Annotated in this window: 218 protein-coding genes, 2 tRNA genes, 1 other RNA gene and 8 pseudogenes (2 of these 229 cut by a window edge); 146 read left to right on the top strand and 83 right to left on the bottom strand. The window is 69.6% G+C overall.

The genetic code is table 11. From position 1 onward, the window contains the following. The 6 genes from AX769_RS16225 to AX769_RS24150 all read left to right on the top strand — a co-directional run. Positions 1 to 900 carry the 3' portion of an NtaA/DmoA family FMN-dependent monooxygenase gene (locus AX769_RS16225; RefSeq protein ID WP_066281427.1) on the top strand. It extends 474 nt beyond the left edge of the window, so the window shows 900 of its 1,374 coding nt (coding positions 475-1,374); the start codon falls outside the window, past its left edge; it ends in the stop codon at positions 898 to 900. After that, positions 897 to 1,133: a hypothetical protein gene (locus tag AX769_RS16220; protein ID WP_066281425.1), complete on the top strand. Its 237-nt coding sequence runs from the start codon at positions 897 to 899 to the stop codon at positions 1,131 to 1,133. The genes AX769_RS16225 and AX769_RS16220 overlap by 4 nt, the downstream gene beginning before the upstream one ends. Further along, the gene (locus AX769_RS25390) at positions 1,130 to 1,576 is read left to right on the top strand and encodes an LLM class flavin-dependent oxidoreductase (protein WP_239451825.1); all 447 of its coding nucleotides are present in this window, start codon (positions 1,130 to 1,132) and stop codon (positions 1,574 to 1,576) included. The genes AX769_RS16220 and AX769_RS25390 overlap by 4 nt, the downstream gene beginning before the upstream one ends. Continuing rightward, on the top strand, positions 1,573 to 2,316 hold the full coding sequence (locus AX769_RS25385) for an LLM class flavin-dependent oxidoreductase (RefSeq protein ID WP_239451824.1): 744 nt from the start codon (positions 1,573 to 1,575) through the stop codon (positions 2,314 to 2,316). Before AX769_RS25390 ends, AX769_RS25385 begins: the two co-directional genes overlap by 4 nt. Before the next feature lie 146 nt (positions 2,317 to 2,462). Beyond that, complete coding sequence (locus AX769_RS16210; RefSeq protein WP_066281422.1) at positions 2,463 to 3,059, top strand: hypothetical protein; 597 nt, start codon at positions 2,463 to 2,465, stop codon at positions 3,057 to 3,059. Continuing rightward, the gene (locus tag AX769_RS24150; RefSeq protein ID WP_157887677.1) at positions 3,032 to 3,175 is read left to right on the top strand and encodes a hypothetical protein; all 144 of its coding nucleotides are present in this window, start codon (positions 3,032 to 3,034) and stop codon (positions 3,173 to 3,175) included. Before AX769_RS16210 ends, AX769_RS24150 begins: the two co-directional genes overlap by 28 nt. Positions 3,176 to 3,273: 98 nt before the next feature. Here AX769_RS24150 and AX769_RS16205 read toward each other — a convergent pair whose 3' ends face one another. The 4 genes from AX769_RS16205 to AX769_RS16195 all read right to left on the bottom strand — a co-directional run bounded on the left by AX769_RS16205 (position 3,274) and on the right by AX769_RS16195 (position 6,844). Then, positions 3,274 to 4,773 carry a reverse transcriptase family protein gene (locus AX769_RS16205; RefSeq protein ID WP_157887676.1) on the bottom strand — a complete coding sequence of 500 codons (1,500 nt, stop codon included), beginning with the start codon at positions 4,771 to 4,773 and terminating at the stop codon, positions 3,274 to 3,276. A gap of 80 nt (positions 4,774 to 4,853) precedes the next feature. Then, complete coding sequence (locus AX769_RS24145; protein WP_157887675.1) at positions 4,854 to 4,994, bottom strand: hypothetical protein; 141 nt, start codon at positions 4,992 to 4,994, stop codon at positions 4,854 to 4,856. Between the two features lie 423 nt (positions 4,995 to 5,417). Next, positions 5,418 to 6,353 (bottom strand): cysteine synthase A, encoded by a 936-nt coding sequence (gene cysK / locus AX769_RS16200; protein WP_066281419.1) that lies wholly within the window; start codon positions 6,351 to 6,353, stop codon positions 5,418 to 5,420. After that, positions 6,353 to 6,844 (bottom strand): carbonic anhydrase, encoded by a 492-nt coding sequence (locus tag AX769_RS16195; RefSeq protein ID WP_066283862.1) that lies wholly within the window; start codon positions 6,842 to 6,844, stop codon positions 6,353 to 6,355. The genes cysK and AX769_RS16195 overlap by 1 nt, the downstream gene beginning before the upstream one ends. 140 nt (positions 6,845 to 6,984) lie before the next feature. Here AX769_RS16195 and AX769_RS16190 point away from each other — a divergent pair, with 140 nt between their 5' ends. Beyond that, entirely contained in the window at positions 6,985 to 7,434 is a 450-nt protein-coding gene (locus tag AX769_RS16190) for a thioredoxin family protein (protein WP_066281417.1), read from the top strand. After that, entirely contained in the window at positions 7,431 to 7,964 is a 534-nt protein-coding gene (locus AX769_RS16185; protein ID WP_066281415.1) for a DUF4395 domain-containing protein, read from the top strand. Before AX769_RS16190 ends, AX769_RS16185 begins: the two co-directional genes overlap by 4 nt. Positions 7,965 to 8,008: 44 nt before the next feature. Here the strand turns inward: AX769_RS16185 and AX769_RS16180 are convergent. Further along, positions 8,009 to 8,083 (bottom strand) — tRNA-Met (locus AX769_RS16180). 100 nt (positions 8,084 to 8,183) lie between these two features. Between AX769_RS16180 and AX769_RS16175 the strand changes: the two genes are divergently transcribed. From AX769_RS16175 to AX769_RS16160, 4 genes are all read left to right on the top strand, one after another. Further along, on the top strand, positions 8,184 to 9,329 hold the full coding sequence (locus AX769_RS16175) for an LLM class flavin-dependent oxidoreductase (protein ID WP_066283861.1): 1,146 nt from the start codon (positions 8,184 to 8,186) through the stop codon (positions 9,327 to 9,329). After that, positions 9,326 to 10,729, top strand: a complete 1,404-nt coding sequence (locus tag AX769_RS16170) for an NtaA/DmoA family FMN-dependent monooxygenase (RefSeq protein ID WP_066281410.1) — start codon at positions 9,326 to 9,328, stop codon at positions 10,727 to 10,729. Before AX769_RS16175 ends, AX769_RS16170 begins: the two co-directional genes overlap by 4 nt. Further along, complete coding sequence (locus AX769_RS16165; RefSeq protein ID WP_082764099.1) at positions 10,722 to 12,740, top strand: FAD/NAD(P)-binding domain-containing protein; 2,019 nt, start codon at positions 10,722 to 10,724, stop codon at positions 12,738 to 12,740. Before AX769_RS16170 ends, AX769_RS16165 begins: the two co-directional genes overlap by 8 nt. 128 nt (positions 12,741 to 12,868) lie before the next feature. After that, entirely contained in the window at positions 12,869 to 14,044 is a 1,176-nt protein-coding gene (locus AX769_RS16160; RefSeq protein ID WP_066281405.1) for an ABC transporter substrate-binding protein, read from the top strand. A 143-nt stretch (positions 14,045 to 14,187) separates the two neighbouring features. Here AX769_RS16160 and AX769_RS25755 read toward each other — a convergent pair whose 3' ends face one another. After that, positions 14,188 to 14,313 (bottom strand): hypothetical protein, encoded by a 126-nt coding sequence (locus AX769_RS25755; protein ID WP_255359403.1) that lies wholly within the window; start codon positions 14,311 to 14,313, stop codon positions 14,188 to 14,190. On the opposite strand from AX769_RS25755, the gene AX769_RS25750 reads away from it, so the two are divergent. From AX769_RS25750 to AX769_RS16130, 7 genes are read left to right on the top strand one after another with little or no spacing between them, the layout of a single operon-like run. Then, positions 14,303 to 14,425, top strand: a complete 123-nt coding sequence (locus AX769_RS25750) for a hypothetical protein (RefSeq protein ID WP_255359402.1) — start codon at positions 14,303 to 14,305, stop codon at positions 14,423 to 14,425. The genes AX769_RS25755 and AX769_RS25750 overlap by 11 nt on opposite strands. An 11-nt stretch (positions 14,426 to 14,436) precedes the next feature. Next, positions 14,437 to 15,468, top strand: a complete 1,032-nt coding sequence (locus AX769_RS16155; RefSeq protein ID WP_066281400.1) for an ABC transporter permease — start codon at positions 14,437 to 14,439, stop codon at positions 15,466 to 15,468. After that, positions 15,468 to 16,358: an ABC transporter permease gene (locus AX769_RS16150; protein WP_066281399.1), complete on the top strand. Its 891-nt coding sequence runs from the start codon at positions 15,468 to 15,470 to the stop codon at positions 16,356 to 16,358. Before AX769_RS16155 ends, AX769_RS16150 begins: the two co-directional genes overlap by 1 nt. Next, positions 16,355 to 17,953 (top strand): ABC transporter ATP-binding protein, encoded by a 1,599-nt coding sequence (locus AX769_RS16145; RefSeq protein WP_066281397.1) that lies wholly within the window; start codon positions 16,355 to 16,357, stop codon positions 17,951 to 17,953. The genes AX769_RS16150 and AX769_RS16145 overlap by 4 nt, the downstream gene beginning before the upstream one ends. 23 nt (positions 17,954 to 17,976) lie before the next feature. Beyond that, on the top strand, positions 17,977 to 19,299 hold the full coding sequence (locus tag AX769_RS16140; RefSeq protein WP_066281395.1) for an NtaA/DmoA family FMN-dependent monooxygenase: 1,323 nt from the start codon (positions 17,977 to 17,979) through the stop codon (positions 19,297 to 19,299). Next, positions 19,296 to 20,366: an LLM class flavin-dependent oxidoreductase gene (locus AX769_RS16135; RefSeq protein ID WP_066281392.1), complete on the top strand. Its 1,071-nt coding sequence runs from the start codon at positions 19,296 to 19,298 to the stop codon at positions 20,364 to 20,366. The genes AX769_RS16140 and AX769_RS16135 overlap by 4 nt, the downstream gene beginning before the upstream one ends. After that, entirely contained in the window at positions 20,363 to 21,679 is a 1,317-nt protein-coding gene (locus AX769_RS16130; protein WP_066281389.1) for an LLM class flavin-dependent oxidoreductase, read from the top strand. The genes AX769_RS16135 and AX769_RS16130 overlap by 4 nt, the downstream gene beginning before the upstream one ends. 235 nt (positions 21,680 to 21,914) lie before the next feature. On the opposite strand, the gene AX769_RS16120 is transcribed toward AX769_RS16130, so the two are convergent. Beyond that, entirely contained in the window at positions 21,915 to 22,325 is a 411-nt protein-coding gene (locus AX769_RS16120) for a hypothetical protein (protein WP_066281385.1), read from the bottom strand. 76 nt (positions 22,326 to 22,401) lie between these two features. Between AX769_RS16120 and AX769_RS16115 the strand changes: the two genes are divergently transcribed. Further along, a complete protein-coding gene (locus AX769_RS16115; RefSeq protein ID WP_066281383.1) occupies positions 22,402 to 22,911 on the top strand; it encodes a DUF6611 family protein in 510 nt (169 codons plus the stop codon). Positions 22,912 to 23,065: 154 nt separating this feature from the next. On the opposite strand, the gene AX769_RS16110 is transcribed toward AX769_RS16115, so the two are convergent. Beyond that, positions 23,066 to 23,599 (bottom strand): alpha/beta fold hydrolase, encoded by a 534-nt coding sequence (locus tag AX769_RS16110; protein ID WP_066281381.1) that lies wholly within the window; start codon positions 23,597 to 23,599, stop codon positions 23,066 to 23,068. Between the two features lie 270 nt (positions 23,600 to 23,869). Further along, the gene (locus AX769_RS16105; protein ID WP_066281376.1) at positions 23,870 to 24,451 is read right to left on the bottom strand and encodes an acetate uptake transporter family protein; all 582 of its coding nucleotides are present in this window, start codon (positions 24,449 to 24,451) and stop codon (positions 23,870 to 23,872) included. 153 nt (positions 24,452 to 24,604) lie between these two features. On the opposite strand from AX769_RS16105, the gene AX769_RS16100 reads away from it, so the two are divergent. Next, entirely contained in the window at positions 24,605 to 24,973 is a 369-nt protein-coding gene (locus tag AX769_RS16100; RefSeq protein WP_066281374.1) for a DNA translocase FtsK, read from the top strand. 113 nt (positions 24,974 to 25,086) lie between these two features. Continuing rightward, a complete protein-coding gene (locus AX769_RS16095) occupies positions 25,087 to 26,295 on the top strand; it encodes a MalY/PatB family protein (RefSeq protein ID WP_239451823.1) in 1,209 nt (402 codons plus the stop codon). 157 nt (positions 26,296 to 26,452) lie between these two features. On the opposite strand, the gene AX769_RS24140 is transcribed toward AX769_RS16095, so the two are convergent. The 4 genes and pseudogenes from AX769_RS24140 to AX769_RS25375 form a co-directional block, all read right to left on the bottom strand. Further along, positions 26,453 to 26,620 carry a hypothetical protein gene (locus AX769_RS24140; protein WP_157887674.1) on the bottom strand — a complete coding sequence of 56 codons (168 nt, stop codon included), beginning with the start codon at positions 26,618 to 26,620 and terminating at the stop codon, positions 26,453 to 26,455. Continuing rightward, positions 26,617 to 26,898, bottom strand: a complete 282-nt coding sequence (locus AX769_RS24135; RefSeq protein ID WP_157887673.1) for a hypothetical protein — start codon at positions 26,896 to 26,898, stop codon at positions 26,617 to 26,619. Before AX769_RS24135 ends, AX769_RS24140 begins: the two co-directional genes overlap by 4 nt. A 194-nt stretch (positions 26,899 to 27,092) precedes the next feature. Further along, the gene (locus AX769_RS25380; protein ID WP_239452085.1) at positions 27,093 to 27,560 is read right to left on the bottom strand and encodes a hypothetical protein; all 468 of its coding nucleotides are present in this window, start codon (positions 27,558 to 27,560) and stop codon (positions 27,093 to 27,095) included. Between the two features lie 212 nt (positions 27,561 to 27,772). Then, positions 27,773 to 28,060 (bottom strand): annotated as a pseudogene (locus tag AX769_RS25375) (SDR family NAD(P)-dependent oxidoreductase); the annotation flags it as partial. 64 nt (positions 28,061 to 28,124) lie between these two features. Here AX769_RS25375 and AX769_RS16085 point away from each other — a divergent pair. Further along, positions 28,125 to 28,667 (top strand): TetR/AcrR family transcriptional regulator, encoded by a 543-nt coding sequence (locus tag AX769_RS16085; RefSeq protein WP_066281366.1) that lies wholly within the window; start codon positions 28,125 to 28,127, stop codon positions 28,665 to 28,667. Between the two features lie 102 nt (positions 28,668 to 28,769). Here AX769_RS16085 and AX769_RS16080 read toward each other — a convergent pair whose 3' ends face one another. After that, positions 28,770 to 29,519, bottom strand: a complete 750-nt coding sequence (locus tag AX769_RS16080; protein WP_066281363.1) for a YqjF family protein — start codon at positions 29,517 to 29,519, stop codon at positions 28,770 to 28,772. A gap of 69 nt (positions 29,520 to 29,588) precedes the next feature. Between AX769_RS16080 and AX769_RS16075 the strand changes: the two genes are divergently transcribed. Further along, positions 29,589 to 31,064 carry a cytosine permease gene (locus tag AX769_RS16075; protein WP_066281360.1) on the top strand — a complete coding sequence of 492 codons (1,476 nt, stop codon included), beginning with the start codon at positions 29,589 to 29,591 and terminating at the stop codon, positions 31,062 to 31,064. Positions 31,065 to 31,132: 68 nt separating this feature from the next. Here AX769_RS16075 and AX769_RS16070 read toward each other — a convergent pair whose 3' ends face one another. The 9 genes from AX769_RS16070 to AX769_RS16030 all read right to left on the bottom strand — a co-directional run bounded on the left by AX769_RS16070 (position 31,133) and on the right by AX769_RS16030 (position 41,888). Next, on the bottom strand, positions 31,133 to 31,897 hold the full coding sequence (locus AX769_RS16070; protein ID WP_066281357.1) for an SDR family NAD(P)-dependent oxidoreductase: 765 nt from the start codon (positions 31,895 to 31,897) through the stop codon (positions 31,133 to 31,135). A 237-nt stretch (positions 31,898 to 32,134) separates the two neighbouring features. Continuing rightward, positions 32,135 to 33,007, bottom strand: coding sequence for a hypothetical protein (locus AX769_RS16065; RefSeq protein WP_066281355.1), 873 nt, complete (start codon positions 33,005 to 33,007; stop codon positions 32,135 to 32,137). Between the two features lie 37 nt (positions 33,008 to 33,044). After that, positions 33,045 to 35,246, bottom strand: a complete 2,202-nt coding sequence (locus AX769_RS16060; RefSeq protein ID WP_066281352.1) for a phosphocholine-specific phospholipase C — start codon at positions 35,244 to 35,246, stop codon at positions 33,045 to 33,047. 63 nt (positions 35,247 to 35,309) lie between these two features. Further along, positions 35,310 to 37,427 carry a hypothetical protein gene (locus tag AX769_RS16055; protein WP_066281350.1) on the bottom strand — a complete coding sequence of 706 codons (2,118 nt, stop codon included), beginning with the start codon at positions 37,425 to 37,427 and terminating at the stop codon, positions 35,310 to 35,312. Positions 37,428 to 37,649: 222 nt separating this feature from the next. Continuing rightward, the gene (locus tag AX769_RS16050) at positions 37,650 to 38,417 is read right to left on the bottom strand and encodes a PIG-L deacetylase family protein (protein WP_082763864.1); all 768 of its coding nucleotides are present in this window, start codon (positions 38,415 to 38,417) and stop codon (positions 37,650 to 37,652) included. Then, positions 38,411 to 39,445, bottom strand: coding sequence for an acyl-CoA dehydrogenase family protein (locus tag AX769_RS16045; RefSeq protein ID WP_157887672.1), 1,035 nt, complete (start codon positions 39,443 to 39,445; stop codon positions 38,411 to 38,413). The genes AX769_RS16050 and AX769_RS16045 overlap by 7 nt, the downstream gene beginning before the upstream one ends. After that, complete coding sequence (locus tag AX769_RS16040; protein WP_239451822.1) at positions 39,442 to 40,164, bottom strand: glycosyltransferase family 2 protein; 723 nt, start codon at positions 40,162 to 40,164, stop codon at positions 39,442 to 39,444. Before AX769_RS16040 ends, AX769_RS16045 begins: the two co-directional genes overlap by 4 nt. Beyond that, positions 40,161 to 40,769, bottom strand: coding sequence for a class I SAM-dependent methyltransferase (locus AX769_RS16035; protein ID WP_066281342.1), 609 nt, complete (start codon positions 40,767 to 40,769; stop codon positions 40,161 to 40,163). The genes AX769_RS16040 and AX769_RS16035 overlap by 4 nt, the downstream gene beginning before the upstream one ends. Positions 40,770 to 40,871: 102 nt before the next feature. Then, a complete protein-coding gene (locus AX769_RS16030; protein ID WP_066281340.1) occupies positions 40,872 to 41,888 on the bottom strand; it encodes an aldo/keto reductase in 1,017 nt (338 codons plus the stop codon). 297 nt (positions 41,889 to 42,185) lie between these two features. On the opposite strand from AX769_RS16030, the gene AX769_RS16025 reads away from it, so the two are divergent. The 6 genes from AX769_RS16025 (at position 42,186) to AX769_RS16000 (ending at position 46,685) form a co-directional block, all read left to right on the top strand. Next, the gene (locus tag AX769_RS16025; RefSeq protein WP_066281338.1) at positions 42,186 to 42,626 is read left to right on the top strand and encodes a hypothetical protein; all 441 of its coding nucleotides are present in this window, start codon (positions 42,186 to 42,188) and stop codon (positions 42,624 to 42,626) included. 105 nt (positions 42,627 to 42,731) lie between these two features. Further along, on the top strand, positions 42,732 to 43,487 hold the full coding sequence (locus tag AX769_RS16020; RefSeq protein WP_066281335.1) for an SDR family NAD(P)-dependent oxidoreductase: 756 nt from the start codon (positions 42,732 to 42,734) through the stop codon (positions 43,485 to 43,487). A gap of 9 nt (positions 43,488 to 43,496) precedes the next feature. Further along, a complete protein-coding gene (locus tag AX769_RS16015) occupies positions 43,497 to 44,066 on the top strand; it encodes a MarR family winged helix-turn-helix transcriptional regulator (RefSeq protein ID WP_239451821.1) in 570 nt (189 codons plus the stop codon). Continuing rightward, complete coding sequence (locus AX769_RS16010) at positions 44,063 to 45,250, top strand: alcohol dehydrogenase catalytic domain-containing protein (RefSeq protein WP_066281332.1); 1,188 nt, start codon at positions 44,063 to 44,065, stop codon at positions 45,248 to 45,250. Before AX769_RS16015 ends, AX769_RS16010 begins: the two co-directional genes overlap by 4 nt. After that, positions 45,247 to 46,248 carry an SDR family oxidoreductase gene (locus AX769_RS16005; RefSeq protein WP_066281330.1) on the top strand — a complete coding sequence of 334 codons (1,002 nt, stop codon included), beginning with the start codon at positions 45,247 to 45,249 and terminating at the stop codon, positions 46,246 to 46,248. Before AX769_RS16010 ends, AX769_RS16005 begins: the two co-directional genes overlap by 4 nt. Next, entirely contained in the window at positions 46,245 to 46,685 is a 441-nt protein-coding gene (locus AX769_RS16000; protein WP_066281327.1) for an SRPBCC family protein, read from the top strand. Before AX769_RS16005 ends, AX769_RS16000 begins: the two co-directional genes overlap by 4 nt. 120 nt (positions 46,686 to 46,805) lie before the next feature. Here AX769_RS16000 and AX769_RS15995 read toward each other — a convergent pair whose 3' ends face one another. Continuing rightward, positions 46,806 to 47,258, bottom strand: a complete 453-nt coding sequence (locus tag AX769_RS15995) for a hypothetical protein (RefSeq protein ID WP_066281324.1) — start codon at positions 47,256 to 47,258, stop codon at positions 46,806 to 46,808. Positions 47,259 to 47,563: 305 nt separating this feature from the next. On the opposite strand from AX769_RS15995, the gene AX769_RS15990 reads away from it, so the two are divergent. Then, positions 47,564 to 47,965, top strand: a complete 402-nt coding sequence (locus AX769_RS15990; RefSeq protein ID WP_239451820.1) for an ATP-dependent DNA ligase — start codon at positions 47,564 to 47,566, stop codon at positions 47,963 to 47,965. Positions 47,966 to 47,984: 19 nt separating this feature from the next. On the opposite strand, the gene AX769_RS15985 is transcribed toward AX769_RS15990, so the two are convergent. The 5 genes from AX769_RS15985 to AX769_RS15965 form a co-directional block, all read right to left on the bottom strand. Further along, positions 47,985 to 50,459 carry a phosphoketolase gene (locus tag AX769_RS15985; protein ID WP_066281321.1) on the bottom strand — a complete coding sequence of 825 codons (2,475 nt, stop codon included), beginning with the start codon at positions 50,457 to 50,459 and terminating at the stop codon, positions 47,985 to 47,987. Between the two features lie 35 nt (positions 50,460 to 50,494). Continuing rightward, positions 50,495 to 51,400: an SDR family oxidoreductase gene (locus AX769_RS15980; RefSeq protein WP_066281319.1), complete on the bottom strand. Its 906-nt coding sequence runs from the start codon at positions 51,398 to 51,400 to the stop codon at positions 50,495 to 50,497. A gap of 241 nt (positions 51,401 to 51,641) precedes the next feature. Further along, the gene (locus AX769_RS15975) at positions 51,642 to 52,100 is read right to left on the bottom strand and encodes a VOC family protein (RefSeq protein ID WP_066281315.1); all 459 of its coding nucleotides are present in this window, start codon (positions 52,098 to 52,100) and stop codon (positions 51,642 to 51,644) included. A gap of 105 nt (positions 52,101 to 52,205) precedes the next feature. Next, entirely contained in the window at positions 52,206 to 53,579 is a 1,374-nt protein-coding gene (locus AX769_RS15970; protein WP_157887671.1) for an NtaA/DmoA family FMN-dependent monooxygenase, read from the bottom strand. A gap of 532 nt (positions 53,580 to 54,111) precedes the next feature. Then, complete coding sequence (locus AX769_RS15965; RefSeq protein ID WP_066281312.1) at positions 54,112 to 55,533, bottom strand: FAD-binding oxidoreductase; 1,422 nt, start codon at positions 55,531 to 55,533, stop codon at positions 54,112 to 54,114. Between the two features lie 188 nt (positions 55,534 to 55,721). Here AX769_RS15965 and AX769_RS15960 point away from each other — a divergent pair, with 188 nt between their 5' ends. Genes AX769_RS15960 through AX769_RS15945 form a run of 4 tightly spaced genes read left to right on the top strand, consistent with a single transcriptional unit; the run spans position 55,722 to position 59,801 of the window. Beyond that, positions 55,722 to 56,801 carry an ABC transporter ATP-binding protein gene (locus tag AX769_RS15960; protein ID WP_239451819.1) on the top strand — a complete coding sequence of 360 codons (1,080 nt, stop codon included), beginning with the start codon at positions 55,722 to 55,724 and terminating at the stop codon, positions 56,799 to 56,801. Continuing rightward, positions 56,798 to 57,997: a spermidine/putrescine ABC transporter substrate-binding protein gene (locus AX769_RS15955; RefSeq protein ID WP_066281306.1), complete on the top strand. Its 1,200-nt coding sequence runs from the start codon at positions 56,798 to 56,800 to the stop codon at positions 57,995 to 57,997. The genes AX769_RS15960 and AX769_RS15955 overlap by 4 nt, the downstream gene beginning before the upstream one ends. After that, positions 57,994 to 58,935: an ABC transporter permease gene (locus AX769_RS15950; RefSeq protein ID WP_082763863.1), complete on the top strand. Its 942-nt coding sequence runs from the start codon at positions 57,994 to 57,996 to the stop codon at positions 58,933 to 58,935. Before AX769_RS15955 ends, AX769_RS15950 begins: the two co-directional genes overlap by 4 nt. 8 nt (positions 58,936 to 58,943) lie before the next feature. Beyond that, positions 58,944 to 59,801 (top strand): ABC transporter permease, encoded by an 858-nt coding sequence (locus tag AX769_RS15945; RefSeq protein ID WP_157887670.1) that lies wholly within the window; start codon positions 58,944 to 58,946, stop codon positions 59,799 to 59,801. Between the two features lie 87 nt (positions 59,802 to 59,888). On the opposite strand, the gene AX769_RS15940 is transcribed toward AX769_RS15945, so the two are convergent. Further along, a complete protein-coding gene (locus AX769_RS15940; RefSeq protein ID WP_066281302.1) occupies positions 59,889 to 60,650 on the bottom strand; it encodes an SDR family oxidoreductase in 762 nt (253 codons plus the stop codon). Continuing rightward, positions 60,647 to 62,338 (bottom strand): alpha-glucosidase, encoded by a 1,692-nt coding sequence (locus tag AX769_RS15935; protein WP_066281300.1) that lies wholly within the window; start codon positions 62,336 to 62,338, stop codon positions 60,647 to 60,649. The genes AX769_RS15940 and AX769_RS15935 overlap by 4 nt, the downstream gene beginning before the upstream one ends. Before the next feature lie 56 nt (positions 62,339 to 62,394). Between AX769_RS15935 and AX769_RS15930 the strand changes: the two genes are divergently transcribed. The 6 genes from AX769_RS15930 to AX769_RS15905 all read left to right on the top strand — a co-directional run bounded on the left by AX769_RS15930 (position 62,395) and on the right by AX769_RS15905 (position 70,238). Continuing rightward, positions 62,395 to 63,534, top strand: a complete 1,140-nt coding sequence (locus tag AX769_RS15930) for a LacI family DNA-binding transcriptional regulator (RefSeq protein WP_066281298.1) — start codon at positions 62,395 to 62,397, stop codon at positions 63,532 to 63,534. 199 nt (positions 63,535 to 63,733) lie between these two features. Next, positions 63,734 to 65,395 carry an ABC transporter substrate-binding protein gene (locus AX769_RS15925; protein WP_066281296.1) on the top strand — a complete coding sequence of 554 codons (1,662 nt, stop codon included), beginning with the start codon at positions 63,734 to 63,736 and terminating at the stop codon, positions 65,393 to 65,395. Beyond that, positions 65,395 to 66,372, top strand: a complete 978-nt coding sequence (locus AX769_RS15920) for an ABC transporter permease (protein ID WP_066281290.1) — start codon at positions 65,395 to 65,397, stop codon at positions 66,370 to 66,372. The genes AX769_RS15925 and AX769_RS15920 overlap by 1 nt, the downstream gene beginning before the upstream one ends. Positions 66,373 to 66,380: 8 nt before the next feature. Beyond that, the gene (locus AX769_RS15915; protein ID WP_066281288.1) at positions 66,381 to 67,316 is read left to right on the top strand and encodes an ABC transporter permease; all 936 of its coding nucleotides are present in this window, start codon (positions 66,381 to 66,383) and stop codon (positions 67,314 to 67,316) included. After that, a complete protein-coding gene (locus AX769_RS15910) occupies positions 67,313 to 69,019 on the top strand; it encodes an ABC transporter ATP-binding protein (RefSeq protein WP_066281285.1) in 1,707 nt (568 codons plus the stop codon). Before AX769_RS15915 ends, AX769_RS15910 begins: the two co-directional genes overlap by 4 nt. 25 nt (positions 69,020 to 69,044) lie before the next feature. Further along, complete coding sequence (locus AX769_RS15905) at positions 69,045 to 70,238, top strand: glycoside hydrolase family 1 protein (RefSeq protein ID WP_066281281.1); 1,194 nt, start codon at positions 69,045 to 69,047, stop codon at positions 70,236 to 70,238. Here AX769_RS15905 and AX769_RS15900 read toward each other — a convergent pair. From AX769_RS15900 to AX769_RS15880, 5 genes are all read right to left on the bottom strand, one after another. After that, entirely contained in the window at positions 70,235 to 70,708 is a 474-nt protein-coding gene (locus AX769_RS15900; RefSeq protein WP_066281278.1) for an Lrp/AsnC family transcriptional regulator, read from the bottom strand. The genes AX769_RS15905 and AX769_RS15900 overlap by 4 nt on opposite strands. Positions 70,709 to 70,943: 235 nt before the next feature. Continuing rightward, the gene (locus AX769_RS15895) at positions 70,944 to 71,456 is read right to left on the bottom strand and encodes a GNAT family N-acetyltransferase (RefSeq protein ID WP_066281276.1); all 513 of its coding nucleotides are present in this window, start codon (positions 71,454 to 71,456) and stop codon (positions 70,944 to 70,946) included. Beyond that, positions 71,453 to 72,013, bottom strand: a complete 561-nt coding sequence (locus AX769_RS15890) for a GNAT family N-acetyltransferase (protein ID WP_066281273.1) — start codon at positions 72,011 to 72,013, stop codon at positions 71,453 to 71,455. Before AX769_RS15890 ends, AX769_RS15895 begins: the two co-directional genes overlap by 4 nt. Continuing rightward, a complete protein-coding gene (locus AX769_RS15885; RefSeq protein ID WP_066281271.1) occupies positions 71,982 to 72,569 on the bottom strand; it encodes a hypothetical protein in 588 nt (195 codons plus the stop codon). Before AX769_RS15885 ends, AX769_RS15890 begins: the two co-directional genes overlap by 32 nt. A 27-nt stretch (positions 72,570 to 72,596) precedes the next feature. Next, positions 72,597 to 73,193, bottom strand: a complete 597-nt coding sequence (locus AX769_RS15880; protein ID WP_066283844.1) for a TetR family transcriptional regulator — start codon at positions 73,191 to 73,193, stop codon at positions 72,597 to 72,599. Positions 73,194 to 73,299: 106 nt separating this feature from the next. On the opposite strand from AX769_RS15880, the gene AX769_RS15875 reads away from it, so the two are divergent. Next, positions 73,300 to 74,196: an SDR family oxidoreductase gene (locus AX769_RS15875; protein WP_066283835.1), complete on the top strand. Its 897-nt coding sequence runs from the start codon at positions 73,300 to 73,302 to the stop codon at positions 74,194 to 74,196. 189 nt (positions 74,197 to 74,385) lie between these two features. Next, positions 74,386 to 74,856, top strand: coding sequence for a hypothetical protein (locus tag AX769_RS15870; RefSeq protein WP_066281264.1), 471 nt, complete (start codon positions 74,386 to 74,388; stop codon positions 74,854 to 74,856). 11 nt (positions 74,857 to 74,867) lie between these two features. On the opposite strand, the gene AX769_RS15865 is transcribed toward AX769_RS15870, so the two are convergent. From AX769_RS15865 to AX769_RS15850, 5 genes are all read right to left on the bottom strand, one after another. Further along, complete coding sequence (locus tag AX769_RS15865) at positions 74,868 to 75,233, bottom strand: VOC family protein (protein WP_066281261.1); 366 nt, start codon at positions 75,231 to 75,233, stop codon at positions 74,868 to 74,870. 394 nt (positions 75,234 to 75,627) lie between these two features. After that, positions 75,628 to 76,185 (bottom strand): glycerate kinase, encoded by a 558-nt coding sequence (locus AX769_RS26080; RefSeq protein WP_369824038.1) that lies wholly within the window; start codon positions 76,183 to 76,185, stop codon positions 75,628 to 75,630. Next, on the bottom strand, positions 76,182 to 76,757 hold the full coding sequence (locus AX769_RS26075; RefSeq protein ID WP_369824037.1) for a glycerate kinase: 576 nt from the start codon (positions 76,755 to 76,757) through the stop codon (positions 76,182 to 76,184). The genes AX769_RS26080 and AX769_RS26075 overlap by 4 nt, the downstream gene beginning before the upstream one ends. Before the next feature lie 26 nt (positions 76,758 to 76,783). Further along, a complete protein-coding gene (locus tag AX769_RS15855) occupies positions 76,784 to 77,467 on the bottom strand; it encodes a DedA family protein (RefSeq protein WP_239451818.1) in 684 nt (227 codons plus the stop codon). Between the two features lie 124 nt (positions 77,468 to 77,591). Then, entirely contained in the window at positions 77,592 to 78,434 is an 843-nt protein-coding gene (locus AX769_RS15850) for an aldo/keto reductase (protein ID WP_066281259.1), read from the bottom strand. Positions 78,435 to 78,513: 79 nt separating this feature from the next. On the opposite strand from AX769_RS15850, the gene AX769_RS24130 reads away from it, so the two are divergent. Then, entirely contained in the window at positions 78,514 to 79,644 is a 1,131-nt protein-coding gene (locus tag AX769_RS24130; RefSeq protein WP_066281258.1) for a glycoside hydrolase family 16 protein, read from the top strand. Between the two features lie 81 nt (positions 79,645 to 79,725). Here AX769_RS24130 and AX769_RS15840 read toward each other — a convergent pair whose 3' ends face one another. Then, entirely contained in the window at positions 79,726 to 80,679 is a 954-nt protein-coding gene (locus tag AX769_RS15840) for an EamA family transporter (RefSeq protein WP_066281253.1), read from the bottom strand. A 38-nt stretch (positions 80,680 to 80,717) separates the two neighbouring features. Here AX769_RS15840 and AX769_RS24125 point away from each other — a divergent pair, with 38 nt between their 5' ends. Beyond that, the gene (locus AX769_RS24125) at positions 80,718 to 80,870 is read left to right on the top strand and encodes a hypothetical protein (RefSeq protein ID WP_157887669.1); all 153 of its coding nucleotides are present in this window, start codon (positions 80,718 to 80,720) and stop codon (positions 80,868 to 80,870) included. Positions 80,871 to 81,031: 161 nt separating this feature from the next. Next, positions 81,032 to 81,679 (top strand): hypothetical protein, encoded by a 648-nt coding sequence (locus AX769_RS15835; RefSeq protein WP_157887668.1) that lies wholly within the window; start codon positions 81,032 to 81,034, stop codon positions 81,677 to 81,679. A gap of 34 nt (positions 81,680 to 81,713) precedes the next feature. Here the strand turns inward: AX769_RS15835 and AX769_RS15830 are convergent, their stop codons facing one another. The 3 genes from AX769_RS15830 to AX769_RS15820 all read right to left on the bottom strand — a co-directional run bounded on the left by AX769_RS15830 (position 81,714) and on the right by AX769_RS15820 (position 83,443). After that, positions 81,714 to 82,622, bottom strand: coding sequence for an NADP-dependent oxidoreductase (locus tag AX769_RS15830; RefSeq protein WP_066281248.1), 909 nt, complete (start codon positions 82,620 to 82,622; stop codon positions 81,714 to 81,716). A gap of 70 nt (positions 82,623 to 82,692) precedes the next feature. Beyond that, positions 82,693 to 82,911, bottom strand: coding sequence for a hypothetical protein (locus tag AX769_RS15825; RefSeq protein WP_066283833.1), 219 nt, complete (start codon positions 82,909 to 82,911; stop codon positions 82,693 to 82,695). Between the two features lie 169 nt (positions 82,912 to 83,080). After that, positions 83,081 to 83,443 (bottom strand): hypothetical protein, encoded by a 363-nt coding sequence (locus tag AX769_RS15820; protein WP_066281246.1) that lies wholly within the window; start codon positions 83,441 to 83,443, stop codon positions 83,081 to 83,083. Between the two features lie 101 nt (positions 83,444 to 83,544). Between AX769_RS15820 and AX769_RS15815 the strand changes: the two genes are divergently transcribed. Next, a complete protein-coding gene (locus AX769_RS15815; protein WP_066281244.1) occupies positions 83,545 to 84,009 on the top strand; it encodes a GNAT family N-acetyltransferase in 465 nt (154 codons plus the stop codon). A gap of 22 nt (positions 84,010 to 84,031) precedes the next feature. Here the strand turns inward: AX769_RS15815 and AX769_RS15810 are convergent, their stop codons facing one another. Further along, positions 84,032 to 85,183, bottom strand: a complete 1,152-nt coding sequence (locus AX769_RS15810) for an epoxide hydrolase family protein (protein ID WP_066281241.1) — start codon at positions 85,181 to 85,183, stop codon at positions 84,032 to 84,034. A 64-nt stretch (positions 85,184 to 85,247) separates the two neighbouring features. Between AX769_RS15810 and AX769_RS15805 the strand changes: the two genes are divergently transcribed. From AX769_RS15805 to bla, 3 genes are all read left to right on the top strand, one after another. Next, a complete protein-coding gene (locus tag AX769_RS15805; RefSeq protein ID WP_066281239.1) occupies positions 85,248 to 86,153 on the top strand; it encodes a LysR family transcriptional regulator in 906 nt (301 codons plus the stop codon). Further along, complete coding sequence (locus AX769_RS15800) at positions 86,147 to 87,052, top strand: serine hydrolase (protein WP_239451817.1); 906 nt, start codon at positions 86,147 to 86,149, stop codon at positions 87,050 to 87,052. Before AX769_RS15805 ends, AX769_RS15800 begins: the two co-directional genes overlap by 7 nt. 79 nt (positions 87,053 to 87,131) lie before the next feature. Next, complete coding sequence (bla, locus tag AX769_RS15795) at positions 87,132 to 88,079, top strand: class A beta-lactamase (RefSeq protein WP_066281234.1); 948 nt, start codon at positions 87,132 to 87,134, stop codon at positions 88,077 to 88,079. A 71-nt stretch (positions 88,080 to 88,150) separates the two neighbouring features. Here bla and AX769_RS15790 read toward each other — a convergent pair whose 3' ends face one another. Continuing rightward, positions 88,151 to 90,148: an MDR family MFS transporter gene (locus AX769_RS15790; protein ID WP_066281232.1), complete on the bottom strand. Its 1,998-nt coding sequence runs from the start codon at positions 90,146 to 90,148 to the stop codon at positions 88,151 to 88,153. A 184-nt stretch (positions 90,149 to 90,332) separates the two neighbouring features. On the opposite strand from AX769_RS15790, the gene AX769_RS15785 reads away from it, so the two are divergent. Genes AX769_RS15785 through AX769_RS15775 form a run of 3 tightly spaced genes read left to right on the top strand, consistent with a single transcriptional unit; the run spans position 90,333 to position 92,115 of the window. Beyond that, a complete protein-coding gene (locus AX769_RS15785) occupies positions 90,333 to 90,659 on the top strand; it encodes a YbjQ family protein (protein ID WP_066281230.1) in 327 nt (108 codons plus the stop codon). A 2-nt stretch (positions 90,660 to 90,661) separates the two neighbouring features. Beyond that, complete coding sequence (locus AX769_RS15780; RefSeq protein ID WP_369824036.1) at positions 90,662 to 91,486, top strand: methyltransferase domain-containing protein; 825 nt, start codon at positions 90,662 to 90,664, stop codon at positions 91,484 to 91,486. Between the two features lie 2 nt (positions 91,487 to 91,488). After that, positions 91,489 to 92,115 (top strand): TMEM175 family protein, encoded by a 627-nt coding sequence (locus tag AX769_RS15775; protein WP_066281221.1) that lies wholly within the window; start codon positions 91,489 to 91,491, stop codon positions 92,113 to 92,115. Here AX769_RS15775 and AX769_RS15770 read toward each other — a convergent pair. Beyond that, the gene (locus AX769_RS15770) at positions 92,102 to 93,307 is read right to left on the bottom strand and encodes an MFS transporter (protein WP_066281218.1); all 1,206 of its coding nucleotides are present in this window, start codon (positions 93,305 to 93,307) and stop codon (positions 92,102 to 92,104) included. The two genes, AX769_RS15775 and AX769_RS15770, sit on opposite strands and share 14 nt — an antisense overlap. Before the next feature lie 77 nt (positions 93,308 to 93,384). Between AX769_RS15770 and nadE the strand changes: the two genes are divergently transcribed. Next, positions 93,385 to 94,206: an ammonia-dependent NAD(+) synthetase gene (nadE, locus tag AX769_RS15765; RefSeq protein WP_066281217.1), complete on the top strand. Its 822-nt coding sequence runs from the start codon at positions 93,385 to 93,387 to the stop codon at positions 94,204 to 94,206. A 133-nt stretch (positions 94,207 to 94,339) separates the two neighbouring features. Here nadE and AX769_RS15760 read toward each other — a convergent pair whose 3' ends face one another. Further along, positions 94,340 to 94,834 carry a glutathione peroxidase gene (locus AX769_RS15760; RefSeq protein ID WP_066281214.1) on the bottom strand — a complete coding sequence of 165 codons (495 nt, stop codon included), beginning with the start codon at positions 94,832 to 94,834 and terminating at the stop codon, positions 94,340 to 94,342. Between the two features lie 34 nt (positions 94,835 to 94,868). Here AX769_RS15760 and AX769_RS15755 point away from each other — a divergent pair, with 34 nt between their 5' ends. Continuing rightward, entirely contained in the window at positions 94,869 to 95,387 is a 519-nt protein-coding gene (locus AX769_RS15755) for a gamma carbonic anhydrase family protein (protein WP_066281213.1), read from the top strand. On the opposite strand, the gene AX769_RS15750 is transcribed toward AX769_RS15755, so the two are convergent. Beyond that, positions 95,384 to 96,946 carry an amino acid permease gene (locus tag AX769_RS15750; RefSeq protein WP_066281212.1) on the bottom strand — a complete coding sequence of 521 codons (1,563 nt, stop codon included), beginning with the start codon at positions 96,944 to 96,946 and terminating at the stop codon, positions 95,384 to 95,386. The two genes, AX769_RS15755 and AX769_RS15750, sit on opposite strands and share 4 nt — an antisense overlap. A gap of 123 nt (positions 96,947 to 97,069) precedes the next feature. On the opposite strand from AX769_RS15750, the gene AX769_RS15745 reads away from it, so the two are divergent. Next, the gene (locus tag AX769_RS15745) at positions 97,070 to 97,333 is read left to right on the top strand and encodes a hypothetical protein (protein ID WP_066281211.1); all 264 of its coding nucleotides are present in this window, start codon (positions 97,070 to 97,072) and stop codon (positions 97,331 to 97,333) included. A gap of 183 nt (positions 97,334 to 97,516) precedes the next feature. On the opposite strand, the gene AX769_RS15740 is transcribed toward AX769_RS15745, so the two are convergent. From AX769_RS15740 to AX769_RS15725, 4 genes are all read right to left on the bottom strand, one after another. After that, on the bottom strand, positions 97,517 to 97,699 hold the full coding sequence (locus AX769_RS15740) for a hypothetical protein (RefSeq protein WP_066281210.1): 183 nt from the start codon (positions 97,697 to 97,699) through the stop codon (positions 97,517 to 97,519). A gap of 347 nt (positions 97,700 to 98,046) precedes the next feature. Then, positions 98,047 to 98,406, bottom strand: coding sequence for a hypothetical protein (locus tag AX769_RS15735; protein ID WP_157887667.1), 360 nt, complete (start codon positions 98,404 to 98,406; stop codon positions 98,047 to 98,049). Between the two features lie 154 nt (positions 98,407 to 98,560). Further along, complete coding sequence (locus AX769_RS15730; RefSeq protein WP_239451816.1) at positions 98,561 to 99,445, bottom strand: sugar phosphate isomerase/epimerase; 885 nt, start codon at positions 99,443 to 99,445, stop codon at positions 98,561 to 98,563. 26 nt (positions 99,446 to 99,471) lie between these two features. Further along, a complete protein-coding gene (locus AX769_RS15725) occupies positions 99,472 to 100,440 on the bottom strand; it encodes a magnesium transporter CorA family protein (RefSeq protein ID WP_066281202.1) in 969 nt (322 codons plus the stop codon). Between the two features lie 70 nt (positions 100,441 to 100,510). On the opposite strand from AX769_RS15725, the gene AX769_RS15720 reads away from it, so the two are divergent. The 19 genes and pseudogenes from AX769_RS15720 to AX769_RS15635 all read left to right on the top strand — a co-directional run bounded on the left by AX769_RS15720 (position 100,511) and on the right by AX769_RS15635 (position 118,243). After that, complete coding sequence (locus AX769_RS15720; protein ID WP_239451815.1) at positions 100,511 to 101,365, top strand: fructosamine kinase family protein; 855 nt, start codon at positions 100,511 to 100,513, stop codon at positions 101,363 to 101,365. Then, entirely contained in the window at positions 101,358 to 102,872 is a 1,515-nt protein-coding gene (locus AX769_RS15715) for a trehalose-6-phosphate synthase (RefSeq protein ID WP_066281200.1), read from the top strand. The genes AX769_RS15720 and AX769_RS15715 overlap by 8 nt, the downstream gene beginning before the upstream one ends. Next, entirely contained in the window at positions 102,869 to 103,666 is a 798-nt protein-coding gene (gene otsB, locus AX769_RS15710) for a trehalose-phosphatase (protein WP_066281198.1), read from the top strand. The genes AX769_RS15715 and otsB overlap by 4 nt, the downstream gene beginning before the upstream one ends. Before the next feature lie 100 nt (positions 103,667 to 103,766). Next, on the top strand, positions 103,767 to 104,048 hold the full coding sequence (locus AX769_RS15705) for a type II toxin-antitoxin system RelE/ParE family toxin (RefSeq protein WP_066281196.1): 282 nt from the start codon (positions 103,767 to 103,769) through the stop codon (positions 104,046 to 104,048). 70 nt (positions 104,049 to 104,118) lie between these two features. After that, positions 104,119 to 104,415: a HigA family addiction module antitoxin gene (locus AX769_RS15700; protein WP_066281195.1), complete on the top strand. Its 297-nt coding sequence runs from the start codon at positions 104,119 to 104,121 to the stop codon at positions 104,413 to 104,415. 65 nt (positions 104,416 to 104,480) lie between these two features. Then, positions 104,481 to 105,254 carry a hypothetical protein gene (locus AX769_RS15695; RefSeq protein WP_066281191.1) on the top strand — a complete coding sequence of 258 codons (774 nt, stop codon included), beginning with the start codon at positions 104,481 to 104,483 and terminating at the stop codon, positions 105,252 to 105,254. A 10-nt stretch (positions 105,255 to 105,264) separates the two neighbouring features. Beyond that, on the top strand, positions 105,265 to 106,977 hold the full coding sequence (gene ilvD, locus AX769_RS15690) for a dihydroxy-acid dehydratase (protein ID WP_066281188.1): 1,713 nt from the start codon (positions 105,265 to 105,267) through the stop codon (positions 106,975 to 106,977). 43 nt (positions 106,978 to 107,020) lie between these two features. Continuing rightward, positions 107,021 to 108,883: an acetolactate synthase large subunit gene (locus AX769_RS15685; RefSeq protein ID WP_082763860.1), complete on the top strand. Its 1,863-nt coding sequence runs from the start codon at positions 107,021 to 107,023 to the stop codon at positions 108,881 to 108,883. Next, on the top strand, positions 108,880 to 109,386 hold the full coding sequence (gene ilvN / locus AX769_RS15680) for an acetolactate synthase small subunit (protein ID WP_066281184.1): 507 nt from the start codon (positions 108,880 to 108,882) through the stop codon (positions 109,384 to 109,386). Before AX769_RS15685 ends, ilvN begins: the two co-directional genes overlap by 4 nt. Before the next feature lie 40 nt (positions 109,387 to 109,426). Then, entirely contained in the window at positions 109,427 to 110,452 is a 1,026-nt protein-coding gene (gene ilvC / locus AX769_RS15675; protein ID WP_066281180.1) for a ketol-acid reductoisomerase, read from the top strand. Between the two features lie 563 nt (positions 110,453 to 111,015). Continuing rightward, positions 111,016 to 112,278: a mannitol-1-phosphate 5-dehydrogenase gene (locus tag AX769_RS15665; RefSeq protein ID WP_082763859.1), complete on the top strand. Its 1,263-nt coding sequence runs from the start codon at positions 111,016 to 111,018 to the stop codon at positions 112,276 to 112,278. Next, positions 112,275 to 112,757: a hypothetical protein gene (locus AX769_RS15660; RefSeq protein WP_066281175.1), complete on the top strand. Its 483-nt coding sequence runs from the start codon at positions 112,275 to 112,277 to the stop codon at positions 112,755 to 112,757. The genes AX769_RS15665 and AX769_RS15660 overlap by 4 nt, the downstream gene beginning before the upstream one ends. Then, positions 112,754 to 113,176 carry a hypothetical protein gene (locus tag AX769_RS15655; RefSeq protein ID WP_066281169.1) on the top strand — a complete coding sequence of 141 codons (423 nt, stop codon included), beginning with the start codon at positions 112,754 to 112,756 and terminating at the stop codon, positions 113,174 to 113,176. The genes AX769_RS15660 and AX769_RS15655 overlap by 4 nt, the downstream gene beginning before the upstream one ends. A 225-nt stretch (positions 113,177 to 113,401) precedes the next feature. After that, entirely contained in the window at positions 113,402 to 113,896 is a 495-nt protein-coding gene (locus tag AX769_RS25370) for a hypothetical protein (protein ID WP_369824035.1), read from the top strand. Next, positions 113,815 to 114,181: pseudogene (locus AX769_RS25365) on the top strand (NAD(P)-dependent oxidoreductase); the annotation flags it as partial. The gene AX769_RS25370 and the pseudogene AX769_RS25365, both read left to right, overlap by 82 nt. A gap of 39 nt (positions 114,182 to 114,220) precedes the next feature. Next, positions 114,221 to 114,988, top strand: coding sequence for a hypothetical protein (locus AX769_RS25360; protein ID WP_239452054.1), 768 nt, complete (start codon positions 114,221 to 114,223; stop codon positions 114,986 to 114,988). 100 nt (positions 114,989 to 115,088) lie between these two features. After that, positions 115,089 to 116,177, top strand: a complete 1,089-nt coding sequence (locus AX769_RS24120; protein ID WP_066281162.1) for a 3-isopropylmalate dehydrogenase — start codon at positions 115,089 to 115,091, stop codon at positions 116,175 to 116,177. A gap of 9 nt (positions 116,178 to 116,186) precedes the next feature. Further along, a complete protein-coding gene (locus tag AX769_RS24115) occupies positions 116,187 to 117,293 on the top strand; it encodes a branched-chain amino acid aminotransferase (protein ID WP_066281159.1) in 1,107 nt (368 codons plus the stop codon). Continuing rightward, positions 117,290 to 118,243 (top strand): septum formation family protein, encoded by a 954-nt coding sequence (locus AX769_RS15635; protein ID WP_066281157.1) that lies wholly within the window; start codon positions 117,290 to 117,292, stop codon positions 118,241 to 118,243. The genes AX769_RS24115 and AX769_RS15635 overlap by 4 nt, the downstream gene beginning before the upstream one ends. Before the next feature lie 7 nt (positions 118,244 to 118,250). Here AX769_RS15635 and AX769_RS15630 read toward each other — a convergent pair whose 3' ends face one another. Continuing rightward, on the bottom strand, positions 118,251 to 118,892 hold the full coding sequence (locus AX769_RS15630) for an MBL fold metallo-hydrolase (protein ID WP_066281156.1): 642 nt from the start codon (positions 118,890 to 118,892) through the stop codon (positions 118,251 to 118,253). 111 nt (positions 118,893 to 119,003) lie between these two features. Between AX769_RS15630 and AX769_RS15625 the strand changes: the two genes are divergently transcribed. Next, positions 119,004 to 119,076, top strand: a tRNA-Glu gene (locus AX769_RS15625). A gap of 234 nt (positions 119,077 to 119,310) precedes the next feature. Here AX769_RS15625 and AX769_RS15620 read toward each other — a convergent pair. From AX769_RS15620 to AX769_RS15595, 6 genes and pseudogenes are all read right to left on the bottom strand, one after another. Then, on the bottom strand, positions 119,311 to 119,763 hold the full coding sequence (locus tag AX769_RS15620) for a hypothetical protein (protein WP_066281154.1): 453 nt from the start codon (positions 119,761 to 119,763) through the stop codon (positions 119,311 to 119,313). 63 nt (positions 119,764 to 119,826) lie between these two features. Continuing rightward, positions 119,827 to 122,387 (bottom strand): annotated as a pseudogene (locus AX769_RS15615) (polynucleotide kinase-phosphatase). Between the two features lie 2 nt (positions 122,388 to 122,389). Beyond that, complete coding sequence (locus AX769_RS15610) at positions 122,390 to 123,787, bottom strand: 3' terminal RNA ribose 2'-O-methyltransferase Hen1 (protein ID WP_066281152.1); 1,398 nt, start codon at positions 123,785 to 123,787, stop codon at positions 122,390 to 122,392. Positions 123,788 to 123,817: 30 nt separating this feature from the next. Continuing rightward, positions 123,818 to 124,522 (bottom strand): TMEM175 family protein, encoded by a 705-nt coding sequence (locus tag AX769_RS15605; RefSeq protein ID WP_066281151.1) that lies wholly within the window; start codon positions 124,520 to 124,522, stop codon positions 123,818 to 123,820. A gap of 34 nt (positions 124,523 to 124,556) precedes the next feature. After that, entirely contained in the window at positions 124,557 to 126,173 is a 1,617-nt protein-coding gene (locus tag AX769_RS15600) for a PQQ-binding-like beta-propeller repeat protein (protein WP_066281149.1), read from the bottom strand. A gap of 92 nt (positions 126,174 to 126,265) precedes the next feature. Then, positions 126,266 to 127,699, bottom strand: coding sequence for a PQQ-binding-like beta-propeller repeat protein (locus AX769_RS15595; RefSeq protein ID WP_066281147.1), 1,434 nt, complete (start codon positions 127,697 to 127,699; stop codon positions 126,266 to 126,268). Between the two features lie 136 nt (positions 127,700 to 127,835). Here AX769_RS15595 and leuC point away from each other — a divergent pair, with 136 nt between their 5' ends. From leuC to AX769_RS15560, 7 genes and pseudogenes are all read left to right on the top strand, one after another. Continuing rightward, positions 127,836 to 129,314, top strand: a complete 1,479-nt coding sequence (leuC, locus tag AX769_RS15590) for a 3-isopropylmalate dehydratase large subunit (protein WP_157887666.1) — start codon at positions 127,836 to 127,838, stop codon at positions 129,312 to 129,314. Continuing rightward, positions 129,307 to 129,947 (top strand): annotated as a pseudogene (gene leuD / locus AX769_RS15585) (3-isopropylmalate dehydratase small subunit). The gene leuC and the pseudogene leuD overlap by 8 nt, the downstream one beginning before the upstream one ends. Then, complete coding sequence (gene murA / locus AX769_RS15580) at positions 129,947 to 131,314, top strand: UDP-N-acetylglucosamine 1-carboxyvinyltransferase (protein WP_066281144.1); 1,368 nt, start codon at positions 129,947 to 129,949, stop codon at positions 131,312 to 131,314. The pseudogene leuD and the gene murA overlap by 1 nt, the downstream one beginning before the upstream one ends. Next, positions 131,311 to 132,084 (top strand): 1-acyl-sn-glycerol-3-phosphate acyltransferase, encoded by a 774-nt coding sequence (locus AX769_RS15575; protein WP_239451814.1) that lies wholly within the window; start codon positions 131,311 to 131,313, stop codon positions 132,082 to 132,084. The genes murA and AX769_RS15575 overlap by 4 nt, the downstream gene beginning before the upstream one ends. A gap of 121 nt (positions 132,085 to 132,205) precedes the next feature. Then, positions 132,206 to 133,189, top strand: coding sequence for an NAD(P)H-dependent glycerol-3-phosphate dehydrogenase (locus AX769_RS15570; protein WP_204249390.1), 984 nt, complete (start codon positions 132,206 to 132,208; stop codon positions 133,187 to 133,189). 40 nt (positions 133,190 to 133,229) lie between these two features. Beyond that, positions 133,230 to 134,339, top strand: coding sequence for a D-alanine--D-alanine ligase family protein (locus tag AX769_RS15565; protein ID WP_066281142.1), 1,110 nt, complete (start codon positions 133,230 to 133,232; stop codon positions 134,337 to 134,339). Between the two features lie 233 nt (positions 134,340 to 134,572). Next, complete coding sequence (locus AX769_RS15560) at positions 134,573 to 135,529, top strand: type IV toxin-antitoxin system AbiEi family antitoxin domain-containing protein (RefSeq protein WP_066281139.1); 957 nt, start codon at positions 134,573 to 134,575, stop codon at positions 135,527 to 135,529. 244 nt (positions 135,530 to 135,773) lie between these two features. Here AX769_RS15560 and AX769_RS15555 read toward each other — a convergent pair whose 3' ends face one another. Both AX769_RS15555 and AX769_RS15550 read right to left on the bottom strand, forming a co-directional pair. Next, entirely contained in the window at positions 135,774 to 135,977 is a 204-nt protein-coding gene (locus tag AX769_RS15555) for a hypothetical protein (protein ID WP_066281137.1), read from the bottom strand. Further along, entirely contained in the window at positions 135,974 to 136,252 is a 279-nt protein-coding gene (locus AX769_RS15550; RefSeq protein WP_066281134.1) for a DUF3515 family protein, read from the bottom strand. Before AX769_RS15550 ends, AX769_RS15555 begins: the two co-directional genes overlap by 4 nt. Positions 136,253 to 136,342: 90 nt before the next feature. Here AX769_RS15550 and thiL point away from each other — a divergent pair. Next, positions 136,343 to 137,316, top strand: a pseudogene (gene thiL, locus AX769_RS23170) (thiamine-phosphate kinase). Here thiL and AX769_RS26070 read toward each other — a convergent pair. Both AX769_RS26070 and AX769_RS26065 read right to left on the bottom strand, forming a co-directional pair. After that, on the bottom strand, positions 137,286 to 137,642 hold the full coding sequence (locus tag AX769_RS26070) for an RsmD family RNA methyltransferase (protein WP_369824034.1): 357 nt from the start codon (positions 137,640 to 137,642) through the stop codon (positions 137,286 to 137,288). The pseudogene thiL and the gene AX769_RS26070 overlap by 31 nt on opposite strands. A gap of 32 nt (positions 137,643 to 137,674) precedes the next feature. Further along, positions 137,675 to 137,839, bottom strand: a pseudogene (locus AX769_RS26065) (RsmD family RNA methyltransferase); the annotation flags it as partial. 150 nt (positions 137,840 to 137,989) lie between these two features. Here AX769_RS26065 and AX769_RS15535 point away from each other — a divergent pair. The 13 genes and pseudogenes from AX769_RS15535 to AX769_RS15475 all read left to right on the top strand — a co-directional run bounded on the left by AX769_RS15535 (position 137,990) and on the right by AX769_RS15475 (position 154,229). After that, positions 137,990 to 140,232 (top strand): annotated as a pseudogene (locus tag AX769_RS15535) (ATP-dependent DNA helicase RecG). Positions 140,233 to 140,345: 113 nt separating this feature from the next. Beyond that, a complete protein-coding gene (gene coaD / locus AX769_RS15530; protein ID WP_066281129.1) occupies positions 140,346 to 140,888 on the top strand; it encodes a pantetheine-phosphate adenylyltransferase in 543 nt (180 codons plus the stop codon). A 74-nt stretch (positions 140,889 to 140,962) separates the two neighbouring features. Then, positions 140,963 to 141,919, top strand: coding sequence for a MoxR family ATPase (locus tag AX769_RS15525; RefSeq protein ID WP_082764094.1), 957 nt, complete (start codon positions 140,963 to 140,965; stop codon positions 141,917 to 141,919). A gap of 228 nt (positions 141,920 to 142,147) precedes the next feature. Continuing rightward, on the top strand, positions 142,148 to 143,185 hold the full coding sequence (locus AX769_RS15520) for a DUF58 domain-containing protein (RefSeq protein ID WP_066281124.1): 1,038 nt from the start codon (positions 142,148 to 142,150) through the stop codon (positions 143,183 to 143,185). Further along, a complete protein-coding gene (locus AX769_RS25745) occupies positions 143,178 to 143,798 on the top strand; it encodes a transglutaminaseTgpA domain-containing protein (protein ID WP_066281121.1) in 621 nt (206 codons plus the stop codon). The genes AX769_RS15520 and AX769_RS25745 overlap by 8 nt, the downstream gene beginning before the upstream one ends. Beyond that, a complete protein-coding gene (locus tag AX769_RS25740; protein ID WP_082763857.1) occupies positions 143,738 to 145,447 on the top strand; it encodes a DUF3488 and transglutaminase-like domain-containing protein in 1,710 nt (569 codons plus the stop codon). Before AX769_RS25745 ends, AX769_RS25740 begins: the two co-directional genes overlap by 61 nt. Before the next feature lie 73 nt (positions 145,448 to 145,520). Continuing rightward, positions 145,521 to 146,057 carry a DUF177 domain-containing protein gene (locus AX769_RS15505; RefSeq protein WP_369824033.1) on the top strand — a complete coding sequence of 179 codons (537 nt, stop codon included), beginning with the start codon at positions 145,521 to 145,523 and terminating at the stop codon, positions 146,055 to 146,057. Positions 146,058 to 146,126: 69 nt separating this feature from the next. Continuing rightward, positions 146,127 to 146,330 carry a 50S ribosomal protein L32 gene (gene rpmF, locus AX769_RS15500; protein WP_066281115.1) on the top strand — a complete coding sequence of 68 codons (204 nt, stop codon included), beginning with the start codon at positions 146,127 to 146,129 and terminating at the stop codon, positions 146,328 to 146,330. Between the two features lie 84 nt (positions 146,331 to 146,414). After that, positions 146,415 to 147,158: a ribonuclease III gene (rnc, locus tag AX769_RS15495; protein ID WP_082763856.1), complete on the top strand. Its 744-nt coding sequence runs from the start codon at positions 146,415 to 146,417 to the stop codon at positions 147,156 to 147,158. A gap of 11 nt (positions 147,159 to 147,169) precedes the next feature. Then, positions 147,170 to 148,159, top strand: coding sequence for a bifunctional DNA-formamidopyrimidine glycosylase/DNA-(apurinic or apyrimidinic site) lyase (gene mutM, locus AX769_RS15490; protein ID WP_066281110.1), 990 nt, complete (start codon positions 147,170 to 147,172; stop codon positions 148,157 to 148,159). 709 nt (positions 148,160 to 148,868) lie between these two features. Further along, positions 148,869 to 149,261, top strand: a complete 393-nt coding sequence (locus AX769_RS15485) for a hypothetical protein (RefSeq protein WP_066281107.1) — start codon at positions 148,869 to 148,871, stop codon at positions 149,259 to 149,261. A gap of 95 nt (positions 149,262 to 149,356) precedes the next feature. Continuing rightward, entirely contained in the window at positions 149,357 to 152,875 is a 3,519-nt protein-coding gene (gene smc / locus AX769_RS15480; RefSeq protein WP_066281103.1) for a chromosome segregation protein SMC, read from the top strand. A 70-nt stretch (positions 152,876 to 152,945) separates the two neighbouring features. Continuing rightward, positions 152,946 to 154,229, top strand: coding sequence for a PrsW family intramembrane metalloprotease (locus AX769_RS15475; RefSeq protein WP_157887665.1), 1,284 nt, complete (start codon positions 152,946 to 152,948; stop codon positions 154,227 to 154,229). A gap of 96 nt (positions 154,230 to 154,325) precedes the next feature. Here the strand turns inward: AX769_RS15475 and AX769_RS15470 are convergent, their stop codons facing one another. Both AX769_RS15470 and AX769_RS15465 read right to left on the bottom strand, forming a co-directional pair. Beyond that, entirely contained in the window at positions 154,326 to 154,946 is a 621-nt protein-coding gene (locus AX769_RS15470) for a histidine phosphatase family protein (RefSeq protein WP_066281097.1), read from the bottom strand. A gap of 126 nt (positions 154,947 to 155,072) precedes the next feature. After that, on the bottom strand, positions 155,073 to 156,065 hold the full coding sequence (locus AX769_RS15465) for a TerC family protein (protein ID WP_066281095.1): 993 nt from the start codon (positions 156,063 to 156,065) through the stop codon (positions 155,073 to 155,075). Positions 156,066 to 156,286: 221 nt separating this feature from the next. Here AX769_RS15465 and ftsY point away from each other — a divergent pair, with 221 nt between their 5' ends. From ftsY to AX769_RS15440, 5 genes are all read left to right on the top strand, one after another. Further along, on the top strand, positions 156,287 to 157,156 hold the full coding sequence (ftsY, locus tag AX769_RS15460; RefSeq protein ID WP_066281093.1) for a signal recognition particle-docking protein FtsY: 870 nt from the start codon (positions 156,287 to 156,289) through the stop codon (positions 157,154 to 157,156). 31 nt (positions 157,157 to 157,187) lie between these two features. Continuing rightward, entirely contained in the window at positions 157,188 to 158,753 is a 1,566-nt protein-coding gene (gene ffh, locus AX769_RS15455; protein WP_066281089.1) for a signal recognition particle protein, read from the top strand. A gap of 8 nt (positions 158,754 to 158,761) precedes the next feature. After that, positions 158,762 to 159,775 (top strand): alpha-hydroxy acid oxidase, encoded by a 1,014-nt coding sequence (locus tag AX769_RS15450; protein ID WP_066281086.1) that lies wholly within the window; start codon positions 158,762 to 158,764, stop codon positions 159,773 to 159,775. 135 nt (positions 159,776 to 159,910) lie between these two features. Next, a complete protein-coding gene (locus AX769_RS15445; RefSeq protein ID WP_066281084.1) occupies positions 159,911 to 160,630 on the top strand; it encodes an SDR family oxidoreductase in 720 nt (239 codons plus the stop codon). A gap of 14 nt (positions 160,631 to 160,644) precedes the next feature. Continuing rightward, a complete protein-coding gene (locus AX769_RS15440) occupies positions 160,645 to 161,550 on the top strand; it encodes a LysR family transcriptional regulator (RefSeq protein WP_066281082.1) in 906 nt (301 codons plus the stop codon). 4 nt (positions 161,551 to 161,554) lie between these two features. Here AX769_RS15440 and AX769_RS15435 read toward each other — a convergent pair whose 3' ends face one another. Further along, positions 161,555 to 162,712 (bottom strand): glutamate--cysteine ligase, encoded by a 1,158-nt coding sequence (locus tag AX769_RS15435; RefSeq protein WP_369824032.1) that lies wholly within the window; start codon positions 162,710 to 162,712, stop codon positions 161,555 to 161,557. A 236-nt stretch (positions 162,713 to 162,948) separates the two neighbouring features. On the opposite strand from AX769_RS15435, the gene aroA (AX769_RS15430) reads away from it, so the two are divergent. From aroA (AX769_RS15430) to trmD, 10 genes are all read left to right on the top strand, one after another. Beyond that, entirely contained in the window at positions 162,949 to 166,080 is a 3,132-nt protein-coding gene (gene aroA / locus AX769_RS15430; RefSeq protein WP_066281076.1) for a 3-phosphoshikimate 1-carboxyvinyltransferase, read from the top strand. Continuing rightward, entirely contained in the window at positions 166,077 to 167,279 is a 1,203-nt protein-coding gene (locus tag AX769_RS15425) for an acyl-CoA dehydrogenase family protein (RefSeq protein WP_066281075.1), read from the top strand. Before aroA (AX769_RS15430) ends, AX769_RS15425 begins: the two co-directional genes overlap by 4 nt. A 34-nt stretch (positions 167,280 to 167,313) precedes the next feature. Next, positions 167,314 to 168,174, top strand: a complete 861-nt coding sequence (locus AX769_RS15420) for an SDR family oxidoreductase (RefSeq protein ID WP_157887664.1) — start codon at positions 167,314 to 167,316, stop codon at positions 168,172 to 168,174. After that, positions 168,158 to 168,595, top strand: coding sequence for a hypothetical protein (locus AX769_RS25735; RefSeq protein ID WP_204249223.1), 438 nt, complete (start codon positions 168,158 to 168,160; stop codon positions 168,593 to 168,595). Before AX769_RS15420 ends, AX769_RS25735 begins: the two co-directional genes overlap by 17 nt. Further along, positions 168,592 to 170,253: an FAD-dependent oxidoreductase gene (locus tag AX769_RS25730; protein ID WP_204249222.1), complete on the top strand. Its 1,662-nt coding sequence runs from the start codon at positions 168,592 to 168,594 to the stop codon at positions 170,251 to 170,253. The genes AX769_RS25735 and AX769_RS25730 overlap by 4 nt, the downstream gene beginning before the upstream one ends. A 556-nt stretch (positions 170,254 to 170,809) precedes the next feature. After that, the gene (locus AX769_RS15410; RefSeq protein ID WP_066281072.1) at positions 170,810 to 171,199 is read left to right on the top strand and encodes a helix-turn-helix transcriptional regulator; all 390 of its coding nucleotides are present in this window, start codon (positions 170,810 to 170,812) and stop codon (positions 171,197 to 171,199) included. A 130-nt stretch (positions 171,200 to 171,329) separates the two neighbouring features. Beyond that, positions 171,330 to 171,761 (top strand): 30S ribosomal protein S16, encoded by a 432-nt coding sequence (rpsP, locus tag AX769_RS15405; RefSeq protein WP_066281071.1) that lies wholly within the window; start codon positions 171,330 to 171,332, stop codon positions 171,759 to 171,761. A gap of 3 nt (positions 171,762 to 171,764) precedes the next feature. After that, a complete protein-coding gene (locus tag AX769_RS15400) occupies positions 171,765 to 172,001 on the top strand; it encodes an RNA-binding protein (protein WP_066281069.1) in 237 nt (78 codons plus the stop codon). Positions 172,002 to 172,020: 19 nt separating this feature from the next. After that, the gene (gene rimM, locus AX769_RS15395) at positions 172,021 to 172,626 is read left to right on the top strand and encodes a ribosome maturation factor RimM (protein WP_066283809.1); all 606 of its coding nucleotides are present in this window, start codon (positions 172,021 to 172,023) and stop codon (positions 172,624 to 172,626) included. Positions 172,627 to 172,635: 9 nt separating this feature from the next. After that, complete coding sequence (trmD, locus tag AX769_RS15390) at positions 172,636 to 173,361, top strand: tRNA (guanosine(37)-N1)-methyltransferase TrmD (protein ID WP_066281067.1); 726 nt, start codon at positions 172,636 to 172,638, stop codon at positions 173,359 to 173,361. A 6-nt stretch (positions 173,362 to 173,367) separates the two neighbouring features. Here the strand turns inward: trmD and map are convergent, their stop codons facing one another. After that, entirely contained in the window at positions 173,368 to 174,138 is a 771-nt protein-coding gene (gene map, locus AX769_RS15385; RefSeq protein WP_066281064.1) for a type I methionyl aminopeptidase, read from the bottom strand. A 200-nt stretch (positions 174,139 to 174,338) separates the two neighbouring features. On the opposite strand from map, the gene rplS reads away from it, so the two are divergent. The 9 genes from rplS (at position 174,339) to AX769_RS15340 (ending at position 181,686) form a co-directional block, all read left to right on the top strand. Further along, the gene (gene rplS, locus AX769_RS15380; protein WP_055958791.1) at positions 174,339 to 174,689 is read left to right on the top strand and encodes a 50S ribosomal protein L19; all 351 of its coding nucleotides are present in this window, start codon (positions 174,339 to 174,341) and stop codon (positions 174,687 to 174,689) included. A 144-nt stretch (positions 174,690 to 174,833) separates the two neighbouring features. Beyond that, the gene (gene lepB, locus AX769_RS15375; protein ID WP_066283806.1) at positions 174,834 to 175,583 is read left to right on the top strand and encodes a signal peptidase I; all 750 of its coding nucleotides are present in this window, start codon (positions 174,834 to 174,836) and stop codon (positions 175,581 to 175,583) included. Positions 175,584 to 175,601: 18 nt separating this feature from the next. Beyond that, positions 175,602 to 176,237 carry a ribonuclease HII gene (locus tag AX769_RS15370; protein ID WP_066283803.1) on the top strand — a complete coding sequence of 212 codons (636 nt, stop codon included), beginning with the start codon at positions 175,602 to 175,604 and terminating at the stop codon, positions 176,235 to 176,237. A gap of 17 nt (positions 176,238 to 176,254) precedes the next feature. Further along, complete coding sequence (locus AX769_RS15365; protein WP_066281062.1) at positions 176,255 to 176,578, top strand: DUF2469 family protein; 324 nt, start codon at positions 176,255 to 176,257, stop codon at positions 176,576 to 176,578. A 127-nt stretch (positions 176,579 to 176,705) separates the two neighbouring features. Next, on the top strand, positions 176,706 to 177,071 hold the full coding sequence (locus AX769_RS15360) for a YraN family protein (protein WP_066281060.1): 366 nt from the start codon (positions 176,706 to 176,708) through the stop codon (positions 177,069 to 177,071). Then, positions 177,068 to 178,603, top strand: a complete 1,536-nt coding sequence (locus tag AX769_RS15355; protein WP_066281057.1) for a YifB family Mg chelatase-like AAA ATPase — start codon at positions 177,068 to 177,070, stop codon at positions 178,601 to 178,603. Before AX769_RS15360 ends, AX769_RS15355 begins: the two co-directional genes overlap by 4 nt. Further along, positions 178,600 to 179,829, top strand: coding sequence for a DNA-processing protein DprA (gene dprA, locus AX769_RS15350; RefSeq protein ID WP_239451812.1), 1,230 nt, complete (start codon positions 178,600 to 178,602; stop codon positions 179,827 to 179,829). The genes AX769_RS15355 and dprA overlap by 4 nt, the downstream gene beginning before the upstream one ends. A 9-nt stretch (positions 179,830 to 179,838) precedes the next feature. Continuing rightward, positions 179,839 to 180,753 carry a metallophosphoesterase gene (locus tag AX769_RS15345; RefSeq protein ID WP_066281055.1) on the top strand — a complete coding sequence of 305 codons (915 nt, stop codon included), beginning with the start codon at positions 179,839 to 179,841 and terminating at the stop codon, positions 180,751 to 180,753. Between the two features lie 12 nt (positions 180,754 to 180,765). After that, on the top strand, positions 180,766 to 181,686 hold the full coding sequence (locus tag AX769_RS15340; RefSeq protein WP_066281053.1) for a tyrosine recombinase XerC: 921 nt from the start codon (positions 180,766 to 180,768) through the stop codon (positions 181,684 to 181,686). Between the two features lie 43 nt (positions 181,687 to 181,729). On the opposite strand, the gene AX769_RS24110 is transcribed toward AX769_RS15340, so the two are convergent. Further along, on the bottom strand, positions 181,730 to 182,299 hold the full coding sequence (locus AX769_RS24110; RefSeq protein ID WP_157887663.1) for a M23 family metallopeptidase: 570 nt from the start codon (positions 182,297 to 182,299) through the stop codon (positions 181,730 to 181,732). Between the two features lie 175 nt (positions 182,300 to 182,474). Between AX769_RS24110 and AX769_RS15330 the strand changes: the two genes are divergently transcribed. The 10 genes from AX769_RS15330 to AX769_RS15285 all read left to right on the top strand — a co-directional run bounded on the left by AX769_RS15330 (position 182,475) and on the right by AX769_RS15285 (position 191,084). Then, a complete protein-coding gene (locus AX769_RS15330; RefSeq protein ID WP_066281050.1) occupies positions 182,475 to 183,920 on the top strand; it encodes a sugar porter family MFS transporter in 1,446 nt (481 codons plus the stop codon). 270 nt (positions 183,921 to 184,190) lie between these two features. Next, entirely contained in the window at positions 184,191 to 185,186 is a 996-nt protein-coding gene (rpsB, locus tag AX769_RS15325; RefSeq protein ID WP_066281048.1) for a 30S ribosomal protein S2, read from the top strand. A 48-nt stretch (positions 185,187 to 185,234) separates the two neighbouring features. Further along, positions 185,235 to 186,068, top strand: coding sequence for a translation elongation factor Ts (gene tsf, locus AX769_RS15320; protein ID WP_066281046.1), 834 nt, complete (start codon positions 185,235 to 185,237; stop codon positions 186,066 to 186,068). Positions 186,069 to 186,167: 99 nt separating this feature from the next. After that, on the top strand, positions 186,168 to 186,887 hold the full coding sequence (pyrH, locus tag AX769_RS15315; protein WP_066281043.1) for a UMP kinase: 720 nt from the start codon (positions 186,168 to 186,170) through the stop codon (positions 186,885 to 186,887). Between the two features lie 106 nt (positions 186,888 to 186,993). Beyond that, a complete protein-coding gene (frr, locus tag AX769_RS15310; RefSeq protein ID WP_066283794.1) occupies positions 186,994 to 187,509 on the top strand; it encodes a ribosome recycling factor in 516 nt (171 codons plus the stop codon). A gap of 8 nt (positions 187,510 to 187,517) precedes the next feature. Next, positions 187,518 to 188,492: a phosphatidate cytidylyltransferase gene (locus tag AX769_RS15305; protein WP_082763853.1), complete on the top strand. Its 975-nt coding sequence runs from the start codon at positions 187,518 to 187,520 to the stop codon at positions 188,490 to 188,492. 67 nt (positions 188,493 to 188,559) lie between these two features. Continuing rightward, on the top strand, positions 188,560 to 189,108 hold the full coding sequence (locus AX769_RS15300; protein ID WP_066281039.1) for a DivIVA domain-containing protein: 549 nt from the start codon (positions 188,560 to 188,562) through the stop codon (positions 189,106 to 189,108). A gap of 222 nt (positions 189,109 to 189,330) precedes the next feature. Beyond that, a complete protein-coding gene (locus AX769_RS25335) occupies positions 189,331 to 190,011 on the top strand; it encodes a lytic transglycosylase domain-containing protein (protein ID WP_239451811.1) in 681 nt (226 codons plus the stop codon). 54 nt (positions 190,012 to 190,065) lie between these two features. After that, on the top strand, positions 190,066 to 190,362 hold the full coding sequence (locus AX769_RS15290) for a hypothetical protein (protein WP_066283788.1): 297 nt from the start codon (positions 190,066 to 190,068) through the stop codon (positions 190,360 to 190,362). Continuing rightward, the gene (locus AX769_RS15285) at positions 190,359 to 191,084 is read left to right on the top strand and encodes an alpha/beta hydrolase (RefSeq protein WP_066281036.1); all 726 of its coding nucleotides are present in this window, start codon (positions 190,359 to 190,361) and stop codon (positions 191,082 to 191,084) included. Before AX769_RS15290 ends, AX769_RS15285 begins: the two co-directional genes overlap by 4 nt. A gap of 49 nt (positions 191,085 to 191,133) precedes the next feature. On the opposite strand, the gene AX769_RS15280 is transcribed toward AX769_RS15285, so the two are convergent. Then, positions 191,134 to 192,192, bottom strand: coding sequence for an AI-2E family transporter (locus AX769_RS15280; protein WP_066281033.1), 1,059 nt, complete (start codon positions 192,190 to 192,192; stop codon positions 191,134 to 191,136). Then, complete coding sequence (locus tag AX769_RS15275; RefSeq protein WP_066281025.1) at positions 192,189 to 193,940, bottom strand: hypothetical protein; 1,752 nt, start codon at positions 193,938 to 193,940, stop codon at positions 192,189 to 192,191. The genes AX769_RS15280 and AX769_RS15275 overlap by 4 nt, the downstream gene beginning before the upstream one ends. Before the next feature lie 194 nt (positions 193,941 to 194,134). On the opposite strand from AX769_RS15275, the gene AX769_RS15270 reads away from it, so the two are divergent. From AX769_RS15270 to AX769_RS15260, 3 genes are all read left to right on the top strand, one after another. Further along, entirely contained in the window at positions 194,135 to 195,916 is a 1,782-nt protein-coding gene (locus AX769_RS15270; protein WP_066281019.1) for a hypothetical protein, read from the top strand. Next, the gene (locus AX769_RS15265) at positions 195,913 to 196,881 is read left to right on the top strand and encodes a tetratricopeptide repeat protein (RefSeq protein ID WP_066281016.1); all 969 of its coding nucleotides are present in this window, start codon (positions 195,913 to 195,915) and stop codon (positions 196,879 to 196,881) included. Before AX769_RS15270 ends, AX769_RS15265 begins: the two co-directional genes overlap by 4 nt. A gap of 241 nt (positions 196,882 to 197,122) precedes the next feature. Further along, positions 197,123 to 199,306: an MMPL family transporter gene (locus tag AX769_RS15260; RefSeq protein ID WP_082763852.1), complete on the top strand. Its 2,184-nt coding sequence runs from the start codon at positions 197,123 to 197,125 to the stop codon at positions 199,304 to 199,306. Here the strand turns inward: AX769_RS15260 and glgB are convergent. The 4 genes from glgB to glgX form a co-directional block, all read right to left on the bottom strand. After that, entirely contained in the window at positions 199,290 to 201,470 is a 2,181-nt protein-coding gene (gene glgB / locus AX769_RS15255; RefSeq protein ID WP_082763851.1) for a 1,4-alpha-glucan branching protein GlgB, read from the bottom strand. The genes AX769_RS15260 and glgB overlap by 17 nt on opposite strands. 12 nt (positions 201,471 to 201,482) lie before the next feature. Beyond that, the gene (locus AX769_RS15250; protein WP_157887661.1) at positions 201,483 to 203,615 is read right to left on the bottom strand and encodes an alpha-1,4-glucan--maltose-1-phosphate maltosyltransferase; all 2,133 of its coding nucleotides are present in this window, start codon (positions 203,613 to 203,615) and stop codon (positions 201,483 to 201,485) included. Between the two features lie 322 nt (positions 203,616 to 203,937). After that, positions 203,938 to 204,174: a DUF3072 domain-containing protein gene (locus AX769_RS15245; RefSeq protein WP_066281012.1), complete on the bottom strand. Its 237-nt coding sequence runs from the start codon at positions 204,172 to 204,174 to the stop codon at positions 203,938 to 203,940. Between the two features lie 112 nt (positions 204,175 to 204,286). Continuing rightward, positions 204,287 to 206,353 carry a glycogen debranching protein GlgX gene (gene glgX / locus AX769_RS15240; protein ID WP_066281005.1) on the bottom strand — a complete coding sequence of 689 codons (2,067 nt, stop codon included), beginning with the start codon at positions 206,351 to 206,353 and terminating at the stop codon, positions 204,287 to 204,289. Between the two features lie 80 nt (positions 206,354 to 206,433). Between glgX and AX769_RS15235 the strand changes: the two genes are divergently transcribed. The 7 genes from AX769_RS15235 to ssrA all read left to right on the top strand — a co-directional run bounded on the left by AX769_RS15235 (position 206,434) and on the right by ssrA (position 212,243). Then, the gene (locus tag AX769_RS15235; protein ID WP_066281002.1) at positions 206,434 to 207,612 is read left to right on the top strand and encodes a cysteine desulfurase family protein; all 1,179 of its coding nucleotides are present in this window, start codon (positions 206,434 to 206,436) and stop codon (positions 207,610 to 207,612) included. After that, a complete protein-coding gene (locus AX769_RS15230) occupies positions 207,581 to 208,162 on the top strand; it encodes a hypothetical protein (RefSeq protein WP_066280998.1) in 582 nt (193 codons plus the stop codon). Before AX769_RS15235 ends, AX769_RS15230 begins: the two co-directional genes overlap by 32 nt. 97 nt (positions 208,163 to 208,259) lie before the next feature. Continuing rightward, positions 208,260 to 209,369: a peptide chain release factor 2 gene (prfB, locus tag AX769_RS15225; RefSeq protein ID WP_066280995.1), complete on the top strand. Its 1,110-nt coding sequence runs from the start codon at positions 208,260 to 208,262 to the stop codon at positions 209,367 to 209,369. 111 nt (positions 209,370 to 209,480) lie between these two features. Further along, positions 209,481 to 210,305, top strand: coding sequence for a cell division ATP-binding protein FtsE (ftsE, locus tag AX769_RS15220; RefSeq protein ID WP_082763850.1), 825 nt, complete (start codon positions 209,481 to 209,483; stop codon positions 210,303 to 210,305). Further along, complete coding sequence (gene ftsX / locus AX769_RS15215) at positions 210,302 to 211,216, top strand: permease-like cell division protein FtsX (protein WP_066280992.1); 915 nt, start codon at positions 210,302 to 210,304, stop codon at positions 211,214 to 211,216. The genes ftsE and ftsX overlap by 4 nt, the downstream gene beginning before the upstream one ends. 71 nt (positions 211,217 to 211,287) lie before the next feature. Continuing rightward, positions 211,288 to 211,779, top strand: a complete 492-nt coding sequence (gene smpB, locus AX769_RS15210; protein ID WP_066280988.1) for an SsrA-binding protein SmpB — start codon at positions 211,288 to 211,290, stop codon at positions 211,777 to 211,779. Positions 211,780 to 211,866: 87 nt separating this feature from the next. After that, positions 211,867 to 212,243, top strand: a transfer-messenger RNA (tmRNA) gene (gene ssrA / locus AX769_RS15205). 78 nt (positions 212,244 to 212,321) lie between these two features. Here the strand turns inward: ssrA and AX769_RS15200 are convergent. Genes AX769_RS15200 through AX769_RS15190 form a run of 3 tightly spaced genes read right to left on the bottom strand, consistent with a single transcriptional unit; the run spans position 212,322 to position 214,806 of the window. After that, positions 212,322 to 213,071, bottom strand: coding sequence for an ABC transporter permease (locus AX769_RS15200; RefSeq protein ID WP_066280986.1), 750 nt, complete (start codon positions 213,069 to 213,071; stop codon positions 212,322 to 212,324). Then, on the bottom strand, positions 213,068 to 214,126 hold the full coding sequence (locus AX769_RS15195) for a sensor histidine kinase KdpD (RefSeq protein WP_066280983.1): 1,059 nt from the start codon (positions 214,124 to 214,126) through the stop codon (positions 213,068 to 213,070). The genes AX769_RS15200 and AX769_RS15195 overlap by 4 nt, the downstream gene beginning before the upstream one ends. Then, positions 214,126 to 214,806: a response regulator transcription factor gene (locus AX769_RS15190; protein ID WP_066280981.1), complete on the bottom strand. Its 681-nt coding sequence runs from the start codon at positions 214,804 to 214,806 to the stop codon at positions 214,126 to 214,128. The genes AX769_RS15195 and AX769_RS15190 overlap by 1 nt, the downstream gene beginning before the upstream one ends. Positions 214,807 to 214,965: 159 nt before the next feature. Here AX769_RS15190 and AX769_RS15185 point away from each other — a divergent pair, with 159 nt between their 5' ends. Beyond that, a complete protein-coding gene (locus tag AX769_RS15185; protein WP_204249221.1) occupies positions 214,966 to 216,210 on the top strand; it encodes a permease in 1,245 nt (414 codons plus the stop codon). A gap of 113 nt (positions 216,211 to 216,323) precedes the next feature. On the opposite strand, the pseudogene AX769_RS15180 reads toward AX769_RS15185, so the two are convergent. The 3 genes and pseudogenes from AX769_RS15180 to aroA (AX769_RS15170) form a co-directional block, all read right to left on the bottom strand. Then, positions 216,324 to 217,171, bottom strand: a pseudogene (locus tag AX769_RS15180) (inositol monophosphatase family protein). Positions 217,172 to 217,287: 116 nt separating this feature from the next. Next, entirely contained in the window at positions 217,288 to 218,391 is a 1,104-nt protein-coding gene (gene rsgA, locus AX769_RS15175; RefSeq protein WP_066280979.1) for a ribosome small subunit-dependent GTPase A, read from the bottom strand. Positions 218,392 to 218,423: 32 nt separating this feature from the next. Beyond that, positions 218,424 to 219,857: a 3-phosphoshikimate 1-carboxyvinyltransferase gene (gene aroA, locus AX769_RS15170; protein WP_066280977.1), complete on the bottom strand. Its 1,434-nt coding sequence runs from the start codon at positions 219,855 to 219,857 to the stop codon at positions 218,424 to 218,426. Between the two features lie 96 nt (positions 219,858 to 219,953). Between aroA (AX769_RS15170) and AX769_RS15165 the strand changes: the two genes are divergently transcribed. The 3 genes from AX769_RS15165 to AX769_RS15155 are packed head-to-tail and all read left to right on the top strand — an operon-like array spanning position 219,954 to position 221,333. Further along, positions 219,954 to 220,619 (top strand): sigma-70 family RNA polymerase sigma factor, encoded by a 666-nt coding sequence (locus tag AX769_RS15165; protein ID WP_157887660.1) that lies wholly within the window; start codon positions 219,954 to 219,956, stop codon positions 220,617 to 220,619. Further along, complete coding sequence (locus AX769_RS15160; protein WP_066280974.1) at positions 220,616 to 220,861, top strand: anti-sigma factor; 246 nt, start codon at positions 220,616 to 220,618, stop codon at positions 220,859 to 220,861. The genes AX769_RS15165 and AX769_RS15160 overlap by 4 nt, the downstream gene beginning before the upstream one ends. Positions 220,862 to 220,892: 31 nt before the next feature. Beyond that, a complete protein-coding gene (locus tag AX769_RS15155) occupies positions 220,893 to 221,333 on the top strand; it encodes a GNAT family N-acetyltransferase (protein WP_066280971.1) in 441 nt (146 codons plus the stop codon). A 295-nt stretch (positions 221,334 to 221,628) separates the two neighbouring features. Here the strand turns inward: AX769_RS15155 and AX769_RS15150 are convergent, their stop codons facing one another. Continuing rightward, positions 221,629 to 225,405 carry a multifunctional oxoglutarate decarboxylase/oxoglutarate dehydrogenase thiamine pyrophosphate-binding subunit/dihydrolipoyllysine-residue succinyltransferase subunit gene (locus AX769_RS15150; protein ID WP_066280969.1) on the bottom strand — a complete coding sequence of 1,259 codons (3,777 nt, stop codon included), beginning with the start codon at positions 225,403 to 225,405 and terminating at the stop codon, positions 221,629 to 221,631. 145 nt (positions 225,406 to 225,550) lie between these two features. Between AX769_RS15150 and AX769_RS15145 the strand changes: the two genes are divergently transcribed. Continuing rightward, positions 225,551 to 226,025, top strand: the beginning of a protein-coding gene (locus tag AX769_RS15145) for a GuaB1 family IMP dehydrogenase-related protein (RefSeq protein ID WP_066280967.1). It continues 965 nt past the right edge of the window; only the first 475 of its 1,440 coding nucleotides appear in the window; its start codon is at positions 225,551 to 225,553; its stop codon lies beyond the right edge, outside the window.

Here is a 226,025-nt window from a genome sequence, read left to right as displayed (position 1 = left end):
ACCGCCAAAGAGCTCTGGAACAGCTGGGCCGACGTCGCCGTCGTGGCGGATAAGGCGACCGGGCGCTTCCTCGACCCCGAAGCGATCGCGCGGGTCGAGCACCACGGCGGCCAGTTCGACATCGAGGGGTACTTCTCGGTGCCGGTGAGCCCACAGCGCCACCCGGTCGTCGTGCAGGCCGGCGACTCGGTCGACGGGCGCGACTTCGCCGCCCAGCACGCCGAGGTGATCTTCTCGCGGCACTCCGAGTTCGGCGAGGCGAAGGCCTTCTACGACGACGTCAAGGGTCGGCTCGCCGCGCACGGCCGTGACGAGGAGTCGCTGCGGATCCTGCCCGGCGCCACCTTCGTCATCGGCGACAGCACCGCGGACGCCCAGGAGAAGGCGCGCGCGACGTCCCTGGCGCAGGTGAGCCCGCAGACCGCGATCGCCTTCGTCGAGCAGATCTGGGGGCGCGACCTGTCGGGCTACGACGCCGACGGGCCGTTGCCCGACATCGAGCCGTCCGTCGACGCCGAGATCACCCGGGGGCGAGTTCGCCACGAGAACCCGCTCGCTGTCGCGAAGGTGTGGCGCGAGAAGGCCGATGCCGAGCACCTCAGCATCCGCGACCTCGTCATCGCCCTGTCGGGGCGGCACAGCTTCGTCGGCACCGCCTCCGACATCGCGAGCGAAATCGACCACTACGTGCAGGATCGCGCGACCGACGGCTTCGTCATCGTCGGGGCGACCAACCCCCGCGGCCTCGACGAGTTCGTGGCGAAGGTCATCCCCGAGCTGCAGGATCGCGGGAGCTACCGCACTGCCTACGACGACGGCGCGACCCTGCGCGAGAACCTCGGGCTGCCGGCAGTCGTGCCCGGCGCGACTTCGCTGGCGCGGGAGGCGGTGAACCAGTGACCTCCGCTCGGCCGAACCTCCGGAGCATCGCGCTGCTGACGCCCGGCACCTTCGACGACGACCACCCCGTGGCGGGGCTCGAAGACACCCTCGACCTGTTCGAGCTGGGCGAGCGGCTCGGCTTCGACGGCGCCTGGATCCGGCAGAGGCACCTCGAGCAGATCGTGTCTGATCTCGCCGAGAAGGCCGACTCGGCCCTCGGCTGGCAGGGTGCGACGCCGGTGGCCGCGTGAGCCCGGGCGCCGCCGAGACGACGCCCCGCGGCGTGACCCCCGGTGCCTCGCCGAGGGTGCCGCTCGCGGTGCTCGATCTGGTGCCGATCGTGTCGGGCGACGACTCGCGAGCGGCGCTCCGCCACACCGTCGATCTCGCCCAGCACGTCGAAGACGCCGGCTACGCCCGCTACTGGCTCGCCGAGCATCACCTGAACCCCGGTATCGCCGGCTCGGCGCCGCACACCCTGCTGGCCGCCCTCGGTGCCGCGACCGACCTGATCCGGCTCGGCACCGCGGCCACGATCCTCGGCAACTACGAGCCGATCCAGGTGGCGGAGGCCTTCGGCACCCTAGCCGGGCTCTTCGGGCCGCGGTTCGACCTGGGGCTCGGGCGGTCGGGAATCCCTCGCCCGGTCGAGCCGTCGCTCGTGCCGGCGGGCGCCCCGAGCGTGCTTCGGTGACGGCGCCTGAGGCCGCCCGCGTCGTCGACGGCCTCGTCGTGCCGCCGAGACGCGCCCTGCGGTTCGACCGCGAGCGGTTCCGGGTGCAGTTCGAGCTGCTCGGCCGCACGCCGGGCGACGCCGACGACTTCGAGAAGCAGGTGAACGACATCCTGTCGTTCTTCGCCGGCAGCTACCTCGACCCGCAGGGCGAGGACCTTCCCGTGCATCCCGCCGAAGGCAGCGGTGCGGCCGTGTGGCTGCACGGCTCGACGGCGGGCGAGAGCGCCAGGATCGCGGGCGCGCTCGGCCTGCCCTACGGGGCGAACTACCACGTGTCGCCGTCGGGAGTGCTCGACTCGGTGGCGGCGTACCGCGAGCACTTCGTGCCGGGCATCCTGCCGACGCCGCACGTGATCGTCTCGGTCGACGCCCTCGTCGCCGAGACCGACGCCGACGCCGAGCACCTCGGGCTCGGCTACGGGCAGTGGGTGCACTCGATCCGGGCGGGCGCCGGGGCGATCCCGTATCCGACGCCGACCGAGGCCCTGTCGAACCCTCTCGACGCCGAAGCCCTCGAGGTGGTGCAGGATCGCCTCGACACCCGCTTCGTGGGCAGGCCCGCCACGGTGGTCGCCCGGCTCGAGACCCTGCAGCGCGTCACCGGCGCCGACGAGCTGCTCGTCACCACCATCACGCACGACCACGACGCGCGGGTGCGGTCGTACGAACTGCTCGCCGACGCCTGGCTGCGCACCTGACGCGTGCGCCGGACGGCGGGTGGCTGGCAGCGAGCGCAAGTCGAGCCGAGTCGTCGCGTCATGAAGCGTCTCGAATCGTCACACTTCGAGCCCCGCGGTCGCAGGGGGTGACGATGGAGCAGCACGCACAGAGACAGGGGAACCCGATGAGTGGCTTCAGCGCAGGATCGTTTCCGGACAGCGTCCGAGAGCCGAGGGGTGAGGTTCGGGGCAACGTCGTCGTGCTCGGGGGCCTCGGCGAGCAGGCGTCCGACTTCGACCTGCTGACCGATCAGCTGCTGCTGACCGGCTTCAGAGTCACGATCTTCGACGATGTGTCGGTCGACACCGAATCGAGCCAGCTCGGCGTGCTGCGGGTGCTCGAAGACCGCGGCCTCACGGGGCCACTCGTGCTCATCGGCTCCGACCTCGGGTCGGCTCTCGTGGCTGGGCTCGTCGCCCGCGGGGAGGCTCACGTCGCCGCCGCCGTGCTGGGCAACCTGGTCACTCCGGCCTCGCGGCCCTCGACCGTGACGGTGGCCGACTTCACCGCGTTCGAGGAGGCCTTCCCCGGCCAGGCGCCGCGGCAGACCCGGCTGCCCGTCGGCATCCGGCTGCCCGCCCCCACGACATCCTGGTGCCGACCCTGGTCTTCCATGGCGACTCCGATGACGTCACCGGCGTCGCCGACGCGGTCTCATGGGCTTCGCAGCTGCCCTTCGGGTCGCTGCGTCTGGTGCCCGAGGGCGACCACCATGTGCTGACCGGCCCCGAGCGCCGCACCATCGCCGCGTCGATCGTGCTGTTCGTCGAACGGCAGCGGGCCGGGCGGCCCACCCTCGTCGACGGCTTCGCGTCGACCGACGTGCGCACCACCTGAGCGCGGCCGCGCGGCTCCGGGCCGGCGCGACCGAAAGCGACAACTGCGAGGCGAATTCGCGGTGCACTTGTCGCTCTCGGGAGTGTCCGCCGCCCCGATCAGGCCCAGGCGATCTGCTCGAACAGAGAGCGGAGGCGCGCACCGCGCTCGGGGTTGCACTGCTCGAACCAGCCGACGCGGCCCGCGAGGTGGGCGCGGAAGTCGGGGCGGCCGCCACGGTTCTGCCGGGCGGGGCCGTCGCGCAGGCAGTTGTGCAGAGTCGCCTTCAGCAGGTCGTACTCGCGCCGCCCTGCGCTCGTCCGCTCGTTGACGACGACGCCCGTCACGCTCTGCCGGACACCCTGGCGCCGCACCCGGGTCTTCTGCGGGTTGAGCGCGTAGCCCTGGTCGGCGACGATGCGGTCGACGCCGCGGGCGAAGGCGTCGGCGCGTGAGGCGAGGCTCGCGCCGCCGCTGAAGGTGAGGTCGTCTGCGTAGCGCGAGTACACGGATCCTGCGCTCTTCGCCCACCCCGCGAGCCGGGCGTCGAGATGGCGCAGCACGAGGTTGCCGAGAGCGGCCGACGTCGGGGCACCCTGGGGGAGGTGCGCTGCCGACAGCCTCTGCCGCAGGGCGAATCGCTCGTCGGGCGAGCCTCCGGGCGGCATGGCCGACAGGATGCCGACGGGCACCCGATGCGTGCAGACACCGGTGAGCAGATGCGCGAGCGGCTCGGCGAACCCCGCGTCGCGGAAGACGCCGTAGACGCTGCCCGCCCGGACGGACGGGAAGAACGAGGTGAGGTCGGCGCTGATCACGACGTCCTGACCGACGTGGAGGGCGGCGCCCGTGACGGCGCTTCGACCCGTGACGAAGCCGTGGGCCGCGTCGTGCACCGGCAGAGCCGTGAGCAGGTCGTCGAGGATCGTGCGCTGAGTCGTCTTCAGCCGGTGCAGCGGCTTCTCGAGCAGGCGAGGGGTTCGACCGGGCCGGGCCAGCCACTCGTAGCGGTAGTGGTGCAGCGGGCCTTCGGCGGCGGTGCGGTTCCAGCCGCGGGTGTCGGCGAGCCAGAGCAGCCGCCCGACGGTCAGGTCGAGCTCGCGGGCCAGGGCCGGCACGGTGTCGACCAGCAGTCGGCTGGCTGTCTCGTGGTCGGCGCGGGCCTCGACGGGGCCGACGGACCGCGAGACCACCCGCACAGGATTCGTGGCCGCTCGCGCCTCGAACAGATCGACGACGCGCGGGGAGCGCAGGATCACGGCGGCGAGCTGCCGCGGGGCATCGCGCGGCGGCCGCGGGTAGGCCTCCAGCGCCGTGACGACCGTCACGCGCACGAACGGCCGCACCACCCCCACCGTCGCGAAGCCGGCCTCGTCGAGAGCCGGGATCGTCCACTCGGGGGCGGCGAGGAAGGCATCGGCGAGGGCCTGCGCGACTACCGCGAGTGGGGTGTGGCCACGGTTTCGGGGGGACCCGTCGATGCGTCCGTGAGGTCGAGCGCGCGAAGCGCGCCGAGCCTCTCGGGGCGTGTGCTGCTGGTCGTTCTGCGTCCCCCGGGGTGACCCCGGAGAGGACGGCGCTCGTCGAGCGTCGTCCGCCTCCCCCCGAAACCGTGCCACGGCCCCACTGTAGGGCGGTGCGAGCCGCAGGTCACCCCTCCCGTCGGATCAGGCGACGAACGCCTTGAGCTGTTCGGCCATCAACGGTAGAGCTGCTCGCCGGGTGTGCTGAGCGCGGCCTTCAGCTCGCGGGTCGAGTCGTCGGCCGGCACCTCGAGGGCTCCCGTCGCGACGCCGTCGTAGGCCGCGGCGACGACGCTCTCGGCGCTGACCTTCGGCACGTCGACAGGCGCACCGTGCCGAAGAAGGTCGTCTCGAAGATGCGGCGCACCTCGTCGTCCGGGCCCCCTCGCGCGAGGTGGCCCGTCGTGCGAGTGGCTGGCACCTGCGTGGTCGGACGGGCCACCTCGCGGCGCGGCCGCTCGCCCGCCGCCGTGAGATCGTACTTCGGCCGGTCGACCACCGGCGCGGCGGGCCGAAGTGCGATTTCGCGAAAGCAGCGTCGGCCGTCTGGCGGCGTGTCGACCAGGAGGCCGCTCAACTACGTAGTTGAGCACCACAAAAGCAAGAGCAACTCTCGCCAAGGCTCGCTCACCCCGAGGCACCGAGGCCGGGGCGAGCCGGTACCGGGGCCGCTACCGGGGTCGGCGCGGTACTGGTGCCAGGGCCGGTACCGGCCGGGCGACTCGGCACCGGGCCAGGGCTCAGTCGACGAGGTCCTCGTACAGCACGGTCGAGAGGTACCGCTCGCCATAGCTGGCCACGATCACGACGATCGTCTTGCCGGCGTTTTCGGGCCGGGCCGCGAGCTGCAGGGCGGCGTGCACCGTCGCACCCGACGAGATGCCCGCCAGGATGCCCTCTTCGTTGGCGAGTCGCCGGGCGACCGAGACGGAAGTGGCGATGTCGACGTCGATGATCTCGTCGTACACCTCGCGGTCGAGCACGTCGGGCACGAAGTTCGCGCCGATGCCCTGGATCTTGTGCGGCCCGGGCGACCCGCCGTTGAGAATGGGCGACTCGGCGGGCTCGACGCCGACGATCTGCACCGCCGGCTTCTTCTCTTTCAGGTAGCGGCCGGTGCCGGTGATCGTGCCGCCGGTGCCGATGCCCGAGACGAAGATGTCGACGGCCCCGTCGGTGTCGTTCCAGACCTCGGGACCGGTCGTCCTGTAGTGGATGGCCGGGTTGGCCTCGTTCTCGAACTGCAGCGCAGCGACGGCGCCGGGCGTGGACGCGACGATCTCGGCCGCCTTGTCGACGGCGCCCTTCATGCCGGCGGGCCCGGGCGTGAGCACGAGCTCAGCGCCGTACGCCCGAAGCAGCTGGCGGCGCTCCTTGCTCATGGTCTCGGGCATGGTGAGGATCACCTTGTAGCCACGGGCTGCTCCGACCAGCGCCAGGGCGATGCCGGTGTTGCCCGACGTGCCCTCGACGATGGTGCCGCCCGGCTTCAGCACCCCCGCGGCCTCGGCCGCGTCGACGATGGCGACGCCGAGGCGATCCTTGACGCTGGCGGAGGGGTTGTAGAACTCGAGCTTCGCGAGCACCGTGGCCCCGAGCCCGTCGGCCACCCGGTTGAGCCGCACGAGCGGAGTGTTGCCGAAGACCTCGGTGATGTCGTTGTGAATGCGTGCCATCAGGCTGTCACCTCGTTGAGTCTGCCTGTCGCCACGTCGAAGACGAATCCGCGCACGTGGTCTTTCAGGGGGATGAAGGGATTGGACTGGATCCGATGCAGTGATTGAACCACGTCGGCCTCGGCATCCGAAAACGCCTCGGCGGCCCAGGCTGGCCGAATGCCGGTGTCATCCTGAATCGACTGCTTGAACGCGTCGTCGGTGAACGTGACCATGCCGCAGTCGGTGTGGTGGATCAAGATGATCTCTTCGGTGCCGAGCAGGCGCTGGCTGATCGCGAGCGACCGGATCTCGTCTTCGGTGATGACCCCGCCCGCGTTGCGGATGACATGGGCTTCGCCCTCTTTCAGGCCCAGGAGGCGATAGACGTCGAGCCGTGCGTCCATGCACGCGACCACCGCGACGTGCTTCGACGGCGGCAGGGGCAGAGGCCCCGAGAACTCCGCCGCGTAGGCCTCGTTGTTCGTCAGCAGCTCGTCGGTGACGCTCATCTGGTGCTCCTCGGGTCGGGTGGGGATGGTGGCGACAGCCTGGACCCCCGACCCTGCGATAGCCAGAGGCAGGCCTTCGGGGTCGTAATGATCGGACACATCCGCGCGGGCAAGAGCGCCGACGCTAGCGTTGCTGCACCATGAATCCGCTCGTCGTCGTCGGTCTCCTCGTCGCACTGCTGGTGGTCGCGACCGCAGCAGGTCTCGTCTGGCGCGCCACGACGGGCCGCGCGCGACAGGCCGCAGGATCCGAGTCGGTCACCGTGTCCGACCTCGCACCCGGCGAGCACGGCGGCACGGTCGCGACGCTCCTGCAGTTCTCGACGGAGTTCTGCTCGCCCTGCGTCGCCACCGGGGTCCAGCTCGAGCGCCTCGCCGCTGCCCTCCCGGGCGTGCGGCACATCGACGTCGACATCACTCACCGGCCGGACGTCGCGAGCCGCTTCGGCATCCTGCAGTCTCCGACCACCCTGCTGCTCGACGGAGGCGGCACGATCCGCGCCCGAGTCGGCGGCGCCCCGCGCATCCCCGAGCTGCGCGCCACCCTCGACGACCTCGTGGCCGCCGCCCCGACAGGAGAACACTCGTGACCCAGCTCGCCCCCTCGAAACAGGCCCTCGTCGCCGCCCCCGGCGAGAAGGGCATCGACCCGCGCGGCCCCCGCTTCGGCGCCGGCATCACGGCGGTGCTGGTGCTCGTGGCTCTCGCCGTCGGGCTGCTCGACGGCTTCTCGCTGCCGTCGACCGTCGGTGGCCGCGTCGCGCGCCCCGAGTTCATCATCGTGGCTGTCGTGACGGCGCTCTTCGCCTGGGGTGCGTTCGCCGGCGTGCAGCGGCACCCCTACGGCCGGTTCTTCGCCGCCGTGATCCGCCCGCGTCTCGGCGCACCCACGCACCTCGAGAGCCCGAAGCCGCCGACGTTCGCGCAGACCATCGGCTTCGTCATCACGGTCGTGGCCCTGCTGCTGCAGGTCGTCGGCGTGCCCGGCGGCCTCCTCGCCCTGACGGCCCTCGCCTTCGTCGCGGCCTTCCTCAACTCGGTCTTCGACTACTGCTTCGGCTGCCAGGTCTACGTCCTGCTCGTGCGCGCCGGCCTCACCGGCCGCCGCACCCCCGCCTAGTCGTCGCGCACGGGGACGCAGTCGCGCCACCGCAGTGGAGCGAGACGCGGCGGCAGGATTCGAACCTGCGGCTTGACGGGCTATGAGACCGTTTCCTTCGACCGCTTGGATACGCCGCGATGACTCCACGGTAGGTCTCTCGCCGACCGGAGGCGCGAGTGTGACGACTTTTGTCACGGGGCCCAGCGGGATGACGGCAACGTGCCTACTGTGCTGAAGATGAGCACCTCTAATGACCAACGGGGCTTCGCGATCTTCGTCGACATCGACGAGGCGGGCGCGCACCCGGCGGCGTGGCGCGCGAGCAGCGCACGGCCCGCCGAGCTCGTCTCGGCCCGCTGGGTCGCGACCAGCATCCGCGCCGCCGAGCGAGCCGGCTTCACCGCCGCCACCTTCGACGACCACCCGCTGCCCGCCCGCGACGTCGACGGCCCCACGGCCCGCCTCGACGCCGGCATCCGCGCCGCGTTCAGCGCGCCGTCGACCAGTGCCATCGGCCTCGTGCCGGTGGTGCACGCGCTCTACAACGAGCCCTTCCACGTGGCGACCCAGCTCGCCAGCCTCGACACCGCGTCGCACGGGCGAGCCGGCTGGATCGTCGCGGGCGACCCGGACGCGGCCATCGCCGCCCGCCACGGCCGCGAAGCGCTGGCCGGTGGCTCCGCCGACGTCGACGCCGAGCTCATCGACGTCGTCGAGGCGGTACGCCGCGTCTGGGACACCTGGGAGGACGACGCGGTGATCCGCGACACAGCCACGGGCCGTTACTTCGACCGCGACCGCGTGCACTACGCCGACTTCGAGGGGCGCTCGTTCGCCCTCAAGGGCCCGGCCCTCCTGCCCCGCTCGCCCCAGGGCCAGGTGATCGTCGTCGGCGAGGCCGGGACGCGCGCCGAGGTCGACGTCGCCCTGCTCGACAGCGCTTCCACCACGTCCGCCGCGGTGCGCGAGGCGGCCGCTGCCGCCCGGGCACAGCACGGCCCCGACGTGCGCCTGCTGCTGCAGCTCGAGGTCGCTCTCGACCGCGCCGGCCGCACCGCCACCGCCCGGCTCGCCGAGCTTGACGCGTGGGCGCCGTGGGCACGCACCCGCCACGCCCGCTACGTCGGCGACGCGGCCGGCCTCGGCCACCTGCTGACCGAGCTGGCAGACGTGGTCGACGGCGTCAGGATCCTGCCGGCCGTGCTCGACATCGACCTCGACGAACTCGGGCGTGCGGTGCTGCCGGGCCTGCGCGCGTCGGGCGTCTTCCGTTCGCCGGAGGTCGGCGCGACCCTGCGGCAGACCCTCGGCCTGCCCCGCCCGGCCAACCGCTTCGCCCGGCCGAGCGAACCCGCCCGCACCTCGACAGGAGCAGCACGATGAGCATCCAGTTCGGAATCTTCTTCCAGGGGGTCAACTACTCGACCGTGTGGAACGCGCCGGAGAGCGGGTCGCAGACGGAGTTCGAGAGCTTCCGCCGTGTGATCCAGACGGCCGAGCGCGGGCTCTTCACCGCCTTCTTCCTCGGCGAGGGCCTGCGCCTGCGTGAGCACCTCGGTCACCTGCACGACCTCGACGTCGCCGGGCGCCCCGACGGGCTGACACAGCTGGCGGCGCTGGCGGCGATCACCGAGCACATCGGACTGGTCGCGACCCAGAACACCACCTACAACGATCCCGTCGACCTCGCGCACCGCCTGCAGAGCCTCGACGTGATCTCCGGAGGTCGCGCGGCGTGGAACGTCGTCACCACCGACAACGCGTGGACGGGGGCGAACTTCCGTCGCGGAGGCTACCTCGACCACGCCGACCGCTACCGGCAGGCCGGCGACGCCATCGACATCGCGCGGAAGGTCTGGGATGCCCGCGCTCTCGCCGGGCCGACCGCCGAGATCGCGCCGGATCGTCGCGCCGACCGCTGGGGCGCCGCACCCGCGCCCTTCCACCACGAACTGCGCCACTACGACGTCGACGCCGCCGGGTCGCTGCCGGGCAGCCCGCAGCAGCACCCGATCCTCTTCCAGGCGGGCGACTCGCCCGACGGGCGCGACTTCGCGGCGAAGTACGCCGAGGTGGTCTTCTCGGCGCACGGCACTTTCGACGATGCGAAGGAGTTCGCTGCCGACATCCGGGCCCGCACCGTCGCCGCGGGCCGCCCGGCCGACGACCTCAAGATCTTCCCCGGCCAGGAGTTCATCGTCGCCGACACCCTCGGCGAGGTCGACGACAAGGTGCGCTGGGTGCGCGAGCACCAGATCACCCCGCAGACGGCCGTCGCCTTCGTCGAGGCGCTGTGGGGCACCGACCTCTCCGATCACGATCCTGACGGCCCTCTGCCCACGTTCGACCCGGTGCAGCACGAGACCGGAGAGACCCGGGGCGCCGGCTTCCGGGCGCAGAAGGCACTCGACACGGCGAACCAGTGGCGGGCGCTGAGCGAGTCGAAGCGCCTGTCGATCCGTGAGCTCGTCATCGAGATCGGTACCAGGCGTGGCTTCGCGGGCACGGCCGACAGCATCGCCGACGAGCTCGTGCCGTTCTCGCGCGAGCACGTCGTCGACGGCTTCAACATCACGCCGTGGCTGGTGCCGTCGGGCCTCGACGACATCGTCGACAAGCTCGTGCCGGCGCTGCAGGAGCGCGGCGTCTACTGGACCGAGTACCCCGCCGACACGCTGCGCGAGAACCTGGGTCTCCGCCCGCCGTTGACCCGACGCGGCGACGTGCCCGCAACCGGTGGCGCCGACGTCACCGCTCGCGTCGAGACGCCGGCGCGTGTCTGACGCGCAGACCGTGGTCGTGATCGGCGCCGGCCCGCGCGGCGTCGGCTGGCTCGAGCGCTTCGTCGAGAACCACCGGCGAGACGGCGGGCCACCGGTCGACGTGCACCTCGTCGATCCGTTCCCGCCGGGGCCCGGCCGGCTGTGGCGGCACGACCAATCGCCGCGGCTCATGCTCAACTCGCTCGCCGAAGACGTCACCATGTTCACCGACGAGACCAGCGTGATCGAGGGGCCTGTCGTGCCGGGGCCGTCGCTCGCCGAGTGGGCCGACGACATCCGGGGCGGCAGGATCACCGACGTGGTGGCGACCGACCCGGAGCTCGCCGACGAGCTGGCCCGCTTCGGCCACCGCTCCTTCCCGACCCGGCGGCTGCAGAGCCTCTACCTCGACTGGTTCCACCGCCGCACGGTGTCGCGCCTGCCGGACGGCGTGACGGTGACGTCGCACCGGGCGCGCGCGACGACAGTCGACGATCTACCGGACGGTCGGCAGCGCGTCGAGCTCGACACGGGCGACGTGACAGCGGCCGACGTGGCCGCGGCCGACGTGACAGCGGACGACGAGACCGCGCCCGACGAGATCGTCGCCGATGCCGTCGTCTACGCTCTCGGCCACTCGGGCAGCGAGCCCGACCGTGAGCAGGGCGCGCTGGTCGACTTCGCCCGCCGCAAGGGTGTCTTCTACCTGCCGCCGTCTTTCACGGCCGACGCCGACCTCAGCGCCGTCGGGCCCGGCGAGACGGTCATCGTGCGCGGGTTCGGCCTGGCGGCGATCGACCTGATCGTGCTGCTGGGGGAGGGCCGCGGCGGCCGCTTCGAGCCCGTCGGCAGCGACGGGGCCGTCTGCTATCGGCCATCCGGTCGTGAGCCTCACGTCGTCATCGGCTCGGGCCGCGGCGTGCCGTACCACTCGAAGGTCACGTCGAGCATCGTCGGCGAGCGGCCGCAGCCGCGCTACTTCACTCCGGAGATCGCCGTCGGGATCGCGGCAGCCCACCCTCAGCTCGACTTCCGCGAGCACGTCTTCCCCGCCATCGCCAAAGAGCTGCTGCACGGCTACTACGCCGAGCTCTTCACCGGCCACCCCGACCGCGTGCACGTGCCATGGGCGGAGTTCGCCCGGCGGTTCGACCCTCTCGACCCGTTCGGCGACGATCTCCGCGCCCTGGTGGCCGAGGCGGTCGTCGACGACGGCGACCGGCTCGACCTCCTGCGGTTCGACCGCCCGCTCGCCGACGTCCAGGGGGTGAGCGAGGCCGAGCTGCAGCAGACCGTGCGGGCGTACATCCGCGACGACCTCACCCACCGCACGCTGCCGGAGCACAGCGCGACGCTGGGGCTCCTCCAGTCGCTGCTCGGTGCTTTCGGCGCCCTCTTCGCCATCGGCGATTCGCCGAACTGGACGGCGGCCTCGCGCGAGCGCGATCTCGGCGGCGGGTGGCTGCGCTGGTTCAGCTACGTCGCCAGCGGCCCGCCCGGGCCCCGCCTCGAGCAGATCCTCGCGCTCTCCGAGGCCGGGGTGATCACCTTCCTGGGCGCAGGATTTGACGTGGAGGCCGACGAGGAGGGCGGCGTCTTCCGCGCCCGCAGCACGAGTGCCGACTTCACTGTGACCGCCCGGGCCCTCGTGGACGCCTGGCTGCCCGCCGAGCGCGTCACGGCGACCGACAACGCCGCCCTGCGATCGCTGATCGACGGGGGCTTCGGGGTGGAGCACGTGGTGTCGGACGGCGTCGACGTCGCGAGGACGGGGAAGCTGCGAGTGGTGCGCGAGGATGCCCGGATCCTGCGCCCCGACGGCTCGCCTCACCCGCGCCGTTTCGCGATCGGCCCCTTCACGTCGGCGCCCTTCGTCGGCGCGTTCTCGCGGCCCCGCACCAACGCGCTCGCCTTCCGCGACAACGACGCCGTCGCGCGCGCCGTGCTCGCCGAGCTCAGCGCTGCCCCGCTGAACGCCGCCGATCGGCGCACCACGTCGCCGGCCGAGGCGCAAGGGCTCGCCCGTACATGACGAGTTGTTGCACCGTGTTGCCGGCTGTGTGACGGGCGAGGGAGGGTGCCGGCGGGGTTGACGTTCTAATGGTCGGACCCACCCCCGGGCGCCCTCGCCCCCCGCCCCGACCCAGGAGCACACAGCACATGCCCTTCCCCCGAAAGAGGTCGCGCGTCGTCGCCCTCGCAGCCGTCGTCGCCACCGCGTCTCTGGCGCTGGCCGCGTGCTCGTCGAGCGGCTCGACGCCCTCCGCCTCGTCCTCCTCGTCCGCCTCCGGCGGCACCTACCAGCTCGGGCTCGCCGCCCCCGCCGGCAACATCGACCCCGTCACGTCGTCCGACTACAACGCGATGTTCATCGTCGGTCTGGCATCGGCGGGCCTCGTCATCGAAAGCAACACGGGCACCCTCGAGCCGCAGCTCGCCACCTCGTGGAAGCCGTCGGCGGACGGCCTGTCGTGGACGGTGCAGTTGCGGAAGGGCGCGGAGTTCTCCGACGGCAAGGCCGTCACCCCGGCCGACGTCGTCTCGTCGTTCGACGCCATCATCGGCCCGAAGAGCCAATCGCCCGCGGCCAGCGCGTTCACCGGGGTGCTGAAGTCGGTAGCTGCCGGCAGCGGCAACGACGTCGTCTTCACGCTCGACCAGAAGTACGACGACTTCCCGTACCTGCTGACCGGCGCGAACACCGACATCCTGCCCGCCGGTACGGCCGACGCGAAGTGGATCGACAACCCGGTGGGGGCCGGGCAGTTCGTGCTCAAGAAGTACACCGCAGGGCAAGGCGTCACATACGTCAAGAACCCGCACTACTGGGATGCGTCGGAGGTCAAGCTGACCGGCATCGACGTCAAGTTCTACTCTGACACCCAGTCGCAGCTGCTGGCGTTCCAGAGCGGTGAGGTCGACCAGATCAACCAGTCGCCAGCCGTCACTTCGGCACTCGCGAAGGGCTCGTACACCGCGTTCACGCAGGGCTACGAGAAGTTCGACGGGCTCACGTTCAACACCACTAAGGCGCCCTTCGACGACGTGAAGGTGCGTCAGGCAGTGGCCTGGGCGCTCGACCGCAAGGCGCTCATCAAGACGTCCTACGGCAACGACGCGAAGCTCGGCAACGACTTCGCGACCTTCCCCGACTACGCGGTGCAGCCCTCGGGCCTGACGCAGCGATCGCTGGACGCCAAGAAGGTCGCGAGCCTCCTCGGCGGCAAGACGGTCAGCTTCACGATCACGACCTACACGACCGAGCAGCCGCTCGCCGAGCAGATCCAGCAGCAGCTGAACGCGGTCAAGGGCTTCGACGTGAAGCTCGACGTGTAGCCCGAGTCGCAGTACTACGGCGGCTCCAACAGCACGACGCCGTGGCTGAATGCCGAGGTCTCGCTCACCGACTGGGCGGACCGTCTGCCGTCGCAGCTCGTCAGCCTCGCCTACGCGTCCGGTGGCGTCTGGAACGCGTCGCACTACTCGAACAAGACGCTCGACTCGCTGGCGGGCCAGTACGAGGCGACGACCGACCAGAGCAAGCGCCAGACGATTGCGAACGAGATCGCGAAGATCCAGTGGGCCGACGTGCCGATGGTGATCACCGCCTTCCAGAAGAACGGCATCTACCTGAGCAAGAAGGTGCAGGGCACTTTCGACAACGGGCAGAACTTCAACGGCGGCTTCGACTTCCGCGGCATCTCGGTCTCGAGCTAGGCAGGACGCGGATGACGAGCAGCATCGCGGGCGACACCATCGCCCCGTCGACCGAGAGCGAACGCTCGGAGTCGACGGGGCGCCGGCTCGGCGCGCTCCTGTGGAGACGCCTGATCCAGATCCCCCTGGTGCTGCTCGGCGTCTCGATCCTGACGTTCTGGCTGGTGCAGGTCGTGCCGGGCGACCCGGGGCGCAATGCCCTCGGCCAGTTCGCGACGCTGTCGCAGGTCGCCGCCTGGGATCGCGACAACGGTCTCGCCGGCCCGATCTGGCTGCGCTACCTGCACTGGCTGGGCGGCTTCGTCTCGGGCCACTGGGGCACGAGCTTCGTCTACGAGACGGCCTCGCGCCCACTCGTGATCTCGTATCTCCTGAACTCGGTGCTGCTAGGCCTCTTCGCCTTCGTGCTGATGGTGCCGATCTCGGTCGTGCTCGGCTCGATCCAGGCCTACCGCGAGGGCAAGCGCAGCGACCGCGCGATCACGGTGGCGCTGATGGCGGTCTCGAGCGTGCCCGAGTTCGTGATCGGTGTGATCCTGCTCGTCGTCTTCGCCGTCTGGGTGCACGTGGTGCCGGTGCAGTCGGGCCAGGCCGCGACAGGTGACTTCGGGCAGCGGGTGCAGGTGATGGTGCTGCCCGCGATCGTCCTCGCCGTCGCCTACCTGGCGGTGCTCACCCGCATGGTGCGCACCGGCACGGCGGGCGCGATCACGTCGCAGTATCACCGGGCGGCTGTGCTCAAGGGGCTCGGGCCGGTCTCCGTCGTCTCCCGCCACGTCGTGCGCAATGCGCTCGTGCCGACGCTCTCGCTGCTCGGGCTCTACCTCGGCGCCCTGCTCGGCGGCAGTGCGATCGTCGAGACCCTCTTCAACTACCCGGGCCTCGGCGCGCTGCTCGTGGTCGCCGCCGAGCGGAAGGACGTCGTGCTGCTCACCGACGGCGTGATGGTGACGGGAGCCGTCGCCCTGGTCGTGCTGCTGCTCACCGACATCGGACTCATCCTGATGGACCCGCGGATCCGCTTCGAGAGGAGCGCCGACTGATGACAGCCATCGACGAGATCGCGCCGGAGGCCCTGCCGGTCGTCGACGCCGACATCGTGACCGGGCGCGCGCCCAGCAGCGTCGGGCGGCGCATCCGGCGTCTCCTGAGGCGGCCGTCGTTCGTGATCAGCGCGGTCATCGTGCTGTTCTGGATCGGCGCGGCCCTGCTCTGGCACGTGTTCGGCTTGAACCCCTTCGGCAACTCGGGCGCGGCCCTCGCCCCGCCGAGCCCCACTCACCCGTTCGGCACCGACAACCTCGGCCGCTCGGTCTTCGCCCGCACCCTGGCCGGCGCCGACACGGCCCTTCTGATCGGGCCTCTCGGCGCAATCCTCGCCACCGTGCTCGGCACCGTGCTCGGGCTCGTCGCCGGCTACTTCAAGGGCTGGGTCGACACCGGGCTGATGCGCCTGTTCGACATCCTCGTCGTCCTGCCGCCCCTCATCTTCTTGATCGTCGTGGCGGGGGCGTTCGGCACCTCGACGCCGGCGCTGATTGTGATCGTCGGCGTCGTGTTCGCGCCCGGCATCGCGCGGATCATCCGCGCCGCGGTGCTGGCCGAGATGGGCCGCAGCTACGTGCCGTCGGCGCGGTTGCAGGGCGAGTCGGCGGCCCGGATCCTGTTCGGCGAGTTGCTGCCGAACGTGCTGCCGACTGTCATCATCCAGGCGACTCTGAGCCTCGCGTCGGCGGTGTTCATCACGGCGTCGCTGTCGTTCCTCGGGCTCGGCTCGCAGCCGCCGTCGCCCGACTGGGGCCTCCAGATCAACGAGAACCGCATCTACATCCAGAGCGCCTGGTGGACGGTGTTCTTCCCCGCGGCCGCCGTCGCGTCGCTGGTCGTCGCGGTGCACCTCATCGCCGACAACCTCAAGGAGGTCTGGCGATGACCGTCGCCGCACGGGTCGAGAACCTCACCATCCGGTATCCGCGCCCGTCGAACGGGATCGAGTCCGCGCCAGCGGTGTCCGGTGTCTCGTTCGAGATCGCGCCGGGAGAGTCGTACGGGCTGGTGGGGGAGTCAGGATCGGGCAAGAGCACCACCGTTCTCGCCCTCACCCGTTATCTGCCCGACGGCAGCGAGATCACCGCCGACACCCTGGAGGTCGGCGGGGTCGACGTGCTCGGCCTCGATCGCCAGGCCCTCCGCGACTACCGCGGCCGTGCTCTGGCCGTCGTCTACCAGGAGCCCGGGCTGGCCCTCGACCCGACGATGCCGGTCGGCGATCAGATCGCCGAGGTGTATCGGCTGCACGGCGCCACTCGCGTTCAGGCCCGCGATCGCACCCTCGAGGCTCTCGAACGGGTGCGGCTGCCGCGCCCGAGCCAAGCGGTGCGCCGTTACCCGCACGAACTCTCGGGCGGCCAGCAGCAGCGCGTCGTCATCGCGATGGCGCTGGCCGCCGAGCCCGCCCTGATGCTGCTCGACGAGCCGACCACCGGCCTCGACTCCACGGTCGAGACCGCGATCATGGCGCTGATCGACCGGCTGCGCGCCGAGCTCGGCTTCGCCAGCATTTTGATCAGCCACAACCTGCCGTTGATCGCCGCGCACTGCTCGCGCATCGGTGTGCTCAACCACGGCGTGCTCGTCGAGGAGGGCACTGCGGCCGAGGTGCTGCTGCGACCCCGCCACGCCTACACGAAGGCGATGGTGGAGGCGCTGCCCGACCCGACCATCCGGCACGCTCCGGCGGTCTCCGCCCCGCGCGGACAGAATCCGCAGGATGCGACGCCCTCGGCCGGCAGCGCCCCTCTCGTCACGGTCTCGAACCTCACCAGGCGCTACGGGCACTCACTCGCCCTCGACGATGTCTCCCTCACCATCGGCCGCGGCGAAGTGCTCGGCATCGTGGGGGAGTCGGGCAGCGGCAAGACGACTCTCGGCCGTGCGATCGCGGGTCTCACTCGCATCGACGGCGGGAGCGTCGACATCGACCACGACGTGCGCGGCGTGCCGCCGGTGCAGGTCGTCTTCCAGAACCCCGACGCGTCGCTCAACCCCCGGCGCACTGTGCGCAAGGTGCTGACCCGCTCGATCACGCTGCTCGGAGGCGACGGCTCGGCCGACGAGCTCGCCGAGCGCACCGGCATCGGCCGCGACCTGCTCGACAAGCTGCCGAGCCAGCTGTCCGGCGGCCAGAAGCAACGCGTCGCGATCGCCCGCGCGTTCGCCGGCCGCACGCCCCTGATCGTGTGCGACGAGCCGACGAGCGCCCTCGACGTGTCGATCCAGCGGCGCATCCTCGAACTCCTCATCGAGCTGCAGGAGCGCACGCAGGTCTCCTACCTCTTCATCACCCACGACCTCGCCGTCGTCCGGCAGCTAGCCGATCGGATCGGCGTGCTCCACGACGGGCGCCTCATCGAGATCGGCGACACCGACCGGATCTTCGACGAGCCGGCCGAGCCGTACACGGCGTCGCTCGTCGAGTCTGCGCTGTCGCTCCGCCGCCGCGCCGCAACGGCCCAGGCCGCCTCGTGACCCTCTCCACCGATAGGACCCTCATGACCAGCAAGCCGCAAGCCCACCTCACCGCCTTCCTCGCCGGCATCGGCTATCACGAGTCGGCCTGGAAGCTCGCCGACCCGGCCCAACTCACCCCGAAGGCCGGCCTCGAGACGCTCACGCGGGCAGCACAGACCGCCGAGCGCGGGCTGCTCGACGCGGCGTTCTTCGCCGACAGCCCCGGCCTCGAGCCCTTCCGCGCCCGCTACTTCCCGCAGCTCGGTTTCGACCCGCTCGAGCTGCTCGCGGCGATCGCCCCCGTGACGTCGCACATCGGCCTCGTCGCGACGGCGTCGACGACCTACAGTGCGCCCTACGATCTCGCGAGGCGTCTCTCGACGGTCGACCACCTCTCAGGAGGCCGTGCCGGCTGGAACATCGTCACCACCGGCTACTCCGGGGCCGCGCGCAACTTCGGGCTCACCCAGCACCCCGACCACGACGACCGCTACGCGCGCGCCGCCGAGTTCGTCGACGTGGTCTCGCGCCTCTGGGAGAGCTGGGACGCCGACGCCCTCGTCCTCGATCAGAAGGCCGGCGTGTGGGCCGCGCAGGAGAAGATCCGGCCCGTCGACTTCCACGGCCGCTTCTTCGACGTGGCAGGCGCCCTCACCCTGCCGCGGTCGCCGCAGGGGCGCCCGGCATTCGCGCAGGCGGGCTCGTCCGGCCCCGGCATCGAGCTCGCCGGGTCGGTGGCCGACCTCGTGTTCACTGCCCAGGGCTCGCCCGAGGCCGCTCGCGCCTTCCGCGCGACGGTGCACGCCGCAGCCGCTCGGCACGGGCGTGACGCGTCGGAAGTGCTCGTGCTGCCGGGCGTGGCTTTCGTGCTCGGATCCACGGAGACCGAGGCGAAGGCGACCCGCGCCGCCCTCGAAGACGCCGTCGATCCTGAATTCCGCTGGCGCAACCTCGCGCACAACGCCGGCTTCGACCAGACCAAGATCGACCCCGATCAGCCCCTCCGCGACGAGGCGGTCAGCGCCGACCCCACGAGCCGGGCGCAGGATCTCGTGCGCCGCACCCGCGAGACCGGTAAGACCTTCCGACAGCTCGCCGAAGAGCTCACCGGTCTGCCCGGTGGCCTCGAGTTCACCGGCACGCCCGAGCAGCTCGCCGACGTCGTCGAGGAGTGGGTGACGACCGGTGCGAGCGACGGCTTCACTCTGCAGCCGACGACGCTGCCCGATTCGCTCGAGCTGTTCGTCGACCATGTCGTGCCTCTCTTGCAGCAGCGCGGCCTGCACCGCACCGAATACACCGAGACGACCCTGCGAGGCCACCTCGGCGTCGGTCGCGCCGCCCGAGAGGAGGCGGTGGCATGAGCGCCCGGCTGAACGACGAACCGCTGAGCCTCGCCGTCTACGCGATCCTCGACGAATCGGGCGACCAGGCCGCGAACTACTCAGGCGCGCTGGCCGAGTTCGAGCGGGCCGAGCAGCTCGGCGTCGAAGGCGTCTGGGTGCGGCAGTTCCACCTGGCGCGCGGTGCCCGCGGCGGCCTGCCGTCGCCGTTCGTCTTCCTCGCCTGGCTCGCCGCCCGCACCTCGCGGCTCCGCCTCGGCACCGGGATCGTGACGCTGCCCCTCGAGACGCCGCTGCGCGTCGCCGAAGACGCCGCCGTGCTCGACGCCCTGAGTGGCGGCCGCCTCGAGCTCGGCGTCGCGAACGGCGGCTACCAGCCGGGCCTGCCCGAGCTGTTCGGCCGCCCCTCCTACGCCGACCCGGCCGAGCGCCGCAGCACCTACCTGGCCCAGTTCGACGAGCTGCTGAAGGCCATCGACGGGGCGCCGCTCGACGACCTCGGCTCGCGGCTCAACCCGCCGACGCCCGGGCTCACCTCCCGGGTCTGGGAGGCGACGCTGTCCGAGCAGTCCGGGTACGACGCGGGCATTCGAGGGCACGGGGTGCTGCTGGGGACGACGCAGACCGTGCCGGCCGAGGTCACGGCGCGGGCGTACTACCGCGGGCTCGAGGCGCGACGGGCGCAGGATCCTGACGCCTCGCGTCCTGCCGTCGCCCCTCGTGTCGGCCTGGCCACGCTCGTCTACCCCGGCGTCGACCGCGAGACCGCCCTGCGCGAAGCGGCTCTCGGCATCGAAGAGAAGTACGCCTGGGGCAGAGACTTCCTCGGCGAGGCGTCGACGCTGGCCGAGAAGGCCACGGCCCTCAACCTGCACTACGGAACCTCTGACCAGATCGCGGAATCGATCGACGCCCAACCTGGTTTCCCCTACGCAACCCAGCTGATGGTCCAGACCGAGCTGTTCTACCGGTCGTACGAACACCGCACCGACGCGCTCGAGCAGTTCACCAGCGAGGTCGCACCCGCGCTCGGCTGGCACGCGCCCGCCCCGCACCACGATTCGACACCCGCAGGAGCCACTCCATGAGCCGCAAGCACCTCGTCCTCGCCCTCGGGCTCTTCTGTCCGGGCGGTGAGCACGTCACGAGCTGGCGGCTGCCGGATGCGAGCCCCGAGCGCTTCCTCGACGTCGGCTACTACCGCGACCTCGCGCAGGCGGCCGAGCGTGGCCGGTTCGCCGCGATCTTCCTCGCCGACGAGCTCTACGTCTGGGACCGCTTCGTCTCGGGCCTCGAGTCGACCGTCAACGAGCGGCTCGAACCGTTCACGCTACTCGGCGCGCTCTCGCAGGCGACGTCGCACGTGGGCCTCGTGGCCACCGTTTCGACGACCTACAACGAGCCGTACCACGTGGCACGGCGACTCGCGACGCTCGACTTCCTCTCGAACGGTCGTGCCGGCTGGAACCTCGTCACGAGCGCCTCCGACGAGGAGGCCTGGAACTTCGGCCGCGAGTCGAACCTCGACCACGCGGTGCGCTATCAGCGCGGAGCCGAGTTCGTGCAGGTCGTCGACGAGCTGCTCGGCAGCTGGGGCGAGGGGTCGGTGCTCGCCGACAAGACCACCGGGCGCTACTCCGACGCCGCTCTCATCAAGCCCATCGACCACAGGGGCGAGTTCTTCACCGTACGCGGCCCGCTCAACATCTCACGCCCGCCGCAGCGGCAACCAGCGCTCTTCCAGGCCGGCGCCTCCGAAGACGGCAAGAACCTCGCCGCGGCCACGGCCGACGCGGTCTTCACGCTCGGCTCGGGGTCGATCGAGGCCGGGCAGCAGCTCTACGGCGACTACAAGGGCCGGGTCGTCGCCGCGGGCCGCGCCGCGGACGACCTCGCCGTCATGCCGATGCTCGCTCCGGTGATCGGGTCGACCGAGAAGGAGGCGCAGGATCGCGCCGACCTGATCCTCGAGCTCACGCCCGATCGCGTGGCCCTGGATCTGCTGTCGCACCGGCTCGAGACCGATCTGAGCGATCACGATCCCGACGAGATCTTCTCGTTCGACTTCGCCGATCACTCGAGCGTGCAGCAGTCGCAGTCGGCCTACGCCCAGATCGAGAAGCTCGTCGACGGTCGCAGCCTCACCCTGCGCGAGGTCTACCAGACACTCGCCGGCCGCGGCTTCCTCATCGGCACGCCGGAGAAGATCGCCGACCACGTCACCGAGCGGTTCACACAGGGCGCTGCCGACGGGTTCATCCTGATGGCGCCGTCGCTGCCGAGCGGCCTCACCGACTTCGCCGACCACGTGGTGCCGCTGCTCACCGAGCGCGGCGTCTACCCCGCCGAGTACGAGGGCTCGACGCTGCGCGAGAACCTCGCCGGGGGCGGCGCGCGCTAGAAGGGGTCGCTCGGCCGTCGAGGTGGTCCGCGGACCACCTCGACGGCCGAGGGCCGGCTTCTCGGGCGCGCGGCGGCCGAGACCTCGTCGATCAAGCCGCGCCCGACCGCTTCGCGAATGGCAGACGGCACTTCCACTCGGGCGGTGCCCCTCGCGATCGCTGCGATCTGCGCGATCGAGAGGCGCGACCCCGTCAGGATCACGTGATCGTCGACCCCAGGCATCCGGGCGGCGGCTAGTGGAGGCGAGACGTCGATGCGACCGAGCCGTCGCGCGTCAGCGTCAGCGTGACGGAGTCGATGCGGGGGTGGCGGGCACGGGGCACCCAGTAGATCAGCCAGAGAAAGCCGGTCAGCAGGGTGAGCACGAAGTTGAGGCAGAACGACACGAGTTTCTGACGCTCGAGCACGACCTCGTCGGTGGTCTCGTGGACGACGTTCCAGCCCCACTCCTGCCAGGTCGCCGACTCGGCCTGGAGCGCCTGGCCGGGGGAGGCGTCCGTCACGGTGGCGGCGACTCGGGTGGCCGGCTGGATCCGCTGGAAGATGCACGAGCAGTTCGACGCGAGCGGGCAGCCTCGACCGTGCGAGGCGGGAGACGGGGTGGCGGTGCCGGCCGGGGCGAGGGTGATCGGCGTGGGGCTCATGCCTCCATGCTATTCGCTCGGCAACTTGTCAGCTTTACGCCATTCCGGCGTCACTTTCGTGGCTTAGCGTCGCTCCATGAACGGTCGTCCGCCCTCGTCGCACAGCGCAGGGATCGCCGACGGCCAGCACCTGTGGGGCCGGGTCGACTACGGGGTGTCCGGGCCGGGGGCTCTGCGGCGCATCCGCCTGACGGTCTACGCGCCGGGCACGAACGCGAGCGAGCGTCGGCTCCTGCGCGTCTGGCACGCCTGGCCGATCGTCAGTGTCGCCTGGGGTGTGCTCATGATGGTGCTCGTCTCGGTTCGATCGCTGGGGCCCGAGTGCGTCGCCGGGGTCGTGGCATACGCGCTGGCCACCGTGATCCTGGTCTCGCGCACGCGGCGCCTTCGGCATGCGAGCCGCCGGATCGCCGTCTCGACCATCGAGATCGGCGGCCGACAGCGTCGCGAGGGTGACGCGTCGTTGCTCGGTGCGACTCTGCAGCGGCTCGGCTCCCTCGAGCACGAGGTGCGGGCCGGCCTCCTCGACCCGATCGGCTTCGAGCTGAGGTGGGCCGAGGCCTACCAACTCATCCCCGCCCGCTAGCCGGCTCGAGGTGGCGGCCGGCTGACGCCCGTGTCGGCGCCGACGTTCGCCGTGGCGCCCCGGTCGAGGCTTCCTCCGGCCGGGGGCGACGCGGCAACGGCGGGCGCGTCCGCCCGAGTCACGAGCCCGTGCCACGCGACGGAAACACGCAGCGCTAGGCGAGCCGCGCGAGCACGGCCTCCACGACGGCTCCCGGGTGCGTCCGGTGGATCGAGTGATGCGCGCCCGCGATCTCGTCGTACGAGACGAGGGGGTTGGCCGCGGCGAGCTCTCGGCCCAGGGCCGGCGGGAGCGCGAGGTCGGGCGCCGAGGCGTCGGCCCCCAGCAGCGACACCGGCACGGCCGAGCCGGTGACGCCTGCCGTGACGTCCCAGGGGTCGTTGTCGACGAAGACGCGCCGCACCGTGTCGCGACTGATCTGCCGGGCGGCGAGCACCTTCTGGTGCACGTCTTCGGGGTGCCAGTCGGGGTTGCCGGCGGCGATGCGCTGAGCGTCGGGGGTCTCGGCCTCGGCGCTCATCCCCGCGATGAGCTCGTCGGTGTGCGGCGAGGCCAGACGCAGCGCAGGATCGACGAGAACGGCCGAGCGAGCCCATCGGGCGTCGGTTCCGAGGGCTCCTGCGACGGTCGCCCCGCCGAGAGAGTGCCCGACGACGACGTCCCACGCCGCGCCGGGTGCCGGCCGCACGAGCCTCGCGTCGGCGGCGAACCCCGCGAGGGATACCGCAGTGCTCTCGGGGCGACGCCGTGGCCGCGCAGGTCGGCTGCGACGACGCGGACGCCGTTCGCCGCGAGGGCGTCGGCCACCCGCCACCAGGTGCCGGCCGCCGAGGTCAGCCCGTGGAGGAGCAGAACTGCCCGCGCGGCGTCGGGCGACCCCCACTCGACGGCGGGGAGACGGACGGGTGGGACGGTGGCATCCTGATCGCTCACCCCGTAAGGCTAGCGACGCGCCGGGTCAGTTACGCGGGAAGACGGGGATGACCGCTCGCCGGGCCGTCGAGTTGAACACGACGGCGAACGACCCATACCAGGCTAAGACCGCGGTCACGAGGCCGAGCCAGCCGCCCAGGTGCGAGAGCCCGGTCGATGCGGTCAGGGTGCCGATTGCGAGGGCGAAGAACGTCAGCGTCAGGAAGACGAAGACGGCGAAGATCACGAGCGTCGTGCGGAAGGCCGCGATCGTCATGTAGAGGGTGAAGATGCCCCAGGCCAAGAGGAACACCCCGACGCCCTTTGCGCCCGCGGCGGTGCCGGTGGGCGTCGTCTGGAGATACCAGAACGCCAGCCAGAAGGCGCCGAACGAGCAGAACGCGGTCGCGCCGAACGTGTTCTTGTTCGCGAACTCCCAGATGCCGGCCGCGAACTGCGCGACACCGCCGTAGAAGAGCGCGAGGCCCAGCACGGAGGCCGCCGAAGGGATAACCCCCGCGTTGGCCAGGCTGAGCACGAAGGTGGTGAGAGCGAAGGCACCGAGGCCCAGTGCTCCCGGATCGATGGAAGGAGTGGGCGCCGTGGTGCGGCCCGTCTGCTCTGACATACCGACAGTCTGCACCCGCGCCGTGGGCCGAAGGATGCAATCGGTTGCGACCGGCGCGGCGCCGCCTGACCGGGGTGCGCCGCCGGGTCCGCCTTCTGGGGGATACCCGAAAGCGGGGGCGAATCGGCGAGCCGGCATCGCTACGCTCGGGCCATGGAGATCAGGTTCGGACTCGGAGAGCGTCGTCGTCGCCGCGCCGACGCGCGCCACGGCGATGGCACGGCTACGACCGGTGATCCTGCGCGCACGGCCGCTCAGCTGGTCGACTCGGTGATGAGCGGCGAGGCGACCGATCTCGAGCTGATCATCCAGGCCGCCCGGCTCGTCGTCTCGACCCGTTTCGCGTCGACGACGCTGCTCGTGCGGCGGCTTCACCTGAGCGTGCCCGAGGCGAATCGCATCCTGCGCCGGCTCGAGCACTGCGAGGTCATCGCGCCGGCCGAGGGGTCGAAGCCGCACTCGGTACTGACGACCTCGCAGCAGCTGCCCGGGGTGATCGAGGAGTTCATCGCCAGGGGGTGAACACCGGATTGCCCGCGGCTGAGGCGCGCACGGTAGCCACGCCGCGACCGGCGTGAGACGCAGGATGACAGCCGGGCTCGCGATCCTGACGCCGTGAGAGGACGATGGTCGGCATGGCGAGCGACATCGACGACGAGGACCCCACCGAGCCCGACCCGGTCGGTTACATCCGCACGGCGCGCACCAGCATCAAGTGGACGCGCTATGCGCCCGACGTGCTGCCTCTGTTCGTCGCGGAGATGGACTTCGGCATCGCGCCCGGAATCTCCGAGGCGCTGATCAACCGGGTGCGCTCGTCCGACCTCGGCTATCTCGACGGCCCCGGCCCGCTCGCCCCGGCCTTCGCCGCTTTCGTGAACGACCGTTGGGGCTGGGATCTCGACCCGGCCCGTGTGCACATCGCCACCGACGTCAGCGTCGGCATCGTCGAGACTCTGCGAGTCGCGCTGCCCGAGGGCGGCCGAGTCGCCATCGCGCCGCCGGTCTACCCGCCGTTCTTCGTGCTCGTCGACGAGGCCCGATGTCAGGTGGTCGAGGTGCCGCTGCTCGAGAAATGGGGCGAGTACGCACTCGACCTCGACGGGCTCGAGGCCGCCTTCCGCGACGGTGTCACCGTCTTCCTGCTCTGCAACCCGCACAACCCGGTCGGCCTCGTCCACGACCGGCGCACGCTCGAGGCGCTCGCCGACCTGGCCGCCCGCTACGACGTGCTCGTCGTCAGCGATGAGATCCACGGCCCGCTGACTCACCCGGGCCTGACCTTCACCCCGTTCGCTGCCGTCGCCGAGCTGCGCGGTGCGCGCTCGGTCGTCGTGACGAGCGCCAGCAAGGGCTGGAACCTCGCCGGCGTGAAGTGCTCCGTCGTCGTCGCCGGAGATGCCCGATCGGCCGCCCTCCTCGACACGTTCAACGACGAGATCGCCTGTCGTACCAGCATCCTGGGCCTCCACGCCAACATCCAGGCCTTCAGCCACGAGATCGAGTGGCTCGAGGATGCGATTGCTCGCGTGGTGGCGAACGACCGCCTGCTCGCCGCCCTGATCTCCGACCAGCTGCCGGGTGTCGTCTACCACCGCCCCAAGGCCGGCTACCTCGCCTGGCTGGACTTCCGCGGGCTCGGGCTCGGCGACGACCCCGCCGTGCCGCTGCGCGAGCACGCCTACGTCGCCCTGAACTCCGGCCTCGGGTTCGGGCAGCAGGGCCGCGGGTTCGCCCGGCTCAACCTCGCGTGCGAGCCCGACACGCTGCGCGAGGCCGTGGCTCGGATCGCCGCCGCCTACCCCTCGAGCATGCAGGGCGCGCTCGTCTGGCACGTCGCCTGATCCTCTGGTCCTGACTCGTCGACATGACCGATGTCGCCACCGGCGTCGACTACCTCGAGAAGGTTACCGTCTCTGTCAGCGCCTGACGCCCCGCCCCAGCACAACGAGGGGCCCCGCGGCTGCCGCGGGGCCCTTCGTGGACTGCTGCGCTTGGCGCCTACTCGGTCTTGTGTTCCGGGGTGCACGCCTGGTTCTCGCTGGCGAGCCGTCGGCGCTTGCCACGAACCGACAGCCAGAGCGCGAGAGCCCAGACCGCGGCTCCGATCGGCACGAGGAACGCCGCGATCAGCGCGATGTCGCCCGGTGTGGGGATCAAGGGGTTCATTTCTTCTCCTCTGGCACGTGGAGGTCACATCCAGCCATGAGCCTGGACGCCAGGGCCAGCGACTCTCCTGTACTGGTAGGCGCCGCGTGTGGTCGTGTTGATCTGCCCCAGGGAGTGGGGACGCCCCGCTTGACGACGACGTAGCACTTGTAGGTCGCCTGTCCGCCCGAGAAAATTCCGCTCTGCTTGGAGATTGAGATGTTCGAGAACGGGTCGTAGTTACTGACGAGCTGGCATCCGTAGTCCTTGAGTTTCTGGACCCTTCCCGAGCCGGTCACATACTCGTCGGCGCACCGTTACGTCGACTGCCAGAAGTCTGGCATTGACAATACCTACATTTCAAATTCGGCCAGGTACTAGCTGTCAGTCGCCGCCGTCGACGAGTTGCTTCGCGCGATCGACGCGTCGGAATCGACGAGGTACAAGCACGCGATGCTTGATCACGCCGTACTCCCACTCCCGTCGGCTGACGTCAGGCGGTGAGGAGGGCGGTCGACACCTCCCACAGACGCAGGGCGCCTGCACGCTCGAGCGCCCACCGCTTCACACCGTGGGGGTGGTCGGCGAGCGACGCGTCGTCGGGCACGGGGTAGGCCTCGCGGCCGTCGTCGAGGTAGTGGCCGCCCGTGTGCGCGAACTCAGGAGCGACCGCGGCCACGAGAGTGGTCGCCGCGCCCTGCTCGATCGACTTGTAGGTGAAGACGCCGGCGGCCTCGGCGGCATCGAGCGACTCCTTCTGCGCCGTCGTGAAGTTGCGCTGGAGGCCCGTGGCGACGCCTCCGGGGTTGACCGTGTTGGTGACGATCCCGTGATCCTGCCATCGCCTCGTCGCCTCGACCGAGAAGAGCGAGTTCGCGGTCTTCGCCTGGGCGTAGGCGACCTGCGGGTCGTAGGGGCGACGCTCGAAGTGGAGGTCCTCGAAGTCGACGTTCGCGCGCATGTGCGCGGTCGAGCTGAGCGAGACGATGCGGCTCCCGTCGCGTTCGTCGGCGCCGGCGGCGAGGGCGTCGTGGAGCCCGACCGCGAGGGCGAAGTGGCCGAGGTGGTTCGTGGCGAACTGCAGCTCCCAACCGTCGGGGTGCGCTCGAGTCCACCCGTGACCAGGCCGGCGTTGTTGATCAGCAGGTGCAGGGGGCCGTCCCAGTCGTCGGTGAACCGCACGACGGAGGCGCGGTCCGCGAGGTCGAGCTGCCCGACTCGGGGCGTCGTGCGCCCGGTCGAGCCCGCGATCGTCTCGGTGGCTGCGGTGCCGGCCGTGGTGTTGCGCACGGCGAGTGTCACCTCGGCGCCCGCCGCCGTGAGCGCCCGCGCGGTCTCGAGGCCGAGACCCGACGACGCCCCGGTCACGACCGCTCGCACGCCGGTGAGGTCGACGCCTGCCAGCACGTCGTCGGTCGTGCTCTCGGCGGTGAAACGGGTGGTGATGAGGTCGGTGGTCATTGAGGCGACTATACGCAGTAAACAATAATTGTAAAGTGCGGTCCGGCTGGCGTAGGGTAACGCCATGAGCGATTTGCAGACCGAAGTCGACCGCCGCGGCATCGTCTCGGATTCCGCCCTCGAGACGTTCGCCCGCTTCGGCTACCGCAAGACCTCGATGGACGAGGTCGCGCGCGCCGCGCGCATCTCCAGGCCGGGCCTGTACTTCCTCTTTGACTCGAAGGAGGCGCTCTTCCGTGCGGCAGTGGCGCGCGCTCTCGAGCGCGATCTCGCGGCGGTCGAGGCTGCCCTGGCCGATCCCGACAAGTCGCTGCAGGATCGCCTCCTCAACGCCTTCGACCACTGGGCCGGCCGCTACGTGGGCCCGGGTGGCCGCGACATCCAGGCGGTCATCGACGACAACCCGAGCCTGCTCGGCCCCGTCACCGAGACTGCGCCGCAGCGCTTCGAGCAGCTCGTCACGGAAGCTCTCCGGGCGGAGGTCGCGGCTCCCGCCGACGTCGCTCAGACGCTCATCAGCACGTCGATCGGCCTGAAGTATCAGGTCGACGCGCGCCCGGAGTACCTCGCTCGCTTGACAGTCGCCCTCACCGTCATCCTCCCCTGAGGGGCGGAGGCGACCCGGGAAGGATTCACCGAGGCACCACGGATCAGACAGTAAACGTGCGCAGGAGGCAGCGGAGGTGTCTGACCGGTGGTGCCTCGGCTATCAGGACGGCAGGGCGAACCTCGTCGCGACGCCGCGACCGTAGAGCACGGAGTCGGGAGCGCGGTCGGCGAGGCCCGGGAATCCGGTCGCCACGAGCAGCTCGTCGTCGAGCTCGAGGAGGTCGGCGGCGGTGAGCGCCCAGCTCTGGTGCTCGTTGGGCCAGAATCGCGTGCGGCCGAAGCGGCCCACGTGCATGCCCCAGCGGGCGGTGAGGAAGTCGGCGAGCGGATCCTGCGTCACCGTGTCGGGGAGCGGCCGGATGCGCACGTGCGAGCGCGGGTGGAGGGGCGCGCCGGCTGTCGTGGCGGCCGGCCAGCGGCGCCGCGTGTCGTACGTGATCGTGCCGCCGCCGCGGACGATGCTCATGTCGGCCCACGTGTAGGGCAGGCCGAGACCCAGGCGGGCCGTCAGCACGGGGACGAGCTTGGCGGCCTCCAGGGTGCGGAAGACGACGCTGCGTCGGCCGTCGGGCCCGACGCCGTAGAGGCGCACGTTCGTCTCGGCGAATCGGCCGAAGTAAGGAACAGGCGGGAACGGCCCGAACGAGGCCCGCGAGAGCTCGAACGGGATCAGCCCGACCCAGCTCGAGCCGTCGAAGACGTCGGGCTCCACGCCGCGGGGGAGGAAGGGGGCGACCTCGGATGCGTCGACTCGCCAGTGCAGGAAGGCCAGGTCGCTCCAGCGCTGGGCGATGACGGGGGTGCGGCTCAGGGCCGGCGCAGTCGCGCTGACGGGCTCGACGGCGACCATTTCTTGACGGTACTCTCAGCTACTTTCTTCATCCCCGAACTGGACGACACCGACACCAGGAGGACACCGATGGCCGACGACACCCTGACCACCCCGACCCGCAGCATCGAAGTGCGGTCGATCGACTACGTGCCGCGCAGCGAGCGGCACGGCAAGGTGTGGCATATCGGCCCCCTCTGGTTCATGTGCAACGCGCAGATCACGACGCTCGCGATCGGTGTCGTCAGCTTCGTCGACGGGGGCAACCTGATCTGGTCGTTCATCGCGATCGCGATCGGGCTGATCATCGGCACCATCTTCATGGCGGCGCACTCGTCGCAGGGCCCGAAGCTCGGGCTGCCGCAGATGATCCAGTCGCGCCCGCAGTTCGGCTACATCGGCGCCCTGCTCGTGTGGCTGTTCGCCTTCCTGCAGTACGCCGGGTTCAACATCTTCAACACCGTGCTCGCGGGCGAGGCCGTCGGCACGGCGGTGCACGCGCCGACGGCGCTCAACCCGCTCTGGTTCTGGATCGTCACCGTGGTCGGCGCGATCATCGCGATCGTCGGCTACGACCTGATCCACCGGATGGAGCGGTACCTCAGCTACCTCACCGTCGCGGTGCTGGCACTCCTCACGATCTCGGGGCTGACGCACCTGCACGTGCCGGCAGGATCCTTCGACCTCGGGCACTTCTCGCCGCTCGCGTTCTTCGCTCAGCTCAGCGTCGTCGCCGGCTATCAGATCTCGTGGGCGATCTACGTGTCCGACTACTCGCGGTACCTGCCCGCGACGACGCCGACGAGCCAGACCTTCCGCTGGACGTTCTGGGGGTCGGCGATCGGCGGCGCGTGGCTGATCTTCCTCGGCGCGTACCTCGCGTCGGCGGTCAAGGGCTTCAACGCCGGAGACCCGGTGTCGGCCATCCAGCAGGTCGCGGACGACCTCTTCCCCGGCTTCGGCACCATCGCGCTGCTCGTGATCGCGTTCGGTCTCGTCGCGGTGATCGTGCTCAACATGTACGGCGGCTCGCTGACGCTGATCTCGTCGATCGACAGCTTCAAGAAGGTCAACCCGACTCTTCTGGTGCGAGTGGTGACCGTCGCGATCACCGCGCTCATCTCGGGTGTCCTGGCGCTCTTCGCCTCGGGCAACTTCGCGTCGAACTTCTCGAGCTTCCTGGTGCTCGTGCTGTACTTCTTCATCCCGTGGACGGCCGTCAACCTCACCGACTACTTCATCGTGCGGCGCGGGCACTACGCGATCGCCGAGATCTTCAAGCCGCGCGGCATCTACCACCGCTGGGGCTGGGCGGGCATAGCTGCCTACCTGATCGGGTTCGTGTGCATGACGCCGTTCTTCGACACGGCGTTCTACGTCGGCTTCGCCGCCCGCGCCATGGGAGGGGTCGACATCTCGCTGTTCATCGGGCTGCCGGTCGCGGCGATTCTCTACTGGCTGTTCACGCGGCGCCTCGACGTGTCGGCCGAGCGCGCCCTGGCTGACGAGCAGTCGGCCGCTCTGGAGGAGGCGGCCGAGGAGCATGTCGAGCTCGGCACGGTCTAGCGGTCTCCGCTCCGACGACCGGCACACGATCCAGTCCGCGGGCTGGATCGTGTGCCGGTCGTGGGAGTTCAGGGGTTCGTCTGGTCGGTGGGGCGCATCAGGATCTCGTTCAGGGCGACGTAGGCGGGCTGGGTCACGGCGTAGACGATGGCGCGCCCGATGTCCTCGGCCTGGAGCGTGCGCATGGAGCCGTACGACTCCTCGGACGACTTCTTCGCGTCGGGGTTCGTGATCTGGTCGTTGAGCTCCGTCGCGACGGCCCCGGGCTCGATGAGCGTGACGCGCACGCCGCTGCTGGTGACCTCCTGGCGGAGGGCCTCGCTGAAGCCGTTCACGGCCCACTTCGACGCGTGATAGATGCCGCCGCCGGTGTGGGCGACGCGGCCGGCCACGCTCGACAGGTTGATGACGTCGCCCGTGCCGCGGTCGACCATCGAGCCGATGGTCTTGTGGATCATGTACATGGTGCCGAGCACATTCGTGTCGAGGCTTCGACGCCAGTCGTCGGTGTCGGCGTCACGGATCGGCCCGAGCAGCATGAGGCCGGCGGCGTTGACCAGGATGTCGACGGGGCCGAGCTCCTTCTCGGTCTTCGCCACGGCGTCGGCGCAGGCCTGCTCGTCGGTGACGTCGAGATGGAGCGTCACGACCCTGGTGCCTTCCGCCTCGAGCTCGGACTTGAGGTCGTCGAGGCGGTCGGTGCGGCGGGCGCCGATGGCGAGGCTCGCGCCGGCGGTGGCGAGGGCGCGGGCGGTGGCCTGGCCGATGCCCGACGAGGCTCCCGTGACGAGGGCGACCTTGCCGGTCAGGGTGGGTGTGCGTGCGTCGGACATGTGCGGCTCCTCGATTCGTGTGCGGCCGGCCGCGGTGCGGGGCCGACCGCTCGGACGGTAGGCGCACGGTCACGTCTCGGCTGCCAGGAGTGCGCGGACCGGATCGTCTGTCACCCGATACCGTCGCCCAGCCAGGAGCCAGGAGCCAGGTGCCAGGTGCCAGGAGCCAGGAGCCAGGAGCCGGGAGCTGGGGCCGGGTGTCGGTTGCCGGGCCGGAGGAGGGCCGGGGCGGGGCGCTCAGGGGGCCTTGCGACGGAGGGCGGCGGCGCGGGTGCGGGCGGCGCGCTCGGCGGTGGCGGCTGTGCGGCGAGAGGACTGCGCCTCGGCGAGGGCCGTGTCGAGGGTGGACGCCTGATCGTCGAGGGCGGCGAGCTCGCGGCGGAGGGCGTCGCGGTGGGCCCGGGCCTCGTTGCGGGCCGAATGCGCGGAGGTGAGCTCCGATTCGGCGTCGGAGAGGGCCGCTGCCGCGTCGGCGGCCTCGCGTTCGGCGCGTTCGGCCGCGGCCCGGGCCTTCTTCCGCTCGGCGGCTCGGGCGCCGGCGCCGGCGCCCTCGCCGGCTCCGAGGCTACGCCGAGCGGCGCCGCGCCCCGCGACCGTCGGGCTCGGGACGGCAGCGGGGTCGATGGGCAGAGCGGTGGCCTCGGCGGGGTCGGAGCCCGGCGTCAGAGGCTTGACGAGGAGGCCGCTTCGCACCGCCGCGAAGGCCTCGGGCGAGAGGACGGCAGCCTGGAAGCAGGCGTCGATGGCGTCTCTCGTCGAGCCGGACACACTGGATCCTGCGCCCGTCGACAGCTCGATCGTCGCCCGTGTCGCGGCCGCGACCGCCTGACGTCGGTCGCTCGCCAGCGACCGCAGAGCCGAGGCGTCGCCCTCCTCCTCGGCGGTGCGGAGTCGCTCTCCCACCTCCGCCAGGGCGTCGACGGGTGCAGGATCCGACGCCACGAGCGCATCGATCGCGGCAGCGGCCGCCGCCGGTTTCTGCAGCCGGGCGATCCGTGCACCGAGCGCGGGGGCGGCCCCGGCGGCAGCCTTCCGCGCCGCGACGAACCCGGCCGGCGGCCCCGCGTTCAGCGCGGCCGCCACCCGGCGCAGGTCGTCGTCGTCGCTCATGCCTCCATCGAACACTGCGCGAGCGACGGCCGGGCGGCTACTCCACGCGCCCGGCGAAGCGGTAGCGGAAGCCGGTGCCGGTGTTCGCGGTGACGATCACGTCGTAGTAGCCCCACTCGTCGACGGGCCAGTCGACGTCGGTGGCGCGACCGCCGCGCACCGTGACGGTCTGCGTCTTCGTGATGAAGTCGTTGGCGGTCAGCGTGTACGTCACCTGCGGGGTGCCGCCGTTCGCCAGCGCCAGGCGCAGGGAGGGCTTGCGGCCGGTGACGAGCGTCGCGGTCGCCCCGGGCAGCGGGACGTCGGTGTGTGTGCCGGAGACGACGGTGCCGGCGAACCGACGGAGGAAGCGGTCGGGGCCGTAGACGCTGAAGTCGTACTTGCCGTCGAGCGCCGCCGCGTTCCAGGTGTACGTCGCCGAGGCGCCGGCCGCGATGGTGTGCGGCGTCGACGCGAAGGCGAGCCAGGCGTTCGGGAACACCTGGTGCGAGACACCCTGCGTGCCGGCGTTGCGCATGGTGAGGGTGACGGCGCCGGTGCTGCGGTTGACCGCCACATCGGCCGACTGGCGGTAGGGGAGGGGGCGGTGCTGGGCCGTCCCGGCATCCTGCACCGGCATCTTCTGGGTGCCGAGAGCTGGTTCGCGGATCGTCGGCTTGGACGCGTCGGCGTCGGCCGCGGCCACGAGGGCCTGGGTCGCACTCATCGGGGGCACCTCGGCGGCGGTGGGGATCGAGAAGTCGGGCTTCGTGAAGTCGAAGCACGACGTCAGGTCGCCCGAAATGGTGCGGCGCCAGGCCGAGATGTTCGACTCGGTGACTCCCGTCCAGGTCTCGAGGAACCGGATCACCGAGGTGTGGTCGAAGACCTGCGAGTCGACCCAGCCGCCGCGGCTCCACGGCGAGACGACAGTCAGGGGCACGCGGGTGCCGTAGCCGATGGGCAGGCCGTCGACGTACTCGGCAGCGGTGCCGGGTTCGGCGAGCGGCGGCACCATGTGGTCGAAGTAGCCGTCGTTCTCGTCGTAGTTGATCAGCAGCACCGTGCTCGCCCAGGTGTCGGGGTTGCTCATCAGCGCCTGGATGACGGCGTTCGTGTAGTGCGCGCCGTAGTCGGGGCTGGCGGCCGGGTGCTCGCACCATCCGTATGGGGCGACGACGTACGAGACCTCGGGCAGCGTGTTCGCGGCCGCGTCTTTGCCGAACTCGCTCAGCAGATAGGTCACGTCGAGCCCCTTGCCGGAGTCGGGCAGCCAGCCGGTGTTGAGGCCGCCGTTGATCGCGAGGGCCTTGACGGCGGGGTCGGTGGAGGCCAGCGCGTCGTGGTACTGCTGGAAGAGCCACAGCGGGTTGTCGCCGTAGTCGCCGACGTAGGGGTGACTGCCGTCGTCGCCCACCTCGTCGTTGGCGTAGGTCTTCCAGGTGACGCCCGCCGCCTGCAGGCGCTCGGGGTAGGTCGACCAGCTGTAGACGGGGTTGTAGTCGGCCGGGTTGTCGGTCGCCGGGCCACCGGCGGTGCCGGCAGGGTCGATCATGCCGGTCCACTGGTACAGGCGGTTGGGGGTCGTCGGGCCGATGAGCGAGCAGTGGTAGTGGTCGGCGATGGTGAACGACGAGGCGAGGGTGTGGTGGAAGGGGATGTCGTCTTTCGTGAAGTAGCCCATCGTCTGCTCCGACTTGGCCGCGACCCAGTTGTTCCAGGTGCCCTTGTTCCACGCGGTGTGGCCGCCGCCCCACGAGTGGTCGAGGCCACCGGCGTTCTGCGCGTTGTAGTCGGCCGAGTCGAGCGGCCAGGGCAGCATGTGCCCGCCGTCGGTGCGGCTGAGGTCGGGCTGATGGAAGATGTCGCCGCCGCCCGGGTACTCGAGCATCTGCTTGTCGCTGAAGCCCCGCACGCCGGGGAGGGTGCCGTAGTAGTGGTCGAACGACCGGTTCTCCTGCATCAGGATCACGACGTGCTTGACGTCCTTGATCGTGCCGGTCTGGCCCTTCTTCTTGGCGGCTGCCGTGATGGTGGCCGCATCGGCGGCACCGGGGCCGAAGGCGCTTCCGCCGCCGCCGGCGATCGTCTGCCCGGCTGCGACGCCGGCCATGATCGCTGCGGCGCCGCCCATCAGGAGCGTGCGACGGCTGACGCCGGGCTTGATGTCGCCCTGGTAGTACTCGTGGCCGGGGTCGAGCGGCGGCGCTGCGACGAGGTCGACCTTCGGGGCGTGGTCTTCGGGCTTGGACTTGCTCATGGTTCTCTCCTGCTGAGGTATCGGATCGGAAGCGGGCGGCGCGGCGAGAAGGCGCGCGCGCCGCTACTTGACGGTGAAGGTGGTGACGACGGCAGCGCGATCCGAGATCCACGCGTTGGCTGTCGGGTCGGTCGGCCCCACGGGGAACCCATCGACGAGGGTGTGCGACTCGGTGACCGTGAGCTTGCCGGCGTAGTCGACGAAGTCGAGGCGTTCGGGGCCGTCGGTCGTGCTGGTCGCCGTCGCGCTCGTGCCGGCTGCCGTGGCCGCGTCGACCTTGGCGGCATTGACGGTCGTGCTCGAGGTGCCGGTGACGGGCGGGAAGATCGACGTCGTCTGGCCGGAGTCTTTGGCGGCGTTCGGATACTCGGCGCGGTACGAGTCGGTGAGGCCGGGCTGGTTCTTGCCCGAGCCGGTGAAGGCCAGTGGCACGGGCCAATTCACCGAGCGGATCCCGCAGTGGCTCGCGGCCGTCGTGGCGGTCCAGTCGGTCGCGGCGGGCGACTCGAGGTCGGCCAGCAGGATCGAGGGCACCGACTTCGACTCCGTCTTCGCGATCGCCTTGGCCAGGGTCTGCGCCTGGCGGTAGCGCAGGGTCGCCTTCTCGGTCGCGACGATCGCCGCCGCATCCTGCGCCCCTGTCCCGGTGCCGCTGGTCGAGGCGAGCGCAGCACAGGCTGCAGCCGGGCCGAACGAGTCTGAGTCGAGCTGGGCGCTCCAGAGCTGCACGCGGCTGCCGTCGATGTTCGCGACAGCACTGACCGCGGGGACTCCGGTCGGCACGGCGCCGTTGGCGGGAGCCAGCGGGTAGCGGCTGATGATCGCCTGGCCGCCGGCGCTCTCGACATGGCCCCAGCCGAGCAGCTTCGCGACCGCGGTCGCCTGCGTGCCGAGGGTGCTCTGCAGCCCGACGACGTCGAGACGGTTGGTCAGGATCGTGTCGACGAGCTTCTCGCTTGAGTCTGCGACGTGAGACCCGCCGTCCCACATGTTCAGGGTGGCCGTCTTGAGCGCGGGCTGGGCGTTCTTCGCGCTGAGTGGGAACTCGATCGTGATGGTGCCCGTGATGCCCTTCACGTCGGTTGCGATGATCGTGACCGTGCCCTCGCCTCCCACGGCCTTCTTGGGGTCGGTGGGGGTGGTGCCGGTGATGACGCCTGCTGCGCTGACCTTCAGCCACGAGCTGCCCGCGGTCTTCGCGAAGGTGACGGCGTCGGTCGGAGCGGCGCCGCCCGGCCCGAACCACAGGCCCTTCACGCTGGTGTCGAGCGCGGTGACCGGGGGAGTGGAAGCCTCGGTGACGTCGTCGGTCACGAAGTGCGCCGTGGTCGGCGTCGGGTCGTACGGCGGCGGGTCGGAGACCTGGAAGGTCACGGGCTTCGCGAGCCAGGTGTAGCCGTCGTTGTAGAGGAAGTACGCCGTGATGTCGTGGCCCGACGTGAGGCCCGCGCCGCTGACGGTCAGGGTGCCCGAGGTGTTGTCGCCGGTGTACGTGTACGCCGTCGACGGGTTGTTGTACTTCTGGCCCGTGGGCCCGTCAGCCGGGTTGTTGTAGAGGCCGACCCAGTTGAGCGCGAGCGGCGTCGTCGTCGAGTAGCTGAACGTGAGGGGCTGCCCGGCGATCGGGTTCTTCGTGTCGAGAGACAGTGTCCCGGTGTCGGTCGGCACCGGTGCCGCGGCGACCTGGAAGGTCACCGGCTGCGCGAGCCAGGTGTAGCCGTCGTCGTAGAGGAAGTACGCGGTGATGTCGTGACCGGTGGTGAGCCCTGATCCCGACACCGTGATCGTCCCGGAGGCGTCATCGCCCGTGGCGGCGTCCTTCGTGTACGTGTAGGCCGTCGAGCCGGCGTGGTACTTCTGATCGGTCGGCCCGTTCGCCGGAGTGTTGTAGAGGCCCACCCAGTCGAGGTCGAGCGGCTTGTCGGTCGAATAGCCGAAGGTGACGGGCTGCCCCGCGACCGGGTTCGTCGTGAGCAGCTTCAGCGTGCCCGTGGTGACGGGAGTGGTCGCGGTGGGAGTCGCCGTGGGCGCCGCCGTCGCGGTGGCTGCGGCGCTCGCAGCGGTGGTCGCGCCGGGGGCGGCGGTCGTGGCCGAGGCGATGGTCGGCACGGCTATGCCGGCGGCGACGACGGCGGTGATCAGGGCACCGATCACCAGGCGTTTCGGGGTGAAGGTGGGCATGGACGTCGTTTCTCCCAGGGAAGGCGCGTCCGTCGGCCGAGCCGGCGGGGCGCCGACTCCGGCGCCTCGGAACACTCTTCTTGCAGGATGTGAATCGTTCTGTCCCGGCGCGTGACGCCCGCGTCAATGGCCTGTGAACGCCAGGTGCAGCTGCCGCTCACAGCGTGACGAACCTGTTCTCGACACCGCGCCGATTCGCAGCGGACGCTGGCCGCACCCGGTTCAGGGGCGCTCGACAGCGACGGAGGGGGGCTCGGAGGCGACGGTGAAGGTCTCGAACGGTCGCCGGAAGCAGGGGAGGAACCCCTCGTCCAGCTGCGGCGGCTCGGACCCTCGGGGAGTCGTCTGCGAGACGTAGGAATCGAGGGCGATTCTTTTCGCGAGTCGATCCGCAGCCGACAGGTGCACTGCCCGCATCCGTCCCCACGGCACGTCGGGGTGGGCGGAGTCGGCCCAGTGCCACATCCAGATCGGGTACTCCCAGAGCACGAGACCCCGTTCGGCTGCCAGCTCGGCAGCGATCTCGCCGAGCACCCGGTGGTCGCGGTGCCCGTCTCCGCGCCACGGGGCGACCACCACCGACTCGGGCCGCGAGTCGATCACAAGCGCCAGCTCGGCCTGGACCGCAGCGCGGTTCTCCCGCAGCGAGCCGTCGGCGTATCCCAGCACTTCGAGCGCCGGGCCGCCGAGGGCCCTCATCGCTCGACGGAGCTCCTCGAGTCGCACCCCGGCGAGCTCGTCGGCGTCGATCAGGTCGGCCGCGTGCGAGGCTCGGCCGTCCGTCACGACGCAGACGGTCACCGGGCGCTCGGCCGCCACACTCGCCGAGATGAGACCGCCCGCGCCGAGGGTCTCGTCGTCGGGGTGGGCGGCGAGGACGAGCAGACCGAGCCTCGGATCGAGGGTGGCCGGGGGCAACGCGCCGAGCCTCGGATCCCGGGCCCACGCCTTCTCGCCCGTGCCGGGGTCGCGCGCGTCGAACGTCACCATTCGAGGCCGGAGTCGCGCACGCTGCGGCCGAGCGACACGTCGTCGCGTTCGGCGTGGTGCTGCCGCAGGTAGAGCTCGAGGTCGGCGACTCGCTTGGCGTGGGCGGCGTCCTGCACGAGGGGAGTCGGGCCGAGGGCGTGACCGACGGCTGCGATCGCCGCCTCGGTGGCCGCGGCGACGGTGGCGCGCACGCGCTTCGCGAGGACGGACGGGGGGACGTCTGCAGGGCTTTCGGCGGGGCCGTCGACGAGCCGTGCGGCCGCGGCCAACGCGGTGCGGGCCTCGGCCAGGCGAGTATCGACCCGACCGAGGTGCATCAGCAGGATCGTGTCGTCGCGCCGGCCCGGCAGTCGCGCGGCGTCGAGCAGCGGGCGGGCGACACCGACGGCTGCTCCGAACCAGCAGGCCGCGACGCTCATGCCGCCCCAGGCGAATCCCGGCCTCTGCAGGTACCAGCCCGGCTCGCCGACCGCCGTGGCGGGGACCTTCGCGAACGCGACGTCGCCGCTGGGGATCTCCGTCAGACCCCGTGCGGCCCACCCCGGCTGCACCGCGACGCCGGGCGAGCGCAGGTCGACGGCGAAGAGGCCGCGCTGAGACTCGGTGACCCAGGCCGTGACCAGCGCGTGCGACAGGGTGCCGGCGAGCGAGCACCAGGGCTTGGTGCCGGTGAGGGCCCAGGATCCTGCGCCGGTCTCGGTCGCCTCGAGCCGCACACCCGGGCCCTCGGCGGCGAACACACCCCAGGTCGACCCAGCCGTGGGTGCGACGCCCGCCTGATCGAGGATCGTGAGGGCGTCGAGATGCGGCTCGACGGCTCGGGCGAGGGCCACGTCGTGGGCGGCCAGGGTGGCGAGTGCCTCCCAGGCGTCTGCCGCCCCGCCCGTGCCGACGAAGGGCTTCAGGGGGCCGAGCGCGACAGCGCAGTCGAGGGCCTCGGCCACGGTGTCGGGGGCGGCCGCCACCACCGCGGCCGTGGCGGGGCCGGGGCCCGGGCCGATGGCGATTCGCAGCAGAGGGTCTCTCACAGCGTCTCCGCCAGGTAGCCCGCGTAGCCGCCGGGAGTCCGCCCGACGAAGCGCCCCGAGGTGAGCACCTGGCAGGCGTCGGAAGCCGCGATCACCCAGGGGCCTCGGCGCAAGCGGGCGACGAGGGCGTTGTCTTCGTGCTCCTCGATCGGGTCGAAGCCGCCTGCCGCGAAGTAGGCGGAGGCGCGAAGGCCGAGGTTCGCCCCGTGCACGTGCCCGTTCGGGTGCCCGGGCTGGTGCGTCGCGAGCCACTGGGCGTTCTGCTCCGGGGTGAGGTCGGCGGGGGTTGGGCGCACGGTGCCGATCATCACGTCGACGCCGCGGTCGGCCAGGGCGACCTGCTCGACGAGCCAGTCGCCGGGCACCGTGGAGTCGGCGTCGGTGTGGGCGAGCCAGAGGCTCCCGCGATCCTGGCGCCCCCAGCGGTCGAGAGCATGCCGCACGCCTTGCGCCCTCGCCGAGCCGACCGCCCCGGCCTCCGACTCGAGCACGGTGACGCCCACAGCCGCGGAGGCCAACTCAGCCGTGCCGTCGGTGCACGCGTCGGCCACGAGCGTCACCGAGACGACGATCGCAGGATGCCGGTGGTGCAACTCCGACACGGCTCGTGTGATCGAGTCGAGCGCGGCTCGCACCAGGCGCTCCTCGTTGCGCGCGGGCACGACGACGGCCACCCCCGCCACGGCCGGCCCGGCGGCGCCCCGGCCCGGCCCGGTCACACGAGGCCGGTCTGCTGCGCGACCGAGCGGCCGTCGCGGGCGAGCACGTCGAGCACGAAATCGTCTTCGACGTGGTGCACGAGCGTGCTCCACTCCGGTCGGGAGGCGAGAGTGCGGTTCACCTCGTCGGCGCTCTGACGGAAGTCCGACTCGGGGTGGCGCCAGTGGCAGGCGACGACGACGCCGTCGGGGGTGAGCGCTCCCGCGATCCTGCCCGCCAGGGTGTCGAGACGGTCGGCGCCGAGGTAGTAGGCGGCCTCCGAGACGACGACGAGGTCGTAGGCGGCCTCGGGGAAGTCGTCGACGGCGTCGCCGTGCAGCACGGTGGCGGTCGGGGTCAGCGCCAGGCGCACGCTCGCGTGCCGCACCGCCTCGGCCGAGATGTCGATCGCGGTGACCCGGTCGGCCCGCGCCGCGAGTGCCTCGGTCAGCACTCCGATCGAGCAGCCGACTTCCAGCGCGTGAGCGAACCGCGGCCGCGGCAGAGAGGCGAGCAGGATCTCGCGCTTCCGCACCTCGTACCAGCGCGTCGTGACACCCCACGGGTCGTCGCGCGCGGCGTGCGCCTGGTCGAAGTGCTGCCGGATGTCGGCGGAGTCGCTCATTCCCGCAAACTACGCGGTGCTGGCCGGGAGGGCCCTTCCTGGCGGGGGTGGTTGACAAGGGGGCCCGCGCTCGTCGTCGCGTGGGCCCCTCGTCGGTCGTCGCTAGCGGCGGCGTGCTGCCGTGGTCAGCGTGTTCTGGCCGTAGCTGTTGTCGTCGGGGTTGAGTGTGACGCCGGGCGCCACGAGCTCGTCGATGCGGTCGAGCACCTCGGTCGACAGCGTCACGTCCGGCCCGGTCAGCTGCGACTCGAGCTGTTCCATGGTGCGCGGGCCGACGATCGCGCTCGTCACGCCGGGGTGGTTCAGCACGAAGGCGACGGCCAGGTCGATGAGGCTGATGCCGTTCGCCTCGGCGAGCAGGGCGAGCTCTTCGACGACGTCGAGCTTCAGCTGGTTGGCGGGCGACGACATGTCGAAGCGGGCCGGCGGGCGGTTCTTCGACACCGGAGCCCCCGGGGCGTCCTTGCGCCAGCGGCCCGTGAGCCATCCGCCCGAAAGGGGGCTGTAGACCAGGGTGCCCATGCCGTAGCGCCGCGTGGTGGGCAGAACGTCCTCCTCGATGCCGCGGGTCAGGATCGAATAGGGCGGCTGCTCGGTGACGAAGCGCTCGAGGTTGTGGTCGCGCGCCGCGACCTGTGCCTCGACGATCTCGCTGCCCGAGTACGACGAGGAGCCGATCGAGCGCACCTTCCCCTGGTGCACGAGGTCGCTGAGGGCGCCAAGGGTCTCCTCGACGTCGGTCGTGGGGCTGGGCCGGTGCATCTGGTAGAGGTCGATGTAGTCGGTGCCGAGGCGGCGCAGCGAGGCCTCGACGGCCTTCATCACGTAGTTGCGCGACCCGCCGGAGGTGTTCGGCCCGGTGCCGGTCGGCATGAAGAACTTGGTCGCGAGCACGACGTCGTCGCGGCGGCCCTTGATGGCCTTGCCGACGATCTCCTCCGACTCTCCGGCCGAGTAGACGTCGGCGGTGTCGACGAAGTTGACGCCGGCGTCCAGGGCCTTGTGGATGATTCGGATCGAATCGTCGTGGTCGGGGTTGCCCCAGGCTCCGAACATCATGGTGCCGAGGCAGAGGGGGCTCACTTCGAGCCCGGTGCGTCCGAGGAGGCGGTACTCCATGGCTGGTCCTTTCGTCGGGGTGTGTTCTCATCGAACGCCCTCCGAGGAGAGGGCGGGAGTGTCTGTCGCTACCCCTCTCGCCGTTGTCGCAAGCCTCGAGGCCTCTTGCGAAGGGGCATTGCTTTTTTCCATGTACAGGTTCTCCTGAAGCGGTGCCTTCGCCGCGACTGAATTCAGTCGAACCTGTAAGTCACGAAAAGCAATCGTCTCGGCGCGAGGGCCGCTGGCGCCTTCAACCGGCACGTAGGCTGACTCCCTGCCCCGAGGGAGGAACGAACGCGTGATCACGGATTCACCATGCTGACCCGACGGCGACCTGGACGACTGGGCGCGGCAGCAGCACTCGGGGTCGCTGCGGCTCTCGTCCTGACCGCTTGCGGGGGCGCGCCGGCTCAGAAGACGACGGTCGAGAACGCCGCGCAGGGTGTCGGCCTCGCCTCGATCCGCGGGCTGATCACCACCGACAGCTACACGGCGGCTGGTGCGGGCTACTCACGCGAGTTCCTCTACACGAACCCGGCCCACGTGCACTCCGTCATCGACGCGCGTCTCGCCTCGGCGAAGTACACGCCCGTTGGCGGCTCATCGACCCACTGGAGCAACGGCACCGGCGTCGGCTCGACCGACGTCCGCTTTTCGACCCTGACCCTCGCGGGCTCGTACCACGAGCCCCACGGCCCCACGGTCGGCGTGCCCGACGGGCCGGCCCTCCGTGTCACCGTCACCGCCGGCTCCTAGCCCGTCGCTGCAGCGACCCGAGATCTCGGTTGACAGATCGTTCGGTAGCTGACGATACTTGTCTGGTACCGAACGAATTGCATGACATCACGAAGAGGAGAACCCATGCCCACCGAACGCATCGCCCTCATCACCGGCGCCAACCAGGGCGTCGGCAAGCAGGTCGCCAAAGAGCTCGCCGAGGCGGGCCACATCGTGCTGGTCGGGTCGCGCGACCTCGGCCGCGGTGAAGCAGCCGCCGCGGAGATCGGCCACGGCGCCACCGCCCTCCAGATCGACGTCACCGATCTCGCTTCCATCGCCGCGGCCGCGGCGCACATCAAGACCACTCACGGGCGCCTCGACCTGCTCGTCAGCAACGCCGGCATCTCGAACACGGCGGGCGGCGACCGCACGCCGGAAGAGCGAGCGGCGGCCAGCCTCGCCAGCACCGCCTCCCTCGACGAGGTCCGTGCCGTGTGGGACGTCAACGTGTTCGGCGTCCTCGCCGTCTACCAGGCGATGCTGCCGCTGCTGCGCGACGGCATCGATGCTCGCATCGTCAACGTCTCGAGCGGGGTCGGCTCGCTCGCGGCGAACGCCGACCCGAGCTACCCCTACCACTCGATGTACGGCCCCGTGTATCCCGCGTCGAAAGCGGCTGAGAACGCGTTGACACTGGCCATGATGGTCGAGCTCGAAGACACCGACATCAAGATCAACCTCGTCTCGCCGGCCTTCACGAGCACCGCGCTCAACAACTTCGCGGGCACCGAGTCGATCGAAGACGGCTCGCGCGAGGTCGTGCGTGTCGCGCTGCTCGGCCCCGACGGCCCGACCGGCACCTTCACCCGCTGGGAGAACACCACGATTCCGTGGTAACCATGTCGGGTGCCTGACGAAGCGATCGACCCGCACGCCCCGCACGCCCCGCAGGCTCCGGCTGCCGTGGGCGGCCACGGCGGCGACGCCCTCGACACCGTCGGCGCGTGGGCGAAGAAGTACCACCTGGCCTCGCGCAGCGTCATCGAGGCGAGTCTTCGCGACTACGGTCTCGGCCCGACGCAGTACTACGTGCTCTACCAGCTGTCCCACGCGGGGCCCACGATCCAGCGCGACCTCGGCGTCATGCTGAGCGTCGAGCGGGCCACCTTGAGCGGCATCGTGGCCACGCTCGTGCGCAAGGGCCTCGTCATCCAGGAGGCCGACGTCTCCGACCAGCGCCAACGCGTCCTTCGTCTCACCGACGCCGGCCGGGCCCTCTGGGCCGAGTTGCCCGACCCCGTCGCGATCCTGAAAGACGTGGCGTACTCCGGCATCTCCGAGGCCGACCTCGCGGTGGCCCGGCAGGTGTTGCAGGATGCCACGGCGAAGTTGACCGACTACGTCACGCGACTCTCGGCCGAGCGCCAGCCGATCCTGTACCCCGCTCGCGCGCCGCAGCGTAGACGTGACGAATGAAGGCTCTCACCTACCAGTCCGTCGAGCACGTCAGCGTCGAGGACGTGCCGAACCCGATCATCGTCGAGCCGACCGACGCGATCATCCGCGTCACCTCCGCCGCGATCTGCGGCAGCGACCTGCACCTCTACGACGTCTTCGGCCCGTACCTCGACAAGGGCGACGTCCTCGGCCACGAGACCATGGGTGTCGTCACCGAGGTCGGCCCCGAGGTGCACGACATCCGGGTCGGCGACCGCGTCGTCGTGCCGTTCGTGATCGCCTGCGGCGACTGCTTCATGTGCGATCGCGGTCTCTTCTCGCAGTGCGAGACGACGCAGGTCACCGAGTACGACTCGGGCGCGACCCTCTACGGCTACACGAAGCTCTACGGGCAGATCCCCGGCGGCCAGGCCGAGTTCCTGGGCATCAAGCGTGCCGACGCCAACCTGATCACCGTCGGCTCGGAGCTGCCCGACGAGCGCTACCTGTTCCTCAGTGACATCCTCCCGACCGCGTGGCAGGGCGTCGAGTACGCCCAGGTGCCCGACGGTGGCACGCTCGTCGTGCTGGGACTCGGCCCGGTCGGCCAGTTCGCCTCGCGAATCGGTGTGCACAGGGGCTATCGCGTCATCGCCGTCGACCCCGTGTCGGAGCGTCGTGCGATGGCCGAGCGCCACGGAGTCGAGACGCTCGACCTGACCGACGACGTCTCCGACGTGATCGCCAAGCTGACCGACGGGCGCGGCCCCGACTCGGTCGTCGACGCCGTCGGCATGGAAGCGCACGACCACGGGGCGGTCGGCCTCTTCCAGAAGGCCGCCGCACGCCTCCCCGACAAGCTCGCTCAGCCGCTCATGCAGAAGGCCGGCATCGACAGCCTCTCGGCCATGCACCTCGCCTTCGACATCGTGCGCCGCGGCGGCACGGTCTCACTCAGTGGCGTCTACGGCGGCACCGCCGACCCGACGCCGTTCTTGAGCCTGTTCGACAAGCAGATCACCATTCGCATGGGCCAGTGCAACGTGCAGCACTGGATCGACACGCTGATGCCCCTCGTCGAAGACCCGGCCGACCCGCTGGGGACCGAGGATCTCGTCACGCACCCGGTGCCCCTCGACCGCGCACCCGAGATGTACGAGATCTTCAAGAAGAAGGAGGACGGCTGCATCAAGGTCGTCCTCAAGCCGGGAGCCGCCGCGTGAGCGCCCGTGTCGCAGTGGTGACCGGCGGCACCGCAGGCCTGGGCCGCGCCATCGTGCGCGAGCTCGCCGCGCGTGGCTGGGACGTCGCGATCCTGGCGCGCGGTGAAGACGGTCTGCAGGGGGCTGCGGCCGACGTGATGCGCGCCGGGCGCCGGGCTCTGCCGCTGTCGGTCGACGTGGCCGACAACGACGCCGTCGAAGCTGCCGCATCGGAGGTCGAAGAGAAGCTCGGCGAGATCGACCTCTGGGTCAACGACGCCATGGTCGGCATCTTCGGCGAGTTCTTGACGACCGACCCCGACGACTTCCAGCGCGCCACGCAGGTCACCTACTTCGGCTTCGTCAACGGCACGCGCGCCGCCCTGAAGCGAATGGTGCCGCGCGACCGCGGCCACGTGATCCAGATCGGGTCGGCCCTGGCGCACCGCGGCATCCCGTTGCAGGCGGCCTACTGCGCGTCGAAGCACGCCATCACCGGGTTCACCGAGTCGGTGACCACCGAGCTCATCCACAACAAGAGCAACGTGAAGATCTCGCAGGTCGACATGCCCGCGATGAACACGATCCAGTTCAACTGGGTCAAGTCGCAGCTGCCGCACCACCCGCAACCCGTGCCGACGATCTTCCAGCCCGAGACCTGCGCCAGGGCTGTCGCCGACGTGGCCGACCACCCCCGCCGCCGCAGCTGGATCGGCGAGCCGACGGTCATGACGGTTCTCGGCAACCGCTTCGTCGCGCCGTTCCTCGACGTCTACCTCGCCAAGACCGGCTACTCGGGGCAGCAAGCCCCTGACAAGAAGCAGCCGATGCTGCCGACGAACCTCTACGAACCCGTCGCGGGCGACCAGGGCGCTCGAGGCATCTTCGACGACCAGGCCAAGGAGTCCAGCCCGCAGATCTGGTACACCCAGCATCGAGGTGTCTCGTACGCGGCCGCGGCCGGAGCAGCTGCCGCCGGGGTCGCCGCCCTCGTCACCGGGCTGCGTCGACGCTCATGACGGTCCGCCACCGGTACATCGCGGCCTCGCCCGAGGCCGTCTTCGCGGTGCTGGCCGACGGCTGGCTCTTCCCCAGCTGGGTCGTCGGGGCCTCCAGGATCCGCGCGGTCGACGACGTCTGGCCGGCCGTCGGCTCGAAGATCCACCACTCGTTCGGCGTGTGGCCGGTCGTCGTCAACGACACGACCTCGGTCATCGCGTGGAGCGCACCCTTGCATGCGGAGTTCGAGCCGCGCGGCTGGCCTCTCGGCGAGGCCCGCGTGACGATCGACGTGAAGCCGCGGGGCGCCGGCTGCGTCGTGCGAATGGAGGAGCACGCGACCTCCGGCCCTGGCGTCCTGGTGCCCGAGCCTCTCATGGCCGCCGCCATCAAGCTTCGCAACCGCGAGGCGCTGCAGCGGCTGGCCTGGCTCGCCGAGGGCGGCGCCGCCCGCTGACCTGTCGGCCCCCGCTGGCCGGCCGCGCCCTGCACGACTCCGACGACCGGCGCAGACTCTAGCCCGCGGACTAGAGCCTGCACCGGTCGTCGGAGCGTAGGCATGCAGCCCGGCACGGCATCAGCGGCCGGAGGCGAGCCACTGTCGCAGGATCTGCGCCGCCTCGGCCCGACGGCGATCCTGGGCGGGCGAACTGTTGCCGCCGAGGAAGGCGCTGACGCTGCTCTGGCGGCTGATGCCCTTAGCATCGTTCCAGTCGAGGAAGGGAAATCGGTCGACCGACGTGATCGACGAGCGCTCGAGCGTCCGCGAGAAGAAGAGGCCGCGCAGGTGCAACCGGTCTCCGTCGATCACTGCGGAGTTCCGACCGAATCGGACGGACCAGACCACGCCGATCGCCACGAACACGAGGCCCAGGATCCAGAGGTTCGGGTCGAGCACGATGAGCACGATTCCGATCACGCCGGTGAGCCCGCCGCTGGCCGCCGCCGCGATTCTCCAGGCCACGGGCTGAGCCAGAACGGTGGTCGCGGTGGGGGTGCGGTGAGCCGGGGCTGTCGCGTCGTCGGACATGCACCCCATGATGCTCGCCGACCCGGATCCACGCCCAGCGAGCGCAGTGACCCGCATTCGGGGGCCACTATCTGACGGATGTATAACAGTTGGCCGACCCTATGTCCAGGACTGGCTACTCGTGGTCGGTTTTGTCACAGTTGACATGCTCGAGCCTCGGATCAGGGGTTCGAGATCTGCGCGGGCCGGCTGCATCCCCCTCCACCCCGAGTGCGGCCCGCGCAGATGCCCCTGTTCTTTTTGTCCCCTGTTTGGCGGACCCCGTGAGGTGTAGTTTCGAGCACACACGCCGACGGAGGCCGCTCATGGGATTTCTGGTGTACAACGGCGAACGGCTCGATCTGGCGATCGAAGACCGCACTCTGGCTCACCTCCAGATCGTCATCATCAACAAGCTCCGCAAGGGCGAGAGCTTCGCCTTCTCGTGGAAGGACTCGGCCGAATCGGGTGACGGTCGGTCGACGATCTGGCTGGCGCCGACGAGTTCGCTGCATTTCAAGTTCGCGGGCAGCCGTGCCCCTGAGATCAACGCGGCGTGGCTGCAAGGCCTCTATGCCACGGCAGAGTCGGGCAAGGGCCTGATCATCGTGGACGAACCCGAAAACACGGGCCAGACCGCGCTGCCCGAAGACGCGGTCGTGCCGATCGGGGTGTCGCAGCGCCCGCCGGCGGTCGCCCGCCGCGCGGCTCGCCCCGCCGGCGGCTAGCGCCGGGCCGACGGGGCCGTCAGGCGGGTCGCCCGAACTCCCACCCGGTGATGTCGGGGTGGTCTTCGCCGCGCGTGTACGCCCACTCGCGGGCGGCGGCGCGCCGCGCCTCGAAGTCGGCTGCGGCATCGGGATGCGACGACGACAGCCCCGGCACGTACTTCAGCACGTCGAGCACCAGCTTGTACCGGTCGATGTCGTTGAGCATCGCCATGTCGAAGGGCGTCGTAGTGGTGCCCTTCTCCTGGAATCCGCGCACGTGCAGGTTGTCGTGATTGTGGCGTCGGTAGGTCAGCTGGTGCACGAGGGCCGGGTAGCCGTGGAAGTCGAAGACGACGGGCCTGTCGTTCGTGAACAGCTCGTCGAACTGGTCGTCGGTGAAGCCGTTGGGGTGCTCGCGCTGATCCTGCAGTTTCATCAGGTCGACGACGTTGACCACGCGCACCTTCACCTCGGGGAACTCCCGCCGGATGATGTCGGCGGCCGCTACCGTCTCGAGAGTCGGCACGTCGCCGGCGCAGGCGAGCACGATGTCGGGCTCGTCGTCGACGCGGTCGGCCGCGCCCGAGGTGCCGGCCCACTCCCACACGCTGGCCCCTCGGCGAACGTGCTCCTCGGCCTCGTCCATGGTGAGCCACGCCGGCTGATCCTGCTTGCCCGCGACGATCACCTGCACGGTGTCGACGTCGCGCAGGGCCTTGTCCATCACGGCGAGGAGGGTGTTGGCGTCGGGCGCGAGCGAGATGCGCACGAGGTGGGCCTGCTTGTTGACGACCACGTCCAAGAAGCCGGGATCCTGGTGGCTGAAGCCGTTGTGATCCTGCCGCCACACGTGGCTCGAGAGCAGGTACACGAACGATGAGATCGGCCGACGCCACTCGATGTCGCGGGTGGCCTCGAGCCACTTCGCGTGCTGGTTGAACATCGAGTCGACGATGTGCACGAACGCCTCGTACGTGTTCAGGAGGCCGTGGCGCCCGGTCAGCAGGTAGCCCTCGAGCATGCCCTGCAGCAGGTGCTCGCTGAGCACCTCGGTCACGCGGCCCGTGTGCGCCAGGTTGAGGTCGCTCTCGAGGATGTGCGCCGCCCACGAGCGGTTCGTCACGTCGAAGACGGCGTCGAGCTTGTTCGACACGGTTTCGTCGGGGCCGAACAGCCGGAACGTCGACGGGTTGTCGCGGATGATGTCGGCCAGCCACGAGCCTGCGCCGTGCGTGGCGGAGGCAGTGACCGTCCGGGATCCTGCCGTGTCGATGCCGTGGGCCCGGAAGTCGGAGAGCCGCAGGTCGGTGCGGATGCGGCCGCCGTTGGCGAACGGGGTTGCGCTCATGCGGGCGTCACCGTGGGGCTTGAGGGAGGCCAGGGCGTCGGTGGGGATGCCGTCGTCGCCGAAGAGCGCGGACGGGTCGTACGACTGCATCCATTCGACCAGCTGCTTGAGGTGCTCGGGGTTCTCGCGCACGTTCGGCAGCGGCACCTGGTGGGCGCGCCAGGTGTTCTCGACCGGCTCGCCGTCGACGAACTTAGGGCCGGTCCAGCCCTTCGGGGTGCGCAGGATGATCATCGGCCAGGCCGGGCGGGCGGCGTCGTGGGGCCCGTCCGACTGCCCGGAGGCCGTCATGTCGCTGCCCGTGGCATCGGAGGTTCCGTCGGCAGCGGCTGCCCGGGCCGCAGCCTGTGCCGCGTCGATCTTCTCCAGAGACTCGTCGATCGCCGCGGCCATCCGCTCGTGCACCCGCATCGGGTCTTCGCCGTCGTACCCGCCGGCCACCACGATCGGGTCGTAGCCGTAGCCACGGAACAACTGCAGCAGCTCGCCCTCGTCGATGCGCGCCAGAATCGTCGGGTTCGCGATCTTGTAGCCGTTGAGGTTCAGGATCGGGAGGACTGCACCGTCGTGCGCCGCATCGATCAGCTTGTTCGCGTGCCAGCTGGCGGCCAGGGGCCCGGTCTCGGCCTCGCCGTCGCCCACGACGCAGACAGCGATGAGGTCGGGGTTGTCGAGCACCGCCCCGTACGCGTGCGAGAGCGAGTAGCCGAGCTCGCCGCCCTCGTTGATCGACCCGGGCACGTTCGGGGCGTCGTGCGACGGGATCCCCCCGGGGAACGAGAACTGCTTGAACAGACGCTGCATGCCCGACCTGTCGCGCGAGACATCCGGCACCAGCTCGGAGTATGTGCCGTCGAGCCACGCGTTCGCGACCATTGCGGGGCCGCCGTGGCCGGGCCCGCAGACGTAGATCATCTCGCGCTGGTCGCGCACGATCACACGATTCAGGTGCGCGTAGACCAGATTCAGAGCGGGGGAGGTGCCCCAGTGGCCCAGCAGCCTCGGCTTGATCTGCGCAGGCGTCAGCTCGTTCTGCAGCAGCGGGTCGTCCATCAGATAGATCTGACCCACGGTGAGGTAGTTGGCGGCGCGCCACCAGGTGTCAACGGCGGTGAGGTCGGTGGCGGCTGTCTTCTCGCTGGTCGTGCTCGTCTTGTCGGTCACCTCTGCCAGTGTGGCCCCGACCGGTCGGCGCGAGGTCAGGGTGTCACCATGCCGCCGTTCACGTTGAGCGTGTCGCCGGCCACGAAGCTCGACTCGGCGCTCGTCAAGAACACGTACGCCGGCGCCAGCTCGGCCGGCTGACCGGCGCGGCCCATGGGCGACTCGCTCGAGCCGAACTCCGGCAGGGTGTCAGGATCGACCCCGCCCGTCACCTGCAGCACCGACCAGGTCGGCCCCGGGGCGACGACGTTCACGCGGATCCCCTTCGAGATCAGCTGCTGCGCCAGCCCCTTCGAGAAGTTGTTGATCGCGCCCTTCGTCGTCGCGTAGTCGAGCCGGTCGGGGGCCGGCACGTAAGCCTCGAGCGACGCGGTGTTCACGATGGTCGAGCCTGGCTCCAGGTGCGGCAGCGCCGCCTTGATGATCCAGAACGGTGCGTAGACGTTGGTCTTGAAGGTCTGATCGAACTGCTCGTCGGTGATGTCCTCGATGCTCTTCTGCCAGACCTGCTTGCCGGCCACGTTCACGATGGCATCGAGGCCGCCCATGCCGTCGACGGCCCTCTGCACGAGGTCGCGGCAGTGGGCGGGGTCGGTGAGGTCGCCTGGGACGGTGACCGCTTTCGATCCTGCCGCCTCGATCTGCTCGACGACGTGCAGGGCGTCGCTCTCCTCTTCGGGGAGATACGACAGCGTCACGTCGGCGCCCTCGCGAGCGAACGCGATCGCGACGGCCGCCCCGATGCCGGAGTCGGCGCCGGTGATGAGCGCCTTGCGGCCGGTGAGGCGCCCCGTGCCGCGGTAGGTGCTCTCGCCGAGGTCGGGTACCGGCGTCATCTCGCTCTGAATGCCCGGCTCGGGCTGCTGCTGCACCGGCGGCCGGATCGTCGGGTAGCGGGTGGTCGGGTCGCCGAAGGTGTATTGGTCTCGCTGGTCGCTCATGCCCGCACGCTACGCAGTGGCGCCGCCCTGCTCCCTCGGCTGTACCCCGCCCCGCCTCTCCTGCCCTCGGCCGCGAGATGGCCCGTCCGACCTGCGCGGCGGCTCGACGCCGTCCGAAGGGCCATCTCGCGGATAAGGGGGGCGCATCCCGAGGCCGCGAGATCGCCTTTCGGCGCACGGAGGCCGGCGGGTCGGCCAGATTGTGATCGCGCGCGCCGCAGCGCCCGGCGGGGCGGCAGGGTCAGCGTGGCTCGATCCCGCCGGGCCGCGGGGCGGCGAGCTCGAGGTTGATGTCGTCGGGGTCCTGTACCGACAGGATCACGAGACCGAACGGGGGCAGGTCGGTCACGTCGCCGTGCTCGACCCCGGCCTCGTCGAGGCGCGCAGCCGCGGCGTGGAGGTCGTCGACGCTCGACGCCCGGAACGCCAGGTGATCGAGCCCCACTCGGTTCGGGTCGAACCGGTCACCGGCCGGGGCCACGGGCCGCAGCCCCATCGTCTGGCCCTGGAAGGTGAACGAGCAGCCGCCGTAGGTGCGCCACGGGTCGTCGTGGACGGTGGGGTCGTCGATCTGGTCGCTGAAGTCGCTGCCGGGGCCCTGACCGAACAGCTGCGTGTAGAACGCCTTGCTGCGGCGGATGTCGGTCACGGTCAGTCGCACGTGCGAGAAGCCCTGGGGGCTGAAGATGGCGTCGGTCACCCGGCTATCCAACGCCCGATGTCGGCTGAACGTCGAGGTTCGGCGGCGACGGCGGGCCTAGGCCCACCGTCACGCGCGGAACCCGACGTTTAGCGGCCACCAGCGTCAGCGGCCGGCGCGCAGCCCGTACCCCGGGTGCGACGACCGCAGGTGCGGCCCGCCGTCGCCGGCGGGGAAGAGCCGCTCGCGCAGAGTCGTCACCGGCGCGTCGGGCACCGCGGCCGGAGCCATGAGGCCGCGCCGCCGCAGCTCGGGCACGACCAGCTCGAAGAACGAGGCGGAGTCGCCGGTCGGCCCGGGCTGCACGAGCAGGCCGTCGGCGCCGGTGTGCTTCATCAGCGACTCCACCTGGTCGACGGCCTCGGTCGGCGTGCCGAGGAAGGGGCGGCCCATGACGCCGTTGACCCGGAACTCCTCGAGGATCTCGGCCACGGTCGGCGCCGCCGTCTCGCCGTCGCCGGTGAAGCGCTCGATGTTGGTGCGGCCCTGCTCGCTCTCGGTCGTCGCGAGCGGCTTGGCCGGGTCCATCGCCAGCAGGTCGAGACCGGTGAAGAAGGCGTACTGCACGCCGGCGTCGTCGGTGGTGACGAAGGCGGTGATCTGCTCGCGGAGGTCGAGGGCATCCTGCGTCGTCGGCCCCACGATGAACGTGCCGGCGACCAGGAACTTGATGGCGTCGGGTTCGCGCCCCGCGGCAGCTGCCCGAGCGCGGATGTCGGCGATCTGGTCGCGCACCGCGTCGGGCTCGGCGGCGAGGAAGACGGCCTCCGCGAAGCGGGCGGCGAGATCGCGGCCCTTGCTCGACGCCCCGGCCTGGAAGAGCAGGGGGGTGCGCTGCGGCGAGGGCGGCGTCGTGAAGACGCCGTCGGAGGTGTAGAACGGCCCGCGGTAATGGATCTCGTGCACCTTCGAAGCGTCGGCATAGACGCCGGTGGCCCGGTCGACCAGGAGCGCGTCGTCCTCCCACGACCCCTCCCAGAGCGTCATCGTGAGGTTCAGATAGTCCTCGGCGGCGGCGTACCGGTCGTCGTGGGCGCGCATCTCTTCGCCGAAGAGGCGGGCGGAGGCGTTCTGGCCGGCGCCGGTGACGACGTTCCAGCCGATCCTGCCGCCCGTCAAGTGGTCGAGGGTGGCCATGCGCCGCGCGAGAGCCGGGGGCCGCTCGACGCTCGTCGACATCGTGACCACCAGGCCGAGGCGCTCGGTGACGGCTGCAAGGGCCGGCATCAGCACGGACGGGTCGGCCCGGGGGAAGAGCAGGGCGTGCTCGATCGCGGTCGGCGAGACGGCGCCGTCGATGAGCGGGTAGCCGAAGTCGTCTGCGATGAATAGGAAGTCGACGCCCGCCTCCTCCGACCGGCGCGCGAGCGTCGCCCAGTAGTCGAGGGTGAGGAAGCCGGGCGTCGTGTTGTCGGGCAGGCGCCACGACCCCGACACGCCCATCGTCTGGAACATTCCGATCGTCAGCGGTGTCGGCATCGGGTCTCCTCGCGTCATCTGAACCGAACGGTTCACGACGTCACTCTGCCCTACGCGTGTGTCGCCCGTGTTACGGAGTGCGGGGCTCTGGCGGCTCGCTCTTCCCCCAGCGAAGCGCTTTCCGTTTCAGGCCCCTCAACTCCGTAGTCGAGCGCGTGTTCTTGTCGCTCAACTTCGTAGTCGAGCGCGTGGTCTTGCCGCTCAACTTCGTAGTTGAGCGCGTGGTCTTGCTGCTCAACTTCGTAGTTGAGCGCGTGGTCTTGCTGCTCAACTTCGTAGTTGAGCGCGTGGTCTTGTCGCTCAACTTCGTAGTTGAGGGGCCTCAGAGCAAAATTGTTTCTCGTGAGGGGCGAGGGGCTACGAGTCGAAATTCACACCCAAGACGAAGCCCAAGCCGACGCCCAAGCCCAAGCCGAAGCCCGAGCCGAAGCCCAAGCCGACGGCGTCGAGCGAGCGCAGCAGGGGTTTGGCGGCTCAACTCCGTAGTTGAGGGGCCTCAGAGCAAAAGCGTTTCTCGTGGGGGGCGAGGGGGCTACGAGTCGAAGCCCAGGCCGACGGCGTCGAGCGAGCGCAGCAGCAGGTTGCGGCGGCCGCGGTCGTGGTCGGCGCGGTCCAGGGCCCACCGCGTGGCCTGCACGCCGAGGAAGGCGGCGGGCTCGGGCGGGAAGGGCAGCGGGCGCTTCCGCACCATCGACAGCGTCGTGCGCTCGGTCGAGAGCCCGGCCAGCCGGTCGAGCATCACCTCGGCGGCGAAGTGCGTCGATGCGACGCCGAGCCCGGTGAATCCGGCGGCGCTGGCGACGCGCCCGCCGTGCGTCAGCCCGAAGAAGGCGCAGAACTGCGTCGACGTGTCGATCGCCCCCGCCCACCGGTTGCTGAACCGCACCCCGTCGAGCTGCGGGAAGGTCGTGAAGAAGTGCGACGCCAGCGTGCGGAAGGTCGCCTCGCGCTGCTCGTACGACGGCTTCACCCGCCGCCCGAAGTGGTAGACGGCGTCGTAGCCGCCCCACAGGATCCTGTTGTCGGATGTCAGCCGGTAGTAGTGGAACTGGTTCGCCAGGTCGCCGACGCCCTGCCGATTGTCCCACCCGATCGACGAGAGCTGCGCGGAAGTCAGCGGCTCGGTCATCAACACGTAGTCGTACACCGGCACGGTCATGAGGCGGTCGCGCTTGAGCAGAGAGGGGAAGACGTTCGTGGCCAACGCGACGGATTTGGCTCGGACGGTGGCACGCGCCGACGCGACGCTCACGCGCGAACCTCCTGCCCCACCACTGAGGCCCGTGGCCGCCGTGTGCTCGAAGATCTCGACTCCCAGATCCGACGCCGCCCGCGCGAGCTCCTTGGCGAGACGCGCCGGGTGCACCAACGCCGACGTCCCCTTGTTCCACGAAGCCGCGAGGTACGTCGAGCTGTTCACCTGCGCGCGCACCGCGGTCTCGTCCAGGAACTCTCCGTCACCCTCCTTCAGCCACTCGATCTGGTGCTCTTCGACCGCGACGTCGAGCGAGCCGTTGCGCTCGAACTGGCAGTCGAGCCCGAGGTCGGCCACGGCCTTCTCGATGGCGTCGAGGTTCTCGAGCCCCAGCCGCTCGAGCGTCGGCATCTCCTTCGGCCAGCGCGCCTCGCCGTTGCCCTCACCGTGGGTCAGGCTCGCCTCGCAGAAGCCGCCGTTGCGCCCGGACGCGGCCCAGCCGACCGTCTGGCTCTCGAGCAGGACGACCCGGGCGGACGGGTCGCGCTGCTTGGCGAGCGCGGCCGTCCACAGGCCGCAATACCCGCCGCCGACGACGCAGAGGTCGGCGTCGAGGTCGGCCGTGAGGTGCGGGTAGCGGGTCTCGTCGCCGACGTCTTCGAGCCAGTGGACCGACTGCCGCGACCCGGCCAGTGCGTGCTGGACCAGACTCGGGTCGGCGGGGCGTCTTTCGAAGACGGTGGGAAGCTGCGGGGCCACGGGGATCCTCTCGAAGGTGTCTGCTGAAAACGTAGCCGAAATGCCATGGGACCTGTGGAATACGTTGAGAAACACCCCGGTAGCGATTGAAACGGTCGTGAAGGCGACGATAGGATCGGCCAACCGTTCAGTGCTCCACGCAACCCGAGGCTGTGATCTCGGCAAAGACTCGAGGCACAGTCATGTCAGTGGCAACAGACAGCACCACCCGCACCGAGTCGCCGGGAGGCACAGCGACGGGGTCGCCCGCCGTCCGCCTGGACGGCGTCGGCCGCCGCTTCGGCGATGCGATCGCCGTGGAGCGCATCGACCTCGCGCTGGCGCAGGGCGAGTTCTTCGCCCTGCTGGGACCGTCGGGCTGCGGCAAGACCACCACGCTGCGGATGGTCGGCGGCTTCGAGGCGCCGAGTCAGGGGCGGATCGAGCTCGGCGGGCGCGACGTGACGGGGCTGCCGCCGTATCGGCGCGAGGTCAACACGGTCTTCCAGTCGTACGCGCTCTTCCCGCACATGAGCGTCTTCGACAACGTGTCATACGGCCTCCGCCGCCAGAAGCTCGACCGGGCCGCGGCCAAGACGCGTGTCGGCCAGTACCTCGAGATGGTCGGCCTGCACGGCTTCGACAAGCGCACCCCGGCGCAGCTCTCGGGCGGTCAGCAGCAGCGCGTCGCGCTCGCGCGGGCGCTCGTCAACGAGCCGAAGGTGCTCCTGCTCGACGAACCCATGGGCGCACTCGACGCGCGCATCCGCAAGACGATGCAGGCCGAACTGAAGCGCATCCAGCGCGAGGTCGGCATCACCTTCCTCTACGTCACTCACGACCAGTCGGAGGCGATGGCCATGGCCGACCGCCTCGCCGTGATGCGAGCCGGTCGTTGTGAGGACGTCGGCGAGCCCGATCGCGTGTACGACCGCCCCGCGACGCAGTTCGTCGCCGACTTCCTCGGCACGTGCAACCTGCTTCCGAAGGCTTCGGGTGGGAGTGCACCGGGCCGCCTCGGGATCCGGCCCGAGAAGCTGCACCTGCACCGTCCCGATCCTGCGGCTTCGGCGTCGGACGGCGAACGCCTGACCGCCCGGGTGATCACGGCGACCTACTTCGGCGCCAGCACCGAGTACGTCGTCCAGACTGCCGCCGGCGACTCGCTGATCGTGTTCGCGCAGAACGTGCACGACGCGTCGAGAGCCCGCGAGGGCGACGAGGTCGAGGTCGGTTGGGCCCCCGAGCACGCCTTCCCGCTGCCCGACGTCGAGGCCGCAGGCGCGTGAGTTCGCACGAGACGCGCTTTTCGCGTAGAGCCCTGCTGCGCGGCGGGCTGGCCGGTGCCGGCGCTCTCTCGCTCTCCGCGATCCTGAGCGCCTGCGGCATCGAGGGCTCGATCGCGCAGGAGGCCGCGAACCGCGTCGACTGGACGAAGTACTGGGCCGACCAGAAGAAGACCGGCACCCTCGACTTCGCCAACTGGCCGCTCTACATCGACCAGGATCACGGCAAGTCGAAGTCGCTCGAGCTCTTCACGAAGGCCACCGGCATCGCCGTCGACTACAAGGCCGTCATCCAAGACAACGCCACCTTCTATGCGACCCTCTCGCCGCAGTTGCGCGCCCACGAGGCGACCGGCTACGACATCGTCGTAATGACGAACGGGTGGGAGCTCACGGAGATGATCCAGAACGGATTCGTCGTCGAGCTCGACCACTCGAAGCTGGCGAATTTCGCGAAATATGCGGCCGACAACGTCAAGAGCCCCAACTACGACCCCGGCAACAAGCACTCGGTCGTGTGGCAGACGGGCTTCACCGGCATCGCCTACAACACCAAGCTGATCGACCATGAGATCACTTCCTTTCAGGATCTCCTCGACCCGGCCTTCTCGGGCCACGTCGGCATGATGAGCGACAACACCGAGCTCGGCAGCGCGGCGCTTCTGGCGATCGGCGTGACGCCGTCCGACTCGACGCCCGCCGACTGGCGCCGCGCCGCCGCGTGGTTGAAGAAGCAGCGCCCGGTCGTCTCGGGCTATTACGACCAGAGCTACATCGACAAGCTCGAGAACGGCGACACCTGGATCTCGCAGGCCTGGTCGGGCGACGTCTTCCAGGCCCAGCAGTCGGGCTTCCCGCACATCAAGTTCGTGACGCCGAAAGAGGGCCAGATGATCTGGCACGACAACATGATGATCCCGAGGCAGGCCTCGCACCCGGTCGACGCCCTCGAGTGGATGAACTTCTACTACACGCCGAAGATCGCCGGCCTCGTCGAGGACTGGGTCAACTACGTCTGCCCCGTGCCCGGGGCGAAAGGCTACATCGCCGGCCCGCTCGACGACGGCACGGTGGCCAAGAGCCCCCTGATCTTCCCCAGCGACGCCGTGTCGGCGAAGTCGCACGAGTTCTACGTCTATAAGAACTACGACGAGTACGAGGAGTGGAACACCGTGTTCAACCCCATCATCCAGGCATGACCGCGCTCACCGACGCCCCGATCAGGGCGGCAGGATCGGGAGTCCCCGCCGGGCCGCCGAAAGCTCGCGTCCGCCGCTCGCGCCGAGCGGCCCCGTACCTCTTGAGTCTCGCCGGCGGCGCCTGGCTCCTCATCCTGTTCGTGATCCCGCTCGTCTCTGGCCTCATCGTGTCGCTGATGTCGGGCAACCCCGAGCAGGGCTACAAGCTCACCTGGAACTGGGGTGTGTATTCGAGCCTCTTCGTGAACCCGGCGGTGCCGTACGCCACGTTCTTCGTGCGGTCGCTGATCTACGGGGGAGTAGCGACCGTCGTCACGATCCTCGTCGGCTACCCGATGGCGTACTTCCTCGCCTTCCGGGTGTCGCCGCGATGGCGCAACGCCCTGCTCTTCCTCGTGCTGCTGAGCTTCCTGGTCTCGTTCGTGATCCGCATCGACATGTGGGCGTTCATCCTCGCCGATCAGGGCCCGGTGCTCACCTTCCTGCGCGACCTGCACCTGGCGTCGAAGGGGTTCCACATCCTGGGCACGCCGGCGGCGGTCATCGGCGGCGACGCCTACAACGACCTCGCGTTCATGGTGCTGCCGATCTACGTCGCGCTCGAGAAGATCGACACCCGGCTGATCGAGGCCGCGGGTGACCTCTATTCCGACTCCCGAAGTGTCTTCCGTCGCATCGTGCTGCCGCTGTCGCGGTCGGGCATCTTCGCCGGCGTGCTGCTGGTGTTCATCGACACCGTCGGCGACCCCGTCGACGCGTCGCTGCTCGGCGGCACGAACACCTACACGATCGGCCAGGCCATCCAGGACGCCTACCTCACGAACCAGCAGTACAACGTCGCCGCCGCGCTATCGACTGTGCTGATGATCGTGCTCGGCATCATCCTCTTCGTCTACGCCAGGATCGTGGGGACCGAAAACGTGGAGAACCTCATATGAGTGCTGTCGTGACCGGTTCGACGGGCGGGCCGGGCCTTGTCTCGCCCGCCGAGATGATCGAGCCCCGGCGTCGTCGGCGCCCGATCCTGCCCCTGATCTACTGGATCGTGACGGGCATCACGCTCGTGCCCATCGCGTTCATGGTGGTCTACAGCTTCAATAACGTGCCGACGGGGCGCATCTCTTTTCACTGGTCGGGCTTCACGCCGTATTGGTACCTGAACCTCGGGCAGGTGTCGGGGTTGACGCAGGCCTTCCTCACCTCGATCGAGATCGCCGTGCTGTCGGCCGTCATCTCGATCGTGCTCGGGGTGCCGCTGGCGCTGGCGCTCGAGCGCTACCGCTTCCTGGCGCGCGGGCCACTCAACGCCACGGTCTACGCCGACATCGCGGCGCCGTCGATCGTGGTGGGGGCGGCGTCGCTGTCGTTCTTCTTGTCGGCGAACATCTCGACCGGGTTCGTCACGATCCTGCTCGTGCACGTCGCCTTCAACCTGGCGTACGTCGTCGTGGTGCTTCGGGCGCGGCTGTCCGGCGTCGGCACCGCCCTCGAAGAGGCTGCGGGCGATCTCGGGGCGTCACCTCTGGTGGCCTTCTTCACCGTGACGCTGCCGCTGCTGCTGCCCGGCATCATCGCGGGTGGCATGCTGTCGCTGGCCATGTCGATCGACGACTACGTGATCACGAGCTTCGTCGCCGGCCCGTCGGTCACGTTCCCGCTGTTCGTCTACGGCGCCGCCAAGGTCGGTCTGCCGCCGCAGGTCCTCTGCTTCGGCACGATCATCTTCGCCGTGGGACTGCTCGTCGCGCTCGTCAACGCGCTGATCACGCGGCGTGCGCCGCGGGCTGCCGTCGACGACGAGTAGCTCGCGCCACTGAACACCGCCGACCGGCGTGCGCTCCAGCCCGCGGGCTGGAGCGCACGCCGGTCGGCGGCGGGTTGCGGCAGTGACTCAGCCACGCCCCACGAACGGCATCGTCGGCGGCAGGATCACGAGGTTCGCCACGTTCACACCCAGCGGCAGCCCCGCCATGTAGAGCACCGCTCGGCCGGTCTCGGCGACGTCCATCGTGGGCTCGGCACGAGTCTCGCCGTCGGGCTGCAGCGCCCCGGCGGCTGCGCCGCCGCCCATCGACGTCGCGGCGTTGCCGATGTCGATCTGGCCGCAGGCGATGTCGAAGGGGCGCCCGTCGAGCTGGAGCTGCTTCGTGAGGCCCGAGACGGCGTGCTTCGCCACCGTGTAGGGGGCGGAGAGAGGGCGAGGCGAGTGGGCCGAGATCGAGCCGTTGTTGATGATGCGGCCGCCCCTCGGATCCTGCGCCCGCATCACTCGGAAGGCCTCGCGGGCGCAGAGGAAGGAGCCCGTGACGGTGACGTCCATCACGGCCTGCCAGGTCGCGAGGTCGATGGCGTCGAGGTCGGTCGGCGGGGCTCCGGCGCCGGCGTTGTTGAACAGCAGGTCGACGCGGCCGAAGCGCGCCACGGTCTCGTCGAACAGGTGTCGCACGTCGGCCTCGCGCGAGACGTCGGCGACGATCGGCAGGATCCGGTCGGCTTCGGCTGCTACCCCGTCGAGAGGCTCTTCCCGCCGCCCGGCGATCACGACATCCCACCCGTCGCCCGCAAGCGCCAGCGCGGCACTCCGCCCGATCCCGCTGCCGCCGCCCGTGACGACGGCGACGCGGCGGCTGCTGTTCGTAGGTGAGGTGCTCATGCGTCGACCGTACCGAGGGCGACGACGCGGAACTCCCAGGGGCGCAGCTCGAGGGCCGCGCCGGCATCGGCGTAGTTGCCGAGCACGAGCGAGCCGGGCTCCCGCAGCTCGGGCGAAGAGAGCTCGTCGAGCGAGAGTGGGGACCCGGAGAAGTTCGCGACGGCGAGCAGCCGCGAGCGACCGTGCGTCCGCGTCAGAGCCCAGAGCGCAGGATGCGACGGCTCGAGCAGCGCGAACCGGCCCAGCCGCACCACCGGCGACTCGTGCCGCAGCTCGATCAGCAGGCGATAGAACTCGATCACCGACCGGTCGCCGCGGCCCAGGTCCTCCGACACTGTGAGGCCCCCCGTGGCGGGGATCGACAGCCACGGTGTGCCCGTCGTGAAACCGGACCCGGCCTCGGACGACCACGGCACGGGGGTGCGTGCGTTGTCGCGGCTGCGGAAGGCCAGCGACTCGAGCACCTCGGCGAGGGGGCGACCCGTGGCCGTCTCTTCGGCGGCCCAGTTCAGCGACTCGAGATCCTGATACTGGTCGAGCGAGGTGAAACCGGCGTTGGTCATGCCGATCTCGTCGCCCTGGTAGACGTACGGCGTGCCGCGGTGGAGGTGCAGGATTCCGGCCAGGGCGGTCGCCGACTCGTAGCGCCAGCGACCGTCGTCGCCGAAGCGGGAGATCGAGCGAGGTTGGTCGTGGTTGCCGAAGTACAGGCTGTTCCAGCCGCGGTCGGCGAGGCCGTCCTGCCAGCGGGCGAGCGAGCCCTTGAGGTCGGGCAGAGCGAGAGGCACGTTGTCGAACTTCGTGCGGGGGCCGTGGTCGAGCCCCACGTGCTCGAACTGGAAGACCATGTCGAGCTCGTGGCGATCGTGCGCCGTGAACAGGCGCGCCTCGTCGAGGGTCGCACCGGGTGTCTCGCCGACGGTGACGAGCTCCGCGTCGCGGCCGGCGAACACCTCTCGCTGCATCTCCTGCAGGTGATCGTGGATCTGCGGCCCCATGCGGTAGCCCTCGCTGTCGCCGACCAGGTCGGCCTGCACCTTCGCGATGGTGTTGATTACGTCCATGCGGAAGCCGTCGACTCCGCGGTCGAGCCACCAGTTCATCATGTCGTAGACGGCCCGCCGAAGGCCCGGGCTGTCCCAGTTGAGGTCAGGCTGCTCGCGGGCGAAGATGTGCAAGAAGTATTGACCGGTGGCCTCGTCCAACTGCCATGCCGGGCCGCTGAACACGCTGCGCCAGAGGTTGGGTGTGGCGGGTTCGCCGGCGCCCCGGTCGACCCCGTCTCGCCAGATGTACCAGTCGCGCTTCGGGTCGGAGAGCGACGACCGCGATTCGACGAACCACGGGTGCTGGTCGCTCGTGTGGTTGACGACGAGGTCCATCATCAGCTTGAGGCCGCGCTCGTGCATCTCGGCGAGCAGCAGGTCGAATTCGTCGAGCGTGCCGAAGAGCGGGTCGATGCTCTGGTAGTCGCTGATGTCGTAGCCGTTGTCGACCTGCGGCGACCGGTAGATCGGCGAGAGCCAGACCACGTCGACCCCGAGGCGCACGAGGTGGTCGAGGTGCGCGCGGATGCCGCCGAGGTCGCCGATGCCGTCACCGTTCGAATCGGCGAAGCGGCGAGGATAGATTTGATAGACGACAGAGCTGGCCCACCACGGCTGGTCGTCGTCGATCACGTCGGTCATCGATCCAGCCTCGCACAGGGCCCCTGTGCGACACGGCCCCCGCGAAGGAGCAGCGCATGAAGAAGACCCCCACGGTCTACGACGTGGCGGCCGACGCCGGGGTCTCGATTGCGACGGTCTCACGGGTCTTTCGTCGTCCCGACGATGTACGCGCATCCACCCGCGAGACCGTCCTGGCCTCCGTCCGCGCCCTCGGCTACGTGCCGAGCGCCAGCGCTCGTGGCCTCGCCGCCCGCCGCACGGGAGTGCTCGGCCTCTTCTTCCCCGACTTCGACGCCGTCGACGACGCCGACACCGATCTCAGCCCCGGCTTCGACACCGGGCCCGTCGAGGCGGTGCGCGATGCCACGGCGCACGTCGAGACCGTTCGCGACGTCGGGGGAGAGCCCGCCACGCACCGCACCGACCTGTATTTCGACGAGGTGCTGCGCGGCAGCGAGATGCAGGCCTGGCGCGACGGCTTCACCCTGATGATCGGCGTCGGACGCGGCACCAACCCCGTCGAGATCGTCACGGACATCGCAGGGCGTGTCGACGGGCTCGCACTGCTCGCCCGAAGCGTGCCCGACGCGATCCTGACGCACGTCTCACGGCGCATCCCGATCGTGCTCATCGCCGGGGCGAGACGCGAAGACGACTACGACCATGTCATGGTCGCCAACAGCGAGGGAATGCATGCGCTCACAGCCCACCTCGTCGACGAGCTGGGTGTCCGCGATCCGGTCTTCGTCTCGGGCCCTCCGGGCTCGCCCGACGACGCCGAGCGCTACGACGGCTTTCGCCGCGCCCTCGTCGAGAGGGGTGTCGACCCCGACGCCTTGCCCGTGCTGCACGGCGACTTCACCCGTGCGGGCGGTCGTCGTGTCGGCTCGCGGCTCGTCGAGGGTCGGTCGTCACACGGCCTGCCGCGCGCGGTGGTGTGCTCGAACGACCAGACCGCCCTCGGCGTGATGGCCGCCCTCGACGCGGCCCGAGTGCGCGTGCCCGACGACACGATCGTCACAGGCTTCGACGGCATCGCCGAGTCGAACCTGTCGTCGCCGCGTCTGACCACCGTGCAGCAGCCCATGGTCGCCCTCGGGCGCGCGGCCATGACAGTCATGCGCCGCCGCCTCGACGATCCCGACCAGGCGCCGATCGCCGTACGTCTGCCGGTGCGGCTCCTGCTGCGCGAAAGCTCGGAGGGGCCCGCGTAGCTTCGGGGCGCTGCGGGGCGGCGGGCAGGCACCCCCGACCGGCGTGGCACACTTCGCCTAGGCGGGGTGAGGTAGGCCGCTCAGGGGTGCGGCAGCCTCAGTTCCCCTTGCGCAATGGCAATGTATGCGCATACAGTGTGCGGAGACATCCGACGGAGCCGTCGAGGTGCCCGACCCAGCAGAAAGACCGGATGCAACGATGCTCCCCGTCAGATCACTCGTCAGAATCACCGCCCTCGCAGCGGCGGTCGCGCTCGTCGCGTCCGGCTGCGCCATCCAGATCACGAGCCGCCCCGATGCGTCCATCGGCAGCGACACCATGCTCATCGCCGCCGACACCGGGTCGCCGACGCTGACGCGCAACTTCAACCCGTTCCTCACGAATGCGCGCACGGCGACCCCCTACATCTACGAGCCGCTCGTCGTGATCAACAACCTCGACGGCGCGCAGCACCCGTGGCTCGCCAGCCGAGTCGCACAGCCCGACGCGAAGACCGTGGCCTACACGATCCGCACCGGCGTGAAGTGGTCCGACGGCAAGGCGTTCACGCCCGCCGACGTCGCCTTCACCTTCGCCCTGCTGAAGAAGTACCCGACCCTCGACACCACCGGTGTCTGGCAGTACATCCAGTCGGTCACGACCTCGGGCGACGTCGTCACGGTGCATCTCAAGAGCGCCGACGCCCCGGCCGCGGCGATCATCTCGCAGGTGCTGATCGTGCCGCAGCACATCTGGAAGAACGTCGCGAAGCCCACCACCTTCCTCAACCCGAACCCCGTCGGCACCGGCCCGTACAAGTTGGGCAACTTCTACCCGCAGCAGTACAGCCTCGACAAGAACCACCTCTACTGGCAGGCGAACAAGGTCGCGGCCGAGCACCTGATCCTGCCCGGTGTGAACACGCAGCTCGACGTCGTGACCAAGGGCTACGACTGGGCCTACTCGTTCATCAGCGACGTCAAGGGCACCTGGCTGAAGGCCAACGGCGACAACAGCTACTGGTTCCCGCCGGGAGGCACGATCGTGCTCTACCCGAACCTGACCAAAGCCCCGTTCAACAACCTGGACTTCCGTCAGGGCCTGTCGTTGGCGCTCGATCGCAAGGCGATCGGCGACTCCGCCGCCGAGGGGTACGAGCAGCAGGCCGGGCAGAACGGCCTCCTGCTGCCTGCGCAGAACGACCTGCTCGACCCCTCGCTGCCGAACAAGGGCATCATCTCGCAGAACACCCAGGCGGCCCTCGCGGCATTCGCGAAGGCCGGATACACGCGGAAGGGCGGCAAGCTCGTCGATGCCTCGGGCACGCAGGCGACCCTGTCGCTCATGACGGCCAACGGCTACACCGACTGGCTGCGCGCCGTGCAGGCCATCCAGAAGGAGCTCGGCACCATCGGCATCTCGGTCAAGGTCACCCAGCCCCAGCCCGCCGCATACCAGCTGGCCCTCCAGAACGGCGACTTCGACCTGGCGCTCGGCGGGTTCGGCGGCACCGGCTCGCTCTATCAGGACTTCAACGTGGCGCTCTCGAGTTCGTTCGTGCAGCCCGTCGGCAAGGCGGCGCCGAGCAACTTCGAGCGCTTCTCCGACAAGACGACCGATCAGCTGCTGGCCGAGTTCCGTGGCACGACCGACCCGGCGACGCAGAAGCAGCTCGGCTACCAGCTGCAGCAGGTGGTCTACGAGAAGCTGCCCTTCCTGTCGATCTACTACGGCGGATCCTGGGGCCTCTACAACACCGAGAAGTTCACCGGCTGGCCGACGGCCTCGAACCCCTACGCGAGCCCGAAGAACTACGGCTCGACCCCGCTGCTGATCTTCACGCACCTGAAGAAGGCCACGGCGAAGGCGGCGAGCAACTGATGCGCATCCTCAAGAAGCTCGGCGTCTTCGTGCTGACACTGTGGGCGGCCGTCACGATCAACTTCATCCTGCCCCGCCTGATGCCCGGGTCGCCCGCCGACGCGGCCGTCGCGAAGCTCTCGCAGAGCGGGCCCGTCAGCGCCGCCACGAAGAAGGCGATCGAAGCGCAGCTCGGGGTGCCGAACGGCAACCTCCTCGGGCAGTACGGCGACTACCTCCGCCAGGTCGTCACCCTGCACTTCGGCACCAGCTACACGTTCTACCCGCAGCCGGTGTCGCAGCTGATCGCCGGGGCCCTGCCCTATACGCTCATCCTCGTCGGCGTCGTCACCATCATCGCCTTCATCGGCGGCACCCTTCTCGGCATCCTCGCCGCGTGGAAGCGCGGCACCTGGATCGAGGCGCTGCCGACGCTCGGCGGCAGCTTCGCGAGCGCGTTCCCGTATTTCTGGACGGCGCTCCTGCTGCTCTTCTTCCTCGGCTACGTCGGCCACGCCTTCCCGACGTCGGGGGCTGCCGGGGTGACCTCCGTGCCGGCGTTCACCGGGCCGTACATCGTCGACGTGCTTTATCACGCCGTCCTGCCGGCTCTCACGATCCTCATCACATCGCTCGGCGGCTGGATCCTCGGCATGCGCAACACCATGATCAACACGCTCGGCGACGACTACGTCACCTTCGCCGAGGCGAACGGCCTGCGCAGCCGCACGGTCGCGATCCGGTACGCGGCGCGCAACGCGATCCTGCCGAACCTGACCTCGTTCGGTCTGGCGCTCGGCGGCGTGGTCGGCGGGTCGCTGCTCGTCGAGTCGGTCTTCGGCTACCCGGGCATCGGCTACCTGCTGCTCAAAGCGGTCACCAACCAGGACTACCCGCTGATGCAGGCCCTCTTCCTCATGATCACGGTCAGCGTGCTCGTCGCGAACTTCCTCGTCGACCTGCTCTACGGCCGCCTCGACCCCCGAACCCGAAAGTAGAGCCGACGATGACGTCGATACTCGACCCTCAGATCCCGACCGACGCTCCCGAGGCGCAGGCGGAGATCGCTGCGGCGCCCTCGCCGTGGAAGGTGGTGGCGCGCGCCGCCTCGACCATCTGGAGCAACCGCAAATCGCGCATCGGGCTGGTGATGCTCGGCGTGTTCGTGCTCGTCGCGATCTTCGCGCCGCTGCTCGCCCCCTACGACCCGAGCGCCACCACCTTCGCTCGCAGTGCGAACGCCACCCCCGCCCACTGGTTCGGCACCACTGCCGCCGGCGAAGACGTGCTCAGCCAGCTGATCCACGGCGCCAGGATCAGCGTGCTGGTCGGCTTCGTCGCCGGGGCCTTCTCGACCTTCATCGCGGTCGTCATCGGCCTGAGCTGGGGCTACACGCGAGGGTTCGCCGGTGATGTCACCGGCTTCGTGGTCAACCTCTTCCTCGTCGTCCCGTCGCTGCCGCTCATGATCGTGATCGCCGCGTACCTCCAGAACGGCGGCATCGTGATGATCATCCTGGTCGTCGTGCTGACCGGGTGGGCTTTCGGCGCCCGCGTGCTGCGCAGCCAGACCCAGTCGCTGCGATCGCGTGACTTCGTGACCGCGGCCATGTTCTCGGGCGATTCGTCGTGGCGGATCGTCTTCCGCGAGATCCTGCCCAACATGACTTCGCTGATCGTGGGCAGCTTCTTCGGCGCGGCCACGAGCGCGATCCTGGCCGAGGCGGGCCTCGAGTTCCTCGGGCTCGGCGACTCGTCGACCGTCAGTTGGGGCACGATGCTCTTCTGGGCGCAGAACTCCAACGCCCTGCTGACGGGCCAGTGGGTGCTGCTGTTCGCCCCGGGCCTCTGCATCGCTTTGCTCGCCACCTCCCTCACGCTGATCAACTTCGGGGTCGACGGGTTGAGCAATCCGCGCCTCCGAGAAGGGAGCGGACGATGACCACGACGCTCGAGAACACTGTCGCTTCGACCGCCCCCGGCGCTGCCCTCCTCGACGTTCGCGGGCTGAGCGTCGTCTACGGGCCGGGCGACGACGCCTTCCGCGCCGTCGACGACGTCTCGTTCACCCTGCAGAAGGGCGAGTTCATCGGCCTGGTGGGGGAGTCGGGCTCGGGCAAGTCGACGCTCGGCTTCGCCCTCACCCGCCTCTCGCGCGCGCCCGCTCGCATCAGCTCGGGCAGCATCCTCTTCGACGGGCAGGATGTCGCCTCCATCGAGGGCGAGCAGCTGCGCGAGCAGCGCCACGGCGGTTTCGCGATGGTGCTGCAGTCGGGCATGAACGCGCTGAACCCGGTACGCACGATCCGCGACCACTTCCGCGACATCTACAAGGCGCACGGCCACGTGCCGCGAGGCCGCTGGGAGGCGCGCTCGATCGAGCTCGTCGGCAAGGTCGAGCTGCCGCGCACGGTGCTCGACCGGTACCCCGGCGAGCTGTCCGGCGGCATGCGGCAGCGTGTGTCCATCGCGCTGGCGCTCTCGCTCGAACCCCAGCTGCTGGTCTTCGACGAGCCGACCACCGCCCTCGACGTGCTCGTGCAGCACGCGGTGATGGACACGATCACGCAGCTGCAGAAGTCGGAGGGGTTCACCGCGATCCTGATCAGCCACGACCTCGGTGTGGTGCTCGAAGCCACCGAGCGCGTGCTCGTGATGCACGAGGGCCGGATCGTCGAAGACGCCACGGCCCACGACGTGCTGAACAGCCCGCGCGACGATTACACCAGGATGCTGCTCAGCCATTACGCCGACCCCCGTGCCGAGACCATCGCGCTGCCCGGGTTCGAGCACCGCGCCGTGCAGGCCACGACCTCGACCGGCTCGCGCGCGAGCGTCAACCGCACCGCGACCAAGTCGCTCGTCGTCGACGACATCGGCATGGTCTACCCGCCGCCTCGTCGCGGCGAGAGCCCCGTCACCGCGGTCGACGGCGTCTCGTTCACCCTCGAGCCCGGCCGATCGCTGGCCCTCGTCGGGGCGAGCGGCAGCGGCAAGTCGACCATCGCGAAGCTCATCACGGCGGTCGAGAAGCCGACCACGGGCTCTGCCACGTTCGGCGACCTGCGCATCGACCGGTTGCGGCGGCGAGGCCTCCGCGAGCTGCACCGCGACGTGCAGATGGTGTTCCAGGATCCCTACGCCGCCTTGAATCCGTTGCACACGATCGAATACACGCTCATGCGCCCGGTGCTCAACTTCACCGGGCTTCACGGCCGCGAGGCGCGGCGCCGCGTCCTCGAGCTGCTCGACACGGTCGGCCTCTCGCCGGTCGAGGAGTACGCGTCGAAGCTGCCGCACCAGCTCTCGGGCGGGCAGCGTCAGCGCGTCGTCATCGCCCGGGCCCTGGCCAGCGACCCGCAGGTGATCATCGCCGACGAGCCGGTCTCGATGCTCGACGTCTCGCTGCGTGCCGGGGTGCTCGCACTGCTCGACGACCTGCGCACCGACCGCGGTGTGAGCATGCTCTACATCACGCACGACCTGCTCAGCGCGCGCGTGGTGACCGACGACATCCTGGTGCTCAACCAAGGCCGGGTGGTCGAGCGCGGCAACACGGCCCAGGTGCTTCGAAACCCCACCGACCCGTACACGATCCGTCTGCTCGACGCGATCCCCAACCCCGTGCGAGACGGCGTCGCATGACCGGCCCGTCCGCCTTGGAGTCATCATGCTGACCTTCCCCGACGGTTTCCTCTGGGGCGCCGCCACGGCCGCCCACCAGATCGAGGGCAACAACGTCAACAGCAACTGGTGGGAGATGGAGCACCAGCCCGGCACGCACATCGTCGAGCCGTCGGGCGATGCCGCCGACAGCTACCACCGCTTTCGCGACGACATGCGGCTGCTCGCCGACCTCGGCCTCAACTCCTATCGCTTCAGCGTCGAGTGGGCCCGGATCGAGCCCGAGCGCGGCTTCGTCTCGCGCGCCGAGGTCGACCACTACCGGCGCATGGTCGACACCGCCCTCGAGTTCGGCCTCGAGCCGGTCGTCACCCTGATGCACTTCACGGTGCCGCGGTGGTTCGACCGCGACGGCTTCTGGCGTGCACCCGACGCCGCCGACCTGTTCGCCCGCTACACCGAGATCGCGCTGCCGATCGTCTCGAACGGGGTCGGCTACGTGTGCACCATCAACGAGCCGAACATCGCCGCGATGCTCGCCGGCGGAGAGGACGCAGCCAACCTCGTCGCCTACGGGCTGCCGAACCCCGACCTCGGCGTGGCCGATGCGCTGCTCGCCTCGCACCATCGGTCGCGCGAAGTGCTGGCCTCCGTGCCGGGTCTCCAGACGGGCTGGACCGTCGCGACGCAGGCCTTCCAGGCGACCGACGAACCAGGATCCGACGAGGCGCTTCGGGCGTACGGCTATCCGCGAGACGACTGGTACCTCGAGCAGGCGCGGGGCGACGACTTCGTCGGCGTGCAGGCCTACACGCGCACGTTCATCGGGCCCTCCGGCCCGCTGCCCGTCGCCGACGGGGTCGAGACCACGCTGACCGGGTGGGAGTACTACCCCGCTGCCGCCGGCCTCGGCATCCGCAGCGCCTGGGAGCTCTCCGGCCACGTGCCCGTCATGGTCACCGAGAACGGCATCGCCACCGCCGACGACTCCCGCCGCATCGACTACACCCGCGACGCGCTCACCGGGGTCCACGAGACGATCGACGAGGGCGTCACGGTGCTCGGCTACCAGCACTGGAGCGCCCTCGACAACTACGAGTGGGCCAGCGGCTTCGCCCCGACCTTCGGCCTCGTCGGCTGGGACCCCGAGACGTTCGAGCGCACGCCGAAGCCGAGTGCGGCCTGGTACGGCGCGGTGGCGCGGGCCAACGCGCTGGACGTGTCGCGGGCCGGGGTCTAGCGGGTGCCCCAGTTGTAGAGCTGCTTGTGCAGCTTCAAGTAGACGAACGTCTCGGTCGAGAGCACACCGTCGAGGGTGCGGATCCTGTCGTTCAAGAGCTCGAGCAGGTCGCTGTCGTTCTCGCAGACCACCTCGACGAGCAGGTCGAAGGTGCCCGCGGTGAGCACGACGTAGTCGACCCCGTCGATGGCGGCCAGCGCGTCGGCGACGACGCGGGTGTCGCCGGTCGCCCGGATGCCGATCATCGCCTGCCGGAAGAAGCCGAGCTGCAGGGGGTCGGTCACTGCGACGATCTGCATGATTCCCGATTCGGTGAGGCGCTGCACCCGCTGCCGCACGGCAGCCTCGCTCAGGCCGACGGCGCGAGCGATGTCGGTGTACGAGCGGCGGCCGTCTTCCTGCAACTGCTCGATGATCGCCTTCGACGTCGCGTCGAGGTGGACGGGGGAGGTGCGCGGTGCAATGGACACCCCACGATTATCGTGCCGCTAGCCGGCAGCGTCGAGTGATTTCGCCGTGCGGTGCACGATTCTCGACGGATTCGGTGGGTTAGCCCTTTGCCCTCGCGGCTCCGGGCCGCGTCGCCACACCGCGCCGTCGCCTCCCCGCGCCGGGGAGGCGCATCGAAGGGGCAGAAACCCTCCCGTGAGCACCGGATCAGGTGTGTTCTCGCCCAGTCGTTTGACCGGAGGTCAGGCGGGTTGGCTAGTCGTCGACTGACAGTAGCAACCAGACATCGGGCGGCACGTCGGGGCGCCCCGGCACCGGCCGAGCTTCCTCCGTCCACGCCGAGCCGACGGCGGCGGCGGTGATGCCCCGCCAGAATCGACCGGCGCCGACATTGGCGCTCTGGAAGGTGATCGACCAAAGGCCCGGGTAGCAGCGCAAGAGCTGCCGGGCCGCGGCTTCGCCGACGCCCCGGCGACGGGCGCCGCGCAGCACGAAGAAGTCACCGACCGCGCGCCGATCGCTTACCAGGCGGAAGACGCTCGCGAAGCCGACCACGGCATCGCCCTCGCTCGCGCGCTCGACGATGAAGAACCCGACGGCGTCCGAATCGGTGAAGTACATCGGCAGCCGACCCGGACGAAAAAGCCCGTCGGCATCCGGCGCCGACCCCGTGAACGCCGACATGTCGTGTTTGTAGAGCTGCCAGAGACGCTCGGCCAGCGGCCGCCTCCGGTCGGTGAAAGGCTCTAGCGAGACGTCAGCGGTCATGACGGCATCCTGGCACCCAGCGGGGCTCGCATGAAGACGCGCTCGGGGCTGCGGGCGAGCCCGGCTGTACGTTCGGCCGCGACGAGACTGCGGAGGAAGTCGGTGTCGGCGTCGCACTCGACGAAACCGCAGGTGCGATAGAACGGGGCGTTCCACGGGACGTCGGCGAACGTGCGGAGCGTCAGCGCCGACGATCCTGCCAGCCTGGTTTCGCGTTTCGAGGCCTCGACCAGTGTGCGACCGACGCCCTGCCTCGCGTGCGCCGGGTCGACGGAGAGCTGCTCGAGGTGGTGCCCGCCGACGACGCGAAGCACGTGGGCGAAGCCGAGCGCCTCCGTTCCTGCGGCCTTGCTCGCCACCAGGATGAAGCCCGGTCGTGCCGCCCGCTCGGCCCCCGACGGCGATGGCGCCCAGCCCGAGGTGTCGAGCGCCGCTGCGAACAGCCGGTCGGCATCGTTCTCGATGCGCTGCAGCCCTGTCAGGTCGGGGGCCGTCGCGCGGCGGATGTGCAGGCGCACTGGCGGGTCAGTGCAGGATGCCACGCTCGATGCGCGCATCCACGTGGTCGACGACTGCGAAGGCGACGGGCTCCACCAGAGGCCCCGGGCGCCGCTCGCTCCAGTTCGCGTCGAAGCGTTCGCGGAAGCCCTTCGTCCACGGCTGCGTCGAGACGTCGGCGCGAGATGTGTCGTTCCAGCGCCAGAGCAACTGCCCGCGCCGGTTGACCTCGACATCGCCGGGCCCGTCGCCGACCACGATCGGCGTGGGCTGCACGACGACGACGGGGGAGTCGGTGCGCGGCGGCGGCACGAGCCCCGGGGCCGGCTGCGTGAGCATCGAGTAGGGCAGGGCGACGCCTCGCGGCGTGAGGGCGAAGATCTCGAGGGGCCAGCAGCCGGCGACGCTCTTGTAGGTGATGCCTCCGGCGGCCGTGCGCCCGGCGAGCACCGTCGTGACCGGTTCGATGGCACGTCGCTGGAGTGCGATCGCCGTTTCGGCCAGCAGTGCCCGGAAGACCCACTCGCCGCGTACCTCGTCGGTCTCTTCCGGCTCGGCGAGAACGTGGCGCCGGGGCCGCGCGAAGCGCTCGATGGCCTCGTCGAGCTCGGACATGGGTGCTCCCTCCGTGGGGCCACCACGCTACCGGCTCGAGTCGCCCCTGTTCGGCAGCGGCGCGCGTGTGAGTGAACGAAGCTCGCCCATGATGTCGGCCTCGATCTCGCCGAGAGGCCGAGTCTCGCCTTCGGCGATCCACTGGTGGAACGAGACCGTGAAGACCGTCACACCCGACTGCGCGGCCAACGAGGCGTGCGGCTCTGTCACGCCACGATCGCGGAGGGCCTCGGCGATCCCTGTCGCGAGGGTGGTCATCTTCAGCTGCTCGCGCTCGCGAAGGCTGGCGTTGTCGTCGATGATCGTCTGCCGAAGGCGCGAGAACTCGCGGCGCTCGTCGGGAAAGAACCGAGCGGCCATCGCGAGCGCGGCGGAGACGACCTCGAGCACCGACTCGCTCTCGGGGGCGTCGCGGACGCCTTCGATGAAGCCGCCCTCGAACTCGGCGGCGCCATTGAAGATGACCTCGCGCTTGTCGGCGAAATGCCGGAAGAACGTGCGCTCGGTGAGGCCCACCGATGCCGCGATCTCCGCGGCGGTGGTCTGCTCGAACCCGCGCGCGGCATAAAGCTCGAGCGCCGCCTTGCGGAGGCGATCGCTCGCGCCCGGCTCCCATCGGACCATGATCACCATTCTAGGGCTGAAAAGAGAGTGATGACAGCAGCTGACGTCGGGTGTAACGTGATCCTCATCGCTGATAGCAGTGACTGACATCAAGGAGATCAATCCCATGCGCGTTTTCATCACCGGAGCCTCCGGCTGGATCGGCTCTGCCGCCGTCGACGAACTCCTCGCCCACGGTTACGACGTCACCGGCCTCGCTCGGTCCGACGCCTCCGCCCAGGCTCTCGAGGCCAAGGGTGCGACTGTGCTCCGCGGTGACCTCGACGACCTCGCCAGCCTTCGGGCAGGATCCGAGGGCGCCGACGCCGTCATCCACCTCGCCAACAAGCATGACTGGGCCAACCCCGCCGAGTCGAACCGTGCCGAGCGTGCCGCCGTCGAGACCATCGGCGACACCCTCGTCGGCACGAACAGGCCGTTCCTCCTTGCGTCCGGCGTGGCCGGGCTCGCCCAGGGCCGCCCGTCGACCGAGAACGACCCCTCGCCCTTCAGCGGCCCCGAGTCGCCGCGCGGCGGCACCGAGAACCTCGCTCTCGACTACATCGACAGAGGCGTGAAGTCGATCAGCCTCCGTTTCGCTCCGACCGTGCACGGCGTCGGCGACCACGGCTTCGTCTCGTACATCGTCGCGGCCGCCCAGCAGGCCGGCGCGTCGGGCTACATCGGCGATGGCGCGCACGGGTGGGCCGCCGTCCACCGCAGCGACGCGGCCACCATGATCCGCCTCGGCCTCGAGAACGCCCCGGCCGGCTCCCTGCTGCACGCCGTGGGCGAGACCAGCGTCTCGACCAAGGCCATCGCCGAGGCCATCGGCGCGGGGCTCCACCTCCCCGTCGAGTCGGTCGCTCCGGCCGATGCCGAGGCCCACTTCGGCTTCCTCGGCGGATTCTTCGGTATGGACCTCGCGGCGACCAGCAGCCTCACGCAAGAGCTGCTCGGCTGGACGCCCGTCGGGCCCACCCTCGTCGAGGACATCGCCGCCGGCGCGTACTTCGAGGTCTGACCCGCTCGGGTGTCCGACCGGCTAGGGTGTCTGACCCGCTCGGGTCTCTGACCCGCTCGGGTGTCTGATCGCTCGGGTGAGAGGCGACGGGATGGCGGGTCGATGCGGTGGTTCCTCCTGAGAGGGTGTCTCGTCTGCATCGCCATTCCGTCGATTTCCCCGGCCGGATGAGGCAGAATCGACGGCACGATGAACGACTTCCTCGACGCGGCCGCGATCCGGTCAGCCCGTGCCCTCAAGGCGGTCGGCCGCACGAGCTTCGGCGGCCGGGTGCGAGAGCGCGCTGCCATCGTGCGCGAGAACGTCGCCGTGGTGCGGGCCGTCGCCGAGACGGTGCGCGAAATGGCCGAGCCTCGCATCCAGCAGCACCTGAGCGCAGCCGGTCAGTCGGGTGCGGCTGAACGCATGGCTGCGGTGGCGGCCGGCGGGGCCCCTGGCGCCGTAGTCGCTCCGGCGAACCACGGCCCGCTCGCCCCGGCCCCCGATGGGTCCCTCGAGCCGGGCGACGACGAGCGCTGCACGTGCAGCGGCACGGGCGACGCCTGGTGCGGCGCGACGAGGCGAGACGTCGTGCACGACCTCACCACGCGTGGTGCGCAGCTCAGCCGTGAGCAGGCGCTGCACATCTGGGCGACGGCGCAGGCCGCCCGCGCGGTCTGACTCGGCCGTTCTCAGTCGTTCGGCCTGATCAGGCAGAACGGATGGCCCGCAGGGTCTAGGTACACGCGGAAGGTGGGCGTCTCGCTTCCTGCCCGCACGGCTCCCAGTGCCAGCACCGCCGCTTCACCGGCATCGAGGTCGTCGACCTTCACGTCGAAGTGCATCTGCTGCGGCACGAGCTGCCCGGGCCACTCGGGCGCGCGGTAGCCGGCGACCTGCTGAAATGCGATGATCGGCCGACCTCCGCGGGCCGGGCCGAGCTCGGCCCAGCCGGGGTCGCGCCCGACCACGGTCATGCCGAGCACCTCGGCGTAGAATTCCGCCAGCGGGACGGGGTCGGGGCAGTCCACGACAACCATGTCGAGCGATCCGATCATGGCGCGAGCGTACGCTGCGGCTGCCCCTGTCGCCCCGGCGTTGCCGCCGCTGAAGCCTCGTTCTTGGAGACGGCGGTGGCCCTAGGCGGGTGCGTTGTCCGCTCGCGAGGGTCCGCGCCGGGCGGTGGTCGCCCGGGAGGAAATCGACGCTGGATCGTGGCCGTCGGGAGGAAGGCCAGCGGGAGGAAGCCGAGCTGCGGGAGGAGGCTCCGCGGCAACGGGAGGCCTTCGGCGACAGCCCGACGGCGGGAGAGGACACGCCTCTGCTGCGGATGCCCAGGGGAGGATCGCCGATCCGACTTCCCTCCCGAACCGCCGCGCCCTCCCGAACCGCCGCGGCCTCCAGAACCGCCGCGCCCTCCCGAACTCGACCCCGGCTCCATCCCGAAGCCGCTCAACTCCGTAGTCGAGCACCGCCAGCAGAAACCGATACCTCGCGCGCCAGCCGCGCACCGGCCTCGCGCAGCAGCGGCAGCGTCGACGCCATGGCGGCCGCTGGGCTCCCGGCGAGCTCCGTCAGCGAGACGGCCCCGTCGAACCCTGTGGTCGGAGCCTCGATCGCACCGGCGACGAGCAGGGCGCGAGCACCGTGGGCTCGGGCGAGCGAGAGCAGATGGGCGGGCACTTTGCCGGCCGCAGTCTGCGAGTCGAAACGCCCCTCGCCCGTGAGCACGAGGTCGGCCGAGGAGACTCGCGCCGTCATTCCGAGGGCCGCGGCGACCGCCGACGACCCCGGCACGAGGCGTGCGCCCCATGCCATGAGCCCGAAGCCTGCCCCGCCGGCGGCACCGGCGCCGGGTGCATCCGCATCGACTGACGGCAGGAGCGCCGCCAGCCGCGCGAGCCGTGCCTCGTGCGCAGCGATTCGAGAGGGCACGACACCCTTCTGCGGCCCGAACACCGCGGCGGCCCCCGACGGGCCGAGCAGCGGCGCCGTCACGTCGGTGATCACAGTGACGCCCCCGGGCGGCAGAGCGGCAAGGCCCGAGAGGTCGAGCGCGACGGGCGAGTCGAGCGCGAGGGGGACGCGACCAGCGCGGATCCTGCGCCGTCGACCACCCGAGCTCCGAGGGCCGCAAGCAGGCCGAGACCGCCGTCGGTCGACGAACTGCCGCCGATCGCGAGCACGAGGGCGGCAGGATGCGACGCCAGCGCGGCCGCGATCGCCTCACCGAAGCCGCGCGTGTGGGCGGTGTCCGGGCGGAGCCCCTCTAGCAGCGTCAGCCCGCTCGTCGAGGCGAGCTCGACGACTGCGCGGCCGTCGGGCAACGCCAGCCAGGAGGCGTCGACCGGGCGGTCGTCGGGCCCGGTCACGGTGACGGGGTGTCGGGCCGAGCCCGGGTAGGCCGTCCCGAATGCGTCGAGGGTGCCTTCGCCGCCGTCGGCCATCGGGGCCTCGTCGAGGGTGTCGCCCGGTCGAACGGTGCCCCAGCCCTCGCCGAGGGCGCGGGCGACTTCGCGGGCCGAGGCCGTCCCCTTGAACGAGTCGGGGGCGATCAGGATGCGGAGGGCGTCGATGCTCACACCCCCATCCTGGCTCAGGCCGTGGTTCAGCGCACCTCGGCGTCGGCCGGGCGAGCGTCGGCTGCCGCAGCGGTGCCCGGTGAGGCAGCCGGGTTGCCCCGAGCCTCACGGCGGGTGCGCCGGATCCTGACCAGGCCGCTGATCACGATCGGTAGCACCGACACGACGACGATCAGCACCGAGAGGATGTCGATGTGGTTCGCCACGAATGCGATCTTGCCGAGGAAGACCCCGAGCACCGAGACGACGATCGTCCAGAGGGCGGCGCCCGTCAGATTCCAGCCGATGAACTTGCGGTAGTGGTAGTCGCTGGCCCCGGCGGCGAGCGGCACGTACGTGCGGACGACCGGCACGAAGCGGCCGAGAATCAGCGCGGCTCCGCCGTATTTCGCGAAGAAGGTCTCGGCTTCGTCGAGATAGCGGGTGCGAAGGATCTTGGCGTCGGGCTTGAAGAGGCGGCGCCCGAATCGATGCCCGAGGAGGTATCCGACCTGGTCGCCGAGGGCAGCCGCGACGAACGCGACGACGATGACGAGCCACACCGGCACGTGGATGACGCCGCTCGACGCGAGGAGCCCCGCGGTGAACAGCAGCGAATCACCGGGCAGGAAGGGGAAGAGCAGGCCCGACTCGATGAAGACCATGACACCGAGACCGATGAGCACGGCCGGGCCGAGGCCGGTCAGGAAAGATTGCGGGTCGAAGATCACAGGATGCTCTCGGGTCGGCGACGGGGACCAGGCAAGACTGCCTGGCCCCCGCACAGAAACCCCAAGAACGACTGGGAGACCGCCTCGAATCCGAGTTCTGAACCGAGTCCAGGCGATCGGCCGATCAGGCCGGGACGTAGTCGAACTTGTCCGGGTCGGGCCCCGTGCGCTGCCCCTTGTCGAGCGTGGTGATGTCGGTCATGTCCTCGCCCGAGAGCTCGAAGTCGAAGATGTCGAAGTTCTCTTCGATGCGCGAGCGCGTGACCGACTTCGGGAAGATGATGTCGCCGCGCTGGATGTGCCAGCGGAGGGTCACCTGCGCCGGCGACTTGCCGACGGCGCCCGCGATGCGGACGATCGTCGGGTCGTCGAGCACGAGGCCCTGCGCGATCGGCGACCACGCCTCCGTGGCGATGCCGTGCTCGCGGCCGTAGGCGCGCAGCTCCTCCTGCGCCAGATAAGGATGCACCTCGATCTGGTTGACGGCCGGGGTGATGGTCGTCTGGTCGCGCAGCTTGTTCAGGTGGTGCGCGTGGAAGTTCGACGTGCCGATCGAGCGCGAGACGCCCTGGTGGTAGAGCTCTTCGAGCGACTTCCAGGTGGGCACGAAGTCGATGACGCTGGCGATCGGCCAGTGGATCAGGAAGAGATCCGTGTAGCCGCCGAGCAGCTCGGCCGACTTCTTGCCCTGCTCGAGCGCGTCTTCGGGTGCGTGGAAGGGGTTGTTCAGCTTCGAGGTCACGAAGATCTCTGAGCGCGGGATGCCCGACTGCTCGACGGCCTGCCCGACCTCCTTCTCGTTGCCGTACATTTCGGCCGTGTCGAGGTGGCGGTAGCCGACCTCGAGAGCGGCGAGGGTCGCCTCGAGGGTGTTCTCGGGCTCGATCTGGAAGACGCCGAAACCGAGCTGCGGGATCGTCTTGCCGTCGTTCAGCGTGACGGTGGGAACTGCCTGCTTTGTAGTCATGCGTCTACTCAACCACTCGGCTGGGCCCGGTTTTCAGGCACTAGAGTGGCCCCACCGATGCCGACCCGAAGGCTTGCCCGTGCCCTTGTCTCGACCTGGTCGCGACCGCTCCGACCCGAACAGCGCTCGTCGTGACGACCAGCCCATCCGACGTGCCGCCGTCCACCGGCGAAGCACGTTCGAGCCGACCCCTGGGCACGCGCAGCCGAGGTCGCGACGTGCCTTCCTCGGCATCCTGGGCGGTGCGGGGCTTGTCGTCGGGGGCGGGGCGTTCGCCGTGTTCGGCCCCTTCTCGGAGGGCGCAGGGGCCTGGCTGACCGGTGGCCCGTCGGCGTCGCCGAGCTGCAGGATCCTGGGCCCCCCGTCGTCCTCCACGCCGTCGTCGTCGTCGACACCGACCCCGAGCGAGAGCGCAGTGCCCACCGAGACGCCGTCCCCCGGCGCCGATGCCGAGCCCACGCCGACCGAGACCGCCCCGGTGGCACCGGCCGCCGGCGCGATGCCCGTCGGCGACGTCACGAGCTCGGGCACGCGCTGGACGCAGACATACTCCCAAGACTTCACGACCGACGCTGCGACCGGCCGGGTGCTCTCGACCTACCCGGCGATGGGGGCCTACGCCTCGGGCAAGGACACCTCCGGCTACGGCGAGTACGCACCAGACCAGGTGTTGAGCGTGCACGATTCGGTGCTCGACTATCACCTGCGGACCGTCGCCGGGCAGCCGCTCGTCGCCTCCGTGCTGCCGGACGACTACCGGCCGCACCAGTACGCGCGGGTGTCGATCCGCTATCGGGCGACCTCGACCCTCGGCTACAAGTTCGTCGGCATGCTGTGGCCGTCGTCGAACGACTGGGACGACGGCGAGATCGACTGGCCCGAAGGCGACCTCGACGCCCGCGCGCGACCTGCGTCGCAGGTCGTCGGCGGCACGAACCCCGTCACGGGCGAGCACATCTTCGAGCCCGCCTACCAGTTCTTTCCTCCGGCCGATCAGACGCAGTTCCACGTCGCCACGACGGAGTGGACCAAGGGCGTCGTGCGCTTCTTCTGGGACGGCAAGCTGCTGGCCCAGGTGGCGCAGGGCGTGCCGACGAAGCCGATGCGCGTGACCCTTCAGGCCGAGACGTGGCTGCAGCGGGGCGCGCCACCCGCGGGCGCCGACGGCCACGTCGAGATCGACTGGGTGGTCGTCTACGAGCCCGCGTAGGCGTGCGACACCCCGCTATTCGGCCAAGGTCCCAGCGCCGCGGCGCTGAGACCTCGGCCGAAAGCACGGGTATCGCGGGGGCTACGTCAGCGCAAGCGTGACGCTGGCCGCGAAGGCGAGCACGAGGCCGACGATCTGCACCACGGTGAGGCGCTCACGCAGCACGATCGCGGCGAGCACCACGGTGCCGATCGGGTAGAGCGCGTTGAGCACGCTCACCGTGGGCAGCGTGGTCGCCGAGGTGCCCGAGTGGAGGGCTGCCTGGATGAACGCGTTCGCTCCCGCGTCGAAGACCCCGCACAGGATCACGACGAGGGCGACTCCCCGCAGCGGCGCGATCTCCGCGGCGACGCGCGCGCCCACGCCCGCGCCGGTACGCAGACCCGAGTCGCCCCGCACGCCCGTGGCGGCACTGTCCGCGTCGAGTGCCCCGCGCCGAGCGGCCCGCGCGGCGAGCAGCGCCAGCGCGATCCACATGACGACCGCCTGCAGGACGCGAGCGACGATCAGGGGAGCGATGCCACCCTGGGATCCTGCGGCGTCGTAGGCGAGCACGATGCCGCCGAACCCGCATCCTGCAACCGCCGCCAGCAGGAGGCCGCGCAAGGTGAGGCGCGCCCCCGACGTGTCTTTGACGCTCGCCACCAGGATGATCGCGGTGAACGCGACCACGATCGCCCCGATCGCGAGCGGCGGCAGGTGCGCTCCGCCGATGACCGCGACTGCGACGGGCAGCAGCGCCGCGAACACCGAGGTGATGGGCGAGAGCACGCTCATCGGGCCGATGGCCAGGGCGGAGTACAGCAGGATGATACCCACCGATCCGGATGCCCCGGCCACCGCACCCCACAGCAGGGCCCTGCTGCCGAAGTGCGCCCCGAAGAGCGGGATGACGGCGACCAGCGGCACGAGGCCCACCGTCGCGGCCACCGCTGTCACGGTGAGAGCACGCGCGCGGCGCGACGCGAACCCGCCGAGGAAGTCCGCGACGCCGTAGACGAGCGCCCCGGAGAGCCCGAGGATGACGGTCAGCACAGGGTCCTCACGGTCGAGCGGCGGGCAGGGCCTCCAGCTTGCCACGGACCGGCGGGCTCGACGCGCGCGGCGAGCACCCGCTCGGGCAGCGGCCGCGCTTCGGGCCCGTTGTCGCCGGCGACCACGTCGACGTGCTGCGCGACGATGGTCGCCACGACGTCGCCACGACATCGTCGCCGACGACGAACTGATGTTGCACCGTGAAACTCGTGCGCCCCGTGTTCGACCACCTGCTCAGCGCTATGAGCGCCCGGGTCGACCCAGCCGAAATAGCTGCCGAAGTACATAGCAGGAGGCACCCGTCCGTCTTACCCTCTAGTCGGAGCCGAAATCGAGAGTGGGGAGGCTCACGATGCGCTCAGCACGCCCGATACCGGGCAACCCGTGGCCGCACGACATGATCATCACGGTCGAGGACACCCCGCACTTTCTCTGGGATCTGCTCTGGGTGCGCGAGGCGTGGCAGTTGGAGCCTACGGGCGACGATCTCCCGCCGCGGTTGGTCGACGCCACGGCGCGGGAAACGTCCCGGCCGGCCCCCCTGTCGGATCGAGGCGCGTGGGAGGCCGCGTGGCCGGACCTCTGGCGCGGGGCGCTCGAGCACGCCGGTCTGCCGCGTGACCATTCGATCTACGACCGCTTGATCCTCGGCGATCTCGAGCCCGAGGAACAGCGGCGACTGATGCGAGTGGCGCGGGGCCCGACCTGGCACGACCGATTCGACGACAGCGCGTTCGACGAGCGTCGCGAGGCCTGGACCGGGTCGCACGTCAGAGCCCTGATCGACCGGCAGCGTCGCCCGTTGAAAGCCGAGCCCGAGCGGGTGTGCCTGGAGGCGCTGATCCCGGCCTGGCGATCAGGGCTCACGACGATCGTCGAGATTCCCTGCGACGGCTCGTTCACGCGCGTGCTGGGCCCGCACGGGCTCCTCGTCACCGCATCGACGCGCTCTGACCCGTCGGTTTATGCCGAAGCTCTCGCCGGCTTCCACGAGCAGTAGGGCCGGAAACGGCGAGAGCGGGCCAGCGAGCGAGTCAGTCGGCCGCGACCACGACGACGAGGCGACCCCGTACATGGCCGGAGGCGCTGGCGTCCTGCGCCTGGGCGGCGTCCTTCAGGCGGAAGGCGCGTTCGACCTCGAGCGAGAGCTTGCCCTCGGCCGAGAGCCGGGCGGCCTCGACGAGAGCGTCCTTCATCGAGCCGCTGCCGCTGGTGATCTGCGCGCCGTACTTCGGGGCGTCGAAGTCGGCAATCGAGACGACCTGTGACGGTGCGCCGGTCAACTCGATCAGTTCGGGGATGACGCCCGACCCGGCGATGTCGGCCGCGCCGTCCACGCCGTCCGGGCTGAGCGCTCGGACGCGCGAGACCAGCCCGTCGCCGTACGTCGTCGCGATCGCGCCGAGCCCGACGAGATAGTCCTGATTGCGTTCGGACGCCGTGCCGATCACCTCGAGGCCGCGGTCTTTCGCGATCTGCACCAGGGCGGAGCCCACCCCGCCGGCCGCGCCGCTGACGAGCAGGCGCTGGCCGCGGCGCAGGCCGAGGATCCGCAGGATCCTGATGGCGGTCTCGACCGGGACGGGGAAGCCTGCGGCCTCCTCCGCGCCCAGCAGCGGCGGGCGCACGGCCCACGAGTCGAGCACGGCGAACTCCGCGAGCGTGGCCGAGCCCTGCCCGAACACGGCGTCGCCGACCTGGACGTCGGTGACGCCGTCGCCGATCTCATCGACGATGCCCGCGGCGTCGAAGCCGGCGCCGGCGGGAAGGTCGAGCGGAATCGCGTCCTTCATGTCGCCGGCGCGGATCTTCCAGTCGAGCCCGTTCACTCCCGACGCCTCGACGCGGATTCGGATCTGGTCGGGCCCGGCGTGCGGCTCGGGGGCGTCGACGACCCTCAAGACGTCGGACGCGCCGTACTCCGAGAACTGGATTGCCTTCATGGTGACTCCTCTGGCCGGGGTGCGATGTGCACTCTCGATGCAATCACCCGGCGCTCGGAATTAGTCCGAGCTACTTCTCCTCCTGCTTCAGGGCGAGCCCGAGCGCGAAGAAAGTGGGCGCCCAGTGGCCGATGAAGATGCCCCAGCGGTCGGACTGCGCCTTGTCGTTCGAGTCCTTGCCCTGCGAGGCGAGCCAGGCGACGAGGGCGACGACGATCGATCCGAAGCCGCCCCAATAGGCGAAGCTGCTCTTGAGTCCCAGGTCGGACAGGAATTTGACGGGGTTCACGGTGTTCTCCTCGGTTGCTCGGTGAGTGGTGCGTTGGGCCGATTGCACTCCCTCGAAGGCTCGAGGGGCCGCATCTCGCTTCTCACCGGAAAGACCGTGCGCGAGTCGCGACAAGCGTGTTGTATGCCCGCGTCCGCTGCCCGGCTGTACCCCGCCCGGGCCGGAGGCATCACTCGTTGCGGTCGTGTACCCAGTGCTCGCGCAGGAACATCCGGCCGAACCAGGCGCCGAGGCCGTTGCCCTGGTACTCCTCGGGGTCGGCCTCGAAGACGCCGCTGCCGGACGGTGCCTGAAGGGCGGCGACCTCGTCGTCGGTCACGGTCGAGTGCACCGCGCCGACGGTGATCGTGCCGACCTTGTCGGAGTCGATGAAGCGGAGTCCGTCGCCGGTCTTCACGACGATGCCGTCGAAGAGGTCGAGGTCGCTGTCCTGCAGCACGTGCTCGACCGTGCCGATCTCCGTGCCGGATGCCGTCAGTACCCGCGTTCCGTTCTCCAAAGCCAGGTATGAGATGCGGTCGTCGTCGCTCACGGGAATCTCCTTCGATCGGTCGTGGGGCGCCGTCTGGTGGCGCCTCCGGCACACCGTACGCCCGCCCCGTCAGAGGCGCCCGAGGCCCCTAGGGTGAAGGAATGACGACGAGCGCAGCGCACCGGGTGAGAGAAGTCGAGGCGGCCGACGAGGCAGCGTGGGCGGTGCTGTACCGCGGCTACCGTGCGTTCTACCGACTGCCCGACGACGACCTCGCCGTGGCCACGACCTGGGCCTGGGTGTCGGGCCGGCTGCACGGCCTCCGTGGGCTCGTCGTGGAGGCGGACGACGGCTCGCTGATCGCGCTGGCGAACCTGCGCACGTTCGCGCGGCCGTCGTCGGCCACGATCGGGCTCTACCTCGACGACCTCTTCACGGCCCCCGAGGCCCGCGGCACAGGCTCCGGCGGGGCCCTGCTCGAGCGTGCCGCGGCCATCGCCGCCGCGGAGCGTCTCAGCATCGTGCGCTGGATCACGGCCGCCGACAACGCCACCGCCCGTCGCGTCTACGACGCCCACGCCACGGCGACCCCCTGGGTCACCTACGACCTGCAGCCGCGCGCCTGACCCGTCGCCCACAGTCGGCCGGTCAGCCCCGGAAGGGCCGGAAGAACTCCCGCAGCTCGTCGACGTACACCTCCGGCTCTTCGAACGCCGCGAAGTGCCCGCCTCGAGGCGCTTCCGTGACCCGCACGGTGTTGGCGACGCGCTCCATCCACTCGCGCGGCGGGTGGGTGATCTCGCCGGGAAAGACAGTGAAGCCCGACGGTACTTCGACGAACCTCTTCTGCTCGGCGGCCGGAATCGCGGCGTTGGCGTTGTACATCCGCATCGACGAGCCGATCGTGCCGGTCAGCCAGTACATCGTCACCAGCGTCAGGATCTCGTCGCGCGCGTAGGCGTCGAGCCCGCGCTCGCTCCACGACCGCAGCTTCTCGATGATCCACGCGGCGAGGCCCACCGGCGAGTCGGTCAGCCCGAAGGCGGCCGTCTGCGGCTTCGTCCGGTGCATGGCGTTGTACGCACCCTCAGTCGCCGTCCAGTGAGCGGACTCGTCGAGCCACCGTCGCTCGGGCGCCGTCAAAAGCGAGGTGTCCTGGTCGGGGGCCGGCACCCCGGCGTCCGTCCGGTGCACCGCCCTCACCTGCGAAGGGAAGTCGAGGGCGAGGTAGCGGCTGACCCCGCTGCCGATGTCGCCGCCCGCAGTGACGAACGACTCGTAGCCCAGCCTGCTCATCAGCGCGGCCCAGAGTGCTGCGACGGCTTTCGAGTCGAGGGCCGCGCCGGCCGGCGTCTCGGAGTAGCCGTAGCCCGGCATGTCCGGCACGACCACGTCGAACGCGTCGGCCGGGTCGCCGCCGTGCGCCGCCGGGTCGGTGAGCAGGTCGATCACCTTGGTGAAGCGCCAGAAGGAGTCAGGCCAGCCGTGATTCAGGAGGAGAGGCACGGCGCGGTCGCTGCCGGCCACCGCTCGGGCATGCACGAAGTGGATGCTCAGCCCGTCGACGGTGCTGCGGAACCGTGGCAGCCGAGACAGTGTCGCCTCTTGAGCCCGCCAGTCGAACCCATCCGCCCAGTAGGCGACGAGGTCGCGCAGGTAGTCGACGTCGGTGCCGAGCGACCAGCCCGCATCGGCCGGGTCGTCCGGCCACCGGGTGGCGACGAGGCGCCGCCTCAGATCGTCGAGGGCCTCGTCGGAGGCGGTCTCGTCGAACGGCTGGACTGCACTGGCATCGGTCATGTCGGCACGCTACGCCGGCCCACCGACACCCGGCGCGTCACCCGCACCCTGTACCCTCCACCCCGTGGACCTCATCGGAGCATGCCGAGCATTCGTGAGCGCGTCGGAGCGCGGCAGCGTCACGCTCGGCGCCGCCGCTATCCGCATCCCGCAGTCGGTCGCCAGCCGCCGCATCATGTCGCTCGAAGAGCACCTCGGTGCCCCGCTGCTCGACCGCACCTCGCGGCAGGCGACGCTGACCCCGTTCGGCCGCTCGATCCTGCCGTCGGCGAAGCGTCTCGTCGACTCGGCCGAAGCGTTCGAGGTCGACGCCGCCCGCTCGAAGGCGAGCCCGCTTCGCCTCGCCGTACCCGAGGTCTGCACCGTCTTCGACCTCGCCCGGTTGGTGCACGCGGCCCGCCGCGACGGCATCCTGCTCGAGACTCGAGCACTGCCGCCGGCCGATCGACGCCAGCGGGTCTCGGCGCGCGATGGCTGGGCAGCGCTCGTCGCCGTGCCCGAGACGGAGGCCGTCTGGCGGGTGCCGCTGGGCGTGGCGTCCTCGGTGCGCCCCGACGCCGACACGGTCTACCTGGACACGCTCCGGCTGGGACGTCGTCTCGCCTCTCTCGACTCGTCCGACGCTGAGGGGGCTCTCACGGGCCGACGCCTCTGGCTCCAGCCCGAAGACGCCACCGCGCACGTGCAGGATCGCGTGGCACGGCTGGCCGACTCTCTCGGCCTCGCGCCGGCTCAGGTGGCGACCGGGTCGCTCATGACGGGCGCGGCGGCGGTGCTCGGCTCGCACGATCTCCTGCTCTGCTCCGAGCGGCAGGCCGACGAGCTCGACCTGCACTGGCGGCCGATCGGCGAGATCGAGCTGACCCGCGGTTACGACCTCCGCGCCGAGTCCGCCGCCGATGCGACTCGGCTGCGCGACCTGCTGCGCGACGAGATCGGCCGCTGCCTGGGGGCGGCTGCCGAGTGCTGACCGACGACGCCTTCGCGCGACGACTGCGCGACCAGCTCGAGGCCGGCGGTCTCAGCGGATCGTTCCTGGTGCGGGATCTCGACACGGGAGAGGAGCTCGGCATCGACGCCGACGAGACCGTGCCCATCGCGTCCCTGGTGAAGCTGCCGCTCGCGATCGCGACCGTGGGCCGGATCGCGCGGGGTGAGCTCGACGGCGCGGCTCTCTATGACGTCGACCCCGGCAGGATCACGACACCCGGCCCGATGGGCATCAGTCGCTTTCGCCACCCCGCTCGCGTCGCTCTCGACGATCTCGTTTATCTCACGGTCGCGGTGAGCGACGGCTCCGCCTCGGACGTGCTGTTCGAGCTGACCCCTCCGGACATGGTCGCGGCCGAGCTCGCCCGTATCGGCGTCGCCGGCATCGCGGTGCGTCATACGGCGCACGCGTTCGTCGAGACGCCCCTCGAGCGGCTCGACGCCGACGACGCGGCGCTCGCCTACGATCTGGCGATCGGTGCCGACTCGTCACCGAACGGGCATCGGCTGCCGCAGCTCGACGTGTCGGTCGCCAACAGCGGCTCGGCTCGCGCTCTCATCGACCTGGTGCAGGCCCTGTGGATGCCGACGGCAATCGCCGAGCCGGTGGCCGCCCGGGTGCGCGAGCTGATGGCGAGCAATGTCGTCCGCTGGCGCCTCGCGCCCGATTTCGCCTCGGATGCGTCGACGTGGGCCTCGAAGACGGGCACGCTGCTCAACCTGCGGCATGAGGTGGGCGTGGTCGAGCACCGAGACGGTGCGCGATACGCCGTGGCCGCCCTGACGCGCTCCGGTGTCGCGGCGGCGTCGCAGCCGGCAGCTGAGGCCCTGATGGCCTCGGTGGCCCGTTCGATGCGGGACCGACTCCGCGCGCGATGACGCAGGGTCATGCCGAAACAGCATCGGTCGGCGCGATCCTGGCTTTGATCGCATGAGTCGGAGCGGCGACTCTGAGGGCATGAAACCTTCCCAACGGATCATCGCGGGCGCCGGCACGGCCCTCCTCGTCGCGAACTTCATCGGCGGGTGTGCATCCACCGCCGACCACGCCGGAGCGACCTCGACTGCGGGCGCCTCTCGGGCCGCCTCATCGAGCTCCACGCCCTCGACGGCGGGCGCCGCGCGCACCGCAGCGGCCTTCCGCGCGCTCGAGTCGAGGTACGGCGCCGACCTCGGTGTGCACGCCGTCGACACGCGCACGGGCCGCACCGTCGACTTCGACGCTGACAGGCGCTTCGCCTTCGCCTCGACCTACAAGGCTCTCGCGGCGGGCGTGCTGCTGCGTCGCGACACCGGCGCGCAGCTGTCGCAGACGATTCACTACACGGCTGCCGACCTGGTCGACTACTCGCCGATCACCGAGCAGCACCTCTCCACCGGCATGAGCCTCGGCGACATCATCGCCGCCGCCCTTCAATACAGCGACAACACAGCGGCGAACCTGATGCTCGAGCAGCTCGGCGGCCCGCAGGGCCTGCAGTCGGCTCTGCGCGGGCTGGGCGACACCACCACGAACGTCGATCGCACCGAGCCCGACGTCAATACCGCGACACCCGGGGACCCGCGCGACACCACGACAGCGGCGGCCATCGGCACCGACCTCCGGGCATTCGTGCTCGGCGCCGCCCTGACGCCCGCACGCCGAGAGCGACTGGCCGCCCTGATGCGCGGCAACACCACGGGTGGGCCCTACATCCGGGCGGGGGTACCGGCCGATTGGACGGTCGGCGACAAGACGGGCAACGGCGGCTGGGGCACGCGCAACGACGTGGGCGTGGCCTGGCTACCCGACGGCGACACTGTCGTCGTCTCGATCCTGAGCGACCGGCACACGAGTGGCGCCTCGTCCGACGACGCGCTGCTGGCCGACGCCACGAAGGCGGTCGTCGCGGGGCTGGGCGACTGAGGCGTCGCCCCGGACGACGAAGGCCCCGCCGCACCGAGGTGCAACGGGGCCTTCGTCGTCTCGCGGACGGGTCAGACGTCCACGCCGGCACGAGCTGCGGCGAGCTCCATGTCTTCTTCCGACTCGCCATTGCTGTCGTTGTCGGCCTGCTCCTGCAGAGCCGACGACTTGCGCAGCGGCGGCACCTTGAAGAACCAGCTGAGCACGAAGGCCAGCAGGATGACGCCGAGGCCGACCCAGTAGATCGTGACGGCCGAGGCGTTGAACCCGGTGAGGAACGGCTTCGTCAGGCGAGTGTCAGCACCCTTCAGGAAGGACGTGTCACTGGTGTCGCTCGTCGTCGCCGAGGCGCTGGAGGACGAGGAGCCCTTGCCGATCTGGTTGATGATCTGAGGTGCGACCTCCTTGACCACCGCTGAGCGCTGCGAGGCGTTCTTGTAGTCGACCTCGAGTTTGCCGTTCACGACGCTGGCGTTGGCCTTCGTCGCAGCCGCCTGGAGGGCGGCGGGCTGCTCGGCGGCGGGCACCGACGAGGTGACCTGCGCAGTCGCCTTGTCGAGGCCGGCCTGGACGTTCTTCTCGATCGGGGTGACGATCGGGTTCCAGATCTGCTTCATGACGCCCTGGTTGTTGGACGCCGTCGCGACGGTCGGGTTGAGGGCCGCGTCGAGGGCGCTCGTCAGATCGGCCTTGTTCGCGGTCGCCGTCGAGATGTTGCCGGGCAGCAGCGAGAACAGCACCGAGAGCAGGACCGCCGTGCCGAGCGTTCCTCCGATCTGGCGGAAGAAGGTCGACGATGCGGTGGCCACGCCCATGTCGCGCGGGGCGACCGAGTTCTGGCTGGCCAGGGTGATGGTCTGCATCAGCTGGCCGAGGCCGAGGCCGATGAGGAACATGCCGATCATGAGGAACCAGAGCGGCTTGTCGATCGTCATGAAGGTCAGGACCAAGAAGCCCGCTGCGGTGAACGCGGTGCCGATCACGGGGAAGATCCGGTACCGGCCGGTGCGTGACACGATCTGGCCGGAGGCGATCGAGGCGATCATCAGACCGCCGATCATCGGCAGCGTGGCGAAGCCGGACGCAGTCGGCGAGAGGCCGGTGACGATCTGCAGGTAGAGCGGGATCGTGAGGAGCGCGCCGAACATCGCGAAGCCGACGAGGAAGCCGAGCAGGGTCGCCATCGAGAAGACCTTCGAGCGGAAGAGCTTCAGCGGGATGATGGCGTCGTCCTTCATCAGGGTCTCGACGACCAGGAAGCCGATGAGGCCGACGACGCCGATCACATAGCAGGCGATGGCCGACGCCGAGGTCCAGCCCCAGGTGCCACCCTGTTCTGCGACGAGCAGAAGTGGGAGCAGAGTCACGATCACGGCCGTGGCGCCGAACCAGTCGATGCGCGGCTTGCGCTTCGCGCCGAACTTCGGCAGGTGGAGGAAGGCGATGACCATGAGAAGCGCCGCGATGCCGATCGGCACGTTGATGAGGAAGACCCAGCGCCACCCGGAGATGAACAGCACCTGGCTCGCACCGGCGAACAGGCCGCCGATCAGGGGGCCGATGACCGACGAGATGCCGAAGACCGCCAAGAAGTAGCCCTGGTACTTCGCCCGCTCGCGAGGTGCCAGGATGTCGCCCATGATGGCGAGCGGCAGCGACATGAGCGCGCCGGCGCCGATGCCCTGGAAGCCGCGGAACGCGGCGAGCATGATCATCGAGGTCGAGAACGACGAGAGCAGCGAGCCGAGGATGAAGACGCTGATGCCGAAGATGTACAGCGGGCGACGGCCGAAGAGGTCGGAGAGCTTGCCGTAGATGGGTGTCGTGATCGTCGAGGCGATCAAGTAGGCCGTGGTGACCCATGCCTGCTGGTTCAGACCGTGCAGGTCGTCGCCGATGGTGCGGATCGCGGTGCCGACGACCGTCTGGTCGAGGGCGGAGAGGAACATACCGGCCATGAGGCCGTAGATGACAAGCAAGATCTGCTTGTGCGACATGATGGGCTTGCGATCGGTCGCGGCGGTTGCTGCGCCGCGTTGCTCCCGGGCGGGAGCGGAGGCATTCGACATAGGGGTCCTTCGAGGAGATTCGAGGTCGGCTGTGGTGCTGGGGGCCAGTGGATGCAGTCGCGAGGCGCGGCCCGAGGGCCGAGGCAGCCTCGTTGCGCCTCCGCAATTTTGCAACAACGCAAGATTACACGAACCGCAGGATTTTTGCGAGTGCGGGTTTCGCCCGGCGTGCCACGATTGCTGCATGATCATCGTCACCACCAACGACCTGCCGGGCCACCGGGTCACGAACGTGCTCGGCGAGGTCATGGGCCTCACCGTGCGCGCCCTCAACTTCGGCTCGGGGATCGCCGCAGGCTTCCGTGCGATAGGCGGCGGCGAGCTCCCGGAATACACCCGGACCATGCACGACAGCCGCATCGAGGTGATGAACCGCATGGCGGGGGAGGCCCAGGCGCGCGGTGCGAACGCCATCCTGGCGATGCGCTTCGACGCGAACGCGATCGGCAACTACACCGAGATGTGCGCGTACGGCACCGCTGTCGTCGTCGAGCCGCTGCCGGCGGCGTGACCGTGCCCACGAGACCCATGCGCTGGAGCCCCACTCAGTACGACCTCTTCACCGAGAACCGCTCGACCCCGTTCTTCGACCTGACCGCTCGCGTCCGCGGCTCGCAGACCGGCGCCGGGCCGCGACGGGTCGTCGACCTGGGGTGCGGGCCTGGGTCGCTGACGCGCAGCCTGGCCGAGCGCTGGCCGGATGCCGAGGTGGTCGGCCTCGACTCCTCGCCCGACATGATCGACGCGGCGCGCGCTCAGACCGACCTGCCCCCGAACCTCCGTTTCGAGCGAGGCGACATCGCGCAGTGGACCCCCGGAGCCGAGGACGACGTGATCGTCAGCAACGCGGCCCTGCAGTGGGTGCCGACGCACCGCGATCTGCTGCCCGGGTGGCTCGCAGCGCTTCCGGCCGACGGCTGGTTCGCGATGCAGGTGCCGGGGTCGGCGACGAACGAGTCGCACCGCATCCTGCGGCGACTTGCGGGGGAGGAGCGCTGGATCTCGGCCCTCGCGCCTGTCATCCGCCCCGAAGAGACCGTCGTGCCCGCGTCCGGCTACCTAGAGACGATGCTCGAGGCCGGCTTCGAGGCGAACGCGTGGGAGACCACGTACGAGCACGTGCTGCAGGGGCAGGATCCCGTGCTCGAGTGGGTTCGCGGCACGGCACTCCGGCCCCTGCTGGCAGCGCTCGCGCCGGCTGACGCGGCCGACTTCGAAGCGGACTACGCGCGTCGCCTGCGGGAGGCCTATCCGCCCGGACGGTTCGGCACCGTGTACCCCTTCCGGCGCATCTTCGCGGTCGGGCACAAGCCCGCGCGCCTGGCTCGGACGGACTGAGCGTGGCACGGATCCGGACCGAGCGCGGCCTCGATCGGCTCGTCAACTTCTCGGACGCGACTGTCGCGATCGCAATCACCCTGCTGATCCTGCCGCTGGTCGATGTCGCCGGCGAGGCCAGGCACGAGACCCTCGGCACGGTCTTGTATGACAATCGCGGGCTGCTGATCAGCTTCGTCGTCAGCTTCGCGGTGATCGGGAGGTTCTGGCTCGTTCACCACGGGCTGTTCGAATACGTTCACAGCTACAGCCGCGCACTGGTGTTCGCCAACTTCGTCTGGCTGGCGGGCATCGTGTTCTTGCCCTTCGCGGCCAATGTGCTGTCGGGCTCGGACGGCCAGCCGTCGATCTCGGCGCTCTACATCGGCACGATGATCGTGATCACGGGCGCGGCCGCTGCCATGGACTGGATCCTGATCCACGATTCGACTCTGTCGGACGCCGACGAGGTGAAAGACCTGTCGCTCGCACCCGCGATCGCGTTCGTGATCCTGCTGGCGCTGGCTCTCGTCATCGCAGTGCTCTTCCCGACGATCAACCTGTACGCGCTTTTCGTGCTGTTCCTCGTCGGTCCGCTGACCCACGTCCTGCGTCGTCGCGACGGCGGAGACAGTCCTACTGCCGACTGACGGTCTCGTCGCGTCGGTTGTGCTTCGGGATCCACTTCGCCAGTGCGCCGGCCGCGGCGAAGCCGACGAGCCCCGAGACGACGACGCCGGCGGCGAGCGTGGCGATGCCGGTGACGAGAGAGAGGATCGCCGGCCCGACGAACGAGCCGCCGTCCGACAGTTCGCGCCACAGGCCGAGGAAGGTGGGCCGGCCGACCGCAGGCGACAGATCGGAGCCGAGGGTCTGCACGATGCCGGACCCGATGCCGTTGCCGAGCCCCATCATCACGCTCACGAGGGTGAGCGTCAGGGCGCCGTGGGTCAGTGGCATCAGCAGGAACGCGACGCCCATCACGAGCACGCAGGGCAGCGCGATCCACTTGCGTCCGAAGCGGTCCATCACATAGCCGGCCGGGTAGAAGACGGAGGCGTCGATGATGCCCGCGATGCCGTAGATGATCGACGAGTCGGTCGGGTTCAGCCCGATGTGGTGCGCCCAGAGCGGGATCACGACCTGCCGGGTCGAGCGGATCGACGACAACAGCAGGATCCCGATGCCGAGCGTGACGAACACCCGCCAGTACGTCTTGATCATCCCGATCGTGGTGGCCTTCGGCGCCCCCGCGACGACCTGTCGGTCTTCGACGAGGTCGGGCACGATGTACGCGATGAGCCCCGCGCCGATGATCGTGACGAGCGACACGGCGTAGGCGGCGTCCAGCCCGCCCAGGCCGATGGCGGCAGCGCCGACGAACGGCCCGATGAAGACGCCGATGCGTTGCGACCCGCCGAGCGTCGACAGGGCGCGGGCACGCATGTGGTGGGGCACGGCCGTTGTCAGGTACGACTGGCGCGCCAGGATGAACACCGAGCTGGCGGCCCCGACGAGCAGGATGCCGAGGGTGAACACGATCAGCCCGAACGGCAGGATGCACAGGGTGAGGCCCAGGGCGCTCAGGGCCGACGCCCCGATCATGGCGCGTCGCTCGCCGAACCGGGTGCAGATGATGCCCGAGGGGATGTTGGTGACGAGCGAGCCGAGGCCGAGAGCGGCGACGATGAGCGATGCGGTGGCCTCGTTCGCCCCGCGGTCGATGGCGCTGATGGCGATGATCGGCAGGAGGGCGCCTTGCGAGAAGCCGTAGAGCACCGAAGGGCCGAATGCGCCGAGAGCTATCTTCCGCAGCGAGAAGTCGTCGTCCGGGGTGGTCATCACGGTCAGTTTATCTCGATGTCGAGATAGTCGTGTCCGGCAGCGCCGTCACCGGCGGCGGGCGATAGCGTGACGGGATGAGACCAGCACAGGCACGAATCATCGAAGAGCTAGCCGTCCGCCCCACCATCGACGCGAGCGCCGAGGTCGAGACGCGGGTGTCCTTCCTCGCCGACTATCTGCGGGAGACGGGCGCCAAGGGGCTCGTGCTGGGCATCTCGGGCGGCCAGGACTCGTCGCTCGCCGGGCGCCTCTGCCAGCTCGCCGTCGAACGGCTCGCAGCAGACGGCGTGGACATCGACTTCGTGGCCATGCGCCTGCCGCACGCGGTCCAGGCCGACGAGGAGGACGCGATCCTGGCGCTCGAGTTCATCGCCCCGAAGCACTCGCTCACCTTCGACATCAAGCAGGCCGTCGACGGCTTCGCCGACGAGTACGTGCGGGCGACCGGTGGCCCGATCACCGACTTCAACAAGGGCAACGTCAAGGCACGGTCGAGGATGATCGCGCAGTACGCGGTCGGCGGCCAGAACGGCCTGCTCGTGGTCGGCACCGACCACGCGGCCGAGGCGATCACCGGGTTCTTCACGAAGTTCGGCGACGGCGGCGCTGACATCCTGCCGCTCTCGGGCCTCTCGAAGCGCCAGGGCCGAGCCCTGCTCGAGCACCTCGGCGCACCCGAGCGCCTCTACCTCAAGGCGCCGACGGCCGACCTGCTCGACGACAACCCCGGCCAGACCGACGAAGACAACCTCGGCCTGTCGTACTCGCAGATCGACGACTACCTGGAAGGGCACGACGTCGACGACACGGTGGCCGAGGCGCTCGAGGCGCGCTACGCCGCCACCCAGCACAAGCGCAGCCTCCCGGTCTCGCCCGCCGACTCGTGGTGGCGCTGAGCCTCGCCGCCGTCAGCCCGCCCCCGCCTCCGTTTTACCTATAGGTAAGCCGCTGCCGCACAGAAATATCTGTGCGGCAAACGCCTACCGATAGGTAAAACGGGGAGGGGGCCGCGGGGGAGGACGGGCGAGGCTACTGGAGGGCCGACTCGATCAGGGCGACGATCTCGGGAGCGTCGGGCTCGGTCTTCGGGCGGAAGCGGTGCACGTCGCCGCCGGGCAGCACGACGAACTTCTCGAAGTTCCAGGTGACACGGCCGGCCTTGCCGTTGGCGTCCGGCGTCTGCTTGAGCTCTTTGTAGAGCGGGTGCGCCGACGAACCGTTGACCTTGACCTTCTCCATCATCGGGAAGGTCACGCCCCAGGTCGCCGAGCAGTACTCCTCGATCTTGTCGGCCGTCGAGAGCTCCTGTAAGAACTGGTTGCTGGGGAAGCCGACGACGGTGAAGCCGCGATCGCCGTACTTCTTCTGCAGGGCTTCGAGCTTCTCGTACTGGGGCGCGAGGCCGCAGCGCGAGGCGACGTTGACGACGAGCACCACCTTGTCGCTGAAGGCGCCGAAGGTGGTGTGTTCACCGCGCAGGGTGGTGAGAGGGATGTTGCCGAGCGATGCGGTGTCGAGGCTCATACCTGAACTGTACGCACGGTGCCAGGGTGGAGCCATGGTTCTTCTCACCCTGGGCGACGACGCCCCGCTCATCGAGCCCACCGCATGGCTCGCCCCATCGGCCACCGTCATCGGCAGGGCCGTGGTCGGCGACCGCGCCAGCGTCTTCTACGGCGCCATCGTTCGTGCCGACACCGACACGATCACGCTGGGCGCCCGCAGCAATCTGCAGGACAACGTGTCGGTGCACTGCGACGTCGGGTCGCCGACCACTATCGGCGAGGGGGTCAGCGTCGGCCACAACGCCGTGCTGCACGGCTGCACCATCGAAGACGACTGCCTCATCGGGATGTCGGCCACTGTGCTCAACCGCGCCGTGATCGGCCGGGAGTCGCTGATCGCCGCCGGCACCGTCGTGCTCGAAGACACCGTGATCCCGCCCGGGTCGCTCGTCGCCGGTGTGCCCGGCAAGGTGCGCCGACCGCTGACCGACGCCGAGAAGGCGAAGATCCGCGCCAACGCCGAGCACTACGTCGAGATCAGCGTGACGCACCGCGCAGCCTGGGGCGACTAGCGCCCGTCGCGGGGAGCCTGCTGCCGGGCATCGCGCCCGGTGACGGGGAACGGGCCGGTGAGGCTTTCCCGGATCTTCGCGGCCTCGAGGATGCGGTCGCGCTGCAAGAACCAGCCGACGATCAGCAGCGGGACGATGATGACGAGCGACATCACGGTGAAGCTGCCGATCGGCCAGTCGATGGCCATCAGCACGAGCACGGCGACCAAAAAGGCCAGGGTGAGCCACGAGGTGACCGGTGCTCCGGGCATCCTGAACTTCGGCTCTTTGGCCTTGCCCTGTTTCGCCCACTGACGCAGACGCATCTGGCACAGGATGATGGTGCCCCACGCGGTCAGGATGCCGAGAGACGCGACGTTCAGCACGATCTCGAACGCGGTGCCGGCCCCCACGATGGCGTTCAGCACCACGCCGAGCAGGGTGATGGCGCTGGTCAGCAGGATGCCGCCGTAGGGCACGCCGCCCTTCGACATGACGGTCGTGAACTTCGGCGCCGACCCGTTCATACCCATCGAGTGCAGCACTCGGCCCGTCGAGAAGAGGCCCGCGTTGAGGCTCGACAGGGCGGCCGTCAGCACGACGAAGTTCATGAGCGACCCGACGACGTCACCGACCTGCGGGCTGCCGAGGCTCGAGAAGAAGGTGACGAAGGGGCTCGTGCCCGCTTTGTAGGCCGTGTAGGGCAAGAGCAGCGACAGGAGCACGAGCGACCCGACGTAGAAGACCGCGATGCGCAGGATCACCGTGTTGATGGCCCGGGGCACCACCTTCTCCGGGTTCTGCGTCTCTCCCGACGCCGTGCCGACGAGCTCGATGGCCGCGTAGGCGAACACGACGCCCTGCACGACGATGACGGCGGGAAGAAGGCCCTTCGGCAGGATCCCGCTCGACGCGATGACCGCCCAGCCGGTGTGCACCAGCTGCCCGTCGTGGTGCACGGGGAAGGCGAACGCCAGCCAGACGATCCCGATGATCAGGAAGACGACGAGCGCCGTGACCTTGACGAGGGCGAACCAGAATTCGAGTTCGCCGAACACCTTGACGGCCAGGAGGTTTACGGCGAGGACGACGACGAGGGCGCAGAGGGCGAGCAGCCAGCCGGGCGCGGAGGTGAAGGCGCTCCAGTACTGCAGGTAGAGCGCGACGGCCGTCGTGTCGACGATGGCCGTCATCGCCCAGTTCAAGAAGTACATCCAGCCGGCGGCATAGGCGAACTTCTCGCCGAAGAACTCGCGCGCGTACGACACGAACGACCCGGACGACGGGCGGTGCAGCACGAGCTCGCCGAGGGCACGCAGGATGAAGAAGGCGAAGACACCGCAGATCGCGAACACGATGGCGAGTGCCGGCCCCGACGAGGCGAGGCGACCGCCCGCTCCGAGGAAGAGGCCGGTGCCGATGGCGCCGCCGATGGCGATCATCTGCAGCTGGCGCGGCTTCAGGCCCTTCTCGAAGCCCGCCTGCTCATGGCTGAAGTCTTGCGCGACGAAACCCTCGTCGGGGTGATCCTGTGCGTCTTCGGGGGCGCTGTGGCCCCCTGAATGGGGGTCGTCATCCACCGACCGTATCGACGAAACGGGGGACATCACCAGTCGGCACATGCACGGCCCCGAGGTGAACATGTGACGATCTTCAGGAGAACCGGGGGACGAGATACAGGTGCCGCGGATACCCTTATCGACGTGACACTCGTACGACCCGAATTCGACCGCTCGCCTCTCGACCGCAACCCTCTGCGACGCACGCGGGACATCAGCACCAAGCCACTCTCCGACAGCCTCACCCAGGTGGCCACACCGGGCGAGGTGCTCGGCTTCGTCCGCGTCCAGTGGAACGGTTACGCAGCCCTGCGCGGGGCGCACCTGGCCACGGCGGTCGAGGTCGGCTGCTATGCCAGCCACGGAATGGCGCTCGAGGCGCTGCGCCAACGCCCCCGCACGATCTGACGGTCTTCGGCCGCACCTGTCGCCAAGCAGCGGGCCTCAGCCGAAATCGACGGCCGACGCCTCGGCGCTTCTCACCGGCGAGACCGCCGACGCGGAGCGTGCCGTGCCCTTCTCGTCGGAGATCCCGATGATCGACCCCGATCGGGCCGGCGATCGACTCGGCCCGGCGGCTGACTCGAGCGACTAGTCGTCGGCGTGCTCGGCGTTGTCGCGCACGTTGCCGATCGCGATGGCGATCGAGGCGGCCCAGCTCACCCAGAGCAACGCGAGGCGCCAGTCGCGAGGACCGCTCTTCGTCGCCCGCAGCGCGCTGATGCCACTGAAGATGCCACTGATGACGGCTCCGTTGAAGATGAATTTGCGCACACGTGCTCCTTGTCGTAAACGATCTCAACCGTACTCGCAGGCGCGCACAGACTGCGTTGTCGTCCCCCGGATGCGGCTATCGCGCATCGGCCAGAAGGGGTCATCGAGTGCACCAAGGGCCATGTCGCTGGTACGGGGACGGCAAGTTCGTCGGCCAGACCACTGACACCGCGGGTGTACCGAACAAGCCCACGCGCTGGACGCTGCGGGCCGAGACGGACACCGGTTCCCCCGTCGTCGGTGCCGTGGGGTCGGTTCGCGCTGGCCCGCCTCGCCATCACCCTGGTGGCGCCGCCAGTCGCCGCCCTGGCGTTAGTCGCCCCGTAGCTGCCACCGTCAGCCCCTTCTCAGCGACGAGGGCGGCGTGCCTCGACCACGGCGAGGGCGACGAGGGCTGCCGCTATGGTGCCGCCGACGCCCGCCACGAGGCGCGTCTGCCGCTTGACGAGCCGTTGCACGTCGGCGCTGGCGTCACGGACGGTCGACGATGCCTCCCGAAGCGCCGACGCCGCGTTGTCGAGGGAGGCCGCAGCCGTGTCGACGATCTCGCGGCCGCCGGATGTCACGTCGTGCGTGATCCGGTCGGCTCGGTCGGCCAGGTCGTGCAGAGACTTCTTGCGATCGTCGCTCACCACGCCGCTCTGGTCGACGGCGTCCATCGCTCGCTTGGCAACCTGTCGCCAGGATCCGCCTCGGATGTCGCTCATGCCTGCTCCTGCCATTCGCCGGTCGCCGGCCCGACTCGGGCGAGCGACTCTCCGCTCATCTTGCCCCCTGCCGTTGGCAATTCAGGCTGAGTGTCGGATGAGGCCTCGAATCGGGCTCGAATCGGGCGCACAGCCTGAATCGCCAACAGGGGCCTCAGGCAGTGAGCCGGTGCAGGCGCGGTACGACCAGCGCGTCGCGCGCGTACTCGAGCGTCTCGCGCATCATCGCCACACGGGCATCCTGCGTGCCGGCCTTGCGGGTGTTGATCTCGGCGATGACCGAGCCCGACCAGCCCCGGGCGGCGAGCTCGTTGAGCACGGCGTCGACGGGTTCGACGCCGTGCCCGGGCACCAGGTGCTCGTCGAAGACGCCCCCGTCGTCGGAGGCGCGCGAGCCGTCGCAGAGGTGGACGTGGCGGAGGCGGGTGTCGAGAGCCCGCGCCAGCTCGAGCGAGTCGCGGCCGGAGAGCGACGCGTGCGAGAAGTCGAGGGTGGCGGCGTCGCAGTCCATGGTGCTGGGGTCCCAGCCGGGGGCGTACATCTTCATCGACCGCCCGGCGATCTTCCACGGGAACATGTTCTCGATCGCCACGGTCACGCCGTAGCGGTCGCCGACCGCGCGCACGATGTCGAGGAACCGCTCGGCGTAGGCGCCCTGCCAGCGGAAGGGGGGATGCGCGACGACGGTGGGCGCCCCGACGGCGACGGCCAGCTCGGCCGAGCGCTCGAGCTTCACGCGCGGGTCGCGGCCCCAGACGAAGTGCGTGAGCAGGAGGACGGGGGCGTGGATCGACAGGATCGGCTGCGACGTCTGCTGCGAGAGCTCGAGGAGGCGCTCGACGCGGTGCGTCGCCGGATCGTTGGTGACCATGATCTCGACGCCGTCGAACCCGACCTCGCGAGAGAGCTCGAAGGCGGAGTCGAGCCCGAGGGGGTAGGCGCAGGAGGTGCTCATGCCGACGCTGATCATGGCGTCGACGCTAGGCGCGCGCAGTGGCGGCACGGTGAACGTCATATGACGCTCGACCGGCGCTGTCATGACAGATACGGGCGTGCCCGTCGCGGCTAGAGCCAGTCGCGACGCTTGAACTGCAGATACAGGATCACGCCGAGGACGACGATCGCAGCACTCGAGACCGCGAACCCGAGCCCTGTGCCGTACCAGGGGAACATCACGTTCTGGCCGAAGTATCCGGTCACCGCCGTCGGCACCGCGATGATCGCCGCCCAGCTCGTCACCTTCTTCATCACGAGGTTCATCCGGTTGCTCTGGATCGACAGGTTGGTGTCGAGGATCGTCGACACCAGGTCGCGCAGAGAATCGGTCTGCTCCGTCACCCGCAGCACGTGGTCGTAGACGTCCTGGTAGTAGGGGCCCATGCCCTTGGTCGTGTTCATGTCGTCGCGGCGCAGCAGCGTGTTCAGCACCTCGCGCATCGGGGTGACGATCCGTCGCAGCTCGACGAGGCTGCGCCGGAGGGTGAACGACCGCCGCTGCACGTCCATCGTCTGGGGCTTCGGGTCGAACATGCCGTCTTCGAGACCGTCGATCTGATCGTCGAGCTGGTCGGCGACCTGGTACTGGCGGTCGACGATCGCGTCGAGGAGCCCCCAGAGCAGGTAGGGAACGCCGTGGTCGATGAGGTCTTTGTTGTCGTCCCAGTGCTTTCGCACCAGCTCGATGTCGAAGGAGGCGTCGTGGATCGTGACGACCGCCCGGCGCGTCACGAACGCCTTGACCTCGCTCGTGACGAGATCTCCCGACTCGCCGTCGAACGTCGTGTCGTAGACGGTGACGAACAGGAAGTTCTCGTAGCGGTCGATCTTCGGCCGCTGGCCCGGCACCAGGGCGTCCTCGATGGCCAACTCGTGGAGGTTCAGCTCGTCGGCGACCTTCTCGAGGTCTTTCTGCGTCGGCGACTCGAAGTCGACCCAGACGAAGCAGTCGCCGTTCTCGAGATAGTCGCTGACCTGGTCGAGAGGGAAGCCGTCGCCGACGATCTTGCCGTCGCGATAGGCCCGGGTGTGTGACATGGGGCTGATCGTATCCGGCAGGCCTGCGGGGTACGGACGCCCCGCTGGCCCGACAAGGTTGGATGGGGGAGTGACGGCGTTCGTGAAGACCAGGCTCGATGCTCCCCGCGGATTCTTCGAGGCGGAGGCGGCGGGGCTGCGCTGGCTCGGGGAGGCGTCGGCCCGCGGTGGTGCCGACGTCGTCGGCGTGCAGAGCGTCCAGGCGGGCAGGATCGAGCTCGACGAGGTCCACGAGGCGCGGCCGACGGTCGAAGGGGCCCGCGCGTTCGGGCTGGCACTCGCCGCGACGCACGGTGCGGGGGCGGACGCCTTCGGGGCGTCTCCGGCGGGATACGACGGCCCGTGCTTCATCGGCAAGCGGCCGCTGTCGACGCGGCCCGTGGCATCCTGGGGCGCCTTCTACGCACCCCAGCGGGTACTGCCCTACCTCGACGTCGCCCGCGACGCAGGCAGTGTCAGCGACGACGAATACCGCAGGATCCGAGAGACCTGCGACGCGATCACCGCCGGAGCCTTCGACGACGACGAACCGCCCGCACGCCTGCACGGCGATCTCTGGAACGGCAACGTGCTGTTCTCGGCCGGCGGCGTCGTGCTGATCGACCCCGCCGCGCATGGCGGGCACCGCGAGACCGACCTCGCGATGCTGGCGCTCTTCGGCTGCCCGTTTCTCGACGACGTGGTCGCCGCCTACGACCAGGCCGCGCCGCTTCGCGACGGGTGGAAGGACCGCGTGCCGTTGCATCAGTTGCATCCTCTCGCGGTGCACGCGGCCGGATACGGGCGCAGCTACGGAACCGCGCTCACGCGGGCAGCCGATGCCACTGCCGCACTTCTCACAAGCTGGCAAGCCGCCGCTGATACCCTCGGAATCCCGGGGGAGTCATTCCCGGGAGACCGCAGGAGAAGCCCCGAGCATGTCTGAAAATGAGAAGTCAGAGCCCGAGAAGTACGGTTTCGTCGTCGTCTCGAACCGTCTGCCGGTCGACCACACGCTCGACGAGAACGGCGACATCAAGTGGGAGCACTCGCCGGGCGGCCTCGTCACGGCGCTCGAGCCGGTCATGCGCGCCAACGACGGCGCCTGGGTCGGCTGGGCCGGCCAGGCCGGGCTCGACGTCGACCCGTTCGAGAACGACGGCATCAACATCGTGCCGGTTCCGCTCAGCGCCGAAGAGGTGCAGCGCTATTACGAGGGCTTCAGCAACGACACCCTGTGGCCGCTGTATCACGACGTCATCTCGGCCCCGACGTATCACCGCGTCTGGTGGGAGGCCTACGTCAAGGTCAACCAGCGCTTCGCGAAGCGCGCCGCCGACGTCGCCGAGCAGGGCGCCGTCGTCTGGGTGCAGGACTACCAGCTGCAGCTGGTGCCGAAGATGCTGCGCGAGGTGCGCCCCGACCTCACCATCGGCTTCTTCAACCACATCCCCTTCCCGCCGCTCGGCATCTTCTCGCAGCTGCCATGGCGCGAAGAGGTGCTCGAGGGCTTGCTCGGCGCCGACGTGATCGGCTTCCAGCGCGCCGACGACGCCTCCAACTTCTCGCGATCGGTGCGGCACCTGCTGGGCTACGCCACGACGCGCCCGTACATCGACGTGCCGGTCGACGACGAGTCGGCGCCGCTGTCGCGTCGCGGCCGCAAGGTGCGCCGCGTGCTGGCGAAGCAGTTCCCGATCTCGATCGACTCGGCCGGCTACGAGGCGCTGTCCCGTCGCCCGGACATCCAGGCGCGCGCCAATGAGATCCGCGAGGGTCTCGGCAACCCGAAGACGGTCATCCTCGGCGTCGACCGGCTCGACTACACGAAGGGCATCCGGCATCGGATGAAGGCGTTCGGCGAGCTGCTCTCGGACGGCCGGCTCAGCGTCGAGGATGCGACCCTCGTGCAGGTCGCGTCGCCCTCGCGCGAGCGCGTCGAGGCCTACATGGCCCTGCGAGACGAGATCGAGCTCACCGTCGGCCGCATCAACGGCGACTACGCCACGATGAGTCACACGGCCATCAGCTACCACCACCACGGCTACCCGAAGGAAGAGATGGTGGCGCTCTACCTGGCCGCCGACATCATGCTGGTCACCGCGCTTCGCGACGGCATGAATCTCGTGGCGAAGGAGTACGTGGCGGTGCGTCACGACAACGACGGCATCCTGATCCTGTCGGAGTTCGCCGGCGCGGCCGACGAGCTTCGCAGCGCCCTCCTCGTCAACCCGCACGACATTGGCGGCCTGAAGAACACGATCATGCGCGCGATCGCGATGCCGAAGCGCGACCGGGTCACCAGGATGCGGGCCCTTCGGCGTCGCGTGCTCGACAACGACGTCGCGAAGTGGTCCGAGAAGTTCCTCGACGCCCTCGCCGACGTGCGCCCCGGCCACAAGATCGCGGCACCGCCGAAGTCGAGCGGCACCGGCACGGGGTCGGCCGCGTGAGCGAGACCGCCGCCGAGCGCGCCGAGACCGCCATGGCCGACGCCCTCGGCCTGATCGCCACCACCCCGCACCTGCTGGTCGCCCTCGACTTCGACGGCACGCTCTCGCAGACCGTCGACTCGCCGCAGAAGGCACGGGCGCTGCCCGAAGCGCAGGCGGCCGTCCTCCGTCTGGCGACGACGGCCCACACGTCGGTCGCGCTCGTCTCGGGTCGCTCGATGGAGAGCCTCGTCGAGGTCGCGCAGGTGCCCGACATGGTGCTGCTCGTCGGTTCGCACGGCGTCGAATACCGTGTCGACGGGGCATCGGACGTGCAGCTGACTGCCGCCGAGACGGAAATGCGCGGTCTGGTCCACACGATCCTCGACGAGGTCGCGGCGCCGTACGCCTCCGTGCACGTCGAAGAGAAACCCGCCGGCTTCGCCCTGCACACGCGGCTTGCCACCGACGACGAGACGTCGGCCGTGCTCGCCTCCGCGCGGAGTCGCATCGAGGCGGAGACGACTGGCGTCACCGAGCGTGTCGGCAAAGACGTGCTCGAGTTCGCCGTCCGCTCGGACACGAAGGGCGACGCGGTGAAGCACCTGCGCTCGCTCACCGGGGCCACTGCCGTGTTCTTCGCCGGAGACGACGTCACCGACGAGGACGGCTTCCTGGCGCTCGCCCCCGGCGACTTCGGCCTGAAGGTCGGCCCGGGCGAGACCGCCGCAGCCTTCCGGGTGGCGGGGCCGCCCGAGATCGCCCACGTGCTCGACGACCTCGTCGAGCTGCGCGAGCACCTGGGTCGCGCCTAACCCTTCTGCCGGCGACCGGCCTCGACGGCCGCGGCCTCGATCGTCGCTCGGAATCGACATGACGGTTGCCGTTATTAACGGAAAGCGTTACTATGGTTTCGTGATCCAGACGTTCGCCGACTCAGCGACCGAAAGCGTCTGGCTCCGACGGCACGCCAAGCGCCTCAGCCCCGAGCTGCAGCGCATCGCCCACCGCAAACTGCTCATGCTCGACGCCGCCCAGTCGCTGGTCGACCTCCGGATTCCGCCCGGCAATCGACTCGAGGCCCTTCGGGGAGCACGCGCAGGGCAACACAGCATCCGCGTCAACGACCAGTGGCGCATCTGCTTCGTCTGGTCGCCCACCGGCCCCGCCGACGTCGAGATCGTCGACTACCACTGAGACGCTCGAACATCGCACCGATTCCATGAACACCGCAACCCGACCACCTCACCCGCGAAAGGAGACTCCGATGTCGACGATGCACGCCCCCATCCACCCCGGGGAGATCCTGCTCGAAGAGTTCCTGCTGCCCCTCGGCATCAGCCAGTACCGCCTGTCCAAGGCCATCGAGGTGCCCCCGCGCCGCATCAACGAGATCGTCCACGGCACCCGCGGCATCTCGACCGACACGGCACTGCGGCTCGCTCGAGCGTTGGGTACGTCCGCCCGCTTCTGGCTCAATCTGCAGACGCACTTCGATCTCGAGGCAGAGAGCGAAGCCCACCGCGCCGAGCTCGACCGGATCACCTCGCTCGTCGGGGCCTGAGACGCAGAGCGGGCACGTCGACGCCCGCTCTTCTCAGGGGCGCGAAACGGGGCTATCGTGCCGCTATGTCGCGCTTCGGCGGTGCACCGAGAGCGCATCCCGACGACGGGCAGGATGCCAGTGACCGGCGCGCCCTCGAGGCTCGCGTCTACGGCGGCGGCCCCGCGTCGGCAGCAGACGTCGAGGCGCTGCGGCGTTTGCTCAACGAGTCCGCCGCCGAGCCGGCGCAGCAGGAGCCCGAGTCCGAGAGCCCGGCCACGCACCCGCGCCGCAGCGGCGTGCGCCTGGCCGGGGGAGCAGCGGCCCTCGTGCTGGCCGGGGTGATCGGGGCCGGTGTCACCGCCGGCATCCTGCGATCGTCTCCCGAGGCGGCGCAGCCGGTGACGCCCGCGGTCGCGGCCCCGACGGCTGAGACGAGCGCTCCTGTCGAGGCCGCGACCGTCGGCCTCTCGACGGCGCTCGAGTCGATCGCCGAGCCGTACTTCGACGTGCCGCAGGGCGCCGTGGACCGGACGCGTGCGCCCGTGCAGGGTATCCGTGCGTCGTCGACCCGTCTCATACCGGCCGATCTGGGGGCAGGAGCCGACGGCGCCGGCGTCTGGCTGGCTCGCGGAACCGACGGTTCGTTCTGCGTGGTCATCGAATCCGACACGGGCAGCGCACGCATCTCGTGCGCCCGAGACGACTCGGCCGTTGCGCCTCAGGTGCACGTCGTGATGACGGTGGTGGCCGGCAGCACGATCTCGGCGACGTGGGATCTCTCGACGGGGATCTTCGTGGTCGCTCCCGTGCCGGCGGACCCCGACCCGGCGTCGGAGACGGCTGTGCCGACACCCTAAACTGAGACGCATGCCTGACAAACTCAACGAGTTCGGCGTGGACGTCAAGCCGCGGAGTCGCGACGTGACGGACGGGGTCGAAGCCACCACTTCCCGAGGAATGCTCCGTGCCGTCGGCATGGGCGACGCCGACTGGCAGAAGCCTCAGATCGGCATCGCCTCGTCGTGGAACGAGATCACCCCCTGCAACCTGTCGCTCGACCGGCTCGCCCAGGGCGCCAAAGAGGGCGTGCACTCGGGTGGCGGCTACCCGCTTCAGTTCGGCACCGTCTCGGTCTCGGACGGCATCGCGATGGGCCACGAGGGCATGCACTTCTCGCTCGTCTCGCGCGAGGTCATCGCCGACAGTGTCGAGACGGTCATGATGGCCGAGCGTCTCGACGGTTCCGTGCTGCTAGCCGGCTGCGACAAGTCGTTGCCCGGCATGCTGATGGCCGCGGCTCGTCTCGACCTGGCCAGCGTCTTCCTCTACGCAGGATCCGTGGCGCCCGGCTGGGTCAAGCTCAGCGACGGCACCGAGAAGAACGTCACGATCATCGACTCGTTCGAGGCCGTCGGCGCCTCGAAGGCCGGCACGATCAGCGACGAAGACCTGCACGCCATCGAGTGCGCGATCGTGCCCGGCGAGGGTGCTTGCGGCGGCATGTACACCGCCAACACCATGGCGAGCGTCGCTGAAGCCCTCGGCATGAGCCTTCCCGGCTCCGCATCGCCGCCATCCGCCGATCGGCGCCGAGACTACTTCGCCCACCGCTCGGGCGAGGCCGTCGTCAACATGCTCAAGCACGGGATCACGGCGCGCGACATCATGACCAAGAAGGCGTTCGAGAACGCCATCGCCGTCGCCATGGCCTTCGGCGGCTCGACGAACGTCGTGCTGCACCTGCTGGCCATCGCCTACGAGGCCGAGGTCGACCTCACGATCGACGACTTCAACCGCATCGGCGACACGATTCCGCACATCGGCGACCTCAAGCCCTTCGGCGAGTACGTCATGAACGACGTCGACCGTCACGGCGGTGTGCCCGTCGTGATGAAGGCGCTGCTCGACGCGGGCCTCCTGCACGGCGACTGCCTCACCGTCACCGGCAAGACCGTCGCCGAGAACCTCGCCGAGATCAAGCCGAAGGCCCTCGACGGCAAGGTGCTGCGCACCCTCGACAACCCGATCCACCCGACCGGTGGCCTCACGATCCTGAGCGGCTCGTTCGCCCCCGAGGGCGCCGTCGTCAAGACAGCCGGTTTCGATGCCGACGTCTTCGAGGGCCCGGCCCGCGTGTTCGAGCGTGAGCGCGCCGCCATGGACGCCCTGACGGAGGGCGCCATCTCCAAGGGCGACGTCGTGATCATCCGCTACGAGGGCCCGAAGGGCGGCCCCGGCATGCGCGAGATGCTCGCGATCACCGCGGCCATCAAGGGCGCGGGGCTAGGCAAAGATGTACTACTCTTGACCGACGGACGATTCTCAGGCGGCACAACCGGCCTGTGCATCGGCCACATAGCACCCGAAGCGGTCGACGCAGGTCCGATCGCCTTCGTGCGCGATGGTGATCTGATTCGGGTCGATATCGCCGCTCGCTCGCTCGACCTACTCGTTGACGCAGCTGAGCTTGAAGCTCGCCGTGACGGCTGGGCGCCCCTGCCCCCCGTGTACACCCGGGGGGTGCTCGCGAAGTATGCGCGGCAGGTCCAGTCGGCCGCCGTCGGGGCGGTCACCTACTAGGCGTTCCCCTCGTTCACCACCAGCACCAAGGAAATGGGCACCGATGCCTCCAGAATCAAGCCCCCTGCCCACGGCGCCCGCCCGTGCGCGCCAGGTCGCGCCCGAAGTCCTCACCGGCTCGGGTGCGATCCTGCGCTCGCTCGAGAAGCTCGGCGTCACCGACGTCTTCGGGCTTCCCGGCGGCGCCATCATCCCGTTCTACGACGAGCTGATGGCCTCGACCACGATCCGTCACATTCTCGTTCGCCACGAGCAGGGGGCCGGTCACGCCGCCGAGGGCTATGCCGCGGCCACCGGCAAGGTCGGTGTCGCCATCGCGACGTCGGGCCCCGGTGCGACGAACCTCGTCACCGCGATCGCCGACGCCTACATGGACTCCGTGCCGCTGTTGGCGATCACGGGCCAGGTCTTCTCGACGCTCATGGGCACCGATGCGTTCCAGGAGGCCGACATCGTGGGCATCACGATGCCGATCACCAAGCACTCCTTCCTGGTCACGAAGCCGGAGGACATCCCTGCGACCCTCGCCGCGGCCTACCAGATCGCCTCGACCGGCCGCCCGGGGCCGGTGCTGGTCGACATCACGAAGGACGCCCAGCAGAACACAGCCCCCTTCGTCTGGCCCGAGACGGTCGAGCTGCCCGGCTACAGGCCCATCACCAAGGCGCACGGCAAGCAGATCACTGCGGCCGCGCAGCTGCTCGCCGGGGCGAAGAAGCCCATCTTCTACGTCGGCGGCGGGGTCATCCGCGCCGAGGCGTCGCGGGAGCTGCTCGCTCTGGCCGAGGCCACCGGAGCGCCCGTCGTCACGACTCTCATGGCCCGCGGCGCCTTCCCCGACACGCACCCGCAGCACCTCGGCATGCCCGGGATGCACGGCACCGTACCGGCGGTTCTCGGCTTGCAGGAGAGCGACCTCATCGTCGCCCTCGGAGCCCGCTTCGACGACCGCGTGACGGGCAAGGCCGAGCTGTTTGCGCCCGAGGCGAAGGTCGTGCACGTCGACATCGACCCGGCCGAGATCTCGAAGATCAGGATCGCGGATGTCCCGATCGTGGGCGACGCCCGCGAGGTCATCATCGACTTGAAGAGCGCCTACGCCGAGGTCACGGGCGGCCAGAAGGTCGACCTCGACGCTTGGTGGGCTCGCCTCACGGAGCTTCGCGCCGAGTTCCCGCTCGGCTTCACCGAGCCCGACGACGGCCTGCTCTCACCGCAGAAGGTCATCCAGCGGATCGGCCAGCTCACGGGCCCGGAGGCCGTTTACGCCTCGGGCGTGGGCCAGCACCAGATGTGGGCCGCTCAGTTCATCGAGTACGAGCGCCCGCACGCGTGGCTCAACTCCGGTGGTGCCGGCACGATGGGCTACGCCGTCCCTGCCGCCATGGGCGCCAAGGTGGGCGAACCAGATCGCGTCGTGTGGGCGATCGACGGCGACGGCTGCTTCCAGATGACCAACCAAGAGCTGGCGACCTGTGTCATCAACGACATCCCGATCAAGGTCGCGATCATCAACAACTCGTCGCTCGGCATGGTGCGGCAGTGGCAGACGCTCTTCTACGAGGGCCGCCACTCGTTCACCGACCTCAACACGGGTCACGAGACTCGGATGGTGCCCGATTTCGTCAAGCTGGCCGACGCCTACGGCGCGCTCGGCATCCGGGTCCGCACCGAAGACGAGATCGACCCCGCCATCACACTCGCGCTCAACACGAACGACCGCCCGGTCATCATCGACTTCGTCGTCAGCCGCGACGCCATGGTGTGGCCGATGGTGCCGCAGGGCGTCTCGAACTCTTTGATCCAGCACGCCCGCGCCCTCGCCCCCGAGTGGGACGACGAGGCACCCGGTTCGAGCGCTTCCGACACCACCCGCGACGGCGACATGACCGGAGACCACGCATGAGCCACGTCCTCTCCCTCCTCGTCGAAGACAAGCCGGGTCTGTTGACGCGAGTCGCCGGGCTCTTCGCCCGCCGCGGCTTCAACATCGAGAGCCTCGCCGTCGGCAAGAGCGAGATCCCGGGCCTCAGCCGCATCACGGTCGTCGTCGACGTCGAAGAGCTGCCGCTCGAGCAGGTCACGAAGCAGCTCAACAAGCTGATCAACGTGATCAAGATCGTCGAGCTCGACTACTCGCAGTCGGTGCAGCGCGAGCACCTGCTGATCAAGGTGCGTGTCGACAACACGTCCCGGTCGCAGGTGCTCGAAGCCGTCAACCTCTTCCGAGCCAGCGTCGTCGACGTGTCGACCGACGCCCTCGTGATCGAAGTCACCGGAGACACGGGCAAGACCACCGCCCTCCTCCGCGTGCTCGAGCCCTACGGCATCAAGGAGATCTCGCAATCCGGGCTCCTCGCCATCGGACGCGGCGCCAAGAGCATCACCGACCGCGTCTTCAAGAACTAGCGAACTAGCAAGCACCACCCATCAATAGGAGAAGCACCCAGTGACTGAAATCGTCTACGACAACGACGCCGACCTCTCGATCATCCAGAGCAAGAAGGTCGCGGTCATCGGCTACGGCTCGCAGGGCCACGCCCACGCGCTGAACCTCCGCGACTCCGGCGTCGAGGTCGTGATCGGCCTGAAGCCCGACTCGAAGAGCCGCCAGAAGGCCGAAGAGGCCGGCTTCACCGTGCACACCCCTGCCGACGCCTCCGAGTGGGCCGACGTCATCGTGATCCTGGCGCCCGACCAGGTTCAGCGCCACGTCTACCGCGACGACATCGCCCCCCACCTCGTCGAGGGCAACGCGATCGTCTTCGGCCACGGCTTCAACATCCGCTTCGGCTACATCGAGGCTCCCGCCGGTGTCGACGTGATCCTGGTCGCCCCCAAGGGCCCCGGTCACACCGTGCGCCGCGAGTTCGAGGCTGGCCGTGGCGTGCCCGTGACCGTCGCCGTCGAGGTCGACGGCACCGGATCCGCCTGGGATCTCGCCTGGTCGTACTCGAAGGGCATCGGCGGCCTCCGCGCCGGCGGCATCAAGACCACCTTCACCGAAGAGACCGAGACCGACCTGTTCGGCGAGCAGGCCGTGCTCTGCGGCGGCACCTCGCAGCTGATCCAGTACGGCTTCGAGACCCTCACCGAGGCCGGCTACCAGCCCGAGATCGCCTACTTCGAGGTGCTCCACGAGCTCAAGCTGATCGTCGACCTGATCTGGGAGGGCGGCCTGGCCAAGCAGCGCTGGTCCGTCTCCGACACCGCCGAGTACGGCGACTACGTCTCGGGCCCGCGCGTGATCACCCCCGACGTCAAGGACAACATGAAGGCCGTGCTCGCCGACATCCAGTCGGGTGCGTTCGCGAAGCGCTTCATCGACGACCAGGATGCCGGTGCTCCCGAGTTCAAGGCCCTCCGCGCCCGCGCCGAGCAGCACCCGATCGAGGCGACGGGTCAGAAGCTCCGCGCCCTCTTCGCCTGGAAGCAGCAGGACGCGGACTACGTGGACGGCCACGCCGCGCGCTAGCCACATCGTCACACTCGTCGAGCCCGTCTGCGAAGCAGACGGGCTCGACGTCTTCGTGTGACCGGTGATGGAGCCGCCCGCTGTCAGCGCCAGGACGACGCTGCCGGCACCGCTGTCGTCCGGTTATTCGCCAGCCGAACGGCTTGGTCGTGCTCGGTAGATCGACACCCCTGCCAAGCCGAGGAGAGCGACCCCGACGAGGAGAAGGGCGACGATCCCCAGGTGATCGGAGGTCGCGCTGTCTGCCGGGACGCTCAGCAGGCTCATGGCGCCCAGAGCCACCGCCGCCCCGGCGCAGGCTGAGCAGAGCATGTAAATGACCAGGGGGATTACCGGCGTCAGACGCATGACAGTGCTTTTCGATGATTGCCGTACACAAGTGTCACAGTTCAAATGTAAATGCATGCCCTGGCTTGATGCGAACCGATGGGCATGCGCGACCCGCAAGCGACTTTCAAGGCGCTGCGGCGCGTGCAGCGAAGAACGTCACAGAAGGGCATCCCTTTCGAGTGGGGGCCTTTCTGATGTCTGAAGGGCGGGGCCGGGTCTGGCATGATCGTTGGATGGCATCGAGCAAGAAGGCGATCCACTTCGGCGCAGGCAACATCGGGCGAGGCTTCGTAGGGCAGCTGCTGCACGCGAGCGGCTACGAGGTCGTCTTCGCCGACGTCAATCCCGATCTCGTGCGCGCCCTTCAGAGCGAGACGTCGTACTCGGTCTACGAGGTGGGCGACGACGAGACCACGGTGCGAGTGGTCGAGGGCTACCGGGCGATCGACAACCGGCAGCACGCCGACGAGATCGCAGCCGAGATCTCGACGGCCGACATCGTCACGACCTCGGTGGGTCCTCGCATCCTGCCGTCTCTCGCCCCGGCGATCGCCCGTGGCCTCGCCGACCGCCCGGCCCACCTCGAGCCTCTCGTCGTGATCGCCTGCGAGACCGCCATCGCTGCCAGCGACTCGCTCGCAGCCTTCGTCCGGCAGGTCGGCTCGACCGAGTTCGCAGCCGACTCGGTCGTGTTCGCGAACTGCGCCATCGACCGCATCGTGCCCGAGCAGTCGCCGGGCCTCGACGTCACCATCGAGTCGTTCTCCGAGTGGATCGTCGAGACCGCGCCCTTTCGCGGTCGCCACCAGCCACCCACCATCGACGGTGTCTCGTGGGTCGACGACCTCGCCCCCTTCATCGACCGCAAGCTGTTCACCGTCAACACCGCGCATGCCACGGCGGCCTACTACGGCTGGGCCCGCGGCATCGCGAGTGTCCGCGACGCCCTCGACGAGCCCGAGGTCTTCGTCGAGGTGCTGGCCGTGCTCGCCGAGACGAAGGCCCTGCTCGTCGACAAGTACGGCTTCGACCCAGCCGAGCAGCAGACCTACATCGACAGCACCCTGCGTCGCATCTCCAACCCCCACCTGCCCGACACCACCGGTCGCGTCGGTCGCAACCCGCTCAGCAAGGTCAGCCGCCACGAGCGCCTCGTCGGCCCGGCGGCCCAGCTGGCCGAGCGCGGGCTGCCGTTCCCGGCGCTCGTGCGGGCCGTCCGCGCCGCTTTCGACTTCGACGTGCCCGACGATGTCGAGAGTCGCGAGCTGCAGTCGATCCTGCGGTCGGGGGTCTCGGACGACCTGCTCGCCGAGACGCTCACGGGCGTCTACCCGGGCCACCCGCTCTACCCGGCCGTGCTCGCCGCAGTGGGCGACAAGACCGCGTCCATCCGCCGGGGGGTCGACGCGTCGGCGACGCGAGTCGAGCGTGCTGCGGCGCGTGCTGCGGCTGCGGCCCCGTCGAGCCCGGTGCGGCCCCGGAGCGTGGGCGTATGACTGCCGACACCGGCCGCGGCGACGCGCCCACCGGCACCGACGACGACGAGGCCGACGACGAGGCTCTGAGCTGGGGCGAGTCGTCCGACAAGAGCTACGTCGAGGGCCCTGTCGTCGAGGTGCCCGTCGAGCTGCGCGACGCCGAAGACGATGAGGCCGATGGCGAAGACGACGAGCCGCCCGAGGGCGTCATGTCGTCGGGCGCGCTGGTCGCCCACGGCGTCTTCGCGGCCGTCCTGCTGCTCTACACGGTGGCCTGGCTCGTCTCGGTCACTCGCGCCACGGCGCCCAGCCTCGCGGGTGTCGCGCTGCTGCTGTGGCACGTCGGCCAGGTGCTCGCCGTTGCGGCGCCCGCCGCCTGGTTCGTGGCGACGGTGGCGTTGACGCCGTTGCGCCCCGGCCGCAAGCGCTACCTCTGGCTGCTCGTCGGCGTCCTCGTGCTGATTCCGTGGCAGTTCATCGTGGGAGGCTCGGTATGAGCGACTCCGTGCTCGCAGACACCTCGATTCCTGACGACGCCGCGCGCGTCGAGGACGGCGACATGCGCCGTTCACCGGGAGTCTTCGTCGTCTGGATCGTGTGTCTCGCGATCACCGCGCTGCTGCTGGCCGACGACACCTGGACGGCCGTCCAGAACATCGCCACGGTGCCCTCGCTGATCACCAAGAACTACGACTTCTACCGCGCAAACCACCTGACCGGCCTCGTCAAACCTGTTCCGTGGGCGCAGTTGGTCGTCGCCGTGATCGCACCTGCAGTCGGCTTCGCCGCCGCGCTGTGGGTGGGGCGCGGGCGTTCGCTCGGGCGCAGGCTTCTGGCCCTGCTCGCCGTGATCTGCGCCGTGTCGGCCGTCGCCGCGTCGATCTCGGCGTACATCTCGAGCGCCTACCAGCTCTAGCTCGCGCAGCTCGCCGTCTCGTCGCGGCGCGACGGCGGCGCGACGGCGGCAATATGGTCCGGGCCCGCTGGGCAACCTCTGCGGATTCCCAGGTTCGTCGCCGTGAGGCGCCGTCGAGGCCCGGATCGCAGGATGCCCGTGGCTAGGGTTGAAGGCACCCCCGGTCGGTTGATGGCCGGGCTCCGCGGCGCGACTCGTCGCGTCCTACGCAGAAGGGGTCCACTCGTGGCCAAGCCGATCGTGCTGATCGCCGAAGAACTCTCGCCCGCCACCGTCGACGCGCTCGGCCCCGACTTCGACGTGCGGACGGTCGACGGAACCGACCGCCCGGCCCTCCTCTCGGCGCTGGCCGATGCGAACGCCATCCTGGTGCGCTCGGCCACGAAGGTCGACGCCGAGGCGATCGCGGCAGCCCCGCAGCTGCAGGTCGTCGCCCGCGCGGGCGTCGGACTCGACAACGTCGACATCAAGGCGGCCACGAACGCCGGCGTCATGGTCGTCAACGCGCCCACGTCGAACATCGTGTCGGCCGCCGAGCTGACCGTCGGCCACATCCTGAGCCTCGCCCGTCACATCCCGCCGCGCACAACGCTCTGGCCCAGGGGCAGTGGAAGCGCTCGAAGTTCACCGGCGTCGAGCTGCTCGAGAAGACCGTCGGCATCATCGGCCTCGGCCGCATCGGCGCTCTCATCACCGCTCGCCTCCAGGCCTTCGGCATGAACATCGTCGCATACGACCCCTACGTCACTCCGGCCCGCCCAGCAGCTCGGCGTCACCCTGCTGCCGCTCGACGAGCTGCTGCAGACCTCCGACTTCATCACGATCCACATGCCGAAGACGCCCGAGACCACGGGCATGATCTCGACCGAGCAGCTCGCCCTGATGAAGCCGACGGCGTTCATCGTCAACGTCGCTCGCGGCGGTCTCATCGACGAGGACGCACTGTTCCAGGCTCTCACCGACGACGTCATCGCCGGTGCCGGCCTCGACGTCTTCGTCTCCGAGCCCCCGACGAACCTCGCCCTCCTCGCCCTCGACAATGTCGTGGTCACGCCGCACCTCGGCGCCTCGACCGACGAGGCGCAGGAGAAGGCGGGTGTCTCCGTCGCCAAGTCGGTGCGCCTCGCCCTCGGCGGCGAGCTGGTGCCCGACGCGGTGAACGTGGCCGGCGGTGTCATCGACGAGTACGTCCGCCCCGGGATCCCGCTGGTCGAGAAGCTCGGCCAGGTGTTCGCCGGGCTCGCCGATAGCCCGCTCACGACGATCGACGTTGAGGTGCACGGCGACCTGACCGACTACGACGTGAGCGTCTACAAGCTCGCGGCCCTCAAGGGCGTCTTCTCGGACGCCGTGCAGGAGACCGTGAGCTACGTCAACGCGCCGCTCCTCGCCGAGCAGCGCGGTGTCACGGTGCGCCTCCTCACCGACGCCGTGTCGGAGGAGTACCGCAACATCATCACGATCCGCGGCGCTCTCGCCGATGGCCGCCAGATCTCGGTCTCGGGCACCCTGACGGGCCCCAAACAGGTCGAGAAGATCACCGAGATCAACGGCTACGACGTCGAGGTGCCGCTCGCCGCCCACCACATCGTCATGCTCTATACCGACCGCCCCGGCATCGTCGCGGTCTACGGCAAGGAGTTCGGCGAGGCCGGAATCAACATCGCGGGCATGCAGATCGCCCGCACCTCGGCCGGCGGCCAGGCGCTCAGCGTGCTCACCATCGACAGCCCGGCCCCCGAGGGCCTGCTCGAGAAGGTGCGCCGCGCCATCGACGCCGAGGTCATGCGCGAGATCGACGTCACGCTCTGACGTTCGTCGCGATTGCTGTCGCGGGGCCTGTGGGCAACTCCGCAGGCCTCCTTTGGCGTCGGTAAGCTGGAGTCTCCGAAACGATTACCGAGGAGACCCCATGGCAGCCCGCACCGTCCGACTCGCAAGCATCCCGGGCGACGGGATCGGCCCCGAGGTCGTGGCCGAGGCGCTCAAGGTCCTGCGGGCGGTCTCCGAGGGCTCCGGGGTCGAGTTCGACGTCACCGAGTTCGAACTCGGCGCCGCGCACTACAAGGCGACCGGCGACATCCTGACCGATGCCGACCTCGAGGCGATCGCCTCCTACGACGCCATCCTCCTGGGTGCCGTCGGCGGCGATCCGAGGGATCCTGCGCTTCGCGGCGGCATCATCGAGCGCGGCCTGCTGCTCAAGCTGCGCTTCGCGTTCGACCACTACGTCAACCTGCGCCCCACCACGATCTACGCCGGGGTACCGTCGCCGCTGTCCTCGCCTGGTGACGTCGACTTCGTGGTCGTGCGCGAAGGCACCGAGGGGCCCTACGCGGGCACGGGCGGGTCTCTGCGCACGGGGACGCCGCACGAGATCGCGAGCGAGGTCAGTGTCAACACGGCCTACGGCGTCGAGCGCGTCGTGCGCTACGCCTTCGAGCTGGCGACGAAACGCCCGGCTCACCGGCTCACGCTCGTGCACAAGACGAACGTGCTCGTCTTCTCGGGCTCGCTGTGGCAGCGCACCGTCGACGCCGTCTCGGCCGAGTACCCCGAGGTCGCCGTCGACTACCAGCACGTCGACGCCGCCACCATCCACCTCGTCGCCGACCCTGCTAGATTCGATGTCATCGTCACGGACAACCTCTTCGGCGACATCCTCACCGATCTGGCCGGCGCAATCAGCGGCGGCATCGGCCTGGCAGCCTCGGGCAACATCAACCCGGAAGGCGCCTTCCCCAGCATGTTCGAGCCGGTGCACGGGTCCGCCCCCGACATTGCCGGCCAGCAGAAAGCCGATCCCACCGCCGCGATCCTGTCGACCGCGCTTCTTCTCGACCACCTCGGTCTGCCTGAAGAAGCCGCTCGAGTCACCCGTGCGGTCGAAGCAGACATCGACTCTCGGGCGGCCTCAGCGCCTGCTGGCACCCGTTCGACCACCGAGATCGGCGACGCCATTGCCGCCGCCGTCTCGCAGGTCACCTCCTCGTCGCGATAGGACGCCCCGATGACAACCACGCAAGACACTTACCCCCTCCACTTCGAGCTGACGCCCAGCGACTCGGTCCGTGCCGACGCCGAGCGCGAAGAGATGCTGTCCGACCCCGGCTTCGGCAAGTACTTCACCGACCACATGGTCGAGATCGAGTGGACTGTCGACGACGGCTGGCACGATGCGGCCGTCGTGCCCTACGGCCCCATCTCGCTCGACCCCGCCGCCTCGGTGTTCCACTACGCGCAGGAGATCTTCGAGGGCGTCAAGGCCTACGCCCACGCCGACGGGTCGGTGTGGACCTTCCGCCCCGAGGCCAACGGGCGCCGCCTGCAGCGTTCGGCCAAGCGCCTCGCGCTGCCCGAGCTCGCCGTCGACGACTTCGTCGAGTCGCTCAAGCAGATCGTGCGCGTCGACCAGAAGTGGGTTCCGACCGCCGACGAGACGAGCCTCTATCTGCGGCCGTTCATGATCGCGACCGAGAGCTTCCTCGGCGTGCGAGCCGCGCACAAGGTGGGCTACTACGTGATCGCCAGCCCGGCCGGCGCCTACTTCACCGGCGGCGTCGCGCCCGTGTCCATCTGGCTGTCCGAGAACTTCTCTCGCGCCGGCAAGGGCGGCACCGGTGCCGCGAAGACGGGCGGCAACTATGCCGCATCGCTCTTGCCGCAGGAGGAGGCCTATGCGCACGGCTGCTCGCAAGTGCTCTTCCTCGACTCGGTCGACACCACCTACATCGAAGAGCTCGGCGGAATGAATGTGGTGCTCGTCTACAAAGACGGCACGCTCGTCACCCCCGACTCCGATTCGATCCTCGAGGGCGTCACCCGCGACTCGATCCTGCAGCTCGCCGAAGACCGAGGGCACAAGACCGAGCGGCGTCGCGTCAGCCTCGACGAGTGGAAGACCGGCGTCGAGTCGGGCGACATCGTCGAGGTGTTCGCCTGCGGCACCGCGGCGGTCGTCGTGCCGATCGCCGAGCTGAAGGGCGAGGGCTTCTCGGTCGTGTCGCCGGTCGCCGGCCCCGACTCGCTGACCCTGTCGCTCCGCACCGAGCTCACCGACATCCAGTACGGCCGTCGCCCCGACCCGCACGGCTGGCTCACCCGGCTCGACGCGTGAACCCCGCCGAACGCGCCCAACTGGTCGCCGTCGCGGCCGCCATCACGCGGCAGTTGCCCGGGGCCTCCCTCGGCTTCCGCGAGTCCGACTACGGCACCGACGCGGGCGAGGTGCTGGTCTTCCGGGTCGGCCCGGCGCGCACGATCGAGTTGCTGGCCGACTCGACCGGGTGGTTCGCCGCGATCGGCGACGGCCCTCAGCTGACGAGCATCGCCCTGGCTGATCGGCGGGCCGAGGCGCTCGGCTTCGGAGCCTCCGCATCGCCCGACGAGGTGGCAGCGGCCTTCGTCGGCGTCGTCCGTCGGCAGGTTCAGGCTGATCCCGGCGCAGCAGACTCGGGTCTTGTGACGGCTCTCGCCATGACGCCGAGCTTCGCGCCCACGCAGCCGACATGGCCTTCGCCACCGCGCCCTCGACGGTCGTTCGTGATCACACTGGCCAGCGTCGTTGCGGCTGTCCTGCTCGCCGCGGGCCTGGCCGGCGGTTTCGCGTGGGGGGCGGCCTCGCACGGATCCACATCGTCGGCGGCCGGCAACAGCTCGGGCAGCAGCCCGGGCAACGGCAGCGACAGCAGCGGCGACGGCTTCACCGGTACCACGCCCGTCACGTCACTGAAGGTCGGGAATTGCTTCGACTCGGCCGACGCGATCGACTCCTCCGACAAGATCCGGCCCACCGCCTGCACGCAGTCGCACGACAGCGAGGTCTTCGCCGTCGTGACCGTGCCGAACACCACCGACGGCTCGGGCCGCCTCACCTACGACCAGGCCGACGAGCTCTGCTTCGCGCAGTTCGCGCCCTACGTGGGCGATAGCTACAACGACTCCGGCGTCGACTTCGACGTTTTCACGCCGTCGTCCACAGCTTTCGAGGCCGGCGACCGCTCGGCCTACTGCTACATCGAGCTCGACGACCCGCTCAAGAAGAGCGTGAAGGGTTCCGGGCTCTAGGCAGCGGCTAGAGCTCGAGCGAGTCGCCCGGGCTGAGAACGACAGCCTCCCCGCCGGACGCCTCGACGACGGCGCGCAGACGGTCGAGGTGCATGCCGAACCCTGTCTCCGACAGGGTCCACTCGTGGATGGAGAAGATCTTCGCGGGCTTCACCGCCGCGACGTAGTCCATCGCTTCGCCGATCTTCAGCCACGGGGCTCCCAGGGGCGCGGCAAGCACCTCGACGGGGAAGGGCGGCACCGTGTACGAGTCGCCCGGGTGGAAGAGCGCGCCGTTGACGAGCACACCGGTGTTGTCGATCAGCGGGATGCTCTCGTGGATCACCGCGTGAGTCGTCCCCGCGAATCGCAGCGTGAACGGCCCGACCTCGACGGTGTCTCCGTCGGTGATTGTCTCGACCTCGAGGCCCGCAGAGAGGGCTGCGGCAGCGAAACCGGCGGGCCCCAGGATCCTGACGCCCCGGTTCGCCGCGCGCAGAGCAGTCAGCTGTGTCGGCGTCCAGTGATCGGGGTGCTCGTGCGTCACCACGACCGCGTCGACGTCGGTCACCCCGCCGAGAGATCTCGTGAATCCGCCGGGATCGATGACGAGACGGCGCCCGCCGTCGTCGATGACCAAAGCCGCGTGTTCGTACTTCGTCACTCGCATGGGGACAGCGTAGTCACGCCGTCGAGGGCAGGATCAGGGAAGCATGGACGCGAGGTAGCCTCAATTTGTTGGCTTACGAGCGCTGTGGCATACTCGACGAGTCGCAAAAACGGCCCCATCGTATAGCGGCCTAGTACGCTGCCCTCTCACGGCGGTAACACCGGTTCGAATCCGGTTGGGGTCACGATGCGAAACGGCTCTCCCTCCGGGAGGGCCATTTCGCATCTCTGTGCCCATTTAAGGCCTGAAGGCCTAGTCGAGGCCTGAAGGAGGCGGCGCCTTCGGCGCTGCCGTGCATTGCGCTCAGGGGGCTGCTGTGAAAGAGGGCGGGGCCACCATCTCCTCTCGCTCGGCGCTAGTGCTGCAACTGCGGGTGCGGCGGGCCGGGATCGGCCGAAGCAGCACTAGTGCCGCCGGGTCAGGCGCCAGGGCCGGGGCGGGCCTCGTGGTGAGGAGCGCCGTGGGTGCGGCGGTCCTCTTTCATCTCGGCCTCGAAGAGGTGGCGGCGGCCTCCGACGAGAGTGTCGCGCGCATCCTGCTCGGCTTGCTTGAAAGGGGAGTAGTAGTTGTCGTCGTAGTCCTCGACGATCTGGAACGTCCACCGGCCGTGGACCACATTGCGGCCGACGATCTCTGCGGCCAAGCGGTCGGCCAGGCCGTCGTGACCTGCCTCGCGAAAGAGGTCGACGGCCTCGCCGAGGTTCAGATCGGCCTGCCCCGACTGCCGGTGGAACTCGTACAGGTGCCCTCGCGCAGTCTCGACGACCTCGAGGGCCTCGCTCAGCTTGCCGAGCGCCTCGACCGTCTTGTCGCTGACCCCCGTCGGGCGGGTGTGCTGGTCGTTGGGCCCGGCTGCTGTGAAGTCGCTCATGGGGCGACCGTACGCCCGGGCTCCGGGGGCCCGTCCCCCGGAGGGAGCTGGAAGGAGGCGAGGTCAGAGGCGCGGGTCGACGGCCTCCGACTCGAGGGCGAGCACCCCGAAGACGGCCTGGTGCACCTTCCACAGGGGCTCGCCGGCCACCACGCGCGCCAGCGCCTCGATGCCGAGCGCGTACTCGCGGAGGGCCATTGAGCGCTTGAGACCCAGGTTGCGGTCTTTGAGGCGGGCGAGGTTGGCGGGCTCGGTGTAGTCGGGGCCGTAGATGATGCGCAGGTACTCGCGCCCACGCACCTTGATGCCGGGCTGCACGAGCCCGCGAGAGGTGCGCACGGCGCCCTCGAACGGCTTCACCACCATGCCTTCGCCGCCGTCGGCGGTGAGCGACTCCCACCACGACGTGGCTGCCGCTATGGACGACTCGGAGGCGAGGTCGACGGTGACCGACCGTGTCCGACGGATGAACTCGGGATCCTGCGCCGCGAGGCGGTCGGCGATCGACAGGTGCCACGCGTGATCGCGGGTCACGTGCACGGCCCCCTCCGACGCGAGCAACTGGAACGGAGCGAGCTGCACGCCCTCGAGGCCCTCGGTCGGCGCCACGTACCGGCGGTAGGCGTCGACGTAGAGCGCTGCGTCTGCCTCTCGGGCCGAGGTGCGCGCCAGAAGGGCCGACACGTCGACACCGGACGCCGCAGCGCGCGAGAGCGCCGAGACGGCACGCGGCAGCGCGGTCGTCGAGGCGGCGCCGACCGAGGCGTACTGCTCGCGGATCAACGCGTCGGCCTTCAGCGACCACGGCAGCAGCTCGGCGTCGAAGAGCAGCCAGGACGTGTCGAGCTCACTCCACAGCCCGGCCCCCTCGACGGCCGCGTCCAGCTGCCCAAGAAAAGCGGTGCCGAGCGGCTCGTCGAAGAACGGCCGCCCGGTGCGCGTGTGCGCGACGCCCAGCCAGCCCGCAGGGGCTCCGAAGCGGGCAGGATCACGGGTCAGCAAGACGACGGCCCTCGACCCCATGTGCTTCTCTTCGCAGATCACCGTCGAGACGCCGTCCTTGCGGAACGACGCGAACGCCTCGGCGGGGTGCTCGAGCAGGTCGGGCAGGCTCGAGGTGTTCGGCGGGCTCATCGTCGGCGGCAGGTAGAGCAGGTGCCGGGGGTCGATGGCGAAGCGGCTCATCACTTCGAGTGCCCCGGCGGCCTGGTCGTCGCGGATGCTGATGTTGCCGTGCAGGCCCGTCGTGACGACGTGCTTGCCGAGCACGTCGGCGATGGCGAGCACGCCCGGCGCGCGGTCGGCGCCGGCCTGCGAGCCCGGCGACTCCGACGAAGAGCCCGCAGGATCGAGAGGCCTCACGGGCGCATACCACTCGCGTTCGGCCGGCACCTGCACCGTCTCGCGCTCGGGGTAGCGGAGCGCCGAGAGCGCCCCGCCGAACACGCAGCCCGTGTCGAGGCACATCGTGTTGTTGACCCACTCCAACTGCGTCGTCGGGGTGTGACCGTAGAGCACCACGGCGTCGCCCCGGTAGTCGTTCGCCCACGGGTAGCGGACGGGCAGCCCGTACTCGTCGGTCTCGCCCGTGGTGTCGCCGTACAGCGCGAACGATCGCACCCGGCCGGAGGCCCGGCCGTGGTACGCCTCGGGCAGCCCGGCGTGCGACACCACGAGCTTGCCGCCGTCGAGCACCAGGTGCGAGACGAGGTCGCGGCAGAACACCTCGACCTCGCCCGGAAGGCGTCCGGCTCGGCCGCGAGCTGCGTGAGCGTCTCGGCGAGGCCGTGCGAGGTCTGCACGTTCTTGCCGCCGAGAGCGCGAACGAGCTTGTTCTCGTGGTTGCCCGGCACGGCGAGGGCGTTGCCCGAGGCGACCATACCCATCACCAGGCGGAGGACGCCGACGACGTCGGGCCCCCGGTCGACGAGGTCGCCGAGGAACACGGCGCGGCGCCCCGCGGGGTGACGGGCGTCGACGGCGCGACCCATGGCATCCTGCGTGATCTCGTAGCCGAGCACCCCGAGCAGGGTGACGAGCTCGGACAGACAGCCGTGCACGTCGCCGATGGCGTCGAACGGCCCCGTCTCGTGGCGGAGGTCGTTGAGCAGGGGCTCGCGCCTGATGGTGGCGGCCTCGATCTCGTCGACGCCGTGCAGCACGTGCACGCGCCGGAAGCCCTCCTTGCCCAAGAACTTCAGTGATCGCCGCAGCTGATCGTTCTGGCGCTTGATGACCGAGGCGGGGAAGTCGCGATCCTGCCTCGACGCATTGCGGGCGACGCTGACGCTCTCGGGCACGTCCAGGACGATGGCGACCGGCAGCACGTCGTGCGCGCGGGCGAGCTCGACGAATCCGCGGCGGGCCTGCGGCTGCACGTTCGTCGCATCGATCACAGTGAGCAGGCCGGCCTCCAGCCGCTTGCCGGCGACGTAGCGGAGGGCGTCGAAGGCGGCGTTCGTCGCGGCCTGGTCGTTCTCGTCGTTCGAGACGAGGCCACGGAAGTAGTCGCTCGACAGCGTCTCGAACGGCTCGAAGGCGCGCCCGGCGAAGGTCGACTTGCCCGAGCCGGACGTGCCGACGAGCACGACCAACGACATCAGGGGGACGGTGAGTTCTGGCATGGTCAGACCCTCCGGAAGAGCGCGAGCTGGGTGGGGGAGCCGTGCACGGCGTCGAGATCGCCGATCGAGCGGTGCTCGACCGTGTAGCCGAATGCGCCCGCCACTCGGGAGGCCCAGTCGGCGAACTCGGCGCGGGTCCACTCGAAGCGGTGGTCGGTGTGCCGCATCGTGCCCGCCGCCAGGTGCGGGTAGAGCGCGTTGTACTCGCTGTTGGGCGTCGTCACGATCACCGAGGCGGGGGCGGCGTGCCCGAAGACGGTGGCCTCGAGCGCGTCGAGGCGGGTCGGCTCGATGTGCTCGACGACCTCCATGAGCACCACGGCGTCGAGCCCCGTGATCCTGTCGTCCTCGTAGGTGACCGACGACTGCAGCAGTCGGATGCGGTCGCGCTGCCGGTCGCTGAGGTCGCCCAGGTGCAGGCGCGTCTCGGCGACGTTCAGGGCGCCCGACGACACGTCGGTGCCGACGATCTCGGTGAAGGCCGGGTCGGCGACGAGGCGCGTCAGCAGGGCTCCCGGCCCGCAGCCCACGTCGGCCACACGATGGGCGCCCACGTCGCGGAGGGCCTGCAGAACGGCCTCCGCCCGGTGGATCCGCAGCGGCGTGGGCGCGTCGACGGTCTCTGCGGCCTCCTCGAGCGAGGTGGTGTCGCCGGCCGAGTCGTCGAGCTCGTCGAGCCGCTCGGTCGCGTCGCGGACGAGCGAGCGCTGGTGCGCGAGGTAGCGCGTCGTGATCACGTCGCGTTCGGGGTGGTCGGCGAGCCAGCCCTCGCCGTTCCGCATCAGCTTGCCGATCTCGTCGTCGCCGACCCAGTAGTGCTTCGCGTCGTCGAGCACCGGCAGCAGCACGTAGAGGTGCCGGAGGGCGTCGGCGAGCCGGAGCGTGCCGGTCAGCGTGAGGTTGACGTACCGGGAGTCGCCCCAATTCGGAAACTCAGGATCCAGCGGTACGGCCTGCGCCTCGACCGCCCAGCCGAGCGGTGCGAACAGTCGCTCGACCAGACCCGCGTCGCCGCGCGCCGGCAGCGCGGTCACCTCGATGACCAGCGGGACGTCTGAGGCGGCGAGCTCCGGCCGGCTGTCGCACCGGCCCGTCATCGCCGTGCGGAAGACCTGGCCCAGAGCGACCGCGAGCATCGACGTCGACGCGTACGGCCGGTCGTTGACGTAGTGGCCGAGGGTGTCGGCGTCGCGCCCCCCGAAGCGCTTGCTGCGCGCCAGCCCGATGGCGTCGACCTCGAGCAGGAGAGCCGCGGTGCAACGCTCGGGCGTCGCCTCGGGGTAGAACACGTGCGCCGTGCCCACGCTCAGATCGAACGACTGCAGACGGGCCGGATGCTTGTGCAGGAGGTAGCCGAGGTCGGTCGCGTCGGGGAGTTCGGTGGTGATGGTGACGAGCACATCGACACCCTACGGGACGGTCGCGCCGCGCTACGTCAGCGCGGCGTCGGCCACGTACTTCCAGCGCAGCCAGCGCTGCAGGGGTGACGCGATCACGAGCAGCGCCAGACTCCACAGCCCTGTGCGGCCGGCGATCGTCAGGGTGATCGCGATGACGATGATCATCAGGCCGACGGGCACCCAGTCGATGAGGAGCTCGCGTTTGGACGCGTCGCGCCCGCGACTGTCTCGCAGGAAGCCCGATCGCGACAGCATGGCCTCCTCGACCCGGAAGCAGATCATGGCCAGCAGGATCGTGCCGAGGTAGAGGGCGTACGCCGTGCGGTTGCCCGATGCGCTGCGCACGTCGATGACGGTCGCGACGGGCAGGAAGACGATGCAGGCCAGCCAGACGAGGACGACGCGCAGCATGAGCGGCGGGTAGTCGGTCGCGCGGAGGAAGAGGTGGTGGTGGTCGCGCCAGAACGTGCCGATCACCGCGAAGCTGATACCGGCCGCCGTCACCGCGTAGCCGCTCTGGGCGAAGAACTGCTCGGGGGAGTGGATGTCGCCGGCGACGTCGACGAGCGGCAGGGCCACCAGGGTGATGGCGATGGCGACGACCGCGTCGGTGAAGGTGACGAGGCGGTCGATCGCCAACCGCTCGACGATGGCCCCCGACCCGGCACCCGTCGGCCGCTTCGCCTCGTCAGAGACGGAGGGGGGCGCGGGCTCGGGTGCGGTCTCGTCAGGCATCGAGACGAGACTAGGGCCTCGAGCTCGTGGTGGATCACGATCCGAGTCGGCGCGCCAGCCCGTCCATGCCGATGTCGATCACGTGCCCGGCCCACACGGCGACCTGCACCTGCGACGAGCGCGTCCAGAGGCGATGCCCGCTCGAGGTGTCGACACCGAAGAGGGTCGACCGCGCGCCCGTGAGGCCCGTGGCGAGAACGTAGGCGACGGTGCGGCCGGACGCGACCGGTGAGGATCCTGGTGGCACGTCCGTCGAGAAGCGGACGTGGCCGGTGGCCCCGTCGAGCGAGACGAGCTGCGCGTGCTGCGTCGTCGTCACCACGTAGACGTCGTCGCTGCGCTGCCCCGGCAGGCTGCCCGCGAACGAGAACTCGCCCACCGACGACGACCAGAGCGGCTTGCCCGTGCGGTAGTCGAGACAGGTGATGGTGTCGCCTCCCGAGTCGGTCGCAGCCAGGCACTTCCGAGTGATCGAGTACGACCCGCGCAGGTCGAGATCCGACCGCCACAGCACTGCCCCCGTCTTCGAGACCGCGGTGAACCCCCGGGCCTCGGTCGTCGTCACCCCGAGCCCGTGCACGTTCGTGGCGAAGACGACGTCGTCGTGCACCGCGTAGCCCGCCGACGTCGACACCGGGCCGCTCCATTCGCTCGCCACCCCGGTCGCCAGCGGCACCTGCAGAGTGCCGCGATCGCCGAGCAGGAGTCGGTCGTCGAGGGCGATCATCGTCGCTGTCTCGTTGCCGTGACCGCTCCACACCACCTTCGAGAGATCGTCCGCGTCGCGCAGCTGGTAGGTGTACTCGAGGTCGTCGAGGCTGAGCGACCCGGTCGCGACCACCCGGCCGGACGCTGTGAAACGGTCGTCCTGCGACGAGGGCAGCGCCCCCGTCGACGAGAGCACTTTGCCGGTGGCCGACCCGAGCGTCTCGACGACCTGCTGGGTCGACGTGCCCCCGCGCACCAGAATGCGCGAATCGGAGTCCAGCGCCGAGGTCCACGTGACGGCCACGCCCTCGCCCTGCCCGAGGTCATCCGACAGGTCGTGGACCCAGCGCACGTCACCGGTGCGCGTATCGATCAGGGCCACGCGGGACCCGTAGCCCGCGGGCACGACCGAGCACGCCGCATCCGTCGACAGGCCGTACGCCCACGATCCGTCCACGCGCACCACCGCGAGATCCGGCCCCAGGTCGGTCTCGGCGAACCGGAGGCACTGCGGAGGGGTGCCCGGAGCGATCGTCGCGGCCAGATCGATCGCCCAAGGCCCGGCCGACGGCGCCGCCCGCAGATCGTCGACGTGCGCGCCCAGCCACGGCGCGAGCGAGCCGTACGTGGGCTGCAGTGCGCCTCCCACCGAGACCACGAGTGCGATGGCGACCGCCAGGGCCAGATACGACAGCAGGATGCGGCGCCCCACCGACAATCCCGACCAGAGCCGGTCGATGCGCCCCCCCGGGCGCCCCGCCTGCCACCGCACGCCTGGGCGCACCCCGGCCCCGCCGCCCGGCAGCGCGACCCGATCGACAGACGGGATCGGGGCAGCCGTCGGCTCGGGTCGAGGGGGCACCGGCTGATCGCTGTCGCCCCACGCGCTCGTGTACGCCGGAGGCCGCGGCGGGATCCACGGCTCGTCGACCGATTCGACCATCGAGCCTCCTCGCGCGACCGGCCTCCGTCGGCGCTCGCCGACGCCCCGGAGCCTACTCGCGCAGTGCGGGGCCTACTCGCGCAGTGCCGGGCCTACTCGCGCAGCACTGTGCGCGAGCGGTCGACCAACTGTGTCGCCACGCCACTCGCCGACACTCGCACGAGCTGCCCTCCCCAGAAGAGCGTGTCCCGGGTCTCGGCCTCGTCGAGGTGCCAGAGCTCCCGCCCGGACGTCATGTCGAATGCCCCGATGCCGGTGGGCGACCCGCTGTCCGAGAACAGCTCGAGGTAGCCGGTGGTGCGCGAGGCGAGGGCCGAGTAGGTGACCGGGGCGAAGTCGATCGGGTAGAGCAGTCGCCCCGTCCGCCCGTCGAAGACGTCGATCTCGGTCTGGTCGCCCTTGTCGCGGTAGACCATCATCGCGTCGTTCGTCTGGCCGGCGATTCCGAGGGCGAAGGCGCCGTTGCCGACGTCGGTCGTCCACCGCGTCCGCCCGGTGACCTGGTCGATGCAGGTGCCGCGGGTCGTGCCGGGAAGGACGACGAGCACGCAGTCGCGGGAGGTCCCCGACAGGGCGCCGACGCCGGCTCGAGTCCAGAGCCGCAGGCCTCGGGCGCTCCAGCCGCTGATCACGATCCCGCTCGGCTCGGTCTGCGTCGTCACGAGACCGGCGTCGTCGACGATCGCGCTCGAGAGGGAGACCGAGCCGTCGCCGAGGCGGTGCACGTGCCCGGTCGACCCGTCGATGATCGAGCTGCGCCCCGAGACCTCGGCGAACCCGGCCCGGTCGGTGAGCACGGGGGGAGTCGCGTCGGGCAGGAGCCCCTCCCAGCGCGGCTGGTCGATGGTGCGCACGTCGGCGAGGATCCACCGGGTCGACCCTTCGCGCGCCGCCGTCGAGCTGTACATCGCGAGCGTGCCCTCGACGAGAGGCACGGAGTTGGCCGCTCCCGACGGCAGCTCGATCGACGAGGTCACGTCTCCCGTCGTCATCGAGAGCGAGGCGAGCGCCGCGTGGTCGGCGACGGTCAGCTGCACGAGCACCCGCGACGCCTCGGGCAGCACCTGCTCGCCGTCCACGGCGACGGGCCCGGCCAGGGTCGGGAACGAGGCGGCGAGGTCGCGCGTCCAGACGACCCGGCCCGTGTCGGTGTCCAGCAGCGCGATGGTGGACTGCACCTGCGAGACGCTCAGCGCCGAGCACGCCGTCGTCGAGCCGAGGGGCGGTGGAGTCCCTGTCACGACGACGTAACGCCCTGTCGTCTGCTGGGAGGTGAAGCCCGCGCATCGGACGGGCACGCCGGGCAGCACCTCGCGGGCGAGGTCCGTCGTCCAGCCCGTCGTCGTCGGCGAGGTGCGGAGGTCGGCGACGGGGGTGCTGCGCCAGGGGGCGAGGTCGCCGTAGACCGGCGTCAGCGACGTGCCGACGACCGCGACGACGGCGATGGCGAGGCCGAGGGCGACGAGGCCGACGAACACGCGTTTCGCGGGGAGAGGCGGCGGCGGCGGCGCGGCGCGGGCGTCCACCCGGTCATGTGTCCTCCGTCGCGTGTCGGTCGCCTGTGCGTCGCCCGTCGAAAGCGGCCCGTTCGGCGTCATGCTAGCGGGCCCTCGAAACGCCCTCGTAACACGGCGCTAGACTCGTTCGATCCGCTGATCGACGATGGAGGGCACACCCTTGGGTAGAACGCTCGCAGAAAAAGTATGGGACGACCACGTGGTCGTCAAGGGCACGGACGGCGCCCCCGACCTTCTCTACATCGACCTCCACCTCGTGCACGAGGTCACGAGCCCGCAGGCGTTCGACGGCCTCCGCCAGGCCGACCGCCCGGTTCGCCGCCTCGACCTCACGATCGCGACCGAAGACCACAACACGCCGACGCTCGCGATCGACAAGCCGATCGCCGAGCCGACGAGCCGTATCCAGATCGAGACCCTCCGGCACAACGCCGAGGAGTTCAACGTCCGTCTGCACTCCCTGGGCGACGCCGAGCAGGGCATCGTGCACGTCGTGGGCCCGCAGCTCGGGCTGACCATGCCCGGCATCACCGTCGTCTGCGGCGACTCGCACACCTCGACGCACGGCGCCTTCGGCGCCATGGCCTTCGGCATCGGCACGAGCGAGGTCGAGCACGTGCTCGCCACGCAGACTCTGCCGCTCAAACCCTTCAAGACGATGGCGATCACCGTCGAGGGCGAGCTGCGCCCCGGCGTCACAGCCAAGGACGTCATCCTGGCCGTCATCGCCAAGATCGGCACCGGCGGCGGGCAGGGCTACGTGCTCGAGTACCGCGGCAGCGCCATCCGCTCGCTCTCGATGGAGGGCCGGATGACTATCTGCAACATGTCGATCGAGGCCGGCGCCCGCGCGGGCATGGTCGCTCCCGACCAGATCACCTACGACTACCTCGAGGGTCGCCCGCACGCGCCGCAGGGCGCCGACTGGGACGACGCCGTCGCCTACTGGAGCACTCTGCCGACCGACGACGACGCGGTGTTCGACGCCGAGGTCTTCCTCGACGCGAACGCCCTCGAGCCGTTCGTCACCTGGGGCACGAACCCGGGGCAGGGCGTCTCGCTCTCCGAGAGCGTCCCGGATCCTGCCGACTACACCGACCCGAACGCTGCGGCCGCCGCCCAGCGCGCGCTCGACTACATGGCTCTCGAGGCCGGCACGCCGATGAAGGACATCCGCGTCGACGCCGTCTTCATGGGGTCGTGCACCAACTCCAGGATCGAAGACCTGCGCGCGTTCGCCTCGGTCGTCCGAGGTCGTACGAAGGCCGAGGGTGTCCGGGTCATGGTCGTCCCCGGCTCGGCCCGCGTCCGCATCGAGGCCGAGGCCGAGGGCCTCGACAAGGTGTTCACCGACTTCGGCGCCGAGTGGCGCTTCGCCGGCTGCTCGATGTGCCTCGGCATGAACCCCGACCAGCTCGCTCCCGGTGAGCGTTGCGCGTCGACGTCCAATCGCAACTTCGAGGGCCGGCAGGGCAAGGGCGGGCGCACACACCTGGTGTCGCCGCTCGTCGCCGCGGCGACCGCCATCCGCGGCACCCTCTCCAGCCCCTGGGATCTCGGGATCGACACACCCGACGCCGTCCCCACCGACGTGTCCATCGCCAAGGAGTCGGCAGATGCATAAGACCACCGTCGTCACCGGCACGGCCGCGCCCCTCAAGCGCTCCAACGTCGACACCGACCAGATCATCCCCGCCGTCTTCCTCAAGCGGGTGGTGAAGACCGGCTACGACGATGCGCTCTTCTACGCCTGGCGTCAAGACCCTGAGTTCGTGCTCAACCAGCCGGAGTTCCTCGGCGCGAAGGTGCTCGTCGCCGGCCCCGATTTCGGTACCGGCTCGAGCCGCGAACACGCCGTCTGGGCGCTCCGCGACTTCGGCTTCGAGGTGATCATCTCGCCGCGCTTCGGCGACATCTTCCGCGGCAACTCGGGTAAGCAGGGCCTTCTCACGGCGGTCGTCGCAGAGCCCGACGTCGAGAACATCTGGGCCCTGATCGACGCCTCGGTCGCAGCCGGGCACGGATCCCCCGAGATCACGGTCGACCTCCCCGAGCAGACGGTCACCGTCGCCGCCCCAACGGGGGCGACGCCACGGCCGCGCCGCTCACGGTTTCGTTCGAAGTCGATGCTTACACTAAGTGGCGTCTCCTCGAGGGGCTGGACGACATCGCCCTCACCCTCCGTGACGAGGCCGCAATCACAGAATTCGAATCGCGCCGCGCGTCATGGCGGCCCAAGACATTGCCGGTGAAGTAGTGAACTCCCTTGTTCAGGATGCAGCAGCAGCGGGTGCCCGAGTCGGGCTGAAGTCCGACGAGATCATCATCCGCGGCGGCAAACCGCTGATCGGGCGCATCGAGGTGCGCGGAGCGAAGAACCTCGCCACGAAGGCGATGGTGGCGTCTCTGCTGGGCGACACCCCCAGCATCCTGAAAGACGTCCCCGACATCAGCGACGTCAACGTCGTGCGCGGGCTCCTGTCGATCCACGGTGTGCGCATCACCGACCCGGCCCGCGGCGAGCTCATCCTCGACCCCTCCAACGTCGAGACGGCGCACTTCGCCGAGATCGACGCGCACGCCGGCTCGAGTCGCATCCCGATCCTGTTCTGCGGCCCCCTGCTGCACCGCCTGGGCGAGGCGTTCATCCCCGACCTCGGCGGGTGCCGTATCGGCGACCGCCCGATCGACTTCCACCTCGACGCCCTCCGCGCGTTCGGGGCGATCGTCGACAAGAACTACAACGGCATCCACCTGACGGCCCCCAACGGCCTCAAGGGCGCCGAGATCGTGTTGCCCTACCCGAGCGTCGGCGCGACCGAGCAGGTCCTGCTCACAGCGGTCCTCGCCGAGGGTGTCACCGAGCTGCGCAACGCCGCGATCGAGCCAGAGATCATGGACCTCATCGCGATCCTGCAGAAGATGGGCGCGATCGTCAATGTCGAGCCCAACCGGGTCATCTTCATCGAGGGCGTCAAGTCGCTGCGCGGCTACACGCATCGCGCGATCAACGACCGCAACGAGGCGGCCAGCTGGGCTGCTGCGGCCCTGGCCACCAAGGGCGACATCTTCGTCGAGGGCGCCAAGCAGCAAGACCTGATGACCTTCCTCAACGTCTTCCGCAAGGTCGGCGGCGAGTTCGACGTGCACGAAGACGGCATCCGCTTCTTCCACCCCGGTGGCGAGCTGAAGCCGGTCGTCATCGAGACCGACGTGCACCCCGGCTTCATGACCGACTGGCAGCAGCCGCTCGTCGTGGCGCTGACGCAGGCGCACGGCGTGTCGATCGTGCACGAGACGGTCTACGAGAACCGCTTCCAGTTCACCGAGGCGCTCAACGACATGGGTGCGCAGATCGTGGTGCACAAGGACGGCCTGAAAGACGTCGAGCGCCGCGTCGCCCGTCGCGACTTCGAGCAGGCCGCTGTCATCACCGGCCCGACACCGCTCCACGGCGCCGATATCCGTGTGCCCGACCTGCGCGGCGGCTTCAGCCACCTCATCGCTGCTCTGACCGCCGAGGGCGAGTCGAAGATCACCAACGTCGGCATCATCGCGCGGGGGTACGAGCACTTCGTGGCGAAGCTTCGCAAGCTCGGTGCGGACTTCACGTTCGAAGGGTGACGACTAATCCTGATGCGCCTCTCGCCCCATCGCCGAAGCGCATCCGCGAACACAACCTCACTTTCGGCGTCCTCGGTCGCCTCGCCATGCCGCTGCTGGTGGCGCAGGCGAAGTACACGGTGCGAGATGCCGACAAGCTGCCGGCCACGGGCCCGTTCGTTGTCACACCGAATCATTACAGCAACTACGACCCGCTGATCGTCGGTGTGATCCTGTTCCGCCTGGGCCGGGTGCCGCGCTTCCTCGCGAAGTCGTCGCTGTGGAAGGTGCCGGTGCTGAAGTGGATCATGCGCTCGACGGGGCAGGTGCCCGTCGACCGCACCGGTCGCACTCGCGGCGCCGACCCGATCGAGTCGGGCGGGGCGGCTCTCGCGCGCGGCGAGGGCGTCATCGTCTACCCCGAGGGGTCGCTCACGCGCGAGCCGGACATGTGGCCGATGCGCGGCAAGAGCGGGGCGGTGCGCCTCGCCCTCGCGACCGGTGTTCCGCTGATCCCGATGGCGCAGTGGGGTGCGCAGGACATCCTGGGGCGCGACGACAAGATCCACGTCTTCCCGCGCAAGCGCGTCCGAGCGGCCTTCGGCGACCCGGTCGACCTGTCGGCCTATCGCGGCCGTCATCTCGACCAGCACGAGCTGATGGAGGCGACCGCTCTCGTCATGCGCCGCATCACCGAGCTGCTGGCCGAGATCCGTGGCGGCACTCCGCCCGAGCGCCTGTACGACCCCGCCGAGCACAACCAGACCGAGATCGGACGCTTTGAGCCCTAGAGACAGTCACTCCGACCGAAGCTCCGGGCCCCGGGCGTCGCTGGACGCCCTGGGCGAGGGCTTCGTCACGACCGAGGCCATCTCGGTCGTGCAGGCCGCGGCCCTCGAGCGACGTGTCGCAGTGCTCGGCGCCGGCAGTTGGGGCACGACATTCGCGAAGGTGCTCGCCGAAGGCGGGGCCGAGGTCGCGATGTGGGCGCGCCGACCCGAGATCGCCCGCGAGGTGACCGAGACCCACCGCAACACCGACTACCTGCCCGGCATCAACCTGCCGATCGGCCTGACTGCGTCGTCGCGAATCTCGGCGGTGCTCGACGGCGCCGAGCAGATCTACGTCTCGGTGCCGAGCCAGACCCTCCGGCAGAACCTCGCCGAGATCCGCGCGATCATCCCTGCGGGCGTGCCGGTCGTCAGCCTGATGAAGGGCGTCGAGAAGGGTACCGGCCTCCGGATGAGCGAGGTGATCCGTCAAGAGCTCGGCATCGACGCCTCGCTGGTCGCCGTGGCGTCCGGCCCCAACCTGGCGCTCGAGATCGCCAAGCGGCAGCCGACCGCGGCGGTCGTCTCGTCGGAGAGCCTCGAGACCGCGACCCTCGTCGCCGCCACCGCGACCAACCCGTACTTCCGTTCGTTCGTCAACACCGACGTGATCGGCACCGAGTTCGGCGGTGTGCTCAAGAACCTCATTGCCGTGGCCATCGGAATCGTCGACGGCGTCGGCTACGGCGAGAACACCAAGGCGTCGATCATCACGCGCGGGCTCGCCGAGATGACGAGCTTCGCCGTGTCGTTCGGCGCCAAGCCCGAGACGCTCTCCGGTCTTGCCGGGTTGGGCGACCTCATCGCGACGTGCCAGTCGCCCCTGTCGCGCAACAACACCGCGGGGCGCCTGCTGGGCCAGGGCTATCGCTTCGACGACGTGGTGCGCCAGATGAACCAGACGGCCGAAGGGCTCGCGTCGGTCGCCCCGATCCTGGAGCTCGCTCGCTCTCGCGGAGTCGACATGCCCATCGTGACGCAGGTCGCCGAGGTGCTCGCCGGTACTCTGGACCCGCGCAACATCGCGCCGCATCTCACCGAGACCGACGAGCCCCAGGGCGAATAGCCTGCCCGCCCGGTCTCGAGCCCACCGTCGAAAGGCGCCCGTGACCGACACACCCACTCCCGCCCGTCTCCGCGTCGTGCTGCTCTTCGGTGGCCGCTCGAGTGAGCACTCGATCAGCTGCGCCACGGCCGGCGGGGTGCTCGCGGCTCTCGACCGCACGAAGTACGACGTCGTGCCCGTCGGCATCACGGCCGACGGTGCGTTCACGCTGCAGCCGGACGACGCCGCGCACTTCGCGCTCGACGCGACTCGCCTTCCCGTGGTCGACGACAACGGCACGCGCGTGCGCTGGCCCGAGTCGGCGGCCACCCGCGAGATGATGGTGGTGTCGGCCTCGGGCGAAGTGTCGTCGCTGGGCGAGATCGACGTCGTGTTCCCGATCCTGCACGGCCCCTACGGCGAGGACGGCTCGGTGCAGGGCCTCCTCGAGCTGGTCGGCCTGCCCTACGTGGGCGCCGGGATCCTGGGCTCCGCCGTGGGCATGGACAAGCACTTCTCGAAGACGGTGCTGCAGCAGGCCGGCATCGACGTCGCACCGTGGATCACCGTGCGGGCCCACGAGTGGGCCTCCCGCCGCGCCGTGATCGAAGAGCACGTCGAAGAGCTCGGGTGGCCGGTGTTCGTGAAGCCGGCGCGCGCAGGATCGAGCGTGGGCGTCTCGAAGGCGTCGTCGCTCGCCGACCTCGCCAAAGCGATGGAGAAGGCTCTCGCCGAAGACAACAAGGTGCTCGTCGAGGCGGCGGTCGTCGGCCGAGAGCTCGAGGTCGCCGTGCTCGGCGGCCGGGACGGCGGAGCGCCGCGGGTGTCCGTCGCCGGCGAGATCGTGCTGTCGGGCGGCGGGTTCTACGACTTCGAGTCGAAATACCTGGGTGCCCCGGGAGCCGACCTGGAGTGCCCGGCGTCGCTCACCGATGCCGAGCTCGCCGAGTTCCAGGGCCTCGCCGCTCGCGCCTTCGAGGCCATCGGCGGGGCGGGCCTCGCCCGCGTCGACGTCTTCCTCACCGACGACGGCTTCGTGGTGAACGAGCTGAACACCATGCCCGGCTTCACGCCGATCTCGATGTTCCCGGCGTGCTGGCTGGCCTCCGGCCTGAGCTACCCGGCCCTGCTCGACGAGCTCATCGCGCTCGGGGTCGCCGAGCAGCGGTAGCTGCCGCCGCCGCGCCGCGCGCGCGCCCGCGCCCCGCGCGGCGGCGCGCTGCCGCACCTCCCGGCGGAATGCCGCACCGGCCCTAGGCGCTGCGCGGCTGTTGGATCGGAGGTGCGGCGACTGCGGCACCTTCGTGCGGCTCGACCCGTGCGCGAGTCCTCCACAGGCGAGGAGTTGTCCACAGATCGTCGGCGGCGGGCCACCAGCCGGCGGCCGTCGGTCAGTCTTGCGGGATGGAACTCCAGCCTCGCCTCCTGCGCACCGCCGATACCCTCCGCTCGGGCCTCGACGACCGAGCCCTGCGGCGTCGCGCCGAGAGGGGCGAACTGCAGCGACTCGCCCCCGGGACGTATCTGGACGCCGGGTTATGGCGATCGCTCGCGGCTCGCGAGAGGTACATCGCGCGGATCCAAGCGATCGTCGCTCGTCTCTCGGGCCCGGTCGTGATCTCCCACTGGTCTGCGGCCGCACTCTGGGGTTTTCCCGTGCCCGACGAATGGCCCGTGCGAGTGCACGTCATTGATCGTCGCCGCTCCGGCAGTCAGCTGACGCCGACCCTCCACCGTCGGGCCGGCGAGATCCTGCCGACCGATGTCGCCTCCTGGGAGGGGCTCGCCCTCACGTCGCCGTCGCGCACAGCGGCCGACATCGCGCTGTCGAGCCCGTTCTCGCATGCCGTCCTCGTGCTCGATCACGGTCTCCACACCGGGGGATTCGCTCGCGATCACGTCGCGGAGCAACTCGCTCGGCGCCCGGGTGCCCAGCGTCGGAAGTCGGCCGCGGCTGCTCTCGCCTTCGCCGACAGCAGGGCGGAGTTCGCAGGCGAATCCTTCAGCCGGGTCGGGATGGCGGAGCGCGGAATCCTGTCTCCGACCCTGCAAGAACCCTTCCGCGACCAGGGTGGCCTCGTCGGCTGCACCGACTTCTGGTGGGAGAGCGTCGGCGTGGCGGGCGAGTTCGACGGCGACTGGAAGTACTCGGACGAGCGGTGGCTGCGGGGGCGAACGGCGGCGGAGGCGATTCGCGACGAGAAGCGGCGGCAGGCAAGGCTCGCCGTCCTGCCGCGAGTGAATCAGATCGTGCGGTGGGACTACCCGGTGGCGCGCAATCCGATCGAGTTGGCGCGCCGGCTGCTCGCCGCGGGCGTGCCCAGGTCCGACGCCTTCGCGCGGCCGCCACGGTCGCCCTAGGAGAGGTGCGGTGGCCTGACGGGAGGAGCGGTGGCCCGGTGAGAGGTGCGGTGGCCGCCGCGAGGTGCCGCCGCGCGGTGGCAGTGGTGGCGGGCCGCGCGGCGGGCGTGCGGCGATATGACGACACCTTCCTGCGGCCGCCGCAGGCGCCCTAGGCGGGGTGCGACGGCCCGGTGCGTGGTGCGGTAGCCCGGTGGGGGGTGCGGGTGCGGGTGCGGGAGCGGGAGCGGCAGCGGCGGGCGGGCTACTGCGCCGACTCGCAGTGGAGCGTCTGCTTGAGGGGCTTGACGGCGGCGGCGAGGTCGAAGAGCGCGTTGCTCGCCGTGGGCAGCGCCGCCGTGTCGACGACTACCTGCACGCCGGGGTTGCGCCCATAGGTCGTGTAGACCTGATCCTGGTCGCCCTTGCCGGTCGACGAGATGAGCCAGTCGACACCGCCGGGCGTCACACACGCCTCGTCCGAGACACTCGGCGTCGTGATGCACAGGTCAGCACGATGCTGGCCGGTGAGCCCCAGGCGCTCGTGCCCTGGGCGTCGGTGTCGCGCATCTTCTGCCCTTCGACGGTCTTCGGCAGGTGCACGATCAGGTCGGCGCAGCCCACGGTGTTCGCCGCAGCGGCCGGCTGCAGGTGCACCGTCGATGTGCAAGCGGCTAGCAGCGGCACGGCGAGCGCCAGCCCGACGAGAGCGGTGAGGGTGCGGCGGCGGGGCGAGGGCGACATCGAAGATCACGTTAGCGTGAGTCGCATGAGCAACCCCCATCGAGCGAGCGTCGGCCAGAGACCGAGCCGGGCCCCGAGACGGTCGCGAGCATCGGCGAGCTGGCGACGCTCGCGCGGATCCTGCCGCGACTGCCGAAGGGCCACAGCACTCTGCTCGGGCCCGGCGACGACGCGGCGGTGGTGGCCGCGCCCGACGGCCGGTTCGTGGTGACGACCGACCTCATGGTGCACGGCCCCGACTTCCGGCTCGCGTGGTCGACCCCGCACGACATCGGCTGGAAGGCCGCCGCCTCGAACCTGTCGGACGTGGCTGCGATGGGCGCCCGCCCGACCGCGCTCGTGATGGCCCTGGCCGTGCCACCCGAGACGCCGGTGTCGGTGCTCGAGGCGATCGCGGACGGCCTGCGAGACGGGTGCGCCGAGATGGCACCAGGATGCGGCGTGGTCGGCGGAGACCTGTCGGCCTCAGCGACTTTCACAATCGCAGTCACGGCGTTCGGCGACCTCGGGGGGCGAGATCCGGTGCGGCGCGACGGAGCGCACGCGGGCGACGTCGTCGCGGTCTCGGGGGCGCTCGGCCGCTCGGGGCGGGGCCTCGAGATGCTCTTCCGGTTGGGAGTCGACCACGAGGGCACGCCTGACGCGAGGCTGGCGGCCGAGCTGCGCCGTCGTGATCCTGACATCGCCTGGCACGTCGCGCCGACGCCCCCGGTCGCGGACGGCGCCCTGGCGGCCGAGGCCGGGGCGACCGCAATGCTCGACCTCTCGGACGGCCTCGCCCTCGACGCAGGCCGACTCGCGCGGGCATCGGGTGTCGTCGTCGACCTCGCAGCCGACGCCCTCGGCGTCGACCCGCGCGCGGCTCTCGGCGGGGAGAAGACCACTCTCTGCTCGCGACGTTCCCGCCGGGAGTCGCGCTGCCCGGCGGCTTCCGCGCGATCGGGGTGCTCCGCAGCCTCGACGGGTCGCAGGATGCCACGCCCCGCGTCACACTCGACGGCCGAGAGCTCGTCGACGCGCCGGGCTGGGACCCTTACGAAGCCTGGTCGGGCGCCACCGGCTGATCCTCATGGCGGGCCCACCAGAGCACGGTGTCGCCGTACGACTTGGTCGCCTCGAGCGCGAGCCCGGGCGGCCAGGTCGGCTCGCCGCTGCTCGTGCGGCGTTCGACCACGACGAGAGCGTCAGGGGCCAGGGCCGGCAGGAGCGCTGCGAGGTCGCCGTCGAGGTCGTCGTCGGCGAGTTCGTAGGGAGGATCGAGCAGTACCACGTCGAGGGACGAGGGCAGCGCGTGACCCAGCCAGGAGCGCACCGCCACCGGGGCGACGTCGATCGAGGGCGACGTGGCGCGGGGGCTCGGGAGGCGACGAGCCGTGCGTTCTCGCGGCACACCCGGGCAGCCGACCCGGCCTTCTCGACGAGCACGACGCTCGCGGCGCCTCGCGACGCCGCCTCGAGCCCGAGAGCCCCCGTCCCCGCGTACAGGTCGGCGAACCGCAGCCCGCGGATCTCGTCGCGAGCCTCGAGCGCCGAGAAGAGGGCCTCGCGCACCCGGTCGCTCGTCGGCCTGGTGCCCGTCTTCGGCACGGCGAGGGTGGAGGATCCGGCGTACCCGGCGATGATGCGCGTCACCCTGCCATCCTGCCAGGCCGCAAGCGGGCGCCGACCATCCGGGCCGCCATCCTGCCAGGCCGCGACCGCGCACCGGCTGTCGGCGGCCGCCTGTAGCGTGAAGGGGTGGTCACCTCCGTCGCCTCGCCTCTCGACACGACCCTGACGAACGCCCTCGGCGGGCGTACCGCGGGTGCTCTGAAGCGCGCGTTCGGGCTCGAGACCGTCGGCGACCTGCTGAGCCACTATCCGAGGCGGTACGCGCGGCGGGGCGAGCTGACGGCCCTCGACCAGTTGGCGATCGGCGAGAACGTCACGATCGTGGCCGAGGTGCTCGACGTCCGCGAGCGGTCGATGAAGGCCCGGCGCGGTTCGATTCTCGAGGTCCGGATCGGCGACGGCCAGGGCATCCTGACCCTCACGTTCTTCAACCAGGGCTGGCGCTCGAAAGACCTCGTGCCGGGCAAGCGCGGCATCTTCGCCGGCAAGGTGGGCGACTATCGCGGCAATCGCCAGCTGGCCCACCCCGACTACGAGCTGTTCGACGCCTCCGACGAGCGGGCGGTCGAGGCCGGCGACGTCACGGCGCAGGCCTGGGCGAAGCAGCCCATCCCGATCTACCCCGCCAGCGCCACCGTCACCACCTGGCAGGTGCAGAAGTCGGTCGAGGTCGTGCTCGACACGCTGCCGCCGCTGCCCGACTCGGTGCCAGAGGGTGTCCGCCGCGAGCTGCAGCTCATGCCGCTGCGCGAGGCCTTCGAGAAGATCCACCGCCCCGAGCGAGACCGCGACTACCTGCAGGCCCGCGAGACGCTGAAGTTCGACGAGGCGTTCGTGCTGCAGAGCGCCCTGCTGCAGCAGCGGGCCGAGCTTCGGCGGTCGGCCGCAGTCGCCCGAGTAGCGAAGCCCGGCGGTCTGCTCGACGGGTTCGACGCGGCGCTGCCGTTCGACCTCACCGGCGACCAGTCGCTCGTGGGCGACGAGATCAGGCGCGATCTCGCGGCCGACGTGCCGATGAACCGCCTCGTGCAGGGCGAGGTCGGCTCGGGCAAGACGCTCGTGGCTCTGCGGGCCATGCTCGCAGTCGCCGAGAGCGGCGGCCAGTCGGCGCTGCTCGCCCCGACCGAGGTGCTCGCGTCGCAGCACGTTCGGTCGATCGTCAAGACTCTCGGGCCCGACCTCGCAGCCCGCTTGCGCCCGGTGCTGCTGACCGGCCAGATGTCGACGGCCGAGCGCCGCAGGGCGACCCTCGCGATCGTCAGCGGCCAGGCGCACATCGTCATCGGCACGCACGCGCTGATGAGCGACAACGTCGAGTTCTACGACCTCGGGCTCGTCGTCGTCGACGAGCAGCATCGCTTCGGCGTCGAGCAGCGCGAGGCCCTGCGGCGCAAGGGCCAGACGCCGCCGCACGTGCTGGTGCTGACGGCGACGCCGATCCCGCGCACCGTCGCGATGACGGTCTTCGGCGACCTCGACGTGTCGACCATCGCCGAGCTGCCGCGGGGCCGCCAGCCCATCGAGTCGTTCGTGGTGCCGCTGGATCGCCCCGCCTGGATCGACCGAGTGTGGGCGCGTGCCGCCGAAGAGATCGCCCGGGGTCGACAGGTGTTCGTCGTCTGCCCCGCCATCGACTCCAAGACGCCGGAGTTCGCGGATCCGGGCGATGAGCCCGACGATGCGAGCCCCGACCGCGCCGAACACGCCGACGATCGCGAGGGCCACGCGGGCCCAGGATCCGCGGCCCCGGCCCCGAGATCGCCAACGTCATGCGCGTGCTCGCCACCCTCCGCACCACCGAGGCCCTCGCCGGTCGCCGCATCGAGATGCTCCACGGGCGCATGTCGTCCGTCGAGAAAGACGACGTCATGCAGGAGTTCGCCCGCGGCGGCATCGACGTGCTGGTCGCCACGACCGTGATCGAGGTGGGGGTCGACGTGCCGAACGCCTCGACCATGGTCGTGCTGGACGCCGAGCGGTTCGGCGTGTCGCAGCTGCACCAGCTCCGCGGTCGGGTGGGCCGGGGAGGGCATCCTGGTCTCTGCCTGCTCGTCACGCGCGCCGAGGAGGGCTCGCTCGCCCGGCAGCGGGTGGAGGCCGTCGCGTCGACCACCGACGGCTTCGAGCTGGCGCAGATCGACCTCGACCTGCGCCGGGAGGGCGACGTGCTCGGCAGCATGCAGTCGGGCGGCCGCTCGTCTCTGCGCCTGCTGCGGGTGGCGCACGACGGCGACGTGATCGCCCTGGCTCGCGAGCACGCGGCCGAGGTGCTCGGCGACGACCCGACACTTGCGGGCCACCCGGCCCTCGCGGCCGCTCTGGCGCGGCGCCTCGACGAGGCGAGCCGCGACTTCCTGGCCAAGAATTGACGGCTGCCGAGCGGGGCGACGAGACGAGCCGGGTGAGATTGGCTCAGCACGCCTGGAGCACATGTCCCCGTCCCGTTCAGCCGCTGGGCACGCGTGCCGGATAGGGTGTGCGAATGAGCACGATCGCCGTCGTTCCCGGGTCTTTCGACCCGGTGACCCTCGGGCACCTCGACGTCATCGCCAGGGCTGCCGCCATCTTCGACGAACTCCACGTGCTGGTGGTGCACAACCCCGCCAAGAACGCCCTGATCCCGGTCGAGAAGCGCGTCGAGCTGATCGAGCTCGCCCTCGACGAGGCGCGCAGCCCCGAGAGCGGCTCGTTCGGCAACGTCTCCGTGACGAGCTGGAGCGAGGGGCTGCTCGTCGAGTACTGCACCCGGGTCGGGGCGAAGGTGCTCGTCAAGGGCATCCGGTCGCAGGTCGACGTGGCGTACGAGACGCCCATGGCGATCATGAACCGCAGCCTCGCCGGCGTCGAGACGGTCTTCCTCTTGCCCGACCCCGCGCACGCGCTCGTGTCGAGCTCTCTCGTGCGGCAGGTCGCAGGCCTCGGCGGCGACGTGACGCCCTACGTGCCGGCAGGCGTCGTCGACTACCTGCACGACAAAGACAAAGAGAACGACAAAGACGACGAAAACGACGGTACGGGCCGATGACGACCACGACCACCGACACGCAGACCCCGGACGACTCCCGACAGGGCCCCTCGCCCCAGCCGGTGCCACTCGCGATGGAGCTCGCAGAGGTGCAGCATCACGCCCGCGACATCCTCGAGGCCGTCGGCACGGTCATCGACGGCAAGGCGGGTGCCATCTCGACCGCTCTGACGGTGCTGCTGGCCGAGGGGCACCTCCTGATCGAGGATGTGCCCGGCGTCGGCAAGACGCAGCTCGCGAGGGCTCTCGCCAAGGCCGTCGACGCGCGGGTCAGCCGCATCCAGTTCACCCCCGACCTGCTGCCGAGCGACATCACGGGCGTGTCGATCTTCGACCGTCAGAAGAACGAGTTCGAGTTCAAGCCCGGGCCCGTCTTCGCCAACATCGTGATCGGCGACGAGATCAACCGTGCGTCGCCCAAGACGCAGTCGGCGCTGCTCGAGAGCCTCGAAGAGAAGCAGGTGACCGTCGACGGATTCTCGCACCCGCTGCCCGATCCCTTCCTCGTCGTCGCCACGCAGAACCCCGTCGAGATGGAGGGCACCTACTCGTTGCCCGAGGCGCAGCGCGACCGGTTCATGGCGCGCATCTCGCTCGGCTACCCCGACGCGCAGAGCGAACTCCGCATGCTCCGTCAGCGCGAGACGGCGAGCCCGCTCGAGTCGCTGCGGCCCCTCGTCACCCTGGTCGAGCTGCGCCGCATGATCACGACCGTGCGGTCGGTCTACGCCGCTTCGGTGGTCGAGCAGTACGCCGTGAGCATCGTCCAGGCGACTCGCACGCACCCCGATCTGCGTCTCGGCGCGAGCCCCCGCGCGACCCTCCAGCTGATGCGGGCGGCGAAGTCGTGGGCGGCGCTCAACGGGCGCGGCTTCGTGATCCCCGACGACGTGGACGCACTCAGCGGCGCCGTTCTCGGCCACCGCCTGATCCTCGCCGGTCGTGCGGGCGCCGGGGCCGTCTCGGCGGCGTACGACATCGTCGCGTCGATCGTGGCGTCCACCCCGGTTCCCCTCGACGACGCCGTCTGAGAGACAGAGCGTGGACGACCTCCGACGGCGCTGGCCCCGGCCCACCCGCCGCGGCGTCGGCGCGCTCGCGGCCGGTGCGGCCGTCGCCCTGGTCGGCTCGCTGCTCGGCGCCGGCCCTCTCCTCTTCGGCGGCCTGGCGATCATGGCCCTCGTTCTCGCCGCTCTCGTCGCGGTCTCCGTCCGCGTCCCCACCGTCGTCGTGTCGCGCCGGTTCACCCCGATCGTGCGGTGGCCGGCTGGTCGGTGCTCGAGAGCGTCACCGTCAGGGCGCCGGGATCGGTCGGCGCGGTGTCGGTGCGGGTGCGCGACACCGTCGGCTGGCGACGGATGCACTCGAGCGAAGGCGTCGTGACGACGATTCCGGCGGGCTCGTCTTCGACTGTGTCGTTCGTGCTGGACGACCTGCCCCGCGGGCGTCATCGCGTCGGCCCGGCCCTCGTCGATGTCGTCGAGGGGTTCGGGATGGCACGTCGACTCGTGTCCGTGCCCGGGCGCAGCGAGCTGACGGTGCTGCCCGAGGTCGTGCCCATCGGTTTCGGGCGCGAGAGCCGGTCGCTCGGCGAAGGCTCTCGTCTGCGACGCGATCACAGCCAGACCGGCGGCCAGGACGACCCGATCACCCGCGAGTACCGCCGCGGCGACGCCATGCGCCGAGTGCACTGGAAGGCCACGGCGCGCCAGGGCGAACTGATGGTGCGGCAGGAGGAGCAGCACGGGCTGCCCTCGACCCGCGTGATCGTGCCGGTGGCGAGTGCCAACTGGAGGGACTGGCATCCTGCGCTCGGTTCCGGTCGGCCGGTCAGCGACGGCTTCGAGTGGGCGGTCTCGGCCGCCGCGTCGATCGCCGTGGCGTACGGGCTCGCGGGGTCGCAGACCCGCGTGGTCACCCTCGACGGCTCGACGGTCGCCGTGCACGACCCGTCGACGACACCGCTCTTCCTCGATCTGCTCGCCGACCTCGAGCTCGACGACGACTCGTCCGACCGCAGCCCGGAGGCGTCGCCCCGCGAGCCCGTCATCGCAATCGTCTCGAGCCTCGGCGACGCCGACCGGCAACAGCTCGGCCGCACTCGTGGCCCCGGGGTCAGCGGTGTCGCCGTCGTCGTGCACCTCGACCTCGACCCGCTCGTGCCCGACGACACGGCCGCCGACTCGCCGTCGGCCGTCGCGTCGGCCCTGCGAGCCGACGGTTGGCACGTCGTCGACGCCGACTCGGTCAGCGACGTCGCACTGGTGCTCAGCACAGCGGGGGTCTTCGGTGGTTGACCTCGTCACCCGACCCGCGCCGCCTGCGTCCGACGGTGGTGGCGAACTACCCGCCCGCTTCGCCCCCGGGCACGCCCGCTGGGGGCTGACGCTCGCCCTCTGGTTCACCCTGTTCGCCTCGATCGCGAGCCTCGGGCCGCTTTTCCAGGGTTCGGGCTGGCTCGTCGGCGTGGCGTTCGTGACCGCCCTGGTGTTCGCGGCGATGGCGTCGGCCCGCGCGGTGCACTGGCCGGTGGTGGCCGTCTACGTCGCGGGCCTCGTGGTGGCGGCGATCGCCTGCGTCGTGACCGTGTCGGGCGGCACGGCCGTCCTGGGGTTCATCCCCACCAGCGAGACGGCCGAGCGGGTGCGCCTTCTGCTGCAGCAGGCGAACGAGACGATCGTGGCCGGCCAGGCGCCGGTGACGGTCTCGCCCGCCATCCTGGCGGTCGTCATCGCGAGTGTCGCCGCCGCCTCGATCGTCGTGGACCTCCTGGCACGTGCCGGCAGGATCCCGACGCTCACCGGCGTCGTCTTCGTGGTCGTCCTCGCCGTCCCGTCGCTCATCCCGGGGTGTCGCCCAACTGGTTCTGGGTGGTCGTCACCGTCGTCGGCTACGCCGCCGTCCTCCTGATCTCAACCGGGCGGCGCCCCTCCCGCGCGACGCTGGTCACCGGCGTCGCAGCCCTTGCGGTCGCCGGCATCGTCACGAGCCTGCTGCCGTCGTCGCTGTCGACGGTGCTCCAGGACGCGAACACGGGCGCGGGCATCTCGACCGGCGTCAACCCGGCGATCAATCTCGGCGACGACCTCCGCCGCGGCACCTCAGTCGACGTGCTGAGTTACACCTCGTCGTCGTCGGCGGGGGAGTACTTGAAGCTCGTCGACCTCGTCGACTTCTCGGGGCGGCGGTGGAGCCCGGCGCAGGTGTCGTTGAAGGCGGCCGACACGGTGACGAAACTGCCGCCCGCGCCCGGCATCTCGAAGTCGACGCGCCGATCGACCGAGTCGACCAAGGTGTCGGTGAGTCTGTTGCGGAGCCCCTATCTGCCCATCCCCGTCCCGGCCACCAAGGTCGTCGGGGTGGACCAGAAGTGGAAGTATGTCGACGCCTCCGGGGTGACGGTCCGCTCGACGTCCGAGAGCACGCCCGGCCTGCACTACACGGTGACGTCGCGCCCGGTGAACCCGACCCGCGCGCAGATCGTCAAATCGCTCGGCGACACGCCGGCCGACCTCTCGGCGTACACGAACGTGAAGGGTGTGCCCGCCGACATCGGCACGCTCGCCAAGAAGGTCACGCAGGGGGCGGCCAACCCGTTCGACGCTGCCGTCGACCTGCAGGACTACTTCCGGGACGGCGACTTCACGTACTCGACGACGACACCGGTGCGCGAGGGATACGACGGCACCGGTCTCGACGCCATCGAGGTCTTCCTGAAGCGTAAGAGCGGCTACTGCGTCCACTTCGCGTCGGCCATGGCCGTCATGGCGCGCACCCTCGGGATCCCGTCCCGGATCGCTGTCGGGTTCCTCCCCGGCACGCAGGACCCCCGCACCGGGGCTTGGACGGTCACGAGCGACGACCTGCACACGTGGCCCGAGCTCTACTTCCAGGGGCTCGGCTGGGTGCCGTTCGAGCCGACGGTGGGGCAGGGCACGACGGCCGCCTACCTCCAGCAGAACGGCGCGACGGCCAGCGCCTCGCCGAGCGCCAGCGCCTCGCCGTCGACCTCCGACACACCGGTGCCGACCGCTACGGCCGCGCCGTCGCAGCTGGCGGTGCCCACCACCTCGGCGGCAGCCACGTCCAGCGCCCAGGCCGCCGGCACCTCGTCGACGAACTCGCTTCCGCTCGGCGTCGCCGGTCTCGTAGTGCTGATCCTGCTGGCTCTCACGCCCTGGTGGCTCCGCACCTCGCGGCGGCGGCGGCGCCTGGGCTCGGGCCCGCCCGACGCGGCCCTGGACTCGTGGCGCGAGGTGGTCGACTCGGCGCGCGACCTCGGCATCTCCGCCGACCCCGGCGAGACCCCCCAGGTGCTGGCCGAACGGTTCCGAGCGCTGGTCGCCGGGTCGCAGGATGCCGAGGAGGCCGTCGACGCCCTGCTGGCCGCCGTGCAGATGGAGCGGTTCGGCGATTCGCCGGCGGCAGCGTCGGTGCACGACGCCGCTCGGGTCGTTCTCGGCGGGCTCCGGTCGCACTCGTCGCCGGCCGCCCGGGCCCGCGCCACGCTGGCGCCGCGCAGCCTCTTCGTCGAACCGAGAGCCCGCCCGGCACAGTGATGACGGCACGGGGCTTGTGGGCGTACAATTGACCCTCGTGCCTCATTTCGAAAAGACCCCCTACACGGTTCCCGTGTACGACCTGGTGCACCGCCCGGGCGAGATGCGCGAGAGCGAGCTCGACCTGGTCGTGCCCGCCAAGCTCGGTGAAGGCCTCATCGCCGTGCCGGAGGGCTCGACGCTCGAGATCGACCTGCGCATCGAGGTGCTCCACGACGGTCTCCTGACGTCGGGGCACGTGTCGGCAGAGGCCGTTGGCGAGTGCAGCCGATGCCTGAAACCGATCGACCAGAGTGTCGAGGTCGATTTCGCCGAGCTTTTCGCGTACTCTGACGACGAAGCTTTCGACTACCGGGTTCAAGACGATCACGTGGATCTTGAACCAGTGGTGAGAGATGCAGTGGTTCTCTCACTGCCCTTCCAACCGGTTTGCCGGCCTGACTGCCCAGGTCTCGACCCCGAAACGGGCGAGCGCGTGGAAGACATGGTCGACTACCACCCCCGTGAAGTGCTCGACCCGCGCTGGGCCGTGCTGGGAGAGCTTTCCGAGCTCACCGAGCGTGTCGGCGACGGTGTGACGGCCGACGGAGACCCCAAGCCCACCGATTGATCGTGCGCCTACGCCTGACGGCGGGCCGCCGAGCAACACAGATCAGTACGAAACAGAGAAGAGACAGTCATGGCAGTTCCGAAGCGCAAGCAGTCGCGCAGCAACACGCACGCCCGCCGTTCGCAGTGGAAGGCCGCGCCCGTCACGCTCGTCAAGAGCATCGAAGGCGGCAAGACCGTCTACAGCCTCCCGCACCGCGCGAAGGTCGTCGAAGACAGTGCCGGCACCGCTCTGTACCTGGAGTACAAGGGCCGCAAGGTCGCCGACGTCTGAATCGCTGCAGGCGCGACTCGCTAGGCGAGCTTCGCGGCTGACGAGGGCCCCTTCGCGGCCCGCACAGCGCAGTAACATCACCTCATGAGTCAGCCCGAGTCAGGTTCAGCACCGTCCGTCGACAGTGCCCCTGACCGGGCTGATCTTGTGTCGTTCCTCGATGTCGCCCTCAGCCCCGAGCTGCTCGAATTGGCACTGACGCACCGCTCGTTCGCGTACGAGCACGGCGGCATCGGCAACAACGAGCGCCTCGAGTTCCTCGGCGACTCCATCCTCGGCCAAGCCGTGACGGTGATGCTCTTCCGTGAGAACCCCGACCTCGACGAGGGCGATCTCGCGAAGCGGCGCGCCAGTCTCGTGTCCACCGTGGCCCTCGCCGAGATCGCCCGCATCATCGGGCTCGGCCAGTACATTCGGCTGGGCCGCGGCGAAGAGATGACCGGCGGCCGCGACAAGCATTCGATCCTCGCCGACACGGTCGAGGCCGTCATCGGTGCGACCTACCTCGACGCCGGCCCGGTCGCCGCCACCAGCCTCGTCATGCGCCTGATCGCCCCCCTGCTCGCCGACCCCGAGCGCTTCGGCGCCGCGATGGACCCGAAGACCAGCCTGCAAGAGCTCGCCTCGTCGCTCGGTCGTGGCATGCCCAACTACGTCATCACCGATTCCGGCCCCGACCACGACAAGCGCTTCCACGCCGTCGTGCGCCTCGGCAAAGACGAGATCGCGTCGGGCACCGGCAGCAGCAAGAAGACCGCCGAGATGGCGGCAGCTCTCGAGGCGTGGACGCTGCTGTCGGCTCCTGCCGACTCGCCCGACTCGATCTAGGCCGCCGCCGCTTGCCTGAACTCCCCGAAGTCGAGGTCGTCCGCTCCGGCCTTCATCCCGCCGTCACCGGCGCCGTGGTCGAGCACGTCGAGATCCTCGAGCCGCGATCCCTGCGCCGCCACGACGGCCCCGCCGACGACTTCGTCGATAGGTTGACCGGGGCGACGCTGCTCTCCGCCGTTCGCCGCGGCAAGTTCCTCTGGTTCCCGTTCGCACCGGCCACGGTGGCGCCCGAACCGCTCGCGCTCGTTGCCCACCTCGGCATGAGCGGTCAGGTGCTGCTGCGCGATCCCGCGCTGGGGTCGTCCTCCGACCGCCTGCTCCGCATCCGCCTCGACGTCGTCCACCCCGACCTCGGCCGGCGCAGCCTCGCCTTCGTCGACCAGCGGATCTTCGGTTCGATGGCTCTCGACGCGACCGTGCCGGTGCCCGACGGGGCACCTGCCGGCTACTCGGGGTCGAGTCTGCTGGGCCACACGCCCGCGGTCGGTTCCGTGCCCGAGACCTTGACCGATCAGGATCCTGAGGCCTGGGCCCTGCGCATCCCTCACCAGGTCGCCCACATCGCGCGCGACCCGCTCGACCCCGCCTTCGACGAGCGTGCGTTCTCGCGTCGCCTGCGCGCGCGCCGCTCGGGCGTGAAGCGGGCCCTCCTCGACCAGACCCTCGTCTCGGGCATCGGCAACATCTACGCGGACGAGTCGCTGTGGGCGTCCAAGATCCACTTCGACCAGCAGGGCGACACGCTGTCGACGCGGAAGGTGGCGCTGCTGCTCATCGAGATCCGCGCGGTGCTCTACAAGGCACTGGGCGAGGGCGGCACCAGCTTCGACGAGCAGTACAAGAACGTGAACGGCGAGTCGGGCTACTTCTCGCACAGCCTCAACGCCTACGGGCAGCAGGGCAAGCCGTGCCCCCGGTGCGGCACACCCATCCGTCGCGTGCAGTTCATGAACCGCGGCAGCCACTTCTGCCCGCGTTGCCAGCGCCTCAGCCCCTGAACTCCGCCGACCGGCACAAGATCTAGCCCGCGGAATAGAGCACACGCCGCTGACAGGAGTGTTGCTGGGGCGGCGGGTTATCCACACTCTCGTTACTTCTCCACAGATCTGCTCTGCGGCCCCCGGGCCCAGGCCTGATTCGTCACGATGCTGAGATGAACTCCTCGCACCAGCCGATCCGCTCGTCCGACATCGTCGTCACCTACCGGGACGACCGAGATCTCCGTCGACGTGCGGAGCACGGTTCTCTGACAAGAGTGGCGCCTGGCGTCTACTTGGAATCGGGGGCGTGGCATGCTCTCTCGCCACGTGACCGGTTCATCGTGCGGATACGCGCGACGGTCGACAGACTCCCTGGGCGCGTGGTCGTCTCACACTGGTCTGCCGCCGCCGCGTGGGGTTTTCCGACGCACGATGGCTGGCCGGCACTCGTCGATGTCATCGATCCATCCCGAACCACGACAAACCGCACCACTCGTGTGCGACGCCGGCCGGGCGACTTGGTCGACGCCGATGCCCGCGACTGGGATGGCTTGTCAGTGACATCACCGGCGCGAACGGCGGCGGACATCGCGCTGACCAACCCGTTCGAGGCCGCGGTGCTCGTCTTCGATCACGGGCTGCACGAGGGCTCTTCACCCGGGAGGACATCGAACTGCAGTTGGCCCGTCGTCCGTCGGCTCGCCGTCTGGGCACGGCTCAATCCGGCTTGGCCTTCGCGTCGGAGAAGGCCGAGTATCCCGGTGAGTCCTTCAGCCGCATCGGCATGGCGGCTCGAGGCTTTCCCGCGCCCGTGTTGCAGCAGTTGTTCCGGGACAGTCAGGGCAAGATGTTCGCGGACTTCTGGTGGCCGGACTTCGGCATCGCGGGCGAATTCGACGGCGACTGGAAGTACAGCGACGAGCGTTTCCTCCGCGGCCGAACGGCCGCCCAGGCCGTCGCCGACGAGAAACGGCGGCAGAACCGGCTGGAAGCACAGCCAGAGGTACGCCGGGTCGTGCGGTGGGACTACGCCGTCGCCCGGAACCCCGACGAGTTGGCACGGCGTCTCCTCGCCGGCGGGCTGCCGCGCTCGCGCTCCGGAGACCGGCGTGCGCTCTAGTCCGCGGGCTAGAGCGTGTGCCGGTTGCCGGAGTTTTGGCGCCGCGCCGCTAAACTCCCCTCACACCGCGACGGCAGGATCGAGAGGGGGCGGCCATGTATCTCAAGAGCCTCACCCTCAAGGGTTTCAAGTCGTTCGCCCAGCCGACCACGTTCGCCTTCGAGCCCGGGGTCACGTGCGTCGTCGGGCCGAACGGCTCGGGCAAGAGCAACGTCGTCGACGCGCTGGCCTGGGTGATGGGCGAGCAGGGCGTGAAGACTCTCCGCGGCGGCAAGATGGAGGACGTCATCTTCGCCGGCACCTCGACCCGGGGCCCGCTCGGCCGCGCTCAGGTGATCCTGACCATCGACAACGCCGACGGCGCGCTGCCGATCGACTACACCGAGGTGACGATCAGCCGCACGCTCTTCCGCAACGGCGGCAGCGAGTACGCGATCAATGGCGACAACTGCCGGCTGCTCGACGTGCAGGAGCTTCTGAGCGACTCCGGCCTCGGCCGCGAGATGCACGTGATCGTGGGGCAGGGGCAGCTCGACGCCGTCCTGCGCGCCACGCCGGAAGAGCGCCGCGGGTTCATCGAGGAGGCCGCGGGCATCCTGAAGCACCGGCGCCGCAAAGAGAAGACGCTGCGGAAGCTCGAGGCCATGCAGACCAACCTCACGCGTCTGAGTGACCTCGCGGGCGAGATCCGGCGCCAGCTGAAGCCGCTGGGCCGCCAAGCCGAGATCGCCCGCGAGGCGCAGGGAATCGCCGCCGTGGCGCGCGACGCCAAGGCGCGACTGCTCGCCGACGACGTGGTGCAGCTGCGAGCCGTGCTGACGGCGCAGTCGAAAGACGAGAACGAGCGCAAGAGCGAGCGCATCGTGCTGCAAGAGCAGCTCGACCAGAACAAGCTGCGCGAGCAGCGGCTCGAGCAGGCCATGGTCGGCGATGCGGTCGACGACGCCCGCCGAGTCACGTTCGGCCTCGAATCCGTTCAGGAGCGACTCCGCAGCCTCTTCAGCCTCGCGAATCAGAAGCTCACCCTGCTCGCGCAGCAGGCCGACGCTCCCGGCGTCGCCACCAGCGTCTCGGCCGGGATGGTCGCCGACGCGCAGGACGAGGCCGAGCGCCTGCAGGCGGGCGTGGCCGAAGCCGAGCTGGCCGTCGCCCAGGCCGCAGCCGAAGTTGCCACCGCCCGTGCCTCGCTCGACTCCCTCGACGAGGAGATCGCCGCGCAGAGCGCCCTCGTCTCGAAGCACGACCTCGAGGTCGCCCGGCTCGCCGGGGCCGTGGAGGTCGCGCGCTCCAAGCTCGCAGCGGTCAGAGGCGAGCAGCTGCGGCAGACCAATGCGCTCGAGGCGGCCCAGGCGCGTCTGGAGACCAGCCGCGCCGAGTTCGCCGCCCTCGAGAAAGACGAGGGCGAGGCACCAGGATCCGACGTCGATCACGACGCGATCACCGCCGCGGCCGACGCGCGTGCGACGACGGCCCAGGGCGAGGCCGACCGTCTCCGCGACGCCCTCCACACCGCCGAGCGCGAGCGCGACTCGCTGGCGGCCCGAACGAGCGCCCTGTCGCTCGCCCTCGACCAGAAGGACGCCTCGAGCGCCCTGGTGAAGTCAGGCCGGCCCGGTGTGCAAGGGCTCGTCGCGGAGCACGTGCAGGTCGATGCAGGCTACGAAATCGCGATCGCCGCGGCCCTCGGCTCGGTGGCTGACGCGGTGCTGGCCGACGACCTCGACGCCGCGGTGGGGGCTGTGCAACACGTCACGGCCGAGGAGCTCGGCCGGGTGGAGGTCGTCGTGGGGAGCCCCGCGCGCCCCGTGACCCGGGCCGACGTGGCGCTGCCGGCCGGCGTCGTCGCCGCTGTCTCCGTCGTGAAGGCGCCCGATGGCATCCTGGGGGTGCTCTCGGCCACGGTCATCGCCGACGATCTGGGGGCCGCGCGGGCGGCTTCGGCCGCTCTCGCGCGCGGCGCCGTGCCCGTCACTGTCATCACTCGGGCGGGGGAGGTGCTCACCGACTTCGTCGTGCGCGGCGGCTCTGCCGGCGGTCGGTCGCGACTCGAGCTCGTCGCCGAGCGCGACACCGCCGCCGAGGCGCTGACGACGGTGAGCGTCGAGATCGAGCGTCTTGCGGGGCTACTGGGCACGGCGCGTGAAGAGCTCGCCGCGGCCCGCACCGCGGCCAAGGAGGCGCAGGCTGCCGCCCGCGAGCACGAGAGCCGTCTCGCCGCGCACGGGCAGCGCGCCGGCCGTCTGCGGGCGCAGCTCGAGGCGGCCGAGGCCGAGGCCGAGCGACTCGCCGGCGCCCTGTCGGCATCCGTCGAGTCGGTACACCAGGCCGAGCGTGCGGTCGCCGCTGCCGTCGCTGCCGCCGACGAATACAGCTCACAGCCGCGCCCGATCTTGGACGTCTCCGAGCGTGACGGAATGCTCGCCGAGGTCGAGAACGCCCGCGGCGTCGAAATCGAGCGGCGCATCCAGCTCGAGACGATCCGCGAGCGGGTTCGCGCCGAGTCGTCGCGCGCCAAAGACCTGCAGCGTCAGCTCGACGAGCAGCGCGCTGCCGCCGAAGAGCAGGCCCGACAGACGGTCATCCGCCAGCGGCAGATGGCCGCGACGACCTCCGTGCTCGACGCCCTGCCCGCTGTGCTCGACGCGGTCGACGGCTCGGTGGCCGAAGCACGGGCCGTGCTCGCCGAGCGTGAGGGCGAGCGATCGACACAGAACGCCGAGCTCGCCTCACTGCGTGCGGAAGAGCGAGTGTTACGCGAGCGCCTCCACTCGGTCACCGAGAACGTGCACGGCCTCGAGATGGAGATCTACGAGAAGAAGCTGCACCTCTCCAGCCTTCTCGAGAGGGCAGGGTCCGAGCTCGGTCTCGTCGAGAGCGTCCTGGTCGACGAATACGGCCCCGACGTCGAGATCCCCGCCGCCGGAGAGGGCGACGAACCCACGCTCTATGACCGCAACGAGCAGAAGGCCCGCCTGCAGAGGGCCGAGCGGACCCTCGCCCAGCTCGGCCGCGTCAACCCGCTCGCCCTCGAAGAGTTCGCCGCCCTCGAGCAGCGCCACAAGTTCTTGACCGACCAGCTCACCGACCTCACCTCGACCCGCAAAGACCTGCTGACGATCATCGACGAGATCGACGAGAAGATGCAGACGATCTTCCAGGCCGCCTTCGACGACACGCGCGATGCGTTCAACCGGGTGTTCCCGATCCTCTTCCCCGGCGGCTCGGGCAGCATCCAGCTGACCGACCCCGAGAACCTCCTCGAGACGGGCATCGAGGTGACGGTGAAGCCCGCCGGCAAGAAGATCGAGCGGCTCTCGCTGCTCTCGGGCGGCGAGCGATCGCTGGCCGCCGTGGCCCTCCTGATCGCGATCTTCAAGGCGCGGCCCTCGCCGTTCTACATCATGGACGAGGTCGAGGCGGCGCTCGACGACGCCAACCTCGGCCGCCTGCTGACGATCTTCCAGGATCTCCGCGAGTCCAGCCAGCTCATCGTCATCACGCACCAGAAGCGCACGATGGAGATCGCCGACGCGCTCTACGGCGTGTCGATGCGACAGGACGGCGTGTCCGCCGTCGTGGGGCAGCGCGTCGTGACCGAGCCCGCATCCGCGTGATCCTGCCCTCGGCGTGGTTCGCCCCGAACGGGGCGGGGCGTTCACAGCACGCGGCAGGTAGCCTTCGAGGGTGAGGGGATACTGGCCACCGCCCATCTGGGTGCCTGCAGAGCGACCGAACCACAAGTGGATCGGGCGTTTCGGCGGGCTCTGGATCGGAGCCGCAGGCGCCGTGCTGTTCGTCTACCTGATCGTCGTGGGCGCGATGCTGCTGCACAACGGCGCCGATGTGACGGTCGGCCTGCTGGTCGGCTCCGTGACCGTCGCCGTGGCGTTCGTCTACACGATGGCCTACAGGATCGGGCCGCGAGACACGATGACGATGTCTCGCCTCCTGCTCGCCTTCGGTCTCGGCGGCCTCATCGCTGTCACTCTCGGCTCGACGTTCGACTCGCTGCTGACGAAGGCCGCGCCGGGCGTCGGCACGGCCCCGAGCATCACAGTGCTCGCCCTCGCCGGCATCTCGGAAGAGCTGGCGAAGATCCTCGCCGTCGTGCTCGTGTCACGGAAGCTCGCCGACAAGAGCATGCGCAACGGCCTCTTCCTCGGCGGGGCCGTCGGGCTCGGCTTCGCAGCGCTCGAAGATCTCTCGTACGCCTACAACTTCTACGCGAACCCGCCGGCCGAGCTGCACCTGTCGCACCTCGGCGCCGTGTTGGTTCTCGTGCCGACCCGCGCGATCCTGACGCCCGTGCTGCACCCGCTGTACACGGCGCTGTTCGGCGCCGCGCTCTTCTCGTCGTCGCGAAACGGTCGCTTCCGCATCACCTGGCGGGTCGTCTACGCGTACCTCGGCGTCGCCCTCGCACACGGGCTCTGGGACGGTGGTGCGGGCCTCCTGCAGGTTCCCGCCTTCGCGTCCTTCCAGATCCTCCTGGCGCCCTTGGTGGTCTTCCTCGTGTATCCCGGCGTCATCGTCGGCGCAGGGCTCATCTGGATCAAGGTCGCTCGTCGGGCGCGGTGGCAGTTCCAGTTGCCCGTCGCCTGGTGGCTGGCCCCTCCGCCGTTCGGGCCGCCCTCGCCGCCACCCCTCGCGTGGCAGGCGCCGCAGCAGCCCGCCCTCGATGCCGCTCGGGCTGCGTGGGAGACCGCGCCGCGATCCGCCGCGCTGCCGGCCCGGCAGCTGCCCGCACCCTCACCCGTCGCGGCGCCGTCCGCTCCGGCACCGTGGGCCCAGGCGCGCTCGCCGTGGCAGGCATCCCTCGACGCGCCGCCGCCCGCCGGTGCTCCGGTCGACGGCCCGCCGCCGTCGGAGACCTCGACTGACACGACGCCGCCGGCAGAGGCTCCGGTCGACAGCACGCCGCCGCAGAGCCCCGTCGACGCCACACCTCGCCCCGGCCGCCACGTCTGATCGCCACGACCCTCGAGCCCGGACACGACTGTCGGCCCAGGTCCGTCGCGGTGTGCGCACTCGAGGGTCTGAGCCGCTGACCGCGGCGAAGGCGCGTCAGCCCTGGTCGCCCACCACGGTCGCGACCTCGTCGAGCTCGTCCGCGATGCTGTCGACGGGCTCGCCGTTGACGGTCAGCACGCGCCATTCGCCGTCCACCCACTCGACGGTGTTGGCGGCCGCGTTGTGGATGTGGCCGACCTCGCGGCCGAGGATGGCGGCGAGGGTGAAGCGGATGATGGTGCCGTGGCAGACGACCACGATGTTCGCGTCGTCGTCGTCGAGGGGGAGGCGGGTGTCGCGGATGTCTTCGAGGGCGCCGAGGCCGCGCGCCGCGACCGACTCGCGGGTCTCGATGTCGGGGAAAGAGGCATCGGGCTCGTCGGGGATGGCCTCGTCCGCGACGGTACCCTCGCGCGACGCGTAGTCGCGCTCGATCAGCTCGGGGTAGGCGTCACCGAGCTCGATGCCGATCTGCGAGGCGATGATCTGGGCGGTCTCGCGAGCCCGCATGAGCGGCGACGAGACGATGGCCGCCCAATCGTAGGGGCGCAGCAACTCGGCTGCGGCGTGCGCCTGCTCGCGGCCGGTCGCGTTGAGCGGGATGTCCGACGAGCCCTGCAGCTGGTCGTGGAGGTTCCAGTCGGTCTGTCCGTGACGGATCAGTTCGAGGCGCATGTTCTTCGGTGTCTTCTTCGCTGTTCGATGACCCGCGCCAGTGGCGCGGGGGAGCGGGGGCTTCACAGCCCTCGATCCGACGATGGATGTGAAAGCCGTGCGCCCCCGGCGCCGGTCGAACCGGTGTCAGGAGGCGAGCTCGGCGCGTCGTGCATCCGCAGTCGACTTGCGAAGGCTGAGAACGGTGGCGACGAGGATCGTCAGCACGATGAATCCGAGAGAGACGCTGATGGGGATCTCGGGGATCCAGTCGACGGGACGACCGCCATTGATAAAGGATACTTCGTTCACGTGCAACGCGTGGAAGACGAGTTTTACTCCGATGAAGGCCAGGATCACCGCGAGGCCCTGAGCGAGGTAGACCAGCCGCTCGAGCAGGCCCGAGATCAGGAAGTACAGCTGGCGGAGCCCCAGCAGCGAGAACGCGTTCGCGGCGAACACGATGAACGCGTCCTGCGTGAGGCCGAAGATCGCCGGGATCGAGTCGAGCGCGAAGAGTACGTCGGTGAAGCCGATGGCGAGCATCACGAGCAGAAGCGGCGTGAACATGCGCTTGCCGTTCACCTTGGTGGTGACCTTCTGCCCGTCGTAGTCGTCCGACGTGGGCACGACGCGACGCAGGATCCGGATCAGCCGACTGTCGCCCTCTTCCTTCTCGTCGCCGTGGCCGCCTCGCACCTGGCTGTACGCCAGCCAGAACAGCAGCGCGCCGAACACATAGAACACCCACGCGAAGTTCTCGATGATCGTGACGCCGACGGCGATGAACACGCCGCGTGAGACCAGGGCGATCGCGATGCCGACGAGCAGCACCTTCTGCTGGTAGATCCGCGGCACGGCGAAGCTCGTCATGATGATGAGGAAGACGAAGAGGTTGTCGACGCTGAGGGCCTTCTCGGTGATCCAGCCGGCGAAGTACTCGCCGCCGAGAGTCCAGCCGCTCGTCACGCCGATGCCGACGCCGAACAGGATCGCGATCGCGATGTAGACGATCGACCAGGTCGCCGACTCCTTGATGGTCGGCTCGTGCGGCGTGCGCACGTGGCTGTAGAAGTCGAAGATCAGCAGGCCGAGCACGAAGAGGATCGTGAGGGCCCAGACGTAGAACGGGGTTTCCATGCGGCTCCTTCAGTACGGCGCGCGGTGAGGCACACTCGGGTACTGAAGGTCTCTTCCGCCCCGCACGACCGGATTGACAACCGGAGTCGAGGCCGATGCACCGGGACCAGAACGATCTGATCCGTACTGACGACGCACCGCAGACGGGAATACTCCCCTTCAACGTCCCCAGCCTACCGGGGCGTCAGAGCGAACGCACTGCCCCGGCTAAAGTTGCACCCATGGCAAATCCCTGGTCGCTCTCAGGCGCACTCCGCGGCGTGTTCGGTCGCAAGGCGATCGACGACACCACGTGGGACGACCTCGAGGCCTCCCTCATCGGCGCCGACTTCGGCCCCGACATCACCGAGCAGATCACCGAAGACCTTCGCGAGAAGGTCGCCCGCTACAACACCACCGACCCCGCCGACCTCAAGCGCATGCTGCGCGAGACGCTGGAAGAGCGGCTGTCGAAGCTCGACCCGACCCTCAAGCTCTCGAACCGCCCGGCCGTCGTGCTCGTCGTCGGCGTGAACGGCGTCGGCAAGACCACGACGATCGGCAAGTTCGCGAAGTTCCTCCGCAATTTCGACCGCTCGGTCGTCGTCGGCGCGGCCGACACCTTCCGTGCGGCTGCGGTCGAGCAGCTGGCCACCTGGGCCGAGCGGGCGGGCGCGCAGATCGTCAAGCCGCAGGCCCAGGGCCAGGATCCTGCGTCCGTCGCCTTCCAGACCGTCGAGAAGGCGATGAACGAGGGCATCGAGATCGTCATCATCGACACCGCCGGTCGTCTCCAGACCAAGGCGGGGCTGATGGACGAGCTCGGCAAGATCAAGCGCGTCGTCGAGAAGCAGACCGAGATCGCCGAGGTTCTGCTGGTGCTCGACGCCACGACGGGTCAGAACGGCCTCGCTCAGGCCGAGGCCTTCATCGAGCACGCCGGCGTCACCGGGCTGGTGCTCACGAAGCTCGATGGCAGCGCGCGCGGCGGTTTCGTGCTGGCGGTGCAAGAGCAGACCGGCATTCCGATCAAGCTCGTGGGCCAGGGCGAGAAGATCGGCGACCTCACTGGCTTCACCCCGCACGTCTTCGTGCAGAACCTCGTCGGGTAGCTCTCCCATCGTCGGATAAACTGGCGAGACCATGGCAACCTTCGGATCTCTCTCTGACCGCCTCGCGCAGACCCTCACGAACCTGCGCGGCAAGGGCAAACTCTCCCCGGCCGACGTCGACGGAACCGTTCGCGAGATCCGCCGCGCCCTGCTCGACGCCGACGTGTCGCTCGACGTGGTCAAGGCCTTCACTGGCGCGATCCGCGAGCGTGCCCTCGGCGACGAGGTCAACAAGGCGCTGAACCCGGCCCAGCAGGTCGTCCAGATCGTCAACGAAGAGCTGGTGCAGATCCTCGGCGGCCAGCAGCGCCGCCTCGAGTTCGCGAAGCGCCCGCCGACGGTCATCATGCTGGCCGGCCTCCAGGGCGCCGGCAAGACGACCCTCGCGGGCAAGCTCGCGAAGTGGCTGAAGAAGGAGGGGCACACGCCCGTCCTGGTCGCGTCCGACCTCCAGCGCCCGAACGCGGTCACCCAGCTGCAGGTCGTCGGCGAGCAGGCCGGTGTGCCGGTCTTCGCACCCGAGCCCGGCAACGGCGTGGGCGACCCGGTCAAGGTCGCGAAGAACGGCGTGAAGTTCGCCCAAGACAAGCTGTACGACACCGTCATCGTCGACACCGCCGGCCGTCTCGGCGTCGATGCCGACCTGATGAAGCAGGCCTCCAACATCCGCAAGGCCGTCGACCCCGACGAGGTGCTCTTCGTCATCGACGCGATGATCGGCCAAGACGCGGTTGCGACCGCCAAGGCCTTCCAGGAGGGCGTCGACTTCACCGGCGTCGTCCTGACGAAGCTCGACGGCGATGCCCGCGGTGGTGCGGCGCTCAGCGTCGCGAGCGTCACCGGCCGCCCGATCATGTTCGCGTCGACCGGTGAGGGCCTCGACGACTTCGAGCCCTTCCACCCCGACCGCATGGCGAGCCGGATCCTCGACCTCGGCGACATCCTCACCCTCATCGAGCAGGCGCAGGGCGCGTTCGACGAGAAAGAGGCGATGGAGATCGCCGAGAAGTTCGCGACCGACAGCTTCACGCTCGACGACTTCTTGAAGCAGATGCAGCAGCTGCGCAAGATGGGCTCGATCAAGGGCATGCTCGGCATGCTTCCCGGAGCGAAAGGCATGCGCGAGCAGCTCGACAACTTCGACGAGGGCGAGATCGTCCGCACCGAGGCCATCATCCAGTCGATGACGAAGGCCGAGCGCGCCAACTCCAAGCTCCTCAACGGGTCGCGCCGCGTCCGTATCGCGCGGGGCTCGGGCATGACCGTCACCGACGTCAACCAGCTCGTCAACCGTTTCGAGCAGGCGGCCAAGATGATGAAGACCGTGGCCAAGGGCGGCGTGCCGCAGGTTCCCGGCATGGGGCCGATCCCCGGCGGCAGCTTCGGCAATCGCAAGCAGGTCGCCAAGAAGAAGGGCTCGAAGGCCGGCAACCCGGCAAAGCGCGCCGCTGAGAACGCCCGGATCGCCAGTGGCGAGAAGGCTCCCGCCGCCAACGTCGGCGGCGGCTCCGGCTTCGGTCTCGGCGGCGGCAAGGGCGGCAAAGCGGCTCCGACCGAAGAAGAGCTCGCCAGCCTCCAGAAGTTTCTCGGCCGCTAGGCATCGCCGTGACCACTGGGCCCGGCGTCGGGCCGCTCGACGACAGCTTCGTGTGGCCGGGGAGCGTCGACTCGCGGGCCGTCGGCTACATCGAGGGCGACCTCGGCGGGGCCAACCGGCGTGACGTCGAGGCGTGGCGGGCGCTCCGCATCCTGCCCCGCGTGCTGCGCGACGTGACTCGCGTCTCGACCGAGTGGCAGCACGACGGGCTGACGTTCGCGAGCCCGATCCTGGTCGCACCGTGGGCGAGCCAGACGTTCGTGCACCCGGAGGGTGAGAAGGCGACCAGCCACGGCGCAGCGTCCGCCGGTGTGCCCTTCGTGCTGTCGTCGAACAGCGCGACGCGCGTGGTCGACCTCCCCGCCGACGGGGCGCCGTTCTGGTCGCAGCTGTACGTGCCGCCGCGGCGGGAAGACATCCTCCCGTACCTCAAGGCGTCGCAGGATGCCGGGGCGCTGGGTTTCGTGGTCACGGTCGACGCTCCGACGGTGCCGGTCGACTTCTCGTTCCGGTCTCCCATCCGCGACATCGCCCCGCCCTCCGTCAACTTCCGGGACGGCGTCATGCCGGCGGTCGCAGCCGACCTGAGCGTCGCCGACTTCGCATGGATCCACGAGGTGACCGGCCTGCCGGTGCTCGCCAAGGGCGTGCTCGCCGCCGAGGACGCCGCGATGCTGGTCGAGGCCGGCGTCGACGGCATCATCGTGTCGAACCACGGAGGGCGGCAGCTCGGCGCAGTCGTCACGACGAGCTCGGTGTTGGCGTCGGTGGCCGGCGCCGTGGCCGGTCGTGCACCGGTCTGGGTCGACGGCGGCATCCGCTCGGGTGAAGACGTCTTCCGGGCGCTCGCCCTCGGGGCCTCTGCGGTGCTCGTGGGGAGGCCGGCGGCGAGGGCCCTCGTCGAGGGTGCGTCCGGGGTCGAAGCCGTGCTCGACGAGCTGCGCGTGCAGTTGCACACGGCCATGACGATGGCGGGCGCCGCAACGCTCGCCGACATCTCTCGGTCGCACCTCGCCTCCTGAGGCTCGCAGCCCCAGCGGGACGGCCCATACCCGCACGGTATGGCTGGGCACCCAACAGGTCTTGGACGCGGCATCCGGTAGGCACCGAGACTCGTTCTGTCGGGTCGCACGTCGCGACCGACGGAAAGGCACCTCATGTCACTCTCCGACAAGCGCATCGTCATCCTCGGGGGCACCAGCGGGCTCGGTCTCGCCACCGCCCTGGCCTCGGCCGACGCCGGGGCCAGAGTCGTCGTCGTCTCGAGTCGCCAGACGAGCGTCGACGCAGCCCTCGCTCAGCTGCCGGCCTCGGCGGAGGGATTCGCGGTCGATCTCACCGACAGCCTCGCCCTCGGCGCGTTCTTCGAGGCTCTCGGCCGCTTCGACCACCTGGTCTACACGGCGGGTGAGACCCTCACGTTCCAGGCCCTGGCCGACTACGACATCGCGGCCGCCCGCAAAGTGTTCGAGCTGCGGTTCTTCACGGCGCTGGAGGCGGCGCGGCTGTCGCTTCCGCTGCTGAACGGCGGCGGGTCGATCACGTTCACCAGCGGGACGGCAGCACTTCGCCCAGGGCCCACCTGGACGATCGGGTCCGCCTGGTGCAGCGCCATGATCGCGGCAGGCAAGGCCCTCGCGATCGAAATCGCACCGCTGCGCGTCAACACGATCGTGCCCGGGCTGACGCGGACACCCGTGTGGAACGGCATGTCGCAGGACGAGCAGGACGCCCTATTCGCATCGTCCGGCGCGTCGCTTCCCCTCGGCCGCGTGGCCGAGCCTTCCGATGTGGCCAAGGCCTTCCTCGCGATGATCGACACCGACTACGTCACCGGCCAGACCCTCGTGGTCGACGGCGGCGGCGTGCTCGTCTGACGTAGCGTGAGGGCATGAGCGATCTCGACCTCCGCAAGCTGCGCTATTTCGTGGCGATCGCCGATGCGGGCACGTTCGGCCGCGCGGCCGAGCGGCTTCACATCGCCCAGCCCGTGCTGAGCCGGCAGCTGCGGGCCCTCGAGGCCGAGCTCGGGGTGACCCTGTTCGATCGTTCGAGTCGCGGCACCGAGGTCACCGAGGCGGGGGAGTCGCTTGTCGACGAGGCGCGTCGGCTCCTGTCGGCGTCGCGCTCGTTTCAACGGCGTGCCCGGATCCGCGGCCGGGGCGCGGCGCACTTCACCATCGCCTTCATGCCGGGGATCATCGTCACCGGTCTCGCGCGGGCCATGGGCGATCGATTCCCGGGCCTCCGGGTCGACGTGCTGCGCACAGGCTACGACGATCAGATCGAAGTCGTCCACGACGGGCGTGCGGACGTCAGCATCGTCCGCATGCCGGTCGCTCGTCGAGGCCTCCGTGTCGTGCGGCTGACGAGCGAACCGCGGGTCGTGGCCCTGCCGTTCGACCACCCGCTGGCCGCGCGGGCGGCCCTGGCGGTCCGCGACCTCGCGCTGCTCGAACTGCTGCAAGACGTCGATGCCGTGCCGGAGTGGCGCGACGCCGCCGAAGAGCTGCGGCCGAACGGCCTGTCGGATCGGCCGGACGACCTGCCGAAGCCGACCACCGTCGAAGAGAAGCTGGAGTACGTCGCGTCCGGCGTCGGGATCGCGATCCTGCCCGATTCGGCCGCGCAGTTCTACACGCGTCCCGACGTCGTCTACCGTCGGCTCACCGACATCGGGCCGAGCGACGTCGCGCTCGTCTACGAGGCCGACCGGCGCACCCCGCAGATCGACGCAATCGTCGAGATGGCGCAGGCCGTCTACGGTGACAGCCTCGCGGGCCTCCTCGACGCCTGACCGCTCAGCGAGCCGGCGGGGCGACGCCGTCGCGCAGCTCGGCTACGAGCGAGGCCACCACGGCCTTGAGCGACCCGTAGTTTCGCGCCGCCACCGCGAGCTGCCGCTGATAGGAAGCGCCTCCGGTCATGATCGTCTGCACCCCGGCGAGCTCGTCGAGGCAGCCGAGGCGTTCCGCTGCGGGCTCGAGCCGAACCAGCAGATCCTGCGTGTCGTCGGTGACGAGGCGCTCGTCACCTGCCGCGTTCTGGATGATGATCGCCTCCAGGCCGTAGCGGGCGGCGCGCCACTTGTTCTCGCGGACGAACCACGGCTGCATCCGCGGCAGCTCTTCGCCATGGTCGAGGCGCTCCGAGAAGTCGTCGACGAGGCACTGCGCGAGAGCCGCCATCGACGCGACTTCGGCCACGCTCGAGATCCCGTCGAACACCCGGATCTCGAGGGTTCCCCACGTCGGCGACGGCCGGAGATCCCAGCGCAGCTCCGAGAAGTCGTCGATCACACCGGTGCGCGTCATGTCGTCGACCATCGACTCGTAATCGCCCCAGGTCTCGAACTGCGGCGGCAGGCCGGCGGTCGGCAGCTGCTGGAACATCATCGCCCGGTTCGACGCGTAGCCGGTGGCCTCGCCGACCCAGAACGGGCTCGACGCGGTCAGCACCTGGAAGTGCGGCAAGTAGGTGAGGAGGGCGTTGAGGATCGGCAGCACCTTCCGCTTGTCATCGATCCCCACGTGCACGTGCACGCCCCAGATCATCATCTGGCGCCCCCACCACCGGGTGCGGTCGATCAGGGTCTCGTACCGCTCGCTGTCGGGCGTGACGCTCTGCTGGAACCACTGGCTGAACGGGTGCGTGCCGGCGCACATCAGGTCGGCGCCGAGGGGTTCGGCCTCGTCGCGCACGGCCGCGATCGTGGCCTCGAGGTCGGCGATCCCGTCGGCGACCCGCTCGTGGACGCCGGTGACGATCTCCACCGTGTTCGTCAGCAGCTCTTTCGTCACGCGGTCGCCGTCATCGTTGAGGTGACGAAGGGCCGACAGGATCTCGGGAGCCCGCGGCGACAGCTCTCCGCTTCGCCGGTCGACCAGTGCGAGCTCCCACTCCAGCCCGAGCGTCGACCGCCTCGATGTGGCGAAGGGGATTCGGGGGGCGCGACTCATGCGCGCCATCCTGCCAGGCCAGAGGGGCCGACCGGCCGAGGCAAGTCCATATCCTCCGAAGAAGGGTGCTCATCTTTGCAGGGTCTCTGACGACTTCTGCGCGGGGCGCCGCCGACAGGGTGGCGCAGCCCCCTCCGGGGGACACCGTGGGCTAACGTATCTCGACGGGACCAGCGGTGGGTGGGTTCAATCCTTCACCGCGTGGTGCCCGCGCAGGCTAGCAGGAGGAGGACGTCATGCAGTTGGTCGTCAGAGGCACGTCAACCAGGCTCGAGGGCGAACTCGAGATCCCCGTCTCGAAGTACCACGCGCACCGGGCTCTGGTCCTGGCGTCGCTCGCCCCGGGCCGGAGCGTCATCACCGGCGTCTCGACCACCCGTCAGGTCGAGTGGACCGTCGGCACGCTACGAGCCCTCGGCACGAAGATCACGGTCGACGGCGACCGCTACATCGTCGAGGGCGGGCCGTACCAGGCCACCGACATCGTCGACCACGGCTCGAAGGGCGCCGAAGGCCTCCTCAACATGGGCTCGTCCGGCACCACGCTCTACTTCATGGTCGGCCTCGCGTCGCTCGCCGACCAGCCGATGACCCTGACGGGCATGAAGTACTTCCGTCGGCGCCCGATCAAGGCCCTCCTCGACTCCCTGCAGCAGATGGGCGTCGAGCTCGAGGCCGACCAGGATCGCCCGCCCGTCCACGTCCAGCCGAAGCGCCCTCGCGGCGGTGAGGTCTCGATCGCCGGCACCCTCAGCCAATGGCTCTCCGGGCTTCTCCTGCTCGCGCCGTTCGCCGAGACCGACACGGTCGTCCACGTCACCGGCGGCACGCTCAACGAGCAGCCGTACGTCGACCTGACGATCCGGATGATGCGCCTGTGGGGTCTCACCGTCGAGCACTCCGACGATTGGCTCACCTTCACGATTCCCAGCAACCAGACGGCCACCCCCGCCGACTACACGATCCCCGCCGACATCGGCTCGGCCGCCTTCGGCATCGCCGCCGCCGCGATACACCCGTCCGACGTGCTCTTCACGGGGCTCCGCACCTTCAAGACCAGCGAGACCGACCACCCCGAGTCGGAGTTCCTCGACCTCGCCAGCGAGATGGGTGTTCGGTTCTCGATCGACGAGGAGACCGGGTATGTCCGCATCGTGAGCGACGGTGCGCCGCTCAGGGCCATCGACATCGACTGCCAGCCGATCCCCGACCTCCTGCCGATCCTGGCGACCATGGCGACTTTCGCCCGGGGCACTTCGATCTTCCGCAACGTCGGCCACATCCGTCTCAAAGAGAGCGACCGCGTCTCGGCGATGCTGCAGTTGAACAACCTGGGTGGCACCGCCGCCCAGACGCACGACGAGCTGCGGGTCACCGGCGCGACACAGCCTCTGGTAGGCGCCCCGCTGTCATCGTTCAACGACCACCGCGTGCTCATGTCGCTGGCGATCGCCGGCACCCGGGCGGCCGGCGCGACCACATTGACCTATCCGCGCGCGTACCGCATCTCCTATCCGACCTTCCTCGAGGCGATGACCTCGATCGGGCTCGACCTCGACATGGGCGACCCCAAGACGCTCGAGACGCCCGAGAACGTCGAGTTCGAGCGCGACGAGCTGAGCGAGGCCTCGCAGCAGGAGGCCCCGCTCGAGCTGCGGGGCGTCGACGCCGACCCGCTGGTGCTCAGCGAGAAGGTCCGGCAGATGGCCGAGACCCGTCCGAACGACGCGGCTGTCATCGAGGTCGGCGGCGTCGAGCCGGTCACCACCACCTGGCGCGAGCTTCAGGACGAAGCAGACAAGGTCTCGCAGCTGCTCATCGAGCTCGGTGTGCAACGGGGCGAGTCGGTCGCCATGCAGCTGCCCAACTGGAAGGAGTTCGTGGCGATCACGCTCGGCACCGTCCAGATCGGGGCCGTCGCCACGCCGATCATGCCGGTGTTCGGCCCGCGCGAGACCACGATGACTCTGTCTCGGTCGCGTGCCCGCGTCGTCTTCCTGCCCAACCTGTTCCGCCGTCGGCGCCCGGCCATCGAGTTGCTCGACGTGATCGACGAGGCCAAGGCCCAGAAGCGCCGCCTCTCGCTCGAGCACGTCGTGGTCCTGCGCTCGGAGAGCCGCGGCGACTCGAGTGCTCACGCCGACGCGACGCCGATCCCGGCAGCAGTCGCCTCACGAGTCGAAGCGTCCGAGTGGAACTGGCGCTACTACGACATCGCCCTCGGCGCCGTCACGCCCGACCTCGCGCTCATCCGCGAGCTCGCGCCGACGCCCGAGGACATCTGCCAGCTGCTCTTCACTTCCGGCACCACCGGTGAGCCGAAGGGCGTGCAGCACCCGCACCGCACCCTGGGCCTGGCGACCGCCATGGAGGTCGCGCACCTCGGCCTCGGCGACGCCGACCGCGTGTACATCCCGTCGCCGCTCGCCCACCAGACCGGCTTCCTCTACGGCATGCTGCTGTCGTGGCGCCTCGGCGTCGCCAGCGTCATCCAGCCGGTGTGGGATGCGAAGGTCGCGCTGACGCAGGCCTTCCACGCGTCGAAGGCCTCGTTCGTGCAGTGCGCGACGCCGTTCCTCACCGACCTCGTGGCCGAGGTCGAGGGCGGCATCCCGCAACCCGAGAGCCTCCGGATCTTCGTCGCAACCGGCGCCGCCGTGCCGCGTGCCCTCGCCCAGAAGGCGACCACCGTGCTCGAGACGAGTGTTCTCGGCGCCTTCGGCACCTCCGAGACGTGCCTCGGTGCACTCTCGACGCCGTTCGACGCCCCCGAAGACGCCTGGGGCAGCGACGGCAAGCCGCTGCCCGGCATCCGCCTGCGCATCGTCGACGACGAGGGGGTCGAGTTGCCCGCCGGCATTGAAGGCAACTACGAGCTGCACTCGCCGACGATGTTCGGCGGCTACCTCGACCGGCCCGACCTCACCGACGACGTCTTCACGGCCGACGGCTGGTACCGCACGGGCGACCTGGCCATCGTCGACGACAAGGGCTTCCTGCACATCACGGGCCGCATCAAAGACGTGATCAACCGCGGCGGCGAGAAGATCCCGGTCGTCGAGATCGAAAACCTCCTCTACCAGCACCCCCTGGTGTCGGATGCAGCGATCGTCGCCATGCCCGACCCGCGACTCGGTGAGCGCGCCTGCGCGTTCGTCGTGGCGTCGAAGACCGGCGTGCACCTCGAGTTCGCCGACATGAAGAAGTACCTCGGCGACGCCGGGGTCTCGAAATACTATTGGCCCGAGCGTCTCGAGTTCATCGATGAGATCCCCCGCAACGCCGTGGGCAAGGTCCAGAAGAACGTCCTGCGCGACCAGGCAGCGGCCCTCGTGGCCCGCGACACCGTCAAGGAGAACCAGAAATGACCACCACGACCGCTGCACCCGCCGTATCCGGCCTCGACGGCGAAGCTCGGATTTCAGAAGAAGCTTTCCAGGCGATCAAGGCCGACGTCACCGCCTGGGTCGAAGGCCCCGGCGAGGCGTACGCCGACGAGATCGAGGCCACCGGTCAGGTGCCCGACGGCCTTCTGCCGGAGCTCCGTGACCGCGGCTACCTCAGCCTCGCGGCGCCCGTCGAGCTCGGCGGCCGCGGCATTCCGTTCTCGCGCTACCTCGAGCTCATGGAGATCGTGTCGCGCTCGCACGCGTCGATCCGCATGCTCGTCCACGTGATCAACGGCACCTGGCGCGCCATGGTGCCTTTCGCGACCCCTGCTCAGATGGACGAGATCGTCAAACCCTCCATCGCCGGCACCAAGCTGGTCGCGTTCACGCTCACCGAGGCCACGGCCGGCACGGGTCAGGATCTCCGCACCACGGCCCGCCTCGAGGGTGACACCTGGTACCTCAACGGCGAGAAGCACCTCATCACGTTCGGCGTGAAGTGCGACTACTGGCTGATCGCAGCCCGCATCGAGGGTTCCACAGACAAAGAGGGCTTCGTCGCCTTCCTCATGCCGAACACGGGTCTGCCGGGAGCCGAGGTGATCGACGACTCCGAGACCATGGGCGTCCGCGGCACCGACCACGCGATCCTGCGCTTCACCGAGACGCCCGTGCCGAATTCTGCTCTGCTCGGCGAGCAGGGTGACGGCCTCAAGGTCGCCCTCGGCGGCTTCCTTCTGCCGAGCCGCGTGTCGGTGGCCATGAGCGCTGTCGGCCTGGCCGAGCGTGCGCAGCAGCTCGCCGTCGAGTACGCCAACAAGCGCGAGACCTTCGGCAAGAAGCTCTCCAGCCGCCAGGCGATCCAGTTCTACCTGGCCGAGAACTATGCCGACATCGCCGCTGCACGTGCCCTCGTCATCGAGGCCGCGAAGGCTTACGAAGAGGACCGCGCCGACGCCGGTGTGCTCTCGAGCGCCTCGAAGATGATCGCGGTCGACATGCTCGCGCGCGTCACAGACAAGGCTCTCCAGGTCCACGGCGGCCAGGGCTACTGGAAGCGCAACAAGATCGAGCGCGTCTACCGTGACGCTCGCGCGCAGCGCTTCGAAGAGGGCACCAACGAGATCCAGAAGCTCGTCGTCGGCCGCGCCGTCGTCACGGGTGCCGTCGACTACTAGATCCAATTATTTCATCTCTTCAGAAAGGCCCCCGTTGGCTTCCGAAACATCCTCCCGTCCTGTCGCCCTGATCACTGGCGCCTCGCGCGGCATCGGCAAGGTGCTCGCCCTCAAGTTGGCGAGCCGGGGCGTCGACGTCGTCGTCACTTACAAGAACAACGCCGAGATGGCTGAGGGCACCCTCGCCGAGATCCGTGCGCTCGGGGCCGACGGCATCACGGTGCAGCTCGACGTCGAACAGCCGAAGTCGATCGACGCCGTGTTCGAGGTCGTCAAGCAGACCTACGGCAAGCTCGACATGTTCATCGCCTCGGCGGCGGCATCGGCCTTCAAGCCGGTCTCCGAGCTCAAGCTGCACCACCTCGACCGCAACTACGCGACCAACATCCGCTCGTTCGTGCTGGGTGCGCAGGCGGCGGCCGCGATCATGCCGAACGGCGGCAGGATCGTGGCGATCACCAGCTACGGCTCGCTGCGCGCGTTCCCGACCTACGCCTCGCTCGGTGCGGCCAAGGCGGCGAACGAGGCCTACGTCAAGTTCATGGCGACCGAGTTCGGCCCGCGAGGCATCACGGTCAACGCTGTCAACGGCGGCCTCATCGACACCGACTCGCTCGACTACTTCTACAACTCGGTGCCCGGCATGGCGCCGATGGAGTCGGTCATCTCGAAGATCCCGCTGCAGCGCAAGGGCACTGCCGACGAGGTGGCCGACGCCGTCGACTTCCTGCTCTCCGAGAAGGCCGGCTACATCACCGGCCAGGTGATCTCGGTCGACGGTGGTCTGACCGTCATCGCCCCGCCGTTCTGGGCCGACACGACGAGCCCCCTGCGCGACGCCGTGCTGGGTGACGCAGCAGTGGCCGGCCCGGTGCTCGGTGGCCCCCGGCTCTGACCTGCTGGCGCTCACGCAGACGCCGTGGTCGCTGGGCTCGCTGCGTCTGCCGCACCGTGTCGTGCTCGGGAGCATGCATACGGGCCTCGAGGTCCGTGACGACGGCGGTGCCGCACTGGCGCGTTTCTACCAGGAGCGCGTCGAGGGTGGTGCTGCTCTCGTCATCACCGGTGGGCTCGCGGTCAACTCCGAGGGTCGCGGTGGCGCCGACTACGCCGTGCTGGGTGATCCTGCTGCCGATACACGATTCGCGCGAGCCGCGGCCGCCGTGCACGAGGCCGGGGGAGCGCTCTCGGCGCAGCTCTTCCATGCCGGTCGCTACGCGCTGACGTCGGGCCTGACTCGGCGTGACGGCGCGGATGAGTATGCGGTCGCGCCGTCGGCCGTGCCATGGCGGGCCGCGCGGGGGCGGTGCCCGTGAGTCTCGACGACGCCGGAGTGCGTCGAACGATCGCCGACTACGCGGCGGCCGCCCGCCGGGCTCAAGAACTGGGCTTCGATGCTGTCGAGGTGATGGCGTCCGAGGGCTACCTCGTCAACCAGTTCTGCTCTCCGCTCACCAACCTGCGAGACGACGAGTGGGGTGGCGACGCCGTGCGCCGACGCCGGTTCCCGATCGCCGTGCTCGAGGCGGTCCGGAGCGCTGTCGGGCCGTCGTTCCCGGTCGGCTTCCGAGTCTCGGGCGACGACCTCATGCCCGATTCGTCGACTGCCGGCGATGTCGACGCTCTCGTGCTCGCGCTGGTCGACGCCGGGGTGGACGGCATCAGCGTCGGCGTCGGCTGGCACGAATCTCGGGTGCCCACCGTGCAGGCCGCCGTGCCGCACGCGGTCTGGGTGCCCTACGCCGAGCGCATCGCGGGAGTCGTGCGAGCCTCGTCCCGACCGGCGGTAGCCGTCATCGCGAGCAACAGGATGACGGATCTCCGCGACGTCGAGGACGTCCTGGCTCGCGGCGCCGTCGACGCCGTGGCACTGGCGCGGCCGTTCCTCGCCGACCCCGCCATCGTCGCCAAGAGCACCGCCGGGCACTTCGACCGGGTCACGACGTGCATCGGCTGCAACCAGGCCTGCATCGACCGGTCGATCTTCGGCAAGCCGGTCTCGTGCCTCGTGAACCCGCGGGCGGCACGCGAGCTGGAGTTCCCGGTCATGCCGAGCCGTCGCATCCTGCGCGTCGCCGTCGTCGGGGCCGGCCCCGCAGGCCTCTCTGCCGCTGTCGATCTCGCCCGCCGGGGCAACGCCGTCACCGTTTTCGAGGCCCGCTCGTCGCTGGGCGGCCAGTTCGACCTCGCCGCTTCGATCCCCGGCAAGGAAGACTACGCAGGCCCCGTTCTCGCGATGCACGACGAGCTGCTGCGCCTGGGCGCGACCGTCGTCACCGGCCGAGTCGTAGGGGCACAGGATCTCGTCGATTTCGACCACGTGATCGTCGCCACCGGCGTCCGGCCGCGTACTCTCGACATCCCCGGCATCGATCTGCCGCATGTCGTCACGTACGAACGTGCCCTCCGCGAGGGTGTCCCGGCGGGCACCGTCGCCCTCATCGGCGCCGGCGGCATCGGCGTCGACACAGCCGCTTACCTCGTCGAGTCGGGCCACGAGGCCGAGCGCGCCGCGGAGTTCGTCAGCTCGTACGACTTGCCGACCGACGCCGTGTTCGGGGCGTCGCTTCAGCAGCGCCGAGACGCAACCCGACCGCACCCGGTTCGCCCGGGCTCCCAGGTCACCCTGATCAGCCGCTCGGGCAAGTTCGGCAGCGGTGTCGGCGCCTCCTCGCGCTGGGTCGCCGTGGCCCGCCTCCGCGCCGCCGGCGTGAACTTCGTCGACCACGTCTCGTACCAGGCCGTTCGCCCGGGCGTGCTCGAGGTCGTCTCGCCGGAGGGGGTCGTCTCGTCGATTCCCGCCGACACGGTCATCGTCTGCGCCGGCCAAGAGCCTGTGGCGTCGCTCGCCGCGGCCCTCGCCTCCGCCGGCACGCCGCACACGCTCATCGGCGGCGCCCTCGACGCTCGCGCCGTCGACGCCGTCCGCGCCATGTCCGAGGGCCTCGAGGCCGCCCGCCGCGTCGCCCCCTGACTCCGGGCCTGGCCACGCCTGGCGGAGTCCGGGCAAACAGCCCGCGCCGACCTCCCGGGAAGCGGTATTGCTTTTTCTGACTTACAGGTCTGCCCGAACTCAGTGCCGGGTTGCCGCGCTGCCCAAGGTGGTCCTGAATTCAGTCGCACGGCGGCCGCGAAACGAACGTGCGGCTGAATTCAGTCCCGTCCACTTCCCGCCGGCGCAGGTCGGCCTGAATTCAGTTCGCGAAGTCGATGCCGCCCGACCGATCCTGAATTCAGGCCGACTTGTAAGTCCAAAAAAGCGATACACCTGTCTTCGGGGTCGGGGTCGGGGTCGGGGTCCGAGGTCGAGCCCGTGGCCACGTGCGCCGGCCAAGGCGCTCCTGTCCTCCACAGGGCACCTGTGACGGCGCCAGCCGACCCCGGCCTGTGGACAAGCGGGGTCACCTCTTCTCGAGCGACGACGCTGGCAGCATGGCACCGGACGGAAACCCTCAGATGAACCCCTGGCAGGTGATGGCCCACCCGGTCGTCGCTACCTCTTCGATCTGCTCGCCGAGTGGGAAGCGCCGGTGCGCGAGATCGCCGAGATGGTGCAGTGCAACTACGGCATCGGGTGGCCGGCCGTGACCCGGCATCTCAAAATCCTTCACGCCAGCGGGTTCGTCAGAGTCCGGCGCGACTGGAACGAGAGGTACTACCGGCTGGACGACGGTGCCATCGGTCGTCTGGAAGAGAGCGTCGCCGAGCTCCGGCAGCGCTGGAACGAGCGACGCGGAGCCGGTTACTTCGCGCCCAGCGACATCGAAGACGACCGGTGGCCCGCGCCGCGTCGAGCCCGGCGTGGCCCGACCGCTGAGGAGGACATCGCGAGGATCATGATCGAGCACGGGTTCGATCCCGACACGGGCAAACCCCTGGCGCGGGGGATTAGCCAGAACGGGGCGGGTCTGACACAATGAGAGGTCGAGTCTGCGACCACCCGACCCTCTAATCAGGTGATCAGCATGACCCCATCAGAGCTTTCGAGCCGAGTGTGCCCCCACGCTCACGGCTAGCAACTCGCACCGAAACAATGCACACAGGAGAATTGTGGCTGTCAAGATCCGTCTCAAGCGACTCGGAAAGATTCGCGCACCGTATTACCGCATCGTCGTCGCCGACGCGCGCACCAAGCGCGACGGTCGTGTCATCGAAGAGATCGGCAAGTACCACCCCACCGAAGAGCCGTCGCTGATCGAGGTCGACTCCGAGCGTGCGCAGTACTGGCTCGGCGTGGGCGCACAGCCGACCGAGCAGGTCGCGGCGCTGCTCAAGCTGACGGGCGACTGGGGTCGCTTCAAGGGCGACAAAGACGCCGTCAGTACTGTCAAGACCAAGGCCCCGAAAGCGGCCTTCGTCGCCGACGAGAAGAAGAAGCCCGTCCTCGTTCCCAAGAGCGAGAAGCCAGCGGCCAAGACTGCGGCCGCTCCTGAGGCTCCCGCCGACGCCGCCACCGAGCCGGCCGACAGCACCGAGGCGTAGTCAGTGCTCGCACCTGCACTCGAACACCTCGTCCGGGGGATCGTCGATCACCCGGACGAGGTGCAGGTGGTCTCGAAGACCTCCCCGCGCGGCGACGTGCTCGAGGTTCGTGTCCACCCCGAAGACCTCGGGCGCGTCATCGGGCGCGCCGGGCGCACTGCCAAGGCGCTCCGCACCCTCGTCACGGCTCTCGCCGACGGCAAGCGCGTGCGGGTCGACGTCGTCGACACCGATTTCTGATTCGGTGACCGACCGACGCATGCCTGACGACGAGCGCACCCGCCTCCGGGTCGGCCGTCTCACCAAAGCTCACGGGCTGAAGGGCGCTCTCAAGCTCGAGCTCTTCACCGACGCCCCCGAAAAGCGCTTCGTGCCCGGGGCCGTCTTCTCCCTCCAGGTGCCCGACGAGTCGCCGTGGCACGGCAAGATCCTCGAGCTGGCAGAGCTGCGCTGGTACAACTCGCACCCGGTCGGCTTCTTCACCGGCGTCGACGACCGCACCACCGCCGAGACCCTCGTCAAGGCGATCCTCTGGGTCGAACACGAAGGCATCGAGGTCTCGGACGAGCCCGACGCCTGGTTCGACCACCAGCTGGTCGGGCTCCGCGTCGTCCGCGACGGCGTCGAGGTCGGCACGATCTCGCGCGTCGATCACCTTCCGACCCAGGATCTCCTCGCCGTCGGCACGACCTCGGGCGAAGTCCTCGTGCCGTTCGTGAACGCCATCGTCCCGAGCGTCGACCTCGCCGCCGGCATCGTCACGGTCACGCCTCCGACAGGGCTCTTCGAAGAGATCCCCGACGACGAGTCGACTCCCGTCGAGCCGGCACCGGCCAAGCCCACACCGGCCGATCCGACCGAGTAGGCCTGAGCGATGCGCATCGACATCGTCACGATCTTCCCCGAGTTCTTCGGGGTGCTCGACGTCTCGCTCGTGGGCAAGGCCCGCCAGTCAGGCCTCCTCGACGTGCGAGTCCACGACCTCCGTGACTACACCCACGACCGCCACCGCACCGTCGACGACACCCCGTACGGCGGCGGCGCCGGCATGGTGATGAAACCCGAGCCGTGGGGCGAGGCGCTCGACGCGATCCTGGCCGTCGCCGATCAGACCGAGCCGCAGGATCCTGGTGTCTCGTCGGTCGTGATCGTCCCGTCGCCCGCCGGCCGACCTTTCACACAGAAAGAGGCCCGAGACCTCGCCACGGTCGATCACCTGGTCTTCGCGTGCGGGCGCTATGAGGGCATCGACCAGCGCGTCATGGACCACGCCGCCACGCGTCCCGGTGTCGAGGTGCGCGAGATCAGCCTCGGCGACTACGTGCTGAACGGAGGTGAAGTCGCGGCGATCGCCATGATCGAAGCCGTCGGGCGCCTCGTTCCGGGCATGGTCGGCAACCCCGAGAGCCTCACCGAGGAGAGCCACGAGGACGGCCTGCTCGAATACCCGAGCTACACGAAGCCTTCTGCCTGGCGCGGCCACGAGGTGCCTGCGATCCTGCTCGGTGGCAACCACGGCGCGATCGCCGCGTGGCGGCACGACCAGCAGGTCGAGCGCACGCGTCGTGTCCGCCCGGACCTCCTGCCCGACCAGCCGTAGTTCGGTCTAGCCGCGAGCGGTGAGGACGAGCGGCCCGTCGGGCGTGATGGCGACGGTGTGCTCGACGTGTGCCGCTCTGCTGCCATCGGCGCTCCGCAACGTCCAGCCGTCCTTGTCGGTGTAGATCTCGTCGGTCGTCACCATCAGCCACGGCTCGATCGCGATGACGAGCCCGGGCTTCAGCGGGAACCCGCGACCGGCGCGGCCGTCGTTCGCGACGTGAGGGTCGCCATGCATCTCGGTGCCGACGCCGTGGCCGCCGAACTGCATGTTGACGCCGTAGCCGGCCTCGTGCGCGACGGCGCCGATGGCCGCCGAGACGTCGCCCAGCCGACCGCCGGGTTGAGCGGCCGAGATGCCCGCCTCGAGCGCCCGCTCGCAGGTGGCGATGAGCTTGGAATCCTGCGGAGTCTCATCGCCGCCGACGACGAAGCTGATCGCACTGTCGGACACCCAGCCGTCGAGCTTCGCTGCGAAGTCGAGTGTGAGCAGGTCACCCCTGGCGAGACGGTAGTCGTGGGGGAGACCGTGCAGGACCGCGTCGTTGACCGAGGTGCAGATGACCTTTCCGAAGGGCCTCGCCCCGAACGACGGGTGGTAGTCGATGTACGAGCTCTCGGCGCCGGCCGCGGTGATCATGCGGTGCGCGAGGGCGTCGATCTCGAGGAGGTTGACCCCGGGGTTGGCAGCGTGGCGGGTGGCTTCGAGGACGGATGCGACGAAGCGGCCGGCTGGTCGCATCGCCTCGATCTCGGCCGGGGTTCGCAGATCGATCATGAGACCATTGTGGCCTGCCCGGCTCGGTGCGTCTTCTTACGGCGACGGGCGTAGCCGATCAGAGCCCGTCTATGGCACAATGGACGCTTGTGCCCGCGCACGACTCTGCCACAGGGGAGTCGGCCCTTCCGAGGCACGACTTTCCTTCCCATCATTCACACCCGCGGTCGACCTGTGGCGGTTGCAGAGAGCGAACCATCATGAGCCACATCCTCGACAGTCTGGATGCCGCGTCGCTTCGCAGCGATGTCCCCGACTTCCGCGCCGGCGACACCGTCAAGGTCCACGTGAACATCATCGAAGGCACGCGCTCGCGTGTCCAGGTGTTCCAGGGCGTCGTCATCGGCCGCCAGGGCGACAGTGTCCGCGAGACCTTCACCGTCCGCAAGGTGAGCTTCCAGGTGGGCGTCGAGCGCACGTTCCCCGTGCACTCCCCGGTCATCGATCACATCGAGCTGGTCAGCCGCGGCGACGTGCGTCGCGCCAAGCTGTACTACCTTCGCGAGCTCCGCGGCAAGAAGGCGAAGATCAAAGAGAAGCGCGACAACTAGTCAGGCGCTCCCAGCGCTTCTGCAAGAACCGAGCTCCCCGCCCAGTATCATTCAGCGGGGAGTTCGGTGATTAACATGACAGATGACACGGCATCGCACGGTGCGACGGCGCCTGACGAGACAGCGGCCGACGACACGGGCGTGATGCGGCGACTGCGGCGGGGCCTGCAGACGCCTTCGGGTGACGAGAAGGCACCGCGGAAAGGCGGCGGCTGGCGCTTCCTCCGCGACATCGTCATCATCTTCCTCGCGGCGCTGCTGATCTCTTTCCTCATCAAGACGTTCCTGGTCCGGTCGTTCTACATTCCGTCGGCTTCGATGGAGAACACGCTTCAGATCAACGACCGCATCATCGTGAACGAGCTGGTGCCGAACGTCTCGCCGATCAAGCGCGGCGACGTCATCGTGTTCACAGACCCCGGGGGATGGCTCGACGGCGCGCCCCAGACGGCGAGCGACTCGAGCAGCAACCCGGTGATCCACGGCATCCAGTGGGCCCTCACCCAGGTCGGGCTCGGCACACAGGACAGCGACGACCACCTGGTCAAGCGCGTCATCGGCCTTCCCGGCGACAAGGTCGCCTGCTGCAACGCGTTCGGGCAGATGACGGTCAACGGCGTCCCGCTCGACGAGCCGTACACGAAGCTGCCTCCGGGTGTCACCCGCGAGTCGCAGAACGACTTCTCGGTCACCGTGCCGAAGGGGTCGCTCTGGGTCGAGGGCGACAACCGCTACGACTCGGCCGACAGCCGATACCAGACGAGCACGCCCAGCAAGGGTTTCGTGCCCGAGTCGGACGTCGTCGGCAGGGCGTTCGTGATCACCTGGCCCTCGAGTCGTTGGGGGTTCATCAGCGACTATCCGAACGTCTTCGACGGGACGGGCAAGAATTAGCCGCACAATGGGATCGTGATGGCAGTGATCGAACCGACGATGGAGCTCGAGCGAGAGCTCCATTCTTCCGGCGCTCACTGGGTGGTCGGCTGCGACGAGGTCGGCCGCGGCGCGATCGCGGGCCCGGTGGCCGTCGGTCTGAGCGCCGTCGTCGCGACGTTCGAGCCTCTGCCGCAGGGGCTCCGCGACAGCAAGCTGCTCAGCGAGAAGCGGCGCGAAGAGCTCTACCCGCAGGCCCTCGACTGGAGCGCCGTCTCGGCCGTGGGCCTCGCCGATGCGAACGAGGTCGACGAGATCGGCATCATCAAGGCGCTGGGGCTGGCCGGCCGACGGGCTCTCGTGCAGTTGCACGAGGCGGGCGTCGAGATCCTGCGCTCCGTCGTCGTCCTCGACGGCAACCACGACTACCTGACGCCGGCACTGAAGTCGGCGCCGCGTGTCATGACCCGGATCAAGGCCGACCGCGACTGCGGCTCGGTCGCGGCCGCGTCGGTGATCGCCAAGGTGCATCGCGACCGGCTCATGATCGGTCATGACGACGTGCATCCGGGCTACGGCTGGAAGGCCAACAAGGGCTACGGCTCGACCGGTCACTACGACGCGCTCCAGGCCCTCGGCCCCTCGCCGCTGCACCGTCTCACCTGGCTGCACTGACGTAAGATGATCCGGCAATGGACGACGACGATTTCGAAGACTACGACCGCGAGGTCGAGCTGGCGCTCTACCGCGAATACCGCGACGTGGTGTCGCAGTTCCGCTACGTCATCGAGACCGAGCGGCGGTTCTATCTCGCGAACGAGGTCGACCTCGTGCGCCGCGACACCGAGCACGACTTCTACTTCGAGTTGACGATGAACGACGTCTGGGTGTGGGACGTCTATCGGTCGGACCGCTTCGTGAAGTCCGTCCGCGTGCTCACCTTCAAAGACGTCAACGTCGAAGAGCTCACCACTCGCGACCTCGAGCTGCCGAAAGAGCTCGCGCTCGACGAGTAGGCGCTCCCCGTAGGCGCGGCTCGTCCTCTCCTCCACAGGAGGGGCCTCGGCCGGAGTTGTCCACAGATCGTCGTTCCGGCCCTCGTCGCCGACCGTCTCTCGACCATCCTCATCGCAGGAGGTCGACATGACGACAAGCAGAGAACTCGGCAGACGCGGCGAAGAGGTCGCCGCCCACTACCTCGAACGCGCGGGCTACCACGTGCTCGAGACCAATTGGCGATGCCCCGAAGGCGAGGCTGACATCATCGCGGTGGACCGCGAGGCGGGCGATCTCGTGGTCGTGGAGGTCAAGACCCGCCGCGGCCATGCCGCAGGTCACCCTTTCGCAGCGGTCACGCCCGACAAGCTCACGAGACTCCGCAGACTCGCCGTCGTGTGGAAGAGCACGCACGCGGTCGCGCAGCGGGGTCTCCGCATCGATGTCGTCGGCGTCACGGTGTGGCCCGACGGGTCGGAGATCATCGAGCACCTCGAGGGGGTGGCGCCGTGAGTGTCGCGCGGACGCGAGCCGTCTCGTTGCTGGGGCTCACGGGAGCCCTCGTCGAGATCGAGGCCGACATCAGCGACGGCCTACCCGGCTTCCTGTTGATCGGCCTGCCCGACACATCGCTGGGCGAAGCGCGCGATCGGGTGCGGGCCGCCGCGGTCAACTCCGGCTGCGCCCTGCCGCCGCGAAAGCTCACGATCAACCTGTCGCCGGCCGCCCTGCCCAAGCACGGCTCGTCGTTCGACCTGGGCATCGCCGTCGCGGCTCTTGCAGCGGCCGAGCTCGTCGATCGCGAGTCGATCGAGCGGGTGGTACATCTCGGTGAGCTGGGTCTGGACGGGCGCCTGAGGCCGGTGGACGGAATCCTGCCCGCCGTCCTCGGTGCAGCGCAGGCCGGGGCGAGCATCGTGATGGTTCCCACCGCCAACGGCGATGAAGCGTCGCTCGTGCCGGGGATCCGGGTGGTGCCGGTGGCCTGCCTCCGCGACGCCGCCATCTGGCACGGCGGCGACTTCGAGCCCGAGCCGGTCGAGCCGCTCGTCCGACCGAGAGCGGCGGAGTCGGAGACGACCGCCCTCGAGCTCTCCGACGTCATCGGCAACGCCGCGGCCGTCGATGCGCTCATCGCGGCGGCCTCGGGCGGCCACCACCTGCTGATGGTAGGGCCGCCCGGCGCGGGCAAGAGCATGCTGGCGGCGCGGCTGCCCGGCATCCTGCCCGATCTCGAGGCGGATGCGGCCCTGGAGGTGTCATCGCTCCGGTCGCTGAGCGGGCTCGGCGTCGAGGCCCAGCTGGAGGTGCGGCCCCCGTACGAGAGCCCGCACCACTCGTGCAGTGCGGCGGCTCTCGTGGGCGGTGGCAGCACGGTGATCAGGCCGGGCGCGGCTTCGCTCGCATCGAGGGGCGTGCTCTTCCTGGACGAGGCACCGGAGTTCGCGACGACGGTGCTCGACTCCCTGCGCCAGCCGCTCGAGTCGGGCGAGATCACGATCCATCGCGCCCGGGCGACAGCCCGCTTCCCGGCCCGTTTTCAGCTCGTGCTCGCCGCGAACCCCTGCCCGTGCGGGCAGTACGGCGCGCGCGACATCGCGTGCACGTGTTCGCCGACCGCGCGTCGCCGCTATCTCGGGCGGCTCTCGGGCCCCCTGGTCGACAGGATCGACATGCAGCTTCGGGTCTCGAGAATCGACTCGGCTCAGTTCCGGCTGGCGACCAACGGCGGATCGACGACGGTGTCGAGCGACGAGGCGCGCGGGCGCGTGGTCGAGGCACGGGCTCGAGCACGGCATCGTCTTCGAGACACACCGTGGCTGCTCAACTCGGAGGTGCCGGGGCAGTGGCTCCGAAGCGGCGAGCAGCGCCTCGGCCTCGAACAGACCTCGGCGATCGACCGGGCGCTCGAAAGCGGTTCGCTGACGATGCGCGGCTACGATCGAGTGCTGCGACTCGCCTGGACGCTCGCCGATCTCGGCGGCATCGGCCGGCCCGATGCGAGCCACGTCGGCGGCGCTCTCGCGCTCAGGAGGTCGCTGTGATCGCGGCGGGCCTCTACGCGGCCTTCAGCGATGCCGAGATCGCCGACATGCTCCGGGGTGTGGGGCGCTCGCCCGACGACGACGTCTTCGCATCGGCCGTGTGGTCGTGTCTCGTCGAGCCCGGCGACGGGGTCGGAGGTCTGCTGCGGAGGACGTTCGGGCCGGCCGGGGCGCTGGCGTCACTCGCCTCCGGCGATGACGAGGTGAAGGCGTCGATGGCCGCCGTCGGCGAGGACGCCGATAGGGTCGATCTCGCGGCGGCCCGACGCCGATGGGCGCCGCGCTCCACCCTCACCGTCGTGCGGACGGCTTTCCGCTTCGCGAGCGTGCTCGGCATCCGGCTGGTCGTCCCGGGCGATACCGTCTGGCCCGGCGCTCTCGACAGCCTCGGCGACCACGGCCCGGCGGCCCTGTGGGTGCGGGGCCGGCCCGAGACGCTGGCAGTCGGGCCGAGCGTCGCCCTGGTCGGGTCACGCGCGGCCTCGGCCTACGGCGAGCAGGTGGCGGCCGAGCTCGCCAACGGGCTCGTGGGCCTCGGCGTCGGCGTCCATTCGGGTGGGGCCTACGGGGTCGACGGGATGGCGCATCGGGCCACCCTCGCAGCCTCCGGGGCGACGATCGCGATCATGGCCGGGGGAGTCGACAAGTACTACCCGCCGGGCAACCACGACCTGCTGCAGAGGGTGGCCGACGAGGGGGCCGTCATCGCCGAGGTCGCTTGCGGCACGTCGCCCAGCCGGTGGCGATTCCTCCAGCGCAACAGGTTGATCGCGGCACTGACGGCTGGCACCGTCGTGGTCGAGGCGGGGCACCGCTCGGGCGCGCTCAACACCGCGTCGCACGCGCGCTCCCTCGATCGTCCGATCGGAGCAGTGCCCGGGCCCATCACGTCGCCGGCCTCCGCCGGATGCCATCGCCTGATGCGCGACCCCGACGTGGCCTGCGTGACAAGCGCGGCCGACATCCTGGAGATGATCCGGCCGAGCCTGGTTGCCGCCGACGTGCGACTGGGTCCGCAACGCGACAGCCCCGACGAGATGCGGCTACTGGATGCGCTCTCGCAGCGCCGCGCGCGAAGCGAGGCCGAGCTCGCGGCCCGCGCCGGGTTGGACGAGGCCGTGGTGCGGGCGACGCTGGCCGTGCTCGAACTCGACGGGCGGGCGGCCGAGCGCGACTCGGGCTGGGTGCGCTGCGCGTCTCCCCGCCCCGGCGAGCCGCGTGGCTAGGCTGGCTGCGTGACTTCAAGCATCCGGCCGCCGGCACCCGACTTCACCGTCGCCCACCTGAGCGACACGCACTTTCTGGCGGATCGCGCACCGTGGGGCGGCGTGATCGACACCGACGTGCAGATCACCTCGGCGCTGGCACAGCTGGAGCGCTCGGGCCGCCGACCCGACGCGATCGTCATCACGGGCGACCTCACCGACCTCGGCCAGCCCGAGGCCTACAAGCGCCTCCGGGCCATCGTCCAACCGGTGGCCGACGAGCTCGGCGCCGAACTCGTCTGGGTGATGGGCAACCACGACGCACGCCCCGTCTACTCGCGAGAGTTCTTCGGCATCGAGCTCGAAGGCGCCGACGAACAGCATCCCCAGGATCGCGTGTACGACGTCGGTGGCCTCCGAATCATCGCTTTCGACAGTACGGTGCCCGGCTACCACCACGGCGACGTCGACGGGGCGCAGCTCGAGTGGCTCGCCGGGGTGCTGGCCGAGCCTGCTCCGCACGGCACCCTGCTCGCCCTGCACCACCCGCCGATCAAGACGCCGCTCGAGCTGATGAACCTGCTGCAGCTGCAGCACCAGGACGAGCTTGCCGAAGTCGTGCGCGGCACCGATGTTCGCGCGATCCTGGGTGGGCACTTGCACTACTCGACGTTCGGGCTGTTCGCCGGGGTGCCGGTGTCCGTCGCGTCGGCCACGTGCAACACGATGGATCTCACCGCCCCGCCCCGCGAACTGCGCCAGATCGACGCTCTCCGCACGTTTTCGCTCGTGCACGTCTACCCCGACGGCATCACGCACTCGACCCTTCCCGTTGACGACTACGTGCCCGTCGACACTCTCGACTCCGATTTTCTCGCGCGGATCGAGGCTCTGCCGCCCGACGAGCAGTTCGAGCGCTTCAGCCGCAAGCGCCCCGTCGACTGACTGGGGGCCACCATGTCGACCCTGGCTCGCGACGTCGAAGAGTTCCTGGCGCACCTTCGCCACGCGCGGGGGCTGAGCGACAACACGGTGCGCGCCTACGGCACCGATCTCGATTCGCTCGTCGCCCACGCGCGAAAGCGGATTGACGGCGAGCCCGACACTTCCGGCCTCGACCTCGAGACACTGCGCGACTGGCTCTGGGCCGCCAGCGAGATCGGGCTGGCCCGGGCGACTCTGGCCCGAAGATCAGCATCGGCCCGGGGGCTCACCAAGTGGCTGCACGAGTCCGAGCGCATCGGCGCCGACGTCGGGGTCCGACTCCGGGCGCCGAAAGCCGAGAGCCGCCTACCGCGAGTGCTCACGCGAGCGCAAGTGGACGGCATCCTGTCGTCGCTCGCCGCCGCTTCGGCCTCCGGCGACGCCGGGGCCCTCCGTGACCTCGCGGTGATCGAGTTGCTCTACGGCGCGGGCCTCCGTGTGGGAGAGCTCGTCGGTCTCGACCTCGGCGGCGTCGATCTCGAGCGCCTCACCGTCCGCGTGCTCGGTAAGGGGGCCAAACAGCGCGTCGTGCCGTTCGGCGTGCCGGCGGCAGCGGCCCTCGGGGCCTACCTCGACCGTGGGCGGCCCGCGCTGGTGCCCGGTGGCGGCCCCGCCCCGAGGGCGTTCTTCCTCGGTGCGTCCGGCCGGAGGCTCGGTTCGCGGGCCGTCTATACGCTGGTGGCCAGGATCCTCGAGCCGCTGCCCGGTGGCGGCCCCGCCGGCCCGCACGCTCTGAGGCACACGGCAGCGACCCACCTCCTCGACGGAGGGGCGGACCTGCGAGCGGTCCAAGAGCTGCTGGGGCATGCGAGCCTCGGCACGACGCAGATCTACACGCACGTCTCGACCGAACGTCTCCGCGAGAGCTACCGGTCGGCCCACCCCCGCGCCTGACGCGGCGCGACCAGGAGGGTGGCATCGCGCCACAGAGACTGCGTCACGGCAGCGACTCCGTCGGCAGCAGAACCGACGGCGGCAGTTCGCCGAGCAGCAGCAGCGGCGACACGTAGTCGCCATCGACGCGCGCCCCGAGGTGAAGGCAGGCCGACTCCGGGCAGTGACCGGGGCGCAGGATGCCGATCGCCTGGCCTCGAGAGACCGCCTCGCCCGCCGCAACGGTCGCGTCGACCGGCTCGAAGCTCGACAGGACGCCTCCCGCGTGCTCGAGCGAGAGCACAGGCCTGTCGACGACGGTCCCGGTGAAGTGCACGCGGCCCGAGTCGGGCGCGTGGACGATCGCCCCCGGGGCGGCGGCGATGTCGATCCCGCGGTGACCGGGAGACCAGACCATCTCCGGTGCGTCGTACCCGCGGATGACGTCATGCGGCGACGGGACGGGCCACGACCAGCGCGGCAGTGCGTGGTCGCCCGGAGCTTTCCGGGCGGCGGGGCCCGCAGCGGCACCGGAGCCCACAGAGACCACGGAGCCGAGGGACGCCGCAGGCGATGCGACCGCCAGCGCGCTGACAAGGGCGCCACAGGCGGCGAGCACCAGAAAGGCGGGCAAACGACGGAGTCGAGGGGCAGAATCGGTGGGACAGCGCATGCGGCAAGAGTGCACCGTCCGGTCCGGCTCGTGGATCGGAGTATTGTGCATGTTGTGCACAACGACTCGTGCGCACCGATTGTGGGGGAGTGGTGATCACGAGTCGCCCCTTCCCGTGAGGGAAAAGAGATCTGAAGTGTCCGAAGCGACAACCACCCCACCCGACGAAGCGAGACGACTCGACCGGAGGGTCACCGCCCTCGCCATCGTGGCCGCGATCGGCGGCTTCCTCTTCGGCTTTGACTCGTCCGTCATCAACGGTGCGGTCAACTCGATCGGGACGACTTTCCACATCCCCTCGGCCGCGTCCGGCATCGTCGTCGCTTCGGCTCTCATCGGCTGTGCCGTGGGTGCCTATCTCGGCGGTCGCTTCGCCGACCGCTGGGGTCGCATCCGGGTGATGTTCATCGCGGCGATCCTGTTCTTCGCCAGCTCGATCCTCGCGGGTCTCGCGTTCGCCACCTGGGACTTCATCATCTGGCGTCTGGTCGGGGGTCTCGGCATCGGCATCGCGTCGGTCATCGCACCGGCCTACATCTCCGAGGTCTCGCCGAAGGGCATCCGCGGCCGCCTCGGGTCGTTCCAGCAGCTCGCGATCACGTTGGGCATCTTCGCCGCTCTCGGCTCCGACCAGCTGTTCGCCGTGATCGGCGGCTCCGCCGACGCCATGATCGGCCCATTCGCGGCATGGCGCTGGATGTTCCTCGTCGGCATCATCCCGTCGGTCGTCTACGGCATCCTCGCCCTGCGGCTCCCCGAGTCGCCACGCTATCTGGCCGGCGAGGGGCGGCGAGAGGAAGCGCGAGACGTGCTCAAGCAGATCGTCCCGACCGAGACGGTCGAGACGAACCTCCACGACATCGAAGACGCCATCAAAAAAGAGGCCGACCTCACCAAGAAGTCGAGCATCCGCGGCAACCGCTTCGGTCTCAAACCGATCGTCTGGATCGGTATTATCCTCGCGATCTTCCAGCAGTTCGTCGGCATCAACGTGATCTTCTACTACTCGACGACCCTGTGGCAGGCCGTCGGCTTCAAGGAGTCGCAGTCCTTCTTGATCTCCACCATCACCGCTGTCGTCAACGTGGCTGTCACCTTCGTGGCCATCGCCCTGGTCGACAAGGTGGGTCGTCGCCCCATGCTGCTGTGGGGCTCCGTCGGCATGACCGTCAGCCTCGCGTTCATGGCCATCTCGTTCAGCCAGTCGCACATGGTGAACGGCGCGCCCCAACTGCCCGGCGCCTGGGGCCCGATCGCCCTGGTCGCGGCGAACATCTTCGTGATCTCGTTCGGCGCCACCTGGGGCCCGCTCATGTGGGTGCTGCTCGGCGAGATGTTCCCGTCCAACATCCGTGCGGCAGCCCTCGGCATCGGCTCGAGCGCCAACTGGATCGCGAACTTCGTGGTTACCGTCGCATTCCCCGCGTTGGCCGCAGTCAGTCTCACGCTCTCGTACGGCATCTTCGCCTTCTTCGCGCTGCTGTCGATCTTCTTCGTGTTCTTCAAGATCAAAGAGACGAAGGGCCGCTCGCTCGAAGAGATGGGCACCGAAGAGCTGCAGGGGGCGACCGCAAGCGCCTGACCCCAGGATCCTGCTGGTCACCCGGTCACGGGCGCCCCGTCCTCCGCAGGGAGACGGGGCGTTCGTGGTGTTAGTATTGCCACGCAGTCTGCTCAGCAGGCTGACTTCGCGTGCCCAGTCCGCCCCGTGCGGCATCACCGGCCTCCGCTCCCACTCGGTCCCTCTCACGAGGGCGGGAGTGCGCTCGGGCACCAGGCAGCGGCGACCGACCGGTCGTCCACTCAACCGAAAAGACGTGCGCGCGTGCGCTCGTAGAACAGGAGAACGGCCATGGCCGTCGTCACCATCCGCCAGCTGCTCGACTCGGGTGTCCACTTCGGGCACCAGACCCGCCGCTGGAACCCGAAAGTGAAGCGCTTCATCCTCGCCGAGCGTTCGGGCATCCACATCATCGACCTGCAGCAGTCGCTCGGCTACATCGACAAGGCCTACGACTTCGTCAAAGAGACGGTCGCCCACGGCGGCACGATCCTCTTCGTCGGCACCAAGAAGCAGGCTCAGGGCTCCATCTCCGAGCAGGCCATCCGCGTGGGCCAGCCCTACGTCAACCAGCGCTGGCTCGGTGGTCTCCTGACCAACTTCCAGACGGTCTCGAAGCGCCTCGCTCGCATGAAAGAGCTCGAAGAGATCGACTTCGACGACACCACTCAGGGCTTCACCAAGAAAGAGCTCCTGATCAAGAAGCGCGAGCTCGACAAGCTGCACAAGACGCTCGGCGGTATCCGCAACCTCACGAAGACGCCGTCGGCCCTGTGGGTCGTCGACACCAAGAAGGAGCACCTCGCGATCGACGAGGCCAAGAAGCTGGGCATCCCGGTCATCGGCATCCTCGACACGAACTGCGACCCCGACGAGATCCAGTTCCCGATCCCGGGCAACGACGACGCGATCCGTTCGGTGGGCCTGCTCACGCGCATCGTCGCCGACGCCGCGGCCGAGGGCCTGATCCAGCGTCACCAGAAGCCGGAAGAGGGCGAGACCCCCGTCGAGCCGCTCGCCGAGTGGGAGGCCGAGCTGCTCGCGCAGACCACCGAGGCGGACGACGTCCAGGCCGTCGACCTGCGTGAGGCCGTCGCCTCCGTGGGCAAGAAGACCGACGCCCCCGAGCCGACCGAAGAGAACGACGCCGACGCTCAGGTCGAGGGCAAGGAGATCGGCGAGCCGGTCGCGAGCCCCGTCGCCGAGGCGGACCCCGAGGTCGCGAACGCGGTCGACCCCGACGCCGCTGCGATCGACGCCGCCGCTGACGCTGCTGCCTCCAAGTAACACCTTCTTTTCTCCGCAAGCCTGATCCACGAAAGGGTGGGCACATCTATGGCCAACTACTCACTCGCCGACGTCAAGGTCCTTCGCGACCGTCTCGGCGCCGGCATGCTCGACAGCAAGAACGCTCTGGTCGAGGCCGAGGGCGACCTCGAGAAGGCGATCGAGATCCTGCGCGTCAAGGGTCTGAAGGGCGTGGCCAAGCGCGAAGGCCGCACCACGACGGCCGGTCTCGTCACGGCGTCGGCTCCTGAGGCTGCGGGCACCGCGACCATCATCGAGCTGGCCAGCGAGACCGACTTCGTCGCGAAGAACGACAAGTTCATCGCTCTGGCCGAGAACGTCCTGAAGGCTGTCGCGGCTTCGGGTGCGACCACCGCCGAGGCCGGCAACGCCGCACCGCTCGAGGGCAAGACCGTCGAGGCCTTCGTCAACGACGAGGCCGCCCTGCTCGGCGAAAAGGTCGAGCTCCGTCAGGTCCAGGCCGTGGCGGGCGACGAGTTCGCGATCTACCTGCACAAGACCTCCAAAGACCTGCCCCCGCAGGTCGGCGTGGTCGTGGGCTACACCGGCGGCGACGCCGAGACCGCTCGCTCGATCGCTCAGCACATCGCCTTCGCCGCGCCGACGTACCTGTCGCGCGACGAGGTCCCGGCCGACGACGTGGCGCGCGAGCGTGCCATCGTCGAGGAGACCGCGAAGAACGAGGGCAAGCCCGAGCAGGCTCTGCCCAAGATCATCGAGGGTCGCCTGACCGGCTACTTCAAGGAGATCGCCCTCCTCGACCAGGCCTACGCCAAAGACAGCAAGCTGTCGGTGCAGAAGGTCCTGGAAGAGGCCGGCATGACCGTCCAGGGCTTCGCCCGGATCAAGGTCGGCGCGTAATCCAACCGTGAACGGGGCCTGAGACGAGAGATCGTCTCGGGCCCCGTTTCCATGCGCCCGCTAACCTGACACGAGCCACTACGAGGGAGAAGACGACCCATGAAGACCCCCAAGACCAAACGCCGACGAGTCCTTCTCAAGCTTTCCGGGGAGGCGTTCGGCGGCGGCTCGCTGGGTGTGAACCCTGACGTGGTCAGCCAGCTGGCCCAGGAGATCGCCGAGGCGTCGACCGACGTCGAGGTCGCGATCGTCGTCGGCGGCGGCAACTTCTTCCGCGGCGCCGAGCTGAGCCAGCGCGGAATGGATCGCGGTCGCGCCGACTACATGGGCATGCTCGGCACCGTGATGAACGCTCTCGCCCTCCAAGACTTCTTGGAGCAGACCGGCGCCTCGACGCGCGTCCAGTCGGCGATCGCGATGACCCAGGTCGCCGAGCCCTACATTCCTCGCCGGGCTGGGCGTCACCTCGAGAAGGGCCGCATCGTCATCTTCGGCGCCGGAGCCGGGCTGCCCTACTTCTCGACCGACACGGTGTCCGCTCAGCGTGCCCTCGAGATCGGGGCCGACGAGGTCCTGGTCGCCAAGAACGGCGTCGACGGCGTCTACTCGGCCGACCCGCGCACCGACCCCGACGCCACGAAGTTCGACCGCCTCACCTACCAGGAGGCACTCGTGCAGGGTCTCAAGGTCGTCGACTCGACCGCGTTCAGCCTGTGCATGGACAACGGGATGCCCATGCACGTGTTCGGCATGGAGGGCGAAGGCAACATCGCCCGCGCCATCCGGGGCGAGCGCATCGGCACTCTCGTCAGCAACTGACGAGCCCGGCGGGGGAGCGGAATGCACCGGCCCGCGCGGGTAAGCTGAACCAGACATAAGGAGCACTGTGGCCATCACTGACGTACTGACCGAGACCCGCGACAAGATGGGCAAGGCCGTGGAGGTCGCGAAAGACGACTTCAACACGGTCCGCACCGGTCGGATCAACCCCGCGCTGTTCCAGAAGATCCCCGTCGACTACTACGGCACGCCCACGCCGCTCGCCCAGCTCGCGTCGCTGCAGGCCCCCGAGGCACGGACGCTCATCGTCACGCCCTACGACAAGACGGCGCTCAAAGAGATCGAGCGCGCCATCGCGACATTCCCGAACCTCGGTGCCAGCCCGACGAACGACGGCACGATCGTGCGCGTGACGATCCCCGAGCTGACGCAGGACCGTCGCAAGGAGTTCGTCAAGATCGTGAAGACGAAGGGCGAGGACGCCAAGGTGGCGATCCGCAACATCCGCCGCCGCGCCAAGGACGACCTCGACGCTCAAGACGAGGTCGGCGAAGACGAGATCGCTCGTGCCGAGAAGGAGCTCGAGGCCATCACCAAGAGCCACGTCGACGCTATCGACGAGGCCCTGAAGAAGAAGGAAGCGGAGCTCCTCGAGGTCTGATGCCTTCTATGGACGACGACTCACACGGTGACGAGCACACCCCCGCACAGCACGACAGAACCCACGATCGAGCACTGAACGCTCGGCACGACATCGAAGAGCAGCTGCGCACACAGCGCGCCCGCCTCGAGGCCGGCAACGAGAAGCTGAAGGCCCGGACCGGCCGCAACCTGCCGGCCGCCATCGGCATCGGCATCGGCCTGGGCGGTGCCGTGCTGGTCAGCCTCATCCTCATCAAGGCGCTCTTCATGATCGTCGCCGTGGTGTTGATCTTCTTCATCGTCTTCGAGTTGACGACGGCCATCCGCACGGCGGGCCGCGACGTTCCGCGGCTGCCGAGCGTGCTGGTCGGCATCGCCATCGTGCCGGCCTCGTTCTACTTCAAGGCCGAGGGTCAATGGCTGACTCTCATCGGCGGCATCGTCTTCGTCTCCCTCTGGAGACTCGCGCTGCAGCTCGGCTCCGCCCGACGGACTGGCGCCGTCGATCTCTGGCGCGACCTCGGGTCGGGCGCCTTCGTGCAGATCTACACGACCTTCCTCGGGTCGTTCCTCGTGCTGCTCACCGCCCAGAACGGCGGCCAGTGGTGGGCGCTCGGCACGCTCATCGTCGTGATCTCGGTCGACACCGGGGCGTACGCCACCGGGCTGTCGTTCGGCAAGCACCCGATGGCGCCCCGGATCAGCCCGAAGAAGACGTGGGAAGGTTTCGCCGGGTCGGTCGCCGCCGCCATGATCGCCGGCGTCATCATCTCGATCTTCATGATCCACCAGCCGTGGTGGCTCGGCCTCGTCCTCGGCGCGGTCCTGACGCTGACGGCGACCATGGGCGACCTGACCGAGTCGCTGATCAAGCGCGACCTCGGCATCAAAGACATCTCGACCTGGCTGCCGGGCCACGGCGGCTTCCTCGACCGGCTCGACAGCACCCTGCCCTCTGCGGTCGTCGCGTACGCGCTGTACCTGATCTTCGCCACGCGATAGCCGGTCGATAGCCGGTCGACAGTCGCTTCTGACGCTCTTCGAGGGCGGCGTACGGCACAATGGGCGAGTGAGTTCGACATTCCCCCAGGTGAGCGGTTCCCAGCGCGGCTACGACGTGAAGCAGGTCGAGGACTTCCTGCTGGAGGCGCGGAAGGCGTACGCGGGAGACTCCGACGCGCCGGCCGTGACTGCCGAGAGCATCCGGCAGACCGCTTTCGCCATGGTCAAGCACGGCTTCGAACCGGCACCTGTCGACTCGGCCCTCGAGAGACTCGAAGACGCCTTCGCGATCCGTGAGCGCGATCGTGTCCTGCGCGAGACGGGTGACGAGACCTGGTTCTCCGAGGCCCGCGGCATGGCCGAGGCCATCGTCTTGCGTCTCGAACGGCCCGAGGGGCATCGCTTCGATCGCGTGTCCGTCCTCTCCGTGGGGTACCACCCGGTCGACGTCGATCGCCTCGTGACGCAGCTGAAGGGGTACTTCTCCGAGGGCGAAGCGCTCAGTATCGAAGACGTGCGCACGAGCGTCTTCCGAGCCAAACGGGGCGGGTACCGAGAGGGCCAGGTCGACCTCGTTCTCGACAGCGTGGTGGATGTGATGCTCGCCGTTCGGTGAGTCGCCCTTGGCGCCTCGTGATCCGTCCGTTATAGTTGACGAACTTATGGGTAGGCACGCGGCAGTTCACGTATCCGGTAGTAATCGTTCCGTCCGGTCGGGCGTCGAAGGACCCCGGAGGTCCGCACGACCCGCCGGGGCGGTCAGCAACCCTCGGGCGGTCAGCACCCCTCGAAGGCTCAGCGACCCCGAACGCTCAGCACTCAGGTCGGAGTGCCGCGGGTGGCCACGGCGTCTGCCTTCCGCGGCCCGGTCATCACGCGCAAGCGTGTCGTCCTCCCTCTCGTCGGGTTCGCGGCGACGTTCGCGTTCATCTCCGGCTCGCTGATCAACCCCATCTCGGGCGCGTACGCCTCCACCGCTCCGGCTTCCGACGCCGTCACCCCCGCCGTGTCGACGCACGTGGCCGGGCAAGAATACGTCGTGGCCTCCACCGCAGATCCGTCTGCGGCGCGCGACGGCTACACCGTCAACTACACGTCTCCCGTCGTCAAGAAGGCGAAGGTCGTCGTCACGCCGACCACCACGGCCAGCACCGCGACCTCCGGCGCTGCGGCGACCACGAGCACCACGGCGACGGCTCCGGCGGCCGGCACGCCCGACCCGGGCAGTGCTCAGGCCATCGGCGCCCAGATGGTCGCCGCGCACGGTTGGGGCACCGATCAGTTCAACTGCCTCGTCTCGCTGTGGAACAAAGAGTCCGGCTGGAACGTCTACGCGTCCAACCCCAGCGGCGCCTACGGAATCCCGCAGGCTCTTCCCGGAAGCAAGATGTCGAGCGCGGGCGCCGACTGGCAGACCAGTGCCGCCACTCAGATCACCTGGGGCCTCGGTTACATCTCCGGCCACTACGGCACCCCCTGCGGCGCCTGGGCCCACTCCGAAGCCGACAACTGGTACTGATCGGCACTGTCGTTGACGAAGGCCGAGCCGCCGTCACCGACCCCGATCGCAGCCATGCCCCGCAGCAACCGACCCCGTCGCGATCCCGGTCGCGACGACGACGAGTCGGGCTACCTGTCGCGCATCCTCTACGGCGGCCAGCACACCGAGGTGCGGCGCGGCCGCGCATTCACCGTGCAGTCGATCGCGGGCACGTCTTCGGTCAAGGTGTACATCTGCCCCGGCTGCAGCCTGCCCATCGAGCAGGGCACGCCTCACATAGTCGCGTGGCGGGCCGACGGCCTGTTCGGCGAAGAGGCCGACCTGGCCGCCCGACGCCATTGGCACAACCACTGCTGGAGGATCTCGTGAGCGAGACCGAGTTCGAGATCCGCGGCGGGGTCGAACTGCCCGCCATCCGTCGGGACATCGAACTGCACACAGAAGACGGTCTGACCCTCGTCGGTGAGCTCGCCGTGCCGGTCGACAGGGCCCCGGTGGCGACGTTGCTGACCCTGCATCCTCTGCCGACCGCTGGTGGCTTCATGGACAGCCACATCATCCGCAAGGCCGCCGCCCGGCTCCCGGCGCAGGCCGACCTCGCCGTGCTGCGTTTCAACTTCCGCAGCGTGTCGTCGCCGCGCGGCACGTCCGAGGGAGAGTTCGGCGACGGCGAGACCGAGCGGTTCGACCTCGCTGCCGCCGTGCGGTTCATCGAGGCCGAGGGCCTGCCGACACCGTGGCTTGTGGGGTGGTCGTTCGGCACCGAGGTCGCGATCAAGCACGGCCTCGAGCACAGGATCGCCGGGGCGATCCTCCTGTCGCCCCCGCTCCGGCGTGCGACGGATGCCGAGCTCGGTCGCTGGGCGGGCTCGGGCAGCCGACTGATCGCAGTCGTTCCCGAGTTCGACGACTTCCTGCGCCCCGCCGAGGCCCGTGAGCGTTTCGCGCTGGTGCCGGAGACCGAGCTCATCGAGGTCGAGAGCGGCAAGCACCTCTGGGTCGGCGAGAGCCAGACCAGGCGGGTGCTGACCGAGATCGTTCGGGTCGTCAACCCGCAGGCCCTGCCGCTTGCCGAGGTCTGGCCGGCCTGACGCGTGCCTTCGGGGGCTCACGCCGCCTCTGCGGCCAGGGTCAGCCGCGTCAGCGCTCGTTCTGCCGGGGTATGACGACCTCGCGCACGATCAACAGCACCGCCCCTGCGACGGGCACGGCGATCAGAGCCCCGAGCACGCCGAGCAGCGTGCCACCGACGAGAGCGGCGATGATGACGATGACGCCGGGGATCTTGACGGCCTGCCGCATGACTCGAGGCGAAAGCACGTACGCCTCGACCTGCATGTAGATGAGATACCAGACGGCAAGCGAGATCCAGGTGGCCGGCGACGTCGGCAGCAGCGCCACCTGGGCGACGACGATCACGGCGGCGGCACTGACCGTGCCCACGAGCGGGATCAGGGCGCCGATGAACGCGAGGAAGGCGAAGAAGGCCGGCAGATCGGCCTTGAGGATCGACAGGACGATGAAGCTCAGGACCCCGTTCAGCAGCGCCAGAGCCACCTGGCCGATCACGTACCGCCCGACTGAAGCGCTGATGGCGTCGGCGAGACGGGCGAACTCGCTTCGGCTCGACTTCGGCACCAGCTGATAGAGCCCGTGCTTCATGCTGTTCAGCGACGCCATGAAGTAGAGCGTCAGGATCAGCACGATGACCGTGCCGGCGACGCCGTTCGTGATGGCGACGCCGACAGCGAGCACGCCGCCGCCGATCGTCACGATGTTCTTCGGGTCGGTCAAGAACGACACCACGGTGCTGAGGGCGCTCTGCACGTTGAAGACGCTCTTCGGCACGAGCGCCTGCAGGTTGTCGACGAACTGCTGAGCAGTGAGGCTCTGCAGGTAGGTCGCGAGGTTGTTGACGAGGTCGGTGGTCTGGCTCACGATCGTCGGCACGATCGCGAAGACGACGCCGACGAAGGCGGCGAGCACCGCGATCATCACGATGGTGATCGCGAGTGCCCTCGGAACCTTCCGTTTTTCGAGGAATGCGACGACCGGGTCGAGACCGAGGGCGAGGAAGATGGCGACGCCGACGTAGGTCAGGATCGTGGAGAGCTCGCCGAGGGCCGTCCCGATGAGGATCGCGGCGAGGACGCCGAGGCCACCGAGCAGACCGAGTCGGAAGGCGCCGTGGATCCTCACTCGGGTGACACCTGTTCGGCCTGACCGATCATGCCGCGGATGTTCTCGAAGTAGGCCGCGACCGAATCGCGCTCGCGGGTGATGTCCGCGAGGCGCTCTTCGGCGTCGCCGATGATGTCGCGCGCGTGACGCTCGGCGTCCTTCACCAGGAAGTCGGCGCGCGACTGGGCGTTGCTCAGGGTTTCACCGGCGACCCGCTCGGCATCCTGGCGCGTGGTGCGCGCCTCGTTGTAGGCAGTCTCTTCGGCCTCGCGGGCCTCGCGGCGCTTCGTCTCGGCGCGTTCGGTAGCGTCGGCGAGCTGTGCGTTGGCCTCGTCGAGGTAGGTCTGCGTCTCGGCGACCGCGTCGTTGTGGCGGCTGATGAAGTCCTGCTCGGCTTCGTCGCGTTTCGTCGCGAGCTCGAGCTCGAGGCTCGTGCGCGCCTCGGCGGACTCGCGCTCGAGAGCGGCTGTGATCTGGTCGCGCTCGGCGGTGATCTCGGCTTCGAAGATCTCGCGCTCGTTGCGCAGGCGCGCGCGCTGATCCTCGTCGTCGTGGGCGAGCCGCGCCCGGGTCTCGGCCAGATCGGCTTCCAGGTCGGACTTCGCCTGCGCCTCGTCGGCGGCGAGCCGCGCCTCCTGGTCGGCGACCTCGCGAGCGAGCCCCTCGCGGGTCTGCTCGAGGTCGCGATCGATCTGCTCGCGCGTCTGGCGCGTGGTTCGCTCGATCTCTTCGCGGCTGGCGGTCTTCGCGGCCTCGATGTCGTTGTGCGCTTCTTCGACCTCGCGGTCGAGGTCGGCGCGGGTGGTCTCGGCCTCGCGCTCGAGGGCGAGCCGGGTGGCCGTGGCATCGGTTTCGAGGGTCGCGCGTGCGGAGGTGATCTCGCGCTCGAGGGCGGCCCGCTGGTTGTCGGCGTCGTCGGCCAGCTCTTCCCGGGTGTTGAGGACTTCGCGGTCGAGGGCGTCCCGACGGCTCGTCACCTCGTGGTCGAGCTCGGAGCGAGTCGTCTCGTCGAGCCGCGCGAGGTCGTCGCGAACCGTGCTGGCCTCGAGGTCGAGGGCGGCCCGCTGGCGCTCGGCGTCGCTGTCGAAGCGGGCGCGACCCTCCTCCGTCTGGCGGGCCAGGTCGGCGGCGCCTTCTCGGGCCTCGGCGACCTCGGCGGCTGCCGTGGAACGAAGCTCGGCGACCTCTCGTTCGGCCTCGGAGCGCATGGCGGCGGCTTCGCGGTGGGCGGTCGCCAGGGCCTCCGCTGCCTCGGTGCCGGCGGTGGCGCGCGTGACGGAGGCGTCGCGCTCGGCGTCCGCGAGAAGGGCGGCAGCGTCGGTGCGGGCTCGTTCGACGAGGCGATCGGCCTCGCCTGTCGACTCCTCGACCTGGGCTGCCGCGCGGCCGCGGGCGTCGTCCAGCATGTCGGCGGCGCGGTCCTTCGCGTCTTCCAGCGCGCGCTGAGCCTCGGCCGACGACGACTCACGGAGGTCGGAGGCGTCCTTCTCGGTCTTGCCGATCAGCTCCTTCGACTGCTCTTCGGCCAGACGGAGGGTGTTCTCGAGTTTGGCGCCGAGCCCGCGGTAGCTGGGAGCGCCGACCTCGTCGAGCTCGTCCTCGAGCTCGGCGATCTTCTGCGAGAGCTGCCGGCCCTGGTCGGCCGCCTCGGCGCGGTCGTTGTTGGCCTTGATCAGCTCGCGGCGGAGGTCGCCCAGGGCCTTGTCGACCTCTTCTTTGCGGTAGCCGCGCAGCTCGGTGCCGAATTCTGCCTCATCAGTGGCCACGTTGTCTCCTGGGTCATAGCGCTGGAGCCCGTCAAGGGCGAACCCCCGTATTTTAGCGGGAACGGGACGAGCGAGGGCTGGGTAGGTTGCTCTCAGAGACGTCGGGTAACCTGAACCGTCTTAAATTCGCTGCCGCTGCGCCCGACGGGCGAGCTCGGTCCGATCCGGGATGGCGGCACGAAGGGAGTAAGAACGTGCGATTCGTCATAGCTGTCATCACGCTCGTGGTGGCGGCTCTGCTGGTGCTTCTCGGTCTGGCCCAGCGGACGGTGTTCGCCCCGCCGTCCTCGGTCACGTCGTCGGTGACGACGAAATCCGACGCCCCGCTGACCGTCATCCCCGCGTCGGCGCTGAAGGGGTACGCCGGCCGGGAGTCGATCACGATCCAGGGCTCGACCGGCACGGCGTTCGCCGCCTACGGTCGCACCAGCGACATCAAAGGCTGGGTGGGCGACGCCGACTACAACTCGATCCGCTTCGACAAGACGGCGATGGCGCTCAAGTCGAAGACCGTGACCGGCTCGGAGTCGGCGGTGCCGAACCCGGCCGACTCCGACCTCTGGTACCAGCAGTACACGGGCAAGAAGCTCACCTTCTCGCTCGACGCGCCCGACGATATCTCGATCCTCGTCGCATCCGGCGGCTCGACGGCGGCCCCCTCGAAGATCTCGGTGACCTGGCCGCTCTCGACGGCGACCCCCCTCGTGGGCCCGCTCATCACCGCGGGCCTGGCGGTCTTCGTGATCGGCATCCTGCTCTTCATCTGGGCGATCGTGCACCACCGGCGCACGCGGGGCCCACGGCGCACGTCGGGCACGGGCGGCCGTCGACCGAAGCTGCCGCGGTCAGAGCGCCCGCGCTCGGTACGCTCGGGCCGGAAGACCGCCCTCGGCATCGAGGGCTCCGGGCGACGACGGGCGAGACGTTTCGTCGCCGTCGTGCCTGCGGTGCTCGTCGCCACGATCGGGCTGGCCGGCTGCTCGCCCGACTACTGGCCGCAGTCGTCGAACGACGCCAGCTCGGCCGCCACGCCGACGCCGACCGCCACGGCGCCGTCGAACGGCGCCGGTCTTCAGCCTCCGGCAGTCACGACGACGCAGGCGTCGACCATCATCGAGCGCATCGTCGCGGTCCAGGGTCAGGCCGACAAGGCCTCCAACGCGAAACTCGCGGCGACCCGTTTCGAGGGCCCGGCCCTCGCTCAGCGCACCGCGGCCTACGTCATCAAGAAGAGTGACCCGACGGCCCCGGCACCTCTGTCGATCCCGACCGGCAAGCTCTCGCTGACGCTGCCGCAGCAGTCCGACTCGTGGCCGCGCACCGTCTTCGTCGTCGTGCAGTCGGCGTCGAGCACCACCGCCGCGCCAGTGGGCGTCATGCTCAAGCAGGATTCCGCTCGCGACCCGTACAAGGTCGACTACCTGGTCGCTCTCGAGGCGCAGGCGCAGCTGACGAACCTTCCGCCCGCTTCGCTCGGGGCGGCACGGCTCGCGCCCGACGTCAAGCTGCTCGAGCTCGAGCCCGACAAGCTCGCCTCCGCCTACGCCGACATCCTGAAGAACGGCGATGCCAGCGTCGATGCGAAGTACTTCCAGTCGGCGGGCGACACGCTGCGCAACGAGATCGGCCAGCCCTACAAAGACGCCAAGGCGAAAAAGCTGCCCTCGACGGCGAAGATCGCCTACACGAGCGCGGGCGACAGCGAGCCGAGCATCGCGTTGGCCACGAACGACGCGGGCGCCATCGTGTCCGTCTCCCTGGACGAGATCGAGACGGTCACGCCGACCAAGGCCGGCGCCGAAGTGAACACCGAGGGCGAGGTTAAGTCGCTCAGCGGTGTCGCCAAGTCGATCAAGGGCATTACGGCCACGTACGGCGTGCAGCTCTTGTTCTCCGTGCCTCCGGTCGGCAGCAGTGACAAGATCGTCCTGCTTGGTTTCAGTCAGGCTTTGATCTCAGCGAAAGAGGTGAAATGAGCAACGTCCCTCCCAGCCCCGCGAGTCTCCGCGGGGCCGTCGACCTGTCGTCTCTCGTCAACAAGGCGCAGGCTCCGGCCGTGCCCGCCGGAGGTGCCGCGGGTCCCGCGCCCGACGGTGGGGCCGCGGTCGGTGTGCCGTCGCTCGTGGTCGACGTCACCGACGCCACGTTCTCGGCGATCCTCGAGCTCAGCAACACCGTGCCCGTCGTCGTCGACGTCTGGGCCGAGTGGTGCGGGCCCTGCAAGCAGCTCTCGCCGATCCTCGAGAAGATCGTCACCGAATACGCCGGGCGCATGGTGCTCGCCAAGGTCGACGCCGACACCAACCCGCAGCTCACCCAGGCCTTCCAGGCCCAGTCGATCCCGACGGTCGCGGCCGTCATCGGCGGCCGCCCGGTGTCGCTCTTCGTCGGGGCGCTGCCCGAGGCCCAGGTGCGCGACGTGCTCGAGCAGGTGCTGCAGCTCGCCGAACAGAACGGTGTGACCGGGTCGGTCGCCGTCGACGGCGCCGCCGAAACCGGCGAGCCGGCAGAACCCGAGCCCGAGCCGCTGCCGCCCCACCACCAGGACGCCTATGACGCGATCGAACGCGGTGACTACGCAGGGGCGCAGGACGCCTACCGCACCGCCATCGCGCAGGATCCCCGCGACCAGCTTGCCGTCGCGGGTCTTGCGCAGGTGTCGCTGCTGGCACGCCTGCAGGGCCTCACGATGGCCGAGGTGCGGAGCGAGGGCGCCTCGAAGCCGGACGACGCTGACGCTCAGCTCGCAGTGGCCGACCTCGACGTGAGCGGAGGGCATGTCGACGATGCGTTCGATCGCCTCCTGACGGCCTTCCCGCGTCTCGACCAGACGGGCAAGGACGCCGTGCGGACGCGGCTGCTCGATTATTTCGAGATCGTCGGCATCGACGAGCCGAGCGTGGTCGCCGCCCGCCGCCGCCTCACGATGCTCCTCTACTGAGACACGAGGCGGCCGTCGCCGACGGCGACTGCAGCACCGGGCGGCCGAGGCCCGCACGAGGTCCGGTGCCGCGGGCACCATCGGTGCGATAGGTCCAGCGGGTCTCCACCCTGGGGTGGAGGCCCGCTTCGCTGTTTCCACCCGGCCCCCGCCCCTGGGCCGTGGGGTGCCGACCGATGGCCCGCCAGTCTGAGATCGGAGGCGGCGGTGGGTCGCCTCCCTCGAAAGGCGGCTTCTCGACATGGCATCTCTTCTCGCGCGAATCGGCGGTTTCAGCGCTCAGCACCGGTGGTGGGTGATCGGCGCGTGGCTCGTGATGCTCATCGTCGCCGCGGGGTCGGCCGCGTCCTTCTCGAAGCCCCTCGACTCGACCTTCAGTATCAAGGGCCTGCAGTCGATCGACACGCTGACCAGCGTCGGCCACGAGTTCCCGAAGACCGGGGGCAACGGGGGAGACGTCGTCTTCGCAGCTCCGAAGGGGCAGGAGCTGACGGCGGCAGACCAGAAGACCGTCGCGACGCTGTCCACTCGTCTGGCTGACGTGACCGGCGTGACGAGCGCCACCGACCCGTTCACGGCTCCCGCTGCCGAACGCACCCTCTCGCCCGACGGCCGAATCGGCTACGTGAGCGTCAGCATCACGGCGTCCGACCCGTCGAATGCGACGATCGCCGGCGTGCAGAAGGCGATGACGGCGGCCGAGACCAGCCACCTGCAGGTCGAGGCGTCATCGGGTCTCGTGCCGGACAGCTACGGCGCGTCGAGCCAGCTGGTCGGCATCGTCATCGCTTTCGTCGTGCTGCTGATCACCTTCGGGTCGTTCCTGGCGGCAGGGCTGCCACTTCTGACCGCCCTCTTCGGGCTGGGCACGAGCGTCGCCGCGATCTATGCCTCGTCGGCGTTCGTCGACCTGAACTCGACGGCGCCCCTCCTCGCGATCCTGCTGGCCCTCGCGGTCGGCCTCGACTACGCGCTCTTCATCGTCAACCGGCACCGGCGCAACCTGCTCTCGGGCATGGGCGTGCAGGAGTCGATCCGCCTCGCGGCCGGCACCGCGGGCTCGGCGGTCTTCTTCGCCGGAGCAACCGTCATCGTGGCACTCGCCGGCCTGTCGGTCGTCGGTGTCGGCTTCCTCAGCCAGATGGGCCTGTCGGCGGCTTTCGGCGTCTTCGTAGCCCTGCTGGTCTCGCTGACGTTCACGCCGGCGATCCTCAGCATCTCCGGCACGAAGGTGCTCAGCCGACGGGCACGCGGCCGGATCGGGCAGACGGCCGCCACGCTGCGGCGCACACCGGCCTCGCGGTGGGTCGCCCTCGTCACCCGTCGTCCCGTCGTCTTCACCGTCGCCGCGGTCGCCGTCCTCGCCATCCTGGCCGTGCCCGTCGCGGGCCTCCGCCTCGGCCTGCCGAACGACGGCACCGACCCGTCGGGCACCACGACGCGCGCGGCCTACGACCTCACCACCGAGGGCTTCGGGGCAGGATTCAACGGCCCCATCCTCGTCCTCGCGCAGCACGTCGACGCTGCGGACGTACCCGGTCTGATGAAGGCCCTCGATGTCCACGACGTCGTCCGGGTCGTTCCGTCCGGTCTGCACGGCACGGATGCGCTGTTCACCGTGATTCCGAAGACGGGGCCGTCGGATGCGGCCACCGAAACCCTCGTGCACGCCCTGCGCGGCTCCTCGGAGTCACTGGGCCTGCCTGCCACGGTGTCGCTGCAGGTGACAGGGGAGACAGCCGTGGCGATCGACATCTCGCAGCGCCTGCTCGACGCACTGCCGTTCTACCTCGCGCTCGTCGCCGGATTCGCCTTCCTGCTGCTGATGGTGGTGTTCCGTTCGCTGCTGATCCCGCTGAAGGCCACGCTGAGCTTCCTCCTCAGCTTCGGCGCGTCACTCGGCGCCACGGTGGCCGTCTTCCAGTGGGGCTGGCTCGGCACGCTCTTCCACGTCGACCCCGCGGCGCCCCTCTTGAGCTTCCTGCCCATCCTGCTGGTCGGGGTGCTGTTCGGGCTGTCGATGGACTACGAGATGTTCCTGGTCTCGGGCATGCGCGAGCGACGAGCGCAGGGGGACACCTCGCCGGTGGCCGTCTCGACCGGGTTCGCGAACGGCGCGAAGGTGGTTGCAGCGGCCGCCCTCATCATGATCGGCGTCTTCGGCAACGGGGCGATCGCCGGCCGCGGCACCATCCAGCCGTTGGCTTTCGCCCTCGCGGTCGGCGTGCTCGTCGACGCCTTCGTGGTGCGGATGACTCTGGTGCCCGCTGTCATGCGCCTGTTCGGCGACGGGGCGTGGTGGCTGCCGCGGTGGCTTGACCGCATTCTGCCCGATGCCGACATCGAGGGGGCGGGGCTCGATCGCAAGACGGCCGCTCTGCCCGCCGCCTCGCATTCTGAAGAGCTGGCTACTTCTCGAGCTTGAGCCAGATCACGCCGAGCGGTGGCAGGTTGACTTCGGCAGAGGCCGGCCTGCCGCCCCACGGCGTCTCGCTGGCGGTGACGCTGCCGAGATTGCCGACGCCCGACCCGCCGTACTCGGCCGCGTCGGTGTTCAGGATCTCGTGCCAGACGCCCGCGACGGGCAGCCCGAGACGCAGACGCACCGGCTGCCCCGAGAAGTTCGCGAACACGGCGATCTTCTCGCCCTCGGTGGTCTTGCGGAGGAACGCGACCACGCTCTGCTCGGCGAGGCCGCCGTCGATCCACTCGAAGCCCTCGGTGTCGAAGTCGTGCTGCCACAGGGCCGCTTCGGCGTTGTACACGGTGTTGAGCTCGCGCACCAGCGAGTGCAGCCCCTGGTGCGTCGGCTGGTCGAGCTCCCACCAGTCGAGCCCGCGCTCTTCGCTCCACTCGGAGGTCTGCCCGAACTCACTGCCCATGAAGAGCAGTTGCTTGCCGGGGTGACCCCACATGAAAGCGAGATAGGCGCGCAGGTTGGCGCGCTTCTGCCAGTCGTCACCGGGCATCTTGCCGAAGAGCGAACCCTTGCCGTGCACGACCTCGTCGTGGCTGATCGGCAGCATGAAGTTCTCGCTGAACGCGTAGACGAACGAGAAGGTGATCTCGTTGTGGTGGTAGCCGCGGTAGAGCGGGTCACGCTCGATGTACTCGAGCGAGTCGTGCATCCAACCCATGTTCCACTTCAGGCCGAAGCCCAGGCCGCCGTCGCTCGTGGGGCGCGTGACACCCGGCCACGACGTCGACTCCTCGGCGATCATCATGACACCGGGGTTGCGCTTGTAGGCCGTGGCGTTCGCCTCCTGCAAGAACGAGATCGCCTCGAGGTTCTCGCGGCCGCCGAACTTGTTCGGCACCCACTCGCCCTCGTTGCGGCTGTAGTCGAGATAGAGCATCGAGGCGACCGCGTCGACGCGGAGGCCGTCGATGTGGAACTCTTCGAGCCAGTAGACCGCGTTCGACACCAAGAAGTTGCGCACCTGCGAGTCGCCGAAGTTGAACACCAGGGTGCCCCAGTCGGGTTGCTCGCCGAGCCGCGGGTCACTGTGCTCGTAGAGCGCCTGCCCGTCGAACTTCGCCAGCGCCCACTCGTCCTTCGGGAAGTGCCCGGGCACCCAGTCCATGATCACGCCGATGCCGGCCTGGTGCAGGCGGTCGATCAGGTAGCGGAGGTCGTCGGGCGAACCGAAGCGCGACGTCGGCGCGTAGTAGCCCGACACCTGGTAACCCCACGAGCCGCCGAACGGGTGCTCGGCCAGCGGCAGGAATTCGACGTGAGTGAAGCCGAGGTCGCCGACGTAGCCGATCAGGTGATCCGCCAGCTCGCGATACGACAAGCCCGGGCGCCAGGATCCGACGTGCAGCTCGTACACGCTCATCGGCTTCGTCGACGGCTCGACGTCCGCCCGTGCCTCCATCCACGCGGCGTCCTCCCACTGGTGCGACGCCTTCGTGATCACCGAACCGGTCGCCGGAGGAATCTCGGCCTGGCGCGCCATCGGGTCGGCTCGCTCGACCCAGCGGCCGTCGGCGGCCAGGATCTCGTACTTGTAGGTGCCCGAGGTGAGCCCCGGCACGAAGAGCTCCCAGATGCCGTTGCCGTCCATGCGTCGCATCGAGTGGCCGACGCCGTACCAGCCGTTGAAGTCGCCCTTGATGCGCACGGCCTGCGCGTGCGGCGCCCACACGGCGAACGAGGTGCCGAGCACGCCCATGTTCTCGACGACGTGTGAACCCAGCATGCGCCAGAGGTTCTCGTGGCGACCCTCACCGAAGAGGTAGAGGTCGAGCTCGCCGACGGTCGGCCAGAAGCGGTACGGGTCGTCGCTCGTCCACGAGCCCCCGCCGGCGTAGGTCGCCTCGACCTGGTACGCGCCCGGCTCGATGATCGCCAGGGCCTCCCAGATGCCGTGCGACACGTGCGCCATCGCCAGCCGGCCGCCGTTCTCGATGACGAGGGTCACCGATTCGGCCAGCGGGCGCAGGACGCGCACGAGCACGCCGGCGTCGACGTGGTGCGGCCCGAGCACCTGATGGGGGTGAGGGTGCCTGCCGATCGAGACGAGGTAGGCCTCGTGGCCGTCGAGCGGGGGCACGAGAGGGGCGGGGGAGATGCTGGTGTCGGTCATGGGTGCTGCCTCCTAGGGGGCGCGGTTGAAGTCGACGCTGAGGATGTGGGCGGGCTCGACGAAGGCGTCGAGGCGCACGTAGTTGTCGTCGCCCCAGACCCAGGTCGCCTGCGTGATGAGGTCGCGCACGGTGAATCGAGTGCCGGGCTCGAGGCCCAGCGCTCGGAGATCGAGGTGGACGCTCGTCTCGCGGGCCGAATGCGGGTCGGTGTTGGCGACGACGATGACGGCGTCCGAGCGCCCCGACCGCACGTGGCGGCCGTCGATGAACTTCGAGTAGACCAGGATCGCGTCGTCGTCGCTCGAGTGCACGGTCAGGTTGCGCAGCTGCCGGAGGGCGGGGTGGCCCTGGCGGATACGGTTCAGTTGCGTGAGGTACGGAGCGATCGACGCGCCGGCGGCTTCCTCGGCCTGCCAGTCTCGAGGCTTGTACTCGTACTTCTCGTTGTCGATGTTCTCTTCCGAGCCCGGTCGCGCGACGTTCTCGATCAGCTCGTAGCCCGAGTACACGCCCCAGGTCGGCGAGGCCGTCGCAGCGATCGCGGCGCGCACCTTGTAGGCCGGCACGCCGCCGTACTGCAGGTAGGGCGTCAGGATGTCGTGCGTGTTGACGAAGAAGTTCGGGCGGAACCACGCACTGGTCTCGTGCGAGATCTCTTGGAGGTACTCCTCGAGCTCCCACTTGGCGTTCCGCCAGGTGAAGTAGGTGTACGACTGCTGGAACCCGACCTGAGCCAGGGCCTGCATCATGGCGGGTTTGGTGAACGCCTCGGCGAGGAAGACCGCTTCGGGGTGGTCGGTGCGGATGTCGGCGAGCAGCCACTCCCAGAAGTGCACGGGCTTGGTGTGCGGGTTGTCGACGCGGAAGATCGTGACGCCGCGGTCGATCCAGAAGCGCACGATCCGCAGGATCTCGCGGCTGATGCCCTCGTAGTCGTTGTCGAAGTTGAGGGGATAGATGTCCTGGTACTTCTTGGGCGGGTTCTCGGCGTAGGCGATGGTGCCGTCGGGCAGTGTCGTGAACCACTCGGGATGCGCGGCCACCCACGGGTGGTCGGGTGAGCACTGCAGGGCGAGGTCGAGGGCGAGCTCGAGGCCGGCGTTCTTCGCGGCGCCGACGAACCACTCGAAGTCGGCGAGCGTGCCGAGCTCGGGGTGCACGGCGTCGTGGCCGCCGTCGTCCGACCCGATCGCGTAGGGCGAGCCCGGGTCGTTCGGGCCGGCATCGAGCGAGTTGTTGGGGCCCTTGCGGAAGGTGCGGCCGATCGGGTGCACCGGGGGGATGTAGACGACATCGAAGCCCATCCGCGAGATGGCGGGAAGGCGCCGCGCAGCCGTCCGGAAGGTGCCGCTCTGCCACGACCCGTCGTCGCGCTTTCGCGCGCCCTCGCTGCGCGGGAAGAACTCGTACCAACTGCCGACAGCGGCCCGGCTGCGCTCGACACGCACGTGCTTCTTGGCGCTCTGGGTGATGAGGCTGGCCAGCGGGCGGGCGAAGAGGGCTGCGCCGAGGCGCGAGTCGGTGGCGATCCTGAGGCGGGCTGCCGGGCTCAGCCCCGCGTTGGCGAGGGCCTTGGCGCCGTCTCGCAGGAGGGCGTTGTCGGGGTCTCGCTTCGCGGCGCGCTGCAGCAGCTCGCTGCCCGTCGCGAAGACGTTGTCGATGTCCTGCTCGGCCGGGATCTTGATCTCGGCGGTGTGCAGCCACGTCGCCCAGTCGTCGGTCCACGCCTCGATCTGCCAGGTGTGGAGCCCCTCGGTTTCGAACAGCCACTCGGTGTGCCAGCGGTCGGTGCCGGGGATGCCCGCGGTCAGGCGGTGCCGCTGCACCGCGCCCGTCGGGTCGGTGACGACGAGCGCGGCGTCGATGATGTCGTGTCCCTCGCGGAAGACCGACCCCTCGAAGGGCACGACCTCGCCGACGAAGGCCTTCGTGTCGAAGGCGTCGTCAGGGGTTCGGGGAGGAGGCCCGAGATGGGGATCCGGCCGACTCGCGCCGTGATCGAGTTCTGCCCGGTTCTGGACTCTGTACGTGTCACCACGCCTCGACCGTACCCGGTCCGGCCACACGTCGGCCCCTGCGGGGGACGCGGGGGTGGGGCCGGGCCCGAAACGGGTGGCCCCCGGTTTGGGTGCATGCGCAGGCATGAAAGTGCTTGTCGGCACTATGGGGGACCGGTAATGTCGTCATCGCACCGGGAAAGCACGCGAAGCACGGTCTCGACGACCTCTTCGACGTCGACGCCCGGTGCCATCTCAGTCGTGTCGACTGTGATCGCATGCCAACCGGCGTGCCGGGTCCGCGCCCGAAGCGGACCCGCCACCGCGATCGTCGACGCGCCCGGACGCTCACCCTGTCTGCGCGCGCCAGTCGACTCTCCCTGGCGCGCCCGAACTCAGCGGAGACCCGAGATGTGTCGCCTCTGGATACCCGATCCGGGGGCGGCACTTCGGGCTCTGGGCCCGGATGTCAGGCGCCTCGACCCGTCTTCTGCTGCAGCCGGTCGATCTGCTCGCTGGCCTCGGCCTTCGTCATGTCGGCCGACAGCTCTTCGCCGGCCTGGCGGGCGAGGGTGTCGAGGTAGCTCTTCTGCGCGGCCGTGATCGGCTCGTCGCCGGTGACCCACTCTTCGGGGTCTTTCGATGCGGGGTTGGTCGGGTCGGGGTGCGTGCCGCCGAGGGTCTCTTCGCTGGATGTGTCGCTCATGGGCGACACGGTACGCGGCGCCACCGACGCTGTACCCCCGCGCTCAGCCGAGGGGCCGGAAAGCGTCAGGATCGGGCGACGGCCGCAGTCGCCGGGGTTCTTGGGGATGCCGTCACGACGCCTTCCAGAGCGTCACCGTCGGCCCGAGCACGTCGTACTGGTCACCGGGCGCTCGAGGCGCCACCTCGAAGGCGTCGCCGCTCGTCCACAGCGGCTCGTAGGCGGTGACGCCCTCGTGGTCGGGCAGCGTGACCGTGACGCCCGACTCCGAACCGTGCACGACCACGAGCACCCGGTTGAACTCCTCGATCTCGGGGGTCGACGCGGCCAGGTAGAGCAGGGTGCGGCGGTGCGGATCGTTCCATGCGTCGTCGGGCATGGGCGCCCCGTCGGCGGCGTACCAGCTCATGTCGGTGGCCGAGAGCGTGACCGTTCCCTCCGCCCCGAACCGGCTGGGCCGCAGCGCCGGGTTCTGACGGCGGTGACGGATCAGTGCCTTGGCGTCGGCGAGCAGCGCGGCCTTCTCGTCGTCCAGCTGCCAGTCGACCCATGACGTCTCGTCGTCGCTGCAGTAGCCGTTGTTGTTGCCCCGCTGAGTGCGGCCGATCTCGTCGCCCGCCGTCAGCATGGGCACGCCTGCCGAGAGGAAGAGAGTCGCGAGCAGATTGCGCGACGCGCGCTGACGGGCGTCCAGGATCCATGGGTTGTCGGTCGGCCCCTCGGCGCCGTGGTTGAACGAGCGGTTGTCGTCCGTGCCGTCGCGGTTGTCCTCGCCGTTCCGCAGGTTGTGCTTGGCGTCGTACGAGACGAGGTCGGCAAGCGTGAAGCCGTCGTGGGCCGTCACGAAGTTGACGCCCGCGAGGGGCCCCCGCTCGCGCGTGTAGATGTTGCTCGAGCCCGAGAACTTCGAGGCGAAGCTTCCGAGGCCGTTGGGGGCGGTGCCGCCGACGCGGGCGTCGGCGATGTCGCGCAGCCAGAAGTCGCGGGCCCGGTTGCGGAAGCGGTCGTTCCACTCGCTCCAGCCCGCAGGGAAGTTGCCCGTCTGCCACCCGCCGAGACCGACGTCCCAGGGCTCGGCGATGAGCTTGACGCCCGTGAGCGCGTCGTCGTCGCGGATCGCCGCCAGCAGCGGGTCGTCCTGCGAGAACACCGCATCGGGGCCGCGGCCGAGGGTCGCGGCGAGGTCGAAGCGGAACCCGTCGATCTGCACGTCGTTCGCCCAGTAGCGCAGCGAGTCGAGCACGAGGCGCGCGCCCGCGGGCGTCGACGTGTCGACCGTGTTGCCGCAGCCGGTGACGTCGATCGGGTGCCCGAGGTCGTCGTGGCGGTAGTAGCTGCCGTCGAGGCCCCGAAGACTCGTCACGGGGCCGCCGTCCTCGCCCTCCTCCGCGGTGTGGTTGTAGACGACGTCGAGCCAGACTTCGATGCCCGCGGCGTGCAGCAGCCGCACCATTCCCTTGAACTCGCGGAGGATCGCCGACGGACCGCCCAGCTGCGCATCGCGCGATGCATACCCGGCGTGGGGTGCGAAGTACGACAGCGTGTTGTAGCCCCAATAGTTTTCGAGCCCCTGCGCCACGAGCCGCTGCTCGTCGACGTGCTGGTGCACCGGCAGCAGCTGAATCGCCGTGATGCCGAGGTGTTTCAGGTGGGCGATGGTGCTGTCGTGGGCGAGCCCTGCGTAGGTGCCGCGGAGGTCGTCGGGCACGTTCGGCGCGAGCCGCGTGAGACCGCGCACGTGCGCCTCGTACACGACCGTGTGATCGAGCGGGGTGTGCGGTTTGCCGACGCCGCCCCAGTCGAACGAGTCGTCGATGACGACGCCGCGCCAGCCGCCGCTGCCCGTGCGGGCGAGGCCCCGCGCGTACGGGTCGAGCAGGTCGACGTTCGCGTCGAACGGCGTCACGACGCCCTCGTCGGAGAGCGGCTCGCCATCGGCCCGCAGCCAGTAGCGGCGGCCCGGCACAAGTCGCGGGTCGGAGCCCGTCCACACGTCGTGGGCGTCGCGCATCAACGGCACGACGCGCTCGGAGGGTGCGTCGTCGATCACGAGGTCGATCGAGGTGGCCGCACTCGACCAGATGCGAAGCGTCGGCCCGTCGGGCCCGTGCTGCACGCCGAGGTCGCGCAGCGGGTCGACGAGGGCGGGAGCTTCGCTCTGGAGGTCGACGTCAGACACGCGTTCTAGAGTAGTAACAGCGACGGTGTCCGATTTACGACATCCGAAACACCCGTGAAATCTGGGCTGGAGGCACAGCGATGGCGGTCTATCTCGACCACGCGGCGACCACGCCCATGCTGCCTCGGGCCATCGACGCGTACACGACGTCCCTCGCGACGGTCGGCAACCCGTCGTCGATCCACAGCGACGGCCAGCACGCCAAGCGCGTGCTCGAAGAAGCCCGCGAGACAGTGGCGGCCTCGCTCGGCTGCGACCCGATCGAGGTCGTCTTCACTTCGGGCGGCACCGAGGCTGTCAACCTCGCGATCAAGGGGCTGTGGTGGGCGAGGCAGAGCGACCGGCCGAGGCCTCGCATCCTGGTGCCCGGCGGTGAGCACCACGCGACGGTCGACACCGTCGAGTGGCTCGAGCGCTACGAGGGGGCCGTTGTCGAGTGGATCCCGCTCGACGAGCGCGGTCGCATAGACGTCTCGGCCCTGGCGGCGGCGTTCGACGCCCACGACGATGTGGCGCTGGTCAGCTTCCTCTGGGCGAACAACGAGGTCGGCACGATCGAGCCCGTGGCCGAGATCGTCGCCCTGGCGAAGCAGCACGGCGTGCCGGTGCACTCCGACGCGGTTGCGGCCTACGGGCAGGTGCCCCTCGGCTTCCGCTCGTCCGGGCTCGACGCGCTCAGCGTGTCGGCGCACAAGATCGGCGGCCCCATCGGCATCGGCGCGCTCGTCCTCTCGCGCTCCACGACGGTCGTCCCTCTCATCCACGGCGGCGGGCAGCAGCGCCAGGTGCGATCGGGCACGCAGGATGCCCCGGCCGCGGTCGCCTTCGCAGTGGCGGCTGCGGAGGTGGCCGAGCCGACGCACGCCCTGTCGTATGCACGCCTGCGCGACCGGGTGATCAGGGGGGTGCAGGAGGCCGTGCCCTCGGCGATCCTGCGCGGCGACCCGGTCGATCGGCTGCCGGGCAACGCGCACTTCACCTTCCCTGGCTGCGAGGGCGACTCGCTGCTCTTCCTGCTCGACGCCGCGGGTGTCAGCGTCTCGACCGGCTCGGCCTGCCAGGCCGGCATCCCCGAGGCGTCGCATGTGCTGCTCGCCATGGGGCTCGACGACGACGAGGCGCGCGGCGCCCTCCGCATCACGGTCGGTCACTCGACCACCGAGGCCGACGTCGACGCCTTCCTCGCCGCGCTGCCCGGGGCCGTCGCGCGGGCCACGACGGCGGGCTATGCCGACCGCGCCCCGCAGCTCGGTCGCTGACCGCCGGTCGCTGACACCCGGTCGCCGACACCCGGTCGCCATCGGGGTGGTCGTCGCCGGCCTCATCCGGGCTCTCGCCGACGTCGGCCGCTCCGTCGAGGGCGCCGGCACATCGCTCCACGACCGGCTCGACGGGGCGGCGAACGCTCTCGGCAAGGTCCCGCTGATCGGCGGCGCGGCGAGTGCACCTCTCGAGAATGCCGGGGGTGCGGGCACCGCCCTCGCCGACGCCGGCAGGCAGCAGCAGGATCTCATCGGTCACCTGGCGCTGGCGGCCGGCCTGATCCTCGCCATCGTGCCCAGCCTCGTGATCCTGCGCTTCTGGCTCGTGCGCCGGGTGCGTTTCGCCCGGGGCGCCGCTGAGGCCCGCAGGCTCTCGAAGAGCGACGGCGGCCTGCAGCTGCTCGCCTTCAGAGCCCTCGTGGCCGGCGACACCGCCGAGCTGATGCGGATGACACCGAACCCCATAGCGTCGTGGAGCGCCGGCGACGCCCTCGAGCAGCGGCTGCTGGCCGAGCTCGCGCTGCGCGACGCGGGCGTCCTCCGTTGAGCCCGGGTGGCGTCGGGCCGCCCCGGTGGACTCGCTTTTCATGTCAGGCGGCTCGTGCCGCCCGGCCGCGAAGCGCAGCACCGGTAGATTGATAACCATGATCGAGCTCGACTTCTCCGACCGGATCGCGGCCCTCCGCTCCACCTTCGCCGACATCTCCGCCGTGATCGGAGTCGACCGCCTCGAGACCGAGATCGCGTCTCTCGAGCAGGAGGCGTCGGATCCTGCCCTCTGGAACGACACCGACAACGCCCAGCGCGTGACGAGCGATCTCAGCCACCGCAAGTCCGAGCTCGACAAGATCACGAACACCGGTCAGCGGCTCGACGACCTCGAGGTGCTCGTCGAGCTGGCGAACGAGGGCGACGACCAGGAGTCGGCCGACGAGGCCGAGGCCGAGCTGAAGAGCATCCAGTCGATGATGGACACCCTCGAGATCCAGACCCTGCTCGACGGCGAGTACGACCCGCGCCCCGCCGTCATCACCATCCGTTCGGGCGCCGGCGGCGTCGACGCGGCGGACTTCGCCGAGATGCTGCTGCGCATGTACCTCCGGTACGCCGAGCAGCACGGCTTCAAGACCACGGTGATGGACACCAGCTACGCCGAAGAGGCCGGTATCAAGTCGGCCACGTTCGAGGTCGACGCGCCCTACGCCTTCGGCACGCTCAGCGTCGAGGCCGGCACTCACCGGCTCGTCCGCATGTCGCCCTTCGGCGCTGCGGGCAAGCGCCAGACCAGCTTCGCCGCGGTCGAGGTCATCCCGCTGATGGAGGAGACCGAGTCGATCGAGATCCCCGAGAACGACATCCGGGTCGACGTCTTCCGTTCGTCGGGGCCCGGTGGCCAGTCGGTCAACACGACCGATTCCGCGGTGCGCATCACCCACCTCCCGACCGGCACCGTCGTCTCGATGCAGAACGAGAAGAGCCAGATCCAGAACCGCGCCGCCGCAATGCGGGTGCTGCAGTCTCGCCTCCTGCTGCTGCAGAAGGAGGCCGAGAACGCGAAGAAGAAAGAGCTCGCGGGCAACATCACCGCGAGCTGGGGCGACCAGATCCGCTCGTATGTGCTCGCGCCGTACCAGATGGTCAAAGACCTCCGCAGCGAGTACGAGGTCAACAACCCGTCGAACGTCTTCGACGGCGACCTCGACGGGTTCATCTCGGCGGGCATCCGCTGGCGCAAGCGGTCCGACGACGAATGACGGCGCCCGGTGTGGGGCCCGCGTTCGGCCCGCACTCAGGTGATTGCGAGGCTCGCCCGAGAGGCGCGCCTCCTGCCGAAACGAGCGATCACTGCCTAGTCTTGCCCCGTCATGATTCGCTTTGATGAGGTCTCCAAGTTCTATGCCGGCAACCCCCGCCCGGCACTCAACGGGATCACCCTTGAAATCCTCAAGGGTGAGTTCGTCTTCCTCGTCGGCGCCTCCGGGTCCGGCAAGTCGAGCTTCCTGCGCCTCGTTCTGAAAGAAGAGAAGCCCTCCAAGGGGCAGATCCACGTGCTGGGCCAGCGGCTCGGCACCCTTTCGAGCCGCAAGGTGCCCTACTTCCGCCGCAACCTCGGCGTCGTCTTCCAAGATTTCCGGCTGCTGCCGCAGAAGTCCGTCTTCGACAACGTCGCCTTCACCCTGCAGGTGATCGGCAAGAGCCGCGGCTACATCCAAGAGGCGGTGCCAGACGTGCTCAAGATGGTCGGCCTGGCCGGTAAGGCGCAGCGCCTGCCGCACGAGCTGTCGGGTGGTGAGCAGCAGCGTGTCGCGATTGCCCGTGCAATCGTCAACCGCCCCGCGATCCTGCTGGCCGACGAGCCCACCGGTAACCTCGACCCCTCGACCAGCGCCGGCATCATGACGCTGCTCGACCGCATCAACGCGTCGGGCACCACCGTGCTCATGGCCACCCACGACGCGGGCATCGTCGACCAGATGCAGCGGCGCGTGATCGAGCTCTCGGGCGGGACGATCGTGCGCGACGAGCGCTCGGGCGGCTACCAGACGCAGGCGGTGCCCATCCAGCAGGTGGGGCAGGATGCCTCGGCTCCTGTCACGCAGGGCGTCCCGACCCAGTCGGTGCCCGCCCCGCAGCTCGACACCTCGTCGGTCTCGGCGCAGGCCGTCCCCACCTGGGGAGCCGACAAATGAGGCTCGGGCTCGTCTTCAGCGAGGTCGGCTCAGGCCTCCGTCGCAACCTTTCGATGGTGATCTCCGTCGTGCTCGTCACCTTCATCTCGCTGACCTTCGTCGGCGTCGCGGTGCTCATGCAGATGCAGATAAACCAGATGAAGGGCTACTGGTACGACAAGGCGCAGGTCGCCGTCTACCTCTGCACCGATACCGACACGACCGGCAATTGCACGGGCGCGAAGGCCACGACCGACCAAGAGGCGCAGGTCAAGGCGCAGCTCGAGTCGACGACGCTCAAGCCGTACATCAAGAAGTTCTACTTCCAGAACCAGACGCAGGCCTACGACCAGTTCAAGAAGCAGTTCGCGAACAGCCCGGCCACCGAGTTCGTCCAGCCGTCGTACCTCAACGAGACGTTCTGGGTGAACCTCAAGAACCCTTCGCAGTCGGATGTGCTGATCGAGAGCATGTCGAATCAGGCCGGCGTGCAGAGCGTGGTCGACCAGAGGGGCTATCTGGCGCCGATCTTCGCGGTGCTCAACGCGGCCAGTTATACGGCCATCGGCATAGCCGTCCTGATGCTCATCGCCGCGGTGCTGCTGATCGCCACGACCATCCGATTGTCGGCGTTCAGCCGGCGGCGCGAGTTGGGCATCATGAGACTCGTCGGCGCGTCGAACCGGTTCATCCAGACGCCGTTCATCCTCGAGGGGGTGATCGCCGCGCTCGTGGGATCGGTTCTCGCGGGAGGCGCGATCTACCTCATCGTGAAGTTCTTCGTGCGCGACTACCTGGCGGTGTCGTTCAACTCGACGCCGTTCGTCGGGATGAGCGCGACAGTGTTCGTGGTGCCGCTTCTGATCGTGATCGGGGCCGTGCTGGCCGCGCTCTCGGCGAACGTGGCGATCCGGCGCTACCTGAAGGTCTGATCCGCCCCGTATACTGGAGGGCTGCCCTGGACAGGGCGGCAATCATCAGCACGGAGCAACAGGAGCGAGCCATGCCGAAGGGCACCTCAGATCGAGACAAGGGCGAGAAAGTCGTCGCCACGAATCGGCGTGCCCGCTTCGACTACCTCATCGACGACACCTACGAGGCCGGCATCGTGCTCACGGGCACCGAGGTCAAGGCCCTGCGCCAGGGTCGGGCGTCGCTCGTCGACGGGTACGGCTTCGTCGACGGCGGCGAGATCTGGCTCGACGCGGTGCACATCCCCGAATACACCGAGGGAACCTGGAACAACCACTCGCCGCGTCGCAAGCGCAAGCTGCTGCTGCACAAAGAGCAGATCATCAAGATCAGTCACAAGACCAAAGAGGGCGGCTACACCCTCGTGCCGATGCGCATCTACTTCAGCGACGGGCGGGCGAAGGTCGAGCTCGCGGTGGCAAAGGGCAAGAAAGAGTACGACAAGCGCCAGACGCTGCGCGAGCGCACCGACAAGCGCGAGGCGGATCGGGCGATGTCGGCTCGACGCAACCTCGGCGACTGAGCTACGATAGAAGGCCGCGTCAGCGCGGCACGAATGGCGGCGAGAGCCGCTTCACAACTGCACAGAGCACGACAGAGGCCCACTCAGGGGGATGATCGGTTTCGACATCGCCTGTATGCGAACGAGAAGCGGGCCGAGGATCCAGGGTTATCTCGTAAACGATCTCTGGAAAACAATAAGTGCCAATAAATCGCGCACTGACTTCGCTCTCGCTGCGTAAGCAGTAGAGCCACATAAGTCCGTCAGACCGGAGACTGCTCTCTATCCGGACCCTGACGTCAGCTAGAGGGCTTGCTGAACGGTTGCGCCACAGGGCCGTTCGGGACTTGCACTGTGACTGGGCCCGTCCACCTAGATGCCGGTAGCAAAGGTGGGGGCCGAGTAGAACGACTCATCCGGCTACGCCCGTAGAATGCGTTCAATCTCAGCGATGGACGGGGGTTCAATTCCCCCCATCTCCACCATCGGCCTCTGTCGTGCCACTGTGTCTCTTCGCTGGCGTCCCCGCCGCCAGCGCTCCTTCGGGCGACTGTGGGCTTCCGTCAGCGGCCGAGGGGGGCCGGCTCGGTCGGCAACTGTGTCGGCGCGCCGTACCGCCAGGTCATGGCAGTGATCGCGATGGCCCCGGCCGCCAGGATCGACGCGAGCACCACCATCTGGAACTCCGCGGCGCCCAACGGCGACGCACCCCCGAAGACCGCGCCGACGAAGGCCCCCGGCAGCGTCACGATGCCCGTGGTGCGCGTCTGGTCGGTCGACGGGATGATCGCCGACGACGAGGCCGAACGCACGACGCCCTGAGCCGCCTGCCGCGGCGTCGCCCCGAGGGCGAGCCAGCCCTCGACCTCGTCTCGCCCCGACAGCAGCTGGCTGCCGAGCAGTCGCCCCATCAGCGTCGTCACCGTCATCACGTTGCCGACGATGATGCCGCCGAGCGCGAGCGCGTAGCGCGGGCTCAGGTCGACCGCGCCCAACGCGAAGACGATCACGACCGGCACACCCGCCGACACGACCACGGTGAGCACCAGGAAGGGCAGCGCCCGTCGCTCGAGCTTCAGCCGCGTGTAGACCGTCCAACTTGCTGCCAGGACCATCGCGGTGAGGAAGAGCGCCACCCATACCGGGCTCTGGATCACGCCCACGAGGATCAGGCTCAGAATGCCCAGCTGCACCGCGGCCCGTACGATGGCCCACGGCTGCAACCAGGGGTGCTCCAGTCGCAGCGAGAAGACGATGGCGCCCGTCAGCACCACGAGAGCCGCCACTGCGATTCCGGTCGAGCCGAGCGTCACGCGCGAGCTACCGGGAGTTCGAGCACCATCGTGGTGCCCTCGGTCGAGGTCGAGTCGACGCGCACGTTGCCGCCCTGGCGGTCGGCGATGTCTTTCACCAGCGCGAGGCCGATGCCGAAGCTCGGGCGCATCGGTAGGGCGGAGCCCGGCTCGTCGTCGGCCGTCATCGACGGGTCGGAGTGGGCGAACCTCTCGAACACGCGGTTCGGCTCGATGCCGGTGATTCCGGGCCCCTCGTCGGCGACGCTCAGGACGAAGCGCGGGCCATGGGCCCCCGCCGTGATGCGAACGGTGCCGCCCCGGGGCGAGTGCCCGATGGCGTTGTCGACGAGGGCGATCACGCAGCGCCGGAGGCTGGTCGGGGGCACCGACAGGCGCGTGGCATCCTGCGCCTCGAAGTCGAGGGTGACGCCGCGTTCGGACGAGAGGATCGTCAGCGACGCGACGGCCTCCTCGACGATCGGGAGGGCTTCGACGGCTCCCGACGTCGTGACCGGGCCGCCGGCTGCGAGCAGCAGGTCGTTGACGATGTCGACCAGGGCTTTGGAGTCGGCCCGCAACTCGGCGACCGTTGCCATCGTGGCGTCACGGTCAGGAGGGCTCACCGCCCCGAGACGCCTCTCGAGCACCTGCAGTCGCGCATCGAGCACAGCCAGTGGTGTGCGCAGCTCGTGGCTCGCATCCGCCACGAACTGGTGCTGCAGCCGAAGCGCGGTGCCGAGGGGCTTCACCGCCCGCCGCGCGATGATCCAGCTCACGAGCCCGGCGAAGACCACGGCGCCGATGCCGAGGATCACGAGCGCCTGCAGCACGTCGGTCGAATCGACGTAGACGTGCGGGCCTGTGCTGTGGTCGTTGTCGATCTGCTCGCGCGGCTGCGCCTGGTGCAGCAGGAAGACGATGGCGATGACCACGATGCCGAGCACGAGCACCGCGGAGGCGAGCATGATCTGCCAGCCGATCGACCGGGAGGCGGCACGGGTGGCCAGCGCATCCTGATCCTGCGTTCCCTGGCCGTGCCGGAGCGACGGCCCTCGGCGTCGAACGACGGCCATCACAGGGTGCCCAGTCGGTAACCCCGATTGCGGATGGTCAGCACGACCTCTCTGTCGGTCTTGCGGCGCAGATAGTGCACGTAGGTGTCGACCGTGCCGGGTTTCTCACCGGCGGGGAAGGCGACCCGCAGGAGGTGTTCGCGCGAGAAGGTGCGGTCGGGCTCGCGGGCGAGCACCCCGAGCAGGTCGGACTCGCGCTCGGTGAGCACGATGTGGTCGCCGTAGGGCGACGAGAGCACGTGCTCGTCGGGGGCGAAGCGCCAGCCGCCGATCTGGATCCAGACGCCTGATGCGCTGAACGTGCGGGTGAGGGCTCGCAGGCGCGCCAGCAGCTCGTCGAACTCGAACGGCTTGACGAGATAGTCGTCCGCCCCGGCGTCGAGGCCGTCGACGCGGTCGCCGACCGTGCCGAGGGCCGTCAGCATCAGGATGGGCGACGTGACCCGGCCGCGACGGAGGCGCTCGACGATGCCGAGCCCGTCGATGGAGGGCAGCCGGCGGTCGATCACCAGCACGTCGAAGTCACCGTCGAGGCCTGCGACGAGGCCGTCCCTCCCGTCGACGTGACGCGTCACGTCGTAGACCTCGGCGAGCACCTCTTCGATGAGAGGGCCGAGCGCAGGGTCGTCTTCGATCAGGAGGAGACGAGGCCGCTGCGCGAAGGAATGTTCAACGCCCATGGTGCGAGGCTAGCGGAGCGGAGAGGGACGACATCGAGGTAAGTGTGCCCGGTGCGCGCCCAGAATGGGCCAAGACCGCGACGGCTCCTTCTGGCGGGTATACCCTCGGGGGTATCTCGTCGCACTTGCGCTCGAGTTCCGAGACATCAGGAGGTGGGCGTGTTCGTCCTCGACGCAGCGCTACGCGCACTGGTGGCGGCCGGATCGATGGGGTGGGAGATCCTGTGGCCCCTGATCCTCGGCTTCACCCTCTCGGGCGTCATTCAGGCGGTGGTCCGCACCGAGCGCATCACGAAGCTGCTGAACGACGACTCGCCGCGGGCGCTCTCGGTGGCCACCGGCCTCGGTGCACTGTCCTCGTCGTGCAGCTACGCTGCCGTCGCGCTCGCCCGCGCGCTCTTCCGCAAGGGCGCGTCGTTCTCGTCGGCGATGGCCTTCGAGATCGCCTCGACCAACCTCGTCGTCGAGCTCGGGCTCATCCTCGCGTTCGTGCTCGGCTGGCAGTTCACGGTCGCCGAGTTCGTGGGCGGGCCGCTCATGATCCTGCTGGTCGCCCTCGGCTTCCGTCTCTGGATGCGCGGCAAGGTCGCCGAGTCCGCACGCGAGCAGGCCGATCGCGGCCTCCCAGGATCGATGGAGGGCCACGCGGGCATGGACATGTCGGTCGGAGGCGACCAGGGCTTCTGGCGACGACTCTTCTCGAGGCCGGGAATCGTGTCGACGTCGCAGTACTTCGTCATGGACTGGGCCTCGGTGCTGCGCGACATCGTGATCGGGCTGCTGATCGCCGGCTGCTTCGACGCGTGGGTGCCGAAGGTGTGGCTCCAGACCGTGTTCGCCGTGCACGACCCCGGCGTGGCGTTCGTGATCGGGCCGCTGGTCGGGCCGATCCTGGCCGCCGTCAGCTTCGTCTGCTCGGTCGGCAACGTGCCGCTGGCCGCGGTGCTCTGGAACGGCGGCATCTCGTTCGGCGGTGTGATCAGCTTCATCTTCGCCGACCTCATCATCGTGCCGATCATCATCATCTACCGTCGGTACTACGGCGGGCGCGCGGCCTTCCGCATCACGGCGATCTTCTACGGCGCGATGGTCGTGGCCGGCTACCTCGTCGAGATCGTCTTCACCCCGCTGCACCTCGTGCCGCGCGAGCGCGACGTCACGATCGTCGACGCCGGCGTCTCGTGGAACTACACCACCTGGCTCGACATCGGCTTCCTCGTGATCGGGGCGCTGCTGCTGATCGTCTTCGTGCGCTCGGGCAGCTGGTCGATGCTGTCGATGATGGGCGGGGCGCCGGACGCGGGGCACGATCACGGGGAGATGGGGCACGAACACGGGGGTGTGTCGCACGACGAGCCGAAGGCGGACGAGACCCCGCACGATCACGCCGGCCACCATCACTAGCCCGTCTGCCGGGCTGGCTCCGGCCGGCTGACGTCGAAAGGGCGCAATCGCATCGCGAGTCGGCCCCGGCCATGCGTCTTCGCCCTCTCCGCACCGACGACCGCCGGCGAGCCTCAGGTGTGGGGGAGAGCGATCGCCTCGACTACAGCGGGGTGCAGGATGCCATTGGTCGCCAGGGCGGACCCGTGCCAGATCCCGTCCCGCCGTCGATGCCGCCGAAAGAGCCCCCGGCCTCGATGACGATCGGGTACAGCGCCGCCATGTCGTACGGCTGAAGGTCGAACTCGCCCGAGATGTCGATCGCCCCCTCGGCGACCAGCATGTACGACCAGAAATCCCCGTACGCCCGGGTGCGCCACACCTGCCGCGCGAGCGACAGCAGCTGCTCGGTGCGCCCGGCCTCCATCCAATACTGCAGGCCGCTGTAGCTGAGGCTGGCCTCGGCCAGGGTCGCGACCGCGGAGACGTGCAGTCGGCGGGGCTCCGTGCCCGATCCTGCCTCGAGCGCGAACGCGCCGCCGCCGGACGTCGCCCACCAGCGCCTCTGAAGAGCCGGGGCGCTCACGACGCCGACCACCGGGACACCGTCGACGACGAGAGCGATGAGCGTCGCCCACACGGGCACGCCGCGCATGAAGTTGGCGGTGCCGTCGATCGGGTCGACGATCCACTGGCGCTGCGGCTGGGCGGTGACGCCCTCTTCAAGTGAGCCGGACTTGCCCGACTCCTCGCCGAAGAAGGCGTCGGTCGGGCGCTCGGATGCGAGGACCGCGCGGATCCTGCCCTCGACTGCCCGGTCGGCGTCGGTCACGTGCGTGTGATCGGCCTTGAGCGACACGTCGAGGTCGGCCGCCCGGTAGCGCGCGAGGCTGATCGCGTCGGCCTCGTCGGCGAGCCGGAGGGCCAGCGCGAGGTCGTCGGCGTGGCCGGTCACGGGGCTGTCTGCAGGCGTGGAAGTCACCCCGCCAGCGTATCGAGCCTCGGGTGGCGCCGAAGTCGCGCTTCGGCCGCTCGGAGTGACGAGAGGCAGGATGACCTGCGATCTCGCGGCGCAGGCAACGGGCGAGGGCCGACGGCTCAGCCGGTGACGGCCCCGCCCTTCGACTCGATCAGCGACAGCAGCGACTCGAGCCGCTCGCGCCCGATCGTGCCCAGCTCGCCGTCTTCGACGCGGTCGACGATCTCCCAGTCGTGCGCCTCGGTCAGCGGGATGCCCGCGGGGGCCTTGTATGAAGCGGGCACGCCGGCTGCCTCGCGCTCGGATGGCGAGGCGGGCAGGATGGCGTGCGAGGCGAACGACCGCAGGATGTTCTCGGGGTCGACGTGCCCGAGCCCGAACGACCGCACGCCCGGCGTGTCGATGATCCAGCCGCCCGACGGCACCTTGAACGAGACCGTGGACGACGACGTGTGACGCCCACGCCCCGTGACGGTGTTGACGACGCCGACGGCGCGGTTCGACCCGGTCAGCGCGTTGACGAGGGTCGACTTGCCGACGCCCGAGTGGCCCACGGTCACCGTGACGTGATCGTCGAGCACGGCGCGCAGCCCCGCCAGCTCCTCCTCGGAGAACCGCGCCGACGACGACGTCAGGATGCGCAGATCCAGACACGAGAAGTGGGCCGCGAACGGCGCAGGGTCGGCCAGGTCGGTCTTGGTGATCACCAGGATCGGCTCGACTCCGGCATCGAAGGCCGCCACCATGTAGCGGTCCACGAGTCGCGGTCTCGGCTCCGGGTCGGCCGCGGCCACGACGATCAGCATCTGGTCGGCGTTCGCGACGATCACGCGCTCGACGGCGTCGGAGTCGTCGGCGCTCCGCCGCAGGAGCGTGGACCGCTCGTGCACTCGGACGATCCGAGCGAGCGAGCCCTCGTCGCCGCTCGTGTCGCCGACGAGGTCGACCCGGTCGCCGGTGACGACCGACTTCTTGCCGAGTTCGCGGGCGCGGGTCGTCGTGATCTCGCGCTCGTCGGGGGTGCCGGCGTCCATCAGCACGCCGTAGCGGCCGCGGTCGACGGTCCAGACCACGCCCTCTTCGGCCTCCGAGTAGGCCGGGCGCTGCTTCGTGCGGGGCCGGTTGCCCTTTGGGTTCGGCCTGACGCGCACCGACGACTCGTCGTACTCGGAGTACTCGCCCTCGTCGTCGCCCGTATCTGAACCGTCGTCCCACCAGCTCATGTGGCCGGGCCCTCCACCAACAGCACCGGCGCCTACAAGAACCCGAGCAGGCTCGTGTCGGCCGGGCTCACGCTCACGGTGCGTCCGAGCATCGCCGTCCACAGCTCGACGAACTGCGGCAGCGTCTTCGACACGACGCGCACGTCGTCGAGTTCGACGTTCGGCACGGCGAGCCCGATGATCGCGGCGGCATGGGCCATGCGGTGGTCTTCGTAGGTGCGCCACTGGCCGGCGTGCAGCGGTGAGGGCTCGATGTGCAGACCGTCCTCCAGCTCGGTGACGGCGCCGCCGAGTGCGTTGATGTCATCGGCGAGAGCCTTGAGGCGATCGGTCTCGTGGCCGCGCAGGTGGCCGATACCCGTGATCGTGCTGGGCTCCGACGCCAGCGCCGCGAGAGCGACGAGCGCGGGCGCGAGCTCCCCACCGCGTGAGAGATCGAGGTCGACGCCGGGCAACGATCCGCCGCCGATGAGACCCGCACCGCAGTCGACGGTGAGCGTGTGGCCCTCACGGGTGACGGTTGCGCCCCAGAGCGGCAACAGGTCTTCGAGATCGCCGCCGACCTGGGTGGTCTCGGCCGGCCAGTGCGGCACCGACACCCGGCCACCGGCGACGAGGGCTGCGATGAGGAAGGGAGCGGCGTTCGAGAGGTCGGGCTCGATCGTGACATCGCGGCCCAGGATCACCGACGGGGGAACGGCCCAGACACCGGGCTCGGACGAGTCGACGGTCACCCCGCGCTCGGCCAGTGCGTCGATGGTCATCTCGATGTGCGGCAGGCTCGGCAGCGTCTCGCCGGTGTGGCGGAGAACCAAGCCCGCGGTGAACCGCGGCGCGGCCAGCAGCAGACCCGAGACGAACTGGCTGGAGGCGGACGCGTCGATGCTGATCTCGCCGCCCTCGATCGCCCCGGTGCCGTAGAGGCTGAACGGCAGAGTGCCGCGGCCGTCGTCCGAGACATCGACGCCGAGAGCGCGAAGCGACTCGATGGTGGTCTTCATCGGGCGGCGGCGGGCGTTCACGTCGCCGTCGAACGTGACCGGCCCCCGGGCCAAGGCGGCCAGGGGCGGCATGAAGCGCATGACCGTGCCGGCGAGGCCGCAATCGACCGACGTCCCGCCGGTCAGCTCACCCGGGGTGACGAGGAGGTCGGGGCCGAATGCGCTGCCGTTCGGCACCTCGTCGATCGTCGTGCCGACGCTCTTCAGCGCCTCGACCATGAGGGCGCTGTCACGCGAGTGCAACGGCAGGCGCAGCAGGGAGGGGGAGTCGGCCAGAGCGGCCAGGACGAGCTCGCGATTGGTGAGCGATTTCGATCCTGGCAGCGACACCGTCGCCGTGACCGTGCCGCTGGCGCTGGGCGCGACCCAGAAGCCCTCGTCGACAGTGGCCTTCTTGACGGTCTCGCCGCCGCCGCCGTCGTCGTAGGGGCTGAACTCGGGGTCGGAATACCTGAATACCTGCATCGGTTGTCAAGGGTAATGCACGCCTATCCAGGAGGACCCGTGGCAGCTGTGATGACACGACCGGCTCCGACTCTCGCTCAACTAGAATCGGTGCTGATGAGCACCCCCACTGATGCAGCGCCCGACGACCTGACGCCGACCGAGACGACCCCCGAGGCCAAAGCCGCGGAGGCGACTGAAGTGCGAGCGCTCTTCGAAGAGCAGGCGCTGCCGTTCATGGACCAGCTCTACGCCGCGGGCATGCGTATGACGCGCAATCCGGCCGACGCCGCCGACCTGGTGCAAGAGACGTACGTCAAGGCGTTCGCCGCCTTCGCGCAGTTCACGCAGGGCACGAACCTGAAGGCCTGGCTGTATCGCATCCTGACCAACACGTTCATCAACACCTACCGCAAGAAGCAGCGCGACCCCTACCAGGGCACGATCGACGAGCTCGAAGACTGGCAGATGGGCGGTGCCACCAGTGCGACGCTCACCACGACGTCTCGCTCGGCCGAGGCCGAAGCCATCGACCACCTTCCCGACAGCGCCGTCAAAGACGCGCTGCAGAAGGTGCCCGAAGACTTCCGCCTGGCTGTCTACCTGGCCGACGTCGAGGGTTTCTCGTATCAGGAGATCGCCGACATCATGAAGACTCCGGTCGGCACCGTGATGAGCCGACTTCACCGAGGGCGTCGCCTGCTTCGCGACCTGCTCGGCGACTATGCACGCGAACGCGGCATCGCCGTGCCCGCACCGACCACGAAGGGCAGCAAGAAATGACCGACTGCGGCTGCGACAAAGCCAAGGCCGAGCTCGAAGAGTACCTGCACAACGAGCTGGCCCGCGACGACGCGCAAGACATCCGTGAGCACATGGCGGGCTGCGCCGACTGCTCGAGCGAGTTCCACGTCAACGTGGTCATGACCGAGGCTGTTCAGCGCGCCTGCCGCGAGACGGCGCCCGAAGACCTGCGCGTGCAAGTGCTGACGAAGCTCCGCGATCTGCAGGCCACGCACCGCTGACGGCCACGGGGTTGTGCGGTAGCGTCGCAGCATGACTGCCACCGTGGAGCCTCTGGGCCCGGCGACACCCGACGACCTCTCCGACCTCGTGCACCTGCTCGGACTTCTCGGCTATGCACTCGATGCCGACCAGATGGCGACGCGCCTCGGTCGTCTCGATCCGGCGGCAGGGTACGAGACGTGGGTCGTGCGCGACGCCGACGGCAGGATCTCGGGGGTCGCGGGAGGCCATGTGCTCTGGGCCTACAACTCCGACCGCCCGGCTGCGCAGCTGATGTTGCTCGTGGTGCGCGAAGACACCCGCCGCGACGGGGTCGGCTCTCAACTGCTCGGCCACTTCGAGGCCTGGGCGCGAGCGCACGACGCTGCGACTCTTGCTGCGGTCTCGGCTGCAGCCCGTGAGACCGCCCATCGCTTCTACCAGAAGCGCGGCTACCACGCCGCCGGCAGCGCCTACAGCAAGATCGCCTGACCCCTTCCGTCCCCTCCCGCCGTCCCGCCCGCCCGTTTTACCTATGGGTGAAGCCCTCCCGCACAGAAGTAACTATGCGGAGAGGGCTTACCTATAGGTAGAACGGGACCCGGCCCGCGCCCGTTTTACCTATGGGTGAAGCCCTCCCGCACAGAAGTAACTATGCGGAGAGGGCTTACCTATAGGTAGAACGGGACCCGGCCCGCGCCCGTTTTACCTATGGGTAAAGCCCTCCCGCACAGAAATAACTATGCTGAGAGGGCTTACCTATAGGTAAAATGGGTGGGGGGCGGGGCTAGAGGGTCAGGGCGCGGTCGACCAGGTCGGTGAGCTGAGCAGCACTCTTCTTGGAGGAGCCGGCGGCCGGGGACGCCGAGGCGGGGCGCGACGCGACCGTGATGGTACGGCCGAGCGCCGGTGCCAGCTCGAGTGCGACGAACGGCCAGGCACCCTGGTTCTCGGGCTCCTCCTGAGCCCAGAGCAGCTCGGCGTTCGGGTAGCGGTCAAGGACGGCCTTCACCTCGGCGGTGGGCAGCGGGTAGAGCTGCTCGAGCCGGACGAGAGCGATCTCGTCGGTGATCCCGCGCTTGTCGAGCTCGGCCTGCAGGTCGTAGTGCACCTTGCCGGAGTGCAGCACGATGCGCTTGGTGGCCTCGGGGTTCTGCACGCGCGTGCAGTCGAGCACCGGCTCGAACCTACCCGACGTGAAGTCGCTCACGTCGCTCGTGGCCCCGCGGAGACGCAGCATCGCCTTCGGTGTGAAGACGATCAGCGGGCGACGAGGCCGGGCGTAGGCCTGGCGGCGCAGCAGGTGGAAGTACGACGCCGGGGTCGACGGGCGAGCCACGGTCATGTTGTTCTCGGCGCAGAGCTGCAGGTAGCGCTCGATCCGGGCCGACGAGTGGTCGGGGCCCTGGCCTTCGTAGCCGTGCGGCAGCAGCAGCACGACGCTCGACCGCTGACCCCACTTCTGCTCGGCGCTCGACACGAACTCGTCGATGATCGTCTGGGCGCCGTTGGCGAAGTCGCCGAACTGCGCCTCCCAGAGCACGAGAGCATCGGCGCGCTCGACCGAGTAGCCGTACTCGAAGCCCATGGCCGCGTATTCGCTCAGCAGCGAGTCGTAGATCCAGAGCTTCGCCTGGTTGTCGGTGACGTTCTGGAGGGGGATCCACTCCTGGTCGTTCTCTTTGTCGTGGAGGACGGCGTGGCGCTGCACGAAGGTGCCCCGCCTCGAGTCCTGCCCGGCGAAGCGCACCGGGGTGCCCTCGGTGAGCACGGAGCCCAGCGCGAGCAACTCGCCGAACGCCCAGTCGATCTGGCCGGTTCGGCTCATCTCAGCACGCTTCTTGAGCAGCTGCATGAGCTTGGGGTGCACCGTGAAGCCGGCGGGCGGGTTGTCGAAAGCGTCGCCGATGGCGTGGATCAGGCTCTCGTCGACCGCGGTGTCGAACGTGTCGGATGCCGACGAGTCGTCCTGCTGGGCGGCGGGCCGCTCGAGGTCGGCCACGGCGCCGCCGTCGTCGGTGATGACGGGAATCGAGCCGGTCTGTGCGGCGTGCGTCTCGGCGAAAGCCCGCTCGAGGCGGTCCTGGAAGTCGCGGTGCGCCTGCTCGTACTCTTCGTCGGTGATGTCGCCACGGCCGACGAGGGCCTCGGTGTAGAGCGTGCGGACACTGCGCTTGGCGTCGATCAGCGAGTACATCAGCGGCTGCGTCATCGACGGGTCGTCGCCCTCGTTGTGACCGCGGCGGCGGTAGCAGATGAGGTCGATGACGACGTCGCGCTTGAACTCCTGGCGATAGGCGAAGGCGAGCTCGGCCACGCGGGCGACGGCCTCGGGGTCGTCGCCGTTCACGTGGAAGATCGGCGCCTGGATCGTCTTCGCGACGTCGGTCGAGTAGATCGACGTGCGCCCCTCGCTCGGCGACGTGGTGAAGCCGACCTGGTTGTTGATCACGATGTGGATCGTGCCGCCGACGCGGTAGCCGCGGAGCTGCGACATCTGCATGGTCTCGACCACGATTCCCTGGCCGGCCATGGCGGCGTCGCCGTGGATGAGGAGGGGCAGGACGCCGTAGGCGAGCGGGGCGCCGCGATCCTGCTTGGCGCGCACGATGCCCTCGAGCACGCCGTCGCCGGCCTCGAGATGCGACGGGTTCGCCGCGATGTAGACGGGGATCTTCTTGCCGGCGGCGCTCGTGAACTCGCCCTCGGTGCCGAGGTGGTACTTGACGTCGCCCGAGCCCTGAACGGTCTTCGGGTCTTGGGTGCCCTCGAACTCGCGGAAGATCTGGCCGTAGGTCTTGCCGGCGATGTTGGTCAGCACGTTGAGGCGACCGCGGTGGGCCATGCCGATGGCGACCTCTTGGAGACCGGCCGAAGCGGCGTCCTGGATGATCGTGTCGAGCAGGGAGATGGCCGACTCGCCGCCCTCGAGGCTGAAGCGCTTCTGCCCGACGTACTTCGTCTGGAGGAAGGTCTCGAACGCCTCGGCCTCGTTGAGTTTGCCGAGGATGCGCATCTGCTCGTCGTGGGTCGGCTTCGTGTAGGGCACCTCGACGTGATCCTGCACCCAGCGGCGTTGCTCGGGATCTTGGATGTGCATGTACTCGATGCCGATCGTGCGGCAGTACGAGTCGCGCAGGACGCCGAGGACGTCGCGCAGCAGCATCGCTGGCTTACCACCGAAGCCACCGGTCACGAATTCGCGGTCGAGGTCCCAGAAGGTGAGGCCATGACGCTCGATCTCGAGGTCGGGGTGGGTGCGCTGGCGGTATTCGAGCGGGTCGATGTCGGCCATCAGGTGGCCGCGGACGCGGAAGCTGTTGATCAGCTCTTGCACGCGGGCGGTCTTGCCGACGCGCTCGGCGAGGTTGACGTTGATGTCGGGGTTCCAGCGGATCGGCGCATAGGGGATGCGGAGCGCCGCGAAGATGCCGTCGTAGAAGCCCCGTTCGCCGATCAGCATCTCGTGCACGATCTTGAGGAACTCGCCGCTGCCCGCGCCCTGGATGACACGGTGGTCGTAGGTCGAGGTGAGCGTGATCGTCTTGCCGATGCCGAGCTCGACGAGGGTCTTGGGAGCGGATCCCTGGAACTCGGCGGGGTACTCGAGGGCCCCTGCGCCGATGATCGCGCCGGCGCCTTTCATGAGGCGGGGCACGCTGTGCACGGTGCCGATGCCGCCCGGGTTGGTGAGCGAGATGGTGTTGCCGGCGAAGTCGTCGGCGGTGAGCTTGTTGGCGCGGGCCTTCTTGACGATGTCTTCGTAGGCGGTGAGGAACTGCGCGAAGGTGAGGCTCTCGGCCTTCTTGATGCCGGGCACCAGGAGGGCGCGCGTGCCGTCGGGCTTCGGGATGTCGATGGCGAGGCCGAGATTGATGTGCGCCGGGGTGACGACGCTGGGCTTGCCGTCCACGACGTCGTAGAAGACATTCTGGCTCGGGAACTCTTTGAGGGCCTGGACGAGGGCCCAGCCGATCAGGTGGGTGAAGGAGATCTTGCCGCCGCGGGCGCGACGCAAATGGTTGTTGATGACGATGCGGTTGTCGATCATCAGCTTGGCCGGGACGGTGCGGACGCTCGTGGCGGTCGGCACGGTGAGGCTGGCGTCCATGTTGGTCGCGAGGCTCTTCGACATGCCGCGCAGGGGCTGCACGACGTTCGTGGGCTCGGCGGTCGGCTCTTCGGCCGACTTCTTGGCGGCGGCCTGCGGTGCGTCGGCGGGCACCGGCTTCTCTTTCGGGGCGACCGAGGTCGTGCGGGCGGCGACCACGGGGGTCGTGCCGGTCGGGGTCGTGGCCGAGGCCGGTGTCGGAGGTGTCGACGCCGCGGGCGCAGCGGGCGCCGGGGCGGCAGCTGCGGGTGAAGCGGTGGAGGACGCGGCCGGCGCGTCATCGGCCGGCTTGTAGCTCTCGAGGATCGGCCACCACGACTTGTCGACCGAGTTCTTATCGACGACGTACTGCTCGTACAGCTCGTCGACGAGCCACTCGTTCGCTCCCCAGTCCTCGCTGTCAGAACTTGCTGCTGCGCCCTCGTCGGTCGTCCCGGTCACGTGGCTAGTCACAGCCGATCGCCCACTCTCCGTTGATTGTTGATCAGTGATGGGCTTCCGCTGCCCACACCATGTCAAGACTAATCGCTTCGCGCTGGGAGATGTGGGACGACTACGCGACAGGATCGCGCGTTCGCGGAAGGCATAGGTTGTCAGCATGAGGTTCTACGAGACCACTCCGACGCACGATCTGACCTACTCCGACGTGTTCCTCGTGCCCAGCCGATCGGGTGTCACGAGCCGTCTCGACGTGTCGCTCGCGCCGGGCGACGGCACCGGGGCCACCATCCCGATCGTCTCCGCCAACATGAACTCCGTCACGGGGCCGAGACTCGCGGCCACCCTCGCCCGCCGCGGCGGTCTCGGCGTCCTGCCCCAGGACATGCACCTGCAGGATCTCGACGCGGCCATTCGCTGGGTCAAAGACCAGCCGGTCGCCTACGATACCCCGTACACGATGGCTCCCGGTGACACGGTCGAGCACGCCCTCGCTCTCCTGCCGCCCGTCGAGGGCCAGGGCATCGTGCTGCACGAGGCCGACGGCACGTACGTCGGCTGTCTGTCGGCGACCCGACTGGCGACCGCTCCTCGTGACGCGCTTCTGGGCGACCTCCTCCACGGGCCGCTGGCTT

The organism is Frondihabitans sp. PAMC 28766 (assembly GCF_001577365.1).
Taxonomy (GTDB): Bacteria; Actinomycetota; Actinomycetes; order Actinomycetales; family Microbacteriaceae; genus Frondihabitans.
This window is presented reverse-complemented; position numbering and strand designations above follow the sequence as displayed.

What these genes read in the sequence shown, in the direction of transcription:
- AX769_RS16210 (WP_066281422.1), top strand. Translation starts at nt 2,463, where the DNA reads ATGAGTGGCTTCAGCGCAGGATCGTTTCCGGACAGCGTCCGAGAGCCG.
- cysK (WP_066281419.1), bottom strand. Translation starts at nt 6,353, where the DNA reads ATGGCACGCATTCACAACGACATCACCGAGGTCTTCGGCAACACTCCG.
- AX769_RS16195 (WP_066283862.1), bottom strand. Translation starts at nt 6,844, where the DNA reads ATGAGCGTCACCGACGAGCTGCTGACGAACAACGAGGCCTACGCGGCG.
- AX769_RS16190 (WP_066281417.1), top strand. Translation starts at nt 6,985, where the DNA reads ATGAATCCGCTCGTCGTCGTCGGTCTCCTCGTCGCACTGCTGGTGGTC.
- AX769_RS16175 (WP_066283861.1), top strand. Translation starts at nt 8,184, where the DNA reads ATGAGCACCTCTAATGACCAACGGGGCTTCGCGATCTTCGTCGACATC.
- AX769_RS16170 (WP_066281410.1), top strand. Translation starts at nt 9,326, where the DNA reads ATGAGCATCCAGTTCGGAATCTTCTTCCAGGGGGTCAACTACTCGACC.
- AX769_RS16160 (WP_066281405.1), top strand. Translation starts at nt 12,869, where the DNA reads ATGCCCTTCCCCCGAAAGAGGTCGCGCGTCGTCGCCCTCGCAGCCGTC.
- AX769_RS25750 (WP_255359402.1), top strand. Translation starts at nt 14,303, where the DNA reads ATGGTGATCACCGCCTTCCAGAAGAACGGCATCTACCTGAGCAAGAAG.
- AX769_RS16155 (WP_066281400.1), top strand. Translation starts at nt 14,437, where the DNA reads ATGACGAGCAGCATCGCGGGCGACACCATCGCCCCGTCGACCGAGAGC.
- AX769_RS16150 (WP_066281399.1), top strand. Translation starts at nt 15,468, where the DNA reads ATGACAGCCATCGACGAGATCGCGCCGGAGGCCCTGCCGGTCGTCGAC.
- AX769_RS16145 (WP_066281397.1), top strand. Translation starts at nt 16,355, where the DNA reads ATGACCGTCGCCGCACGGGTCGAGAACCTCACCATCCGGTATCCGCGC.
- AX769_RS16140 (WP_066281395.1), top strand. Translation starts at nt 17,977, where the DNA reads ATGACCAGCAAGCCGCAAGCCCACCTCACCGCCTTCCTCGCCGGCATC.
- AX769_RS16135 (WP_066281392.1), top strand. Translation starts at nt 19,296, where the DNA reads ATGAGCGCCCGGCTGAACGACGAACCGCTGAGCCTCGCCGTCTACGCG.
- AX769_RS16130 (WP_066281389.1), top strand. Translation starts at nt 20,363, where the DNA reads ATGAGCCGCAAGCACCTCGTCCTCGCCCTCGGGCTCTTCTGTCCGGGC.
- AX769_RS16120 (WP_066281385.1), bottom strand. Translation starts at nt 22,325, where the DNA reads ATGAGCCCCACGCCGATCACCCTCGCCCCGGCCGGCACCGCCACCCCG.
- AX769_RS16115 (WP_066281383.1), top strand. Translation starts at nt 22,402, where the DNA reads ATGAACGGTCGTCCGCCCTCGTCGCACAGCGCAGGGATCGCCGACGGC.
- AX769_RS16105 (WP_066281376.1), bottom strand. Translation starts at nt 24,451, where the DNA reads ATGTCAGAGCAGACGGGCCGCACCACGGCGCCCACTCCTTCCATCGAT.
- AX769_RS16100 (WP_066281374.1), top strand. Translation starts at nt 24,605, where the DNA reads ATGGAGATCAGGTTCGGACTCGGAGAGCGTCGTCGTCGCCGCGCCGAC.
- AX769_RS16095 (WP_239451823.1), top strand. Translation starts at nt 25,087, where the DNA reads ATGGCGAGCGACATCGACGACGAGGACCCCACCGAGCCCGACCCGGTC.
- AX769_RS24140 (WP_157887674.1), bottom strand. Translation starts at nt 26,620, where the DNA reads ATGAACCCCTTGATCCCCACACCGGGCGACATCGCGCTGATCGCGGCG.
- AX769_RS25380 (WP_239452085.1), bottom strand. Translation starts at nt 27,560, where the DNA reads ATGCGCGCGAACGTCGACTTCGAGGACCTCCACTTCGAGCGTCGCCCC.
- AX769_RS16085 (WP_066281366.1), top strand. Translation starts at nt 28,125, where the DNA reads ATGAGCGATTTGCAGACCGAAGTCGACCGCCGCGGCATCGTCTCGGAT.
- AX769_RS16080 (WP_066281363.1), bottom strand. Translation starts at nt 29,519, where the DNA reads ATGGTCGCCGTCGAGCCCGTCAGCGCGACTGCGCCGGCCCTGAGCCGC.
- AX769_RS16075 (WP_066281360.1), top strand. Translation starts at nt 29,589, where the DNA reads ATGGCCGACGACACCCTGACCACCCCGACCCGCAGCATCGAAGTGCGG.
- AX769_RS16070 (WP_066281357.1), bottom strand. Translation starts at nt 31,897, where the DNA reads ATGTCCGACGCACGCACACCCACCCTGACCGGCAAGGTCGCCCTCGTC.
- AX769_RS16065 (WP_066281355.1), bottom strand. Translation starts at nt 33,007, where the DNA reads ATGAGCGACGACGACGACCTGCGCCGGGTGGCGGCCGCGCTGAACGCG.
- AX769_RS16060 (WP_066281352.1), bottom strand. Translation starts at nt 35,246, where the DNA reads ATGAGCAAGTCCAAGCCCGAAGACCACGCCCCGAAGGTCGACCTCGTC.
- AX769_RS16055 (WP_066281350.1), bottom strand. Translation starts at nt 37,427, where the DNA reads ATGCCCACCTTCACCCCGAAACGCCTGGTGATCGGTGCCCTGATCACC.
- AX769_RS16050 (WP_082763864.1), bottom strand. Translation starts at nt 38,417, where the DNA reads ATGGTGACGTTCGACGCGCGCGACCCCGGCACGGGCGAGAAGGCGTGG.
- AX769_RS16035 (WP_066281342.1), bottom strand. Translation starts at nt 40,769, where the DNA reads ATGAGCGACTCCGCCGACATCCGGCAGCACTTCGACCAGGCGCACGCC.
- AX769_RS16030 (WP_066281340.1), bottom strand. Translation starts at nt 41,888, where the DNA reads ATGGAGTACCGCCTCCTCGGACGCACCGGGCTCGAAGTGAGCCCCCTC.
- AX769_RS16025 (WP_066281338.1), top strand. Translation starts at nt 42,186, where the DNA reads ATGCTGACCCGACGGCGACCTGGACGACTGGGCGCGGCAGCAGCACTC.
- AX769_RS16020 (WP_066281335.1), top strand. Translation starts at nt 42,732, where the DNA reads ATGCCCACCGAACGCATCGCCCTCATCACCGGCGCCAACCAGGGCGTC.
- AX769_RS16010 (WP_066281332.1), top strand. Translation starts at nt 44,063, where the DNA reads ATGAAGGCTCTCACCTACCAGTCCGTCGAGCACGTCAGCGTCGAGGAC.
- AX769_RS16000 (WP_066281327.1), top strand. Translation starts at nt 46,245, where the DNA reads ATGACGGTCCGCCACCGGTACATCGCGGCCTCGCCCGAGGCCGTCTTC.
- AX769_RS15995 (WP_066281324.1), bottom strand. Translation starts at nt 47,258, where the DNA reads ATGTCCGACGACGCGACAGCCCCGGCTCACCGCACCCCCACCGCGACC.
- AX769_RS15990 (WP_239451820.1), top strand. Translation starts at nt 47,564, where the DNA reads ATGGGATTTCTGGTGTACAACGGCGAACGGCTCGATCTGGCGATCGAA.
- AX769_RS15980 (WP_066281319.1), bottom strand. Translation starts at nt 51,400, where the DNA reads ATGAGCGACCAGCGAGACCAATACACCTTCGGCGACCCGACCACCCGC.
- AX769_RS15970 (WP_157887671.1), bottom strand. Translation starts at nt 53,579, where the DNA reads ATGCCGACACCGCTGACGATCGGAATGTTCCAGACGATGGGCGTGTCG.
- AX769_RS15950 (WP_082763863.1), top strand. Translation starts at nt 57,994, where the DNA reads ATGACCGCGCTCACCGACGCCCCGATCAGGGCGGCAGGATCGGGAGTC.
- AX769_RS15940 (WP_066281302.1), bottom strand. Translation starts at nt 60,650, where the DNA reads ATGAGCACCTCACCTACGAACAGCAGCCGCCGCGTCGCCGTCGTCACG.
- AX769_RS15935 (WP_066281300.1), bottom strand. Translation starts at nt 62,338, where the DNA reads ATGACCGACGTGATCGACGACGACCAGCCGTGGTGGGCCAGCTCTGTC.
- AX769_RS15930 (WP_066281298.1), top strand. Translation starts at nt 62,395, where the DNA reads ATGAAGAAGACCCCCACGGTCTACGACGTGGCGGCCGACGCCGGGGTC.
- AX769_RS15925 (WP_066281296.1), top strand. Translation starts at nt 63,734, where the DNA reads ATGCTCCCCGTCAGATCACTCGTCAGAATCACCGCCCTCGCAGCGGCG.
- AX769_RS15920 (WP_066281290.1), top strand. Translation starts at nt 65,395, where the DNA reads ATGCGCATCCTCAAGAAGCTCGGCGTCTTCGTGCTGACACTGTGGGCG.
- AX769_RS15915 (WP_066281288.1), top strand. Translation starts at nt 66,381, where the DNA reads ATGACGTCGATACTCGACCCTCAGATCCCGACCGACGCTCCCGAGGCG.
- AX769_RS15910 (WP_066281285.1), top strand. Translation starts at nt 67,313, where the DNA reads ATGACCACGACGCTCGAGAACACTGTCGCTTCGACCGCCCCCGGCGCT.
- AX769_RS15905 (WP_066281281.1), top strand. Translation starts at nt 69,045, where the DNA reads ATGCTGACCTTCCCCGACGGTTTCCTCTGGGGCGCCGCCACGGCCGCC.
- AX769_RS15895 (WP_066281276.1), bottom strand. Translation starts at nt 71,456, where the DNA reads ATGACCGCTGACGTCTCGCTAGAGCCTTTCACCGACCGGAGGCGGCCG.
- AX769_RS15890 (WP_066281273.1), bottom strand. Translation starts at nt 72,013, where the DNA reads ATGCGCGCATCGAGCGTGGCATCCTGCACTGACCCGCCAGTGCGCCTG.
- AX769_RS15885 (WP_066281271.1), bottom strand. Translation starts at nt 72,569, where the DNA reads ATGTCCGAGCTCGACGAGGCCATCGAGCGCTTCGCGCGGCCCCGGCGC.
- AX769_RS15880 (WP_066283844.1), bottom strand. Translation starts at nt 73,193, where the DNA reads ATGGTCCGATGGGAGCCGGGCGCGAGCGATCGCCTCCGCAAGGCGGCG.
- AX769_RS15875 (WP_066283835.1), top strand. Translation starts at nt 73,300, where the DNA reads ATGCGCGTTTTCATCACCGGAGCCTCCGGCTGGATCGGCTCTGCCGCC.
- AX769_RS15870 (WP_066281264.1), top strand. Translation starts at nt 74,386, where the DNA reads ATGAACGACTTCCTCGACGCGGCCGCGATCCGGTCAGCCCGTGCCCTC.
- AX769_RS15865 (WP_066281261.1), bottom strand. Translation starts at nt 75,233, where the DNA reads ATGATCGGATCGCTCGACATGGTTGTCGTGGACTGCCCCGACCCCGTC.
- AX769_RS15850 (WP_066281259.1), bottom strand. Translation starts at nt 78,434, where the DNA reads ATGACTACAAAGCAGGCAGTTCCCACCGTCACGCTGAACGACGGCAAG.
- AX769_RS15835 (WP_157887668.1), top strand. Translation starts at nt 81,032, where the DNA reads ATGCGCTCAGCACGCCCGATACCGGGCAACCCGTGGCCGCACGACATG.
- AX769_RS15830 (WP_066281248.1), bottom strand. Translation starts at nt 82,622, where the DNA reads ATGAAGGCAATCCAGTTCTCGGAGTACGGCGCGTCCGACGTCTTGAGG.
- AX769_RS15815 (WP_066281244.1), top strand. Translation starts at nt 83,545, where the DNA reads ATGACGACGAGCGCAGCGCACCGGGTGAGAGAAGTCGAGGCGGCCGAC.
- AX769_RS15810 (WP_066281241.1), bottom strand. Translation starts at nt 85,183, where the DNA reads ATGACCGATGCCAGTGCAGTCCAGCCGTTCGACGAGACCGCCTCCGAC.
- bla (WP_066281234.1), top strand. Translation starts at nt 87,132, where the DNA reads ATGAAACCTTCCCAACGGATCATCGCGGGCGCCGGCACGGCCCTCCTC.
- AX769_RS15790 (WP_066281232.1), bottom strand. Translation starts at nt 90,148, where the DNA reads ATGTCGAATGCCTCCGCTCCCGCCCGGGAGCAACGCGGCGCAGCAACC.
- AX769_RS15785 (WP_066281230.1), top strand. Translation starts at nt 90,333, where the DNA reads ATGATCATCGTCACCACCAACGACCTGCCGGGCCACCGGGTCACGAAC.
- AX769_RS15770 (WP_066281218.1), bottom strand. Translation starts at nt 93,307, where the DNA reads ATGACCACCCCGGACGACGACTTCTCGCTGCGGAAGATAGCTCTCGGC.
- nadE (WP_066281217.1), top strand. Translation starts at nt 93,385, where the DNA reads ATGAGACCAGCACAGGCACGAATCATCGAAGAGCTAGCCGTCCGCCCC.
- AX769_RS15760 (WP_066281214.1), bottom strand. Translation starts at nt 94,834, where the DNA reads ATGAGCCTCGACACCGCATCGCTCGGCAACATCCCTCTCACCACCCTG.
- AX769_RS15755 (WP_066281213.1), top strand. Translation starts at nt 94,869, where the DNA reads ATGGTTCTTCTCACCCTGGGCGACGACGCCCCGCTCATCGAGCCCACC.
- AX769_RS15735 (WP_157887667.1), bottom strand. Translation starts at nt 98,406, where the DNA reads ATGAGCGACATCCGAGGCGGATCCTGGCGACAGGTTGCCAAGCGAGCG.
- AX769_RS15730 (WP_239451816.1), bottom strand. Translation starts at nt 99,445, where the DNA reads ATGACAGCGCCGGTCGAGCGTCATATGACGTTCACCGTGCCGCCACTG.
- AX769_RS15725 (WP_066281202.1), bottom strand. Translation starts at nt 100,440, where the DNA reads ATGTCACACACCCGGGCCTATCGCGACGGCAAGATCGTCGGCGACGGC.
- AX769_RS15715 (WP_066281200.1), top strand. Translation starts at nt 101,358, where the DNA reads ATGTCTGAAAATGAGAAGTCAGAGCCCGAGAAGTACGGTTTCGTCGTC.
- AX769_RS15700 (WP_066281195.1), top strand. Translation starts at nt 104,119, where the DNA reads ATGTCGACGATGCACGCCCCCATCCACCCCGGGGAGATCCTGCTCGAA.
- AX769_RS15695 (WP_066281191.1), top strand. Translation starts at nt 104,481, where the DNA reads ATGTCGCGCTTCGGCGGTGCACCGAGAGCGCATCCCGACGACGGGCAG.
- ilvD (WP_066281188.1), top strand. Translation starts at nt 105,265, where the DNA reads ATGCCTGACAAACTCAACGAGTTCGGCGTGGACGTCAAGCCGCGGAGT.
- AX769_RS15685 (WP_082763860.1), top strand. Translation starts at nt 107,021, where the DNA reads ATGCCTCCAGAATCAAGCCCCCTGCCCACGGCGCCCGCCCGTGCGCGC.
- ilvN (WP_066281184.1), top strand. Translation starts at nt 108,880, where the DNA reads ATGAGCCACGTCCTCTCCCTCCTCGTCGAAGACAAGCCGGGTCTGTTG.
- AX769_RS15665 (WP_082763859.1), top strand. Translation starts at nt 111,016, where the DNA reads ATGGCATCGAGCAAGAAGGCGATCCACTTCGGCGCAGGCAACATCGGG.
- AX769_RS15660 (WP_066281175.1), top strand. Translation starts at nt 112,275, where the DNA reads ATGACTGCCGACACCGGCCGCGGCGACGCGCCCACCGGCACCGACGAC.
- AX769_RS15655 (WP_066281169.1), top strand. Translation starts at nt 112,754, where the DNA reads ATGAGCGACTCCGTGCTCGCAGACACCTCGATTCCTGACGACGCCGCG.
- AX769_RS24120 (WP_066281162.1), top strand. Translation starts at nt 115,089, where the DNA reads ATGGCAGCCCGCACCGTCCGACTCGCAAGCATCCCGGGCGACGGGATC.
- AX769_RS24115 (WP_066281159.1), top strand. Translation starts at nt 116,187, where the DNA reads ATGACAACCACGCAAGACACTTACCCCCTCCACTTCGAGCTGACGCCC.
- AX769_RS15630 (WP_066281156.1), bottom strand. Translation starts at nt 118,892, where the DNA reads ATGCGAGTGACGAAGTACGAACACGCGGCTTTGGTCATCGACGACGGC.
- AX769_RS15620 (WP_066281154.1), bottom strand. Translation starts at nt 119,763, where the DNA reads ATGAGCGACTTCACAGCAGCCGGGCCCAACGACCAGCACACCCGCCCG.
- AX769_RS15605 (WP_066281151.1), bottom strand. Translation starts at nt 124,522, where the DNA reads ATGCCTGACGAGACCGCACCCGAGCCCGCGCCCCCCTCCGTCTCTGAC.
- AX769_RS15600 (WP_066281149.1), bottom strand. Translation starts at nt 126,173, where the DNA reads ATGGTCGAATCGGTCGACGAGCCGTGGATCCCGCCGCGGCCTCCGGCG.
- leuC (WP_157887666.1), top strand. Translation starts at nt 127,836, where the DNA reads ATGGAGGGCACACCCTTGGGTAGAACGCTCGCAGAAAAAGTATGGGAC.
- AX769_RS15560 (WP_066281139.1), top strand. Translation starts at nt 134,573, where the DNA reads ATGGAACTCCAGCCTCGCCTCCTGCGCACCGCCGATACCCTCCGCTCG.
- AX769_RS15550 (WP_066281134.1), bottom strand. Translation starts at nt 136,252, where the DNA reads ATGTCGCCCTCGCCCCGCCGCCGCACCCTCACCGCTCTCGTCGGGCTG.
- coaD (WP_066281129.1), top strand. Translation starts at nt 140,346, where the DNA reads ATGAGCACGATCGCCGTCGTTCCCGGGTCTTTCGACCCGGTGACCCTC.
- AX769_RS15525 (WP_082764094.1), top strand. Translation starts at nt 140,963, where the DNA reads ATGGAGCTCGCAGAGGTGCAGCATCACGCCCGCGACATCCTCGAGGCC.
- rpmF (WP_066281115.1), top strand. Translation starts at nt 146,127, where the DNA reads ATGGCAGTTCCGAAGCGCAAGCAGTCGCGCAGCAACACGCACGCCCGC.
- rnc (WP_082763856.1), top strand. Translation starts at nt 146,415, where the DNA reads ATGAGTCAGCCCGAGTCAGGTTCAGCACCGTCCGTCGACAGTGCCCCT.
- smc (WP_066281103.1), top strand. Translation starts at nt 149,357, where the DNA reads ATGTATCTCAAGAGCCTCACCCTCAAGGGTTTCAAGTCGTTCGCCCAG.
- AX769_RS15470 (WP_066281097.1), bottom strand. Translation starts at nt 154,946, where the DNA reads ATGCGCCTCGAACTGATCCGTCACGGACAGACCGACTGGAACCTCCAC.
- AX769_RS15465 (WP_066281095.1), bottom strand. Translation starts at nt 156,065, where the DNA reads ATGGAAACCCCGTTCTACGTCTGGGCCCTCACGATCCTCTTCGTGCTC.
- ftsY (WP_066281093.1), top strand. Translation starts at nt 156,287, where the DNA reads ATGGCAAATCCCTGGTCGCTCTCAGGCGCACTCCGCGGCGTGTTCGGT.
- ffh (WP_066281089.1), top strand. Translation starts at nt 157,188, where the DNA reads ATGGCAACCTTCGGATCTCTCTCTGACCGCCTCGCGCAGACCCTCACG.
- AX769_RS15445 (WP_066281084.1), top strand. Translation starts at nt 159,911, where the DNA reads ATGTCACTCTCCGACAAGCGCATCGTCATCCTCGGGGGCACCAGCGGG.
- AX769_RS15440 (WP_066281082.1), top strand. Translation starts at nt 160,645, where the DNA reads ATGAGCGATCTCGACCTCCGCAAGCTGCGCTATTTCGTGGCGATCGCC.
- AX769_RS15435 (WP_369824032.1), bottom strand. Translation starts at nt 162,712, where the DNA reads ATGAGTCGCGCCCCCCGAATCCCCTTCGCCACATCGAGGCGGTCGACG.
- aroA (WP_066281076.1), top strand. Translation starts at nt 162,949, where the DNA reads ATGCAGTTGGTCGTCAGAGGCACGTCAACCAGGCTCGAGGGCGAACTC.
- AX769_RS15425 (WP_066281075.1), top strand. Translation starts at nt 166,077, where the DNA reads ATGACCACCACGACCGCTGCACCCGCCGTATCCGGCCTCGACGGCGAA.
- rimM (WP_066283809.1), top strand. Translation starts at nt 172,021, where the DNA reads ATGCCTGACGACGAGCGCACCCGCCTCCGGGTCGGCCGTCTCACCAAA.
- trmD (WP_066281067.1), top strand. Translation starts at nt 172,636, where the DNA reads ATGCGCATCGACATCGTCACGATCTTCCCCGAGTTCTTCGGGGTGCTC.
- map (WP_066281064.1), bottom strand. Translation starts at nt 174,138, where the DNA reads ATGATCGATCTGCGAACCCCGGCCGAGATCGAGGCGATGCGACCAGCC.
- rplS (WP_055958791.1), top strand. Translation starts at nt 174,339, where the DNA reads ATGAGCCACATCCTCGACAGTCTGGATGCCGCGTCGCTTCGCAGCGAT.
- lepB (WP_066283806.1), top strand. Translation starts at nt 174,834, where the DNA reads ATGCGGCGACTGCGGCGGGGCCTGCAGACGCCTTCGGGTGACGAGAAG.
- AX769_RS15370 (WP_066283803.1), top strand. Translation starts at nt 175,602, where the DNA reads ATGGCAGTGATCGAACCGACGATGGAGCTCGAGCGAGAGCTCCATTCT.
- AX769_RS15365 (WP_066281062.1), top strand. Translation starts at nt 176,255, where the DNA reads ATGGACGACGACGATTTCGAAGACTACGACCGCGAGGTCGAGCTGGCG.
- AX769_RS15360 (WP_066281060.1), top strand. Translation starts at nt 176,706, where the DNA reads ATGACGACAAGCAGAGAACTCGGCAGACGCGGCGAAGAGGTCGCCGCC.
- AX769_RS15340 (WP_066281053.1), top strand. Translation starts at nt 180,766, where the DNA reads ATGTCGACCCTGGCTCGCGACGTCGAAGAGTTCCTGGCGCACCTTCGC.
- rpsB (WP_066281048.1), top strand. Translation starts at nt 184,191, where the DNA reads ATGGCCGTCGTCACCATCCGCCAGCTGCTCGACTCGGGTGTCCACTTC.
- tsf (WP_066281046.1), top strand. Translation starts at nt 185,235, where the DNA reads ATGGCCAACTACTCACTCGCCGACGTCAAGGTCCTTCGCGACCGTCTC.
- pyrH (WP_066281043.1), top strand. Translation starts at nt 186,168, where the DNA reads ATGAAGACCCCCAAGACCAAACGCCGACGAGTCCTTCTCAAGCTTTCC.
- frr (WP_066283794.1), top strand. Translation starts at nt 186,994, where the DNA reads ATGGGCAAGGCCGTGGAGGTCGCGAAAGACGACTTCAACACGGTCCGC.
- AX769_RS15305 (WP_082763853.1), top strand. Translation starts at nt 187,518, where the DNA reads ATGGACGACGACTCACACGGTGACGAGCACACCCCCGCACAGCACGAC.
- AX769_RS15290 (WP_066283788.1), top strand. Translation starts at nt 190,066, where the DNA reads ATGCCCCGCAGCAACCGACCCCGTCGCGATCCCGGTCGCGACGACGAC.
- AX769_RS15265 (WP_066281016.1), top strand. Translation starts at nt 195,913, where the DNA reads ATGAGCAACGTCCCTCCCAGCCCCGCGAGTCTCCGCGGGGCCGTCGAC.
- AX769_RS15260 (WP_082763852.1), top strand. Translation starts at nt 197,123, where the DNA reads ATGGCATCTCTTCTCGCGCGAATCGGCGGTTTCAGCGCTCAGCACCGG.
- glgB (WP_082763851.1), bottom strand. Translation starts at nt 201,470, where the DNA reads ATGACCGACACCAGCATCTCCCCCGCCCCTCTCGTGCCCCCGCTCGAC.
- AX769_RS15250 (WP_157887661.1), bottom strand. Translation starts at nt 203,615, where the DNA reads ATGCCTGCGCATGCACCCAAACCGGGGGCCACCCGTTTCGGGCCCGGC.
- AX769_RS15245 (WP_066281012.1), bottom strand. Translation starts at nt 204,174, where the DNA reads ATGAGCGACACATCCAGCGAAGAGACCCTCGGCGGCACGCACCCCGAC.
- AX769_RS15235 (WP_066281002.1), top strand. Translation starts at nt 206,434, where the DNA reads ATGGCGGTCTATCTCGACCACGCGGCGACCACGCCCATGCTGCCTCGG.
- AX769_RS15230 (WP_066280998.1), top strand. Translation starts at nt 207,581, where the DNA reads ATGCCGACCGCGCCCCGCAGCTCGGTCGCTGACCGCCGGTCGCTGACA.
- prfB (WP_066280995.1), top strand. Translation starts at nt 208,260, where the DNA reads ATGATCGAGCTCGACTTCTCCGACCGGATCGCGGCCCTCCGCTCCACC.
- ftsE (WP_082763850.1), top strand. Translation starts at nt 209,481, where the DNA reads ATGATTCGCTTTGATGAGGTCTCCAAGTTCTATGCCGGCAACCCCCGC.
- ftsX (WP_066280992.1), top strand. Translation starts at nt 210,302, where the DNA reads ATGAGGCTCGGGCTCGTCTTCAGCGAGGTCGGCTCAGGCCTCCGTCGC.
- smpB (WP_066280988.1), top strand. Translation starts at nt 211,288, where the DNA reads ATGCCGAAGGGCACCTCAGATCGAGACAAGGGCGAGAAAGTCGTCGCC.
- AX769_RS15195 (WP_066280983.1), bottom strand. Translation starts at nt 214,126, where the DNA reads ATGGCCGTCGTTCGACGCCGAGGGCCGTCGCTCCGGCACGGCCAGGGA.
- AX769_RS15190 (WP_066280981.1), bottom strand. Translation starts at nt 214,806, where the DNA reads ATGGGCGTTGAACATTCCTTCGCGCAGCGGCCTCGTCTCCTCCTGATC.
- rsgA (WP_066280979.1), bottom strand. Translation starts at nt 218,391, where the DNA reads ATGAGCTGGTGGGACGACGGTTCAGATACGGGCGACGACGAGGGCGAG.
- aroA (WP_066280977.1), bottom strand. Translation starts at nt 219,857, where the DNA reads ATGCAGGTATTCAGGTATTCCGACCCCGAGTTCAGCCCCTACGACGAC.
- AX769_RS15165 (WP_157887660.1), top strand. Translation starts at nt 219,954, where the DNA reads ATGAGCACCCCCACTGATGCAGCGCCCGACGACCTGACGCCGACCGAG.
- AX769_RS15160 (WP_066280974.1), top strand. Translation starts at nt 220,616, where the DNA reads ATGACCGACTGCGGCTGCGACAAAGCCAAGGCCGAGCTCGAAGAGTAC.
- AX769_RS15155 (WP_066280971.1), top strand. Translation starts at nt 220,893, where the DNA reads ATGACTGCCACCGTGGAGCCTCTGGGCCCGGCGACACCCGACGACCTC.